This is a genomic window from Pseudomonas sp. HR96 (genome assembly GCF_034059295.1).
GTDB lineage: Bacteria > Pseudomonadota > Gammaproteobacteria > Pseudomonadales > Pseudomonadaceae > Aquipseudomonas.
Window position 1 is genome coordinate 2,313,894 of sequence record NZ_CP139141.1, and the last position, 228,494, is coordinate 2,542,387.

General features: G+C 64.5%; 198 protein-coding genes and 2 pseudogenes (2 of these 200 cut by a window edge). 102 read left to right on the forward strand and 98 right to left on the reverse strand.

Annotated features, from left to right (window positions below; translation table 11 throughout):
• From SFA35_RS10745 to mrdA, 3 genes are all read left to right on the forward strand, one after another.
• Positions 1-193, forward strand: partial view of a sensor histidine kinase gene (locus tag SFA35_RS10745; RefSeq protein ID WP_320578966.1) — the end only. Its footprint begins 1,142 nt before the window's first position; only the last 193 of its 1,335 coding nucleotides appear in the window; its start codon lies beyond the left edge, outside the window; it ends in the stop codon at positions 191-193.
• A gap of 73 nt (positions 194-266) precedes the next feature.
• Entirely contained in the window at positions 267-1,340 is a 1,074-nt protein-coding gene (locus SFA35_RS10750; RefSeq protein ID WP_320578074.1) for an AI-2E family transporter, read from the forward strand.
• Between the two features lie 157 nt (positions 1,341-1,497).
• The gene (gene mrdA / locus SFA35_RS10755) at positions 1,498-3,390 is read left to right on the forward strand and encodes a penicillin-binding protein 2 (RefSeq protein ID WP_320578076.1); all 1,893 of its coding nucleotides are present in this window, start codon (positions 1,498-1,500) and stop codon (positions 3,388-3,390) included.
• A gap of 54 nt (positions 3,391-3,444) precedes the next feature.
• On the opposite strand, the gene SFA35_RS10760 is transcribed toward mrdA, so the two are convergent.
• Positions 3,445-3,798: a YkgJ family cysteine cluster protein gene (locus tag SFA35_RS10760; protein WP_320578079.1), complete on the reverse strand. Its 354-nt coding sequence runs from the start codon at positions 3,796-3,798 to the stop codon at positions 3,445-3,447.
• Between the two features lie 194 nt (positions 3,799-3,992).
• On the opposite strand from SFA35_RS10760, the gene wrbA reads away from it, so the two are divergent.
• Both wrbA and SFA35_RS10770 read left to right on the forward strand, forming a co-directional pair.
• Positions 3,993-4,592, forward strand: coding sequence for an NAD(P)H:quinone oxidoreductase (gene wrbA, locus SFA35_RS10765; protein ID WP_320578081.1), 600 nt, complete (start codon positions 3,993-3,995; stop codon positions 4,590-4,592).
• Between the two features lie 151 nt (positions 4,593-4,743).
• The gene (locus tag SFA35_RS10770) at positions 4,744-5,193 is read left to right on the forward strand and encodes a low affinity iron permease family protein (protein ID WP_320578082.1); all 450 of its coding nucleotides are present in this window, start codon (positions 4,744-4,746) and stop codon (positions 5,191-5,193) included.
• Here the strand turns inward: SFA35_RS10770 and SFA35_RS10775 are convergent, their stop codons facing one another.
• From SFA35_RS10775 to SFA35_RS10800, 6 genes are read right to left on the reverse strand one after another with little or no spacing between them, the layout of a single operon-like run.
• On the reverse strand, positions 5,194-5,553 hold the full coding sequence (locus tag SFA35_RS10775) for a Na+/H+ antiporter subunit G (RefSeq protein WP_320578084.1): 360 nt from the start codon (positions 5,551-5,553) through the stop codon (positions 5,194-5,196). It lies immediately after the preceding gene.
• Complete coding sequence (locus SFA35_RS10780; RefSeq protein WP_320578087.1) at positions 5,550-5,828, reverse strand: K+/H+ antiporter subunit F; 279 nt, start codon at positions 5,826-5,828, stop codon at positions 5,550-5,552. The genes SFA35_RS10775 and SFA35_RS10780 overlap by 4 nt, the downstream gene beginning before the upstream one ends.
• A complete protein-coding gene (locus tag SFA35_RS10785; RefSeq protein ID WP_320578089.1) occupies positions 5,825-6,313 on the reverse strand; it encodes a Na+/H+ antiporter subunit E in 489 nt (162 codons plus the stop codon). Before SFA35_RS10785 ends, SFA35_RS10780 begins: the two co-directional genes overlap by 4 nt.
• Entirely contained in the window at positions 6,310-7,983 is a 1,674-nt protein-coding gene (locus SFA35_RS10790; RefSeq protein WP_320578091.1) for a monovalent cation/H+ antiporter subunit D, read from the reverse strand. Before SFA35_RS10790 ends, SFA35_RS10785 begins: the two co-directional genes overlap by 4 nt.
• Entirely contained in the window at positions 7,980-8,324 is a 345-nt protein-coding gene (locus tag SFA35_RS10795; RefSeq protein ID WP_320578094.1) for a Na+/H+ antiporter subunit C, read from the reverse strand. The genes SFA35_RS10790 and SFA35_RS10795 overlap by 4 nt, the downstream gene beginning before the upstream one ends.
• Complete coding sequence (locus SFA35_RS10800; RefSeq protein ID WP_320578096.1) at positions 8,324-11,254, reverse strand: monovalent cation/H+ antiporter subunit A; 2,931 nt, start codon at positions 11,252-11,254, stop codon at positions 8,324-8,326. The genes SFA35_RS10795 and SFA35_RS10800 overlap by 1 nt, the downstream gene beginning before the upstream one ends.
• Before the next feature lie 249 nt (positions 11,255-11,503).
• Here SFA35_RS10800 and SFA35_RS10805 point away from each other — a divergent pair, with 249 nt between their 5' ends.
• Positions 11,504-12,061 carry an XRE family transcriptional regulator gene (locus tag SFA35_RS10805; RefSeq protein ID WP_320578098.1) on the forward strand — a complete coding sequence of 186 codons (558 nt, stop codon included), beginning with the start codon at positions 11,504-11,506 and terminating at the stop codon, positions 12,059-12,061.
• A 32-nt stretch (positions 12,062-12,093) separates the two neighbouring features.
• Here the strand turns inward: SFA35_RS10805 and SFA35_RS10810 are convergent, their stop codons facing one another.
• Together SFA35_RS10810 and SFA35_RS10815 are read right to left on the reverse strand one after the other, a co-directional pair.
• Positions 12,094-12,915 carry an aldo/keto reductase gene (locus SFA35_RS10810; protein WP_320578100.1) on the reverse strand — a complete coding sequence of 274 codons (822 nt, stop codon included), beginning with the start codon at positions 12,913-12,915 and terminating at the stop codon, positions 12,094-12,096.
• Between the two features lie 88 nt (positions 12,916-13,003).
• The gene (locus SFA35_RS10815) at positions 13,004-13,912 is read right to left on the reverse strand and encodes a LysR family transcriptional regulator (RefSeq protein ID WP_320578102.1); all 909 of its coding nucleotides are present in this window, start codon (positions 13,910-13,912) and stop codon (positions 13,004-13,006) included.
• A gap of 109 nt (positions 13,913-14,021) precedes the next feature.
• Between SFA35_RS10815 and SFA35_RS10820 the strand changes: the two genes are divergently transcribed.
• The 4 genes from SFA35_RS10820 (at position 14,022) to SFA35_RS10835 (ending at position 17,795) form a co-directional block, all read left to right on the forward strand.
• The gene (locus SFA35_RS10820; protein ID WP_320578104.1) at positions 14,022-14,720 is read left to right on the forward strand and encodes a CoA transferase subunit A; all 699 of its coding nucleotides are present in this window, start codon (positions 14,022-14,024) and stop codon (positions 14,718-14,720) included.
• Between the two features lie 40 nt (positions 14,721-14,760).
• The gene (locus SFA35_RS10825; RefSeq protein ID WP_320578106.1) at positions 14,761-15,417 is read left to right on the forward strand and encodes a CoA transferase subunit B; all 657 of its coding nucleotides are present in this window, start codon (positions 14,761-14,763) and stop codon (positions 15,415-15,417) included.
• Between the two features lie 72 nt (positions 15,418-15,489).
• Positions 15,490-16,911: a short-chain fatty acid transporter gene (locus tag SFA35_RS10830; protein WP_414058513.1), complete on the forward strand. Its 1,422-nt coding sequence runs from the start codon at positions 15,490-15,492 to the stop codon at positions 16,909-16,911.
• A 71-nt stretch (positions 16,912-16,982) separates the two neighbouring features.
• Positions 16,983-17,795 (forward strand): AraC family transcriptional regulator, encoded by an 813-nt coding sequence (locus tag SFA35_RS10835; protein ID WP_320578108.1) that lies wholly within the window; start codon positions 16,983-16,985, stop codon positions 17,793-17,795.
• On the opposite strand, the gene SFA35_RS10840 is transcribed toward SFA35_RS10835, so the two are convergent.
• The 3 genes from SFA35_RS10840 to SFA35_RS10850 form a co-directional block, all read right to left on the reverse strand.
• The gene (locus SFA35_RS10840) at positions 17,778-18,368 is read right to left on the reverse strand and encodes a LysE family translocator (protein ID WP_320578110.1); all 591 of its coding nucleotides are present in this window, start codon (positions 18,366-18,368) and stop codon (positions 17,778-17,780) included. The genes SFA35_RS10835 and SFA35_RS10840 overlap by 18 nt on opposite strands.
• Positions 18,369-18,467: 99 nt before the next feature.
• Positions 18,468-18,692: a hypothetical protein gene (locus SFA35_RS10845; RefSeq protein WP_320578112.1), complete on the reverse strand. Its 225-nt coding sequence runs from the start codon at positions 18,690-18,692 to the stop codon at positions 18,468-18,470.
• A 76-nt stretch (positions 18,693-18,768) separates the two neighbouring features.
• Positions 18,769-19,098 carry a hypothetical protein gene (locus SFA35_RS10850; protein ID WP_320578114.1) on the reverse strand — a complete coding sequence of 110 codons (330 nt, stop codon included), beginning with the start codon at positions 19,096-19,098 and terminating at the stop codon, positions 18,769-18,771.
• Positions 19,099-19,382: 284 nt separating this feature from the next.
• On the opposite strand from SFA35_RS10850, the gene ilvA reads away from it, so the two are divergent.
• Positions 19,383-20,927 carry a threonine ammonia-lyase, biosynthetic gene (gene ilvA, locus SFA35_RS10855; RefSeq protein ID WP_320578116.1) on the forward strand — a complete coding sequence of 515 codons (1,545 nt, stop codon included), beginning with the start codon at positions 19,383-19,385 and terminating at the stop codon, positions 20,925-20,927.
• A gap of 54 nt (positions 20,928-20,981) precedes the next feature.
• Here the strand turns inward: ilvA and SFA35_RS10860 are convergent, their stop codons facing one another.
• Positions 20,982-22,334 carry a GntP family permease gene (locus SFA35_RS10860; protein WP_320578118.1) on the reverse strand — a complete coding sequence of 451 codons (1,353 nt, stop codon included), beginning with the start codon at positions 22,332-22,334 and terminating at the stop codon, positions 20,982-20,984.
• A gap of 89 nt (positions 22,335-22,423) precedes the next feature.
• Complete coding sequence (locus tag SFA35_RS10865; protein WP_320578121.1) at positions 22,424-22,954, reverse strand: gluconokinase; 531 nt, start codon at positions 22,952-22,954, stop codon at positions 22,424-22,426.
• A 211-nt stretch (positions 22,955-23,165) separates the two neighbouring features.
• On the opposite strand from SFA35_RS10865, the gene SFA35_RS10870 reads away from it, so the two are divergent.
• Together SFA35_RS10870 and SFA35_RS10875 are read left to right on the forward strand one after the other, a co-directional pair.
• Positions 23,166-24,176: a LacI family DNA-binding transcriptional regulator gene (locus SFA35_RS10870; RefSeq protein ID WP_320578123.1), complete on the forward strand. Its 1,011-nt coding sequence runs from the start codon at positions 23,166-23,168 to the stop codon at positions 24,174-24,176.
• 132 nt (positions 24,177-24,308) lie between these two features.
• Positions 24,309-25,148: an NAD-dependent protein deacetylase gene (locus tag SFA35_RS10875; protein ID WP_320578126.1), complete on the forward strand. Its 840-nt coding sequence runs from the start codon at positions 24,309-24,311 to the stop codon at positions 25,146-25,148.
• A gap of 1 nt (position 25,149) precedes the next feature.
• Here the strand turns inward: SFA35_RS10875 and SFA35_RS10880 are convergent, their stop codons facing one another.
• Both SFA35_RS10880 and SFA35_RS10885 read right to left on the reverse strand, forming a co-directional pair.
• The gene (locus SFA35_RS10880; protein ID WP_320578129.1) at positions 25,150-26,700 is read right to left on the reverse strand and encodes a sensor domain-containing diguanylate cyclase; all 1,551 of its coding nucleotides are present in this window, start codon (positions 26,698-26,700) and stop codon (positions 25,150-25,152) included.
• Between the two features lie 204 nt (positions 26,701-26,904).
• Positions 26,905-28,053, reverse strand: a complete 1,149-nt coding sequence (locus tag SFA35_RS10885; RefSeq protein ID WP_320578131.1) for an alpha/beta hydrolase — start codon at positions 28,051-28,053, stop codon at positions 26,905-26,907.
• A 179-nt stretch (positions 28,054-28,232) separates the two neighbouring features.
• On the opposite strand from SFA35_RS10885, the pseudogene SFA35_RS10890 reads away from it, so the two are divergent.
• Positions 28,233-28,903 (forward strand): annotated as a pseudogene (locus SFA35_RS10890) (GNAT family N-acetyltransferase).
• 195 nt (positions 28,904-29,098) lie between these two features.
• On the opposite strand, the gene SFA35_RS10895 reads toward SFA35_RS10890, so the two are convergent.
• The 3 genes from SFA35_RS10895 to SFA35_RS10905 all read right to left on the reverse strand — a co-directional run bounded on the left by SFA35_RS10895 (position 29,099) and on the right by SFA35_RS10905 (position 32,704).
• Complete coding sequence (locus tag SFA35_RS10895) at positions 29,099-30,208, reverse strand: catalase family protein (RefSeq protein ID WP_320578133.1); 1,110 nt, start codon at positions 30,206-30,208, stop codon at positions 29,099-29,101.
• A gap of 111 nt (positions 30,209-30,319) precedes the next feature.
• Complete coding sequence (locus SFA35_RS10900) at positions 30,320-31,681, reverse strand: MFS transporter (protein WP_320578134.1); 1,362 nt, start codon at positions 31,679-31,681, stop codon at positions 30,320-30,322.
• A gap of 126 nt (positions 31,682-31,807) precedes the next feature.
• A complete protein-coding gene (locus SFA35_RS10905) occupies positions 31,808-32,704 on the reverse strand; it encodes a LysR substrate-binding domain-containing protein (RefSeq protein WP_320578135.1) in 897 nt (298 codons plus the stop codon).
• A 92-nt stretch (positions 32,705-32,796) separates the two neighbouring features.
• Here SFA35_RS10905 and SFA35_RS10910 point away from each other — a divergent pair, with 92 nt between their 5' ends.
• The gene (locus tag SFA35_RS10910) at positions 32,797-33,228 is read left to right on the forward strand and encodes a PACE efflux transporter (protein WP_320578137.1); all 432 of its coding nucleotides are present in this window, start codon (positions 32,797-32,799) and stop codon (positions 33,226-33,228) included.
• Position 33,229: 1 nt separating this feature from the next.
• Here SFA35_RS10910 and SFA35_RS10915 read toward each other — a convergent pair whose 3' ends face one another.
• The gene (locus SFA35_RS10915) at positions 33,230-34,621 is read right to left on the reverse strand and encodes an MFS transporter (RefSeq protein ID WP_320578140.1); all 1,392 of its coding nucleotides are present in this window, start codon (positions 34,619-34,621) and stop codon (positions 33,230-33,232) included.
• A gap of 226 nt (positions 34,622-34,847) precedes the next feature.
• Between SFA35_RS10915 and SFA35_RS10920 the strand changes: the two genes are divergently transcribed.
• The 3 genes from SFA35_RS10920 (at position 34,848) to SFA35_RS10930 (ending at position 45,676) form a co-directional block, all read left to right on the forward strand.
• A complete protein-coding gene (locus tag SFA35_RS10920) occupies positions 34,848-35,735 on the forward strand; it encodes an alpha/beta hydrolase (protein ID WP_320578142.1) in 888 nt (295 codons plus the stop codon).
• Positions 35,736-35,804: 69 nt separating this feature from the next.
• On the forward strand, positions 35,805-41,126 hold the full coding sequence (locus tag SFA35_RS10925) for a dermonecrotic toxin domain-containing protein (RefSeq protein WP_320578144.1): 5,322 nt from the start codon (positions 35,805-35,807) through the stop codon (positions 41,124-41,126).
• Positions 41,127-41,233: 107 nt separating this feature from the next.
• Positions 41,234-45,676 carry an NEL-type E3 ubiquitin ligase domain-containing protein gene (locus SFA35_RS10930; protein ID WP_320578146.1) on the forward strand — a complete coding sequence of 1,481 codons (4,443 nt, stop codon included), beginning with the start codon at positions 41,234-41,236 and terminating at the stop codon, positions 45,674-45,676.
• 65 nt (positions 45,677-45,741) lie between these two features.
• Here SFA35_RS10930 and nuoN read toward each other — a convergent pair whose 3' ends face one another.
• The 18 genes from nuoN to modA all read right to left on the reverse strand — a co-directional run bounded on the left by nuoN (position 45,742) and on the right by modA (position 66,135).
• The gene (nuoN, locus tag SFA35_RS10935) at positions 45,742-47,217 is read right to left on the reverse strand and encodes an NADH-quinone oxidoreductase subunit NuoN (RefSeq protein WP_320578148.1); all 1,476 of its coding nucleotides are present in this window, start codon (positions 47,215-47,217) and stop codon (positions 45,742-45,744) included.
• Between the two features lie 7 nt (positions 47,218-47,224).
• The gene (gene nuoM / locus SFA35_RS10940) at positions 47,225-48,757 is read right to left on the reverse strand and encodes an NADH-quinone oxidoreductase subunit M (RefSeq protein ID WP_320578150.1); all 1,533 of its coding nucleotides are present in this window, start codon (positions 48,755-48,757) and stop codon (positions 47,225-47,227) included.
• 58 nt (positions 48,758-48,815) lie between these two features.
• Positions 48,816-50,666 carry an NADH-quinone oxidoreductase subunit L gene (gene nuoL / locus SFA35_RS10945; RefSeq protein ID WP_320578151.1) on the reverse strand — a complete coding sequence of 617 codons (1,851 nt, stop codon included), beginning with the start codon at positions 50,664-50,666 and terminating at the stop codon, positions 48,816-48,818.
• Positions 50,663-50,971 (reverse strand): NADH-quinone oxidoreductase subunit NuoK, encoded by a 309-nt coding sequence (nuoK, locus tag SFA35_RS10950; protein ID WP_320578153.1) that lies wholly within the window; start codon positions 50,969-50,971, stop codon positions 50,663-50,665. The genes nuoL and nuoK overlap by 4 nt, the downstream gene beginning before the upstream one ends.
• A 4-nt stretch (positions 50,972-50,975) precedes the next feature.
• Positions 50,976-51,476, reverse strand: a complete 501-nt coding sequence (gene nuoJ, locus SFA35_RS10955; protein WP_320578155.1) for an NADH-quinone oxidoreductase subunit J — start codon at positions 51,474-51,476, stop codon at positions 50,976-50,978.
• Between the two features lie 9 nt (positions 51,477-51,485).
• The gene (gene nuoI / locus SFA35_RS10960; RefSeq protein ID WP_213878675.1) at positions 51,486-52,034 is read right to left on the reverse strand and encodes an NADH-quinone oxidoreductase subunit NuoI; all 549 of its coding nucleotides are present in this window, start codon (positions 52,032-52,034) and stop codon (positions 51,486-51,488) included.
• An 11-nt stretch (positions 52,035-52,045) separates the two neighbouring features.
• On the reverse strand, positions 52,046-53,053 hold the full coding sequence (gene nuoH / locus SFA35_RS10965; RefSeq protein ID WP_320578158.1) for an NADH-quinone oxidoreductase subunit NuoH: 1,008 nt from the start codon (positions 53,051-53,053) through the stop codon (positions 52,046-52,048).
• Positions 53,050-55,767, reverse strand: coding sequence for an NADH-quinone oxidoreductase subunit NuoG (gene nuoG, locus SFA35_RS10970; RefSeq protein ID WP_320578160.1), 2,718 nt, complete (start codon positions 55,765-55,767; stop codon positions 53,050-53,052). Before nuoG ends, nuoH begins: the two co-directional genes overlap by 4 nt.
• A gap of 139 nt (positions 55,768-55,906) precedes the next feature.
• Complete coding sequence (gene nuoF, locus SFA35_RS10975; protein ID WP_320578162.1) at positions 55,907-57,265, reverse strand: NADH-quinone oxidoreductase subunit NuoF; 1,359 nt, start codon at positions 57,263-57,265, stop codon at positions 55,907-55,909.
• Positions 57,262-57,759, reverse strand: a complete 498-nt coding sequence (gene nuoE / locus SFA35_RS10980) for an NADH-quinone oxidoreductase subunit NuoE (RefSeq protein ID WP_320578164.1) — start codon at positions 57,757-57,759, stop codon at positions 57,262-57,264. The genes nuoF and nuoE overlap by 4 nt, the downstream gene beginning before the upstream one ends.
• Positions 57,760-57,761: 2 nt before the next feature.
• Positions 57,762-59,549 (reverse strand): NADH-quinone oxidoreductase subunit C/D, encoded by a 1,788-nt coding sequence (nuoC, locus tag SFA35_RS10985; RefSeq protein WP_320578165.1) that lies wholly within the window; start codon positions 59,547-59,549, stop codon positions 57,762-57,764.
• 99 nt (positions 59,550-59,648) lie between these two features.
• Entirely contained in the window at positions 59,649-60,323 is a 675-nt protein-coding gene (locus SFA35_RS10990; RefSeq protein WP_320578166.1) for an NADH-quinone oxidoreductase subunit B, read from the reverse strand.
• Between the two features lie 10 nt (positions 60,324-60,333).
• The gene (locus tag SFA35_RS10995) at positions 60,334-60,747 is read right to left on the reverse strand and encodes an NADH-quinone oxidoreductase subunit A (protein WP_320578168.1); all 414 of its coding nucleotides are present in this window, start codon (positions 60,745-60,747) and stop codon (positions 60,334-60,336) included.
• A gap of 466 nt (positions 60,748-61,213) precedes the next feature.
• Complete coding sequence (gene aceA, locus SFA35_RS11000) at positions 61,214-62,539, reverse strand: isocitrate lyase (protein ID WP_320578170.1); 1,326 nt, start codon at positions 62,537-62,539, stop codon at positions 61,214-61,216.
• Between the two features lie 254 nt (positions 62,540-62,793).
• The gene (locus SFA35_RS11005) at positions 62,794-63,549 is read right to left on the reverse strand and encodes a secretin N-terminal domain-containing protein (protein WP_320578172.1); all 756 of its coding nucleotides are present in this window, start codon (positions 63,547-63,549) and stop codon (positions 62,794-62,796) included.
• Between the two features lie 64 nt (positions 63,550-63,613).
• Positions 63,614-64,702 (reverse strand): molybdenum ABC transporter ATP-binding protein, encoded by a 1,089-nt coding sequence (gene modC / locus SFA35_RS11010; protein WP_320578174.1) that lies wholly within the window; start codon positions 64,700-64,702, stop codon positions 63,614-63,616.
• Positions 64,703-64,705: 3 nt separating this feature from the next.
• Complete coding sequence (modB, locus tag SFA35_RS11015) at positions 64,706-65,386, reverse strand: molybdate ABC transporter permease subunit (RefSeq protein WP_320578176.1); 681 nt, start codon at positions 65,384-65,386, stop codon at positions 64,706-64,708.
• A complete protein-coding gene (gene modA / locus SFA35_RS11020; protein ID WP_320578179.1) occupies positions 65,386-66,135 on the reverse strand; it encodes a molybdate ABC transporter substrate-binding protein in 750 nt (249 codons plus the stop codon). The genes modB and modA overlap by 1 nt, the downstream gene beginning before the upstream one ends.
• A 160-nt stretch (positions 66,136-66,295) precedes the next feature.
• On the opposite strand from modA, the gene SFA35_RS11025 reads away from it, so the two are divergent.
• The 15 genes from SFA35_RS11025 to SFA35_RS11095 all read left to right on the forward strand — a co-directional run bounded on the left by SFA35_RS11025 (position 66,296) and on the right by SFA35_RS11095 (position 86,638).
• On the forward strand, positions 66,296-66,982 hold the full coding sequence (locus SFA35_RS11025) for a dihydrofolate reductase family protein (RefSeq protein WP_320578181.1): 687 nt from the start codon (positions 66,296-66,298) through the stop codon (positions 66,980-66,982).
• 5 nt (positions 66,983-66,987) lie between these two features.
• Positions 66,988-67,920 carry a DUF72 domain-containing protein gene (locus SFA35_RS11030; protein WP_320578183.1) on the forward strand — a complete coding sequence of 311 codons (933 nt, stop codon included), beginning with the start codon at positions 66,988-66,990 and terminating at the stop codon, positions 67,918-67,920.
• A 124-nt stretch (positions 67,921-68,044) separates the two neighbouring features.
• Positions 68,045-69,322, forward strand: a complete 1,278-nt coding sequence (locus SFA35_RS11035) for a serine/threonine transporter (protein ID WP_320578185.1) — start codon at positions 68,045-68,047, stop codon at positions 69,320-69,322.
• Positions 69,323-69,470: 148 nt separating this feature from the next.
• The gene (locus tag SFA35_RS11040) at positions 69,471-69,968 is read left to right on the forward strand and encodes a nucleoside 2-deoxyribosyltransferase (protein ID WP_320578187.1); all 498 of its coding nucleotides are present in this window, start codon (positions 69,471-69,473) and stop codon (positions 69,966-69,968) included.
• 250 nt (positions 69,969-70,218) lie between these two features.
• Positions 70,219-70,776 carry a hypothetical protein gene (locus SFA35_RS11045; protein WP_320578193.1) on the forward strand — a complete coding sequence of 186 codons (558 nt, stop codon included), beginning with the start codon at positions 70,219-70,221 and terminating at the stop codon, positions 70,774-70,776.
• 262 nt (positions 70,777-71,038) lie between these two features.
• The gene (locus SFA35_RS11050) at positions 71,039-72,397 is read left to right on the forward strand and encodes a lipopolysaccharide biosynthesis protein (RefSeq protein WP_320578195.1); all 1,359 of its coding nucleotides are present in this window, start codon (positions 71,039-71,041) and stop codon (positions 72,395-72,397) included.
• A 45-nt stretch (positions 72,398-72,442) separates the two neighbouring features.
• On the forward strand, positions 72,443-73,390 hold the full coding sequence (locus SFA35_RS11055) for a glycosyltransferase family 2 protein (RefSeq protein WP_320578197.1): 948 nt from the start codon (positions 72,443-72,445) through the stop codon (positions 73,388-73,390).
• A 316-nt stretch (positions 73,391-73,706) separates the two neighbouring features.
• Entirely contained in the window at positions 73,707-73,997 is a 291-nt protein-coding gene (locus tag SFA35_RS11060) for a DUF1652 domain-containing protein (RefSeq protein WP_320578199.1), read from the forward strand.
• Between the two features lie 112 nt (positions 73,998-74,109).
• Positions 74,110-74,610 (forward strand): thiol peroxidase, encoded by a 501-nt coding sequence (tpx, locus tag SFA35_RS11065; RefSeq protein ID WP_320578201.1) that lies wholly within the window; start codon positions 74,110-74,112, stop codon positions 74,608-74,610.
• Positions 74,611-74,779: 169 nt separating this feature from the next.
• Positions 74,780-76,045, forward strand: coding sequence for an MdtA/MuxA family multidrug efflux RND transporter periplasmic adaptor subunit (locus SFA35_RS11070; RefSeq protein WP_320578203.1), 1,266 nt, complete (start codon positions 74,780-74,782; stop codon positions 76,043-76,045).
• Entirely contained in the window at positions 76,042-79,140 is a 3,099-nt protein-coding gene (locus tag SFA35_RS11075; protein ID WP_320578205.1) for an MdtB/MuxB family multidrug efflux RND transporter permease subunit, read from the forward strand. The genes SFA35_RS11070 and SFA35_RS11075 overlap by 4 nt, the downstream gene beginning before the upstream one ends.
• Entirely contained in the window at positions 79,137-82,244 is a 3,108-nt protein-coding gene (locus SFA35_RS11080; protein ID WP_320578207.1) for an efflux RND transporter permease subunit, read from the forward strand. Before SFA35_RS11075 ends, SFA35_RS11080 begins: the two co-directional genes overlap by 4 nt.
• Positions 82,245-82,318: 74 nt before the next feature.
• Positions 82,319-83,722, forward strand: coding sequence for an efflux transporter outer membrane subunit (locus SFA35_RS11085; RefSeq protein WP_320578970.1), 1,404 nt, complete (start codon positions 82,319-82,321; stop codon positions 83,720-83,722).
• Between the two features lie 86 nt (positions 83,723-83,808).
• Positions 83,809-85,887 (forward strand): putative bifunctional diguanylate cyclase/phosphodiesterase, encoded by a 2,079-nt coding sequence (locus SFA35_RS11090; RefSeq protein WP_320578209.1) that lies wholly within the window; start codon positions 83,809-83,811, stop codon positions 85,885-85,887.
• Between the two features lie 106 nt (positions 85,888-85,993).
• Positions 85,994-86,638 carry an HAD-IA family hydrolase gene (locus SFA35_RS11095; RefSeq protein WP_320578211.1) on the forward strand — a complete coding sequence of 215 codons (645 nt, stop codon included), beginning with the start codon at positions 85,994-85,996 and terminating at the stop codon, positions 86,636-86,638.
• Here SFA35_RS11095 and SFA35_RS11100 read toward each other — a convergent pair.
• From SFA35_RS11100 to SFA35_RS11120, 5 genes are all read right to left on the reverse strand, one after another.
• Positions 86,602-87,990, reverse strand: coding sequence for a cation:proton antiporter (locus SFA35_RS11100; protein WP_320578213.1), 1,389 nt, complete (start codon positions 87,988-87,990; stop codon positions 86,602-86,604). The genes SFA35_RS11095 and SFA35_RS11100 overlap by 37 nt on opposite strands.
• A gap of 119 nt (positions 87,991-88,109) precedes the next feature.
• A complete protein-coding gene (locus tag SFA35_RS11105; RefSeq protein WP_320578215.1) occupies positions 88,110-88,973 on the reverse strand; it encodes an MBL fold metallo-hydrolase in 864 nt (287 codons plus the stop codon).
• A gap of 128 nt (positions 88,974-89,101) precedes the next feature.
• On the reverse strand, positions 89,102-90,685 hold the full coding sequence (locus tag SFA35_RS11110; protein ID WP_320578217.1) for a rhodanese-related sulfurtransferase: 1,584 nt from the start codon (positions 90,683-90,685) through the stop codon (positions 89,102-89,104).
• Positions 90,682-91,290, reverse strand: a complete 609-nt coding sequence (locus SFA35_RS11115; RefSeq protein WP_320578219.1) for a cysteine dioxygenase — start codon at positions 91,288-91,290, stop codon at positions 90,682-90,684. The genes SFA35_RS11110 and SFA35_RS11115 overlap by 4 nt, the downstream gene beginning before the upstream one ends.
• A gap of 219 nt (positions 91,291-91,509) precedes the next feature.
• The gene (locus SFA35_RS11120) at positions 91,510-92,883 is read right to left on the reverse strand and encodes an aldehyde dehydrogenase family protein (protein ID WP_320578222.1); all 1,374 of its coding nucleotides are present in this window, start codon (positions 92,881-92,883) and stop codon (positions 91,510-91,512) included.
• 97 nt (positions 92,884-92,980) lie between these two features.
• Here SFA35_RS11120 and ptrR point away from each other — a divergent pair, with 97 nt between their 5' ends.
• The 3 genes from ptrR to SFA35_RS11135 all read left to right on the forward strand — a co-directional run bounded on the left by ptrR (position 92,981) and on the right by SFA35_RS11135 (position 95,797).
• On the forward strand, positions 92,981-93,883 hold the full coding sequence (gene ptrR / locus SFA35_RS11125) for a putrescine utilization regulator PtrR (protein ID WP_320578224.1): 903 nt from the start codon (positions 92,981-92,983) through the stop codon (positions 93,881-93,883).
• 72 nt (positions 93,884-93,955) lie between these two features.
• Positions 93,956-95,185, forward strand: a complete 1,230-nt coding sequence (locus SFA35_RS11130; protein ID WP_320578227.1) for a zinc-dependent alcohol dehydrogenase — start codon at positions 93,956-93,958, stop codon at positions 95,183-95,185.
• 66 nt (positions 95,186-95,251) lie between these two features.
• Positions 95,252-95,797, forward strand: coding sequence for a hypothetical protein (locus SFA35_RS11135; protein ID WP_320578229.1), 546 nt, complete (start codon positions 95,252-95,254; stop codon positions 95,795-95,797).
• Between the two features lie 58 nt (positions 95,798-95,855).
• Here the strand turns inward: SFA35_RS11135 and SFA35_RS11140 are convergent, their stop codons facing one another.
• Positions 95,856-96,356, reverse strand: coding sequence for a DUF4142 domain-containing protein (locus SFA35_RS11140; protein WP_320578231.1), 501 nt, complete (start codon positions 96,354-96,356; stop codon positions 95,856-95,858).
• A 302-nt stretch (positions 96,357-96,658) separates the two neighbouring features.
• Here SFA35_RS11140 and SFA35_RS11145 point away from each other — a divergent pair, with 302 nt between their 5' ends.
• Positions 96,659-97,129 (forward strand): hemerythrin domain-containing protein, encoded by a 471-nt coding sequence (locus SFA35_RS11145; RefSeq protein ID WP_320578233.1) that lies wholly within the window; start codon positions 96,659-96,661, stop codon positions 97,127-97,129.
• Between the two features lie 204 nt (positions 97,130-97,333).
• Here the strand turns inward: SFA35_RS11145 and SFA35_RS11150 are convergent, their stop codons facing one another.
• Positions 97,334-98,464 (reverse strand): mechanosensitive ion channel family protein, encoded by a 1,131-nt coding sequence (locus tag SFA35_RS11150; RefSeq protein ID WP_414058514.1) that lies wholly within the window; start codon positions 98,462-98,464, stop codon positions 97,334-97,336.
• Between the two features lie 216 nt (positions 98,465-98,680).
• On the opposite strand from SFA35_RS11150, the gene SFA35_RS11155 reads away from it, so the two are divergent.
• Complete coding sequence (locus tag SFA35_RS11155; RefSeq protein WP_320578235.1) at positions 98,681-99,214, forward strand: DUF4946 domain-containing protein; 534 nt, start codon at positions 98,681-98,683, stop codon at positions 99,212-99,214.
• 44 nt (positions 99,215-99,258) lie between these two features.
• On the opposite strand, the gene SFA35_RS11160 is transcribed toward SFA35_RS11155, so the two are convergent.
• The gene (locus SFA35_RS11160; protein ID WP_320578237.1) at positions 99,259-101,610 is read right to left on the reverse strand and encodes an FdhF/YdeP family oxidoreductase; all 2,352 of its coding nucleotides are present in this window, start codon (positions 101,608-101,610) and stop codon (positions 99,259-99,261) included.
• Positions 101,611-101,762: 152 nt separating this feature from the next.
• Between SFA35_RS11160 and SFA35_RS11165 the strand changes: the two genes are divergently transcribed.
• Positions 101,763-102,545, forward strand: coding sequence for a metallophosphoesterase (locus SFA35_RS11165; protein WP_320578239.1), 783 nt, complete (start codon positions 101,763-101,765; stop codon positions 102,543-102,545).
• Here the strand turns inward: SFA35_RS11165 and SFA35_RS11170 are convergent.
• Positions 102,475-103,407 carry a MurR/RpiR family transcriptional regulator gene (locus SFA35_RS11170; protein ID WP_320578241.1) on the reverse strand — a complete coding sequence of 311 codons (933 nt, stop codon included), beginning with the start codon at positions 103,405-103,407 and terminating at the stop codon, positions 102,475-102,477. The genes SFA35_RS11165 and SFA35_RS11170 overlap by 71 nt on opposite strands.
• Before the next feature lie 293 nt (positions 103,408-103,700).
• Between SFA35_RS11170 and SFA35_RS11175 the strand changes: the two genes are divergently transcribed.
• The 9 genes from SFA35_RS11175 to SFA35_RS11215 all read left to right on the forward strand — a co-directional run bounded on the left by SFA35_RS11175 (position 103,701) and on the right by SFA35_RS11215 (position 114,895).
• Positions 103,701-105,644 (forward strand): bifunctional 5-dehydro-2-deoxygluconokinase/5-dehydro-2-deoxyphosphogluconate aldolase, encoded by a 1,944-nt coding sequence (locus SFA35_RS11175; RefSeq protein ID WP_320578242.1) that lies wholly within the window; start codon positions 103,701-103,703, stop codon positions 105,642-105,644.
• Between the two features lie 50 nt (positions 105,645-105,694).
• The gene (gene iolE / locus SFA35_RS11180) at positions 105,695-106,618 is read left to right on the forward strand and encodes a myo-inosose-2 dehydratase (protein WP_320578244.1); all 924 of its coding nucleotides are present in this window, start codon (positions 105,695-105,697) and stop codon (positions 106,616-106,618) included.
• Positions 106,615-107,424, forward strand: coding sequence for a 5-deoxy-glucuronate isomerase (gene iolB, locus SFA35_RS11185; RefSeq protein ID WP_320578247.1), 810 nt, complete (start codon positions 106,615-106,617; stop codon positions 107,422-107,424). Before iolE ends, iolB begins: the two co-directional genes overlap by 4 nt.
• A 70-nt stretch (positions 107,425-107,494) precedes the next feature.
• Positions 107,495-109,432, forward strand: coding sequence for a 3D-(3,5/4)-trihydroxycyclohexane-1,2-dione acylhydrolase (decyclizing) (gene iolD, locus SFA35_RS11190; protein ID WP_320578249.1), 1,938 nt, complete (start codon positions 107,495-107,497; stop codon positions 109,430-109,432).
• Between the two features lie 46 nt (positions 109,433-109,478).
• Positions 109,479-110,504: a Gfo/Idh/MocA family oxidoreductase gene (locus SFA35_RS11195; protein ID WP_320578256.1), complete on the forward strand. Its 1,026-nt coding sequence runs from the start codon at positions 109,479-109,481 to the stop codon at positions 110,502-110,504.
• 211 nt (positions 110,505-110,715) lie between these two features.
• Positions 110,716-111,606, forward strand: coding sequence for a sugar ABC transporter substrate-binding protein (locus SFA35_RS11200; protein WP_320578974.1), 891 nt, complete (start codon positions 110,716-110,718; stop codon positions 111,604-111,606).
• Between the two features lie 77 nt (positions 111,607-111,683).
• Positions 111,684-113,255 (forward strand): sugar ABC transporter ATP-binding protein, encoded by a 1,572-nt coding sequence (locus SFA35_RS11205; protein ID WP_320578269.1) that lies wholly within the window; start codon positions 111,684-111,686, stop codon positions 113,253-113,255.
• Positions 113,239-114,261 carry an ABC transporter permease gene (locus SFA35_RS11210; protein WP_320578272.1) on the forward strand — a complete coding sequence of 341 codons (1,023 nt, stop codon included), beginning with the start codon at positions 113,239-113,241 and terminating at the stop codon, positions 114,259-114,261. Before SFA35_RS11205 ends, SFA35_RS11210 begins: the two co-directional genes overlap by 17 nt.
• 229 nt (positions 114,262-114,490) lie before the next feature.
• The gene (locus SFA35_RS11215) at positions 114,491-114,895 is read left to right on the forward strand and encodes a TraR/DksA family transcriptional regulator (RefSeq protein WP_320578274.1); all 405 of its coding nucleotides are present in this window, start codon (positions 114,491-114,493) and stop codon (positions 114,893-114,895) included.
• Between the two features lie 82 nt (positions 114,896-114,977).
• Here the strand turns inward: SFA35_RS11215 and SFA35_RS11220 are convergent, their stop codons facing one another.
• Both SFA35_RS11220 and SFA35_RS11225 read right to left on the reverse strand, forming a co-directional pair.
• Complete coding sequence (locus tag SFA35_RS11220; RefSeq protein WP_320578276.1) at positions 114,978-115,238, reverse strand: DUF2789 family protein; 261 nt, start codon at positions 115,236-115,238, stop codon at positions 114,978-114,980.
• Between the two features lie 96 nt (positions 115,239-115,334).
• Positions 115,335-115,715: a hypothetical protein gene (locus tag SFA35_RS11225; protein ID WP_320578278.1), complete on the reverse strand. Its 381-nt coding sequence runs from the start codon at positions 115,713-115,715 to the stop codon at positions 115,335-115,337.
• 264 nt (positions 115,716-115,979) lie between these two features.
• Here SFA35_RS11225 and SFA35_RS11230 point away from each other — a divergent pair, with 264 nt between their 5' ends.
• On the forward strand, positions 115,980-116,447 hold the full coding sequence (locus SFA35_RS11230) for a hypothetical protein (protein WP_320578281.1): 468 nt from the start codon (positions 115,980-115,982) through the stop codon (positions 116,445-116,447).
• A gap of 85 nt (positions 116,448-116,532) precedes the next feature.
• Here the strand turns inward: SFA35_RS11230 and SFA35_RS11235 are convergent, their stop codons facing one another.
• Together SFA35_RS11235 and SFA35_RS11240 are read right to left on the reverse strand one after the other, a co-directional pair.
• The gene (locus SFA35_RS11235) at positions 116,533-117,651 is read right to left on the reverse strand and encodes an alpha/beta hydrolase (protein ID WP_320578282.1); all 1,119 of its coding nucleotides are present in this window, start codon (positions 117,649-117,651) and stop codon (positions 116,533-116,535) included.
• A 67-nt stretch (positions 117,652-117,718) separates the two neighbouring features.
• The gene (locus SFA35_RS11240; RefSeq protein WP_320578284.1) at positions 117,719-118,858 is read right to left on the reverse strand and encodes a glutathione-independent formaldehyde dehydrogenase; all 1,140 of its coding nucleotides are present in this window, start codon (positions 118,856-118,858) and stop codon (positions 117,719-117,721) included.
• A 233-nt stretch (positions 118,859-119,091) separates the two neighbouring features.
• On the opposite strand from SFA35_RS11240, the gene SFA35_RS11245 reads away from it, so the two are divergent.
• Together SFA35_RS11245 and SFA35_RS11250 are read left to right on the forward strand one after the other, a co-directional pair.
• A complete protein-coding gene (locus SFA35_RS11245; RefSeq protein ID WP_320578286.1) occupies positions 119,092-119,307 on the forward strand; it encodes a hypothetical protein in 216 nt (71 codons plus the stop codon).
• A 29-nt stretch (positions 119,308-119,336) separates the two neighbouring features.
• Positions 119,337-121,019: an NAD-dependent malic enzyme gene (locus SFA35_RS11250; protein WP_320578288.1), complete on the forward strand. Its 1,683-nt coding sequence runs from the start codon at positions 119,337-119,339 to the stop codon at positions 121,017-121,019.
• Positions 121,020-121,297: 278 nt separating this feature from the next.
• Here the strand turns inward: SFA35_RS11250 and SFA35_RS11255 are convergent, their stop codons facing one another.
• Positions 121,298-122,449, reverse strand: a complete 1,152-nt coding sequence (locus SFA35_RS11255; RefSeq protein ID WP_320578290.1) for an aldose epimerase family protein — start codon at positions 122,447-122,449, stop codon at positions 121,298-121,300.
• A 300-nt stretch (positions 122,450-122,749) separates the two neighbouring features.
• On the opposite strand from SFA35_RS11255, the gene SFA35_RS11260 reads away from it, so the two are divergent.
• From SFA35_RS11260 to SFA35_RS11320, 13 genes are all read left to right on the forward strand, one after another.
• Positions 122,750-123,439: a FadR/GntR family transcriptional regulator gene (locus tag SFA35_RS11260; protein ID WP_320578292.1), complete on the forward strand. Its 690-nt coding sequence runs from the start codon at positions 122,750-122,752 to the stop codon at positions 123,437-123,439.
• Positions 123,440-123,478: 39 nt separating this feature from the next.
• On the forward strand, positions 123,479-124,357 hold the full coding sequence (locus SFA35_RS11265) for an SMP-30/gluconolactonase/LRE family protein (RefSeq protein ID WP_320578295.1): 879 nt from the start codon (positions 123,479-123,481) through the stop codon (positions 124,355-124,357).
• Positions 124,358-124,452: 95 nt separating this feature from the next.
• The gene (locus SFA35_RS11270; protein ID WP_320578297.1) at positions 124,453-125,463 is read left to right on the forward strand and encodes a substrate-binding domain-containing protein; all 1,011 of its coding nucleotides are present in this window, start codon (positions 124,453-124,455) and stop codon (positions 125,461-125,463) included.
• A gap of 109 nt (positions 125,464-125,572) precedes the next feature.
• Positions 125,573-127,087, forward strand: a complete 1,515-nt coding sequence (gene araG, locus SFA35_RS11275; RefSeq protein ID WP_320578299.1) for an L-arabinose ABC transporter ATP-binding protein AraG — start codon at positions 125,573-125,575, stop codon at positions 127,085-127,087.
• Positions 127,088-127,130: 43 nt separating this feature from the next.
• Complete coding sequence (gene araH / locus SFA35_RS11280; RefSeq protein ID WP_320578976.1) at positions 127,131-128,096, forward strand: L-arabinose ABC transporter permease AraH; 966 nt, start codon at positions 127,131-127,133, stop codon at positions 128,094-128,096.
• Between the two features lie 286 nt (positions 128,097-128,382).
• Positions 128,383-129,042, forward strand: a complete 660-nt coding sequence (locus SFA35_RS11285; protein WP_320578300.1) for a DUF1120 domain-containing protein — start codon at positions 128,383-128,385, stop codon at positions 129,040-129,042.
• A 29-nt stretch (positions 129,043-129,071) separates the two neighbouring features.
• Entirely contained in the window at positions 129,072-129,737 is a 666-nt protein-coding gene (locus SFA35_RS11290; RefSeq protein ID WP_320578302.1) for a DUF1120 domain-containing protein, read from the forward strand.
• 10 nt (positions 129,738-129,747) lie between these two features.
• Positions 129,748-130,479 (forward strand): fimbria/pilus chaperone family protein, encoded by a 732-nt coding sequence (locus tag SFA35_RS11295; RefSeq protein WP_320578304.1) that lies wholly within the window; start codon positions 129,748-129,750, stop codon positions 130,477-130,479.
• Positions 130,476-131,027 (forward strand): hypothetical protein, encoded by a 552-nt coding sequence (locus tag SFA35_RS11300; RefSeq protein ID WP_320578306.1) that lies wholly within the window; start codon positions 130,476-130,478, stop codon positions 131,025-131,027. The genes SFA35_RS11295 and SFA35_RS11300 overlap by 4 nt, the downstream gene beginning before the upstream one ends.
• 156 nt (positions 131,028-131,183) lie before the next feature.
• Positions 131,184-131,852 (forward strand): DUF1120 domain-containing protein, encoded by a 669-nt coding sequence (locus SFA35_RS11305; protein WP_320578308.1) that lies wholly within the window; start codon positions 131,184-131,186, stop codon positions 131,850-131,852.
• A gap of 8 nt (positions 131,853-131,860) precedes the next feature.
• Positions 131,861-134,314 carry a fimbria/pilus outer membrane usher protein gene (locus SFA35_RS11310; protein WP_320578310.1) on the forward strand — a complete coding sequence of 818 codons (2,454 nt, stop codon included), beginning with the start codon at positions 131,861-131,863 and terminating at the stop codon, positions 134,312-134,314.
• A gap of 164 nt (positions 134,315-134,478) precedes the next feature.
• Positions 134,479-135,096 carry a DUF1120 domain-containing protein gene (locus SFA35_RS11315; RefSeq protein ID WP_320578312.1) on the forward strand — a complete coding sequence of 206 codons (618 nt, stop codon included), beginning with the start codon at positions 134,479-134,481 and terminating at the stop codon, positions 135,094-135,096.
• A gap of 111 nt (positions 135,097-135,207) precedes the next feature.
• Positions 135,208-135,804, forward strand: a complete 597-nt coding sequence (locus SFA35_RS11320; protein WP_320578314.1) for a DUF1120 domain-containing protein — start codon at positions 135,208-135,210, stop codon at positions 135,802-135,804.
• Positions 135,805-135,845: 41 nt separating this feature from the next.
• Here the strand turns inward: SFA35_RS11320 and SFA35_RS11325 are convergent, their stop codons facing one another.
• From SFA35_RS11325 to SFA35_RS11345, 5 genes are all read right to left on the reverse strand, one after another.
• Positions 135,846-137,456 carry an inorganic phosphate transporter gene (locus SFA35_RS11325; RefSeq protein WP_320578316.1) on the reverse strand — a complete coding sequence of 537 codons (1,611 nt, stop codon included), beginning with the start codon at positions 137,454-137,456 and terminating at the stop codon, positions 135,846-135,848.
• Positions 137,457-137,573: 117 nt separating this feature from the next.
• Positions 137,574-138,488 carry a polyphosphate kinase 2 gene (gene ppk2, locus SFA35_RS11330; RefSeq protein WP_320578318.1) on the reverse strand — a complete coding sequence of 305 codons (915 nt, stop codon included), beginning with the start codon at positions 138,486-138,488 and terminating at the stop codon, positions 137,574-137,576.
• Positions 138,489-138,565: 77 nt separating this feature from the next.
• On the reverse strand, positions 138,566-139,372 hold the full coding sequence (locus tag SFA35_RS11335) for a transporter substrate-binding domain-containing protein (RefSeq protein WP_320578320.1): 807 nt from the start codon (positions 139,370-139,372) through the stop codon (positions 138,566-138,568).
• Positions 139,369-140,715: a GGDEF domain-containing protein gene (locus SFA35_RS11340; protein WP_320578328.1), complete on the reverse strand. Its 1,347-nt coding sequence runs from the start codon at positions 140,713-140,715 to the stop codon at positions 139,369-139,371. Before SFA35_RS11340 ends, SFA35_RS11335 begins: the two co-directional genes overlap by 4 nt.
• A gap of 2 nt (positions 140,716-140,717) precedes the next feature.
• The gene (locus SFA35_RS11345; RefSeq protein ID WP_320578330.1) at positions 140,718-141,497 is read right to left on the reverse strand and encodes a substrate-binding periplasmic protein; all 780 of its coding nucleotides are present in this window, start codon (positions 141,495-141,497) and stop codon (positions 140,718-140,720) included.
• 201 nt (positions 141,498-141,698) lie between these two features.
• Between SFA35_RS11345 and SFA35_RS11350 the strand changes: the two genes are divergently transcribed.
• Positions 141,699-142,373, forward strand: coding sequence for an alpha/beta hydrolase (locus SFA35_RS11350; RefSeq protein ID WP_320578978.1), 675 nt, complete (start codon positions 141,699-141,701; stop codon positions 142,371-142,373).
• A 75-nt stretch (positions 142,374-142,448) separates the two neighbouring features.
• On the opposite strand, the gene SFA35_RS11355 is transcribed toward SFA35_RS11350, so the two are convergent.
• The 4 genes from SFA35_RS11355 to SFA35_RS11370 form a co-directional block, all read right to left on the reverse strand.
• Positions 142,449-143,315 carry an undecaprenyl-diphosphate phosphatase gene (locus SFA35_RS11355; RefSeq protein WP_414058540.1) on the reverse strand — a complete coding sequence of 289 codons (867 nt, stop codon included), beginning with the start codon at positions 143,313-143,315 and terminating at the stop codon, positions 142,449-142,451.
• A 156-nt stretch (positions 143,316-143,471) separates the two neighbouring features.
• On the reverse strand, positions 143,472-144,764 hold the full coding sequence (locus SFA35_RS11360) for a sugar MFS transporter (RefSeq protein ID WP_320578335.1): 1,293 nt from the start codon (positions 144,762-144,764) through the stop codon (positions 143,472-143,474).
• A gap of 763 nt (positions 144,765-145,527) precedes the next feature.
• Positions 145,528-145,893, reverse strand: a complete 366-nt coding sequence (gene copC, locus SFA35_RS11365; RefSeq protein ID WP_414058541.1) for a copper homeostasis periplasmic binding protein CopC — start codon at positions 145,891-145,893, stop codon at positions 145,528-145,530.
• Positions 145,894-146,037: 144 nt separating this feature from the next.
• Positions 146,038-148,152: a TonB-dependent siderophore receptor gene (locus SFA35_RS11370; protein ID WP_320578340.1), complete on the reverse strand. Its 2,115-nt coding sequence runs from the start codon at positions 148,150-148,152 to the stop codon at positions 146,038-146,040.
• Between the two features lie 200 nt (positions 148,153-148,352).
• Between SFA35_RS11370 and SFA35_RS11375 the strand changes: the two genes are divergently transcribed.
• Positions 148,353-148,667 (forward strand): hypothetical protein, encoded by a 315-nt coding sequence (locus SFA35_RS11375; protein WP_320578342.1) that lies wholly within the window; start codon positions 148,353-148,355, stop codon positions 148,665-148,667.
• Positions 148,668-148,705: 38 nt separating this feature from the next.
• On the opposite strand, the gene SFA35_RS11380 is transcribed toward SFA35_RS11375, so the two are convergent.
• Positions 148,706-149,332 carry a TetR family transcriptional regulator gene (locus SFA35_RS11380; protein ID WP_320578345.1) on the reverse strand — a complete coding sequence of 209 codons (627 nt, stop codon included), beginning with the start codon at positions 149,330-149,332 and terminating at the stop codon, positions 148,706-148,708.
• Positions 149,333-149,436: 104 nt separating this feature from the next.
• Between SFA35_RS11380 and SFA35_RS11385 the strand changes: the two genes are divergently transcribed.
• The gene (locus SFA35_RS11385) at positions 149,437-150,093 is read left to right on the forward strand and encodes an O-methyltransferase (protein WP_320578347.1); all 657 of its coding nucleotides are present in this window, start codon (positions 149,437-149,439) and stop codon (positions 150,091-150,093) included.
• A 1-nt stretch (position 150,094) separates the two neighbouring features.
• Here SFA35_RS11385 and proP read toward each other — a convergent pair whose 3' ends face one another.
• Positions 150,095-151,612: a glycine betaine/L-proline transporter ProP gene (gene proP, locus SFA35_RS11390; protein WP_320578349.1), complete on the reverse strand. Its 1,518-nt coding sequence runs from the start codon at positions 151,610-151,612 to the stop codon at positions 150,095-150,097.
• Between the two features lie 133 nt (positions 151,613-151,745).
• The gene (locus SFA35_RS11395; RefSeq protein ID WP_320578351.1) at positions 151,746-152,120 is read right to left on the reverse strand and encodes a cupin domain-containing protein; all 375 of its coding nucleotides are present in this window, start codon (positions 152,118-152,120) and stop codon (positions 151,746-151,748) included.
• A 104-nt stretch (positions 152,121-152,224) separates the two neighbouring features.
• Between SFA35_RS11395 and SFA35_RS11400 the strand changes: the two genes are divergently transcribed.
• Both SFA35_RS11400 and SFA35_RS11405 read left to right on the forward strand, forming a co-directional pair.
• Complete coding sequence (locus SFA35_RS11400; protein ID WP_320578354.1) at positions 152,225-153,091, forward strand: LysR family transcriptional regulator; 867 nt, start codon at positions 152,225-152,227, stop codon at positions 153,089-153,091.
• A gap of 785 nt (positions 153,092-153,876) precedes the next feature.
• Positions 153,877-155,258: pseudogene (locus tag SFA35_RS11405) on the forward strand (IS3 family transposase).
• Between the two features lie 176 nt (positions 155,259-155,434).
• Here SFA35_RS11405 and SFA35_RS11410 read toward each other — a convergent pair.
• The gene (locus tag SFA35_RS11410; RefSeq protein WP_320578356.1) at positions 155,435-156,415 is read right to left on the reverse strand and encodes a succinylglutamate desuccinylase/aspartoacylase family protein; all 981 of its coding nucleotides are present in this window, start codon (positions 156,413-156,415) and stop codon (positions 155,435-155,437) included.
• 66 nt (positions 156,416-156,481) lie between these two features.
• Between SFA35_RS11410 and SFA35_RS11415 the strand changes: the two genes are divergently transcribed.
• Positions 156,482-157,123, forward strand: a complete 642-nt coding sequence (locus SFA35_RS11415; RefSeq protein ID WP_320578358.1) for a flavin reductase family protein — start codon at positions 156,482-156,484, stop codon at positions 157,121-157,123.
• A gap of 45 nt (positions 157,124-157,168) precedes the next feature.
• Here the strand turns inward: SFA35_RS11415 and SFA35_RS11420 are convergent, their stop codons facing one another.
• From SFA35_RS11420 to SFA35_RS11450, 7 genes are all read right to left on the reverse strand, one after another.
• Positions 157,169-158,419, reverse strand: a complete 1,251-nt coding sequence (locus SFA35_RS11420; protein ID WP_320578360.1) for an NAD(P)/FAD-dependent oxidoreductase — start codon at positions 158,417-158,419, stop codon at positions 157,169-157,171.
• 130 nt (positions 158,420-158,549) lie between these two features.
• Positions 158,550-159,482: a glyoxylate/hydroxypyruvate reductase A gene (locus SFA35_RS11425; RefSeq protein WP_320578362.1), complete on the reverse strand. Its 933-nt coding sequence runs from the start codon at positions 159,480-159,482 to the stop codon at positions 158,550-158,552.
• Positions 159,479-159,925: a type II 3-dehydroquinate dehydratase gene (locus SFA35_RS11430; RefSeq protein ID WP_320578364.1), complete on the reverse strand. Its 447-nt coding sequence runs from the start codon at positions 159,923-159,925 to the stop codon at positions 159,479-159,481. Before SFA35_RS11430 ends, SFA35_RS11425 begins: the two co-directional genes overlap by 4 nt.
• A 22-nt stretch (positions 159,926-159,947) precedes the next feature.
• A complete protein-coding gene (locus SFA35_RS11435) occupies positions 159,948-160,163 on the reverse strand; it encodes a hypothetical protein (RefSeq protein WP_320578366.1) in 216 nt (71 codons plus the stop codon).
• A gap of 10 nt (positions 160,164-160,173) precedes the next feature.
• Positions 160,174-161,175 (reverse strand): NAD(P)H-quinone oxidoreductase, encoded by a 1,002-nt coding sequence (locus SFA35_RS11440; protein ID WP_320578368.1) that lies wholly within the window; start codon positions 161,173-161,175, stop codon positions 160,174-160,176.
• 80 nt (positions 161,176-161,255) lie between these two features.
• Complete coding sequence (locus tag SFA35_RS11445) at positions 161,256-162,389, reverse strand: ABC transporter ATP-binding protein (protein WP_320578370.1); 1,134 nt, start codon at positions 162,387-162,389, stop codon at positions 161,256-161,258.
• A gap of 60 nt (positions 162,390-162,449) precedes the next feature.
• Complete coding sequence (locus SFA35_RS11450; protein ID WP_320578372.1) at positions 162,450-162,875, reverse strand: RidA family protein; 426 nt, start codon at positions 162,873-162,875, stop codon at positions 162,450-162,452.
• Positions 162,876-163,110: 235 nt separating this feature from the next.
• On the opposite strand from SFA35_RS11450, the gene SFA35_RS11455 reads away from it, so the two are divergent.
• From SFA35_RS11455 to SFA35_RS11475, 5 genes are all read left to right on the forward strand, one after another.
• Positions 163,111-164,085 carry a LysR family transcriptional regulator gene (locus SFA35_RS11455; protein ID WP_320578374.1) on the forward strand — a complete coding sequence of 325 codons (975 nt, stop codon included), beginning with the start codon at positions 163,111-163,113 and terminating at the stop codon, positions 164,083-164,085.
• A gap of 358 nt (positions 164,086-164,443) precedes the next feature.
• The gene (locus SFA35_RS11460; RefSeq protein ID WP_320578375.1) at positions 164,444-165,967 is read left to right on the forward strand and encodes an amino acid ABC transporter permease/ATP-binding protein; all 1,524 of its coding nucleotides are present in this window, start codon (positions 164,444-164,446) and stop codon (positions 165,965-165,967) included.
• A 36-nt stretch (positions 165,968-166,003) separates the two neighbouring features.
• Entirely contained in the window at positions 166,004-166,876 is an 873-nt protein-coding gene (locus SFA35_RS11465) for a phytanoyl-CoA dioxygenase family protein (RefSeq protein WP_320578377.1), read from the forward strand.
• A 54-nt stretch (positions 166,877-166,930) separates the two neighbouring features.
• Entirely contained in the window at positions 166,931-167,767 is an 837-nt protein-coding gene (locus SFA35_RS11470) for an ABC transporter substrate-binding protein (protein WP_320578379.1), read from the forward strand.
• Positions 167,768-167,826: 59 nt separating this feature from the next.
• On the forward strand, positions 167,827-168,558 hold the full coding sequence (locus SFA35_RS11475; protein WP_320578380.1) for a class II aldolase and adducin N-terminal domain-containing protein: 732 nt from the start codon (positions 167,827-167,829) through the stop codon (positions 168,556-168,558).
• Positions 168,559-170,880: 2,322 nt separating this feature from the next.
• Here the strand turns inward: SFA35_RS11475 and SFA35_RS11480 are convergent.
• Positions 170,881-172,029, reverse strand: coding sequence for an alpha-hydroxy acid oxidase (locus SFA35_RS11480; RefSeq protein ID WP_320578382.1), 1,149 nt, complete (start codon positions 172,027-172,029; stop codon positions 170,881-170,883).
• A gap of 184 nt (positions 172,030-172,213) precedes the next feature.
• Between SFA35_RS11480 and msrB the strand changes: the two genes are divergently transcribed.
• Entirely contained in the window at positions 172,214-172,744 is a 531-nt protein-coding gene (msrB, locus tag SFA35_RS11485; RefSeq protein ID WP_320578384.1) for a peptide-methionine (R)-S-oxide reductase MsrB, read from the forward strand.
• A gap of 12 nt (positions 172,745-172,756) precedes the next feature.
• On the opposite strand, the gene SFA35_RS11490 is transcribed toward msrB, so the two are convergent.
• Positions 172,757-174,196: a sodium:alanine symporter family protein gene (locus SFA35_RS11490; RefSeq protein WP_320578386.1), complete on the reverse strand. Its 1,440-nt coding sequence runs from the start codon at positions 174,194-174,196 to the stop codon at positions 172,757-172,759.
• A gap of 198 nt (positions 174,197-174,394) precedes the next feature.
• On the opposite strand from SFA35_RS11490, the gene SFA35_RS11495 reads away from it, so the two are divergent.
• A complete protein-coding gene (locus SFA35_RS11495; protein WP_320578388.1) occupies positions 174,395-175,207 on the forward strand; it encodes a helix-turn-helix transcriptional regulator in 813 nt (270 codons plus the stop codon).
• An 81-nt stretch (positions 175,208-175,288) separates the two neighbouring features.
• Entirely contained in the window at positions 175,289-176,287 is a 999-nt protein-coding gene (locus SFA35_RS11500) for an NAD(P)H-quinone oxidoreductase (RefSeq protein WP_320578391.1), read from the forward strand.
• Here SFA35_RS11500 and SFA35_RS11505 read toward each other — a convergent pair.
• From SFA35_RS11505 to SFA35_RS11540, 8 genes are all read right to left on the reverse strand, one after another.
• Positions 176,280-176,771, reverse strand: coding sequence for an XRE family transcriptional regulator (locus tag SFA35_RS11505; protein ID WP_320578393.1), 492 nt, complete (start codon positions 176,769-176,771; stop codon positions 176,280-176,282). The genes SFA35_RS11500 and SFA35_RS11505 overlap by 8 nt on opposite strands.
• The gene (locus tag SFA35_RS11510; protein ID WP_320578395.1) at positions 176,768-177,100 is read right to left on the reverse strand and encodes a type II toxin-antitoxin system HigB family toxin; all 333 of its coding nucleotides are present in this window, start codon (positions 177,098-177,100) and stop codon (positions 176,768-176,770) included. Before SFA35_RS11510 ends, SFA35_RS11505 begins: the two co-directional genes overlap by 4 nt.
• A 208-nt stretch (positions 177,101-177,308) precedes the next feature.
• The gene (locus SFA35_RS11515; RefSeq protein ID WP_320578397.1) at positions 177,309-177,722 is read right to left on the reverse strand and encodes an ATP-binding protein; all 414 of its coding nucleotides are present in this window, start codon (positions 177,720-177,722) and stop codon (positions 177,309-177,311) included.
• Entirely contained in the window at positions 177,688-178,623 is a 936-nt protein-coding gene (locus SFA35_RS11520) for a hydroxymethylglutaryl-CoA lyase (RefSeq protein WP_320578399.1), read from the reverse strand. Before SFA35_RS11520 ends, SFA35_RS11515 begins: the two co-directional genes overlap by 35 nt.
• Complete coding sequence (locus SFA35_RS11525; RefSeq protein WP_320578401.1) at positions 178,620-179,810, reverse strand: CaiB/BaiF CoA-transferase family protein; 1,191 nt, start codon at positions 179,808-179,810, stop codon at positions 178,620-178,622. Before SFA35_RS11525 ends, SFA35_RS11520 begins: the two co-directional genes overlap by 4 nt.
• Before the next feature lie 299 nt (positions 179,811-180,109).
• The gene (locus SFA35_RS11530; RefSeq protein ID WP_320578403.1) at positions 180,110-180,784 is read right to left on the reverse strand and encodes an HAD family hydrolase; all 675 of its coding nucleotides are present in this window, start codon (positions 180,782-180,784) and stop codon (positions 180,110-180,112) included.
• A 64-nt stretch (positions 180,785-180,848) separates the two neighbouring features.
• A complete protein-coding gene (locus tag SFA35_RS11535; protein WP_320578406.1) occupies positions 180,849-182,027 on the reverse strand; it encodes a GGDEF domain-containing protein in 1,179 nt (392 codons plus the stop codon).
• Positions 182,028-182,112: 85 nt separating this feature from the next.
• Entirely contained in the window at positions 182,113-183,063 is a 951-nt protein-coding gene (locus SFA35_RS11540; RefSeq protein ID WP_320578408.1) for an aliphatic sulfonate ABC transporter substrate-binding protein, read from the reverse strand.
• A 228-nt stretch (positions 183,064-183,291) separates the two neighbouring features.
• Between SFA35_RS11540 and SFA35_RS11545 the strand changes: the two genes are divergently transcribed.
• The 12 genes from SFA35_RS11545 (at position 183,292) to SFA35_RS11600 (ending at position 195,066) form a co-directional block, all read left to right on the forward strand.
• Positions 183,292-184,389, forward strand: a complete 1,098-nt coding sequence (locus tag SFA35_RS11545) for a carboxynorspermidine decarboxylase (RefSeq protein ID WP_320578410.1) — start codon at positions 183,292-183,294, stop codon at positions 184,387-184,389.
• Positions 184,390-184,417: 28 nt separating this feature from the next.
• Positions 184,418-185,668: a saccharopine dehydrogenase family protein gene (locus SFA35_RS11550; RefSeq protein WP_320578412.1), complete on the forward strand. Its 1,251-nt coding sequence runs from the start codon at positions 184,418-184,420 to the stop codon at positions 185,666-185,668.
• Between the two features lie 235 nt (positions 185,669-185,903).
• Entirely contained in the window at positions 185,904-186,857 is a 954-nt protein-coding gene (locus tag SFA35_RS11555) for an ABC transporter substrate-binding protein (RefSeq protein ID WP_320578414.1), read from the forward strand.
• A gap of 16 nt (positions 186,858-186,873) precedes the next feature.
• Complete coding sequence (locus SFA35_RS11560) at positions 186,874-188,193, forward strand: LLM class flavin-dependent oxidoreductase (protein WP_320578416.1); 1,320 nt, start codon at positions 186,874-186,876, stop codon at positions 188,191-188,193.
• 53 nt (positions 188,194-188,246) lie between these two features.
• Positions 188,247-188,750 (forward strand): heme-degrading domain-containing protein, encoded by a 504-nt coding sequence (locus SFA35_RS11565; protein ID WP_320578419.1) that lies wholly within the window; start codon positions 188,247-188,249, stop codon positions 188,748-188,750.
• Positions 188,751-188,889: 139 nt separating this feature from the next.
• Positions 188,890-189,660, forward strand: coding sequence for a substrate-binding domain-containing protein (locus SFA35_RS11570; protein ID WP_320578421.1), 771 nt, complete (start codon positions 188,890-188,892; stop codon positions 189,658-189,660).
• Positions 189,661-189,738: 78 nt separating this feature from the next.
• The gene (locus tag SFA35_RS11575) at positions 189,739-190,368 is read left to right on the forward strand and encodes a LysE family translocator (RefSeq protein ID WP_320578422.1); all 630 of its coding nucleotides are present in this window, start codon (positions 189,739-189,741) and stop codon (positions 190,366-190,368) included.
• 45 nt (positions 190,369-190,413) lie between these two features.
• Complete coding sequence (locus tag SFA35_RS11580; protein WP_320578424.1) at positions 190,414-191,043, forward strand: LysE family translocator; 630 nt, start codon at positions 190,414-190,416, stop codon at positions 191,041-191,043.
• 182 nt (positions 191,044-191,225) lie between these two features.
• On the forward strand, positions 191,226-192,563 hold the full coding sequence (locus tag SFA35_RS11585) for a carbohydrate porin (RefSeq protein WP_320578426.1): 1,338 nt from the start codon (positions 191,226-191,228) through the stop codon (positions 192,561-192,563).
• Positions 192,564-192,714: 151 nt separating this feature from the next.
• Positions 192,715-193,530: an ABC transporter substrate-binding protein gene (locus SFA35_RS11590; RefSeq protein ID WP_320578428.1), complete on the forward strand. Its 816-nt coding sequence runs from the start codon at positions 192,715-192,717 to the stop codon at positions 193,528-193,530.
• Between the two features lie 105 nt (positions 193,531-193,635).
• Complete coding sequence (locus SFA35_RS11595) at positions 193,636-194,364, forward strand: amino acid ABC transporter permease (RefSeq protein ID WP_320578431.1); 729 nt, start codon at positions 193,636-193,638, stop codon at positions 194,362-194,364.
• A 3-nt stretch (positions 194,365-194,367) separates the two neighbouring features.
• The gene (locus tag SFA35_RS11600) at positions 194,368-195,066 is read left to right on the forward strand and encodes an amino acid ABC transporter permease (protein WP_320578434.1); all 699 of its coding nucleotides are present in this window, start codon (positions 194,368-194,370) and stop codon (positions 195,064-195,066) included.
• A gap of 259 nt (positions 195,067-195,325) precedes the next feature.
• On the opposite strand, the gene SFA35_RS11605 is transcribed toward SFA35_RS11600, so the two are convergent.
• From SFA35_RS11605 to SFA35_RS11615, 3 genes are read right to left on the reverse strand one after another with little or no spacing between them, the layout of a single operon-like run.
• On the reverse strand, positions 195,326-196,033 hold the full coding sequence (locus tag SFA35_RS11605) for an ABC transporter ATP-binding protein (RefSeq protein ID WP_320578436.1): 708 nt from the start codon (positions 196,031-196,033) through the stop codon (positions 195,326-195,328).
• Positions 196,030-196,857: an ABC transporter permease gene (locus tag SFA35_RS11610; protein ID WP_320578438.1), complete on the reverse strand. Its 828-nt coding sequence runs from the start codon at positions 196,855-196,857 to the stop codon at positions 196,030-196,032. Before SFA35_RS11610 ends, SFA35_RS11605 begins: the two co-directional genes overlap by 4 nt.
• Before the next feature lie 29 nt (positions 196,858-196,886).
• Positions 196,887-197,870 (reverse strand): aliphatic sulfonate ABC transporter substrate-binding protein, encoded by a 984-nt coding sequence (locus SFA35_RS11615; RefSeq protein WP_320578440.1) that lies wholly within the window; start codon positions 197,868-197,870, stop codon positions 196,887-196,889.
• Between the two features lie 306 nt (positions 197,871-198,176).
• Here SFA35_RS11615 and SFA35_RS11620 point away from each other — a divergent pair, with 306 nt between their 5' ends.
• Positions 198,177-199,505, forward strand: a complete 1,329-nt coding sequence (locus tag SFA35_RS11620) for an LLM class flavin-dependent oxidoreductase (protein WP_320578442.1) — start codon at positions 198,177-198,179, stop codon at positions 199,503-199,505.
• A gap of 3 nt (positions 199,506-199,508) precedes the next feature.
• Here SFA35_RS11620 and SFA35_RS11625 read toward each other — a convergent pair whose 3' ends face one another.
• Together SFA35_RS11625 and SFA35_RS11630 are read right to left on the reverse strand one after the other, a co-directional pair.
• Complete coding sequence (locus SFA35_RS11625; protein ID WP_320578444.1) at positions 199,509-200,444, reverse strand: fatty acid desaturase; 936 nt, start codon at positions 200,442-200,444, stop codon at positions 199,509-199,511.
• A gap of 137 nt (positions 200,445-200,581) precedes the next feature.
• Positions 200,582-201,472, reverse strand: a complete 891-nt coding sequence (locus SFA35_RS11630; protein ID WP_320578447.1) for a LysR family transcriptional regulator — start codon at positions 201,470-201,472, stop codon at positions 200,582-200,584.
• A 176-nt stretch (positions 201,473-201,648) separates the two neighbouring features.
• On the opposite strand from SFA35_RS11630, the gene rarD (SFA35_RS11635) reads away from it, so the two are divergent.
• The 3 genes from rarD (SFA35_RS11635) to yghU all read left to right on the forward strand — a co-directional run bounded on the left by rarD (SFA35_RS11635) (position 201,649) and on the right by yghU (position 204,973).
• On the forward strand, positions 201,649-202,533 hold the full coding sequence (gene rarD, locus SFA35_RS11635) for an EamA family transporter RarD (RefSeq protein ID WP_320578449.1): 885 nt from the start codon (positions 201,649-201,651) through the stop codon (positions 202,531-202,533).
• A gap of 226 nt (positions 202,534-202,759) precedes the next feature.
• Entirely contained in the window at positions 202,760-203,734 is a 975-nt protein-coding gene (locus tag SFA35_RS11640; RefSeq protein WP_320578451.1) for a quinone oxidoreductase, read from the forward strand.
• Between the two features lie 399 nt (positions 203,735-204,133).
• On the forward strand, positions 204,134-204,973 hold the full coding sequence (gene yghU / locus SFA35_RS11645) for a glutathione-dependent disulfide-bond oxidoreductase (RefSeq protein ID WP_320578453.1): 840 nt from the start codon (positions 204,134-204,136) through the stop codon (positions 204,971-204,973).
• Between the two features lie 148 nt (positions 204,974-205,121).
• On the opposite strand, the gene SFA35_RS11650 is transcribed toward yghU, so the two are convergent.
• Positions 205,122-207,647 carry a PAS domain-containing protein gene (locus tag SFA35_RS11650; RefSeq protein ID WP_320578455.1) on the reverse strand — a complete coding sequence of 842 codons (2,526 nt, stop codon included), beginning with the start codon at positions 207,645-207,647 and terminating at the stop codon, positions 205,122-205,124.
• A gap of 104 nt (positions 207,648-207,751) precedes the next feature.
• Entirely contained in the window at positions 207,752-208,648 is an 897-nt protein-coding gene (locus SFA35_RS11655; protein WP_320578457.1) for a LysR family transcriptional regulator, read from the reverse strand.
• A gap of 101 nt (positions 208,649-208,749) precedes the next feature.
• Here SFA35_RS11655 and SFA35_RS11660 point away from each other — a divergent pair, with 101 nt between their 5' ends.
• Entirely contained in the window at positions 208,750-209,613 is an 864-nt protein-coding gene (locus SFA35_RS11660; RefSeq protein WP_320578460.1) for an aldo/keto reductase family oxidoreductase, read from the forward strand.
• A 307-nt stretch (positions 209,614-209,920) separates the two neighbouring features.
• Complete coding sequence (locus SFA35_RS11665) at positions 209,921-215,158, forward strand: autotransporter domain-containing protein (RefSeq protein WP_320578462.1); 5,238 nt, start codon at positions 209,921-209,923, stop codon at positions 215,156-215,158.
• Between the two features lie 142 nt (positions 215,159-215,300).
• Here the strand turns inward: SFA35_RS11665 and SFA35_RS11670 are convergent, their stop codons facing one another.
• Entirely contained in the window at positions 215,301-216,683 is a 1,383-nt protein-coding gene (locus tag SFA35_RS11670; RefSeq protein WP_320578464.1) for a hypothetical protein, read from the reverse strand.
• Positions 216,655-217,692: a hypothetical protein gene (locus SFA35_RS11675; RefSeq protein WP_320578466.1), complete on the reverse strand. Its 1,038-nt coding sequence runs from the start codon at positions 217,690-217,692 to the stop codon at positions 216,655-216,657. The genes SFA35_RS11670 and SFA35_RS11675 overlap by 29 nt, the downstream gene beginning before the upstream one ends.
• An 810-nt stretch (positions 217,693-218,502) precedes the next feature.
• Between SFA35_RS11675 and SFA35_RS11680 the strand changes: the two genes are divergently transcribed.
• From SFA35_RS11680 to SFA35_RS11695, 4 genes are all read left to right on the forward strand, one after another.
• A complete protein-coding gene (locus SFA35_RS11680; RefSeq protein ID WP_320578469.1) occupies positions 218,503-219,477 on the forward strand; it encodes a quinone oxidoreductase in 975 nt (324 codons plus the stop codon).
• Positions 219,474-220,409 carry a LysR family transcriptional regulator gene (locus SFA35_RS11685; protein WP_320578471.1) on the forward strand — a complete coding sequence of 312 codons (936 nt, stop codon included), beginning with the start codon at positions 219,474-219,476 and terminating at the stop codon, positions 220,407-220,409. The genes SFA35_RS11680 and SFA35_RS11685 overlap by 4 nt, the downstream gene beginning before the upstream one ends.
• A gap of 32 nt (positions 220,410-220,441) precedes the next feature.
• Positions 220,442-221,365, forward strand: coding sequence for an EamA family transporter RarD (gene rarD, locus SFA35_RS11690; RefSeq protein ID WP_320578473.1), 924 nt, complete (start codon positions 220,442-220,444; stop codon positions 221,363-221,365).
• Between the two features lie 134 nt (positions 221,366-221,499).
• Positions 221,500-222,237, forward strand: coding sequence for an NAD(P)H-dependent oxidoreductase (locus SFA35_RS11695; RefSeq protein WP_320578475.1), 738 nt, complete (start codon positions 221,500-221,502; stop codon positions 222,235-222,237).
• Positions 222,238-222,421: 184 nt separating this feature from the next.
• Here the strand turns inward: SFA35_RS11695 and SFA35_RS11700 are convergent, their stop codons facing one another.
• From SFA35_RS11700 to SFA35_RS11720, 5 genes are all read right to left on the reverse strand, one after another.
• Positions 222,422-222,622 carry an NAD(P)-binding protein gene (locus SFA35_RS11700; RefSeq protein ID WP_320578477.1) on the reverse strand — a complete coding sequence of 67 codons (201 nt, stop codon included), beginning with the start codon at positions 222,620-222,622 and terminating at the stop codon, positions 222,422-222,424.
• Between the two features lie 3 nt (positions 222,623-222,625).
• Entirely contained in the window at positions 222,626-223,357 is a 732-nt protein-coding gene (locus tag SFA35_RS11705) for a pirin family protein (RefSeq protein WP_320578479.1), read from the reverse strand.
• A 137-nt stretch (positions 223,358-223,494) separates the two neighbouring features.
• The gene (locus tag SFA35_RS11710; protein ID WP_320578481.1) at positions 223,495-224,079 is read right to left on the reverse strand and encodes an isochorismatase family protein; all 585 of its coding nucleotides are present in this window, start codon (positions 224,077-224,079) and stop codon (positions 223,495-223,497) included.
• Positions 224,080-224,136: 57 nt separating this feature from the next.
• Positions 224,137-224,976, reverse strand: a complete 840-nt coding sequence (locus SFA35_RS11715) for a pirin family protein (RefSeq protein ID WP_320578484.1) — start codon at positions 224,974-224,976, stop codon at positions 224,137-224,139.
• Between the two features lie 10 nt (positions 224,977-224,986).
• Positions 224,987-226,051, reverse strand: coding sequence for an alkene reductase (locus SFA35_RS11720; RefSeq protein ID WP_320578486.1), 1,065 nt, complete (start codon positions 226,049-226,051; stop codon positions 224,987-224,989).
• 100 nt (positions 226,052-226,151) lie between these two features.
• On the opposite strand from SFA35_RS11720, the gene SFA35_RS11725 reads away from it, so the two are divergent.
• The gene (locus tag SFA35_RS11725) at positions 226,152-227,033 is read left to right on the forward strand and encodes a LysR family transcriptional regulator (protein ID WP_320578488.1); all 882 of its coding nucleotides are present in this window, start codon (positions 226,152-226,154) and stop codon (positions 227,031-227,033) included.
• Positions 227,034-227,110: 77 nt separating this feature from the next.
• Here SFA35_RS11725 and SFA35_RS11730 read toward each other — a convergent pair whose 3' ends face one another.
• Together SFA35_RS11730 and SFA35_RS11735 are read right to left on the reverse strand one after the other, a co-directional pair.
• A complete protein-coding gene (locus tag SFA35_RS11730; RefSeq protein WP_320578489.1) occupies positions 227,111-227,608 on the reverse strand; it encodes an HIT family protein in 498 nt (165 codons plus the stop codon).
• A gap of 73 nt (positions 227,609-227,681) precedes the next feature.
• Positions 227,682-227,975: a hypothetical protein gene (locus tag SFA35_RS11735; protein WP_320578493.1), complete on the reverse strand. Its 294-nt coding sequence runs from the start codon at positions 227,973-227,975 to the stop codon at positions 227,682-227,684.
• A gap of 383 nt (positions 227,976-228,358) precedes the next feature.
• Here SFA35_RS11735 and SFA35_RS11740 point away from each other — a divergent pair, with 383 nt between their 5' ends.
• Positions 228,359-228,494: the 5' portion of a hypothetical protein gene (locus SFA35_RS11740; protein ID WP_320578495.1), read on the forward strand. The gene runs 113 nt beyond the window's last position; only the first 136 of its 249 coding nucleotides appear in the window; the start codon lies at positions 228,359-228,361; its stop codon lies beyond the right edge, outside the window.

Below are 228,494 nucleotides of genomic sequence, written 5' to 3' on the forward strand. Positions count from 1 at the left end.
GGGCATTGCCCCGGCACGCCGCGCTCAGGTGCTGGGGCGTGGCGTACGGCTGGACGAGCAGATGGCCGGGCACGGCCTGGGGCTGGCGATCGTGCGCGATATCGTCGACAGCTGGCACGGCCAGCTGGCGCTCGGCGACAGCCCGCTGGGCGGTCTGCAGGTGCGTATTCATCTGCCGCGCACATCCACTTAAACTCATCGGCCGTTCCACGGACTAACCCTCATGGCGGCATGCAGCCGCCCCGGGCCATTCCAGGGACTGAACGATGAACAAAGAAACTGCACAGAACCACTCCCTGCGCGTCCTGCTGGTGATCGTCTCGCTGGCCTTCGTATGGATCATGCTGCCGTTCTACGGCGCGGTGTTCTGGGCGGTGATCCTCGGCATCCTCTTCGCGCCCCTGCAGAAGCGCCTGCACCTCAAGTTCCAGCGCCGGCGCAACCTCAGCTCGCTGGTGACCCTGCTGGCCTGCCTGGTGATTGCCATCCTGCCGGTGATCGTGGTCAGCGCGTTGCTGGTGCAGGAGGGCGCCGCGCTCTACAAGAACATCGAGAGCGGCCAGCTGGACATCGCCGGCTACATCAACCACGCCAGGCACATGCTGCCCACCGGCCTGCAGCACCTGCTCGAACGCATGGGCGTGGCCGACCTCGACGGCCTGCGCGACAAGATCAGCAAGGGCGCCATGCAAGGCAGCCAGTATGTCGCCACTCAGGCGTTCAGCTTTGGCCAGGGCACCTTCGACTTCATCGTCAGCTTCGGCATCATGCTCTACCTGCTGTTCTTCTTCCTGCGCGACGGCCACGACCTGGTCCGGCGCATCCGCGCGGCCTTGCCACTGGCCGACGAACAGCAGCGGCGCCTGCAGCTCAAGTTCAACCGCGTGGTGCGTGCCACGGTCAAGGGCAACATGCTGGTGGCAGTCACCCAGGGTGCATTGGGCGGCTGCATCTTCTGGTACCTGGACATCCCCAGTGCGTTGCTCTGGGCCGTGCTGATGGCGTTCATGTCGCTGTTGCCGGCGGTTGGCGCGGGGATCGTCTGGGGGCCGGTGGCCGCGTATTTCGTGCTCGGCGGCGACACGGTCGACGGCATCATCCTGGCGTTGTTCGGGGTGTTCGTCATCGGCCTGGTGGACAACGTGCTGCGCCCGATCCTGGTGGGCAAGGACACGCGCATGCCCGATTACCTGGTGCTGGTGTCGACCATGGGCGGGCTGGCGGTGTTCGGCCTCAACGGTTTTGTGATCGGCCCGCTGATTGCGGCGTTGTTCATGTCCAGCTGGTCGATCTACACCGAAACCAAGCAGCAGGTGCGCCTGCCCCGCGACCTCGACTGAGGCCAGCGGCGACCGGCTATCGGTCACCCCGATGGACGCCAGCCTTGAGGCTGGCGTCGGCATTTCGTACCATCGCGCACGCCGGCCGCTCTGCTGGTTTTTTTGTGTGCAAATTTTTCATCTTTTCTTCAGTTTTTGATTCTTTTTCGAGTGGCCCATGCCTCAACCGATACCCCTCAAAGACCACGGCAAGGAACAGGGCCTGGTCAATCGCCGTCTGGTGGCCTGCGCCATCTTCGTCCTGGTGCTGAGTTTTACCCTGATCGGCCGCCTGTATTTCCTGCAGGTCATCGAATACGACTATCACTCGACCATTTCCGAGAACAACCGCGTCCATGTGCTGCCGATCGCCCCGGAGCGCGGCTTCATCTATGACCGCAACGGGGTGATCCTGGCCGACAACCGGCCCAGCTTCAACCTGACCCTGACCCGCGAGCGCGCCGGCGATTCGGCCCAGGTGCTGGACACCGTCACGCAGATCCTGGGCCTTGGCGAAGACGAGCGCCGCCAGTTCGACAAGGACTTGAAGCGGGTCCGTCACCCGTTCGAGCCGGTCACCCTGATGTACGAGCTGACCGAGGAGCAGATCGCCAAGATCGCCGTCAACCAGTTCCGCCTGCCGGGGCTGGATGTCGAGGCGCAGTTCGTGCGCGAATATCCCCAGGGCGACCACTTCGCCCACTCGGTCGGTTTCGTCGGGCGGATCAACGAAAAGGAATCGCGCCAGCTCGACTCGGTGGAGTACCGCGGCACCCAGTCGGTGGGCAAGACCGGCATCGAGCGCTTCTACGAAGCCCAGCTGCACGGCCATGTCGGCTATGAAGAGGTCGAGACCAACGCCCAGGGCCGGGTCATGCGCGTGCTCAACCACCACGACCCGGTGGCCGGCAAGAACATCACCCTGAGCCTGGACATCAAACTGCAGGAAGCCGCCGAGCACGCCCTGGGCGACCGGCGAGGGGCGGTGGTGTGCATCGACCCGGACACCGGCGAGGTGCTGGCCATGGTCAGCAAGCCGAGCTTCGACCCCAACCTGTTCGTCACCGGCATCAGCTTCAAGCAATATTCGGCGCTGCGCGATTCCATCGACCGCCCGCTGTTCAACCGCGTCCTGCGCGGGCTGTACGCACCGGGTTCGACCATCAAGCCGGAAGTAGCGGTGGCAGGCCTGGACAGCGGCGTGATCACCCCGCAATCGCGCGTATTCGACCCTGGCTACTACGAGCTGCCCAACTACGATCACAAGTACCGCAACTGGAACCGCAGCGGTGACGGCTGGGTGGACTTGAACGCGGCAATCATGCGTTCCAACGACACCTACTTCTATGACACCGCGCACAAGTTGGGCATCGACCGCCTGCACGACTACCTGGTCAAGTTCGGCCTCGGCCAGAAGGTCTCGCTGGACATGTTCGAGGAAGCGCCGGGCCTGATGCCGTCCCAGCAATGGAAGCGTGCCACCCGCCGCCAGGCCTGGTTCCCGGGCGAGACGCTGATCCTCGGCATCGGCCAGGGCTACATGCAGGTCACGCCGCTGCAGCTGGCCCAGGCCACCTCGCTGATCGCCTCCAAGGGCGTCTGGCATCGTCCGCACCTGGCGCAGACGATTGGCGGCGCCGCGCCGGTGGACGACAACCCGATGCCCAACATCGTGCTGCGCGACACCGCCGCCTGGGAGCAGGTCAACCGCGGCATGCAGGCGGTGATGCATGACCCGCGCGGCATCGCCCGCGCCGCAGCGCTCGGCGCCCAGTACCGCATTGCCGGCAAGAGTGGTACCGCGCAAGTGGTGGCGATCAAGCAGGGCGAGCGCTACAACCGCCTCAAGACCCTGGAGCGCAACCGTGACAACGCCTTGTTCGTCGGTTTCGCCCCGGCGGAACACCCGAAGATCGTGGTGGCGGTGATGATCGAGAACGGTGAGGCCGGCGGCCGGGTCGCCGGCCCCGTGGTGCGCGAGATCATGGATGCCTGGTTGCTGGATCAGGACGGCCACCTGAAGCCGCAATACGCCGTGCCGGCCAAGCCAGCAGGTGATCCGAAGGTCTAGGAGCTTGCCGTGCAATGGGCTGCACCCATGCAGGGGTAACGGCCCCCTCGGGTCTCAAAGCCCCGCGTTCCACCCCGGCTCCAGCGCTGCCAGCCCATAGGCGGCCCGCGCCTTGTCGCAACTCTCGCTCGGCTGGCCGAACTCCCAGGCTGCCTCGAATTCGCGGCAGGTGCTCGACCGCTCGGCGTACATCGAGCAACTGACCGCCTTGCCCACTTCACCGCTCAAGCTGATGCAGCGGCTGGGACGGCTTTCGGTGCCCAGCATCGCCACCCGCGAGGGGGTAACCTGGACCACTCGCTCATCGGGCACTAGGCCGCCGCCGGAGACGCATTCGCCCCAATAGAACGACACGCGAAAATGCGCGCAGCAGGCACCGCAACTCAGACACGGGTGGGCTTGGGACATGGGTTCACACAGAGGGGCAGGGAAGGGGGGGACTGGCGCCATTCTATGCCGGCGCGGCGATTTGAAAAGAGCCTGCCAGCGGTATTTCGATCGAACACATCGAATTTCCCTGGGTGTTATTCGTCCGATGCCTGTGGCAAGTTGTTTCTCGCGGTCAGCAGTCGCTGCCGCCTGCCCCACTCCAGGAGAACGATATGGCTAAGGTACTGGTACTGTATTACTCATCCTACGGACACATTGAAACCATGGCAGCGGCCATTGCCGAGGGCGCGCGCAGCGCTGGTGCCACGGTCGACGTCAAGCGGGTGCCGGAAACCGCCCCGGAGGAGGTGGCAAAGAACGCGCATTTCAAGCTCGACCAGGCCGCGCCGGTGGCCACTGTCGCCGAGCTGGAACACTACGACGCCATCATTCTCGGTTCGCCGACCCGCTTCGGCCGAGTCAGCAGCCAGATGGCCAGTTTCCTCGATCAGGCCGGCGGCCTCTGGGCGCGCGGCGCTCTGAACGGCAAGGTTGGCGGCGCCTTTACCTCCACCGCCAGCCAGCACGGTGGCCAGGAAGTGACGCTGTTTTCGTTGATCACCAACCTGATGCATTTCGGCCTGACCATCGTCGGCCTGCCCTATAGCTACCAGGGCCAGATGAGCCTGACCGAGATCGTCGGCGGCTCGCCGTACGGCGCCACCACCATCGCCGGGCCGGACGGCTCGCGCCAGCCAAGCGAGATCGATCTGGCCGGTGCCCGCCATCAGGGCGAGCTCATTGCCAAGACCGCGGCCAAGTTGTTTGGCTAAGCCTTGAAAAGCTCGGGGCGCCGCCCCCGAGCCTTTTGCCCCATGACACTTTCTTCAGAGAGCGGTCAGGGCGCCAACCCACTGTTCCACTTGGCGAATTTAACCTTCGACGACCTGTCTGAGCTGTAACACCCACAGCAACAGGTGCACCATGAACTTCAGCAAATTCTCCCAATCCCTGGCCGTGGTCGCCGGCAAGCCCGGTACCTTCATGCTGGCTGCCGCCGCCATCGTGGTCTGGGCCTGCACCGGGCCCTGGTTTCATTACAACGATACCTGGCAACTGATCATCAACACCTCGACCACCATCATCACCTTCCTCATGGTGTTCGTCATCCAGCACACTCAGAACCGCGACAACGACGTGCTGCACATCAAGATCGACGAGCTGCTGCGGGTGACCCGCGAGGCGCAGAATGCGGTGATGGACCTCGACGACCTGGACTCCAAGCAGCTGCAGGTGATTCGCAAGAAGTACAAGAACATCGGCGCCAACGAGACGGTGGAAGTCTCCGCCGAGACCACTACGCTGCAGGCCGGCCCCCTCGAAGAGCCGGACCTGGAAAAGGAAGCCCAGGCGTTGAAGCAGACCGGCCACTGATCAATTGCCGTGGGTGTGCTCACGGCTGCTGATTTCCCCAGGCACCCCGTCGCCGGCCATGCGCTTGCGAAACAGCGCCGCACGGGCCAGCAGCAAGGTGGTGACCGGCATGGTGATCGCCAGCAGTATCGGGATCAGCCAGGCGTGCACCACCGGCGCCTCGGCCAGGGCCGAGAAGTACAGGATCGAGGCCAGCGCCACGCACCAGCTGCCCAAGGTGGACGCCAGCGCCGGCGGGTGCATGCGCTGGAAGAAATCCTTCAGGCGCAGCAAGCCCAGCGCACCGATCAGCGCCAGCACGCTGGCGAACACCAGCAGGCCGGCGGTGGCCCATTCGGCCCATGGCGGCAGCGCGATCATTCGATCACCTCGCCGCGCAGCAGGAATTTGGCCAGGGCGAAGGAGCCGACGAAGCCCAGCAGGGCGATCAGCAGCGCGGCTTCGAAATAGGTGTCGCTGGCGTAGCGGATGCCCAGCACCAGCATCATCAGCATGGCCAGCAGGTACAGATAGTCCAGGGCCAGTACCCGGTCCTGGGCCGAGGGGCCGCGAAACAGGCGAATCAGCGTCAGCAGCATAGCCAGGCTGAACAGGCCCAGGCTCAGCAGGATGGCGTTGGCGAGCAGGGGGGTCATTGGAATATCTCCATCAGCGGCCGCTCGTAGGTGGCCTTGAAGTGCTCGATGAAACGCGCCTCATCGTCGAGGTCGAAGACGTGCATCAGCAAGGCGCTGCGATCCAGTGCCAACTCCGACCAGACGGTGCCGGGGATCACCGTGCAGACGGCGGCCAGCGCGGCCAGGCCGTTGGCGTCGTGCAACTGCAGGGGCACGGTGACGAACGCTGAGCGCGGCTCACGCCGGCCCAGGGCCAGCACGCTGCGCGCCACCTGCAGGTTGGACACCAGCATGTCCACGGCCACCCGGCCCAGCAAGCGCAGGACGGTGCCCGGCTTGCGCAGGCGAATGGGCAGCGGCCGCAGCGGTGCCATCAGCAGCGGTGCCAGCACGGCGAACAGCAGGCCGAGCAACAGCTGGCCCCAGCTCAGCGACAGGTTGAGCAACAGCCACAGCAGCCACAGGGCCAGGGTCAGCCAGGGGGCCGGGAGCAGACGCTTCATGGTCGAGCCTCCAGCAGGGGGTTGGCTGCGGTGGGACGGGTCGCCATCACTGCGTCGATGTACTGCGCCGGCTGCGCCAGCATGGCGGCGGTGGCCTGGGTGTAGCGCAGCAGGCTGTCGCCCTTGACCGTCAGGGCCACGCACAGGCCCAGCAGCAGCACAATGGGGATGCATTCATTGCGCCGCAGCAGCGGCGATGGCCGTTCGCGCGGGGTCCAGAAGCGCTTGACGCCCAGGCGCACCATCGCCAGCAGCGAGGCCAGGCCCGAGGCGATCAGCAGCGCTACCAGCACCCAGGCCGCAGTGCCGATGCCTGGCGCCGGGCTGGCACCCAGCCCCTGGGGATCGAACAGGGCGCTGATCAACGCCAGCTTGGCGATGAAGCCCGACAGCGGCGGCATGCCGATCACCAGCAAGGCACAGGCGACGAAGCTGAGCCCGAGAAAGGCCATGGTCCAGGGAATGACCTTGCCGACCAGCGCCTGCTGCTCGTCGTCCAGGTTGATGCCCGGTGGCGGATGCAGCGATTCCAGGGGCTTGGGCAACAGATCGGCGTCCTCTTCCAGGGGCAATTCATTGGCCGAGCGCGAACGCTCGATCAGTTCGGCCAGCAGAAACAGCGCGCTCAGCGCCAGGGTCGAGCTGACCAGGTAGAACAGCGCCCCGGCGGTGACCGCCGGGCTGGCCAGGCCGATGCTGGCCAGCAGGATGCCGGCCGACACCAGAATGCTCTGGGCGGCCAGGCGCTCCAGGCGTTGCGCGGCCAGCACCGCGATCGCCGCGCAGGCCAGGGTCAGCAGGCCGCCCCAGACCAGCCAGGTGCCACCGAAAGCCGCCGAGGCGCCGGCGTGCGTGGAAAACAGCAGAGTCCACAGGCGCAGCAGGGTGTAGATGCCGACCTTGGTCATGATCGCGAACAGCGCCGCCACCGGGGCGCTGGCCGAGGAGTAGGCCGGCACCAGCCAGAAGTTCAGCGGCCACATGCCGGCCTTGGCCAGGAATGCCACCGCGAGGATTGCCGCCCCGGCGTGCAACAGGCCGCGGTCGGCCTCGGGCACCAGGGGAATCTTCAGCGCCAGGTCGGCCAGGTTGAGGGTGCCGGTGACGCCGTAGACCAGCGCCGCGCCTATCAGGAACAAGGAAGAGGCCAGCAGGTTGATGGCGATGTAGTGCAGCCCCGCCGAGACCCGCGCGCGTTCGGAGCCGTGCAGCATCATGCCGTAGGAGGCCGCCAGCAGCACCTCGAAGAACACGAACAGGTTGAACAGGTCGGCGGTCAGGAAGGCACCGTACAGGCCCATCAGCTGGATCTGGAACAGTGCATGGAAGCTGGCGCCGGCGCGGTCCCAGCGGGCGTTGGCGAACATCAGCGCGCAGCTGCCGATGATCCCGGTCAGCACCAGCATCAACGCCGCCAGGCGGTCGACCACCAGCACGATGCCGAACGGCGCCGGCCAGTTGCCCGGCAGGTAGACGCCGATCGAGCCGCTGGCGTTCTGGCCCTGCACCCACTCGAGCAGTGCCACCGACACCACCAGGCCGAGCAGGGTCGAGGCGAGGTTGATGTGCGCTTTCAGCGGGCGGTGTTTTTCCCCCAGCAACAGCAGGCAGGCCGCAGTCAGCAGCGGCAGAAGGATCGGCGCGATGATCAGGTGCGACATCAGGCTCATCGACCGCCCTCGTGGCCATCGACGTGGTCGGTACCGGTCAGCCCGCGCGAGGCCAGCAACACCACCAGGAACAGCGCGGTCATGGCAAAGCTGATGACAATGGCGGTCAGCACCAGCGCCTGGGGCAGCGGGTCGGTGTAGTGCAGCAGGTCCTGGGGCACGCCGTCGCGAATGATCGGCTCCTTGCCGATGAACAGGCTGCCCATGCTGAAGATGAACAGGTTGACCCCATAGGACAGCAGGCACAGGCCCATCACCACCTGAAAGGTCCGCGGGCGCAGCACCAGCCACACTCCGGAGGCACTGAGCACGCCAATGGCGATTGCGATCACTTCTTCCATCAGCGGGTTGCTCCTGGGGCAGCGGGCAGTGGGCGCGGCAGGCCGTGGCTGCCGCTGCGATGGCTGCGCACCGATTGGTGGGCCAGCGCGGTGAGGATCAGCAAGGTGGCACCCACCACCACGGTGTACACGCCGATGTCGAAGAACAGCGCACTGGCCACGTGCACCTCGCCGAACAACGGCAGATGCAGGTGCGCCGTGTGCGTGGTGAGGAAGGGGTAGCCGAACGCCAGGGCGCCCATCCCGGTCAGCGTGGCGCAGAGCAGCCCGGTGCCCATCCAGCGCAGCGGCCGCAGGCGCATCTGCGCCTCCACCCACTGGGTGCCGGCGACCATGTATTGCAGGATGAACGCCACCGACATCACCAGCCCGGCGACGAAGCCGCCGCCCGGCTGATTGTGCCCGCGCATGAACAGGTACATGGAAATCACCAGGGCCACCGGCAGCAACAGACGCACCAGCACCGCCGGCACCATCATGAAGCCCAGTGCGGTGTCGCTGGCATGGCGCGGGTTGACCAGGTCGGTGACCACATCGGCGGCCAGCAGGCGTTGCTGCGCCGGCAGCTGAATGCTCTCGCGCGGCGGTCGAAAGCGCCGCAGCAGGGCGAATACGGCAAGGGCCACGGCGGCCAGTACGGTGATTTCACCGAGGGTGTCGAAGCCGCGGAAGTCCACCAGCATCACGTTGACCACGTTGGTGCCGCCACCTTCGGGCAGCGCTCGGCTCAGGTAATACGAAGAGATATGGTTGGGGGTGGGCCGGGTCAGCATGGCGTAGGCCAGCAGCGCCATGCCGCCACCCACCGCGCCGGACAGCAGCAGGTCGCGCAGGCGCCGAACCTTCGCCCGACGCTCGCTGGCGGCGCTGGGCTGGGCATCTTCCAGGCGGCGCGGCAGCCAGCGCAGGCCGAGCAGGATCAGTACCGTAGTCACCACCTCGACCACCAACTGGGTCAGGGCCAGGTCCGGCGCGCTGAACCAGACAAACGTGATGCACGTCATCAGCCCGCACACGCCGACCATGGTCAGGGCCGCCAGGCGGTGGTACTTGGCCTGCCACGCCGCGCCCAGGGCGCAGGCGATGGCGATCAGCCAGAGCATGACGAACACCCCGGAACCGGCGATCTTCGGCCGCTCGCCCCAGCTCAGGCCGCTCTGCACCATGGGCAGCAGCCCCGCCAGCACGGCCACCAGTACCAGCATGAACAGCTGCAGCTGCAGGCGGCGGGTGGCCAGGCGCCGGGTCAGGCGTCGGGCGCCGCGCAGCAGGATGATCAAGGTCTGTTCGAACAACCGCTTGCCGTTCAGCCGGCCGGTCAACGGCGGCGCACTCAGGCGGCCCTGGCGCAGCGGTCGGCGCAGGGCCAGGTACAGCAGCACGCCGCAGACCATGGCGATCAGGCTCATGATCAGCGGCGCGTTGACGCCGTGCCAGATGGCCAGGCTGTATTCGGGCAGGGCAGCGCCGACCACCGGTTGCGCGGCCGCCGCCAGCAGCGGGCCCACCGACCAGGCGGGGAACATGCCTACCACCAGGCAGGCCAGCACCAGCAACTCCACCGGCACGCGCATCCAGCGCGGCGGCTCGTGGGGGGTGTGCGGCAAATCGGTGGCGGTAGGCCCGAAGAACACGTCGACGGTAAAGCGCAGCGCATAGGCCACGCTGAAGGTACCGGCGACCGTCGCCACCACCGGCAGCGCCGCCTCGACCCAGGCCGTGGAGCTGATAAACACGGTCTCGGCGAAGAACATTTCCTTGGACAGAAACCCGTTCATCAAAGGCACGCCGGCCATGGCCGCGCTGGCGACCATGGCCAGTGTCGCGGTGTAGGGCATCAGCCGCAGCAGGCCGTTGAGGCGGCGAATGTCACGGGTGCCGCTTTCGTGGTCGATGATGCCGGCGGCCATGAACAGCGAGGCCTTGAAGGTGGCATGGTTGAGGATGTGGAACACTGCCGCCACCGCCGCCAGCGGGCTGTTGAGGCCCAGCAGCAGGGTGATCAGGCCCAGGTGGCTGATGGTCGAGTAGGCCAGCAGGCCCTTGAGGTCGTTCTGGAACATCGCCGAATAGGCACCCAGCAGCAGGGTGCAGGCGCCCGCGCCGCTGACCATCCAGAACCACTGGTCGCTGCCCGACAGCGCCGGCCATAGCCGCGCCAGCAGAAACACCCCGGCCTTGACCATGGTCGCCGAGTGCAGATAGGCCGACACCGGCGTCGGCGCAGCCATGGCGTGGGGCAGCCAGAAGTGGAACGGGAACTGTGCGCTCTTGCTCAGCGCGCCCAGCAGAATCAGGGTCAGCAGCAATGGGTAGAGGCGATGCGCGCGCAACAGGTCACCGGCGCCGAGCACCGCGTCGAGGTCGTAGCTGCCGACCACATGGCCGACCAGCAGCACGCCGACCAGCAGGCACAGGCCGCCGGCACCGGTGACCATCAGCGCCATGTAGGCGCCGCGGCGGGCGTCGCTGCGGTGATGCCAATAGCCAATCAGCAGGAAGGAAAAAAGACTGGTCAGCTCCCAGAAAAACACGATTTGCAACAGGTTGCCGGACAACACCAGGCCGAGCATGGCGCCCATGAAGGCCAGGAAGAACGAGAAGAACCGCGGTACCGGGTCCTGGGGCGACATGTAGTAGCGCGCGTAGAGCGCCACCAGGGTGCCGATGCCCAGCACCAGCATGGCGAACATCCAGGCGAAGCCGTCCATGCGCAGCACCAGGTTGAGCCCCAGCGACGGCAGCCAGTCGACCTGCTCGCGGATCACCCCGCCGTGGGCCACCTGGGGGAACAGCAATGCCACCTGCACGGTACCGGCAAGGGCAATCAATCCGGCCAGCAGGGATTCGGCGTTGCGTGCGTTATGAGGCAGCAGGGCGGCCAGGCAGCTGCCGATGAAAGGCAGAAGCAGTAGGACAATCAATGACATGGCATTCCGTTGTGCTACATAGAGCGAGGTGGCTGTAGGGCCCGATCATACGGACCCGGTCTGCGTTCACCAACCCGTAGAGGCCGCGCATTGCAGGCAAGTGTGGTTCATTTCCCCGGGTTTTTTATGACATTTCATTTCCAGAACCTCAATCAAGCGGCTTGCGGGCCAGGCCGACGGCCCCGACAATGGCGCGACCATGAGCAGTAATGAGCAACATAGTGCGCACTTTCAGGTGATCGACTCCCCATGACCAGCAAGGATTCCAGTGCGCTGCTGCAGCACGTCAGCCAGAACATCCGCCGCCTGCGCCACGCTGCCGACCTCAGTCAGAGTGCGCTGGCCGAACGCTCCGGAGTCAGCCGGCGCATGCTGGTGGCGATCGAGGCCGGCGAAAACAATGTCAGCCTGACCACCCTCGATCGTCTCGCCGAAGCCCTGGGCGTGGCCTTCAGCGACCTGATCCAGGCCTTCGACAACCGTGACCCCGCGCGCATCAACGAGCTGGCGTGGGCCGGCGTGCACCCTCGGAGCAAGGCCGTGTTACTGGCCAGTGCCCGCGCCAGCAGCGAGGTGGAGTTGTGGGAATGGCGTCTGGAGCCTGGGGAGGAATATGTCTCGGAGGCCGACCCCATCGGTTGGAGCGAACAGCTGTATGTGTTCGAGGGGCAGTTGACGGTGGTGCTGGGGCAGGCGGTGCAGCAGCTGGCCGCCGGCGAGTTTCTCGCCTACCCGAGCAATCAGCCCCACGCCTATCGCAACGAGGGGACGGTGAGTGTGCACTTCATGCGCAATGTGGTGATCTGAGCTAGGCCAGGCCAGGCGCGATTCGCGCCCTGCTAGACCATCGCCAAGCGCTGCTTGTGCCGAGGTCCAGGGCACGCCTCATCGATGGCCCGCAGATCCGCCTCGCTCAGGCGCAACTCACCGGCCGCCGCGTTCATCTTCACGTGGAGCGGATCGACCGCCTTGGGAATGGCGATTACCCCGGGCTGACGGATCACCCAGGCCAGGCACACCTGCGCCGGGGTGACGTCGTGGCGCCCGGCAATCTCGGCGAACACTGGGTGCTTGAGCAGGCGGCCGGCCTGGGCGATCGGGCAGTACGCCATGACCGGTTGCTGATGCTCGCGCATCCACGGCAACAGGTCATACTCGATGCCACGGGCCTCGGGGTTGTACAGCACCTGGTTGGTCGCACAGCGCGGGTCGGCGAGGTCGAGCATGTCGGCGACATCGAAGTTCGACACCCCCCAGCGGCCGATCTTGCCGGCCTCGCGCAAGCGCTCGAAGGCTTCGACGGTTTCTTCGAGCGGGTGCGAACCTGGCCAGTGCAGCAGGTACAGGTCCAGTCGCTCGACCTTGAGGCGCTTGAGGCTGCGCTCGCAGGCCAGGGGGATGCCCTTGCGACTGGCATTGTGCGGGTAGACCTTGCTGACCAGGGTGACCTGCTCGCGCAGCCCGGCGATGGCCTCGCCCACCACTTCTTCGGCGCCGCCCTCGGCGTACATCTCAGCGGTGTCGATCAGGGTCATGCCCAGCTCGATGCCCTGGCGCAGGGCGGCCACTTCACGGCTGCGCTGGCCGGGGTTCTCGCCCATGTGCCAGGTGCCCTGGCCGATGAGCGGGACGCTGCGGTCTGCCAATTGAATCGATTGCATGCTGCCTCCAGTGTTTGCAGAGGGATTTGTCAGGGATCTATGCAATGGAGCGCTCCAGGCGCCGAGAGGTTCGACTGCATGTCGCGGGTCAGACGCTGTGCAGGGGCAGGCTCGGCGCCGTGGCACATTCGATCAGCACGTCCTGCAACGCCTGGGCCGCCGTCGACAGCTTGTGCTCGGCCAGGCGCATCAGGCCGATGCGCCGCTCGATACGCGGGCCTTCCAGGGCCACGCAGCGAGCGCCCAGCTCCTGCATCTGGCGGATACACAGCGAGGGCACCGCGCTGACCCCCAGGCCATTGGCGACCATGCGCCCGACGGTGCTCAACTGATGGCTTTCGAAGGCTACCGACAGCTTGCCATGCTCGGCGCGGATATCCTGCTCCAGCAGCAGGCGCACCGCCGAGGGGCGTTGCAGGGCGATGAAATCGTCTTGCAGCAGCTGCTTCCAGGTCACCACTTCAAGCAGCGCCAGCGGCGAATCAGCCGCTACCACGGCAACGAAGCGGTCCAGGTAGAACGGGGTGAAGACCAGCGTGGAGGTGCTGTCCGGCTCGAAGCCGATGCCCAGTTCGACCCGGCGATGGCGGACCATTTCCAGCACCTGCTCGTTGATCACGTCGTGCACGGCCACGTTGACCCGCGGATGACGGTCGCGAAACACGCGCAGCACGCCGGGCAGCGGATCGCCGGCGAAGGAGGGCATGGCGGCGATCGACACCTTGCCCAGTTGCAGGGTGAAATGCTGGCGCAACAGTTCTTCGGTATTGTCCCAGTCCGCCAGCAGGCGCCGGGCCAGCGGCAGCAGCGCTTCGCCCTCCGGCGTCAGGCTGACGCTGCGGGTGGTGCGGATCAGCAGCGCGCCGCCGAGGTCTTCTTCCAGCGCCTTGATGGTCAGGCTCAGCGCCGGCTGCGACAGGTGCAGGCGCTCGCCGGCCTGGGCAAAACTCAAGGCCTGCGCCACCGCCAGAAAAGCGCGCAGCTGCTTGACGTTCATTGATAAGCGTCCATCATCAATCGATCAAATAAACAAAATTAACAAATGACTCGTGCAGGGCCAAGATAATCTTCACTTCATCCAATAAAACAACAACAGGCGAACAGGCATGGCCGGACTCGACAAGCGCGTAGCCACCTACGAAGAGGCCCTTGCCGGCCTGACCGACAACATGACCATCCTCAGCGGCGGCTTCGGCCTGTGCGGCATCCCGGAGAACCTCATCGCCGAGATTCGGCGCCGCGGGGTCACCGGCCTGACCGTGGTCTCGAACAACTGCGGGGTCGATGGTTTCGGCCTGGGGGTGCTGCTCGAAGACCGGCAGATCCGCAAGATGATCGCCTCCTACGTGGGTGAAAACGCCCTGTTCGAGCGTCAGCTGCTCGATGGCGAGCTGGAAGTCGACCTCACCCCCCAAGGTACCCTCGCGGAAAAACTGCGCGCCGGCGGCGCTGGCATCCCGGCCTTCTACACCGCCACGGGCGTGGGCACCCCGGTGGCCGAAGGCAAGGAGGAGCGCGAATTCAACGGCCGCCGCTATATCCTTGAAGAAGCCATCACCGGCGACTTCGCCATCGTCAAGGGCTGGAAGGCCGACCACTTCGGCAACGTCATCTACCGCCACACCGCGCAGAACTTCAACCCGCTGGCCGCCAGCGCCGGGCGAATCACCGTGGTCGAGGTCGAGGAAATCGTCGAACCCGGCGAGCTGGAGCCGAGCCAGATCCACACCCCGGGCATATTCGTCGACCGGCTGATCCTCGGCACCTTCGAAAAGCGTATCGAAAAGCGCACGCTCAAGGGCTGATCGCCTTCCCCCGCTACAGCTATAAAAAAAGAGGCTGAACATGGCACTTTCCCGCGAACAAATGGCAATGCGCGTGGCCCGCGAGCTGCAGGACGGCTTTTACGTGAACCTCGGCATCGGCATCCCGACCCTGGTCGCCAACTACGTGCCCGAGGGCATCGACGTCATGCTGCAGTCGGAGAACGGCCTGCTGGGCATGGGCGAATTCCCCGACGAAAGCACCCTGGACGCCGACATGATCAACGCCGGCAAACAGACGGTGACCGCGCGCAAGGGCGCGTCGATCTTCGACTCGGCGACGTCCTTTGCGATGATTCGCGGGGGGCACGTCGACCTGACGGTGCTGGGCGCCTTCGAAGTCGACGTGCAGGGCAACATCGCCTCGTGGATGATCCCCGGCAAACTGGTCAAGGGCATGGGCGGGGCCATGGACCTGGTGGCGGGCGCCGAGAACATCATCGTCACCATGACCCATGCTTCCAAGGACGGCGAATCCAAGCTGCTGCCGTTGTGCAGCCTGCCGCTGACCGGCGCCGGCTGCATTCGCAAGGTGCTGACTGACCTGGCGTATCTCGAGATCGAAGGCGGCGCCTTCATCCTGCGCGAGACGGCACCGGGGGTCAGCGTCGAAGAAATCCAGGCCAAGACCGCCGGCAAGCTGATCGTGGCCGAGGACGTGAAGGAGATGACGTTCTAGCGCGTTCAAAGGGTTCAAGGTGGGATCACCGTTTGCACACTCAATAACAAAACCAATAAAACGAGCCTGATCATGTCCGTTGCACTCGAAGAAAGCCGTTATGCCCGCTTTGCCTTGCGCTGCTCCAGTTGGGCCGAGCGCTGGTTCCCTGATTCCTGGGTGTTCGCCGCGCTGGCCGTGGTCATCGTTGCGGTCGCCGCACTCGCCACCGGGGCTTCGGCGCCGGTAACCGCCACCGCGTTTGGCGACGGCTTCTGGAGCCTGATCCCCTTCACCATGCAGATGGCTTTTGTGGTCATCGGCGGTTATGTGGTGGCCAGCTCGCCGCCGGCCGTCAAACTCATCGACTGCCTGGCGCGGCTGCCGAAGAATGGCCGCTCGGCGGTGGCCTGGGTGGCGTTGATCTCGATGCTCGCCTCCTTGCTCAACTGGGGGCTGTCGTTGGTGTTCGGTGGCCTGCTGGTGCGGGCTCTGGCGCGCCGGGTAGAGCTCAAGATGGACTACCGGGCGGCTGGTGCTGCCGCCTACCTGGGGCTGGGCGCGGTCTGGGCGCTGGGGCTGTCGTCCTCGGCCGCGCAGTTGCAGGCCAACCCCGCCAGCCTGCCACCGTCGATCCTGGCGATCACCGGCGTGATTCCCTTCACCCAGACCATCTTTCTCTGGCAGTCGGGCGTGTTGCTGGCCATCCTGGTGATCGCTTCACTGCTGATTGCCTACGCCACCGCCCCCGGGCCCAATTCGGCGCGCGACGCCCAGGCCTGCGGCATCGACCCGGCCTTCAACCTGCCGGCGTTGCCGGCGCGCAGCCGCCCTGGCGAATGGCTGGAATACAGCCCGCTGCTGATCCTGCTGCTGGTGGCGCTGGCCGCCGGCTGGCTGTTTCACGAGTTCTCGAGCAAACCAGCCATCACCGCCATCTCCGGGCTCAATACCTACAATTTTCTGTTCATCATGCTCGGCGCCTTGCTGCATTGGCGCCCGCGCAGCTTTCTCGATGCCGTGGCCCGTGCGGTGCCGACCACCACGGGGGTGCTCATCCAGTTTCCCCTGTACGGCTCGATTGCGGCGATCCTGACCACGGTCAAAGGCGGCGACGGCTTGACCCTGGCCCATCACATCTCGACGTTTTTCGTGCAGATCGCCTCCCACGACACCTATGCGCTGCTGATGGGGGTGTACTCGGCAATCCTCGGCTTTTTCATCCCTTCGGGCGGTGGCAAGTGGATCATCGAGGCGCCCTACGTGATGCAGGTGGCCCATGACCTCAACTACCACCTGGGCTGGGCGGTGCAGATCTACAACGCCGCCGAGGCGCTGCCGAACCTGATCAACCCGTTCTACATGCTGCCGCTGCTCGGCGTACTCGGCCTCAAGGCGCGCGACCTGATCGGCTTTTCGTTCGTTCAGCTGCTGGTGCACGTGCCGCTGGTGCTGTTGCTGCTATGGGCCCTGGGTACCACTTTGACCTATGTGCCGGCGGTGCTGCCCGGCTGACGCGGCGCACCGCGCACCGAGCAGGCCAAGCTGCTAGGCTTGGCCTGTCGTTCATCCCTGGCCCGTCAAGCATGTCCCACTACTGGCGTCACCCAGCCGTTGCACACATCGAGATCCGCAATGTCGTCGACGGCCGAGGGTTCAGCCATGAACCTCACGCCCACGCGACCTTTTCGATCGGCGCCATCATTGGCGGTCGCAGCACCTACCTCAACGGTCACCATACTCGCGAAATCGGCGCCGGCAGCCTGGTGCTGATCAACCCGGGGGTGGTGCATGCCTGCAACCCCTTGACCGAGGAGCCCTGGGCCTACCGCATGTTCTATGTCGATGCGACCTGGCTGGCGACCCTGCAGCGCCCGTCGGGCACCAGCACCCAGGCCGCCTTCCAGCCATTTGCCGAGCAGTACAGTGACGATGCGCAGTTGTTCGCCGGGCTGGAACAGCTCTACCGGCAACTGACCGCCCCGGCCGCCAGCGCCGGCGAGCTGCAGGCGGCGGCCCGTGAGTATTTCCAGCAGCTGTTGCGACGCCTGACCCCCAGTGCCCAGCCGCCGGTGCAGGACAAGCTGCTGCGGGCCGCCGAATTGATCCGCCAGAGGTGCCTACAGCCGTTGCCTTTGGAGGAGATCGGCGCGGCGGTGCAGTTGTCGCCGTCTTACCTGATCCGGGCATTCAAGGCGCAATACGGCCTGACCCCCCACGGTTATCTGATCGACTGCCGTCTGCAACTGGCCCGCGAAGCCCTGCGGCGCGGCGAGCCGATCGCGGCCGTCGCCGCCCAGGCCGGCTTCGCCGATCAGGCGCATTTGCAGCGTCAATTCAAGCGCGCCCTGGCCGCGACCCCCGGCCAGTACCGCAGGCCGTCAGTCCAGCAGCATTAGCCACGCCGCGCAGCCGGCCAGGAGCGTCGCCATGCAGCGGTTGAACCAGCGCAGGCCGGCTGTGTGGTTCAGGTACGGACGCAGGAAGGCGCCGGCCCAGGCCCAGCTGGCCAGCGACAGCCAGCAGATCACCAGGTAGAGCAGGGCGAACACCCAGACCCCGGCCACGTCGCCATCGGCGACGAAGGCGCCCATGCCAGCCACGCAGGCCAGCCACGCCTTGGGGTTGAGCCACTGCATCAGCGCGCCGCCCCAGGCCGAGGGAACAGGGCAGCTCTGCTCGGTGCGCAGGCGGCCATCGTCACTGGCCAGTTTCCAGGCCACATACAACAGATAGATCACTCCAGCCACGCGGATCAGTCGGGTCAGCAGTGGCCACTGCAACAGCACTTCATGCAGGCCCAGGCCCACCAGTACCAGCAGCAGGGTGAAGCCAAGCGTCGCGCCGCTGACGTGGGGCAAGGCAGCGCGCATGCCGTGCCTGGCGGCGCAGCCGAGCGAGACGATGTTGACCGGGCCCGGGCTGATCGACGAGGCCAGGGCAAAGGCGGCCATGGAGAGAATGACGCTCATGAAAAAACCTCAGTGCTGATAGTCAGGCACTGAGGTTATGGGGGGCACGGCTCGGGGTATTGAACGAAATGACCCTGCGGCTCGGGCCGCGCCTGGCTGCTAGCCGCCGTCGACGTCGATATCGGCGTCGGTGGGCTTGCCCTTGGTGCGCTCGTCCTGGCTGGGCGGCGAAATGTCGTCCGGGCTGTAGCGATTGCCTTCGGGCGTATCGGTGGCCTCGCCCGGTTCGCCTTGCGGATCGATGGCCGGGTCGTTGCGCTCACCGTCTGCCGGGGCAGGGGTGCGCGGCACGTCGTCGTTCGGAGCGGGCGTCTGGTTGCTCATGTGGCCTCCACTGATTCAGACCGGGATTCAGACCGGGGAGAGTCTATACGGGGAAAAAGACAGGCTGCCGCGCGGCTTATTTGGAGCCTTCGGAGCCGGTGCCATCTTCGTCGTCATCGTCGTCACGCACGCCATTATTGGGCAATGTACCCGTCGGCGAGGCCATGACATCGCCCTTGGGCGCAGCGCCGGGCGCGTTGCCCACCGAACCGTCGGTGTTGCCGTTGCGCTTCATGTTGTTGGTGCCTTCAGGCACGCCCACCGAGCCAGGCACGGCGCCGCTGTCGCCATTGGTGTCTTTGGTGGCAGGGTTGGTCGGGCCGGTGCTGTTGTCAGCGAGGGCGGGCAGCGCGGCAGCGCCAAGCAGGGCGGCGAGGGCCAAAGCGGTGATTCGAGTCGTCTTCATGTCGAGATGCTCCATTGTTGTTGGCTACCTCATTTGGGTTGCGCGACAGCCTCGGGGTGCCATGAATCCGACCAGCGGTAGGGTGGCGGCTTCGTGAAATCTATTGACACATATTTTTCAGCGCGATAGGTTGCGTCCATGACATCCCATTCGCCGATGAACGCCAGCATTATTATTACCGCCATTCCTTATCTGGCGGGCTAGCTGACATCTGCACCCAACCCGCCCAAGAGGCGGGTTTTTCTTCTCTGTCTCCTGGGCTCCACGCTCCGGAGACATGCCTGATGCCCACCCTCGACGCCGCCCCGACCACCGACCTGCTCGCCGGCTATGTGCGCAAGACCCTTGCCGCCCCGGTTTACGACGTGGCCATCGAGACGCCGCTGCAGCCAGCACCGGCGCTGTCCGCGCGGCTGGGCAATCAGGTGCTGCTCAAGCGCGAGGACCTGCAGCCCATCTACTCCTTCAAGATCCGCGGCGCCTATAACCGACTGGCCCAGCTCACGGCGGCCGAGCGGGCTCAGGGGGTGGTCACTGCCTCGGCCGGCAACCATGCCCAGGGCGTGGCACTGGCGGCGGCCAAGCTGGGCGTGGCGGCGATCATCGTCATGCCCACCACCACCCCGGCGCTGAAGATCGACGGCGTGCGTTCGCGCGGCGGTATCGTGGTGCTGCACGGCGACAGTTTCCCCCAGGCCCTGGCTCACGCCCTGCAGTTGGCCGCCGAGGGCTACACCTTCGTCGCGCCGTTCGACGACCCCCACGTGATCGCCGGGCAAGGCACCGTGGCCATGGAGATCCTGCGCCAGCAGCCAGGCGCACTGGACGCCATCTTCGTTCCGGTGGGCGGGGGCGGGTTGATCTCCGGCATCGCCGCCTACGTCAAATACCTGCGGCCCGAGGTGCGCGTGATCGGCGTCGAGCCGCACGACTCCAACTGCCTGCAGGCGGCGCTGCTGGCCGGCCGGCGCGTGGTACTGCCGCAGGTCGGCACCTTTGCCGACGGGGTGGCGGTGGCGCAGATCGGCGAGCATTGTTTCGAAGTCTGCCGCCAGTACGTCGATGGGGTGATCACCGTCAGCAGCGACGAGCTGTGCGCGGCGATCAAGGACATCTATGACGACACCCGCTCCATCACCGAGCCATCCGGGGCCCTGGCGGTGGCCGGCATCAAGAAGTACGTGGCGCAGACCGGCGCTCGTGGCGAGACCCTGGTGGCCATCGACTCGGGCGCCAACATCAATTTCGACCGCCTGCGCCATGTCGCCGAACGTGCCGAGCTGGGCGAGCAGCGCGAGGCGATCATCGCCGTCACCGTGGCCGAAGAACCGGGCAGTTTCCAGCGCTTCTGCCAGGCCCTGGGGCGGCGCCAGATCACCGAATTCAACTATCGCTATCACGCACAACATGCCGCCAACCTGTTCGTTGGCGTGCAGACCCACCCGCAGAACGATCCGCGCCAGGCGTTGCTGGAGGGCCTGGAGAGCGCCGGTTTCGCCGTGGTCGATCTCACCGACAACGAGCTGGCCAAGCTGCACATTCGCCACACCGTGGGTGGGCACGCGGCGGGCATGGCCGGCGAGGTAGTCGTGCGCTTCGAGTTTGCGGAACGGCCAGGGGCGCTGCTGGGCTTTCTTGAGGCCTTGGGACAGTGCTGGAATATCAGCATGTTCCATTACCGCAACCACGGGGCGGACATGGCTCGGGTGCTGGCGGGGTTCGAAGTCGCGGAGGGGCAGCAGGGCGAGTTGCTGGCGGTGCTGGAGGGGCTGGGGTATCGCTACTGGGACGAGACGCAGAATCCGGCGTATCGCTTGTTCATGGGGTAAGCAGCAGGGCGAATGCGGGAGAGGGCAAGGCCGCCTCCCGCAACACCCGGGTGATCAGACCACCAGCGACAGCAACATGATCAGGATGATGCCCACCACCGACAGGATGGTCTCCATCATGGTCCAGGTCTTCAGCGTCTCGGCCACGGTCATGTTGAAGTACTGCTTGACCAGCCAGAAGCCCGCATCGTTGACGTGGGACAGGATGACCGAACCGGCGCCGGTGGCCAGCACCAGCAGTTCGCGGTTGACCCCGGGGATCATGTCCACCACCGGCGCGACGATGCCGGCGCCGGTGATGGTGGCCACGGTGGCGGACCCGGTGGCCACGCGGATCACCGCCGCCACCAGCCAGGCCAGCAGAATCGGGTTGATCTGCGCGTGCACGGCCATGGTGCCGATCACGTTACCGACGCCGGTGTCCACCAGCATCTGCTTGAAGCCGCCGCCGGCGCCCACGATCAGGATGATCGCCGCGGTCGGTGCCAGGCTCGAGTCGAGCAGTTTCATGATCTGCTGACGGTTGAAGCCACGCGCGGCACCAAAGGTGTAGAAGGCCAGCAACAGCGCCGCGAGCAGGGCGGTGATCGGGTGACCGATCAGGTCCATCCACTGGCGGAAGATATGGTCGGCGGGCAGCACCACGTCGGCGCCGGTCTTGAGCAGCATGAGGAACACCGGCAGCAGCACGGTGATCAGGGTCACGGCGAAGCTGGGCAGGTTCTCGTGGCTGGTTTCCTTGGCAATCTGGTCCATCAACTCGGTGGACGGGTTGCCCGGAATGCGCTTGGAGATCCAGTTGCCGAAGATTGGCCCGGCGACGATGGCGGTGGGCAGGGCAATGATCAGGCCGTAGAAGATGGTCTTGCCGATGTCGGCCTTGAACACGCCGATCGCCAGCAGCGGGCCTGGGTGCGGCGGCACCAGGCCGTGCACCACGGAGAGGCCGGCCAGCAGCGGGATGCCGACCTTGACCAGCGACACCCCGGAGCGGCGAGCGACGATGAACACCAGCGGGATCAACAGCACGAAACCGATCTCGAAGAACAACGGAATGCCGACCAGGAAGGCCGAGAACATCATCGCCCAGTGCACGTTCTTGACGCCGAACTTGCGGATCAGCGTCTGCGCGATCTGGTCGGCGCCGCCGGAGTCGGCCATCAGCTTGCCGAGCATGGTGCCCAGCGCCAGCACGATGCCGACGAAGCCCAGCACGCCGCCGAAGCCGTCCTGGAAGGATTTCATCACCTTGGCCACCGGCATGCCCGAGGTCAGGCCGAGAAAGCCCGCGGCCAGGGTCAGGGCGACGAAGGGGTGCACCTTGAGTTTGGTGATGAGCAGGATCAGACCAATGATGGTGACCAGCGCATCGAGCAATAGATAGTTGTCTGTGGATAGGCCCAGCATGTGCGTATGCCTCGTGTTGTTGTTTTAAGTGTTGTTTTGAGTGATTGACGCAGGTAGCGCTGTCTTGGTTGGCCCAGGCAATGCCTTGCTCATGCCAGGGTCTTGGCGCCGTGCCCTACCAGCCAGCCGTCGACCTGCACCGCCAGGGCGTCGATCGGGCGAGTGGCGTCCACGGTCAGGGTACGGTCTTCGCCGGTGGGCGATTCCAGCGTGGCGAACTGGCTGTCGATCAGGCTGGCCGGCATGAAGTGGCCCGGGCGGTGCGAAACCCGGTCCGCCGCTTCGGCGCGGGACAGTTCGAGGAAGACGAAACCCAGATCCGGCACGGCGGCGCGCAGCTTGTCGCGATAGGCACGCTTGAGCGCCGAGCAGGTCAGCACCGCGCGCTCGCCACCCTTGACGCAGGCATTGAGCTCTTCGCCCAGGCGGGTCAGCCAGCCGGCGCGGTCGTTGTCGTCGAGGGGAATGCCGGCGCTCATCTTTTCGATGTTGGCCTTGGGGTGAAACGAATCGCCTTCTATCAGGCGGCCGCCGCTGTGCTGGACGATGGCAGCGCCGACGCTGCTTTTGCCGCAGCCGGACACGCCCATCACGACGAGGGCAGAAAGAGGGGAAACCATCGCTATCTCCTGCAGGCTGACAACACGTAAAGCCGCCCTTGTGGCGACTTCGACCGGTGCGACCTGCTCTTATTGATCTTGTCCGCACGATTTGGTGCGGTGTCTTCGCCGGTGTTGCAACAAGTCAGCGAAAATTCCCCGTTGCCCTGTTTCCGAGACAGCGCTACCTTAATGCCCGATTTCCCCCCATGCAAGCAGAACAACAAGAACCATGACTCGAATCGGCTCACGTACTACCGGGCGCCCGACCCTTGCGGAGGTCGCGCGCCTGTCAGGTGTTTCTCCCATTACCGCCTCGCGCGCGCTGCGGGGCGTCAGCACCGTGGCCCCGGAGCTGGTGCGCAAGGTCGAAGAGGCAGCGGCGGCCCTTGGCTACGTGGCCAATCCGGCAGCCCGGGCGCTGGCCTCGGCGCAGAGCCAGTCGGTGGTGGTGCTGATTCCTTCGCTCTCCAACCAGCTGTTCATCGACACCCTGGAGGCCATCCACGGGGTGATGCGCCCGCGCGGGCTCGAAGTGCTGATCGGCAATTTTCACTACGACGTCGCCGAAGAAGAGAACTTGATTCGCAATTATCTTGCGTACCAGCCGCGCGGCATCCTGCTGACCGGCTTTGATCGCACCGAGCAGTCGCGGCGCATGCTGGCAGCGAGCAAAGTGCCCTGCGTGCACATGATGGAGCTGGCGGACGACGGCCCCTGCGTCGGCTTCTCCCAGGAGCAGGCCGGTGTGGTGGCGGCGCACAACCTGCTGCAGCGCGGGCGTCGGCGCCTGGCCTACGTTGCCGCGCAGCTGGACCCGCGAGTCATGCAACGGGCCGAGGGCTTTCGCCGGGCGCTGCGCGAGGCCGGCCTGCATGACGCCAGCTTGGAAGTGATGGTGCCGCAGCCTTCGTCCATCGCCCTGGGCGGCGAGATGTTTCGTCAACTGATGCGCGAACACCCCGACGTCGACGGGATTTTCTTCTGCAACGACGACCTCGGCCACGGCGCCATCTACGAGGCGCAACGGCTGGGCATCCGCGTGCCCGAGCAGGTTGCCATGATCGGCTTCAACGACCTGCCGGCTTCGGCGCAGTTGGTGCCACGGCTGACCTCGATTCGCACCCCGCGCGCAGCCATCGGCAAGGCCGCGGCGCTGATGCTGCTCGAACGCCTGGACGGCAAGACCGGCGGCGTGCAGGCACGCGACCTGGGCTTCGAACTGGTGGTGCGCGAAAGCTAGGGCGCTATCCGACCACCCGCCCTTCATTTTGCGCGCAGGCCAGCTAACCTTGCTGCCAGCGACGTTCGGCATTTTCGTTCGTTGTAGTCGTTCGTTGTATTCGTTCGTTGTAGCCGGCGGGGGCAGTTGCGCATGTTAGACACCGACACCCAATCATCCTTGCACGCCCTGGCCGAGCGCCTGGCGGTGGGCCCGTTGCTGGTGCTGACGGGAGCGGGCATCAGCACCGGCTCGGGCATTCCGGATTACCGCGACACCGATGGTGTGCGCCGGGGCAACGCACCGATCATGCACCAGGACTTCGTCAAGTCGGCGGCCACCCGCAAGCGCTACTGGGCGCGGGCCATGGTGGGTTGGCAGGCGGTGTGCAAGGCCCAGCCCAATGCCGCACACCGTGCATTGGCCGGGCTGCAGAACCGCGGGCTGGTCTCGGCGGTGATCACCCAGAATGTCGACGGCCTGCACGACGCCGCCGGCAGCCGCAAGGTGATCGAGCTGCACGGCAACCTGCACCGGGTCGTGTGCATGGATTGCAGCCGGCAGATGCTGCGCGCCCATGTGCAGGAGGTGCTGGAGAGCGAGAACCCGGCGCTGCAGCACGTGCATGCGGTACTTGCTCCGGACGGCGATGCGCAACTGGCGGCGGAGTTTCTCGCCGGCTTTCGCATGCCCCATTGCCCCGGCTGCGGCAGCGACCGCTTGAAGCCCGATGTGGTGTTCTTCGGCGACGGGGTGTCGGCCCAGAGTGCCAGCGATGCCTGGCGCGCGGTCACCGATTCGGCGGCGTTGCTGGTGGTGGGCAGCTCGCTGATGGCGTACTCCAGCTTTCGCCTGTGCCAGGAGATGTCCCGGCAGGGCAAACCGTTGCTGGCGATCAACCTGGGCAAGACCCGCGCCGACGGCTTGTTCGGCATCAAGGCCCGGGTGCCCTGCGAGGAGGCGTTGCCCTGGCTGGCCGAGCGCCTGGCCTAGGTCAGGCCAGACGTGGCTGCGGGTTTTGCGTGGCCGTGCGGCACACGCGGTTGCGGCCCTGGCTCTTGGCCCGGTACAGCGCCTGGTCGGCGGCCTGGATCAGCGCCTGGGCACGCACCGCCGGGTCGTCGGCGTGCATCACGTGCACGCCGGCACTGATGGTGACATGGCCCGCGTCGTTGCCGGCATGGTTGATCTGCAGGCTGCGCACCGTCTGCAGCACCCGCTCGGCGACGCGCGCGCTGCCGTCCTCGTCGCATTCGGGCAACAGCACCAGCAGCTCCTCGCCGCCGTAGCGCACCACCAGGTCGCCCGCACGGCCGACGCAGGCGAGCACCGCCTGGCCCACAGCCTTGATGCACTCGTCACCCGCAGGGTGGCCGTACAGGTCGTTGAAGCGCTTGAAGTGATCGATGTCGAGCATGATCAGCGCCAGCGGCCGGCCACTGCGCCGCGCGCGGCCGATTTCGTCGGGCAGCGCCGCATCCAGTTGGCGGCGGTTGGCCAGGCCCGTCAGGCTGTCCTGCATGGCCAGCTTGTGCAAGGCGGCATGGGCGTTGCGCAGTTCGGACTCGGTTTTCTGGCCGTAGCGAATCTGGCGCAGCAGGACCATGGCGCACAGGCCCAGGGCCAGCAGCACCGCGGCAACAAAGCCGGTCGAGCGCAGCAGGTTGTCCTGCCATTCGGCAAAGATCGCCTCTTGCGATTGCGCGGCCATGACCACCACCGGGTACTCGTCGGCCTGGCGGTAGCCATACAGGCGCACCACGCCGTCGACCATCGAGCGGGCCATCTCGCTGCCCATGGGCGAGGCCGGCAGCAGGTCGGTGAACACCCGCGCCTTGGCGATGCTGGTGCCCACGGCGTTCTCGTCGAACGGGCGGCGGGTGAGGATGGTGCCGTCGCGCAGCGCCAGGACCATGACCCCCTTGTCGTCCAGATCGAAGCCGCTGTAGAACTGGTTGAAGTAGGCCAGGCTCAGGGTGGCCAGGGCGACCCCGGCAAAGCTGCCGTCCGGATGGTTGATGCGCCGTGACAGCGGGATCACCCATTGATGGGTCGAACGGCTGAGGATCGCCGGCCCCAGGCGTGGCCCCAGGTCGGGGTTGTTGCGATGAAAGCGGAAGTATTCGCGGTCGGCGTTGTTGACGTTGGGCGGGTCGACATCGTTGGAGGTCACCACCCAGCGGCCATTTTCGTCGTAGACGAACAGCCCCGCCAGCTGCCCGATGAAGCGTTGCTGGCTCTGCAGCACGGCGTGCAGCCGCGGGATCTGCGCGGCATCGATGCCGTCGGCCTGCACCCGCTCGATGATCCCGGTGAGCGCCGCGTCGGCTTCCTCGAAAGCGTCGTCGGCGTGCTGGGCCAGGGAGTGGGCGAGGTTGGTCGCGTCCATTTCGGCTTCGTGCAGCGCCCGCTCGTGGGCGGTCCAGGCCTGCCAGGCGACCAGGCTGAGCAGGGCGATCATGACCAGCAGAACGAACAGCAACGCCAGGCGCTGGGTCGAAAGCCCAGGGTGCGGCGCATGGCGGTGTTGGCTGTCAACGTGCATTCACGGTCACTTTCAAAAGAAATGAAGGCTTGCGGTCATATCAATACACGCTGGCTTCCTTGACGCGTGGAGGCAATCCCGATGGGGGGCGCTGGCGCTTTTTCACCGCGCATGAAGCCGCCCCTCAAGGCTATCGGCCGCAAGCGCGATAGCCTGAGGCCCAAGACAGGATTTGTCGGGCAGCCGCCGTACAGCGGCTGCGGCTCAAGGCGCCGAGCTGCCCTTGTGCTGCAGGCTGCCGACCTTCTCCAGCCACTGCGGGGCATGCTGGTCGAGCCACTGCCGGGCTTGCGCCGACTGCTTGACCGTGGCGTCGAGAAACGCGGTGGTCACGGCGGCGACGCTGGCGGCCTGGCGCACGTCGAAGTTCTTGTCGAACGGGTTGGGCGCCGGCTCGTGCCCTCCGGAACGCGGATGCGCGCCGCCGTCGCCACTGGCGTCGCTGGCGACCGCCGGGGCCTTGTCATCCTTGTCCTTCTTGCGCTGGTTCAGCGCCATGGTCCCGGACAGGCCCTGATGGGTCGCATCCTGCAGCTTGAGCTGGTAGCCACCCAGCGCGCCGAGGTTGTTGTACAGGTCTTCGCGCTGGCGGGCCGTGGCGACCCAGCTGAACGGGTCTTCGTCGAGCGGGCCGGTCACGGTCAGCACCGGCGTGTCGATCTGGCCGAAACGCGCCGGGTCGCTGCCGCCCTCCACGTAGGGGCTCAGCAGGATGCTTGCCAGCGGCTTCCAGGCCACCGTGCGGGCCTCGCCCGGTTCGCGTTCGCCGGACAGCGCGGCCGCCGTCTGGGCGCCCAGGTCGAAACCGGCGAGCACCACGCGCCCGCTGTCCAGGGCGCTGTAACCGGCCTCGCCGGCGGCGGCGCGGCGTTTGACCTCGGCCATCACCTGGTTCACTTCCTCGACCCGCGCGCGCAGGGAAGGCGCCGAGAAGCTGCGCTGGGCTATGGTCTGGAAGGCCCCGGCCTGGGCGTCACTGGTGCTGTACAGCGAATGCTGGAAGCGCGGCGCCTGTAACGACAGCACGGCGTAGCCAGCATCGACCCAGGTCTGGCGCCACAGGTCGCCAGCGCTCGGGTCTTCACCAAGGCCCGGCAGGTAGATGATCAGCGGCACGTTCTTCTGCTCGCTGGGCACGATCAGCGCCACGTCGAGCTGGTGACCGGCCCAGCTCCAGTGGCTGTTCCAGCCGTCGTACTTGTAATGCTGCGCGGGCTGGTAGGCGGTCTTGAGGTAGTCCTGCACCGAGACGAACGTCGGCGCATCTTTTTCCGGGCTGCTCGAACAGGCGGCGAGCGAACCCAGGGCAACGGCGAACAGCAAGGAGCGCAGCAGGGCAGAACGTTTTGGCATGACAGACATGGCGACTCGAACCGATCGGACAGAAGGAGGCCGCAAGCGGCAGTGGGGCGATTATGCGCAAACTGACGGGCGGATGCTGTAGTGACGGGTAAAGGGACGGTAAATTTTTTGATACGCCGCCGTCCATGGCATCCGCTATCATTCCCGCTTCCCACCCGCGAGCCCGCGCCATGTACAGCCTCCAACACCACGCCAGCCCACCGGATGAGGCCCTGGAGGCCCAGATCAGCCAACTGGTCATCGACAATCTCACCGACATCAGCGCCGTCGCGATCGCGCCGAGCAACCCGCTCTATCCGCTGTACCAGTACGGCGTGGGGCTGGAAGTGCACCGCTATCTGCAAACCCTGGGCGCCAGCGAAGAGGTCAGCGCCGAGTTGCTGGTGGCGATGCAGGGCGAAACGCTGCTGGGCTTTGCCTTGTACCTGCCGGTCAAGGGCGATCCGCAGGCCTGCGCTCTGGCTTACCTGGCCGTGGCCGCGCAGCATCGGCGCCAAGGCATCGCCCGGGCGCTGCTGGGCGAGATGACCCGGCGCTATCCGCACGCCGAGCTAGCCTGCGTGGTGGCGCGGGTACCCTGGTTCCAGGCCATGGGCTTTCAGGTGCTGGGGGTGCGCGGCTCGCACGTCTGGATGAACACCCGCGCCCATGGCAGCGAAGGTTGGGTGGCGGTGCTGGACGTGGCGGCCATCTACCAGACCCTGGAAGTGCGGCAGATTCATGCCTCCTGCTCAAGCAGCATGGCAAGCGGGCCATGGTCGATGCGGAAAAGCAGCGCGACCGGCAACTGGACCGGATGGCGCGCGAAGCGCGGGCGTTTGTCGAGGGCCTGGGAGCGTAGCGCGGTGACCTTGGCCGGCGAAGCTGGCGAAAGGTGCGACGCGTTTCTCCCGCCATCGCAAAGATCAAACCGGCCTGGCGGCCTCTCGGGGGCTTTGCCCCCTCCCACGTGATGAACTGTGCCCCTGAGATTGGACATCCAATCCAACCTTAGGGGCACAGTTCAGGATGGTTGCGCCCAGGTGCCCGGTGTCGATCAGACCCCGGTATTGCGCGGACGCGGTTCGTGGATCGGGCAGCCGTTGTGTTCGGCGCGAAAGCCTGCGGACATTTCATAGCTGGGCTTGCGCACGCGCATGACCCCACCCAGTGGCCGGTGTGCGGCCAGGCCGTGCCAGGGGCTGAACGACAGGCCGTCGTCGATTTCCTTGGCCCGCTCGGCGTTCCAGGCCGGTTGTGCCGGCACTTCGATGCGCGCCACTGTAACGTAGGGGCTCAAGTCCTCGGGCCAGGTGACCGAGGCGTCTTCGATCGGCATCTTCTCGATGTCGGTGGCCAGCTGAATGCGCACTTCCCATACCCCGCCATGGGCGCTGAAGTACTCGTTGACCGCCGCGCGCAGGCCGTCCGGCTTGCCGTCCAGGTCCACTGGCTGGTCGGTCAGCGCGGTCAGCTCGGGCGCCACCGGCACCACGGCCAGCTTGGCGTAGTACGGACCGTACAGGATTGGCACCACGGTATTGAAGCTTTCGCCGAGAATGTGGGTCTGCGGGTGGCCGCCAAGGCTCTTGATAGTCGGGCTTTCGCCGCCCATGGCTTCGATGGTCGACTCCACACCCCGCAACACGGCGGACAGGGCCTTCTTCATTCCCGGTGCCTTGTCGGTGGTCTTGGCCAGCATTTTCAGGCTTTTCAGGAAGGCCTTGGGCGTCGGCGCGGTGAACGCCTTGGCGTTCTGCATGACGAAGTCCTGGGTTACGTCCGCTTCGCTGCCGGGCAGCCGCGCACCTTCCACGCCGATGATCTTGATGGCCAGGCCGCGCGGCGTGGACACCTTGTCGTCGAGGATGTCACCGGGGTTGGTGGAGAAACGCAGGGTCAGGCCGTAGGTGCCCGGCTTGGCGAAGGCGCCCTGGGCCAGTTCGACCGGCAGGTTGTCCAGGACCTGGAGCTGGCCGTGCAACAGGCCGTGGCTCTTGGCGTGCACGCTGCGGTTGGCGTGCCCCTCGTCCTTGAAGGTGGTCTCGAGGATGCCGTGCAGGGTCTCTGCCAGCTCCTTGCTGGTTTGGGCTTCATCATCGGGAATCTGCTCGAAGCCGGGCTGGAAAGGCAACGGATGCAGGGTGCTGACAGGGTGCTCGCTCATGGGAGGTACTCGCTCAGGTCGTGGTCACGGTTGGCACTGCGGGCGACGGGCACTGTTATCGTGCCACTATCGCCGGCGTTCAATCAGATGACTCGGCCCATCGAGCAGCGTTCAAATCAAATGGCCATGTCCAGGACCGGCGGCCCGCTCGCCCGCGCTGTCCTCGCCATGCAGCGAGATGCGCGAGGTCTCCGGCAAGGCCATGCCCCCGGCCAGTGCCAGCAGGGCGACGGCGATCAGATAGGCCGCCGGCGACAAGCTGCTGCCGGTCAGGCCGATCAACCAGGTGGCCATCAGCGGCGCGGTGCCGCCGAACAGGGTGTAGGCCAGGTTGTAGGTGATCGCCGAAGCGGTGTAGCGGGTGCGGGTCGGGAAGGTTTCCGAGAGCAGCGCGGCGGTGACCACGCCCGAGAGCACGGCGCCAACGGCCAGCAGCATGACCCCGGCAATGGCGGCGGCGAACGAGCCCGAACGCGCCAGCAGAAACGCCGGGTACACGGCGACGATCAACAGCAGGCAGGTGCAGAGCATGGTCGTGCGCCTACCGACGCGGTCGGAGAAGGCACCTGCCAACGGGCAGATCAGGGCGGCGAACAGCAGGGCGATCACCGACACCAGCAACGCCCCGGCGCGACTGAGGCCGCCGGCCACCTGCAGATAAGTGGCGAAGTAGGTAGTGAACATGTAGAACGACAGGGCCGTCAGCGATACGAATGCCCCCAGGCAGAGAATGGCCCTGGCATGCTTGCGCAGCGTCTCGGCCAGCGGCGAGTGGGCCACCGCGTGTTCCTGCTCAACGGCCTGAAACGCCGGGGTTTCGCCCATGTGCAGGCGCAGGTAGAGGCCGACCAGGCCCAGCGGCGCAGCAATCAGGAACGGCAGGCGCCAGCCCCAGCTGGCCATCGCCTCGCTGCTGAGGCCGGCGTCCAGGGCATAGGCGATGACGGCGGCGGCGGCGAAGGCGCTGAAGGTCGAAACTGGCACGAAACTGCCATACCACGCCCTCTTGTGGCGCGGCGCGTGCTCCATCAGGTAGGCGCAGGCCCCGGCGTATTCGCCGCCGGCCGAGAAGCCCTGCACGCAGCGGATCAGGGTCAGCAGGGCGGGCGCCCACAGGCCGATGGCGCTGTAGGTGGGCAACAGGCCGATCAGCGTGGTGGCGCCGGCCATCAGCAGAATGGTCAGGGCGAGGATGCGCTTGCGCCCGAGGCGGTCGCCGAGCATGCCGAAGACGATGCCGCCCAGTGGCCGAAAGGCGAACGCCACGGCGAACACCGCGAAGGTCTTGAGCAGCGCCACGCTGGCGTCGCCGCTGGCGAAGAACTGCTGGGCGATGGTGGTGGCGAGAAAACCGTAGACGGCAAAATCGAACCACTCGACGAAGTTGCCGATCGCGGCGGCGACGATGACGCGCCTGAGGGTCCCCGGGTCAACCACTCGCGGGCTGCGGCTGGGCTCTGTTGCTGCATTCATGCTGTGCGCTCCTGCATCGTTGACTGTCACGATTATCGGCAGTAGCGCGACCCGGGGCTGCGGGAAAACCGTCGCTCACGTGTCCAAAGCCGAAGCCGCTGCCGTCTGCAGGACACAGCGCAGCAGTTATCGTGCCGCCTGCACCTGTTCGCGCAGCCAGGCGAGGAACTCACGCAACGGCGCCTGGCGCTCGCGCCCTGGCACGCACAGCGCACTGTACTGGCCGGCGGGCAGGCGGATCTCGCTGCGATAGGGTTGCAGCAGCCCGCGCTGCACGCTGCCCGCGACCAGTACATCGCTGGCCAGCACCAGGCCGTGGCCGGCGATGGCTGCCTGCAATGCGTAGTCTTCGTCGCTGTACTCGCGAAAATGCGCCCGCTCCAGCCAATCCTCGTGCCCGGCGCGGGCGCACCACAGTGGCCAGTCGATCGGTGCGCTGGTGGCCGAGTACCACGGCACCTGGATCAGCTCCAGGTTGTGCGGCGCCGCCGGCGCTTGCCAGCCGGGCGGTGCATAGACGGCAAAGTGCTCGTCGAGCAGCGCCAGGCAGTACAGCCCCGGCTGTGGCTGGACGTGCACGCGCAGGGCGATGTCGATGCGGCTGTCACGGGCCAGGTCCACCACCTCGTTGGTGGTCTCGACACGTACGTGGATACGCGGGTAACGCCGATGGAAGTCACCCAGCCGGGCGATCAGCCAATGGCTGGCGAACGCCGGCGTGGTGGTCAGGGTCAGGCTCTGGCTGTCGCCGGCCGGCTGCCAGCGCGACAGGCCAGCCGCCATGCCGGCGAAGGCCGCGTGGACCTCGGCGAACAGCTCGTGGCCTTCGCGGCTCAGCGATACGCCTTGCGCGGTACGGGTGAACAGCAGCGTACCGAGGCTTTCTTCAAGGCTTTTGATCTGATGGGAGACGGCGGCAGGGGTGACGGCCAGTTCATCGGCGGCGGCCTTGAACGCGCCCAGGCGGGCAGCCGATTCGAACGCGCGCAGGGCAGTCAGGGGCAGCTTGGTGAACACAGGCATTACTCAGGTTGAGCGAGGCTCAATTTAGCTCAATTGCGCGCAGCGCCTCAACTGGCGAGGATGCAGGCTCTTTCCGGCAGAGACCGCTTCCCATGCAAGGCACTCCACGCAAGATCGTCCAGGCACTGGCCTACGAGGGCATCGCCGTACTCTGCGTCGCGCCGGCGCTGCAACTGGTGTATGCCGAAGGCGCCGGTCATTCGCTGCTGCTGTCGTTGATCATTTCCGCCGTGGCGCTGGCCTGGAACGTGTTGTTCAACGCCGGCTTCGAACGCTGGGAAGCGCGCCAGCGCCAGCGTCAGCGCACCTGGCAGCGGCGGCTGCTGCATGCCATCGGCTTCGAGGGCGGGCTGACCCTGATCCTGTTGCCGATCATCGCCGGCTGGCTGGGCATCAGCCTGCTCAGCGCCCTGCTGACCAACCTGGCGTTGTTCGCATTCTTCTTCGTCTATGCGCTGGTGTTCCAGTGGGGCTTCGACCGCGTGTTTGGCCTGCCGCAGTCTGCCGCACCGAGCCGGCTGTGAGTCAGTGCGCGATCCGCTCCAGGGCCAGGTTGCGCGTGCGCGGGCCGAATACGCCGATGGTCAGCATCACCACCAACATGCTGGCAACGATGAAGGCAAGCACCCCTGGCGTGCCGAAATGCTCGAGGAAGAAGCCGATCAGCAGGCTGCTGAACACCGTCGACAGGCGACTGAACGAATAACAGAAGCCTACCGCTCGGGCGCGAATGTGGGTGGGGAACATTTCACTCTGGTAGGCGTGATAGCTGAACGTCAGCCAGGCGTTGCAGAAAGTGATCATCACCCCGCAGACGATCAGCCCGAGCGCCGAGCTCTGCAAGGCGAACAGGGTGCCGAACAGCACGGTGCCCAGCGCCGAGCCGACGATGCCCCACTTGTTCTCCAGGCGATGCGCCACGCGCACGAACAACAGCGGGCCAAGGGGGTAGGCGAGGGTGATGACGAAAGCGTAGGCCAGGCTATGGGTCAGGCCGACACCCTGGCCATTGAGCAACGCCGGGAGCCAGTTGCCGAAGCCGAAGAAGCCGATGGCCTGGAAGATATTGAACGCCACCAGCATCAGTGCGCGGCGCCGGTACGGTGGCTGCCAGATATCGGCGAAACGTCCTGCGGCCACCAATGGCACCACTTCGACCTCGGGCGTCGCCAACGGTGCCTTGGCATCCTTGGCGCAGCGGGCTTCGATGGCCCCGAGCACGGCCTCGGCTTCATCCAGCCGCCCATGCTGCGCCAGCCAGCGCGGCGACTCGGGAAGGGCGCGGCGCAGCCACCAGATGAACAGCGCGAACACTGCGCTGGCCAACACCACCCAGCGCCAGCCGGCCACGCCGAATGGCGCGTGCGGCACCAGCCACCAGGACATCAGCGCCACCGCCGGCACCGACAGGAACTGAATGAAGAACGCGAAGGCAAAGGCCCGACTGCGCATGGCCTTGGGCACCAGTTCGCTGAGGTAGGCGTCGATGGTCACCAGTTCGATGCCCAGGCCGATGCCGACCAGGAAGCGGCACAGGATCAGCCCCATGGCGCTGTCCTGCAAGCCCATCAGCACGGTGGCCGACGTGTACCAGAGAAGCGCGAAGGTAAACACCGCCCGCCGGCCATAGCGGTCGGCGAATGGACTCAGCAGGCTGGCGCCGATGAACAGGCCGAGGAAGGTTGCCGAGGCGAACGCGGCCTGGTCGGAGACGCCGAAGGCGCCGCCGCTGCCACTGGCGAAGATGCCGGCCTGGATCAGACCGGGGCTGATGTAGGCGGTCTGGAACAAGTCGTACAGCTCGAAGAAGCCGCCGACCGACAGCAATGCCACCAGCTTCCATAGCGCCGCCACGGCAGGCAGGCGATCGATGCGGGCACTGACATGGGCGACTCGTGAGGCAAGGGCGACGGACATCGGCAGGATCCAGCGAAGGTGATGCGCTGATTTTAATTGTTTGTTACGAGATATGTTTGTGATCGGCGTGCAAATGAAGGGGTATTTTGGTGGTGTGTTGCCGTTGAGCGCCTTTCATCGCATGAAATTGCCGAGCCAAGCGCCCAAGGGGTGATTGGCTTGGGCACTTTGCGCCGGTTGCGGCAGTCACTTGCTTGTCCCTTCAGGCTGTACGAGGTTTGCTGCCATGCTCCCCGGATTCAAACGTGACCTGCGCCCGGTCAACGACATCGAGATTGCCTACCGCATCGCCGGGCATGGTCCCGGTCTGCTGTTGTGGCATGGCCATCCGCAGACCCACGCCATGTGGCACAAGGTCGCCAGCCGCCTGGCCGAGCATTTCACCGTGGTCGCCGCCGACCTGCGTGGCTACGGCGACAGCTTTCGCCCCGAGGCTGACCCGGAGCATCGAAACTACTCCAAGCGCGAAATGGCCCAGGACGGTTTCGAGCTGATGCTTTCGCTGGGCTTCGAGCGCTTCAGCGTGCTGGCCCATGACCGCGGCGCCCGCGTGGCTCACCGGCTGGCGCTGGATCACCCGGGGGCCGTGGAGCGCATGGTGCTGCTCGACATCGCGCCCACCCTGGCCATGTACGAGCAGACCAACGAAGCCTTCGCCCGCGCCTATTGGCACTGGTTCTTCCTGATCCGCCCGGCGCCGCTGCCGGAAACCCTGATCGAGGCTGACCCTGAGGGCTACCTGCGCAGTGTGATGGGCACTCGTCACGCCGGCATGGCACCGTTCACCGAAGCCGCCTTCACTGAATACCTGCGCTGCCTGCGCCGGCCGTGCTCGGCGCGCGGTATCTGTGAAGACTATCGCGCCAGTGCCTCGATTGACCTTGAGCATGACCGCGCCGATATTGCCGCCGGGCGTCAGCTGGATCTGCCGTTGCAGGTACTGTGGGGCGCCGAAGGCACCGTCGGCCAGTTGTTCGACCCGCTGGCCGAATGGCGCAAGGTGGCCAGCGACGTGCGCGGGCAAGCGCTGCCGGCTGGCCACTACCTGGCTGAAGAGGTGCCCGACGAGGTGCTGGAGCAGGCGTTGCCGTTCCTGCTGGAGAGTCGGCAGTAAGTATGTAGGGCCAGCGCGCGCGGGTCATCTGGTGTCCTGAGGCTTCCGCTCACTCAGGACGTCAGCCCCATGACCGACAGCAACCACCCCATCTCCCTCTTCGTCGCCGAGCGCCTGCCCAATTGGGTCAAGGCGTTGGATGCCAGCAGCCTGAAGGTCCTTGGCCAAAGCCTGCTGCTCGAACAAACCACTGCCCCCGGCGACTGGTTCGATAATGCGGCGCCGTTCGACCGCCAGGCCCTGCTTGATCGCCAGACACAGCGCGAGCAATGCCGGCAGACGCTTTCTGCGCTTATTCCGGACTTCAAAGGTGTCATGGCGTTCGCCGAGCAGCCATTGCGTGCAAAGATCAAGCAGACATTCGGGCAGGATCTCGACGTCCACACCACCTCGTTGCTGTACGTCAGCGCCAGCACCTCATTTGCCGGCCTGGTCAGCCATTACACGGCCATGGAGCAAAGCCTGCTGCAGGCCGCTCTGCACAATTTCGACGCCGGCCAGGCCTTCGACAGCAATGCCGGGGTGGCTACCGCCAATGGCTACTCGCTGGAATATCTCCCTCACGAAGAACTGCAGTTGACCCCGCCGCAGAATCATGGCGACTTCCAACTCGACTTCACCGAGCTGACGCCCACCGCCGAACCCTATCCCTTGTTCCGCTACAACGAAGGGGCCAAGTTGGCGATCGCTCCGGCCAGCTTTGCGCAAATGTGTCGCGAACTCGACCTGGGGCAGCAGTATCAGGATTACCTGAGCGCCACCTTTGCACCCTCTGCTGTGGGGGAGGCCCTGCAGGCGCTGCGCGAGGCCGAGTTCTCCGTGCTGTGCCAGGTGGCGCTGATGCAGGATCACATCGATGCCGACGACTTCGCGATGCTCGAGGGTTGCCGCCTGGGCCGCCCGTTGAGTCACGCCGGCCGGCCGATGGAGGCATTGCGCTTGAAAATTTTGGCCACCGAGTTGCATGACGTCGTGGTGTTCTTGCCCACTGGCGGCAGTACCGAACCGTGCATCGTCTGGGTGCCGGGCGATTCGCGGGCGCCATTGAAACGGTACCGCAACAGCGGCGAATTCATGAGCGAACTGGTCAAGCGCCTGCGCCAGCCTGGGTACCTGGCGGAATTTCTTGGCCGGGTGCATCTGGCCGACCGCGTCGCCTTCGGCCAACGGCTGGCGCAGCGGCTGGTAGACAGCTCGCCGAGCCTGGAGGTTACCCATGCGACCTGGGAGCCGGCGCTGATCGAACACATGCACCGTCGCCACCTGCTCTGGCTCAGCAGTCAGGCCCAGCATCAGGCAGTGCCGACCGCCGAGGCTGACAAGCTGGCCAGTATCGAGCGCTGGCAGGGCTACCTGGACACCGGCATCAACGTGTTGGGCTTCGCTGCCTTGTTCATTCCCGGGCTGGGCCCGGTGTTGCTGCCGATCATGGGTGCGCAGATGATGGGCGGGCTGTACCACGGCCTGGCGGACCTCGCCGAGGGCGACAAGGCCCAGGGCTGGAGCCATCTGGCCGGGCTGGCGTTGAATCTTGGACTGATGGGGGTGTTCCATCAAGGCATGAAACTGACCACCGAGATCAGCCCATTCACCGACAACCTGCTGCCGGTCGAGGGGCCGGATGGCGTCGCGCGCTTGTGGAACGGCGACATTCGGCCCTACGCCGCCGAGCTGGCCATCGATCCGGCCTGGCGGCCCAACGCCTTGGGCCTTTACGAAGTCGAAGGCGTCGAGTACCTGCCGCTGGACGGCAAGCTGTACCGTACCCGCGTCGACGAACTGACCGGTGAGCGTGTCATCACTCGTGCCGCGCAGCCGGATGCCTACGAACCCAGCCTGCGCGGCGGCGTCGACAGTGGCTGGCTGCATGCCGGTGACCGACCCGCGCAGTGGGACGCGTATGCCCTGCTGCGGCGTCTCGAACCACGCGCCGTAGCCCTGGACGATGCCCGCCTGGAGCAGGTGCTGAAGATTGCCGATATCGACGAGCAGACACTGCGCAGCGCCGTCGCCGAGGGCGGCACGGTGCCGTTCGAGCTGCTCGATACACTTGAGCGGGCCGTGACCGCTCAAGAGCTGGACCGGGTGATCGCCGCCCTCGCCAATGGCGACGCAGTGAGCAGCCTGCATTCGATACCGGTCGAGGCCATGGTGCAGGCGCCGACCTGGCCGCAGGACATCGTCCTCAAGGTGTTCGAAGGCAGCGAGCCCTGGGGCGAATCCAGCGAGTATGGAGACACCGTGCTGCCGCAGGGGCGGCGGATCGCGCTGATGCGCGACGACTTTACCCGTGCCGACCGTCTCGCGCCGATCCTCAAGGGCCTGGGCGAGGAGGGCCTGGAGACCCTGTTGGGGCAAAGCACCAGCGCCGCCGAGACTCAGACCGTGCAACTGCAAAAGCTGCTGGCCAGCGAGCTGCAGACTCAACGTGCACGCCTGTTCGAGCAATGGCACGCCACCGAGCTGGCCAGGCCCGGGTCGACTGCCGTGGCCAGTGCCGAGGAGCAGCTGGTGATGCGCCAATTTGCGCGGCTCGATCAGCCGCTCGCACGCTCTGTGGTGGACAGCGCCAGTATCGCCGAACAGGCGTTGCTCAAACAGGGCCGGTTGCCGCTGCGCCTGGCCGAACAGGCCCACCATCTGCAGCGCAACCTGCGCTTGAACCGTGCCCTGCTGGAATGCACCTATGCCCCAGGGCAGAGCGCCGACAGCCAGCGGCTATTGCTCGCTGCCCTGGGCCGGCAGGAAGGTTGGGGTGACCACCTGCGCATTGAACTGCGCAGCAACGATGCGGCGCGTACCCTGCTCGCAGCGGCAGGGCCGGAGCAAGCCACGCTGCAGCGCAGCATCACGGTAGGGGCAAGGGGCTTCGTGACAGCCAGCGGGCCCGCAACCCGCAGCTTGAGCGAGGCACTGCTGGCGGTGCTGCCCACAGCCGAACGCTCGGCCCTGGGTGCTTCGGCCGACGATGCGTCGACGCTGCAAAAGGCGCTGACCGAGCAGGCGCTGGCCGACCGCCAGGCCAGCGCTCGGGCGCTGGGGCAGGCCGACGCGCAGCCCTGGTTTCGCCCACCGATGCGCAACAGCCGCGGGCAACTGGGCTACGTGCTGAGCGGGCGCGGGCCGAGCTGGGCTGATCCGTTGCTGTTCCCGGGCTCGCGTGAGTACCGTCTGCGCGAATTGTTCCCAACCCTCAACAGCAACGCCCGCAACCACATCGTGCGCAGCCTTCGGGGCCCCTTCGAGACTGCGCTGATGCGGCTGGAGACCGAGCTACAGGTGCTCAAGGACAGCCTCGGGGTCTGGGAGAGCCAGGCGCAGACGCCTGGGCACCAAGGCGTGCGCCAGGAGATCAGCCGCCGCCTGGTGGCAGCCTGGCGTCGGCAGGAACTGCCGCAACCTCGAGCCCCGTACAACGCCAATAAAGTGGGGATAGGCCTTGATCTGTCGGGTCTGCAAGGCGGCACGCTGCCGGTATTGGTGGCCGACTTCAGCCACCTTCAGTGGTTGGACTTACGCAATATGGGCCTGGGCGAAGCTCAGCTCGAAGGCTTTCTGCCGTCATTCAAGCGCTTGACCAACCTCAACCTGAGCTACAACCAGCTGACGCAGCTGCCCGCCGGCTTGCCCGAGCTGCAAAACCTGCTGATTCTCGACCTCAGCGCCAACCAACTGCAATGGCGCACGGGCCTGCTTGCGCCCCTGGAGGAAACCTCGGTGGCAGTGCTGGGCCTGAGCGGGAACTCGCTGGCGCTGTCGGGCGAGGGCATGCAGGCCTTGGCGCAGCTCAAGTCCCTGCGCGAGCTGGACTTGCGCGACGCCGAACTGGTGCTCGATGCGGCCGATATCGAGCACCTGGCGCAAATCAATCTGCGTCACCTGGATCTGCAAGGCAACCAGATCGTGCTCTCCGAAGCGGCAGCTGCCGCGTTTTCCGGGATGACCGAAATGGCCCGCATGCGCCTGGCGGACAATCCCCTGGGTCGCTCACCGCAGCTGGCCAACATGATCAACTTGCGCTATCTGGACCTGGCCGACACCGGCTTGACCGAGTGGCCGGATGGCCTGACGGCGTTGATGGAACGCACGCCGATGCTGCTGCGCCAGGTCAGGCTGCCGGGCAACCCGCTGGTCGAGGTGCCGTCACTGGTTGACAGCGCATTCGCCACGGCGCCGCGCACGCCTTATCTACTGCCCTTGGTGATCGACGATGCCGCACTGTCGGCGCAAAGCCTCGTGCATCTTCGCCAGATAGGCATCGAACCGGTGCTGGCCAACCCGCCAGACTGGATGATCGAGGCGGGCCCTGAGCTGCGTGACCGCTACCGAATGTTGCGCGAAGAAGCGGGCTCGGCCAATTTTCTCGAGGCCATGCGCCGTGCCACCCTCAGCGCCGATTATCAGGCCAACCCCGCCTATCAACGTCAGCAGATGCAACGCCTGCTGCGGGACCTGACCCAGCAGCCGCCACCGATCGGCCTTGCCGACCTGCGCGCCCAGCTCTATGAGGCCGCCGATGGCGCCGAGGCCACCTGTGGCGATGGCCTGGAATTGTTGTTCAGCCAGGCGCGCAACCTGATGGAGGTATTTCGCCTGGCCACCGATCCCGGCCTGGTCGGGCCCCACGGCTTGCTGCCGGTCGTGGCTTATAGTCGGCGGCTGTACCGGCTGGAACTGGTGGATGACTACGCCCGCGCGATCAGCAATGCGCGGGTGCGCCGGCGCGCGATCATCTACCCCGGTGCCGCCGCGGCGGACGCCGCAGGCGGGCTCAACTTACCCCTGCTGACCGACGACCCTGCACTGCTGGGCGCCGCGGATGCACAGCTGCTGGCCTATGACCGCATTCATGACGAGGACCTGCAGATCGCTCCCGACGAGGCCGAAATCCGCCTGCGCCTGCGCCTGTTGCTGGCCGATGACCTCGAGCTGCCGTATCAGCCGCAAAGCATGCTGTACGAGGGGATGGGCTTCATCCAGGAGGCCACGGCCAGGCAGATCAGGGTGATGATCAACCAGCGGGTCACGGCCGCGAACATGCTTGACTGGCTGATGTTGCAGCAATATTGGGAGTTTGCCTTGCAGCGGGTCTACCCCGTCGAGTTCGCGGCGTTCGATGAGCGCTGGAACGCCGGTGCCGAGGCTATCTACGAGCTGGGCAGGCCGGACCCGGACCCGGTGGTGCTGGCTGAGGAAGTGCTGGCGGTGTTTCGCCAGACGCTACCCGAACAGGACTGGTCGAGCGGTGATCTCGCAGGTCGCATCAGGCTTACGCCGGCCAACGCCGATGTGCTGCGTGGCGCCCTGAACCATGCCACCACGCTGGCCCGGCAGGCCCTGGCCCGGCGGCTGAGCGAACCCTTGGTCCAGGCGTTGCTGCCAGCGCAGTGATGTAGCCGCTGGGCCCGCGGCGTGAGCGACGCGGTCCAGCATTATGTAAAACCTGCGAGCCACTTCGCTCTGGTGTCCTGAAGCCCCTTCTTCAGGACACCTGCACCATGACCAACCACCCCAACTCGGTCTTCGTGGCCGAACGCCTGCCCAATTGGATCAAGGCGCTGGATGAAACCAGCCTCAAGACCCTGGGCGACAGCCTGTTGCTCGAACAAACCCTGGATCCGGGTGCCTGGTTCAGTGCTGCCGCGCCATTTGATCGCCAATCGCTGCTGGATCGCCAGGCCGAGCGCGAGCGATGCCGGCAGACGCTGTCGACCTTGCTGCCCGACTTCAAAGGCGTCATGGCGTTCAGCGAAGGCCCGCTCGCCGAACGGATCAAGCAGACTTTCGACCAGGACCTCGACGTTCATACCACCTCGCTGGTCTACGTGCGCACCAGCAGTTCTTTTGCCGGCCTCGTGCAGCAGTACACCGCCGTCGAGCAAAGCCTGTTGCAGGCCGCACTGCACAATTTCGATGACGGCCAGGCGTTCGACGCCAGTGCCGGGTTGGTGGCGGCCGACGGCTACTCGCTGGAATATCTCTCCCACGAGCAACTGCTGCTGACTCAGCCGCAGAACTACGGCGACTTTTTGCTCGACTTCACCGATCTGCAGCCCGATGCCCCACCTTATCCAGTGGTGCGCTACCAACCCGATGCCCGGCTGGCGATCACCCCTGCGAGCTTCGCGCAGATGTGCCGCGAGCTGGACCTGGGCCAGCAATATCAGGACTACCTGACGCAGACATTGGCCGCGCCTGGGGTCGGCGACGCCATGCTCCAATTGCGCAAGGCCGAGTTTGCCGTGCTGTGCCAGGTGGCGCTGATGCAGGACGCGATCGACGCCCACGACTTCGCCATGCTCGAACGCTGCCGGCATGGCCACGCGCTGACTCGCAATGGGCAGCCGATGCAGGCGTTACGCCTGCAGATCCTCGCCACCGAGCTGCATGACGTCGTCGTCTTCGTGCCCACAGGCGAGAGTACCGAGCCCTGTATCGTCTGGATGCCGGGTGACTCCCAGGTGCCCTTGAAGCGCTACGCCGACAGCGGTCAGTTCACCGCCAGGCTGGTCGAGCGTCTGCAACAGCCTGAGTACCTGGTCGAGTTTCTCGGGCGGGTGCAGCTAGCCGATCGCGTCGACTTCAACAAGAACCTCACAGCGCGGCTGCTGGAAAGCCCGCCGAGCCTTGAAGTCACCACCCCGGGCTGGGAGGCGGCGCTGCTGGAGCACCTGCATCGACGTCATCTGCTCTGGCTTGGCAGCCAGGCCCAGTACCAGGCCATCCCTACCGCCTGGGTCGACAAGCTGGCGAAGATCGATCGCTGGGAGGGTTACCTGGAAAGCGGCATCAACCTGCTCGGCTTCGCGGCGATGTTCATTCCCGGCCTCGGCCCCTTGATGCTGCCGATCATGGGTGCGCAAATGATGAACGGGTTGTACCACGGCCTCGCGGATTTGGCCGAGGGCGACAAGGCCGAGGGCTGGAGTCATTTGGCGGGGCTGGCACTGAACCTTGGCTTGATGGCGGTATTTCACAAAGGCATCCAGCTGGCGGCAGAGATCAAGCCATTTACCGACAACCTGCTGCCGGTCGAAGGCCCGGATGGCGTCACTCGACTCTGGAATGCCGATCTGCGGCCCTATGCTGCGGACCTCGCCATCGAGCCGCACTGGCGGCCCAATGCGGCCGGGCTATATGAAATCGACGGCACCGAGTACCTGCCGGTGGAGGGCAGGTTGTACCCGACGCGGGTCGACGAATTGACCGGCGAGCGCCTGATCGTGCGCCCCGGCGAGCCCGGCGGCTACCAGCCGAAATTGCGTGATGGCCCAGGTTCGGCGTGGCTGCATCCGGGCGAGCGTGCGCAAACCTGGCCGGCTGAGCGCTTGCTCAGGCGTGTCGACCCGCGCCTGCACAATGCGCCTGACAACAAGCTCAACGACCTGCTGCGCATCGCCCAGGTCGAGCCGGACGTGCTGCGCCAGGCCGTGGTACAAGGCGGCCCGTTGCCGTTGTCATTGACCAGCACCCTGGAACAGCAGGCCACGGCTGGGGAGATCAATCGGATCATCGGTGCCATTGGGGCGGGCTTGCCGATCAGCAGCCAGTATGGCTTGCCGATAGATGACATGGTGCAGTTGCCGGGCTGGCCAGAGGGTGTGGTGTTGAAGGTCTTCGAAGGCCCCGAACCTTGGGGCGCAGCCACTGAGTACGGCGACACCGAGCTGCCCCAGGCGCGGCGGGTCGAAGTGATGCGCGAGAATTTTCCTGATGCCAGGCGCGTCGAAGCGACTGCATTGAAGTCACCGGAAGATGACGTGCTGGCACGCCAGCTTCCCGAGTTGACCGTGGAGCAGCGCCGCGAGTTGATCCAGGGCGCCAGCCCGGAGGAGCTGGAGCGGCTGCAAAGAGGCAGCGTGCCCCTGCGCATGGCCGAGGAGGGGCGCGAGCTGCAACGCGATGCCCGCGTCAGCCGCGCCTTGATGGGCTGGTACAACCCCGAGCTGGCCAACGCCGACAGCGCCTTGTTGCGCGCCCAGTACGGCGAGAACTATGAGGCGGCGCTGGCCGACCGCCCGGGCATGGACCGATTGCTGGGCATCCCGCCTCGGCGCAGCTCGGTGCTGAGCCCGGCCCGTGCCGCCAGCCGCCTGGGTTACCCGCAACGGCCGGCGCCTGCCATACCGGCCCAGGCCCGTGAGCGTCTGGCGGCGCTGTATCCGACTCTGCAGGCTGGCGAGCTCGACGCCCTGCAGGCGGAGCTGGGGCTTGCCGAAGTGCAGTTGCACGGCTGGGCCGCCGAGCGCGAAGCCGAGTTGGCCGATTGGTTGCCCAAGCTGCAAGCCTGGCGCGACGAGCCGACGCTGCCGCGCGCCGACACCGCCAACCGCCAGGAGATCGCCCGCCTGCTGGAGTTGGCCTGGCGCCGCGGGACACCGCGTGTGGTCACGGCCGATGGCGCACGCGTGGGCTACCAATTGACTCTGGACGGCCTGGAACTGGACAGTATCCCGCCGCTGCCGAGCAACCTTGAGCACATCAAGCTGATCAGTCTCAACCGCTGCCGCTTCAGCCAGCCGCCCGAAGAGCTGCTGCGCCAGTGCCCGCAGTTGCGCCATCTGTTCATCAGCGAGACGCCGTTGGAGGTGATCCCTCAGGCGACGACGCAGATGCGCGCGCTGACCCGCCTGCGTCTGACGCGCAATCGTATCGTCTGGAACGATGCCTGCCAGGCCGTGATCGATCACGTGCCCAGCCTGCGCGAGCTGAGCCTGAGCCACAACCCGCTGGGCCGCACGCCCGAGCTTGGCCGCCTGCTCAACCTGCGCGGCGCGCTGCTGAGCAACGCGCAGTTGGTCGATTGGCCGCTGGCGACGCTGGAATTGCCGCAGATGGAGATGCTGCAACTGGATGACAACCTGATCCGCCAAATACCCGAGCAGGTGCTGGCGCCGAGCACGGCAGCGCTCGATCGGGTTATGCGACTCAACCGTGGCACGCGGCTGACGGGCAATCCGCTGTCGGCCGATGCCTTGCGGCTGGTGCGCGTGTACCGGGAACTTCGCGCGGAGCGCGGAGGCGACTTTGGCCTCGGCGCAAGCCTGTACGGGGCTGTGGCGGGGGCGCCCACGGGCATGGGTCGCTGGCTGATCGACCTGGTTGGCGAACAGTTCGTAGCGCGCTCGGCGCAGTGGCAGGCATTGGTCCAGGAGCCAGATTCGCGGGCGTTTTTCGAGGTGATCGAGCAGTTGTCCACAGCTCGCGACTATCGCGGAGCGGGCTATCCTGGGCTAAGGGAACGGGTCTGGAAAGTCATTGGCGCGGCCAGTGAGAACACTGAACTGCGCGAACAGTTATTCGAGCAGGCCGCCCACCCTCAGACCTGCGGCGATGGCGCGGCCTATCTGTTCAGTACGCTTGAGGTCAGCACCCTGGTCTACGAGGCGTCGCTGGCCGGCAACGGCGAGGCCAGCCAGGCGTCGCTGTTGAAGCTGGCCAAAGGGCTGTTCCGTCTGGATGAAGTGCAGAAGCTGGCCTATGCCGAGATCGCCCAGCGCTCCAACGTCGATGAAGCGGAAGTGATCCTGCGCTACCGCACTTTCCTCGCCGACGCGCTGGAGTTGCCTGGCCAACCCAAGGGCATGCTGTACACCCTGACTGCGGGAGTCAGCGACCAGACACTGCTGCAAGCGCAAACGCAGATACTCGCGCTGGAAGGTTCGGGGGAGATGGTCGAATCAATCGCTGGGCGCGAGTTCTGGAAGGCCAACCTGCTCAAGCTGCCTGCCCATGCCAAAGCCCTCGAAGAGCTCGACACCGGTCTGCAGCACCGCATGGCGGTATTGATGGCCGATGCCGAAGCAGGCGACGTGGATCAAGGCAGGTATCTGAAGCTGAGCAACAAACTCCTTCTGGAGAAGGAGCAGGCGATCAAGCGCCTGGTTCTGCAATGGACCCGCGAGGCGCTGGACGCCGAGGTCGAGGTGACCGAGCTGTAGCGCCGGCAAAACCTGAGCAAAAAAATACCCCGCCATGGCGGGGTATTTTTTGTCTCAAGCCGGCATCAACCCGCCAGTTGGAACCCGGCATGCTGCACCAGATCCAGCAACGGCTGCGGATACACGCCCAGCACGAACACCAGGATAGCCACAGCCAGCAGCATGACGCCACCGGTGCGCTGTTCCCAGTTCAGTGGCGCGTCGCGACGGCGGATGGATTTCTCCATCAGGTACAACGTCACCATCACGCGCAGGTAGTAGAACACGCCGATGGCGCTACCGATCACCAGCGCGCCGGTCAGCCACCACTGATGCGACTGCACGCCGCTGGCAATGATGTAGAACTTGCCGATGAAGCCGGCAGTCAGCGGGATACCGGCCAGCGACAGCATCATCACGGTAAGCACCGCGGTCAGGTACGGCCGGCGCCAGAACAGGCCGCGGTATTCGTACAGCGCATCGGCGTCGCGGCCGTTGTAGGGCGACGACATCAAGGTGATCACGCCGAAGGCGCCAAGGCTGGTCAGGGTGTAGGTGACCAGGTAGACGCCGATGGCTTCCAGCGCCAGGCCCTTGCTCGCCACCAGGGCAATGATCAAGTAGCCGAAGTGGGCAATGGAAGAGAAACCCAGGAGGCGCTTGAGGTTGCTCTGGGCCACGGCCAGCAGGTTGCCGACCAGGATCGACAGCACCGCGATCACACTCAATACGTCGCTCAGCACGCCGCTGCTGGCCGCAGGGGAGAGCTGGAACAGGCGCACCATCACCGCAAACACCGCCACCTTGCTCGCCGTGGCGAGGAAGGCTGCCACCGGGGCCGGGGCGCCTTCGTAGACGTCCGGGGTCCACAGGTGGAACGGCACCAGCGACAGCTTGAATGCCAGCCCGACCAGCATCATGCCCAGGCCCAGCTGTGCCAGGGTGGTCGGCATGCCGTTGGCTTGCAGCGCCGCACCGATGCCACCGAAGCTCAGGGTGCCGGCGTCGGCGTACAGCAGCGCCATGCCGAACAGCAGGAAGGCGGAACCGGCGGCCGACAGCACCATGTACTTGATGCCGCCTTCCAGCGAGCGCTTGTTGAAGAAGGCATAGGCGACCAGGCCGTATACCGGGATCGACAGCAGCTCCAGGCCGATGAACAGGCCGGCCAGGTGCTGCGCGCAGACCAGCACCAGGCCCCCGGCGGCGGCCATCAGGATCAGCAGGTACAGCTCTTCGCGGTTGCCGGGGAAGCCCGCGCCGCCGCCACCTTCGCCAAGGTAGGCGTGGGCGAGGGTGACGCAGGCCAGGGTGGCGACCAGGATCAAGGCCATGTACAGCGCGGCGAAGTTGTCCACCTGCAGCAACATGGTGACGCTGATGGGGGTGACTTTCAGTGCTGGCAGAATCGACAGCAGCGCCAGGTTGAGGCCGGCACAGGTCAGCAGGAAGGTTTGTGAATGATTGCGCCGCCAGGCGATCGCCAGCATCACCACCACAACGGTGGCGCTGGTGATCAATAGCGGAGCAAGCGCGATAAAGTGTTGAATCGTCAGGTCCATAGCGCTCTTACCGGGCCGAAGCGAGTTGAGTGAAGGCGGTGCCGAGCCACTGGCTGACACCGTGCATGGTGGCCGCGCTGGTGTCCAGGAACGGCTGCGGGTACAGACCCAGCAGCACCAGCAGGCCGGCAAGGCCCAGCACCATGGTCAGTTCGCGGCCGTCCATGCCGGCCAGTACCGTGTCGGACTTGGCCGGCCCGAAGTAGGCCCGGTGGATCATGATCAACGAATACACCGAACCGACCACCAGGCCAAAAGTGGCGATGGTGATGACGATTGGCGAATGTACGAAGGCGCCCAGCAGGATCAGGAACTCGCCGACGAAGTTGCCGGTGCCCGGCAGGCCCAGCGAGGCCGCCGCGAAAAACAGGCTGATGGCCGGCAGGTAGGCGATGCGTGACCAGATGCCGCCCATTTCACGCATGTCGCGGGTGTGCAGGCGTTCGTACAGCTGGCCGCTGAGGATGAACAGTGCTGCCGCCGAAAGACCGTGGGCGAGCATCTGGATCACCGCGCCCTGCAGCGCCTGCTGGCTGCCGGAGTAGATGCCGATCAGCACGAAGCCCATGTGCGAGACGCTGGAGTAGGCGATCAGGCGCTTGATGTCGGTCTGCGCGAACGCCAGGAAGGCGCCGTAGAAGATGCCGATCAGGCCGAGGGTCATGGCGATCGGCGCGAACTCCGCCGAGGCATTCGGGAACAACGGCAGGGCAAAGCGCAGCAGGCCGTAGGCGGCGGTTTTCAGCAGGATACCGGCCAGGTCCACCGAACCTGCGGTCGGCGCCTGGGCGTGCGCGTCCGGCAGCCAGGAGTGCAAGGGCACCACTGGCAGCTTGACCGCGAAGGCAATGAAGAAGCCCAGCATCAGGATGTATTCGGTGTGCGGTGCCAGCTTGGTCTTGAGCAGCTCGCTGTAGTTGAAGGTGATGTGCCCGGTGGCGTTGTAGTTGACCAGTACCAGGCCAAGGATCGCCACCAGCATGATCAGGCCGCTGGCCTGGGTGAAGATGAAGAACTTGGTGGCTGCGTAGATCCGGGTCTTCTTGCCATCGGCCGAGCTGTGACCCCAGAGCGCGATGAGGAAGTACATCGGCACCAGCATCATTTCCCAGAAGAAGAAGAACAGGAACAGGTCGAGTGCCAGGAACACACCGACCACGCCGCCGAGAATCCACATCAGGTTGAGGTGGAAGAAGCCGACGTGGGCCTGGATCTCTTTCCACGAGCACAGCACCGAGAGCATCCCGAGCAGGCCGGTGAGCAGGATCATCAGCAGCGACAGGCCGTCCAGCGCCAAATGCACGCTGATGCCGAAGCGCTCGATCCAGTTGACCTTGAATTCCACCGCCCAGACGTGATCGGCGCCGGGCGAAGGGGCGAGGTGGTAGTCACCGTGGGCCCAGAGCCACAGGCCCAGGGCCAGCTCCAGGGACATGGTCAGCAGCGCGATCCAGCGCGGCAGGGTGGCGCTGGAGCGCTCCGCCAGCCAGCACAGGAGGCCACCGATAAAGGGGATCAGGATCAGCCAGGGCAAAATCATGACAGGCTCATTTCCTTTTCAAGAGTCGCAGGACGTTGCGCACGCGCAGTGTTCATGTTCATACGGTCACCAGAATGGCGCCGAGCACCAGCACCGCGCCGGCGGCCATGGAGATCGCGTACCAGCGCAGCTGACCGGTCTCGGTGCGGCTCATGGCGCCGTTGCCGGCCTTGGCCAGGCGCGGGATCAAGCCGATGGTGCGGTCCAGCGGGTCGCGACGCAGGATGTGGCTGATTGCCAGGTACGGCTTGACCAGCAACTTGTCGTAGATCCAGTCGAAGCCCCAGGCGGCGTACCACCAGGCCGAGAGCAGACGGCCCGGCCCGCTCTGGGCGATGGCCGTGGCGACCTTGCGCTTGCCGAGGAACAGCAGCGCGGCCAGCAGGATACCGGCCAGGGCAATGGCGCCCGAGGTGATCTCCAGGCTGTGCTTGGCTTCGCCACCGGCGTGCCCGGCGCTTTGCGGCAGCACGCCGGCCAACGGTGGGTGAATCCACGCACCGATGAAGGTCGACAGCACGATCAGCACGCCCAACGGCAGCCAATGGGAAACCCCGTGGCCGGCGTGGGCGTCGGTATGCGCCTCACCATGGAAGGTGATGAAGATCAGGCGGAAGGTGTAGATCGAGGTCATGAACGCGCCGAACAGGCCGGCGTACAGCAGGTAGCTGTGGCCGCTGGCGAACGCCTCCCAGAGGATCTCGTCCTTGGAGTAGAAACCCACGGTGATCAATGGCAGGGCCGACAGGGCGGCGCCACCGACCAGGAAGCTGGCGTAGGCCAGTGGCAGCTTCTTCCACAGGCCGCCCATCTTGAAGATGTTCTGCTCGTGGTGGCAGCCGAGGATCACCGCACCGGACGCCAGGAATAGCAGAGCCTTGAAGAAGGCGTGGGTCATCAGGTGGAAGATCGCCCCGTCCCAGGCGCCAACGCCCAGGGCGAGGAACATGTAGCCGATCTGGCTCATGGTCGAGTAGGCGAGGATGCGCTTGATGTCGGTCTGCACCAGCGCGGCGAAGCCAGCCAGTACCAGGGTGACCGCACCGACAATGCCGACCAGGTGCAGCACGTCCGGCGCCAGCAGGAACAGGCCGTGGGTACGGGCGATCAGGTAGACGCCGGCGGTGACCATGGTCGCGGCGTGGATCAGTGCCGACACCGGGGTCGGACCGGCCATGGCGTCGGCCAGCCAGGTCTGCAGCGGTAGCTGGGCGGATTTACCGACCGCGCCGCCGAGCAGCATCAGGGTGGCCATGACGATCCAGAACTCACCCGCCTGGAAGTGCTGCGGCGCGCGCACCATCAACTCCTGGATGTTCAGCGTACCGAGCTGCTGGAACAGGATGAACAGGCCGATGGCCATGAACACGTCGCCGATGCGGGTCACGATGAAGGCCTTGAGCGCGGCGTTGCCGTTGTTGCGATCGTGGTAGTAGAAACCGATCAACAGGTAGCTGCACAGGCCCACGCCTTCCCAACCCAGGTAGAGGAACAGCAGGTTGTCGGCCAGCACCAGGAACAGCATGCTGGCGATGAACAGGTTGGTGTAGGAGAAGAATCGCGAGTAACCCTCTTCACCGCGCATGTACCAGGAGGCGAACAGGTGGATCAGGAAGCCCACGCCGGTGACCACGCCCAGCATGGTCACCGCCAGGCCGTCCAGGTACAGGGTGAAATTCGGTTCGAAGCCATCCACCGACATCCAGCGCCATAGCAACTGGGTGTAGACACCGCCCGGGGGCGGGGACACGTTGAACTGGTAGATGGCGATGGCGGCGAACAGCGCCGACAGGCCGATGGCTCCGACGCCGATCAGCGCCGAAAGGTTTTCCGAGAAGCGCCCGCGAGAAAACGACAGCAGCAGGAAGCCGAGCAGAGGAAATACGAAAGTCAGAAAGATCAGGTTCATCCGCGCATCTCACTGGCAGCGTCGATATCAAGCGTGTGGAAGCGGCGGTACAGCTGCAGCAGGATCGCCAGGCCGATACTGGCCTCGGCAGCTGCCAGGCTGATGACCAGGATGAACATGATCTGTCCATCCGGTTGGCCCCAGCGGGCCCCCGCCACGATGAACGCCAGAGCCGAGGCGTTCATCATGATTTCCAGGCTCATCAATACGAAGAGAATGTTACGGCGCACCATCAGGCCGGTCAGGCCGAGGCAGAACAGGATGCCGGCAACTGCCAGGCCGTGCTCGAGAGGGATAGCGGGCATAGAATTACTCCTTCGCCTCGTTGCGGCCAAGATGGAAGGCCGTGACGGCGGCGGCGAGCAACAGCATCGACGCCAGTTCCACCACCAGCAGGTACGGCCCGAACAGGCTGACGCCGACGACCTTGGCGCTGACCGTGGTCTGCCCGATCGGCACATTGCCGTCCATGCTGAACAGCACGTACAGCAGTTCGAACAGCAGCATGCCGGCCAGGAACACCGGGCCGGCCCAGATACCCGGCTTGAGCCAGGTTCGTTCCTGCTGCACCGAGGCGGGGCCGAGGTTGAGCATCATGACCACGAAGACGAACAGCACCATGATGGCGCCGGCGTAGGCGATGACTTCCAGTACCCCGGCAAACGGTGCGCCGAGAGAGAAGAAGGTCATGGCCACGGCAATCAACGAGATGATCAGGTAAAGCAGGGCATGCACGGGGTTGGTGTTGGTGATCACCCTGAAGGTGGACACGACAGCGACTCCGGATGCGAAATAGAAAGCGAATTCCATCTTTCTTCCTTAAGGCAGCAAGCTCTTCACGTTGATCGGTTCGGCTTCGTTCTGCGCAGCGCCCTTGGGCTTGCCCGCAACCGCCATGCCGGCGACTCGATAGAAGTTATAGTCAGGGTTCTTGCCGGGGCCGGAGATCAGCAGATCTTCCTTCTCGTACACCAGGTCCTGACGCTTGAACTCGGCCATCTCGAAATCCGGAGTCAGCTGGATCGCCGTGGTCGGGCAGGCTTCCTCGCAGAGGCCGCAGAAGATGCAGCGTGAAAAGTTGATGCGGAAGAAGTCCGGGTACCAGCGACCGTCCTCGGTCTCGGCCTTCTGCAGCGAGATGCAGCCGACCGGACAGGCCACGGCGCACAGGTTGCAGGCCACGCAGCGTTCTTCGCCGTCGGGGTCGCGGGTCAGGACGATACGTCCGCGATAGCGCGGCGGCAGGTAGACCGCTTCTTCGGGGTATTGCAGAGTGTCGCGTTTGCGGAAGCCATGGCCGAAGACCATGATCAGGCTGCGCAACTGGGTACCCGTACCCTTAACGATGTCGCCAATATATTTGAACATGGGTCAAATCCTCACTGGGCCGCAACAGCTGGCGTGTTGAGCAACACGATCGCAGCGGTCACCAGCAAATTGAGCAGGGTCAGCGGCAGGCAGAACTTCCAGCTGAAGTCCATCACCTGGTCATAGCGCGGGCGCGGGATGGAAGCGCGCAGCAGGATGAACAGCATGATGAAGAACGCGGTTTTCAGCACGAACCACATGAACGACAGTTGCGGCAGGATGTTGAACGGACCGTGCCAGCCACCGAAGAACAGCGTCACCAGCAGGGCCGAGATGAGGATGATGCCGATGTATTCACCGACGAAGAACATCCCCCATTTCATGCCCGCATACTCGATGTGATAACCGTCGGCCAGTTCCTGTTCCGCTTCCGGCTGGTCGAACGGGTGGCGGTGAGTCACGGCCACGCCAGCGACGAAGAAAGTACAGAAGCCGAAGAACTGCGGAATGATGAACCACAGGTTCTGCGCCTGGTACTCGACGATGTCGCGCATGTTGAACGAGCCGGCCTGGACCACGATGCCCATCAGCGCCAGGCCCATGAACACCTCGTACGACACGGTCTGCGCCGAAGCGCGCAGGCTGCCGAGCAGGGCGTACTTGTTGTTGCTCGACCAGCCGGCGAACAGCACCGCATACACCGAGAGACCCGCCATCGCGAAGAAGAACAGCAGGCCGATGTTGAGGTCGGCAACGCCCCAGGTCTGGGTGACCGGGATGATCGAGAAGGCGATCAGCAGGGCCGACATGGCCACCACCGGCGCCAGGGTGAAGATCACCTTGTCGACGAAGGGTGGGTTCCAGTCTTCCTTGAAGAACATCTTCAGCATGTCGGCGGCAATCTGGAACATGCCGAACGGGCCCACGCGGTTCGGCCCGTAACGGTCCTGCCACCAGCCCAGCAGCCGGCGCTCGACGAAGCTGAGCAGCGCACCGCAGACCACTACGGCGAGCAGGATGACGATGGCCTTGAGCGCGGCGATGATCGAATCGATCACCTCGGGGGTAAACCAGCTCATTGTGCTGCCTCCTGCAGGCCTTCGACGCTTGCGCCGGCGAACACCGGCGGAATACCGGCCAGGCCCGCAGGCAGGCCGACCAGGCCGGCGCCCAGTTCCTCGTCGACGCGCAGCGGCAGGCGCAGCGCCTGGCCGTTGACCGTCAGGCTGAGCAGTGCGCCGTCATTGACGCCCAGGCGATCGGCCTCGGACTTGGCCAAGGCCACGTAGGCGGCTGGGATGCGTTCCTGGACTGGCGCGGCGCGCGAGGAGTTTTCCTCGGAACCGAACAGGTGGTAGAACGGCACCGCCTGCCAGGTGCCGCGGGCCGGGGCGAACGCACTGGGGACAGCGCTGAACCAGCCCAGCTTGTCGCCGCTGCTTTCGATCAGGCGGGTGCCCGGGTCGCCAGCACGCAGGTGACCACCGACTTCGTCCTGAAACTTGTTCCAGGCTTGCGGCGAGTTCCAGCCCGGCGACCAGGCGAACGGCACCTGCTGGCGCGGCTCGGCGGAGCCCGAGTAGCCTTCCATGGAGAAGGAGAACGCGGTGTCGATGTCTTGCGAGGTGCGCGGCTCGTGCACGCTGATGTTGGCGCGCATGGCCGTGCGACCGCTGTAGCGCAGCGGCTCGCGGGCAAGTTTGAGGCCCTTGATGCGGAACGCGGCGGACGGTGCGGCGTCGACGATGCGCGCCAGTTGCGGCTGGCTGCCGGCGACGGCGGCGGTGACGTGGTCCAGCTGGGTCCAGTCCACCGGCTTGTTCAACAGGGTGGCGCGCAGGGCATGCAGCCAGCGCCAGCCTTCGTGGACCAGGATGCTGGCATCCAGGTAGGTTGGGTCGAACACCTGGAAGAAGCGCTGGGCACGGCCCTCGGCGCTGACCAGGGTGCCGTCGCCTTCGGCGAAGCTGGCAGCCGGCAACACCAGGTGGGCTTTGTCCACGGTGCGGGTGCTTTGGTGGTCGGCGACGATCAGCACTTTGGCGGCGTTGAATGCAGCGTCGACCTTGGTGGCGTCGAGGCGGGTGTAGAGGTCGTTCTCCAGCACCACCAGCGCATCGGCACGGCCGTCGATGACGGCCTGCAAGGCCGCGTCGGCCGAGTCGCCGCCGAGCATGGCCAGGCCCAGGCTGTTGGCTTCCGGGACCACCAGGCTCAGGGAGCCGGCCTTCTCGCGCAGGGCCAGGGCCTTGGCGATGTTGGCGGCGGCTTCGATCAGCGCCTTGGAGCCCAGCGAAGTGCCGCTGACGATCAGCGGACGCTTGGCCGCGAGCAGGGCGTCGGCGATGCGTTGCGCCAGGTCCACCGCGTCGCTGTCCAGGCCGACAACGGCCGGGGCGCTGGCGTCGATGGCGTGGGCCACGGCAAAGCCCAGGCGGGCGAGGTCGTCGGGGGCGGCGTGCACACACTCCTCGGCGACGTCGTCCAGGCGGGTATCGGTCAGGCTGGCGATGAACAGCGGGTACATCTCGTGCTGACCGATGTTCTTCACCGCAGCATCGAGCCAGGGTTGCACGCGCATGGCGTCGGCCATGGCTTCGGCCTTGCCCTTGACCGACTGGCGCAGGCTCAGGGCCATGCGCGCGGCGGTCTGGGTCAGGTCTTCGCCGAGCACGAAGACCGCGTCGTGGTGCTCGATGTCACGCAGGTTGGGCACCGGCAGCGGGCTGTCGTTGAGCACCTGCAGGACCAGGCGAATACGCTCCAGCTCACCGGCCTCGATACCCGAATAGAAATGCTCGGCACCGACCAGCTCGCGCAATGCATAGTTGCTCTCGAGGCTGGCACGCGGCGAACCGATGCCGACGATGTTGCGTCCGCGCAGCAGTTCGGCGGCCTTGTCCAGCGCCGCATCGAGGCCCAGCTTGAGGTTGCCCTGGCGCAGCAGCGGCTGACGTGGGCGGTCCTTGCGGTTGACGTAGCCGTAGCCGAAACGGCCGCGGTCGCAGAGGAAGTACTGGTTGACCGAGCCGTTGAAGCGGTTCTCGATGCGCCGCAGCTCGCCGTAGCGCTCGCCAGGGCTGATGTTGCAGCCACTGGAGCAGCCATGACAGATGCTCGGGGCGAACTGCATGTCCCACTTGCGGTTGTAGCGCTCGGAGTGGGTCTTGTCGGTGAACACACCGGTCGGGCAGACCTCGGTAAGGTTGCCGGAGAATTCGCTTTCCAGCGCGCCGTCTTCGACCCGGCCGAAGTACACGTTGTCGTGGGCGCCGTAGACGCCCAGGTCGGTGCCGCCGGCGTAATCCTTATAGAAGCGCACGCAGCGGTAGCAGGCGATGCAACGGTTCATCTCGTGGGCAACGAAAGGGCCGAGGTCCTGGTTCTGGTGGGTGCGCTTGGTGAAGCGATAACGGCGCTCGTTGTGGCCGGTCATCACCGTCATGTCCTGCAGGTGGCAGTGGCCGCCTTCCTCGCACACCGGGCAGTCGTGCGGGTGGTTGGTCATCAGCCATTCGACGACGCTGGCGCGAAACACTTTCGCTTCCTCGTCGTCGATGGAGATCCAGCTGCCGTCGCTGGCCGGGGTCATGCAGGACATGACGATGCGGCCGCGCTTGTCGTTCTCGTCGGTGTACTGCTTGACCGCGCACTGGCGGCAGGCACCGACGCTACCGAGCGCGGGGTGCCAGCAGAAGTAGGGGATGTCGAGGCCCAGCGACAGACAGGCCTGTAACAGGTTGTCTGCGCCATCGACTTCGAGCGCTTTGCCGTCTACGTGGATAGTGGCCATGGTTCAAAGGTCTTCGTTGGCCCGCTTGGTGGGCGGGCGTGGCTAATGGAAATCTTGTTATGGGCCCGGCGCCTGCCTGCACTCACGTGGGCGGCATCGCGGGCCGAGGCTCGGCGTTGTACGCCGAACCCTTGCTGTCTTATGCGCCGACCATGGTCGGGCTGACCACCTGGGTCAGGCTGCCCGGGGGCGTCGGCGCGATGCCGGCCTCGAACTCCGAGCGGAAATATTTGATTGCGCTGCCCAAGGGCTCCACGGCGCCCGGTGCGTGCGCGCAGAAGGTCTTGCCGGGGCCGAGGAAGCCGACCAGGCCGAGCAGGGTCTCGATATCGCCCTGACGCCCCTGACCGGTTTCCAGTGCACGGAGGATCTTCACGCTCCACGGCAAACCGTCGCGGCACGGGGTGCAGAAGCCGCAGGATTCCTGGGCAAAGAACTCTTCCATGTTGCGCAGCAGCGAGACCATGTTGACCTTGTCGTCCACCGCCATGGCCAGGCCGGTGCCCATGCGGGTCCCGACCTTGGCCACGCCGCCGGCATAGAACTGGCAATCGAGGTGCTCGGGCAGCAGGAAACCGGTACCGGCACCGCCAGGCTGCCAGGCCTTGAGCTTGAAGCCGTCGCGCATGCCACCGGCGTAGTCTTCGAACAGCTCGCGGGCCGGCAAGCCGAACGGCAGCTCCCACAGGCCAGGGTTCTTGACCTTGCCGGAGAAGCCCATCAGCTTGGTGCCGTGGTCTTCGCTGCCTTCGCGGGCGAGGGATTTGTACCAGTCGTTGCCATTGCCGATGATCGCCGGCACGTTGCACAGCGTCTCGACGTTGTTCACGCAGGTCGGCTTGCCCCACACGCCGACCGCAGCAGGGAAGGGCGGCTTGGAGCGCGGGTTGGCGCGGCGACCTTCCAGCGAGTTGATCAGCGCGGTTTCTTCACCGCAGATGTAGCGACCGGCACCGGTGTGCACGAACAGCTCGAAATCGAAGCCCGTGCCCAGGATATTCTTGCCCAGCAGCCCCGCCGCCTTGGCTTCGGCCACGGCGCGATTGAGGTGTTTGGCCGCGGTGACGTATTCGCCGCGCAGGAAGATGTAGCCACGGTAGGCTTTCAACGCGCGGGCGCTGATCAGCATGCCTTCGATCAGCAGATGGGGCAGTTGCTCCATCAGCATGCGGTCCTTCCAGGTGTTGGGCTCCATTTCGTCGGCGTTGCACAGCAGGTAGCGGATGTTCAAGGACTCGTCCTTGGGCATCAGGCCCCACTTCACGCCGGTCGGGAAGCCCGCACCGCCACGACCCTTGAGGCCGGAGTCCTTGACCATCTGCACGATGTCGTCCGGCGCCGATTGGGCGAACGCCTTGCGGGCGGCGGCATAGCCGTCCTTGGTCTGGTATTCGTCGAGCCACACCGGCTCGCCGTCGTCGCGCAGGCGCCAGGTCAGCGGGTGGGTCTCGGGGGTACGGGCGATGCGGTTGGCAGGGCCGAACGAGGTGAGGGTCATGGGTAAGCCTCCAGCATCTGGGCAACGCCTTCAGGCTGCACGTCACCGAATGTATCGTCGTCGACCATCACGGCCGGGGCCTTGTCGCAGTTGCCCAGGCAGCACACCGGCAGCAGGGTGAAACGGCCGTCTGCGGTGGTTTCGCCAGGGCTGATGCCGAGCGTGTTCTTGATTTCGCTGACCACCGACTCGTGGCCGGCAATGAAGCAGACCATGCTGTTGCACACCCGGATGATGTGCCGACCGACCGGTTGGCGGAAGATCTGGCTGTAGAAGGTGGCCACGCCTTCGACGTCGCTGGCAGGAATGCCGATCAGCTCGCCGATGGCATAGATGGCGCCATCCGGTACCCAGCCGCGTTCCTTCTGGACGATTTTCAGGGCTTCGATGGACGCCGCGCGTGGGTCCTCGTAGTGGTGCAGCTCGTGCTCGATGGCCGAGCGCTCGGTTTCGCTGAGGGCGAAACGGTCAGTCTGGATAAGCGTGCTGTTCATGCTTAACGGTCCACGTCGGCCATAACGAAGTCGATACTACCCAGGTACGCGATCAAGTCCGCGACCATGCTGCCTTTGATCACCGAAGGGATCTGTTGCAGATGCGGGTAGCTTGGAGTGCGGATCCGGGTACGGTAGCTCATGGTGCCGCCGTCGCTCGTCAGGTAATAACTGTTGATGCCCTTGGTCGCTTCGATCATCTGGAAGGATTCATTGGCCGGCATCACCGGGCCCCACGAAACCTGCAGGAAGTGCGTGATCAAAGTCTCGATGTGCTGCAGCGTGCGCTCCTTGGGCGGCGGCGTAGTCAGCGGATGGTCCGCCTTGTACGGGCCTTCGGGCATGTTGCGCATGCACTGGTCGATGATCTTGATGCTCTGGCGCATTTCCTCGACGCGCACCATGCAACGATCGTAGGCGTCGCCGTTATGGGCCAGCGGTACTTCGAACTCGAAGTTCTCGTAACCCGAGTACGGGCGGGCCTTGCGCAGGTCGAAGTCGCAGCCGGTGGAACGCAGGCCGGCACCGGTGACGCCCCATTCCAGGGCCTCCTTGGTGTTGTAGGCGGCGACGCCGATGGTGCGACCCTTGAGGATGCTGTTCTGCAGGGCGGCCTTGGTGTATTCGTCGAGGCGCTTGGGCAGCCATTCGACGAAGTCCTTGACCAGCTTGTCCCAGCCGCGCGGCAGGTCGTGGGCGACGCCGCCGATGCGATACCAGGCCGGGTGCAGGCGGAAACCGGTGATGGCTTCAATCACCGTGTAGGCCTTCTGGCGGTCGGTGAAGGTGAAGAACACCGGGGTCATGGCGCCAACGTCCTGGATGTAGGTGCCCAGGAACAAGAGGTGGCTGGTGATACGGAAGAACTCGGCCATCATGATGCGGATGGTGTCGACCTTCTGTGGCACCTTGATGCCGGCCAGCTTCTCGACTGCGAGCACGTAGGGCAGGTTGTTCATCACCCCGCCGAGGTAGTCGATGCGATCGGTGTAGGGGATGAAACTGTGCCACGACTGGCGCTCGGCCATTTTCTCGGCACCACGGTGGTGGTAACCGATGTCCGGCACGCAGTCGACGATCTCTTCACCGTCCAGCTGCAGGATGATGCGAAATGCACCATGCGCCGAAGGGTGGTTGGGGCCCAGGTTGAGGAACATGTAGTCCTCGTTGCTGCCCGAGCGCTTCATGCCCCAGTCTTCCGGCTTGAAGCGTGCAGCCTCTTCCTCGAGCTGCTGCTTGGCCAGGGTCAGGCTGAACGGGTCGAATTCGGTGGCCCGCGCCGGGTAGTCCTTGCGCAGCGGGTGGCCTTCCCAGGTCGGCGGCATCATGATGCGCGACAGATGCGGGTGGCCGGCGAAGTCGATGCCGAACATGTCCCAGACTTCTCGCTCGTACCAGTTGGCGTTGGGCCAGATGCCGGTCACGGTGGGCAGATTGAGGTCGCCTTCGTTGAGCGCGACCTTGAGCATCACATCGCTGTTACGTTCCACCGAAAGCAGGTGGTAGAACACGGTGAAGTCGCTGGCGGCCGGTACGGCGCGGCGATGGGTGCGCAGGCGCTCGTCCACGGCGTGCAGGTCGTACAGCATGCTGTACGGCTTGGCCGAGTTGCGCAGGAAGGTCAGGACTTCAACCAGTTTGGCCCGGGCAACCCAGAGCACCGGCATGCCGGTGCGGGTTTCCTGGGCGCTGAAGGTCTCGGGGCCGAAGTGGTTGTGCAATTCGACGACCACATCCTGGTCGTCAGCCTTGTAGGGCGGGATATACAGCGCGGTGTCCGCTTTTGTCATGATCTGGGTCGCTATCGGTCAACGTTGAGAATGCATCCAGCGTCTGGTCTGGCCCAGCCAGGTTCTTGTGAAACCTGGCGTGGCAAAACCGGGGCAGGATCAGACTTCGTCGGGGCTGCGCAGGTTGGTCACAGCAATACGCTGTTCGCGACGTTGTTCCTTTTGCGAAGGCATCTCGGCGCGGTAAACGCCTTGATCGCCCACGACCCAGGACAGCGGTCGCCGCTCTTTGCCGATGGATTCCTGCAGCAGCATCAAGCCTTGCAGGAACGCTTCGGGGCGAGGCGGGCAGCCCGGCACGTAGACGTCCACAGGCAGGAACTTGTCCACGCCCTGTACCACCGAGTAGATGTCGTACATGCCTCCGGAGTTGGCGCACGAGCCCATCGAGATGACCCACTTGGGCTCGAGCATCTGCTCATAGAGGCGCTGGATGATCGGCGCCATCTTGATGAAGCAGGTGCCGGCGATGACCATGAAGTCGGCCTGGCGCGGCGACGCCCGGATCACTTCGGCGCCGAAGCGGGCAATGTCGTGGGGTGCGGTGAAGGCCGTGGTCATTTCCACGTAGCAGCAGGACAGGCCGAAGTTGTACGGCCACAGGGAGTTCTTACGTCCCCAGTTGACCGCGCCACTGAGCACGTCCTCGAGCTTGCCCATGAAGATGTTCTTGTGAACCTGATCTTCTAGGGGGTCGGAAACAGTTTCCCGCTTGCCGATTGGATACTGCTCGTTAGGCGCATCCGGGTCGATCCTGGTGAGATTGTATTGCATTGCCAAAGCCTCATTGTTTCAGCATCGCTTGCCGCTTGCGGCGACCTTCGGGCGCCCAGTCGAGAGCCCCCACCCGCCAAAGGTAGACAAGTCCTGCCAACAGAATTGCTATGAAAACGAGTGCTTCGACAAAGCCGGCCCAGCCGCTTTCGCGTACCGACACCGACCAGGCGAACAGGAAGAGGGCTTCGATATCGAAGATCACGAAGAGCATCGCGACCAGATAGAATTTTGCCGAAAGGCGCAGCCGGGCGCTGCCGACCGGCAGCATCCCGGATTCGAAAGGTTCGTTCTTGCTGCGGCCGAAGGCCTTGCTGCCCAGCAGGCTCGAGAGCCCCAGCATGAAGGCGCACAAACCGATGACACCCAGCAGGAAAATGGCGAAGCCCCAGTTGTGGGCGATCATTCCAGTCGAATCGGGCATGCTCTCGAATCCTTAACAGAGGGCTCTGGCCCGCTGTGCTTGAATGTGGTGTCGCAGTGACGATATGTCGCAGTGCTGCTATCGCGCTGATTTTATGGGTAAAGCGACAGCAAGTAAATTTCCCTAAGCAAATTAATTCGTAGCATTACGTACATAGCGACCTTCAATGTAGCTCAACGCCACGGTTTGTGGGGATTACCGGGCAAATTGTTAATTATGTTTCTGCGACAGCGTAACGACCGCTGTTAAAGTAAATGATAAGTAATCGCATTTGATTGGAGTTGAGCTTAGTGCGCCGGACCTTTTAGCGCAGCCGTTCTAATTAGAGGGTGATCTGGATCAAGGTTCGGGTGCTGCTGGCAGGTGTGCAGGGGCCGGCGATGCTGGCGAATGGCCCGTCAGCGAATATGCAACCCACGAAAAAGCCGCCCGAAGGCGGCTTTTTCACAACGTCACAGCCATTTCATCAATGAAACTGCTCTTCCTCGGTCGAGCCGGTCAGCGCTGTCACCGACGAAGCGCCGCCCTGAATCACCGTGGTCATGTCGTCGAAGTAGCCAGTGCCCACCTCCTGCTGGTGCGCGACGAAGGTGTAGCCCTTGGCGGCATCGGCGAACTCCTGCTCCTGCAGCTTGACGTACGCGGTCATGTCGTTGCGTGCGTAGTCATGGGCCAGGTTGAACATGCTGTGCCACATGTTGTGGATGCCGGCCAGGGTAATGAACTGGTGCTTGTAGCCCATGGCCGACAGCTCGCGCTGGAATTTGGCGATGGTCGCGTCGTCCAGATTCTTCTTCCAGTTGAAGGAAGGCGAGCAGTTGTACGACAGCAGCTGGTCCGGGTACTCGCGCTTGATGGCTTCGGCGAAGCGACGAGCTTCGTCCAGGTCCGGCTTGGCGGTTTCACACCAGATCAGGTCGGCATAGGGCGCATAGGCCAGGCCGCGAGCAATGGCCTGGTCGAGGCCGGCGCGTACTTTATAGAAGCCCTCTGGGGTACGGCTGCCGGTTACGAACGGCTGGTCGTACGGGTCGCAGTCGGACGTCAGCAGGTCGGCGGCGTTGGCGTCGGTGCGGGCCAGGATAATGGTCGGCACGCCGGCAACGTCGGCCGCCAGGCGCGCGGCCACCAGCTTCTGTACCGCTTCCTGGGTGGGCACCAGCACCTTGCCACCCATGTGGCCGCATTTCTTCACCGAGGCGAGCTGGTCCTCGAAGTGCACACCCGCCGCGCCCGCTTCGATCATGCTCTTCATCAGTTCGTAGGCGTTGAGTACGCCACCAAAGCCTGCTTCGGCGTCGGCCACGATTGGCGCGAAGTAGTCGATGTAGCCTTCGTCGCCCGGGTTCTTGCCGGCTTTCCACTGGATCTGGTCGGCGCGGCGGAACGAGTTGTTGATGCGCTTGACCACGGTCGGCACCGAGTCCACCGGGTACAACGACTGGTCGGGGTACATGCTCTCGGCCGAGTTGTTGTCGGCAGCCACCTGCCAACCGGACAGGTAGATGGCCTGGATACCGGCCTTGACCTGTTGCACGGCCTGGCCGCCGGTCAGGGCGCCCATGCAGTTGACGAAATCCTTGTCGGGACGGAACGACGGCTTGGCGCCTTGAGTGACCAGGTTCCAGAGTTTTTCTGCGCCTTGCCTGGCGAACGTATGTTCCGGTTGTACCGAGCCGCGCAGGCGCACCACGTCAGCGGCCGAATACGTACGGGTTACGCCTTTCCAGCGAGGATTCTCGGCCCAGTCCTTTTCAATAGCAGCAATTTGTTGTTCGCGTGTCTGTGCCATGGAGATCAGCCTCGTCGCTATGATTTCATATCCAGGAAATCCCTACTTATCAGTGGGTTGAAACAACTATCTCATGCGTGGTGAGAAGTTGTTTCGCGCCACTGATCGGCGGGAGCGAGGCCATCATGCCTAGCCGTTTGGAGGGCGTCAACGAAAATGTAGTGAAAAAAACAGACCACTACATAATGAGTGAAAACGCGACTGAACAGTCAATTTCGGAGGCTGGAGTCAGCACCGGGCAGTCACTCGCAGCTTCAGTCGACAGCATCGACCTTGACCCGCAAAGTCATGTCGTTCCTGCCCTGCGTGGAATATTGACGGGTTTGACCGTTGCGATTGGCCTGGCTTTGCTCGTTGACGCCCGCCAGGGTTATCCACTCGCCGAGCTTGCCGCTGACATTTGTGTCGGTGCTTTGAACGTCCACTACATCCTGACGATTCGCGTTGACTCGGTCATTATTGGTGCTGATGCTCAGGTGGACGATCTCACCGGTAACGCTGGCGGTGACATAGAAGCCCTGGGTGACGTTGCGGTACTGCGTGGAATTCTGCTGGTAGCCGTAACTGTCGGTCTGGCTGGTGGTCAGCGGTATGCTCTGCCCGACCTGGATCAGCGCCGGCGAGCCTTCGGTGGCCTGCACCTGCTGGACACCGCCGCTGCGGTTGGCGGTGCCGTACTGGATGATCCGCGTCTGGCCATTGCTGCCATTGACGCTGTAGCCAGCGCCGTTCTGGTCGTTGGAGTCGCTGGTGTCGACACTGATCAGCAGGCGCCGCGCGGGCTTGTCGAGCTGGCCGAGCAGGGTGGTCAGGTCGCTGATGCGCGCCGGGTCGGCATTGACGATCAGCTGGTTGCCGTAGGCGCTGACGTTGCCGTCGTGGCCGATGAAGTTGCGCGCGATCGGCAGCATGTCGTCGGCGGTGCGGTAGTTCAGGGGGATGACCTGGGTTGCGGCGAGCGCCGGCAGGCAGAGGGCCAACAACCAGATGGCGAGCAAGGGGCGCAGCATGTCCGTTATCTCCACAGGGGGTGTGGGGACAGTATGGCAGGACCGCTCCTTCAAGCCAGCGGCATCAAGCCAGCACGGCCACCGACTTGATCTGTGCCCACAGCACCTTGCCCGGTTTCAATTCCAGGGTGTCCGAGGAGTAACGCGTGATGCGCGCCAGCAGCGGCGTGCCGGCGGCGTCCAGGCCGACCATGACATGTGCGGCGTTATCGGTTGGCGTCAGCGCCGTGATGGTCACCGGCAGGCGGTTGAGGATGCTGCTGGCAGCATCGCCGGTCAGGCTCAGGCTGATGTCGCGGGCGCGCACCTTGAAGCGCAGGCGGGCGGCCATCGGCAGGGCCGCATGGGCGACCTTGACCTGCAGGCTGCTGTTGGGCAGCTTGAGGCTGAGCAGTTGGTATTGGCTGTCGTAGCTGCACACCCGGCCTTCGACCACCACGCCGGCGTCATCATGCAAGGCGATCGGCAGGTCGAGGCGCGCGAAGGTCTCGCCTACCGGGCCGCAGGCCAGCAGTTTGCCGCCCTCGATCAGCGCCAGGTGATCGGCCAGCCGCGCTACCTCGTCATGGGAATGACTGACGTAGACGACAGGGATATCCAGTTCGTCGTGCAGCCGCTCAAGGTATGGCAGGATTTCGGCCTTGCGCTGGCTGTCTAGGGCGGCCAGCGGTTCGTCCATCAGCAGCAGGCGGGGGCTGGTCAGCAGGGCGCGGGCGATGCCGACCCGCTGACGCTCGCCACCCGACAGGTGCAGCGGCTGACGGTCGAGCAGGGCGCTGATGCCCAGTAGTTCGCAGGCGCTTTGCAGCTGTACGCGGCGCTCGGCGGTACTGATGCGCTGCCAGCCATATTCCAGATTCTTTCGCACCGAGAGGTGGGCGAACAGGCTGGCTTCCTGAAACACATAGCCGATAGGGCGCTTGTGCGGCGGCACGAACACCCCAGCCTGGGAGTCCTGCCAGACCTCGCCGTTGATTTGCACGTAGGCCTGGGGCGCCTTGACCAGCCCGGCCAGGCAGCGCAACACGGTGGTCTTGCCCGAACCCGACGGGCCGAACAGGGCGCTGACGCCGCGTCCGGGCAGGCGCAGGTCCAGGTCCAGGGAAAAACCCGGGTACTTGAGTTGCAGGCGGGCCTTGATGGCGTCTGGCACGGGTCAACTCCAGGCTGAGCGACTGCTGCGGCTGGTGTGCAGCGCCAGCAGCACGACAAAGGAGAACACCAGCATGGCGCCAGCCAGCCAGTGGGCCTGCAGGTATTCCATGGCCTCGACATGGTCGTAGATCTGCACCGAAACCACGCGAGTCTTGTCGGGAATATTGCCGCCGATCATCAACACCACGCCGAACTCGCCTACCGTATGCGCGAAGCCAAGAATGGCGGCGGTGATGAAGCCTGGGCGGGCCAGCGGCACCACCACGCTGAAGAAGCAGTCCCACGGCGAGGCGCGCAGGGTGGCGGCCACTTCCAGCGGGCGGTCGCCGATGGTGCTGAAGGCATTCTGCAGCGGCTGCACCACGAACGGCATCGAGTAGATGACCGAGCCGACCACCAGGCCGAAGAAGCTGAAGGTGATCCGCCCCAGGCCCAATGCGTCAGTCAGATGGCCGATGGGCCCGTTGGGGCCGAGCAGCAACAATAGATAGAAGCCGATCACCGTAGGCGGCAGCACCAGCGGCAGCGCCACCACCGCGCCGATCGGCCCGCGCAGCCAGGAACGGCTGCGCGCCAGCCACCAGGCGATCGGCGTGCCGATCACCAGGAGGATGGCGGTGGTGAGCGTTGCCAGCTTGACGGTCAGCCAGATGGCCGACAGGTCGCTCGCCGTCAGCGGCATCAGATTTCGTAGCCGAACGACTTGATGATCGCCACGGCCTTCGGACCCTTGAGGTATTCCATCAGCGCCTTGGCGGCAGCGTTGTCCTTGCCCTTGGTGAGCACGACCGCATCCTGGCGGATGGCGTCATGCAGGTTGGCCGGCACGATCCAGGCCGAACCACTGGTCAGCTTGCCGTCCTTGTAGATCTGCGAGAGGGCGACGAAGCCCAGTTCGGCGTTGCCGCTGGAGACGAACTGATAGGCCTGGGTAATATTCTGGCCCTCGACGATCTTCGGTTTGACCGTGTCGCTCAGCTTGAGCTTGTCCAGTACCTGAGTGGCGGCCAGGCCGTAGGGCGCGGCCTTGGGGTTGGCGATGGATAGATGCTGGTATTGGTTCTTGGCCAGTACCGCGCCCTTGTCGTCGACATAACCTTCCTTGGCCGACCACAGCGCCAGGGTGCCGACCGCGTAGGTGAAACGCGAACCCTTGACGGTATCGCCCTCGTCTTCAAGCTTCTTCGGCGTGCTGTCGTCGGCCGCGAGGAACACTTCGAAAGGCGCCCCATTCTTGATCTGCGTATAGAACTGGCCGGTGGCGCCGAACGAGGCGACCAACTTGTGCCCGGTATCCTTCTCGAACTGGGTGGCGATGGCTTGCACGGGCGCGCTGAAATTGGCCGCCACGGCCACTTGCACTTCGTCCGCCCAGGCGGTGTTGAGGGCGAGGGCAGCGAACAGGGCGGCCAGCGGTGCTGTTATTTTCATTGGTTTGCTCCGAGGGGTTGTCGTTATATAAACTAATATATAGCGGATGGCCATGTGCTGAACAGCCCCTGGCGGACACTTTTGCTGAACTATCCGCAGCGCCCGGTGCTCTGGAATAAATAGCAAGACTATTGAAGCGATCATTCGACCGGAGTGGACCATGAAGCCCTACATAATCTGCCACATGATGTCGTCCATCGACGGCCACGCCTTGACCGATGGCTGGGACCGCGCCTTCAAGAAAAATGCCGGCGAACTCTACGAGAAACTTGCCGAACAGTTCAAGTTCGACGCCTGGCTGTGCGGGCGTGTGACCATGCAGGAAATTGCCCACGGTGAAGGCTATGCCAAGGGCCTGGCGCAAGGGCCGATACCGCGTGAGCATTATTTTGCCGAACGCAATGCCGACAAATACGCGATTTCCATCGATCCCCACGGCAAGGTCGAATGGAAGAGCAACCAGGCGCTGGATTCCCATGTGGTGCAAGTGCTTGCCGAAGGCGTCAGTGATGACTACCTGGCCTATCTGCAATCTATTCAGGTGTCCTATGTGTTCGGCGGCAAGAGCGAGATCGATCTGGGGCTGGTGGTCGAGCTGCTGGCCCGCGAGCTGGGCATCGAGCGGCTCTGCGTCGAGGGTGGGCCGCTGGTCAGTGGCTCGTTCGTCAATGCCGGCCTGGTGGATGAAGTCAGCGTGGTCATACTGCCGTTGGTCGACGGTCGCGGTGCCCACCCGGCCTCGTTCGAGGTGCCCGAGCAGGCCTGGCAGCAGCCGGCCTATCTGAGCCTGGTGTCGGCCGAAGTCCAGGACGGTGGCGCGGTGTGGTTGCGTTACAAAAAACCATGAGCAGGGTGCAGTCGAGTCGATACCACATAGGGATCTCCGGCTGGCGCTATGTGCCCTGGCGAGGTGATTTCTACCCCGCGGGCCTGGCGCAGAAGAACGAGCTGCCCTTTGCTGCGCGCGCCGTGAACAGTATCGAGATCAATGGGTCCTTCTATTCGCTGCAAACGCCGGAGCACTACGCGCAGTGGTATGCGGCGACACCCAAAGGCTTTGTCTTCAGCGTCAAGGGCGGTCGCTACATCACGCACATGCGGCGGTTGAAGGACATCGAAACACCGTTGGCCAACTTCTTCGCCTCCGGCCTGTTTCAACTCAAGGAGAAGCTGGGGCCGATACTCTGGCAGTTCCCGCCCAACTTCAAGTTCGACGCCGAGCGCTTCGAGCACTTCCTCAATCTGCTGCCGATAAACATGCAGCAAGCGCGCGGCCTGGCGGCGCAGTGCGAGGAGCGCCTGCGCAAGCCTGGGTATCTGGATATTCCCGCGCGCGGCAAACTGCGTCACGCGGTGGAAATACGCCATGAAAGTTTTGCCGTGCCCGAGTTTGCACAGCTGTTGCGTCGCTATAACGTGGCGCTGGTCAAGGCCGACACGGCCGGCAAGTGGCCCTATGCCGAGGACCTGACCGCAGACTTCGTGTATATCCGTTTGCACGGCGCCGAGGAGCTGTACAAGAGTGGCTACAGCGAAGCGGCCATCGAACGCTGGCGCGAGCGCATCCGGTGCTGGGCAGACGGTGGCCAGGTCGCCGATGCGCAGTTGCTCGACCCACGAAAGGGCCGGGCGGTCAAGCAGCGCCAGGTATTCTGCTACTTCGATAACGACGTCAAGGTGCATGCGCCCTACAACGCTCGCCGCCTGCTGGAGCTGCTTGGCGCTGCCGAGGGGTTGACCGTGACGCCGGGCGAGCTGGGGCCTTTCGCCGCGCCAACCCGCTGAACCCTTGCAGCCAGCGCCCCCCTTGGGGACAATGCCGGCCCTTTTTCAGGGCCGGGGCACTGCCTGCTGCATGTCTGACTCGCTTCCGGCCATCTTCGAACGACCGGCAAGGGAGAACCTCCGGATGATTGACCAGGCCAAAAGCCTCGATGCGGCTCACGTGGCGCCACAAGCGTCGAGCTCCCCTTGGAACCGTCACGACACCACCTGGATGCTCGGCCTGTTCGGCACGGCGATCGGTGCCGGTACCCTGTTCCTGCCGATCAATGCCGGCCTTGGTGGCTTCTGGCCGCTGCTGGTACTGGCCGTGCTGGCGTTTCCGATGACCTATTACGCCCACCGCGGACTGACTCGGTTCGTGCTGTCAGGCAGCGGCGGTGGCGATATCACCGATGTGGTCGAAGAGCACTTCGGGCGTCGAATTGGCGCGCTGATCACGCTGCTGTACTTCTTCGCGATCTTTCCCATCCTGCTCATCTACAGCGTGGCCCTGACCAACACCGTCGGCAGCTTCATCGAACACCAGTTGGGCTTGCAGGCGCCGCCGCGGGCCCTGCTGGCACTGGTGCTGATTCTCGGCCTGCTGGCCGTGGTGCGCTGTGGCGAGCGCTTCATCGTCAAGGCCATGAGCCTGATGGTTTATCCGTTCATCGTGGCCCTGCTCCTGCTGGCGCTGTTCCTGGTGCCGCACTGGACCGGTGGCATCCTCGTCACCGCCCATCAGGCCCCGCAACCCATGGCGTTCGTGCGCACGCTGTGGCTGGCGATCCCGGTCATGGTGTTCTCGTTCAATCACTCGCCGATCATCTCGGCGTTCGCCGTGGCGCAGAAACGCCGCTATGGCCAGCAGGCCGAGCGGCGTAGCGCTCGGATACTGCGCGGCGCACATGGTTTGATGGTGCTGATGGTGCTGTTCTTCGTGTTCAGTTGCGTGCTGACCCTGGCCCCGGAGCAACTGGCCGAGGCCAAGTCGCAGAACCTGTCGATCCTGTCTTACCTGGCCAACCATTTCAGCAACCCGACCATCGCCTTCGCCGCGCCGCTGATCGCCTTCGTGGCGATCGCCAAGTCGTTCCTCGGCCATTACATCGGCGCCAGCGAAGGCCTCAAGGGTTTGGTGCAGAAGAGCGGTCGACGGCCGAGCCCCAAGGCGCTGGACCGGGGAGTGGCCGCGTTCATGCTGGTCGTGTGCTGGCTGGTGGCGACTCTCAACCCGAGCATTCTGGGCATGATCGAGACCCTGGGTGGCCCGGTGATCGCCGCGCTGCTGTTCCTGATGCCCATGATTGCCGTGCGCCGGGTGCCGGCCATGGCTCGCTATGCAGGGCAGTGGTCCAATGTCTTCGTGCTGGTGATCGGTCTGATATCGATCTCGGCGCTGATCTGCTCGTTGCTGGCGTAGGCTGGCACCGCACCTCTCCCACTTTCGTTTGCGCCGCAACCTGAGGGTGGGGGGAGCCCCCCCGGAAGGCCGCCAGGCCGTTTTGACTTTGATCCACTGCACACCAGCGGCGTAGAATGCCGCCTTTGAGCCGTTTGCCGGGAGTCGCATGCCGCAGATCTACCTCGCCGGTTTCGATGTATTTCGCCGCGACGCCATCGAACAGGGCGCCCGGCTCAAGCAGTTGTGCCAGCGCCATGGCCTGCAGGGCCTGTATCCCATGGACAATCAACTGCCTGCCGGCCTGGTCGGCCAGGCCGCAGCCCGGCGCATCTACCAGGACAACCTGCGCATGATCGCCGATTGCGATGCCGTGCTGGCCAACCTTGAGGTGTTCCGTGGCCTTGAGCCCGATTCCGGTACCGCTTTTGAAGTTGGCATGGCCGCTGCCCTGGGCAAACCGGTGTGGGGCTATTTCTCGCCGGTGGCCGACCTGCGCGCGTTGCACGGCGCCCACCGGCCGAGCGTCGACAGCCTGGGCTTTGTCATCGAGGATTTCGGCCTGCCGCGTAATCTCATGCTGGCCTGCAGCTGGGCAGGTTACAGTGCCACGGCGGAGGAGGGGGTGCAGGCGTTGGCAGGTTTACTCGCTGACCGACAAAGTTGAATGGCGTGGCTGCACAGTGAAGATTCTTTCATCCTCTTTGCCGGGTGAAACTCAACTGAAATACCTTACATGGCCCTCGGCAAAGTTGTAGCACGACTGTCATGCCCGAGCGCAACAGGAATAATTACACTGTTCAGCCGAGGGCCATTGGCCCTGCGACCTGAGCTACGTCGTGCCGCTGTGGTAATCGCCAAGGCTGCCGGTCAGCCAGAAGCAGGCGCGGCCCGGCCCGCGAAGGCGTAGAGTACAGGTGTCGAACAGCTGGCGGGGTTTACCGTCGGCTGTTTTCGGCCTTCAGCACGAGGCACATCGGATGGACGAGGTACGGCAACTGGGCGAGCTGCTGGCGCAACACGCCAGCAGCGAAGAGAGCAAGAAGCAGCAGTTCAGCCAGCAGTGCGAGCATTGGCGAGTGCACATCAATCGTCTGTTCGACCAGATCGAGCAATGGTTCGAGCCGCTGACTGGCTCTGGCCACCTGCTGATTACCCGGGAGGCCTGGCGGGCGCGCAACGCGTCCTACGTCGAGGGTGATTCCCCGTTCCATACCCAGAAAATGCTGATCAGCCTGGCCGCCCGTACCGTCGAGCTGGTGCCGGAGGTGATGGGCCCCAAGGGCAGTATCCAGGTCGCGGTGCAGGGTTTGACCTCTGACCGCCACGGCAGCATTTCGTTGGTGAGCACGCCACCGTCGAACGATTGGCTGTGGCGCAAGGAAAGAGGCGCCAAAGATCCCGAAGTCATTGTTTTGAGTGGTGATTTACTGGCATTGCAGCTCCAGGCTCTAATACCTAAAACTCGAGATTGACCTTCTATCGGCGAGAGAGTTCAGTGGTCATGGCAAAGTTGTGATCAAAGAGAAAAAAAGTCAAAATGATGGCTCATTGTTTGAGTATCTCTGCCGATTAATTGATACGATATGTGTCACATGGCACGGGCAGTATCGGATCCTGTTTGCAGGTTCCGGCCCCGTGCCTTTTTTGCGCTGTTCTCTCGCAGCATCTGTTCAAGGTGAAGCGCCAAAGAGGCGTGATTCTTATTTCTCGGAGAACTGCACCATGGAGAGAGATTTGTCCTCTGAGGGACTAGGTAAAGGCGGCGGTTGGCGCGGCCTTGTGGCGCAGTTGCGCCAAGCGACGTTGTTCCGGCACATCCTTACGGCGATTTCCGGCAGCGCCGGCGCGCAGTTGATCAACCTGGCACTGATCCCGGTGATCATGCGCATCTACGGCCCCGACGCCTTCGGCGTGGTGGGGGCGTTCCAGAGCTTGAGCATTATCCTCATCCCGGCTTGCGCCTTGACCTACCCGATCGCCATCGTGCTGCCCAAGTCGGACTCCGACTCCCGTGGCCTGATCAAGGTCTCGCTGGTCATGGCGGCGATCATCGCGGTGCTGACGGCGCTGGTGTTCTTCTTCTTCGGCGAACGCATTGCCGAGCGTCTGAACCTGCAATTGCTGACGCCTTACCTGATGCTGCTGCCAATGGTGATGTTCACCTCTGCGGCCCTGGAGATCACCCAGCAGTGGCTGTACCGCAACCACAAGTTCACCCTGACCGCTCGCGCCACCACGGCGCACGCGCTGTGCTACAACAGCCTGCGCACCATTGGTGGCTGGCTGCAGAACTCGGCGCCGATGCTGGTGATCACAAGCTCGCTGTATTACCTGATCAACACCCTGATGCTGTTGATCGGCATGCAGTACAAGCGCGTGCCGCACGTTCCAGACCCCGCCGAGCCGCCACCCAAGTCGTTCTGGACCCTGGCGCGTGAATACCGCGACTTCCCGCTGTATCGCGCCCCGCAGGTGTTGATCAACGCGCTGTCGGTGCACATGCCTACGCTGGTGCTGGCCTCGGCATTCGGCGCGGTGCCTGCTGGTTACTTTGCCTTGTGCCTGCAAGTGCTGAGCATGCCGAGCAATTTCATCGGCAAGGCGGTCAGCAGCGTCTTCTATCCGCGTATCGCCCGGGCCATCCATGCCCAGGAGTCGGTCACCGGGCTGTTGCTCAAGGGCGTCGCCGCCCTGGGTGGCCTGGGTCTGATTCCGTTCGCGACCCTGGCCATTGCCGGTCCCTGGCTGTTCCACCTGGCCTTCGGCGAGCATTGGACCAATGCTGGTGAATATGCTCGCTGGCTGGCGATTGCCGAGCTGACTGGCTTCATGAACCTGCCTTGCCTGGCTGCCGCTCCCGCGTTGTCATTACAAAAAACCTTCCTGATATTCGAAGTGTTCAGTACCAGCCTGCGGGTCGGTGGGGTGCTGCTCGGTGCCTTCGTATTCAAGGATGCCATGGCAGTGGTCAAGGCCTTTGCCCTGACCAATATCACTGTAAACCTGTTGGCGATCCTGATCGTGCTGATCGCTTCCAAGCGCTGGTACGGTCGCCAGATGCCCGGACCCGTTACCAACCCTGTCTTGAATTGAATGGCGTCGCGACGCGGCTGCCGTGCTTAGACTTTGGAGAAATTTATGATTAGTCACGACAAAGTGTGTGCCTTTGTACTGAACTGGAACGGTGCCGACCAGACGATTGCCTGCATGGAATCCCTGAAGGCGCACTGCGACATACCGGTGGTCATCATCGACAACGGCTCGAAGGACGACAGCATCCAGCGTATCACCGCCTACCTGCGGGCCGAGGGCGATGACGTGCTGGTCGCCACCGAGCACGAGATCAAAGGCATTGCCGCGCAACACAAGCGCACCTTCATCATCAACGATGGCAACTACGGCTACGCCGGGGGCAACAACATCGGCCTGGAATACGCGCTGCGTGCCGGGTACGAGTACTTCTGGATCCTCAACAATGACATCGTCCTCGAAGCCGGTGCCCTGGATGGGCTGCTCAAAACCATGGAAGAGGACCCCAAGTGCGGTTTTGCCGCTTCGGTGCTGGTATACACCAACAACCCCAACATCGTGCAATGCGTTGGCGGCGGCACCATCTACCCCTGGCTTGGCAAGACCAAGCTGATCGGCAAGAACGCCAATCGTTCGGAGCTGACCCCAGGCCTGCCGAGCTTCCCCAAGCCCGACTACGTAATGGGCGCCTCGATGTTGATCAGCCGCGCCGTGCTGGAGCAGGTCGGCCTGATGGAACACCGCTACTTCATGTACTCCGAAGAGCTGGACTGGCAGTACCGCGCCGCCAAGGCCGGTTTCAGCTTCAAGGTCTCCGAGCACAGCTTCGCCCAGCACGGTGACAGCGGCAGCAGCAAGGGCCGCAGTCACATGTTCCATTACTACCGCAACCGTGCAGCGATCATGTACAACAAGAAGTTCCACTCCTTCCCGGTGTGGTTGCTGTCCGCGATCACGCTGTCGGCGATTACCATTCTGCAGAATCGCAAGAGCCCGAAGAACATTCGTTACGGGATCAAGGGTATTACCGAAGGGCTGTCCTATTCCTGGAGATAATGACCGGGTTTGGAACATGACCCCGCGCCGGTCCTCGATCTGCGCGGGGTTATTTATTTGTAGCGCAGTGGCCCCCGGATGACATTATCTCGAATAGCAATAACAGCTAGGTTTTGCATATGCTTAATCGTTTTAATCGATCACTGAACAGTGCGCTGAATCAATACACCGCCAGAGTGTAATGATTTTGATCGATGGGGCATTGCGCAACTAGGATCATGGGTATATATCTGCAGGAACAAGAATAACGTCACCCTCAGGATTTGGTGCGCTTGTTCCAATATCCTGATTTGCGCCACTGCCGAGGATATTGATCATGTTACCGATTGGACTATCAGCGCTGGAACTTCGCAATATAGTCGAATGCGCTTTCCTGCCCTTGCATTGCACCTGCTCGACGGCTGACAACGCCACGCTCAGCGTGGACATCAGCGACCCGCAGACCGGCAAGGTTCACCTGCTCAAGACCGGTATCGCCCCGGAGCGGCTGGCCAGCAGCCGGGGCATCTGCAACCTGATTGCCGAGTTGCGTACCGAACTGACCGCCGAGCAGGCGGCGCTGGTCGAGCCGGTGACCCATGCCCAGCGTCAAGTGCGCTACGCCTGAGTCAGGCACCAGCCGGCCCGCATTCGTTGTAGTCGAGATTGCCGTCGAGATTTTTGCCGTGGTTCGTGGTTAACTTCCGAGGTCTCCATCCACCTCAAGAAGGACTACGTCAATGACTCAGGTCACACATCGCGGCAACCCCATCACCATCAATGGTCAACTGCCCGCCGCTGGCGCCAAGGCGCCAGCGTTCGACCTGGTGGGCAAGGGCCTGTCGAGCGTCACCCTCGAAAGCCTGAAGGGCAAGCGCAAGATCCTCAACATCTTCCCAAGCATCGACACGCCCACTTGCGCCACTTCCGTGCGCACCTTCAACAAGCAGGCCAGCGGCCTGAACAACACCGTCGTGCTGTGCATCTCGGCCGACCTGCCGTTTGCCCAGGACCGCTTCTGCGGTGCCGAAGGCCTGGAAAACGTCAGCAACCTGTCGACCTTCCGTGCGCCGACGTTCGCCAGCGACTATGGCGTGCAAATCACCAGCGGCGCCCTGCAAGGCCTGACTGCGCGTGCTGTGGTAGTACTCGACGAAGAGGATAAGGTCCTGCACAGCGAGCTGGTCGCCGAAATCGGCCAGGAGCCGAACTACGAGGCGGCGCTGGCGGTCCTGAAGTAAGTTGCAACCCTGCCGCAATGGCGGCCTGGATTCGTTCAGGCCGCTGTTTGTTGAAACACCTTGTTGCCATTGCAGGGGTAAATTGCCGTCAAAGCCACTTTGCTAACCCCCTCGCACTCATTATCGTTCCGCCTCACGCAGAAACGCCCCGCTCAAGGCTGACCACTCCATGCAATTCTCCGCTCCACGCAAATCCATCCGCTGGTTGTTCGGCCTGCTTGCCGTGCTGATCCTGACCGCGTTGGCCTGGCATTACTGGCAGGGGCGGCCGCAAGCTTCGGCATCGGCCAAAGGCCAGCAGTCGGCGACCCGGCCCGGTTTCGGCAGCTCCACGGTCGCTACCCCGGTGCGGGTAGCCGCAGCCACTCGCGAAGATTTCGCCATCTATTACAAGGCGCTGGGTACGGTGACCGCGACCAACACCATCAACGTGCGTAGCCGGGTGGCGGGGGAGCTGGTGAAGGTGGCTTTCGAGGAAGGGCAGAGGGTCAAGGCCGGCGACCTGCTGGCGCAGATCGATCCACGCAGCTACCAGATCGCCCTGCAGCAGGCTCAGGGTACCTTGCTGCAGAACCAGGCCCAGCTGAAGAACGCCCGCCTGGACCTGCAGCGCTACCAGAACCTGTTCGCCAAAGACAGCATCGCCAAGCAGACCCTCGACACCCAGCAGGCCCTGGTCAGCCAATACGAAGGCACCTTGAAAACCGATGAGGCCGCCGTCAACGACGCGCGGCTGAACCTGGAATTCACCAGCATCCGCGCGCCCATCAGCGGACGGGTCGGGCTGCGGCAACTGGACGTCGGCAATCTGGTGGCGGCCAACGACACGGCCGCCCTGGTGGTGGTGACCCAGGTCCAGCCGATCACGGTCAGCTTCACCTTGCCCGAGACGCAGCTGACGCCCGTGCTCGCGCGCTATCGCCAGGGTGCCCAGCTGCCCGTACAGGCCTGGGACCGCGGCGACCGGCAATTGCAGGCCACCGGCGTGCTGGCCAGCGTCGACAACCAAATCGACACCAGCACCGGCACCCTGAAATTCAAGGCGCGCTTCGACAATCAGGATGAGGCGCTGTTTCCCAACCAGTTCGTCAGCGTGCGCCTGCTGTCCGACACGCTCAAGCAGGTGGTGGTGGTGCCCAGCGGCGCCGTGCAGTTTGGCACCAATGGCACCTACGCCTACGTCATGGAGGGCGATACCAAGGTGCGCATACGCGCGCTCGAAGTCGGCGCCAGCGACGGCGTGCGCACGGTGGTCCAGGCCGGTCTGGCGGTGGGCGACCGGGTAGTGCTGGAAGGCACTGACCGGCTGCGCGATGGCAGCGATGTCGAGGTGGTCGGCCCTGCCGAGCCAGGCGCAACCGACGCCAAGGCCGCTGAGCTGCAGGGCAAGCCGGCCGCACAGGTGCCCGGCCAGCCGAACAAAAGCGCCGAATGAACATCTCCCGCCTGTTCATCCTGCGCCCGGTGGCGACCACCCTGACCATGCTCGCCCTGGTGCTGGCCGGGATCATCGCCTACCGACTGCTGCCGGTGTCCGCCTTGCCCCAGGTCGACTACCCGACCATCCGGGTGATGACCCTGTACCCCGGTGCCAGCCCGCAGGTCATGACCAGCTCGGTCACCGCGCCACTGGAGCGTCAGTTCGGGCAGATGCCCGGGCTGACCCAGATGGCCTCGACCAGCTCCGGCGGGGCGTCGGTGCTGACCTTGCGTTTCAGCCTGGACATCAACATGGACGTCGCCGAGCAACAGGTGCAGGCGGCGATCAACCGGGCGACCAACCTGCTGCCTACCGATCTGCCCGCGCCGCCGGTGTACAACAAAGTCAACCCGGCCGACACTCCGGTGCTGACCCTGGCCATCACTTCCAGCACGCTGTTGCTGCCAAAGCTCAACGATCTGGTCGACACGCGCATGGCGCAGAAAATCGCCCAGCTCAGCGGCGTCGGCATGGTCAGCATCGCCGGCGGCCAGCGCCAGGCCGTGCGCATTCGGGTCAACCCCCAGGCGCTGGCGGCCAACGGCCTCAACCTGAGCGACGTGCGCAGCTTGATCGGCGCCTCCAACGTCAACCAGCCCAAAGGCAGTTTCGATGGGCCGGAGCGGGTCTCGATGCTCGATGCCAACGACCAGATGACCTCGCCCGAGCAGTACGCCAACCTCATCCTGGCCTACAACAATGGCGCACCGCTGCGCCTGCGCGATGTCGCACAGATCGTCGACGGCGCCGAGAACGATCGGCTGGCGGCCTGGGCCAACCGCAACCAGGCGGTGCTGCTCAACATCCAGCGCCAGCCTGGGGCCAACGTGATCGAGGTGGTCGACCGGATCAAGGCGCTGCTGCCGTCGATCACCGACAACCTGCCGGCCGGCATCCAGGTGACCGTACTGACCGACCGCACCCAGACCATCCGTGCCTCGGTCGACGACGTGCAGCATGAATTGCTGCTGGCGATCGCGCTGGTGGTGATGGTGACGTTCCTCTTCCTGCGCCGTTTCGCCGCCACCCTGATACCTTCGGTGGCAGTGCCGCTGTCGCTGGTGGGAACCTTTGCGGTGATGTACCTGGCCGGGTTCTCGATCAACAACCTGACCCTGATGGCGCTGACCGTCGCCACCGGCTTCGTGGTGGACGACGCCATTGTCATGCTGGAGAACATCTCGCGGCATATCGAGGAGGGCGAAACGCCGCTGCAGGCCGCCCTCAAAGGCTCGCGGCAGATCGGCTTCACCCTGCTGTCGCTGACCTTCTCGCTGATCGCCGTGCTGATTCCATTGCTGTTCATGGCTGACGTGGTCGGGCGGCTGTTTCGCGAATTCGCCATCACCCTGGCCGTGGCCATCCTGATTTCCCTGCTGGTGTCCCTGACCCTGACGCCGATGATGTGCGCGCGGCTGCTCAAGCGCGAGCCCGAGCCCCATGAACAGGGGCGCTTCTACAAGGCCAGCGGGGCGGCCCTCGACTGGCTGGTCAGCGGCTACGGGCGCGCCCTGACCTGGGTCTTGCGCCATCAGCCGCTGACCTTGCTGGTGGCGGTCGCGACCCTGGTGCTGACGGTGGTGCTGTATCTGATCGTGCCCAAGGGCTTCTTTCCCGTGCAGGACACCGGGGTCATCCAGGGCATCTCCGAGGCGCCCCAGGCCATCTCGTTCAAGGCCATGAGCGAGCGCCAGCAGGCCCTGGCCGCGATCATCCTGGAGGATCCGGCGGTGGCCAGCCTGTCCTCCTACATCGGCGTAGACGGTGACAACGCCACCCTCAACAGTGGCCGCCTGCTGATCAACCTCAAGCCCCACGCCGAGCGCAACCTGAGTGCCAGCCAGGTCATCCAGCGCCTGCAACCGCGGGTCGACAGCCTGGTGGGAATGCGGTTGTACCTGCAGCCGGTACAGGACCTGACCATCGAGGATCGTGTCAGCCGCACCCAGTACCAGTTCAGCCTGGCCTCGCCCGATGCCGAGCTGCTGGCCCTGTGGAGCACTCGCCTGAGCGACGCCCTGCAGCGCCTGCCGCAGCTCACCGATGTGGCCAGCGACCTGCAGGACAAGGGCCTGCAGGTGTACCTGGACATCGACCGCGACGCTGCCAAGCGCCTGGGGGTCAACGTCGCCGACATCACCAATGCGCTGTATGACGCCTTCGGCCAGCGGCAGATCTCCACCATCTACACCCAGGCCAGCCAGTACCGGGTGGTGCTGCAGAGCCAGGATGCCGACGTGCTCGGGCCCCAGGCGCTGGAGCAGATTCACGTCAAGAGTGCCAGTGGCGAGCAGGTGCGGCTGTCCAGCCTGGGGCATATCGAACAGCGGCAGGCGCAGTTGGCGATCGCCCACATCGGTCAGTTTCCCGCAGTGATGATGTCGTTCAACCTCGCTCCGGGCGTGGCGCTGGGCGAAGCGGTCGAGCTGATCAACAAGGCGCGCCACGACATCGGCATGCCGTTGGGCGTGCAGACGCAATTCCAGGGCGCGGCGGCGGCGTTCCAGGCCTCGCTGTCGAGCACGCTGCTACTGGTTCTGGCAGCGGTGGTGACCATGTACATCGTGCTTGGCGTCCTCTATGAGAGCTACATCCATCCGATCACCATTCTCTCGACGCTGCCGTCTGCGGCCGTGGGGGCGCTGCTGGGCCTGCTGCTGACCGGCAATGACCTGGGCATGATCGCGATCATCGGCATCATTCTGCTGATCGGCATCGTCAAGAAAAACGCCATCATGATGATCGACTTCGCCCTCGAGGCCGAGCGCGAGCAGGGCATGGACCCGCAGACGGCGATCTTCCAGGCGGCGTTGCTGCGCTTCCGGCCGATCCTGATGACCACCCTGGCGGCGCTGTTCGGCGCCATTCCGCTGATGCTGGCGAGCGGCTCGGGCGCCGAGCTGCGCCAACCGCTGGGCCTGGTGATGGTCGGCGGCTTGCTGGTCAGCCAGGTGCTGACGCTGTTCACCACGCCGGTCATCTATCTGTACTTCGATCGCCTGGGCCGGCGCTGGCACAGGCGGCCCAGGGCTGGCGAGGCGCAGGCATGAACCTGTCCGGGCCGTTCATCCGGCGGCCGGTGGCCACGGTGCTGCTGAGCCTGGCGATCATGTTGCTGGGCGGCGTGGCATTTCGCCTGCTGGCAGTGTCACCGCTACCAAACATGGATTTTCCGGTGATCGTGATCTCGGCCAACCTCGCCGGCGCCAGCCCGGAAGTAATGGCCGCCACGGTGGCCACGCCGCTGGAGCGCGCGTTCGGCAGCATCGCCGGCATCACCACCATGACCAGCCGCTCCAGCCAGGGCACCACGCGGATCGTCCTGCAGTTCGAACTGGGCCGTGACATCGACGGCGCCGCCCGCGAGGTGCAGGCGGCCATCAACGCCTCGCGCAACCTGTTGCCCAGCGGCATGCGCAGCATGCCCACCTACAGCAAGTTCAATCCGTCCCAGGCGCCGGTGATGGTGCTCAGCCTGACCTCCAGCACCGTGCCCAAGAGCGAGCTGTACGACCTGGCCTCGACCATCCTCGGCCAAAGCCTGTCACAGGTGCCGGGAGTGGGTGATGTGGCGATCGGCGGCAGTTCGCTGCCGGCGGTGCGGGTCGAGCTGCAGCCGCAGTTGCTGGCGCAGTACAAGGTGCCGCTGGAAGACGTGCGCCTGGCCATCGCCAATGCCAATTCGCGCCGGCCCATGGGTTTCGTCGGCGACGCCGAGCACAGCTGGCAGGTGCAGGCCAACGACCAGCTGGAAAAAGCCCGCGACTACCGGCCCCTGGTCATTCGCTACAGCGATGGCGCGGTGCTGCGCCTGTCCGATGTCGCCCGGGTCAGCGACGCCGTGGAGGACCGTTACAACGCCGGTTTCTTCAACGACCAGCCGGCCATCCTGATGGTGATCAACCGCCAGAACGGTGCCAACATCATCGAGACGGTCAACCAGATCAAGGCGCAGTTGCCGGTGCTGCAATCCCTGCTGCCCGGCGGCGTCGATCTGCAGCTGGCGTTCGATCGCTCGCCGGTGATCAAGGCGACCCTGCACGAAGCCGAGATGACCCTGCTGCTGGCTGTGGCGCTGGTCATCCTGGTGGTGTTCCTGTTCCTCGGCAAGGTGCGCTCGGCACTGATCCCGACCCTGGCGGTGCCGGTAGCGCTGGTCGGCACCTTCGCCGCCATGTACCTGTGCAATTTCTCCCTGAACAACCTGTCGCTGATGGCCTTGATCCTGGCCACCGGGCTGGTGGTCGACGATGCCATCGTGGTGCTGGAGAACGTCTCCCGGCACATCGACGAAGGCGTGCCGCCCATGGAAGCCGCCTACCAGGGCGCGCGCGAGGTGGGCTTCACCTTGCTGGCAATGAACGCCTCGCTGGTGGTGGTATTCCTGTCCATCCTGTTCGTGGGCGGCATCATCCAGGAGCTGTTCCGCGAATTCGCCATCACCCTGGCGGTGGCGATCGCCATCTCGCTGCTGGTGTCGCTGACCCTGACGCCGATGCTCTGCGCACGCTGGCTCAAGCCCCACGTGGCCGGCGAGGAAAACCGCCTGCAGCGCTACAGCCGGCGGCTCAACGAACGTCTGGTCAGCGCCTATGATCGCAGCCTGGGCTGGGCCCTGCGCCACCGCCGGCTGACGCTGCTGAGCCTGCTGGTGACCATCGGCATCAATTTCGCGCTGTACGTGGTGGTGCCCAAGACGCTCATGCCCCAGCAGGACACCGGGCAGCTGCTGGGTTTCGTGCGCGGCGACGACGGCATGTCATTCAGTGTGATGCAGCCCAAGATGGACATCTTCCGCCAGGCCCTGCTGGCCGACCCGGCAGTGCACAGCGTGGCGGGCTACATCGGCGGCTTCAACAGCATCAACAACGGCACCTTGATGATTCGCCTGGCGCCGTTGCAGGAGCGCGGGATCAACGCGCAGCAGGTGATCGAGCGTCTGCGCAAGGAGATGCCCCAAGTTCCCGGCGCCCGGCTGTTCATGATGGCCGATCAGGATCTGCAGTTTGGCGGGGGGCGCGAACAGAGCACCGCGCAGTACCAGTACATCATCCAGAGTGGCGATATGGGCCTGCTGCGCCTCTGGTACCCGAAGATCGCCGCCATGTTCCGCGGCCTGCCCCAGGTGACGGCGGTGGATGCCAAGGAGGGCAGGGGTGCGCCCCAGGTCACCCTGGTGGTCGATCGCGACCAGGCCAAGCGTCTGGGCATCGACATGAGCACCATCAGCGCGGTGCTCGACAACGCCTACAGCCAGCGGCAGATATCCACCATCTACGACAGCCTGAACCAGTACAAGGTGGTGATGGAGCTCGACCCGCTGTTCGCCCGCGACCCCATCACCCTCGACCAGGTGCAGGTCATCACGGCCGAGGGTGCCCGGGTGCCGTTGTCGGCCGTGGCCCATTACGAGAACAGCGTGGCGGCCGACACGGTCAGCCACGAGGGGCAATTCGCCTCGCAGAGCATCAACTTCGACCTCGCCGAAGGCGTGTCGCTGCAGGCGGCTTCGGCCGCCATCGAGCGCGAGCTGGCGCGCCTGGGCCTGCCGGAAGAGGTCATGGTCAAGGTGGCGGGCACCGGCGATGCCTTTGCCGCCGCGCAGAAGACCCAGCCGCTGATGATTCTTGGCGCGCTGGTGGTGGTGTACCTGGTGCTGGGCATACTGTACGAAAGCTATATCCACCCGCTGACCATTCTTTCCACGCTGCCGTCGGCCGGCGTCGGCGCGCTGCTGAGCATCTACCTGACGGGTGGGCAGTTCAGCCTTATCTCCCTGCTGGGCCTGTTCCTGCTGATCGGCGTGGTGAAGAAGAACGCCATCCTGATGATCGACCTGGCCCTGGAGCTCGAACGCCAGCACGGGCTTACGCCCTTGGAGTCGATCCACCAGGCCTGCCTGATGCGCCTGCGGCCGATTCTGATGACCACCCTGGCGGCGATCCTCGGCGCCGTGCCCTTGTTGCTGAGCAGCGCCGAAGGAGCGGAGATGCGTCACCCGCTGGGCTTGACCATCATCGGCGGGCTGATCGTCAGCCAGATCCTTACGCTCTACACCACTCCGGTGGTGTACCTCTATCTCGACCGCCTGCGCCATCGCTACCACCACTGGCGCGGCGTGCGCACCGATGCCGCTCTGGATACCGCACCATGAATCACCTCGACTCACCCCAACGCCGGGCCGCTGGCTGCGCCCTGCCACCGCGCGGCGGCCGCTTTTGCCTGCTGATGCTCGCCGGCCTGGTGCTCGGGGGCTGCGCTGCAGGCCCTGACTACCAGCGTCCGCCGTTGGCCACCCCGGCCCATTTCCAGCAAGCCGAAGGCTGGCGCCAGGCCCAGCCCGGTGACAATCTGCCGCGTGGCGCCTGGTGGCAGCTGTACGGCGACCCGCAGCTCGACAGCCTGGTCGAGGCGCTCAACCAGTCCAACCAGACCGTCGCTGAATACGAGGCGCAGTACCGCCAGGCCATGGCGCTGCTGCGCACCAGCCGCGGGGCGCTGTTGCCCAGTGGCAGCCTGAGCGCCGGCAAGACCCGCTCCAGCCAGGGTACCGGCAGCAGCGATTCAAGCCTGAGCCGATCGGCCAGTGGCATGCGTGACACCTACAACGCGCAGCTGGACATCAGCTGGGAAGCGGACGTCTGGGGCAAGCTGCGCCGAGGTCTGCAGGCCCATCGCGCCGACGCCCAGGCCAGCGCAGCTGACCTGGCCAACATGCGCCTGAGCCTGCAGTCGCAGTTGGTGCAGAACTACTTGCAACTGCGGGTCATCGACCAGCACAAGCGCCTGTTGCAGGACACCCTGCAAACCTATAAGCGCTCTGTGCACCTGACCCGCAACCAGTATCGCGCCGGCATCTCCGGCCAGGCTGCGGTCGCTCAGGCGCAGACCCAGCTCAAAGGTACCGAGGCCGACCTGGTCGACCTGGCCTGGCAGCGCGTGCAGTACGAAAATGCGATTGCCGTCCTGATGGGGCGTGCCCCGGCGGATTTCAGCCTGGCTGAAAGCAGTGAGGTGCCAGCGCTGCCGAGCATCCCGCTGAGCGTGCCGTCGCAATGGCTGGAGCGACGCCCGGACATCGCCTCGGCCGAGCGCGCGATGATAGCCGCCAATGCGCGCATCGGCGTGGCGCAGACGGCCTGGTATCCCGACCTGACCCTGAGCGTGAGCGGTGGCTACAGCAGCAGCGCACTGGCCAACTGGGTCAGCCTGCCCAACCGTTTCTGGTCGCTGGGTCCGCAACTGGCCGTGACCTTGTTCGACGGTGGTCAGCGTTCGGCCGAGGTGCAGCGTACCGAGGCGGTCTACGATCAGACCGTGGCGCAGTATCGCCAGACCGTGCTCGATGGCATGCGCGAGGTGGAAAATGCCCTGAGCCAGCTCAATGTCTACGAAAACGAGGCGCAGGTACGCGCCGACGCCCTGGACGCGGCGCGTCAATCGCTGCGCTTGACGAGTAACCAGTACGAAGCCGGAATGATCGGCTATCTTGATGTGGTCAACGTACAAACCACGGCTTTGGCCCATGAGCGCAGCGTGCTGGACCTGCAGCAGAGTCGTCTGCTGGCCAGCGTACAATTGGTCGCTGCGCTCGGCGGTGGTTGGGAGAATCAACCGGTGGATCCAAATTGAGGTAGCCGTGCAGGCAGGCGTCTGCTTGAATAGCCCACACTTGCCCGGCGTCCGTCATGCGCCGGGCTTCTTGGCTGGAAACGCAAATGCTGACAGGAAGTTATTCCCCGACCATGGTCGCCATATCGCTGGGTGTGGCGATACTGGCTTCCTATACCGCGCTGGACCTGGCGGGGCGCATTGCCACTGCGCGGGGTCATGCCATGACCCTGTGGATGGCGGGTGGCTCGCTGGCCATGGGGATCGGCATCTGGTCGATGCATTTTATCGGGATGCTGGCGTTCAGCCTGCCCATCAAGCTGGGCTACGATACAGGGCTGACGTCGCTGTCGCTGCTGATCGCGGTGCTGTCTTCGGGCTTTGCCTTGTGGCTGGTGCGCCAGCCGCGCCTGCCCTGGCCGCAACTGTTGATGGGCGCGCTGGTGATGGGCGTTGGCATCAGTAGCATGCACTATACCGGCATGGCCGCCCTGGACATGCAGCCGGGCATCATCTACGACCCGCACCTGTTCTTCGCCTCGCTGGCGGTCGCCGTCGCTGCGGCGGGCGTCGCACTCTGGGTGGCGTTTCGCCTGCGCGAGCGCATGTCGGGGGTGCGCCTGGCCCGCGCCGGTGCGGCGGTGGTCATGGGCCTGGCCATCGTCAGCATGCACTACACCGGCATGGCGGCGGCGCAGTTCCCCGAGGGCAGCTGGTGCGCCAGCGCCACCTCGGGGCTCAGCGGCAGCGGCCTGGACTACCTGGTGCTGGTCACCACCCTGGCGGTGCTCGGCTTGACCTTGCTGACCTCGGTGCTCGACGCGCGCCTGGAGGCCCGTACTTCCTTGCTGTCCGCTTCGCTGGGCGAGGCCAACCAGGAGCTGATCAGGCTGGCGCTGCATGACAACCTGACCGGGCTGCCCAACCGGCTGTTGCTCGACGACCGTATCGCCCAGGCGATCGAAGCCACGCGCGAGACCGGGGGCAGCTTCGCCCTGATGTTCATCGACCTGGACGGCTTCAAGCCGGTCAACGATGCTTTCGGCCATCATGTCGGCGATCAGTTGCTGCAACAGGTCGCCGCACGCCTGCGGGAAAAATTGTCCAGTCAACACACCCTGGCCCGGATCGGCGGTGACGAGTTCGCCTTGTTGCAGCTGCTCGACTCCCCGCTGGAAGCTGCGGCCATCGCCGCACAGCAGGTCAGCCTGCTCGCGGCGCCTTTCGTGGTCGGCGACCAGACCCTGCTGATCTCCGCCAGCATCGGCGTGGCGGTGTATCCCGCCAACGGCGTGGACCAGCATGAACTGCTGATGAACGCCGACGCCGCGATGTATCACGCCAAGGGTGCCGGCAAGAACGGCTACCGCTTTTTCGACGCTTCGATGAACAGCAACGCGCGCAGGCAACTGCAATTGCTCCAGGACCTGCGGGGGGCCATGCTCGACAACCAGTTCCGGCTGTACTACCAACCCAAGTTCGATGCCGTGACCGCAGCGCCATTGGGCGCGGAGGCCTTGTTGCGCTGGCAGCACCCGCAGCTCGGCCTGCTGCTGCCCGACAGCTTCATTGGCCTGGCGGAGAAGAGCGGCCTGATCATCGGCATTGGCGAATGGGTACTGGACGAAGCCTGCCGGCAGATGCAGCTGTGGCTGGAGCAGGGCTACGGCCATTGGCGGGTGGCGGTGAACCTGTCGGCACTGCAGTTCTCCCACGCAGGGCTGGCCGACAGCGTGGCGGCGACCCTGGCTCGTCATCGGCTGGCGGCCAACCACCTGACCCTGGAAATCACTGAGACCACCGCCATGAATGATGCCGACGCGAGCGTGACCGTGCTCAAGCGTCTGTCCGACATGGGCGTGGACCTGTCCATCGATGACTTCGGCACCGGCTATTCCAGCCTGATGTACCTCAAGCGCCTGCCGGCCAATGAGCTGAAGATCGATCGTGGTTTTGTCCGTGACCTGGAGCACAACGGTGACGACGCCGCGATCGTCGCCGCCATCGTCGCGCTCGGCCGCGCACTGGGGCTGCGGATCGTTGCCGAAGGGGTGGAAACAGGCAGCCAGCAGGACTTCCTGACCCGTGTGGGCTGTGATTCGCTGCAGGGTTACCTGTTGGGGCATCCGCTGCCCCCGGATCTGTTCATGGCGGATGTCAGGGCGGGGCAGGCGAGAAGGGCGTAGCCAGGGGTAGGCCACGGCAAACCCCGAGCGAGCAGCCTTGGGTTGTACCTGGCGCCCACACCCCCTAGGCTAGCGGCTCTGGCCCATAGCCATCTGGAGCAAGCGCTTGAACATCGACGGCATCATTTTCGACAACGATGGCACCCTGGTCGACAGCGAGCATCTGGCCGCCGGCCTGCTGCAGCGGATGCTCGCCGAACGCGGCGTGCCGATGGCCGCCGACGAGGTGCTGGCACGCTTTCGTGGCGTGCAGTTCGCCCACTTCATGGCCCACGTCGGCGAACTCGACCCGGGCTTCGCGATCGAGCCCTTTGTCGAGTCATTTCGCCAGCGCAGCCTTGAACTGTTCCGCGCCGGCATGGCGCCGATGCCAGGGGCGCTGGAGTTCGTGCAGGGTTTGCAGGTGCCCAGCTGCGTGGCGTCCAACGGGCCGCGCAACAAGATAGAGACCACCTTGCACGCAGCCGGGCTGTTGCCCTGGTTCAAGGAACGGATCGTCAGCGCCTATGAAGTGCAGTCATGGAAGCCTGCGCCCGGGCTGATCCTGGCGGGCTGCGACCTGCTCGGCCTGGCGCCGGAACGCTGCCTGCTGGTGGAAGATAGCCATGCCGGGGTGCAGGCCGGGCTGGCGGCCGGGGTGCAGGTGGTCGGCTACGGGCTGGACACCGACTTCAGCGGTTACCTGCATCTGCCGGGTTTCCACCGCGCCGAACACTACCGCGACCTGGCCGCGCTGCTGGCGGCGGCCTGATCGCGCTTGAGCCGGTCACGCGCCAGGCGGCGCTCGTAGTGCTCGAGCAGCGGCTGGGTGCTGACGCCGTGCAGCAGGATACTCAGGGCCACCACCGACAGGGTCAGGCTGATGCAACTGCGTTCGATGCCTTCGGGCAGGTGGGCGCTGATGGCATAGCACAGGTAGTAGATCGAGCCGATGCCGCGGATGCCGAACCAGCCCAGCAGCAGGCGCTGGTGACGATCGAGCAGACTCGGGCCGGTGAACAGGTAGACGCACACGGGGCGGATCACACAGAACAGCACCAGGCCCAAGGTCATGGCGCGCCAGTCCCAGTAGGTGGCCAGGGCAGCGCCGAGGAAGAAGATCAGCAGCACCTCCATCGAGCGCTCCACCAGGCTGCCGAAAGCCAGGATGTCGCCCATCATCACTCCGGCGGCCAGTTGGCTGTCTTCCAGCTCCTCGCGCTTGCCGACGATGGCCTTCTCCGGCTCCAGATGGCTGTGGCCCAACACCGGCTGCGCCAGGTGCTCGGCGGGGATGTCGGTGTTGGAGGTGCGGGCCTCGGCCTGGCGCAGGCCAAGGCCGGCGGCGAACACGGCGAGGAAGCCGAACGCACCCACCGAATAGGCGACCACGTAGGACACCGCGATCAGGGCCAGGGCGAGAAAATCGTTGGGTGAGGTGGTGCTGTCGGCATTGCGGATGCGCAGGCGAATCATCAGATGGCCGATCACGCGGCCCAGGCCGTAGCCGATCAACAGCCCGGCCGGCACGCCCCAGACGATGTTCTTCACCGCCCACATCGAGACCCAGTCACCGGCGAAGCTGCCTTGATGGATCAAGCCCAGAGCGAGGATGACGAAAGGGAACGCCGTACCGTCGTTGAGCCCGGCTTCCCCGGACAGACCGAAGCGCACCCGGTCGAAGTCATTGGCGCTGTTGACCTGGACCATGCTGGCCAGGACCGGGTCGGTCGGGGCCAGCATGGCCCCGACCAGCAGCGATAGGTCCCAGCCCAGACCCAGCAGAAAGTGCGCGGCCAGGCAGGTGCCGAAGATGGTGGCGATCATCACCGGACCGGCAAGCAGGTACGCCGAGCGCCAGGCCTTGCGGTGAAACGGCAGGCGCAGCTTGACGCCGGTGCTGAACAGGGAGAACAGCACGGCCACTTCGGTCAGCCGTTCGAGCCAGGGTGCGGCGTCCTGGATATCCAGCTTCAACAGGTCCAACCCCCAGGGGCCGGTGGCCAGGCCAAAGCCCAGGCACACCGCCGAGGTGGTCACCGGCAGCCAGCGCAGATAGGAAGAGGCGAGTGCCAGCAGCAACAACAGGGTGCCGAGCACGGCCATGCACAGAATGAAACTCATCATGCCTCGATAGGGCCTGGGCCCAGGGTGATGGAGGCTTGACCTCACGCGATAGACAAACCAGCTATCAAGCTGTGACTTTGCCGGGCGCCGATAGTTGAGTCGCTGTGCAAATAACCTCAGAAGTTGTCGAGAGGGATTTTCAGGTAGCGCACGCCGTTGGCCTCGGCCGGGGGCAATTCGCCGGCGCGGATGTTGACCTGCACGGCCGGCATCAGCAGCACCGGCATCGGCAAGGTGGCGTCGCGGGCGGTGCGCATGGCCACGAATGCCTGCTCGTCGATGCCGTCGCGCACGTGGATATTGCCCTGGCGCTGCGCGGCCACGGTGGTCAGGTAGTGGGCGGCGCGGCTGGCCGGTGGGTAGTCGTGGCAGATGTACAGCTGGGTCTGTGGCGGGTAGGCCAGCAGCCGCTGGATCGAGCGGTACAGCTGGTGCGCGTCGCCGCCGGGGAAGTCGCAGCGGGCCGTGCCGACGTCGGGCATGAACAGGCTGTCGCCGACGAAGATGATCGCCTGTTCCAGCACATAGGCCATGTCCGCTGGCGTGTGGCCGGGTACCGGCAGGGCACGCGCGCAGAGGTTGCCGATGTGGAAGACTTCATCGGCGCCGAACAGATGGTCGAATTGCGAACCGTCCAGGCGAAACTCCGGCTCCAGGTTGAACACGCCCTTGAACACCGACTGCACGGTGCGGATGCCTTCGCCGATGGCGATCTTGCCGCCCAGTCGCGAGCGCAGCAGCGGGGCGGCAGACAAATGGTCGGCGTGGGCGTGGGTTTCCAGCAGCCATTGCACACTCAGGCCGTTGCTCTGGACAAAGGCGGTGATCTCGTCGGCCTGGGCAGTGCCGGTGCGGCCGGATTTGTGGTCGTAGTCCAGCACCGAGTCGATGATCGCGCAGACACTCCCCGGGCCTTCATGCACCACGTAGCTGAAGGTCGAGGAACTGCTGTCGAAGAACGGTTGGACAAGGGCAGGCATGAGGGCTCGGGCGGCGGGTGGTCGTCCGGGCAGTTTAGGGGATTTTGCCGGGGAAGGGTAAATGTGGCGGCCAGGCCTTGAACGCGGTCAGGGCCGCCACCTTGAATCGGCTGGCAAACAGCGACGGTTCACATCACGACAAAGCCATGGGTGCCATCGCGCCCCAGCTGCTCTACCAGGCCGAATTCCCAATCCAGATACGCCTGCATGGCTTCGCGCGGCGCGTCGGTGCCTTCATAGGGCCGGCGATAGCGATCGATGCGCGGCGAGGCCACACGGTCGTCACCGGCTTCGGTGGGGCGGCCGGCGGCCAGCCAGCTGGCGCTGCCGCCGTGCAGCACGAACACCGCCTTGCCGGTCAGCGCCTGCACCTGGGCCACGGCGAAGCGGGCCAGCAGGCTGCTGCCGCAGGTCAGCACATAGCGCTCGGCGCGCGGCACCTTTGCCAGGGCGTTGGCCAGGTCGGCGCGCAGAACCCACCAGGCGCCGGGGATGTGCGCCTTGACGTGGTTGGCGCTGGTGGTGAAGTCCAGCAGTTGCGTGTCGCCCTCGGCCAGCCAGTCGGCCAGGGTGTCGGGGCTGATGGTTTCGAACGGCGCCACGGCGGCGATGGCCGGCTGCCAGGCGCCGGTGGCGCTGAAATCAGCGGGCCGCAAGCCGTCCAGCACATGCACCTCCCAGCCCAGCTGCGCCAGCCAGGAGGCGCTCATGTTGGCGCGCACGCCGTCGTCGTCGGCCAGCACGATGCGCGCGCCCCGCACGCTGGCGTAGTGATCGGTCTCCTGCACCAGCTGGCCGCCCGGGGTCGAGCGTGCATGGGGCAGGTGGCCGGCGGCATATTCTTCGGCGCTGCGCACGTCGAACAGGTAGCTGGTGCGGCTGCGGTCGGCGTGCCACTGCTGCCAGTCAGCCAGGCTGGCGCGCTGCACGCCGGCCTTGTCGGCGACCCGGCGGGCATCCTCGGCAGCCTGTTGCCGAGTGGTGTCACGGGTGGCGCCGAATTGTCGGGCCTGGCCGTGGTCCAGGGTCTGCCCGGCCAACAGCCAGCCGATGGTGCCGTTGCGCAGGGCGCTGATCGGGTTGGGCAGGCCGGCGTTGACCAGCGACTGGGTGCCGATGATGCTGCGGGTGCGCCCGGCGCAGTTGACGACGATTCGCGTGGCCGGGTCGGGCGCCAGTTCGCGGGCGCGAAGTACCAATTCGGCGCCGGGTACGCTGATGCCGGTGGGGATGCTCATGGTCTGATATTCGTCGAACCGACGGGCATCCAGCACCACCAGATCGGCGCGCTGGTCGAGCAGCGCCTTGAGCTCCTCGGCGGCCAGGGAAGGCGTGTGGCGCTCTTGCTCGACCAGCTCGCCAAAGGCCTTGCTCGGTACGTTGACGTCGATGAACAGCTCGCCTCCGGCGTCACGCCAGCCGGCCAGGCCGCCCTGCAGCAGCGCCACATCGCTGTAGCCCAGCTCGCGCAGGCGGTGCGCGGCGCGCTGGGCAAGGCCTTCACCGTTGTCGTAGAGGGTGATGGCGGTGTCGCGCCGCGGCACACGCGGGTAGACCTCGACCTCCAGCCTGGACAGCGGAATATTGGCGGCGAACAGGGGGTGGCCCTCGGCGAAGGGGGCTTCTTCACGCACATCGATCAGCGCCACCTCCTGGCGTTGCAGCAGCGCGTGGCGGATCTGGGCGAAAGTACGAACGGGCGTGGCACTCATGAGGCAGGGGTCTCTTTGGACAGGTCCCAGATGTTGGGCAACGTGCGATTGGAATAACCGGAAATGAACAGCTTCTCGCTGCCGTCGGGCTGGTACACGGCGCGGTGGACCGCGCCGATGTTGGCGCCATAGACGTGGATGCTGACCGAGACCTGATCGTCGAAGGCGTTGCTGACCTGATGGATGTCGCCAGCAGTGGGCGACAACGCCTCGACGTGCCCCGGCTCCAGGCGGATGCGCGGGCCATCGGGCACCAGCGGGCCGGCGGGCGTGCGGCGATAGCCTTGCGAATGCTCGGCACCGCGCAGCATGCCGATCAGGCCCCAGACCCGATGGTCGTGGATGGGTGTCTGCTGGCCTGGGCCCCAGACAAAGCTGACGATGGAAAAGCGCTGGCGTGAATCGGCGTGCAGAAGAAACTGCTGGTAGCGCTCGGGGTCGGGCTGGGCGTACTCGTCGGGCAGCCAGTCGTCATGGCTGACCAGTTGCCCGAGCAGTTGCCCGCCGCGGCGCAGCTTGTCGCCTTCACGGGGCTCGCTGTCGAGCAATTCGGCCAGGGCACCGATAAAGGCGCGTAGGCGTTCGGGGTGACGAACCTGGGACATCGAAACTCCTGGGGCGGCTGGATCGCAATGCCGATGACGATAAGACGCGGATCCTGCCGTGGGAAATTCGATTTGGTTCTATGCTAATTATCAGTTTAAGGAATGTATGAGGCGGGCTTTATGATCTATTTGCATTTAGTCGAGCGGTGCATCGCCTGCACGCTGTGCCCCTACAGGGCGATAGCGTGCTGGCGATGACGAGGGTGCCGGCGGACGCGATCAGCCCAGCCGATCCTCCCACACCGTCTGCGCATTGCAGAACTCGCGCAGGCCGAAGTGCGACAGTTCGCGGCCATAGCCGCTCTTCTTGATGCCGCCGATGGCCACCCGCGGGTCGGAGGCGCAGTAGCCGTTGATGAACACGCCACCGGTTTCCAGGCGCGCAGCGATGCGTCGGGCGCGTTCGACGTCGGCGCTCCAGACGGTGCTGGCCAGGCCGAATTCGCTGTCGTTGGCCAGCTGCAGGGCGTGCTCGGCATCGCGGGCGGCAATGATCGAGGCCACCGGGCCGAACAGTTCCTGGTCGAAGGCGGTCATGCCCGGCACCACGTCGGCCAGCACCGTCGGTGCATAGTAGTTGCCGGCACCGGGCAGCTTGTCACCGCCCAGCAGCAGGCGCGCACCTTGGCCAATGCTCTGCTGCACCTGGCCGTGCAGCTCGTCGCGCAGGTCGTAGCGGGCCATGGGGCCGACGTAGTTCTCGTCCAGCAGCGGGTCGCCGACCTTCAAGGCGCGCACGCCTTCAAGGAAGCGTTCGGTGAAGGCCTCGAGCAGCGGTGCCTCGACGATGATGCGCTTGGCGGCCACGCAGACCTGGCCGCTGTTCTGGAAGCGGCCGACGATGGCGGCCTTCACCGCCTGTTCGAGGTCAGCGTCGGCCAACACGATGAACGGGTCGGCGCCGCCCAGTTCCAGCACGCATTTTTTCAGCGCCGCGCCGGCCTGTGCGGCGATCGCCGAGCCCGCCCGCACGCTGCCGGTGACCGCCACGGCGGCGATGCGCGGGTCGGCAATGGCCGTGGACACCCTGGCCGGGGTGACATTGATCACTTCGAACAGCCCCCGTGGCGCCTCGGCCTCCTCGAAGGCCTGCAGCATCAGGGCGGCGCAACCCATCACGTTGGGGGCGTGCTTGAGCACATAACTGTTGCCGGCCAGCAGAATCGGCACAGCGCCGCGCAGCACCTGCCACACCGGGAAATTCCACGGCATCACCGCCAGCACCGGGCCCAGCGCTCGGTATTGGATAAAGGCCTTGGCCACCTGGGTAGGCTCCGGCGCCAGCAGAGCAGGGCCGTGTTCGGCGTACCACTCGCACAGGGCGGCGCATTTCTCGATTTCGGCGCGGGCCTGGACGCTGGGCTTGCCCATTTCCAGGGTGATCATTCGGGCCATGGCCGCGCTGTTGCGCCGCAGTGCTGCGCCAAGGCGTACCAACATCGCCGCACGTTCCTCGACTGGGCGGTAGCGCCACTCGGCAAAGGTGGCGGCGCTGCGGGCCAGGGCCTGGTCGAGGGCGGCGTCCGTCTCGAACGGGTAGCGCGCCAGTTCTTCGCCGGTGGTGGGGTTCAGGGAGATCGCGTAGTCAGTCATGGTTGGGCTCCTGTAGAAGATGGAGCCAGCATAGGCGCCTGGATCATTCTTCGATATTGAATAATAATGAGTGAAACCGTCTCTCGGAGAGAAAGATATGGATCTAACCCAGTTGGAGTTATTTCGCGCTGTGGCCGAGGAGGGCAGCATCAGCGCCGCCGCGCAACGCATGCACCGAGTGCCGTCGAACCTCACCACGCGCATTCGTCAGCTGGAGAGCGAGCTGGGCGTGGACCTGTTCATCCGCGAGAAGCTGCGCCTGCGCCTGTCGCCCAGCGGCTGGAATTTTCTCGACTACACCCGGCGCATTCTCGACCTGGTCGAGGAGGCCAAGAGCGCCGTCAGCGGCAACGAGCCGCAAGGCGCGTTCGTGCTGGGTTCTCAGGAAAGTACGGCGGCGGTGCGCATCCCGCCGCTGCTCGCGGCTTATCACCACCGCTACCCCAAGGTCGAGCTGGACCTGTCCACCGGCCCTTCCGGCGACATGATCGACGGCGTGCTGGCCGGGCGCTTCGCCGCCGCCTTCATCGACGGGCCGGTCAACCATCCGCTGCTCGAAGGCGTGCCGGCCTACGACGAGGAGCTGGTGATCATTGCCGGCCGCGATCACCCGCCGATCACCCGCGCGCAGGAGGTCAACGGCCGCGCGCTGTATGCCTTTCGCGCCAACTGCTCGTACCGCCGCGACTTGGAGAATTGGTTCGTCGCCGATGGCGCCACCCCTGGGCGGATCTTCGAGATGGAGTCCTACCACGGCATGGTCGCCTGCGTCAGCGCCGGTGCCGGGTTGGCGTTGGTGCCGCTGAGCATGCTGCAGAGCATGCCGGCGGCGCACAACGTCAGCGTCTGGCCCATGAGCCAGCCGCAGCGGCCGGTGCAGACCTGGCTGACCTGGCGGCGCGGCATGCGCTCGGCCAACCTGCTGGCCATGCTGGAGCTGCTCGGTGCCGAGCAACCCGAGGCAACGACCGCCGATCTGCCGGCCGGCGCATCGCGCTGAACGAACCGGCCCCCGGCGCTTTCCTCTGTTGGCTAGTTCAACAATTCGAGTTGCCACACAGAGGAAGCCAGCATGCGTGCATTGACCTATCACGGCGCCCATTCGGTCAAGGTCGACACCGTCCCCGACCCGCAGATCGAGCAGCCCGACGACATTATTCTGCGGGTGACCGCCACGGCCATCTGCGGCTCGGACCTGCACCTGTACCGCGGCAAGATCCCCACCGTGGAACACGGCGACATCTTTGGCCATGAGTTCATGGGGGTCGTCGAGGAAGCCGGCAGCGCCGTCACCGCAGTGCAGCCGGGTGATCGCGTGGTGATTCCGTTCGTCATCGCCTGCGGTTCGTGCTTCTTCTGCCAACTTGACCAGTTCGCCGCCTGCGAGACCACCAACGACGGGCGCGGCGCGATCATGAACAAAAAGTCCATCCCGCCGGCGGCGGCGCTGTTCGGCTTCAGCAAGCTGTACGGCGGCATCCCTGGTGGCCAGGCCGAATACGTGCGCGTGCCCAAGGCCAACGTCGGTCCGTTCAAGGTGCCGGGCACCCTGGCGGACGAGAAGGTGCTGTTTCTCTCGGACATCCTGCCCACGGCCTGGCAGGCCGTGCTCAACACCGGCATCGGCGCCGGGTCCAGCATCGCCATCTATGGCGCCGGGCCGGTCGGCCTGCTGGCGGCCGCTTGCGCCAAGGCCCTGGGCGCCGAGCGCATCTTCATGGTCGACCACCATCCCTATCGCCTGGCCTATGCCCAGCAGGCCTACGGTGTGATCCCGATCAACTTCGACGAGGACGACGACCCGGCCGACACCATCATCCGCCAGACCCCGGGTTCGCGTGGTGTCGATGGCGTGGTCGATGCCGTGGGCTTCGAAGCCAAGGGCAGCACCACCGAAACGGTGATGACCACGCTCAAGCTGGAGGGCAGCAGCGGCAAGGCGTTGCGCCAGTGCATCGCGGCTGTGCGTCGAGGGGGGACGGTGAGCGTACCGGGCGTATATGCCGGTTTCATCCACGGCTTCCTGTTCGGCGATGCCTTCGACAAGGGCTTGACCTTCAAGATGGGCCAGACCCACGTACAGCGTTACCTGCCGGAGCTGCTCGGGCATATCGAAACCGGCCGCCTGGTGCCGGACGCGATCATCACCCATCGCATGTCGCTGGAAGATGCCGCCGAGGGCTACAAGATCTTCGACAAGAAAGAGCAGGAATGCCGCAAGGTCATTCTCACCCCAGGGCGCAGCGATATTCCGCTGGCCGTGCCTTTGGCCGACGGTGCCGAGCCGGTGCCGGTCGTCTGACTGATCGCGGCCCGGCACCCTGGGGTGGCGGGCCGCTCGTTCATCCATGCAAGAGAAGAGTGCCCAGTGTCAAAAATCATCACCCAGCCACCGCACGACATTCCCCCTCCCAGCAACAGCAGCAGTGACTCGCTGTTGTTCGGCACGCCCAAGGAGCGTCTGGACTTCTACCGCAAGGAGATCCAGTACGAAACCGCGATTCTCTCCAACCGCACCAACGCCTATCTCTCGGCCCAGTCTTTTCTGGTGATCGCCTACTGCTCATCCATGGGCAACCTCAACCCGGAATGGGGCAAGTTGTTCACCCTGGTCGTCCCGCCCTTGCTGGCGATGCTGGGCCTGGTCAGTTCGATGCATGCCTGGCCGGGTATTCGCGCGGCCTACGAGATCATCGACCACTGGCACTTCAAGCAGAGCCAGCTGCTGCGCAGCGAACCGGCCATGGGCCTGGCCTACGACGACTCGCCGTTGTTCAGCAAGCATGAGTCGAGCGAGAAGGGCTATCGCGCGTCGTTGATGTTCTCGTTGCGCACGCCATGGCTGTTCAGCATCTTCTGGTGCCTGCTGGGCGGTTTTTCGGTGTATGTGCAGTACACCCGACCGGGCGCATGAAGCGGCGCTCATAAAAAATGGGCCACGAAGGCCCATTTCCTATTCAGAGACTTCTCGGTTACTTGTTGTACTTGGCCTGCAGTGCCCGCGCCTGGTCCAGATGCGCCTGCAGTTTTGGCAGTGTCTTGGTCGCCCAGGCTTTCAGCTCGGCGTTGTCCGAAGACTGGCTCTCTTTGGTGAACAGCGCCACGGTGTCTTCGTGAGCCTTGACCTGGTTGTTGACATAAGCCTTGTCGAACGACTCGTCGCGCAGTTCCAGGATCTCTTTCTTGGCTTTGGCCACCAGCGTGGCGTCATCTTCGACCTTCAGGTCGAGCTTTTGGGCCAGGCCGGTCAGTTCTCCGTTGGCGGCGGTGTGATCCTTGACCATCATGGCTGCAAAGGCCTTGATATCGGCCGATTGGCTTTTCTGTTCGGCCAACTTGCCGGCTTGCACTTCAGCCACGCCACCTTCGGAGGCCTTGGTCACGAAGTCGTTGGAGGTGGCGGCAAATGCGGTGACGCTGGCGCCCAGCATGAGGGTGGCGAGGGCCAATTTGGCAGCTTTGAAATGATGCATGGCAGTTCTCCGTAACAAGGCAACGCAAACGATGATAAGAGGGGCGCCAGTGCGCGGCGCCTACTGCAATGGAACGTGCCGCCGACAGAAGGTTTAATAAACTTTCAGGACGGCTGCAGCGTCGCTGGTCGGGCCCATGCGACTTGCATGACCGCCTGCCGCTTTCGTGCAAGCTGCAATGCAACAGCTCATCCGCACCGTTCGTAAATTATTGATTTTATTGATTTAACTTCAGATCCATAAGTTGGCCCAAGGCCTGCAATATCCCCAGGGTATCTCACCGTAGCCCGAGGATTATTATAATGAACGCTATCGACCTTCTGATGCAGGACCATGTACGTGTCAAGGACCTGCTGAGCCAACTGGCTGAATCCACCGAGCGCGCGATCAAGAAGCGCACGGATCTGTTGAACAAGTTGGAAATGGAGTTGACCGTGCACACTCAGCTGGAAGAGGCGATCCTCTATCCAGCGTTCAAGGAAGCCGGCGACAAGGAACAGGCCATCATGTATTACGAGGCCAAGGAAGAGCACCGTACCGTCGATTCGCTGGTCGTGCCGGACCTGAAAAAGACCGATCCCAGCCAGCCCGAATTCGCCGGGCGGGTGAAAGTCTGCAAAGAGCTGCTGGAGCATCACATCGAAGAGGAAGAGTCGGAAATGTTCCCCCAGGCCAAGAAGCTGCTGGGCAAGGCCAAGCTCGACGAGCTGGGCGCGCAGATGGAAGCGATGCGTGCCGAAATGAAGAAGAGCATGAGCCTCAAGGCGGCCTGACGCTCGAAACGGCCCGCCCCGTAAAGTGAGTCGGGGTAGGGCCGGCGCGGCTTGCCAGGGCTTGGCTTACGAGGTTGCTGCGTTCGCCAGCTTCGCCGGCTCCTACATCACCTGTGGCATCCCGGGTCGTTGTAGGAGCCGGCGCAGCTGGCGAAGGCGCCACCTCGGTGGCCGGGTGGATCATCCGCTGGTATCACGGCCCGATCACACCGGCGGCTGGCGGACCACCTCGGCGTTCTCGCTGCTGAGTACTTCGGTCGGCGTTGACTTGGTCGAAACTTCAGCGCGCACCTGCGGCAGACACTGCGGATAGTGCTGGTTGATGAAGGTGATCAGCCGCTCACGCATATGGCAGCGGGCATCCCAGCTGCGTGAGGAGTCCACCGAGCTGAGCAATATCCTCAGCTGCATGGATTTCTCGCTGGTCTCGGTGACCTGCAGCACGCAGACTCGCCCATCCCACAGCTGCGGTATGTCATTGCACACCCGTTGCGCCTCTTCGCGCAGGACGTCCAATGGTACTGAATAGTCGACCCAGAGAAACACCGAGCCAATCAGGCTGGAGGTGCTGCGGGTCCAGTTCTGGAACGGCTTTTCGATGAAGTATTGCAGAGGCACTACCATGCGCCGCTCGTCCCAGATCTTCACCACCACGTAGGTGCCGCTGATCTCCTCGATGCGTCCCCATTCGCCTTCGACAATGACCACGTCGTCCAGCCGGATGGGCTGCGAAATCGCGATTTGCAGGCCGGCGATCAGGTTGCCCAGCACCGGTTTGGCGGCAAAACCCGCCGCAAGGCCGGCCAGCCCGGCCGAGGCCAGCAGGCTGGCGCCGATCTGCCGCACCGGGGGAAAACTCATCAGGATCAAGCCGGTGCCGAAGATCAGCACCACGACGTTCAGGCACCGCACCAGCACCTTGGCCTGAGTCTGGATGCGCCGGGCGTTGAGGTTGTCTTCCAGGTCCAGTGGGTGCTTGATGGCGATGGCATCGCCAAGCGCCAGCACGCACTGAAAGCCCAGCCAGGTGATGGCAGCGACCACCGCCATGCCGTTGACATGACGCACCGTGCCGATCAGTGCCAGATCATCGGGGGCAGAGGTCCACACCGCCTGCAGGGCCAGCAGCGGCATCAACCATACCGTCGGACGTTCCGAACGCAGCACCAGTTGCCTGGCGAACACCAGGTTCTTCGACAGGCGTCGCAGAATCACCAGGCCGATCAGGCGGATCAGCAGGGTCACGCCGATCGCCACCACGGCGACCATCAGGGTGCTGAGCCAGGGCAGGGGTACGTTGTCGAGCCAGGTCGCGCTGGGTATTGCCAATTGCATAGGGTGCGCTCCACGAGGTTGACAGGGTCCAGGTGAATCGACCCATGGCCGCGCGCGTCAGTTCCCCAGCCGCGCGCCGCTTGAAGTTGGCGGAGGCTCAAGTTAGAGCGCTGCAGGCTGTCGGAGAGATTGAAACCGCGCCCCCGGCTCTGCGAGACTGTCGGCTTTGCGGCCCTAACCCTCTAACTCATCGATAGCCCATTGCAGGTTCGCTTCGTGTCCCAGTTCAAACCCCTGCTCGGCGCCGCCCTTCTGGCTGCACTGGGCTGCACTGCGCCGGCCGGCGCGGCCGACCTGCTGATCACCTGGCCTGCGGACTGGCAAGTGCAGCCCCTGCCACCCGGTCCCGAGGACAACCAGGCCAGCCGCCAGCGCGCAGTGAAGAACGACGCCAATGGCGACCCGCTGATGGTGGTCGAGCTGACCCGCACCAACCTGCAGCCGGGGCATCAGGTCAATCTGCAGGCGGTGCTGCTGGAAATGCGCAAGAGCGTGCAGATCCACTTCAGCCACGGTGGCTACCAGAGCCTGTGCACGCGCATCCATGACAGCATGCTCGGCGACATTCCGGCGCTGGAGACCACTTGCAAGATCCAGCTCAACGGTGGCCACGTAATGACCCAGACATTAGTGGCGGCGGCCCAACAGAGTGCAGCCTACTCGTTGTCATACGCGGGATCTGCCGCTGGCTATGACGCGACCGAAGAGCAAGTGCGCGGGATTCGCGCCAGCCTCAAGCTGCTCCAATAGGACACCGCAAACCGGCCCTTGCGGCCGGTCAGGTCCTGACCAGGCTAAGCCACCAGTCCGGAACTCGGCATCTGGCACTCCACCTGGCCTTCACGCTTGACCGCCTTGGCCAGCACCACCGGCACCGACTTGGACGCCGGCACCTTGCTCTTCTCGGCGTGATGCCACAGCGGCACCAGAGGGTTGCATTCCGGGTAATAGGCGGCGCAGCAGCCCTGGGGGATGTCGTACGGCAGGATCTGCAGCGGCCCTACGGTGCGCAGCACCTGCGGCTCGATGGCGGTGGTCAGCTGCACCCAGTGGCCAGGCTCCAAGCCCAGGCGGAAAATGTCGTCGCGGTTCATGAAGATCACCTCGCGGCTGCCGCTGACCCCGCGAAAGCGGTCCTCGTAGCCATAGATGGTGGTGTTGAACTGGTCGTTGCTGCGGATCGTCATCAGTTGCAGCACGTCACGGCGGTCGCTGCCGGTGGCAACGTCCTCGTCTTCGTCGAGGGTCTTGGGGTTGATGAACTGGGCCTTCTTGCTCGGCGTGTTCCATTGGCGTTCGCACGCTGGCAATGGGCGGTGGAAGCCGCCTTTTTCCCACATGCGCTGTTCCATGTCGTGGAAGGCCTCCGGCAGGGCCGCAGCAATGGCGGCGCGGATCAAGCGGTAGTCCTGGCTCCAGGCCTGCCAGTCGAGCAGCGGGTTGGCGGGCAGGGTGGCCTGCGCAATGCCGGCGACAATGGCGGTTTCTGCGCGCAGATGTTCGCTGGCGGGCTCGGCGTGACCCCACCAGCCGTGCACGCAGCCGGTGCTGTCTTCGGTGCTGTGGGCCTGGGCGACGCCGTTTTGCCGGTCGATCTCGATGCGCCCCAGGCAGGGCAGCAACCAGCTGTGTTCACCCGGCAGCAGGTGGCTGCGGTTGAGCTTGGTGGCGATCTGCACGTTGAGTTGCAGGTTGCGCCAGGCCGGCTCCATGCGGGTGGTGTCGGGGATCGCCCGCAGAAAATTGCCGCCCAGGCTGATGAAGCCGCGAACGCTGCCATCGAGCAGGCCCTCGCAGGCATCCACCGTGGCCAGGCCCTTTTTCTCCGGCACCTTGACGCCGAACAGTTCGGCGAACTTGTCGGCTGGCACCTTGGCCGGGTCTTCACTGATGCCCACGGTGCGCTGGCCCTGGACGTTGGAGTGACCACGCACAGGGCACAGGCCGGCGCCGGGCTTGCCGATGTTGCCGCGCAGCAGGGCCAGGTTGACCACCATCTGCACGTTCTGCACGCCATGCCGGTGCTGGGTCAGGCCCATGCCGTAGACCATGATCACCCGCTGGCTCTGGCTGTAGACCTTGGCCACTGCCTCCATGGCGCCGCGGCTCAGGCCCGAGCGGCGCTCCAGCGTAGCCCAGTCCAGACGCCGGGCGGTGGCGAGGAATTCGTCGAGACCCTCGGTGTGCTGGTTGATGAAGTCATGGTCCAGCAGGCTGGCGCGGCCGGCCGCCAGCTCTGCTTCGTCCAGCGCCAGCAAGGCCTTGGTCACCCCGACCAAGGCGGCGCTGTCGCCGCCGATCGCCACCTGGTGGTACTGGGTGCTGATGGCGGTGGCCTTGGGGGTGATCATCTCCACCGGCGACTGCGGGTTGGCGAAGCGCTCCAGGCCGCGCTCGCGGATCGGGTTGAAGGTGATGATCGGTACCCCGCGCTTGCGCGCCTCCTGCAGCGGATGGAGCATGCGCGGAGCGTTGCTGCCGACGTTCTGGCCAAAGAAGATCAGGCAATCAGTGTGCTCGAAGTCTTCCAGGGTGACCGTGCCCACCGGCACGCCGATGCTCTCCTGCAGGCCGATCGAGGTGCTCTCGTGGCACATGTTCGAGCTGTCCGGCAGGTTGTTGGTGCCGTAGGCGCGGGCGAACAGCTGCCAGGTGAAGGAAGTCTCCAGCGAGGCGCGGCCAGAGGCATAGAACACCACGCTGTCAGGCGCCAGGCCTTTGAGCTGGGCGCCGATCTGCTGATAGGCTTGCGGCCAGGAAGTGGGCAGGTATTTGTCGCTGGCCGCGTCGTAGCGCATCGGGTGGGTCAGCCGGCCTTTCTGTTCCAGGTCGAAGTCCGGCCATTGGCGCAGCTCGCTCAGGGTATGCTGGGCGAAGAACTCGGGTCCGGCCTGCAGCGTGGTCAGCTCCCAGGCGGTGGCCTTGGCGCCGTTTTCGCAGAACTCCATGCTGTGGGGGTTGCCCGGCTTGGCCCAGGCGCAGCTGACGCAGCTGACGCCAGCGTGCTTGTTCTGCTTGAGCAGGGCGCCGGTGGCACGGCCGAAGGCGCGTTCGCGGCCCAGGATGGTCATGACCGAAATGGCCGAGCCCCAGCCGCCAGCGGCATTGGTGTAGGGGCGAAAGTGGGCTTTGGGGTGAATCAGCATGTTTGTCTGTCCTTCAACGAGCACGCTACGGAAACGTCGCGTTACAATTACCGACGCAAGTACAGGGATAAAGGTTCGACCGGGCTGCTGTCCGGCAACACCGGCGCAGAGCCGGCGCGGAACGAATCGTCAGGGGCAGGGGTCGACCGGTTATGGAAAAATTTGTGCACTTTGCCGCCAATCAGATCGGCCGCGACTACGCCGTGGGAGACATACACGGGCATTTCTCGCGCTTGCAGCTGGCGCTGGAACAGCTGGGGTTCAACCCAGCGTGTGATCGCCTGTTCAGTGTCGGCGACCTGATCGACCGTGGCCCGCAGAGCGAGGACAGCCTGCAGTGGCTGGAACAGCCGTGGTTCTTCGCCGTGCAGGGCAACCACGAGGTGCTCGCCGTGCAGCTCGATGCCGGGCAATGGCTGGACGAGGCCAATTACCGCAGCAGTGGTGGTGGTTGGCTGCTGGATGCCAGCACCGAGAAGCGCCGCCTGTACGCCAGGCGTTTTGCGCAGATGCCGGTGGCCATGGAAGTCGAGACCGACTCGGGGCTGATCGGCCTGGTGCATGCCGATTGTCCGTTTCCTGCCTGGGCGCAGTTGCGCAGCTACCTGCAAGGTGACGGCCTGCCAGACAGACGCACCGACGAAATCTTCCAGTGGTCACGCACGCGCCTCAAGCGTAACGACCGCCGGGGCGTGGAGGGGGTGCGCGCGATGATCGTCGGGCATACCCCGCTGCGCGTGCCCAAGCGCCTGGGCAATGTCTACCACATCGACACCGCCGGCTGGAGCGAGGGCTATTTCAGCTTCATCGACCTGGCCACCCTCGAGGTGCTGCCGGTCCGCGCCGCAGAGGGCGCGGCGGATGTCAGTCGTCGAAGCCCACCTGCTCGTGCATCTCGTCGACCTTCAGTTCCAGCCGATACGCCACCGCGATAAACAGCGCCTGGCACAGGCATAGGGTGGCCGACAAAGAGCGGAAGGCGAACGAGCTGCCCTCGTTGACCAGCAGCACGGCGTTGGCCCGCTTGGCCAACGGCGAAAGATTGCTGTCGGTGATGATCAGGGTTTTCGCCTGATGATGCTGTGCGATGCGCAGGCAGTGCTGGGTCTCCTTGCCATACGGGGTGAAGCTGATGGCGATCACCAGGTCGCCGGCGCGCACGCTGCGCATCTGCTCGCGATAGCTGCCGCCCAGGCCTGAAATCAAATGAATGCGCTTGTTGGTGTGCTGCAGGTTGTAGACCAGATAGTCAGCCACCGCGAACGAACGCCTGACCCCCACCACATAAATGTTGTCGGCGTTGACCACCAGGTCCACGGCTTTCTCGAAGGCCGCCGGGTCCAGTTCGCTGCCCAGGCGTTCGATGCCCGAGAGGGTGGCGGCGATGCATTCGCCGGCCAGCTCCACGCCGCTGGACTTGTGCGACTTGTTGGCGATCAGATTGCGGATGCGCTGCTGGTAATTCTGGACCGGAGTGGCCTTGTGCGTGTAGGCCTCGCGGAACAGTGCCTGCATCTCGCTGAAGCCGCTGAAGCCGAAGCGCTGCGAAAAGCGCACGATGGCCGATGGATGCACCTGGCATTGGCCGGCGATGTCGCTGATGCGGTCAACCATGATGCGATCGCTCTGCTGGCTCATGTAGCTGGCGATACGCTTGAGCTGGCGCGGCAGCTTGTCGAACTCCTGAGTGATCGATTCCAGCAACTGCTCGGCGCTGGCGGGCGCGCTCGGCAGGTCGCTGCTGCTGGAGACCTCCGCGGACTGGGCGGCGGGCGCTGGGGTGTCGGTACGAGACATCGATGATTTCCTTGAGCCAGGCGGGCGGGCTTTCTGACGCTGGCGTTTTTCAGATCCAGTGTGCTTTGTATGTATTTATTGTTGTTCGAGCAAGCGTGACCGGTGCAGCTTAAAGCGAAACGCCTTGCGCTGTCTTTAGAATAAAAATTCCGATTAAAAAATAATTGGAAGAAAAGTTGATCCGGTGAAATTCTCGTTCTAGTCTGGCTCCTGTGATTCGGCATCCACAGCAGCCGGCGCGTGGCTTCATGCCATCCGCCGCCGTTGCATCTCAAACAATAACAGGAGCCAGCATGGGCCAGACTCGTTTTGCCAACGGACGTCAACTGGATGTGATCTGCCTTGGACGCCTGGGCGTCGACCTCTACGCCCAGCAGGTCGGCGCGCGGCTCGAGGACGTCAGCAGCTTCGCCAAATACCTGGGTGGCTCCTCTGCCAACATCGCCTTCGGCACCGCTCGGCTCGGGCTCAGGTCGGCCATGCTGAGCCGGGTCGGCGACGACCACATGGGGCGCTTTCTCTGTGAATCCCTGCAGCGCGAAGGCTGCGACGTCAGCGCCATCAAGGTCGACCCCGAGCGCCTCACGGCGATGGTGCTGCTCGGGCTCAAGGACCGCGAGACTTTCCCCCTGGTGTTCTACCGCGAGAACTGCGCGGACATGGCGCTGCGCCCGGAAGACATCAGCGAAGACTTCATCGCCTCCAGCAAGGCGTTGTTGATCACCGGCACGCATTTTTCCACCGAGGGCGTGTTCCGCGCCAGCAGCCAGGCACTGGACTATGCCGAGCGGCACGACGTGCGGCGTGTCCTCGACATCGATTACCGCCCGGTGCTCTGGGGCCTGGCCGGCAAGGCCGACGGCGAAACCCGCTTCGTCGCCGATGCCAAGGTCAGCCAGCACGTGCAGCGCATCCTGCCGCGCTTCGACCTGATCGTCGGCACCGAAGAGGAATTCAACATCGCCGGTGGCAGCGACGATCTGCTGCAATCCCTGCGCAAGGTGCGTGAACTGAGCAGCGCCACCCTGGTGGTCAAGCTCGGCGCCCAGGGGTGCACGGTGCTGCATGGCGCGATTCCGGCGAGCCTGGACGACAGCCCGCGCTACGCCGGCACCCAGGTCGAGGTGCTCAACGTACTGGGCGCCGGTGATGCGTTCATGTCCGGCTACCTCAGCGGCTGGCTGCGTGAGGCCGACGACCGGCGCTGCTGCGAGTTGGCCAATGCCTGTGGTGCCCTGGTGGTGTCGCGGCACGCCTGCGCGCCGGCGATGCCGACTCCGGCCGAACTCGAGTACCTGCTCGACAGCCCGGTGCCCATCACCCGGCCTGACCAGGACGCCCACCTGCTGCGTCTGCACCGCGTGACGGTGCCGCGCAAGGCCTGGCAGCCGCTGTTCATCTTTGCCTTCGATCACCGTGCGCAGCTGGCCGAGCCTGCCCGCGAGGCGGGGCGCGACATGGACAGCCTGTGCCAGCTGAAAAAGCTGTTCGTGAAGGCCGTGCAAACCGTGCAGGCGCAGCTGGCGGCGCGGGGCGTGCAGGCCGACGTCGGCATCCTCGCCGACCAGCGCTTCGGCCAGGACGCCCTCAACGCCGCCACCGGTCGTGGCTGGTGGGTGGCGCGCCCGGTGGAGACCCAGGGCTCACGACCCCTGGCGTTCGAGCATGGCCGTTCGGTGGCGAGCAACCTGATCGCCTGGCCGCAGGAGCAGATCATCAAGTGCCTGGTGCAGTTTCACCCCGACGACGAGCCGCTGCTGCGCCTGGAGCAGGAGGCGCAGATCCGCGGCCTGTACGAAGCCTCGATCACCAGCGGCCATGAGCTGCTGCTGGAAATCATCCCGCCCAAGGACCTGCCCGGCGCCCATCCAGACGTGCTCTACCGCGCCATCAAGCGCCTGTACAACCTGGGCATCTACCCGGCGTGGTGGAAGATCGAAACCCAGAGCGCCGAGCAGTGGGCCGCCCTCGATGCGCTGATCCAGGAACGTGACCCCTGGTGCCGCGGCGTGGTCCTGCTGGGCCTGAACGCGCCGTTCGAGCAGCTTGCCGCAGGTTTTCGCGAAGCCGCCCGAAGCCAGACCTGCCGAGGCTTCGCCGTGGGCCGCACGATCTTTCAGGAGCCAAGCCGCGCCTGGTTGCACCGCGAGCTGGACGACGCCGGGCTGGTGGCGCACATCGGCGAGCGCTTCACCGGACTGATCGACGCCTGGCTGGCGGCACGCCCGCAAGCCTGACCAACCTGTCACTGACATTACAGCGCTGACACAACAATAAAGGTACAGCCATGGCCATCCACGACGCCGCGAGCGGCATTCGCATCGGCATCAACCCGATCTCCTGGAGCAACGACGATCTGCCGGCGCTGGGCGGTGAAACGCCCTTGAGCACCGCGCTGAGCGAAGGCCAGGCGATCGGCTACCAGGGTTTCGAACTCAACGGCAAATTCCCCAAGGACGCCAAGGGCGTCGGCGACGTGCTGCGGCCCTATGGCCTGGCGCTGGTGTCAGGCTGGTATTCGGCGCAACTGGCGCGCCGCTCGGTGGCCGAGGAAATCGACGCCATCGCCAGCCATGTGCAGCTGCTCAAGGAGAACGGCGCCTCGGTGCTGGTCTACGGAGAAGTCGCCGATGCCATCCAGGGGCGGCGTATCCCCTTGGTCGAGCGGCCGCGCTTTCATACCCAGGCGCAGTGGCTCGAGTACGCCGGCAAGCTCACCGAGCTTGCGCGCTTTACCCTGGCGCAAGGGGTGCGCCTGGCCTACCACCACCACATGGGCGCCTACATCGAGAGCCCGGCCGACATCGACCGGCTGATGGAGCTGACGGGGCCCGAGGTCAGCCTGCTCTTCGACAGCGGCCATTGCTACATGGGCGGCGGCGAGCCGCTGGCGGTGCTGCGCAAGCATATCGGGCGAGTCTGTCATGTGCATTTCAAGGATGTGCGCGCCGCGGTGGTGCAACTGGCGCGCAACAACCTGTGGAGCTTTCCCGACTGCATCGTCAACGGCACCTTTACCGTACCCGGTGACGGCGACATCGACTTCGCCGCCTTGCTCGACGAACTGCTCGATGCCGATTACCAGGGCTGGCTGGTGGTCGAGGCCGAGCAGGACCCGGCGGTGGCGCCGAGCTATTTCTACGTCAAAAAAGGTTTCGACACGCTCAGCGCCTTGCTTGCCCAGGCGCAGCAACGGAGGACTGGCGCATGAACCTGCTGATCAAGAGTGCCGGCCAGGGGCGGGAGATCGTCGCGTTGCCAGCCGGGGCGCTGGAATACGTGGGCTTCAGCGCCCAGCGCCTGGTTGCCGGGGAAACCTTGGCGCTGGATGCCGGCGAACGGGAACTGTGCCTGGTGCTGCTGGCCGGGCACGCCGACATCGCCGGCGAGGCGCCGGGGCAGGGCAGTTTTGCCTGGGACAATATCGGCGAACGACAATCGGTGTTCGAGGACAAGTCGCCTTATGCTGTGTACCTGCCGGCCGGCTCGCAGGTCCGCGTCAGCGCCCGTGACGCGCTGCAACTGGGGGTCTGCGCAGCGCCGGGCAATCCAGACGGTCGCTTGCCGGCGCGCTTGATCACCCCGCAGAGCATGAAGCGCAGCGTGCGCGGCAAGGGCGCTAATACCCGCTTCGTATGCGACATTCTTCCGGACACCGAGCCGGCCCATTCGCTTTTGGTGGTGGAAGTGCGCACGCCCTCGGGACACAGCTCCAGCTATCCGCCGCACAAGCACGACCGCGACAACCTGCCAGCCGAAAGCTTTCTCGAGGAGACCTACTACCATCAGGTCAACCCACCCCAGGGCTTCGTGTTCCAGCGGGTCTACACCGACGACCGGCGTATCGACCAGGCCATGGCCGTGGAAGACGGCAACCTGGTGGTGGTCCCCGAAGGCTATCACCCTGTAAGCGTGCCCTACGGTTACGAGTCCTACTACTTGAACGTCATGGCCGGGCCCAAGCGCGTCTGGCAGTTCCACAACGACCCGCAGCACAGCTGGTTGCTGGATCTGTGAGCCCGGCGCGACGGGTCCCGCAGGCTGGCCAGACGGTGTCCGGGGCGAGCCGACAACACAAGGAACACTCATGAAAACAACAAGATTGACCATGGCCCAGGCCCTGGTGAAGTTCCTCGACAACCAGTACCTCGAAGTCGACGGCGTGCAGAGCAAGTTCGTCGAGGGGGTATTCACCATTTTCGGCCATGGCAACGTGCTGGGCCTGGGCCAGGCCCTGGAGCAGGACAGCGGCGCACTGGTGGTGCATCAGGGCCGCAACGAGCAGGGCATGGCCCACGCGGCCATCGGCTTTGCCAAGCAGCACCTGCGCCGGCGCATCTATGCCTGCACCTCGTCGGTGGGGCCGGGCGCCGCCAACATGCTGACCGCTGCGGCCACCGCCACGGCCAACCGTATCCCGCTGTTGCTGCTGCCCGGCGACGTCTACGCCAGCCGCCAGCCCGACCCGGTGCTGCAGCAGATCGAACAGTTCCACGACCTGAGCATCAGCACCAACGATGCTTTCAAGGCGGTCAGCAAGTACTGGGACCGCATCAACCGCCCCGAGCAATTGATCAGCGCGGCGCTGGCCGCCATGCGGGTGTTGACCGACCCGGCGGAAACCGGCGCAGTGACCCTGGCACTGCCCCAGGATGTGCAGGCCCAGGCCTGGGACTACCCGGACAGCTTCCTGGCCCGGCGCGTGCATCGCCTGGACCGCCGGCCACCCACGGCGGCTGCCCTTGGCGATGCCCTGCAGGCTTTCGCCGGCAAGCGCAAACCGCTGATCATCTGCGGCGGCGGGGTCAAGTATTCCGGCGCTGGCGAACAGCTGCAGGCCCTGGCCGAGCGCTTTGCCATCCCCTTCGCCGAGACCCAGGCGGGCAAGGGCACCATCCTCTCGGAGCATCCGCTGAACGTCGGCGGGATCGGCGAAACCGGCTGCCTGGCGGCCAACCTGCTGGCCCGCGAAGCGGACCTGATCATTGGCGTCGGCACCCGCTACACCGACTTCACCACCTCGTCGAAATGGCTGTACCAGCACCCCGAGGTGAGCTTTCTCAACCTCAATATCCAGCCGGGCGATGTGCTCAAGCTCGACGCCGTGCAGGTGCTCGGCGACGCGCGCCTGAGCCTGCAAGGGCTGCATGAAGCGCTGGGGCAGAGTGGTTACCAGGCGGCCTGGGGCGAGCAGGTCGGCCAGGCCCGCGCCGCCCTGAGCGCCGAAGTCGACCGGGTGTACGCGGCGCACTACAGCGCCAGCGATTTCGTCCCGGAGGTGGTCGACAGCCTTGACCCTGCGGTGCTGCGTGACTTCATCGAGATGACCGGCTCGGCGCTGACCCAGAGCCAGGTGCTCGGCGTGCTCAACAGCCGGCTGGCCAGCGATGCGGTGATCGTCGCCGCCGCCGGCAGCCTGCCCGGCGATCTGCAACGGGCCTGGCGCACCCGCTCGGTCAACAGCTACCACGTCGAATATGGCTATTCGTGCATGGGCTACGAGGTCAATGCGGCGCTGGGGGTCAAGCTGGCCGAGCCCTGGCGTGAGGTCTACGCGCTGGTGGGCGACGGCTCCTACATGATGCTGCATTCGGAGCTGGCCACCTCGGTGCAGGAACGGCGCAAGATCAACGTGGTGCTGCTGGACAACATGGCCTTTGGCTGCATCAACAACCTGCAGATGGGCAACGGCATGGGCAGCTTCGGCACCGAGTTCCGCTTTCGCGACCCGCAAAGCGGCAAGCTGAACGGCGCCCTGGTGCCGGTGGATTTTGCCATGAGCGCGGCGGCCTATGGCTGCAAGAGCTACAAGGTCAGCACCGTCGAGCAGCTCGAGGCGGCCCTGCTCGATGCCAGCCAGCAGACGGTCTCGACCCTGATCGACATCAAGGTGCTGCCCAAGACCATGATCCACGGCTATCTGTCATGGTGGCGGGTGGGCGTGGCCGAGGTCTCGCGCAGTGCCGCCACGGCCGAGGTCCGCCGCCGCCAGGACGAGGAACTGGCGCGCGCCCGGCAATACTGAGCGCAGCCAGGGGCTGGGCACCGAGCGATCTTCAAGGAGCAGGGACATGCGTATTGGTTTGATGGGCTACGGTTTTGGCGGGCGATATTTTCATGCACCGCTGCTGGCCAGCTTGCCGGCCGCGACCTTCGTCGGCGTGGTCACCCGTTCACCCGAGCGGCGCAGCGAGCTGGCCGCCGATCATCCCGGCGTGCCGGCGTTCGACGACCTGGCCCAGCTGGCCGGGGCGGGCGCCGAGGTGGTGGTAATCTCCACTGGCCTTGCGGGGCGTCAGGCCCTCTTGTTGCAGGCGTTCGAGCTAGGCCTTGGGGTGGTCAGCGACAAACCCTTCGCCCAGGATGCGGCCCAGGGCCAGGCCCTGATCGACGCGGCCCAGAGGGCGGGGGTACTGCTCAGCGTCTACCAGAACCGGCGGTGGGATTCGGACTTTCTCACCTTGCGCAAGCTGATCGACAGCAACGCGCTCGGCCAGGTGCGCCGTTTCGAATCGGCGGTCGAGCGGTTCGTTCCGGATAATCAAGGCAACCCAACGGGCGGCGGCTGGCTGCGTGACCTGGGCAGCCACCTGGTCGACCAGGCGCTGCAGTTGTTCGGCCCGGTGGCACGGGTCTATGCCGAGCTCGACCGGCTGCCCGCCGAGGGGCTGGACCGCGAATTCTTCGTCGCCCTGACCCATGCCAACGGGGTGATTTCGCACCTGCGCAGCAGTGCCCTGCAAAGTGCGCCGCAGCCGCGCTTTCGGGTGACCGGGGACGCCGCCTGCTACACCGTCGAAGGCTTCGATGGCCAGGAGGCACGCGCACTGGCCGGTCGCTCACCGGCCACCGACGGCGACGACTGGGGCGCCGAGGAGCACCGCAACTGGGGCTGGCTGGTGCGTGGCGACGAGCGTGAGCGGGTGCCGTCGGAGCGGGGTTGCTGGCCGCAGTTCTACCAGGCGCTGGCCACGGCCGTGGCGGGCAAGGGCGCGGTCCCGGTCGATCCAGCCGATGCGGTCAAGGCCCTGCGCGTGCTCGATGCAGCCCGCCGCAGTGCCGAACTGGGGCAGGTGGTGCACCTGCAGAATGAATAAAAAATTGGAAAAGAAAAAAATTCCAAAACGATTTGATTTGGAAACTATATTCCAATAGAGTCAATTTCAGGTTCCCGAGACACGCGTCCCTACAACAATAATCAAGGTACCGTCGATGAAAACCGCAATCTCCGCACTCTCCTTATGCTCGCGCACCTCCCGTTTCTGCCTGCCCACCGCGCGTCGCCTGCTCGGCGGTGTCGCCCTGTCGATGTTGCTCGCCAGCGGCGTCATGGCCGCGCCACTGAAGATCGGCGTCGCCATGTCGCAATTCGACGACACCTGGCTGACCTACCTGCGCGAATCCATGGGCAAGGATGCCAAGGCCGTGCCTGGTGGCGCCGACCTGCAGTTCCAGGACGCCCGCGCCGACGTGGTCAAGCAACTGAGCCAGGTCGAGGACTTCATCAACCAGAAGGTCGACGCCATCATCGTGGTGCCGGTGGACACTGCCGCCACCAGCAAGATGATCGAGGAGGCTACCCAGGCGAAGATCCCGCTGATCTTCGTCAACCGCCGCCCTGACCAGCCTCACCTGCCCGCAGGCGTCGTCACGGTCACCTCCGATGACCTGGAAGCCGGCCACCTGCAGATGAACTATCTGGCCGAGAAAATGGGCGGCAAGGGCAACGTGATGATTCTGCTGGGCGATCTTTCCAACAACAGCACTGCCAACCGCACCAAGGGCGTGAAGGAAATCATCGCCAAGTACCCGGATATCAAGGTCCAGGAAGAACAGACCGGCGTCTGGCTGCGCGACAAGGGCATGAATCTGGTCAACGACTGGATTACCCAGGGCAAGCCGTTCAATGCCGTGGTCTCGAACAACGACGAGATGGCCATTGGTGCTGCCATGGCGCTGGAGGCCGCCGGGATGAAAGGCAAGGTGCTGGTGGGCGGCGTCGACGGCACGCCTGATGGGCTCAACGCCATAAAAAAAGGCGACCTCGCCGTGTCGGTCTTCCAGGACGCCGCCGGCCAGGCCAAGGGCGCGGTGGAGTCGGCAGTGAAAATGGCCAACAAGCAGCCGGTCGAGCAATCGGTGGTGATTCCCTATCAGTTGATCACCCCGGAGAACGTTGCGCAGTTCGCCCAGAAGTAGCGAGCCTGCCACGCCAACCGCCAGCCCTTTCTCGTAGAGGTCGCGCCCCGCGCGCGGCCTGACAGGAGTGCCAGACCATGACTGCCGCCGCCCAACTTGCGCCGCCACCGCAGCAGGACCACGTCCCCTCGCCGTACCTGCTGGAAATCAGCAACATCACCAAGCGCTTCCCCGGCGTGCTGGCCCTGGACAACGTGCAGCTGCGCGTGCGTCCGGGCAGCGTGCTGGCGCTGATGGGGGAAAACGGCGCGGGCAAATCCACCCTGATGAAGATCATCGCCGGCATCCACCAGCCCGACAGCGGACAAATCCTGCTGCATGGCCGCCCGGTCGTGCTGGCAACGCCGCTGGCGGCGCAGCACGCCGGTATCGCGATGATCCACCAGGAACTGAACCTGATGCCCTTCATGAGCATCGCCGAGAATATCTGGATTGGCCGCGAGCAGCTCAACGCGCTGCACATGGTCGACCATGGCGCCATGAACCGCGCCACCGCAGCGCTGCTGGCGCGTCTGCGCATCCGCCTGGACCCGGGCACGCCGGTGGGCGAGCTGAGCATCGCCGAGCGGCAGATGGTCGAGATCGCCAAGGCGGTGTCCTATGACTCGGACATCCTGATCATGGACGAGCCGACCTCGGCAATCACCGAGACCGAGGTGGCGCACCTGTTTTCGATCATCGCCGACCTGCGCGCGCAGGGCAAAGCCATCGTCTACATCACCCACAAGATGGATGAAGTGTTCGAGATCGCCGACGAAGTCGCGGTGTTCCGCGATGGCACTTTCGTCAACCTGCTGCCGGCGGCCGAACTCAACGGTGACAAATTGATTTCGATGATGGTCGGGCGCGAGCTCAGCCAGCTGTTTCCGCCGCGCACCCAGGCGCTCGGCTCGCACCTGCTGAGCGTGCGCGACCTGCGCCTGGACGGGGTGTTTTCCGGGGTCTCGTTCGACCTGCATCGCGGCGAAGTGCTGGGCATCGCCGGGCTGATGGGCTCGGGGCGGACCAACATCGCCGAGACCCTGTTTGGCATCACCCCGGCCAGCGGCGGCCAGGTGCTGCTCGACGGCGTGACCATCACCCCTGCCGATCCGCGCCAGGCCATCGCCCGAGGGTTTGCCCTGTTGACCGAAGACCGCAAGCTCAGCGGCCTGTTTCCCTGCCTCTCGGTCATGGAAAACATGGAGATGGCAGTGCTCGGCGAGCATTGCTCGAACGGTTTCGTGCAGCAGAAAGGCCTGCGCCTGATGTGCGAGGACATGTGTGCCAAGCTGCGGGTGAAGACGCCGTCGCTGGAACAGTGCATCGACAACCTGTCGGGCGGCAACCAGCAAAAGGCGCTGCTGGCGCGCTGGCTGATGACCCACCCGAAGATTCTCATCCTCGACGAGCCGACCCGCGGCGTCGATGTCGGCGCCAAGGCCGAAATCTACCGCCTGATCCGCCAATTGGCCGGGGAGGGCATGGCGGTGATCATGATCTCCTCGGAGTTGCCCGAGGTGCTGGGCATGAGCGACCGCGTGTTGGTGATGCACGAAGGCCAACTGATGGGCGAGCTGGACCGCGAGGCCGCCACCCAGGAGCGCGTGATGCAGCTGGCCTCGGGCCTGGCATTGCAGGAAGGAGTGGGAAATGACCGTACTCACTGAAGACAAGCCGGCTGTCACGCCGGTGCGCATGAAACGGCGGCTGCCCACTGAGCTGAGCATCCTCGGTGTGCTGGTGGGCATCGCCCTGGTGTTCGAGCTGTTCGGCTGGATCGTGCGCGACCAGAGCTTTTTGCTCAACAGCCAGCGCCTGGTGCTGATGATCCTGCAGGTGTCGATCATCGGCCTGATCGCCATTGGCGTGACTCAGGTGATCATCACCACCGGTATCGACCTGTCTTCAGGGTCCGTGCTGGCGCTTTCGGCCATGGTCGCCGCGAGCCTGGCGCAGAGCTCGGATTTTGCCCGGGCGGTATTTCCGCACCTGACCGACCTGCCGGCGTGGATGCCCCTGGTGGCCGGCCTGGGGGTAGGATTGCTGGCGGGGGCCATCAACGGCAGCATCATTGCCCTGACCGGCATCCCGCCGTTCATCGCCACCCTTGGCATGATGGTCTCGGCCCGTGGCCTGGCCCGCTACTACACCTCCGGGCAGCCCATCAGCATGCTCACCCCGCAATACACGGCCATCGGCCAGGGCGCCATGCCGGTGATCATCTTCCTGGTGGTGGCGGTGATCTTCCACATCGCCCTGCGCTACACCAAGTACGGCAAGTACACCTACGCCATCGGCGGCAACATGCAGGCCGCGCGCACCAGCGGCATCAACGTCAAGCGCCACCTGGTGGTGGTGTACAGCATCGCCGGGTTGCTGGCGGGGCTGGCCGGCGTGGTGGCGTCGGCGCGGGCGGCCACCGGCCAGGCCGGCATGGGGGTTTCCTATGAACTGGACGCCATCGCCGCGACGGTGATCGGCGGCACCAGCCTGGTGGGCGGGGTCGGGCGCATCAGCGGCACGGTGATCGGCGCGCTGATTCTCGGGGTGATGGCCAGCGGATTTACCTTCGTCGGCGTCGATGCCTACTTGCAGGACATCATAAAAGGCCTGATCATTGTCGCCGCGGTGGTCATCGACCAATGGCGCAACAAGCGCCTGATCAAGCGCTGAGACCAGCGCTGTACCGCACACAGGGACAGAGTCGATGAGCCCGCCCGGCGCCGAGATGCGCCGGGCGGGCTTTTTTCAGTTGCCCGGTGGCGGTGGCGGCCTTAGACTGCCGCCCCTCTCAAGCGGGCGCCGCCCCGGCCGGCCACGGCCCTTGGGTACCGGTTTGACAGGGGCGCCCCCGGGCATGCCTCGATTGGCCTTAATGCACGTATTTTTGATAGAGAAATCAATGACAAAGGAAAAGTTGCTGGCCATGCCGGCCGATGACTACATGAACGCCGAGCAACTGGCCTATTTCGCTGACCTGATCAAGGCGATCCGGCAGGAAACCCATGAGCGCATCGAGCAGAGTCGTGTGGCCATCGAGAGCCTGGACACGCCGGCCGATCCTGCCGACGCCGCTTCCGTGGAAGAAGAGCGGCACTGGCTGGTCAATGTGATCGACCGCGACCAGCGCCTGCTGCCGCAGCTGGAAATGGCCCTGGGCCGTATTGCCGACGACAGCTTCGGCTGGTGTGACGACAGCGGCGAGCCCATCGGCCTCAAGCGCCTGCTGATCAGCCCGACCACCAAGTATTGCATCGAGGCGCAAGAGCGCCACGAACAGATCGACAAGCACCAGCGCCAGGCCTGACAACGAACTCGGGGGCTCTGCGCCCTCCCACGGTCAACATGGGAGGGCGCAGAGCCCCCGAGCTTTAGGCCGTCGCTTGAGGTCAGACCTGGTTGCCGACCTGAGGCGCCTCGTGCAGGCGCGCGTTGAGCTCGTCCACGATCGGTGCCCATGGACCGTCGTCGCGGATGCTGTCGGCCAGCAGTTTCTTCTGGGTGGGTGTCCAGAAGCTGGCTTCGGAGATCTTGATGTCATCGGGCAACTGGTGGGCGTCGATGAAGTCGTCGATGGCATGGCCTTCGGAATCGAGCCCCAATTGATCGAATAGCAGCTTCAGGTCCGGGGTATCGGTCGAACTTTCCATATTGTCTCCTGTGTTCGGCTCACGGCCGAATGTTGCGTGGTGTGTCTCAGAACATCTGAGACGCAACCGCGCCAGGAGTTCGATCGACCCTCGTGCTCAGACGCTGGTCACCAGAATTTCCGTGCTCTGGCTTGATGCCGGCGGCTCGGTCACCAGTTTGAGCGCCATGTGCGCGGCCAGCATGCCGGCGTGCGCATCGCGAATGGCCGCCTGGCGCTGCAGGTCGTTGTCGTATTTCGCCGCCTTGGCCGCGAGCAGGCGGGCCTGCTCGCGACGAATCTGGCTGTGCATCTGTTCAACCTTGCGGTTGTGCACGCGCTCCAGGCGGCGGCTGGCAGCCTCGCTGTCGTCCTTGCGCGCCTGCTGGGCCTGGGCCTGGGCGCGAGCGGCGAGGATCAGGTCGGCGGCGGCGCCGTCCTCTTCGCTGATGCCGTTGTAGAGAAAAAGTGTGCTACTGGTCGCATTGATTTCAAGCATCTTGGCCTCCGGCGAGGCAGAGTGGTATATCGACACTTGTAATATCGACGGCCAAGCGGGGGACTTGACCTCGATCGGTCGGTAAAAAGACCGGCGGCAACTGGATTGCGCGGCGCGCAAAACGCTAGAATGCGCCGTTGCATCCTGTATTGGGCCGCCAGCGGTCTATCCATACCCTGTCATCTATTCCAGCCAGTCGTTCGCCATTGCCGCGATCGAGCATTTGGCCCTGTGCCCGTATCGTTCTGTTTCGAGGATTTTTCATTGGCTGTAAGCAATCTGGAAATGCACGCACTGTTCGTGCTGGGTGACTTGCGGGCGAAGTTGGTCAAGTTGTTTCAATCACGCTTCGTCTACATCACCGAACAGACCGCCGAAGGTCTGTACATGGCTGAGATCGACACCGAGAGTGCCTTGGTCGTCGATGACAAGCCGGGCCTTGAGTTGAAAGTCGGCGACCATTTTCGCGCCGCCGTATTGGCCAGCCGCGAAGGCGGCAAGTTCGAGATCAAGTTCCGCGACATCAAGCTGGCCGTTTATGGCCTGGGTGAATATGCCTTCGTCAGTACGGCGCAAGGCAATGGCATCGTGTTCAAGGAAGGCCAGACGGTGGTGTTGGTATTTGCTGCCAACGAGCAGATCCAACTAGGGCTGGCAAAGATTCTCAAGGCCGCCACCAGCAAGGCTGCCAAGTTCCGCAAAGGCGAACTGGTGTTCAAGGCCAGCGAGTGATCGATCGGGCGGGTCACAGGGCATCAGCCGTCAATGGCGGCGCATAAAAAGGCCCGCAATGACTGCGGGCCCATTTTGCCTTGTCTTACTTGGTTAGATCGGCCTTGAGGCGCTGCCCGGCGTATTCCTGCGCCTGCTGAGCCTTGGCCACCACGGCGGCGGTGCCAAAGAACTCATGGGTCACCCCGGTGTAGAGCTTGCGCTCCACCGGCACGCCGGCGCTGCGCAGGGCAGTTTCCAGCTGCGCGCCGTCATCCTGCAACGGGTCGATCTCGGCGTTGATCAAGGTCACGGGCGGCAGGCCTGTAAGGTCGGCATGGATCAGGTCCAGGCGTGGATCCTTGAGGTCGGCGGCGCTTTTGGTAACGTGTGCAACGAACCACAGCATCATTGGCCGGTTGAGCGGCACGGCGTCCGCGTACTTCATGTACGACGCCGTCGTGGTGGTGGTCTGGGCCACCGGGTAAACCGCCAGCACGTGCCGAGGCGCCGTCAGGCCAGCCTGGTGCGCGGCCACCGCGGTGGCGACGGCGAGGTTGCCGCCGGCACTTTCCCCGGCCAGGGCCAGCCGCTTGGGGTCACCATTCAAAGAGGCGGCATTGTTGGCGACCCAGCGGTAGGCCGCCAGGGCGTCGTCGTGGGCCGCCGGGAATTTGTATTCCGGTGCTTCGCGGTAGTCCACCGACACGACAATGGCGTTGGCCTGTTTGGCCAGCCCGCGTGCGCCACCGTCATACACCTTGCGATCGGCGATCACCCAACCGCCGCCATGGAAGTACAGCACCACGGGGAAGGGACCGGCGCCTGCGGGTGTGTATACCGTGGCTGGCAGGTTACCGGCGGCGCCGGCGACCGTGCGATCGGTGGCCGTGACCCCGGGTACCAGCGAGCTGGGCGAGGTGTCACGTTTCTGATCGGTCAGCACGCCCTTGACCGCGTCGGCGATGGTCGGCTGCTGGCGGGCTTCCTGCGGGGTCGACTTCTCCACCGCCTTGCCATCGAAACTGGTCATTTTGTTGAGGACGGTCTGCATGTCCGAATCGGTGCGGAACATGCTTTTGGTGCCGCTGACGGCGAGCTCCGACAGCGAGTGTTTCTCCGGGTCGCGGGCGCAGGCGGACAACGCCAGCGCGGCGCTGACCGCGGCCAGAATGACGAAAGCGGACCGCAGTGGATGGGTCTTGTAGGGAATGTTCTGGGGCATAGTGGCTTCTCTTCAATGAGTCATGGGCTCGGCCGGCGCCCCCCGGCGCCGTCCGTATGGCAATCGGTCAGGCGGCAGGCTTGAGGATGACCTTGGTCCAACCTTCGTCGCGGGCGTCGAAGTGCTTGTAGGCGTCCGGGCCTTCGGCCAGTTTCAGGCGGTGCGAGATGATTTGTGCAGGGTTCGCCCGGCCGTGGTGAATCAGTTCGGCCAGCTGGCGGTTGTAGGCCTTGACGTTGGCCTGGCCGGTGCGAATCTGCTGGCCCTTGAACCAGAACTGACCGAAATCGAAGGCCATCTTGCCTTCCTTGGCCAGGTCGCTCGTGGCCCCCGGGTCCTGGGGCACGAACACGCCGACCACGCCGATGCCACCGGTGGGCTTGGTCGAGGCCACCAGGCTGTTCATGGTCACGTGATTGGCCTCGTGGCCGTGGCGGTCGCAGCACTGATAGCCCACGCATTCGCAACCGCGGTCGGTGCCTTTACCGTGGGTCAGGTTCATGATCTGCTCGACGGCGTCGGCGTCGGCCGTATTGACCGGCGTCGCGCCCATGCGCCGGGCCAGTTGCAGGCGGTCAGGATGATTGTCCACGACGAACACCTGCGAGGCGCCCTTGATCATTGCCGAATGGGCAGCCATCAGGCCCACGGGGCCGGCGCCGTAGATGGCAATGCTTTCACCGGGGCGCAACCCGGACAGTTCGGTGGCGTGCCAGCCAGTGGGGAAGATGTCCGACAGCATCACGTAGTCATCTTCCTTCTCCTGGGCGTCTTCGGGCAGCAGCAGGCAGTTGAAATCGGCGTAGGGCACGCGCAGCAGTTCAGCTTGCCCGCCCTGATACGGGCCCATGTCGGCGAAGCCGTAGGCCGCGCCCGCGCTGCCCGGGTTGGCCGTGAGGCAGAAGCCGGTCAAGCCTTTCTCGCAGTTTTCGCAGAAACCGCAGCCGATATTGAACGGCAGGCAAACCCGGTCGCCGACCTTGATGCGGTCGACGCCAGCACCCACGGCGATGACTTCGCCAAGGTTTTCATGGCCGAACACCCGGCCGGTTTCCATGCTGGTGCGGCCTTCGTACATGTGCAGGTCGGAGCCGCAGATGTTGGTGGTGGTGACGCGCACCAGAGCGTCGGTGGGTTTCTCGATGCGCGCGTCCGGCACGTCCTGCACGCTGACGTCACGGGGGCCGTTGTAGACGATGGCTTTCATGAAATTTCTCCTGGCGTTGTCGCTCTTGAAAGGGGATAGCGCGTGGTCTCGAAATCGGGCAGGTCGTAGTTGGCGCCTGTTGGGATATAGGTGACTGCATGATTGGCGAGGTTCAGAGATTGTATTTTTCGGCGGACGAACGGTATGGCGTCTTGCCACTCACGCTTGCGGCCTGAACTCCCATCTGTATTGCGATCTCTAACGGGCACACACGAACGAGAAGGACTATTGTCATGAGCAGCGAATACAAACAAAGCCAGCCCAATGGCCAGACCGAAGACAGTTCCGGCAAACCGGTGAATGTGGTGGAGCGCGACCTGGAAAACCGCGACCCGTCCACCCACGACGTCGACGAAGTGATCACCCCCACCTCGATCAAGCGCGACGAGCAGGACGCCGAGACCCTGGAGCGCGCGGACGCGGCCATCGAGCGCAAGCTTCGCCAATGACCTGCCAGCAGTAATGACAAGGTGACCCCATGAGTTCCCACCCGCTGTACATCCATTATTCCGGCCCCGCGCTGCTCGAGACGCCTCTACTGAACAAAGGCAGTGCCTTCAGCCCGCAGGAGCGTATCGATTTCAACCTGGTCGGCCTGCTGCCGCAGAACGTCGAGAGCATCGAAGAGCAAGTGGCGCGCGTGTACCACCAGTACACCCAGTGCGCCACCGACCTGGACAAGCACATCTACCTGCGCTCCATCCAGGACAACAACGAGACGCTGTTCTTTCGCCTGCTGGAGTCGCACCTGGAGGCAATGCTGCCGATCATCTACACGCCGACCGTTGGCCAGGCGTGCCAGGAGTTTTCCAGCATTTACCGCACCCACCGCGGGTTGTTCATCGCCTGGCCGGATCGCGAGCGGATCGACGAAATCCTCTTCAGCGCGACCAAGGACAAGGTCAAGATCGTCGTGGTCACCGACAGCGAGCGCATCCTCGGCCTGGGTGACCAGGGCATCGGCGGCATGGGCATTCCCATTGGCAAGCTGTCGCTCTATACCGCCTGCGGTGGCATCAGCCCGGCCTACACGCTGCCGATCGTGCTGGATGTCGGCACCAACAATCAGACGCTGCTGGACGACCCCATGTACATGGGCTGGCGTCATCCGCGCATCACTGGCAAGGACTACGACGAGTTCATCGAGCTGTTCATCAAAGGCGTGCAACGCCGCTGGCCAGATGTACTGCTGCAGTTCGAGGACTTTGCCCAGACCAACGCCATGCCGTTGCTCGAGCGCTATCGCCAGCGCCTGTGCTGCTTCAACGACGATATCCAGGGCACTGCGTCGGTAGCCGTGGGCACCTTGCTCGCTGCCTGCAAGGTCAAGGGCGAGCAGCTCGGCCAGCAGGTGGTGGCCTTTGTCGGTGCGGGTTCAGCCGGCTGCGGCATCGCCGAGCACATTGTCGCCGCGATGCAGATCGAGGGTTTGTCCGAGCGCGAGGCGCGCCGACGCATTTTCATGGTCGACCGCAATGGCCTGTTGACCGACCAGATGTCCGGCCTGCACGACTTCCAGGCGCGCCTGGCGCAGCAGCGCGATGACCTGGCCGGGTGGGAGGGTGGCGCCAACGGCTTCGAACTGGCCGAGGTGGTCAGTCGCGCCAAGCCCACCATCCTGGTCGGCGTGTCCGGGCAGAAGGGCCTGTTCACCGAGCAGGTGATCCGGGAAATGGTCCGGCACTGCCCGCAGCCGCTGATCATGCCATTGTCCAACCCGACCTCCAGGGTCGAGGCGACCCCCGCCGAGATCCTCGAGTGGACCGACGGCCAGGCGTTGGTCGCCACCGGCAGCCCGTTCGCGCCGGTGCAGCTGGGCGACCGCCGGGTGCATATCGCCCAATGCAACAACGCCTATATCTTTCCGGGGATTGGCCTGGGTGTGGTCGCTGCCAAGGCTACGCGCATCACCGAAGAGATGCTGATGGCGGCCTCCAATGCCTTGGCCGAGTGTTCGCCGGTAGTCACCGGGGAGGGCGATGCGGTATTGCCACCGCTGCGCGACATTCAGAAGGTTAGCCGCAAGATTGCCTTCGCGGTAGCCAAGCAGGCCCAGAAGCAGGCGGTGGCCCTGGAGACCAGCGACGAGCAGCTGCATGAAGCGATCGAACGCAATTTCTGGTTCCCGCGGTATCGGGATTACCGGCGGCGTTCGATCTGAATGTCATTGCCGATAGGCTGTCCCCTCGACCCACCTCGACAATGGACACCAACGGATGTGCCGCAACGATGGATGACAGCCGGTCGATAGTCACTATCGACACAGTCAATACTTCAAGGCGCAATCCCGGTGGTAAAGTTTGTCTCGAAGAACGAACAAGCCTGAAGTGCCCAACTCTTCCCCCGCGTGGCACTTCAGGCGTGCTCTCCCTTCGAACTCTCTTTGGTTAAGTTTTCGCCACCTCACTTGCGTGCGGTGGCTTTTTTTTTGCATCGGATTTATTGCGCGCTGAACTTCAGCAGCGTGGTCTGGGTGTAGGCCTTGCCTGGGTCAAGTCGAGTGCTGGCGAAGTTCGGCTGGTTCGGCGCATCGGGAAAGTGTTGGGTTTCCAGGGTGAAACCGCCCCAGTGTGAATAGATCTTGCCGCCCTTGCCGTGCACGCTGCCATCGAGGAAGTTGCTGGTATAGAACTGCACACCCGGCTCGGTGGTGTAGAGCTGCAGGCGGCGACCCGATTCGGGATCGCTGACCTGGGCCGCCAATTGCTTCACGTCGCCACCGGTGTCCAGTGCCCAGTTGAAGTCAAAGCCGCCCTGTTTGGGTTCGGCAAACTTCAGCTGCGGATGATCGGCATGGATGTTCTTGCCGATCGGCGTGGGTTTGAGGAAGTCCATGGGCGTGCCGGCCACTGGCGCCAGTTCACCGGTTGGAATGAGCTTTTCGGTAACCGGCGTGTAGTGCGCCGCATGCAACATGGCCACCTGCTTGAGCACATCGCCGTTGCCCGCACCGGCCAGGTTGAAGTAGCTGTGGTTGGTCAGGTTGAGCACCGTCGGTTTGTCGGTGGTGGCATGGTACTCGATGCGCAGCTCATCCTTTTCGTTGAGGCTGTAGGTCACCTGGGTCGTGAGGGTGCCAGGAAAACCCATTTCGCCATCAACGGAAACATAGGTCAGTTTCACCCCGACCCAGCCGTTGCTCTTTACCGCCTCGGCCTTCCACACATGCTTGTCGAAGCCTTGGGTGCCGCCGTGCAGCGCATTAGTCTTGTCGTTTTGCGGTACCTGGTATTGCTTGCCGTCGAGGCTGAACTTTCCGTCGGCCAGGCGGTTGCCGAAGCGGCCGATGGTGGCGCCGAAATACACGGTGGGGTTGGCGCGGTAGCCCTGGATGTCGTCGAAGCCCAACACCACGTCGGCCGGTTTGCCGTGCTTGTCCGGCACTACCAGCGACTGCAGCACGCCGCCCCAGGTCAACACGCTGGCTTGCATGCCATGGGAATTGGTCAGGGTGATCTTGTCGATGGCGGTGCCATCGTCCAGTTTGCCGAACTCGCTGCGCTGGCTGGTCAGGCCGGTGGCCTGGGCGGAGAGGGTGTTGAGCATCAGAGACAGTCCAAGGGCAGAGAGCAGGGGGAGGGTTCGGGTCATGGAGCTTTCCTCGCGTTTTTATTATTGGGATTGCTTATCGAAGGTCATTCATGTGACCGCGCTGTTGCGGTCGCTTTGCACTCGGTCACGGGGCCGGCGATGCGCGTTGCGCATGACCGAGAAAAGGATTTATAGCCGATATTCGACGTCTGTGAAAATAAATGGTAATACTATTTACCAGGCAAGCGGCGCCGACCTCTGCACCTCGACCAGCGGTGGTGAGAAATCCCCTTTGACAGCCAATCATATGATGATTAGCGTTAGGCGGATTAATCCCCCCTGTAGTGTCGTGAGGTCAGGATGTCGAACAATGTGCATGCCGCCACCGTCGATCGGCTGGGCGCCTGGATCGCCTCCGGGGCGGTGCTGCCCGGGCAGACGTTGAAGGTCGAGGCGCAGCTGTGCGAGGAGTTCGGCGTCAGCCGTACCGTTGTACGCGAGGCGATCAAGACCTTGGTGGCCAAGGGCATGGTAGAGGTTGGGCCGAAGGTCGGCACGCGGGTACTGCCGGTCCGCGGCTGGAACCTGTTCGACCCGCAGGTCGTGGGCTGGCTGGCCGAGGAGGGCTTGCCTGAGAATTTCGTCATGGACTTGCTCGACCTGCGCCGCGCCATCGAGCCGATGGCCGTGCGCTGGGCCTGCGAACGGGCAACCCCGGCACAGATCCTGGCGATCGAGCAGGCGTATCGGCAGTTGGCGGCATCGATGGATGACAAGGACAGCTACAACCACGCTGACCAACAGTTTCATGAGGCGGTGCTGGCGGCCAGCCATAATCAATTCATCGAGCAGATGTTGCCTGCTCTGGGCGCCTTGCTGGCCATCTCCTTTGAGGTGTCCTCGGCGGTGCCCGATGAATTGGGCAAGACGCTGCCGCTGCACGAGGAGTTGGCCAAGGCCATTGCCAGCCGTGATCCGGCGCGTGGCGTGTGGGCCTGCATGAGCCTGATCGAGCGGGCCGCGACAACGATTTCCGAGCACTACCGCTAGACGCAGCAGACAAGAACAATAACGGCAAGCGAGAGTTACATGGATTGGCAGCCCATCACCCCGCAGCGTTTCAAGCTGGCCGAAGGCCCGCATTGGGACGCCGAGCAGCAAGCCCTGTACTGGGTCGACATCGCCGCGCTCCAGGCCTGGCGGCTGGCCGCCGATGGCCAGCGCCACTGGCAGTTCAGCGAACCGGTGTCGGCCATCATCCCCACCGTGCGCGGCGATGCCCTGGTGACCCTGGCCAGTGGCGTGTACCGCCTGGACCTGAACTCGACCAGCACAGCGCCGTTCCTGAACCTGCTGGTGCAGGCGGACCCCGTGGCGGGCAACCGGGCCAACGACGCCCGTTGCGACGAGCGTGGCCGGCTGTGGCTGGGCACCATGCAGAACAACCTCGATGCCGAGGGCGGCGACTTGCCGCTCGAGCGCCGCTCCGGCGGGCTGTTTCGCATCGACGTCGACGGCAGCGCCACCCAGCTGCTGGCGGGCCTGGGCATCGTCAACACCCTGCAATGGACCCGTGACAACGCGGCGCTGCTCAGTGCCGACAGCCTTGACGGCATCATCTACCGCTACCCGATCGACGCCGACGAAGGCCTTGGCCAGCGCCAACCGTGGCTGGCCAAGCACCCGCGCGGAGCCCCGGACGGTTCGGCCATGGACGCCCAGGGCTACCTGTGGAACGCCCGCTGGGGTGGTCACTGCCTGTTGCGCCTGGCCCCCGACGGCTGTGTCGATCAGGTCGTCGAGCTGCCGGTCAGCCACCCGACCAGCTGTGCGTTCGGCGGTCCGGGGCTGGACCGGCTGTACGTCACCAGCGCCTGCCCAGACGACGCCAATGGCCGGCTGGACGGTGCGGTGCTGGTGGCCGAGGTGGCCGTCAGCGGCTCGCCAGGGCAGCGCTTCGCCGGGTGACATTTGGTTACAGAAGTCATATTGATACTATGATAAGACTGTAAATGCGAAAAAGCTGGACGCTGTAGCTCATCAATAAAAATAAGGAGTCAGCTATGTTGAGTCGTGTCGGGATTCGTTCCCTGTGCTGTGCCGCCGTGACCGCAGGCCTGGTCGGTTTTGCCACCCAGGCGCTGGCCGATCAGCCGAAGATCGGTTTTCTGGTCAAGCAACCCGAGGAGCCCTGGTTCCAGACCGAATGGGCCTTCGCCGAAAAAGCCGGCAAGGAACATGGCTTCACCGTCATCAAGATCGCCGTGCCGGACGGTGAAAAAACCCTCTCTGCCATCGACAGCCTCGCCGCCAATGGCGTCAAGGGCTTCGTCATTTGCCCGCCGGACGTCTCGCTCGGCCCTGCCATCGTGGCCAAGGCGCAAGCCAACGACATGAAGGTCATGGCGGTCGATGACCGTTTTGTCGATGCCAATGGCAAGTTCATGGAGGACGTGCCGTACCTGGGCATGGCTGCGTTTGAAGTCGGCCAGAAGCAGGGCGAAGCCATGGCTACTGAAGCGAAGAATCGCAAGTGGGACGACCAGGGCTGGCAAAATACTTATGCCGTGATCAACACCTTCAATGAACTGGACACCGGCAAGAAACGCACCGACGGTTCGGTCGATGCGCTGAAAAAAGCCGGCCTGCCGGAAGATCACATTCTCTTCACCGCACAGAAAACCCTCGACGTACCTGGTTCCATGGACGCCACCAACTCGGCGCTGGTCAAGCTGCCGAGCGCAGCCAAGAACCTGATCATCGGCGGCATGAACGACAACACCGTGCTGGGCGGCGTGCGCGCCACCGAAAGCGCCGGTTTCAAGCCTGCCAATGTGATCGGTGTGGGCATCAACGGCACCGACGCCAAGGAAGAACTGAAGAAGGCCGACAGCGGCTTCTTCGGCTCGATGCTGCCCAGCCCGAACATTGAGGGCGCAAAGTCCGCCACTGACATGTTCCTCTGGGTGACCAAAGGCACCGAGCCAGCCAAGTACACGGCCATGAGCGACGTGACGCTCATCACCCGCGCGAACTTCGAGACAGTGCTGAAAGGCATCGGTCTGTGGAATTGATTTAAGGCCATCGCGGGCTTCGCACGCTCCTACGGATTTTCACCGTAGGAGCGTGCGCAGCCCGCGATCGCAGCACGCCAATTTCATTTCAGTTCCAGAGGACAGGTTCATGGCCCCACAACCCCACGCCGGCGAAAGCCTGCGCTTCAACGCCATCGGCAAGAACTTCCCGGGCGTGCGCGCGCTGTCCGACATTACTTTCGAGGCACGCCCCGGCACCGTTCACGCGCTGATGGGCGAGAACGGCGCCGGCAAATCCACCCTGTTGAAGATTCTCGGCGGCGCCTATCAGCCCACCACCGGCCATCTGCAACTGGGCAACGACGAGCTGAGCTTTCGCTCCGCCGCCGAAAGCATCGCCAGCGGCATCGCCGTGATCCACCAGGAACTGCACCTGGTGCCGGAAATGACCGTGGCCGAAAACCTGCTGCTCGGCCACATGCCGTCGCGCTATGGCCTGGTCAACCGCCGCGCCATGTTCCGTCGCGCCGCCGAACTGCTCAAGGGCCTGGCCGACGAGATCGACCCCGCCACCCGCCTCGGCGACCTGTCGCTGGGTCAACGCCAGTTGGTGGAAATCGCCAAGGCGATGTCGCGCAATGCCCATGTCATCGCCTTTGACGAACCGACCAGCAGCCTGTCGGCCCGCGAGATCGAACGCTTGATGGCGATCATCGCCCGCCTGCGTGACGAGGGCCGGGTGATCATCTACGTTTCGCACCGCATGGAAGAGATCTTCCGCATCTGCAATGCCGTCACCGTGTTCAAGGACGGACGCTTCGTGCGCACCTTCGAGCAGATGGACCAGTTGACCCACGATCAGCTGGTGACCTGCATGGTCGGCCGCGACATCGAGGACATCTATAACTACCGCGCCTGCGAACACCGCGGCGAAGCCCTGAGCGTCAACGGCCTGCTGGGCCACGGCCTGCAGGAGCCGGTCAGTTTTTCCGTGAGCAAGGGCGAGGTGCTGGGCTTCTTTGGCCTGGTCGGGGCAGGGCGCACCGAACTGTTGCGCCTGCTCTCCGGGCTCTCGCCGATCAAGGCTGGCACGCTGCGCCTGGGTGGCCAGCAGTTGCAGCTCAAGTCACCGCGTGACTCCATCGCCGCCGGCATCCTGCTGTGCCCGGAAGATCGCAAGAAAGAGGGCATCGTGCCGTTGGCCAGCGTCGCCGAGAACATCAACATCGGCGCGCGCAGCCAGCACGTCAATTTTGGTTGCCTGATCCAGGGCGACTGGGAGAAGAGCAACGCGGCCAAGCAGATCCGCGCGCTGAACGTCAAGACGCCATCGCCCGACCAGCAGATCATGTACCTCTCCGGCGGCAATCAGCAAAAAGCCATTCTCGGTCGCTGGCTGTCGATGCCGATGAAGGTGCTGCTGCTCGACGAACCGACCCGCGGCATCGACATCGGCGCCAAGGCCGAGATCTACCAGATCATCCATAACCTGGCCGCCGATGGCATCGCCGTAATCGTAGTGTCCAGCGACCTGATGGAGGTAATCGGCATCGCCGACCGCATCCTGGTCATGAGCGAAGGCGCGCTCACCGGCGAAGTGCCGCGCGAACTGGCCGAAGAATCGCGCCTGCTGCAACTGGCCCTGCCGCGTACGCGGCACTGAAACCATCATGCCTAACGACAAAGACAACAAGAACGAGGTGAATATGTCCCAGCAAACGACTCTCCAGGCGCCGCGCCAGGGCCTGAACATGCGCCGCTTCCTCGATGACTGGGTCATGCTGCTTGCGGCCCTGGCGATCTTTCTCTTGTGCACGGTGTTCATCGACAACTTCCTCTCGCCGCTGAACATGCGTGGCCTGGGCCTGGCCATCTCCACCACCGGCATCGCCGCCTGCACCATGCTCTATTGCCTGGCGTCCGGGCATTTCGACCTGTCGGTGGGCTCGGTCATCGCCTGCGCGGGGGTGATCGCCGCCGTGGTCATGCGCGACACCGGCAGCGTCGGCCTGGGCGTGGCAGCCGCCTTGGCCATGGGCCTGATCGTCGGCCTGATCAACGGCATCGTCATCGCCAAGCTGCGCATCAATGCCCTGATCGCCACGCTGGCGACCATGCAGATCGTCCGTGGCCTGGCCTACATCTTCTCCAACGGCAAGGCCGTGGGCATCAGCCAGACGCCATTCTTCGTGTTCGGCAACGGGCAACTGTTCGGCGTGCCGGTGCCGATCCTGATCACCATCGTCTGCTTCGTGTTCTTCGGCTGGCTGCTCAACTACACCACCTATGGGCGCAACACCATGGCCATCGGTGGCAACCAGGAAGCGGCGCTGCTGGCGGGCGTACACGTCGATCGCACCAAGATCATCATCTTCGCCGTGCACGGCTTGATCGGTGCGCTGGCCGGCGTGGTCCTGGCTTCGCGCATGACCTCCGGGCAGCCGATGATCGGCCAGGGCTTCGAGCTGACGGTGATCTCCGCCTGCGTGCTGGGCGGGGTGTCGCTGGCCGGCGGTATCGGCATGATCCGCCACGTGATCGCCGGGGTGCTGATCCTGGCGATCATCGAGAACGCGATGAACCTGAAGAACATCGACACCTTCTACCAGTACGTGATCCGCGGCACCATCCTGCTGATCGCGGTCATCATCGACCGCATGAAGCGCCGCTGAGCGACCTTGATGGTGCTGACTCAACCTGAGCCAGCGTAGAGATCAGGCGCGGCGAACGCTCCCGGACGTACCCATCTACAGCGAGGATTTATCCTGCGGCTGTTCATGGGTGGGTCCGTGACCGGTTGGCTGCCTGTCAACCACCCGCGCCGCCGATCAGCCCGAATCCTGAGCTTCGTGGATCCTTTGTCGCCTTTTCCTACAGGTCGCGCGGCATTATTCGCATTCCGCGCCCCAGACGCCCCCCCTAAGATTCGCCGCACGTCCGCGCTATCGAGACCTGCCGATGAATCTGCCTCCAACCGCCCTCGGGCTCTTTACCGCCGTCTGCCTGCTGGGCAGCAGCCTGGCCCATGCCTCCAGCGCGAGCCTGGCCGTCAAGGGCAGCGTGGCCCCGGTGGCCTGCACCATCGCCTTCAATGAGGGGGGCGCGGTCAACTTTGGCGCCATCACCGTCGCGGCCAATGACGACTACACCCTGCTGCCGGCGCAGAACCTGACCTTGGCCATTGATTGCCCCAACCCGACACTGCTGGCCATACGGGTGTACCCCCGTGCAACGGCCACCATCGCCGATGACCTGGCGGGCCAGCTGAACACCACGCCCCGGTGGGTCACACCGCTGACCCACGATGGCCGAGCAGTGGGGGGCTACACCCTGCGCTTCGATACCGCTACCCAGATTGGCGACGGTGACAGGGTCACCCCGCTGTCTCGCAACGCCACGGCCGTTGTGTGGGGAATCAATAACGATCTGCCCTTGACCTCGGTGAGCGGGGGGCTGCGGCAATTGGCCTGGGGACCGACGACCCAGGCGGCTGCCTACGTCAATATTCGTTCGGCCCTGACCCTGCAAGCGGTGCTCGAGCGCCGCTCGCAGCTGCCGGCTCCAGGCCAGGATCTGGCCTTGGCAGGGCACTCGACCTTCCTTCTGGAATACCTCTGATTTCACGCCCTTTATTCGCGAGAACCGACATGACCCCTGCTTGCGTGTACAAACCCTGTCTGGCGCTCGCCCTCGCCTTGGCCGCCGGCTATTGCAGCGCCGCCGATCCGACCTTGAGCGTGACCGGCACCATTCAACCTGCCGCTTGTACTCTGGGCTTCCCCGAGGGTGACCGGATCGATTTCGGCGGTATTCACCTCGATGCCCGCGATGATCACCCCACAGCCTTGCCCCCGCAATACTTCACCCTGAGCGTCGAGTGCCAGGCACCCACTCGTGTCGCGTTGAGCACCAGCAATGGGACGCCCCACGGTTTCAATGGCGCCGATGGATTGCACAACCATCTGGGGGCGCACTCGCTCGATGTGTTTTCCATTCGCACGTCCGAGCACGTACTGGCGGCTTACCTGTTGCGCCCCGACCTGAGCCAGCAGGACGGTGACAGCGCGCCGGTATCGCTGCTCGAGGCCCTTGGGAATTTCGAATGGATGGCGGCCCATGCCGGGAGCACCCTGACACGACAACCGGCGGTACCGACCTATTTCTCATGGGGCGACACCACTGCGCAGTCCTATACCCGCATGACTTCGCGGCTGGGCCTGTACGCGGTAGTCAACAGCCGCGAGAAATTGCCTGCGGTCAGTGACCAACTGCTGATCGATGAAGCCATGACTTTCAAGTTGACCTACCTGTGAAATCGAATCCATGAAATCGAATCTGACTCCCCCGTCAGCACCCAACCGTCGGCTGTCAGCCGCCGTGTGGGCATTGTTGACCCTCATGATTGCCCCCGGCGCCCAGGCCGCCGGCATGGTGCCGGAAACCTCGGTGGTGATCATCGACGCCGGCAAGGGTGAGGGGGTGATCAAGGTGACCAATACCGACGACCATGCGGCCCTGTTGTACACCACCATCGAACGGTTGGCGGGCGACGAGGAGGAGCTGGTGGTGGTCAATCCACCCATCACCCGGGTCGAGGCCGGCCAGGTGCAGCAGGTGCGGTTCATCGTGCAGAACGCGCAACCGCTGACGGTACAGCGCCTGCAGCGGGTCAACTTCGAGTCGATCGCGCCGCAGCAGGCCGATGGCAGCGCCGGCGTCGCGCTGCAGGTGGCGCAGAACCTGCCGGTGCTGATCAACCCAGCGGACCTGCCGCGCAAGACTGACCCCTGGGCCTTGCTGGAATGGTCGCTGGAGGGCGATCAGGTGGTGGTGAACAACCCCAGCCGCTATGTGGTGCGCCTGCACCAGAAGGTGCTGCTTGCCCCCGGCGAACTCGAATTGACCCTGCCGCGAACCTATCTGCTGCCGGGTGACCAGGAGCGCCTGCCACTGCCGGAGGGGCAGCGCCCGGGCACCGATGCACGAGTGAAGATTTTCCCGGCGAGCGTCTACGGCTACCAGGTCGCTGAGCATGAAAGTGTGTTGGCGCGATGAGCGGCCGGCGGTGGCTGGCACTGACCGCCATGGCGCTCAGCGCGCAGTGCCTGGCTCAAGCCCAAGCTCAGGCCCAAGCCCAGTGCCATATCGCCTTCGACGCCGCGCGGGCCGAGCTGGGGGAGTTGCGCCGGCCGTTGGCCGCGCCACCGGCTTGGCTGGAGTTGCCCCAGCGCCTGCACGTGCTGACTGCGACCTGTCAGCCCGGGGCGGCCATGGTGGTCAATTTTGTCGGCATGCCAAGGCAGCAGGGATTTGCCTTTGGCAGCGACGGCGATGTGCAACTGCGCGTCGCGCAAGCCTTGCTCGATGGCCAGCCGGTTGAGTTGCAGACGCTCGAGGCCGCAGAGCCCGGGCAGGGCGGAGCTGATCTACGCGTCGTGCGCCCGGGCGACAGGCTGGTCGCGGTCCGCGATGGGACGCCGCTGCAGGGTGCGCAGCTGGTGCTGCACCTGATCTCGACGCCCAGGCTGCGGCCCGCGCAGTTCAACGTTCGCGAGCAGCGAACGGTGGAGGCGAGCCTGGCGGTTCACGTCAGCACCTATTAAGCCCGCAACGAAGAACAACCGAAGAACAACCGAAGAACAACCGAAGAACTACCCAAGCACAACTCAACCACGATTCAACTACAACTCAAGCACAGCCATCGGCAAGGCTTTCACCTGACGCCTTGCCCATCGATATCACCCACAGAGAGAAAGCTCATGAAAAATACCCTGCGTTCCCTGGTCCTCGTACCCGTACTGGCGTCTGTGCCAATGGCGGCGCTGGCCACCAGCGCCGAGTTGACCATCACCGGCACCATCACACCAGCAGTGTGCACCCCGTCCTTCTCGGGCGGCGGGACGATCAACCATGGCCCGATCGCCCCGGCCGACCTGTCTGCCACCCAGTTCACCCTGCTCAATGCCGAGACCGTGCAACTGACCATCACCTGCGACGCTCCCGGCGCCTTTGCGGTGTCCATTCGCGACGAGCGTCCAGACGCGATCCCGGCCGGCATCGAAACCTTCCTCAACGCGCCGGCCGGGGCGGTGTTGGGTCTGGGCGGCAGCACCGACAAACCGACCGGTGCCTACACCGTGTCGTTCGCCGAGGGCGGCCAGCAAGGCGACAGCGGCGCCATCACGCCAATCTCCCGGGCCACCAGCAGCGGCGCCTGGACAGCGTTGAGCGGCAACCAGATCATCGTCAACCAGGCCAGCGACATGCAGTACAGCTGGGCCTCGACCGGCACGACCCCTGGGGCGTACAACCGAGTCGATGCCACGCTCAACATCGCCACCGCCCTGAACCGCACCGGCGACCTGCCGAGCCTGAGCAATGAGCTCGAGCTCCAAGGCCGCGCTACCCTGACCCTGTTCCACCTCTGATCGTGCCGATGCCCAAGCCACTCTGGTTCTACCTCGGTTTGGGCATCGCTCCTGTCGCCGCGGCCCAGGGGGCCGCCACCGCAGTAGCCAGCGACGATGCCGTGGTGTTTGACGGCGAAGCCCTGCGCAGGCGTGGGCTCGATCCCGCGCTCGCCGCTTATTTCAAGAATGCCACGCGCTTCCTGCCCGGCGTGCAGTGGGTCGAATTGCAGGTCAACGGCCGGTCCCGGGGGCGCAGCCGTGCGACCTTCGACGCCGCCGGCGAGCTCTGCGCGACCCGTTCGCTGCTCGAGGCCGGGCACGTGCAGCTCCCCCGCGAGCCTGCGTTGCGTGACGCGGCCCAAGGCTGCATCGACCTTGTCGCGCTGCATCCCCAGGCCCAGGTCAAGCTGCATCCTGCCACGGCCCAGGTCGCGCTGCTGTTGCCCGCCAGTGCCCTGCGCGAGACACATGCCGGCGTGGAATTTCAAGGAGGCGGCACAGCGGCCATGCTCAACTACGACCTGTTGGGCCTGCGCGGCGAGAGCGCTGCCCGGGTCAACCGCTACCTTTCGGCAAGCACCGAGGCAGGCCTCAATGTGGCGGACACCTTGATCCGCAGCCGCCAGACGTTCACCTCCTACAACGGCCGGGCCCATTTCCAGCCACTGCAGACCTACGCCCAGCGCACCTTCGCCGAGCACGCAGGCTCGGCCCAGGTCGGGCAGATCAACCTGCTCGGTTCCGCCTTCGCCGGCACGGCGTTCACCGGCGCGCAGTGGTTTCCCGAGGCGGCGCTGCGCGCCAGTGGCGCGGCCGGTGTGCAAGTGCAGGGCATCGCCAACGGACCGGCGCGAGTCGAAGTGCGCCAGGCCGGCGCGTTGCTGCATGACACCCTGGTGCCGGCGGGCCCGTTCACGCTGCCGGGCATCGTGCCCCTCGACGGGCGTAACGACTTGCAGGTGACGGTCATCGAGGAGGATGGCCAGCGCCGCAGTTTTACGCTACCGGCCAGCGCCTTGTCGCGTTCGCGCCCCAGCACGCCGGGGCTGGCGCTGGCGGCCGGCAAGCTGCGCACTTTCAGCCAGGACCAGGCGCCCGAGCCCTGGCTGCTGACCGCTAGCCAGGGCTGGGCGCTGGGGCGCGACAGCCTGTTGTCCGGCGGCCTGATGGCGTCCGATCATGGCTATCAGGCGGGCGCCTTTACCTTGGGTACGCCGCTGAGCCCGGAGACCAGTCTGCACCTTCACGGCGGTGTAGCGCGGGTGCAGCGCGAAGACCTGGCCGGCTCACGCCTGGGCGCGACGCTCAACAACCGGCTGAGCGAACAGCTGACCAGCACCTTGAACTGGCAGGGACAGACCCGTGACTATCGCGATGTAGCCGACGCCGTGCGCCGCGCGCAGGACGATGACAGCCTGGGGCGCCAGCGCCAGCAGGCCGGTCTGTCACTCGGCTGGGCAGCGCCGCGCTGGGGCAGCTACCAGGTCGGGCAGGCCTGGAGCCAGACCTGGAACGGGCATCGCAGCCAGCATGTGCACGCCGGCTGGAGCCACAAATGGGCTGCGCTGAGCGTCAACCTCAATGTCCAGTACAGCCTGGGCAGCGCCGCGCGTCGCGACACCTCGGCCATGCTCGGCGTCAGCCTGGCCCTCGGCGGGCAGCGCAACCTGCGTGGCTCCGCGAGCCAGCGCAACGGCCAGGCGCGCCTCGACAGCAGCTACAGCGCGCGCTTCGGTCAATCGGGCCACTATCGAGTCAGCGCCGCCGAAGACCTGACAGCGGCTCGCCAGAGTTTTTCCTCCCAGGTCGACTGGAGCAGCGCGCGCAGCCGGCAGCTGCTGGGCTACTCGTACGCCGACCCGTCCAGCCAGAGCTACAGCGGCCAACTGGCGGGCGGCCTGGCCTGGCACAGCGGCGGCGTGACCTTCTCGCCGCAGGCCTTGGGCGACACCTACCTGCTGGCCAAGGTCGGCGAGCTGCCCGGGGTGGAGCTGCAAACCAGCAACGGTTCGGTGTGGACCGACCGTCGCGGGCACGCGTTGATTGCCCGGGTCAATCCCTATCAGCCGACGGCGGTGACGGTACAGACGGCAGGCCTGGCGCGGCATGTCGATATCGACAACAGCTACCAGGCGATCACTCTCGGGCGCGGCTCGGTGCAGCGCCTGGACTTCGCAGTCAGCGTCACCCGGCGCCTGCTGTTGCACATCACCGACAGTCAGGGTCAGGCGCTGGCCAAGGGCTTGACCCTGGCCGATCAGAGCGGTGCCTACGTGACCTCTGTGGGCAACGACGGCAAGGCCTACGTCAACCAATACTCTGCGACCAGCGCGCTGCGTGTGCAGTACGCGCCGGGGCAGTTCTGCGAAGTGCAGGCCAGCGTGCCCGAGCAGCCGGACCCGGACGCCTATTACGAAACCGTCGCCGCCGTCTGCGTGGCGGCCGATGAGCTGCCAGTCCCAAGGGCGGCCGCGTCGTGAAAAAAAGCCAGCGAGGCCAGCTCGCCGTTTTCGCCAGGCAAACCCTTTGCGGCGAAAGACTCGCTGCATCCCATACCACCACTGGAGGCCCTGAAATGGCCGCAATACCGACTCACCTACGCTTGTTCCGCCGTGTGCTGCTCTGCGCCGCAGGCGCTGCGTCCTTGAACGCTGTCGCCCAGCCCGTCCAGCTGGCCATCACCGGCACTGTCTCCCCACAGGCCTGCCAGTTGAACACGCAGGAGGAGGGCATCAATTATCGACAGATCGCCAGCGGTCTGTTGCACCCTACCGGGTTCACGCCACTGCCCCCTGCAGAGATGGCTATATTGATCAATTGCCAGCGCCCGACGCTGTTCGCCGTCAGTCTGCGCGACAACCGTGCCGGTACCGTGCCGGATGGCATGGACGCGCAGTTCGGTGAATTGCCAGGCCGCTTGTTCGGCCTGGGCGAAGTGGCTGGCAAACGACTGGGCGCCTATACCGCCACCTTCGGGCGAATGCAGATCGGGCCGATGCCGCTTTACCCGATCAGCGCGCCGAGCGATCGCTCTGGCTGGACCCTGGTGGGGGAGCAGACCTTGAGCCCGGACCCGGGAGAAGGTCTGCAATACGCGTGGAGCTGGGGCAACGCGCCTGGACGCCACACGCCAAGTTCGATTGACCGAGTCGTTTCCAACATCTGGATCCGGCCTTACCTGAATCGCGTCGCCGACCTGCCCGACGTGGGTAACGATAGCGCGCTGGACGGTTCCATGACGATCACGCTGCACTATCTCTGATCACGCCCTGGCCATCGCTACTTCTTCAGGATCACGACGATGCAACGCTTTGCCCTACGCCCAGGCCGCACCGCAACAGCGGCCCTCCTGTTTTTGACTGGCGCAACGGCCATGGCCGCTGAAACCCGGCTGTCGGTCTCGGGCCACGTGCGGCCGCCCAGCTGCACGATGCAGCTGCCGCAGATCAATCACGGCGCCATCAATCTGCACAGCCTGTCACCGACGGGCTTCAGCCAGCTGAGCCCGACGACCTTCGAGTTGAGCATCCACTGCGCCGGGCCGGCCAGTTTCGCCCTGAGCTTTCGCGACCGCCGTGCAGGTTCGGTGCCTGATGGTATCGAGGCCGAACTGGGTGAGCGGACCCTGCTGTTCGGTCTGGGTCGCCTGGAGGGCAAGTCGATCGGCGCCTATGCGCTAAGGTTCCTGTGGGCGCACTGGGACGGGCCGGGCGTGGCGTACGGGATCTCCCGGGTTGGCGCCGACGGCAGCTGGGCGGACGACTACGGATCGATGATCAACCCGGCTTCGGAGGAGGATCGCCAGTACAGTTGGTCGCGGCCTCGGGACATGGGCGCGCCTGGTATGTTCAGGGTGCTGCAGGCCAACCTCGTGATGCTGACCGCCTTGAACCCAACCGAACAGCTGCCCGGCGCTGCAACCGGACTCACCCTGGACGGAGAAGCGACAGTGACCTTGTTCTACCTCTAGGCCGCACAGGCCCCTTCAGCGCGGGGCTGGAATGGAGCGGACTAGACCATCACCCTGAACAGCGCATACAGCACTCCCGACAACGCCATCGCTGCCGGCAGGGTGAACACCCACGCCAGCATGATGTTGCGCAAGGTGCCCAGTTGCACGCCGCTGCCATTGGCGGCCATGGCGCCGGCTACACCCGAGGACAGCACGTGGGTGGTCGAGACCGGCAACCCGTACATGTCCGCCGCGCCGATGGTGGCCATTGCCACCAGCTCGGCGCTGGCGCCCTGGGCGTAGGTGAGGTGGGTCTTGCCGATGCGCTCGCCGACGGTAATCACGATGCGTCGCCAGCCTACCAGGGTGCCCAGGCCCAGGGCGATCGCCACCACCACCTTGACCCACAGCGGGATGAACCGCGTGGCTTCGTCGATCTGGCGCTGAAACTCGTTGAGGTTGTTGCGCGTGTCGTCGCTGAACTTGTCTAGGTGCTGCTGGTTGAGCAAATGGATGCTCTGCGAGGCGAGGAACATGTCGTTGCGCACGTTGGTCATGGCGTCCGGGGGCACCTGCACCAGGCTGCCATAACTTTTGACTTCCTCGGCGATCAGGTCGGTGACGCCGGCCAGGGCCGGGATCAGTTCGCCGGTGGCCTTGCGGCTGTGCAGGTAGTCGAGCAGCACGCCGCGCGGATCGGCCGGGGTCGCAGCCGGCACCGCGCGCTGCAGGCCGTCACGGGTGACCTGGGCGACGGCGACGAACTGGGTGGTCTGGGTCACCGGCACGGCGCGGTTCAAGGCATAGGCCATGGGCAGGGTGCCGACCAGGATCAGCATGATCAGGCCCATGCCTTTCTGGCCGTCGTTGGAGCCGTGGGCAAAGGACACGCCGCTGCAGGTCAGCACCAGCAGGCCGCGAATCCAGGCCGGTGGCGGCGCGGCCTTGTGGGGTTCCTGGTACAGCTCGCGCTGCTTGATGAAGGCGCGCATCAGCAGCAGCAGCGCGGCGGCGCAGAAGAAACCCACCACCGGCGACAGCAGCAGGGCATAGCCGACCTTGGTCACCTGGCTCCAGTCCACGCCGTCCAGGCCGTTGCGCCCGTCCAGCCAGGCGCTGGCGATGCCGACGCCGAGGATCGAGCCGATCAGGGTGTGCGAGGAGGAGGCCGGCAGGCCCAGCCACCAGGTGCCGAGGTTCCAGACGATGGCGGCGATGAGCAGGGCGAAGATCATCGCAAAGCCGTTGCTGGTGCCCACCTGCAGGATCATGTCCACCGGCAGCAGGGCGACGATGCCGAAGGCCACGGCGCCGCTGGAGGTCAGCACGCCAAGGAAATTGCACAGCCCGGACCAGACCACGGCGACGTTGGCGGGCAGCGAGTGGGTATAGATGACCGTGGCCACGGCGTTGGCCGTGTCATGGAAGCCGTTGACGAATTCAAAGCCCAATGCAATCAGCAGCGCCACGCCGAGCAGGCCGTAAGGCAGCCAGGACTTGGCGACATTGCCGGCGGCGATGACGTCGTGAAAGATGCCCCAGCCGCTGATGACCAGGCCGACGGTGAGCAAGGCGAAGAACAGCACCAGGCTGCGCTTGGTCATGCGCCGGCCCAGCTGCGGGTGGCTGGACGAGGTATGACGGGAAGAAGTCGCGTGGGCAGTGGTCATGGGGCGCTCGCTTGGCAGGCTGAACCTCCAAGCTAAGCGCAGATTGTGACGGTTATCTTGCAGCCGCACCGCCGGCGGACCGGCGGCGCGGGCTTGTTGCGTGCCGGCTTGTGGCGCTCAATAGACCTGGGGAATGATCAGCTCGGCCGGAGTCGGGCTGCGCCGGTAGGCCTCGTGGCGCATGCGCTGGGGCAATTCGATCGGCGGCTGTTCGATTTCTTCGTAGGGCATCTGGCCGAGCAGGTGGTGAATGCAGTTCAGACGCGCCTTCTTCTTGTCGTCGGCCTGCACCACCCACCATGGCGCCTCGGCGCTGTGGGTGCGGTCGAGCATGATTTCCTTGGCTTTGGTGTAGTCTTCCCAGCGCCGCCGCGACTCCAGGTCCATGGGGCTGAGTTTCCACTGCTTGAGCGGGTCGTGGATACGGCTGAGAAAGCGCAGGTGTTGTTCCTGGTCGGAGATCGAGAACCAGTACTTGATCAGCTGGATGCCGGAGCGGGCGAGCATGCGCTCGAATTCCGGAACGTCACGGAAGAACTCTTCGTACTGGCTGTCGTTGCAAAAGCCCATGACCTTTTCCACGCCGGCGCGGTTGTACCAGCTGCGGTCGAACAGCACGATCTCGCCCGCCGCTGGCAGGTGCGAGACGTAGCGCTGGAAGTACCACTGGGTGCGCTCGCGGTCGCTCGGGGCGGGCAGTGCGGCGACGCGGCAAACCCGCGGGTTGAGCCGCTGGGTGATGCGTTTGATGACGCCGCCCTTGCCGGCCGCGTCGCGGCCTTCGAACAGGATGACCACCTTGTGGCCGGTCTTGACCACCCAGCTCTGCAACTTCACCAGTTCGCCCTGCAGGCGAAACAGTTCGCTGAAGTACAGGCGGCGGGCTTGTCTTTCCGGGCTGTCGGCCACGTGGGCATCGAAGAATTCATCGGTCAGGCCGTCTTCGGCCAGCTCCAGTTCGAGCTCTTCGTCAGCCTGGTCGAGCAGTTCGCGATGAATGCGGTTCGCCAGTGCGACGGTCGAAGGAGACATGGGTGCAGCCTCGCGCAGGGTGGGGTGAGAGGCTGAAGGCTAATGAAAAAAAGTTACCGGGCGATGACCGTTGGCCACTACGGAGACTGTTTGCCCGCCGTCACCTGTGGTTCATCCCCGGCCTTGACCAGGCCACCGGCAGCCTTGAGTCGCTCGAAGGCGGCGCGGGTGCGGGCCACCACGTCGTCAGGCGTGGACTTGCTGTAGGCGAAATACAGCCCGCTGCTCAGGTCATCGAGGCTGTACACGCTCTCCAACTGGTCGTAGTCGATCCGCGCCGCCTCGCTCAACACCCGGGCCTCGCGCTCGGGCAGCACCACCAGCTGCACCTGATGGTTGAGCAGCTTGCGGAAGTTGTCGGCGTTGTTGGCCGACACCACCATGCGCGAAAAATCGTGCTCCTCCAGGTACTGCTGGCGCACATCGTCGCGGATCACGCCGATGGTGTAGCGGCGCGCGTCGTCCAGTTGCGTGACGACAATGTCGTGTTCCTCGCGCAGCTTGTAGAACCGCGGGGCGATGCGTGCCAACTGGCCGATCCACTTGAACTGTGATTCGCGGGTGGGGGTGCGCACAATCGGGTAGATCAGCACGTTGGGCTGCAGCAGCGCCATGTCGTAGGCCCGCGCCCAGGGATAGAGCGCCAGGTGATAGTCGTCCAGGCCGGCCATATGCAGCATCTGTTCGACGATCTCGCTGCCGACACCGGCGACCTTGCCGCCCTGCAGGAAGCTGTAGGAAGTTTCCTCGGTGACCGCCTCGATGGTTGCCGCCAGGCTCGCCTGGGCAAGCGTCAGCAGGCCGAGGGTGAGCCACACTGCGCCGTATGCCAGGCGTCTGCGAGCGGCGCGCAGTGGCCGCCAGCCGCCCGGGGAGCGGTTCATACCACCACCCGGTCACGGCCCTGGCTCTTGGCCCGGTACAGTGCCTGGTCTGCGCTTTGCAGCAGCCGGTCGAAGTCGTGCATGGTGTCAGGGTCCAGTTGCGCCACGCCGATGCTCAAGGTCACGAACGGCGAGACGCTGGAGGCGCCGTGCAACAGCCGCTCTTCGGCCAGGGCCAGGCGCAGGCGGTCGGCGGCATGCCGGGCCTGTTCAGTGTCGGCGCCGGGCAACAGCACGGCGAACTCTTCGCCGCCCAGGCGCGCCGGCAGTTCGCCGGAGCGGGTGAAGACCTTGCGCAGGATCTGCGCGACGGTGCGCAGGCAGTCATCACCCATGGCGTGGCCGTGGGCATCGTTGTACTTCTTGAAGAAATCGACGTCGCACATCAGCACTGCCAGCGGCTGGTGATGGCGGGTGGCGCGCTGGAATTCGACGGTCTTCATCTCGTCGAAATAGCGCCGGTTGGCCAGCCCGGTCAGTGAATCGTGGCGCGACAGTTCCTGCAGGCGCACGTTGGCGGCGAGCAATTCGGCGGTGCGTTCCTGGACCAGCTCGGCGAGGCGGTCGCGGCTGGCGGCCAGGGCCACTTCGTCCTGATGCTGGCGCTCGATGTAGGTGGCCAGCTTGTCCTGCAGGTCGTTGACGCCGACCTCCAGCAGCTGGAGTTCATCGTTGTCGGAGGCTGTGGTGCGGCCCAGCGACAGGCGCTCGCGCAGGTTGGCCGGGGACAGCCGGCCCAGGTGCCAGGCGATGTGCTGCACATGCACGGTGACCGAGCGGTTGAACATGCCCATGATCAGCCCGGCCAGGGCCAGCGACTGGATCACCTGGGTGATGACGATGCTGGCCACCTCTTTCCACAGGCGCCGCCACAGCAGGGTCTGGTCGCCGACGATGGTGAACTCGCCGACCAGTTCACTGGCGCCGGGGTACGGCTCGACCGTCAGCTCGCGGTGCAGCCGCGGCGCGTTGCCGTCCTGTTCGGTGCGGCTGCGTTCGAGCACCTCCGGGGCCCGGCCGGCGCGCAGGATGCGCAGTTCCACATGGCCCACCGGGGCGGCCTTGGCGATGCTGTCGAGCTGGGCCTGCAAGGCGTCGCGATCCATCTCCCAGACTGCACGGGACAGGGTCCCCTGGAACACCTGGTCGATCAGTTGCAGCTCACTGTTCATCGTGCCCTGGTTGTTGTCCCAGGCGAACCAGGTGCGCACCGCCACCGTGGCCAGGGTGAACAGCAGGCAGAACATCAGGGTCGCGCCCACCAGCCGACGGCCCAGCGAGCCCACCGGGGTGGACAGCGGCAAGGCCAGGTCGTAGATCTCGTGTTCGGGAGGCTGGCTCATGTCTACAGCCACTTGCGCATGATGGCGTCGTACTTGCCATTGCGATGGATCGCCTCAAGCGCGGCGCGGTAGCGCTCGACCGTCGCCTGCGGGGTCTTGAGGCTGAACGCCAGGCTCAGGTCTTCGCCCAGGTCGGCCAGCGGCAGGGACTGCACCAGCACCCGTTCCGGCTGATCGCCGGCCTGGCGGGCGAGGTAGGCAGCGTTGCGGTCATCGGAGATCCACAGGTCGACCCGGCCGCCCTTGAGTTTGTCGTAGTTCAATTCGTACTTGCTGCTCGACTGCAGGTTTTCGCCCACGGTGAAATGGCGGGCGGTCAGGTATTCCTCGCCAACGTCGTCCTTGACCGTGCCGATCTGGTAGCGCCGGGCGTCCTCCAGGCTGTTGAGGTGCACCGGCCGCGCGGCCGACGAGTACAGGCAGGTATGGGTCGAGACGATCAGCCCGACCCAGTTGAACAACGGCTCGCGCTCAGGGCTGCGGGTAATGGAATAGATCAGCACGTTCTCCTCGTGCAGGGCCATGTCGTAGGCGCGTGCCCAGGGCATCACCTGGATAGGCGCGGTCTCGCCGACTTCTGCCAGCACGGCCTGCACCACCTCGGTACTCAAGCCGGTGATTTTGCCGTTTTCGGTCATGTTGTACGGCGAGAATTCTTCGGTGACCACCCGCAGCGGCTCGGCGTTTGCCACAGGCAGCCCGACCCAACCCGTTGCCAGCCAGAGCAGCAGGCACAGGGTTTGAGCGCGGAGCGGCGACAAGCGCGTAAGGGTCGTGAGCATGGTCAGGCCTGCGTGACGGGGCCGGCGGAGGCTGGCAACAAGCTTATCGGCAGCTTCGCCCGGCGCTTGAGGCTTTGTCATCAGCGTGGGGACGCAGCGATGTTAAGCTGGGCGTTTTGTGACTCGGGAGTCGACCGCGTGGGCAGAATCACTCTATCAACTTTGTTTCTGGGCGCCGCCTTGCTGGCCCCCGGCCTGGCCATGGCCGGCCCCGATGGCCTGCAGCATGACCTGCCGGTGCCCTATCTGGAGCAGGCCAGTGCCACGGCGGGCCAGCCGCTGGTGATCTTCCTGCACGGCTTCGGCAGCAATGAGGACGACCTGTTCAGCCTGCGCGAACAGTTGCCCGCCGGCTACAACTACCTGTCCCTGCGGGCGCCACTGGACGTCGAGCCGGGGGCATATAAATGGTTCACCAGAAAGCCCGGGGAGGGCGACTACGACGGCGTCACCGAGCAATTGGCGGACAGCCAGCGGCTGCTGGGCCAGTTCATCACCCAGGCCCAGGCCAAGTACCACACCGCCGCCAACAAGGTAATCCTGGTGGGTTTCAGCCAGGGGGCGATCATGGCCTATGAAGTCGGGCTGCGCCGGCCAGGCAGTGTCGGCGGCATTGCCGCACTCAGTGGCAGCCTGTTGCCCGTGCTGCACGCCGAGATCAAGCCGTCCCCGGCGCTGGCCCGGTTGCCGGTGTTCATCGGCCATGGTACCGACGATCCGCAACTGCCGGTCAAGGATGCCGCTGCGGCCGATCAGGTACTGCGAGGGTTGGGCCTGCAACCGCAGCTGCATGTGTACCCGGGAATGGTGCACACCATCAGTGGCGTGGAGGTGAAGGATTTGCGTGCGTGGTTGGCGCAGGTACTGGCGGGATAAGGTCAAACCGGCCCGGTGGCCGCTCGGGGGCCGGTCCGGCACTCCGGCAGCCCCGAGTTTCTCCATAGGCTGTGATCAGTTGGCCAGCCAGCCACCGCTCACCGCCACGATCAGGAACACACCCAGCACCGCCCGGTAGACGATGAAAGGCCAGGTGGAGAAGCGCTCCAGGAACTTCATCAGGCCCCAGATCGCGAAGAACGCCGAGATGCTCGCAATCACCAGGCCGAAGATCAAATGGCCCCAGGCGTCTGCACCAATGTTGGCGTGCACCAGCACCCACATTTCCTTGAGGCCGGCCAGGGCGATCGCCGGCAGGCCGAGCAGGAAGGAAAAGCGCGCGGCTTCTTCACGCTTGAAGTTGAGGAAAAGCGCCGCAGTGAGGGTCGAGCCCGAACGCGACACACCGGGGATCAACGCGCCGATCTGCGCGACACCGACGATCAACGCATCGCGCAGACGCATCTGGCTCATGTCCCGTTCGTGTTTGCAGGTCAGCTCCGACCAGGCCAGCAGGGCGGCCAGTACCACGCATGAGCCGCCGATCACCAGCAGCCCGCGCAACGGCGAATTGCAGCTGTTGAGCACACCGGACAAGGCAACCCCGGCGATGCAGATGGGGATGGTCGCCAGGATGATCGCCACCGCCAGCTTGAACCAGCGGTTGTCGTAGTCGCGGTCGCGAATGGCGCCGATGCTGCCGGTGACCACCTGCTGCACGTCGCGCCAGAAATAACTGATCACTGCAGCGAGCGCGGCCATCTGCATGGCGGCGGAAAACGCCGAGCCTGGGTCCTGCCAGCCGAGCAGGGCGGGGATGATGCGCATGTGTGCGGTGGAAGAGATGGGCAGCAATTCCGAAATTCCCTGGATTACGCCCAAAATCCCGATCTGCAGGTAATCAAGTGAAGCAAAACCGGTATCGAGACCGCCGGAGCACATGGTTGCCAAAGGGATATCCTTTCGTGGGTTGGTCGGAAAACTGGATCATAGCCTGAAGTGGTTACTGCAAACTTTTCGTTACGAATCTGTCAAAAAATTTCATCTGCCGGGGCTCCGATCGGCCAGGTCCGGTGCGCCGCACCGGACCTGCGGGCCTCAGGCCACGGCCGGGCGACGCGCGTACCAGCCGTAGCTGGCGATGATCGCGTAGCACACCGCTGGCACTGCCAGCGACAGGGCCAGGCTGCTGTAGTCGGCGACCAGGCCGGTCAGTGGCGGCACGATGGCGCCGCCGACGATGGCCACGCAGATCAGCCCCGAGCCTTCGGCCGCGCGCTTGCCCAGGCCTTCGGACGCCAGGGCGAAGATGGTCGGGAACATCACCGAGTTGAACAGGCCGATGGCCAGGATCGACCAACCGGCCTGGGCACCGTGGCTGTTGGCAGCGCTGGCGATCAGGGCGATGGCGATCAGCGCGGCGCAGGCCAGCACCTTGCCCGGGGCGAAGGCGCGCAGCAGGCCGGCACCGATGAAGCGGCCGATCATGGCGCCGCCCCAATAGTAGGCGACGTGCTTGCCGGCCAGTTCGGCATCGAAGCCGAAGGTGGTCGGTTGCATCAGGAAGTTGGTCATCAGGCTGCCGATCGCCACTTCCGCGCCGACGTAGCAGAAGATGCAGGCCGCGCCGAAGGCGAAGCGTGGTTGCTTGAGCAGGCTCAGCGCCGACAGCGGGTTGGCGCCCTCGGCCGCGCCTGAGGCTGGCAAGTGTTTGCGTTGCTGCCACACCAGCATGGCCACCACCACCAGGGCAATCGCCAGCCCGGTGTAGGTGCTGCTGATGACCTTGGCTTCCTGGGCCAGGTAGCTGGCCAGCTGCGAGCCGGCCAGGGTGCTCGGGTCGACCTGGCTCAGCGAGCCAAGAATCAGCATCGCTCCCAGGTACGGCGCCACGGTGGTGCCCAGCGAGTTGAAGGCCTGGGCGAAGGTCACCCGGCTGTGCGAGGTGGCGGTCGGGCCCAGCAGCGAAATCAGCGGGTTGGACACCACCTGCACCACGGTCACGCCGATGGCCAGCACGAACAGGGCGATCAGGAAGGCGCCGAACAGGCCGACCAGCGCGGCCGGAATGAACAGCACGCAGCCTACGGCCATGGTCACCAGGCCCAGGGCAGCGGCGCGCATGTAGCCGACGCGGGTGATCAGCAGGCCGGCCGGAATCGAGGCGATGGCGTAGGCGACGAAGAACGACGACTGCACCAGCATGGCTTCGGCGTAGCTGAGGCTGAACAGGCTCTTGAGTTTGGGGATGAGAATGTCGTTGAGACTGGTGATCCCACCAAAGATGAAAAACAGGGCGAATACGAACAAGCTCAAGCGCTTGACGTTGGCGATGCCGGGGGCGTTCTGTTCCGGGGGGGTAGCAACGGCGCGAGCCGTTGTATCCGTCATGTCCGTCATGGCCACGGTGGTCTCTCTTACATTGAATGGTTATTTTTTTGCTATCAACGCCGGTAGCGGCCATATGCCGCATTGCCTCTGCATCTTGGGATGAACTGAAAACGCCAAGGCGGGAAAGTTCACCAGGCAACATGAAGAAGTGGCTCTAGGCTGCGGTTTTTGCCAACCAGTCCAGCATTGGACGGGGTATGACGCCGATCAGGGCAGGGAAGGCACGGCAATGATGGTTAAATGCCAGCTCGCATTGCGATTAGCGATTCGCGATCAAGTGGGAGGGGTCGCAGACCCCGAGAGGTCGCCAGGCCGGTTTGATCTTCGGGCGCCTGGCGGAATGTCCAATATGGCCACCATCGGCCGCCCGCGCGGCCTATCGCCAGCTGCGCCGGCTCCTACGTCTCAAGACCGGCCTGGCGCCCTCTCGGGGTCTTCGCCCCCTCCCACAAGGAATTCGCGATCAAAGTGGGAGGGGTCGCAGACCCCGAGAGGCCGCCAGGCCGGTTTGATCTTCCTGGCGCCTGGCGAAATGTCCAATATGGCCACCATCGGCCGCCCGCGCGGCCTATCGCGGGCTTCGCGCGCTCCCACGTTTGTTTCGAGCGTGCCGTTCCAGGCAGATCTCCTGTGACCGCCTTGGTGCTTGGCGGTCTATCGTGGAACATCAAATGGATGCATGTGCCCGAAACAGTCGTAGGAGCGCGCGAAGCCCGCGATAAGGCCGCGCGGGCGGCCGGTGGTGGCCGTGATTGAGTCTTCGTCACTGCGCAATCGTGAAGCTGTACCCGCCCTCGCTCTTGTGTGTATCGACCGACACGGCATGCCACTGGACCTTGTAGGCACCAGGCTTGAGGGGCTGGGTCGGCGTCACGATGAGGATCTTCTTGTCGGCTGGGTCGGTGGCAAGGCTTTTGATGGTGACCGGCTGGCCGTCTTCGGTCACGGTGACCTGGGTGAAGTTGGCTTCCACGCCTTCGGAAAAAGTCAGGCGCAGGTCGGCCGGCGCCGGGCCGCTGCTGTCGGCAGCGGGGGTCTGGCTTTGCAGGTGGGCGTGGGCCATGGCGGCACTGGCGCAGGCCAGCGAGGCGGCGAACAGAGCAGTGCTCAGGGTGCGTTTAAACGACAACATTGCGGGTTCCTTCTGTAGCGTGGGCTGGCCGTAAAGGCGCGGGTACAGGCGGTCGCCATCATAGCGCCTCTGCGGCCAACCAGTCTGCGATGAACCTGGCGATCAATGTCGGGATCTGTGCCGGGGTTGTCGCGATGCCGATCAGTAGGTCCAGGTCAAAGACGCGGTGACGTTGCGCGGTGCGCCATAGTTGGCCGTGGTCGCGCTGTTGTACAGCGATTGCAGGTACTTGCGATCGGTGACGTTGTTCAGGTTCAACGCCGTGCTCCAGTGCGAGTCGATGTCGTAGCTGGCCATCAGGTCGACCAGCGCGTAGGCGTTCTGGCGAATCTCACTGGTCACGTCGCTCTGCACCGGACCCTGCCAGCTCAGGCGCGTGCCGACCTTGGCCTTGGGCATGAACGGCAGGCGATAGGTGGCCAGGCCGCGAACGCTGTGGGTCGGTACGTACCTGCGCGCCCGATCACCGTTGTCGTCGTCGATGCGTACATAGGTATAGCCGGCCAGGATGTCCAGCCCGGGGGCCAGTTCGCCGTCGGCTTGCAGCTCGATACCGTGGCTCTTGTAGTCTTGCGGATCGTAGATCGCCTGGCTGCCGATGTAGGCACCGGTGGCCTCGCCGACGTTCTGCTGACGGGTCTTGAACAGCGCGGCGGTGACATTCAGGCCACTGTCCAGTGCCCCCTTGACGCCGATCTCTTCGCTGACGCCTTCCAGTGGCGCGAGCAGCTTGCCGTTGGCGTCGACGATGTAGTTCGGCGCGTAGATCTTGGTCCAGCTGCCGTACAGACTCCACTGATCGTTGAGGTCGTAGACCAGGCCGGTGTAAGGCGTGACCTTGCCGTGTTCGCGGGTGTAGTAGTCGCTGCCGTAGTTCAGGCCCGACGCATCGGCGCTGAGCATGCGCGCACCGACGATCCAGTGCAGGTCATCGGCCAGGCTGAAGCGAGCGCCGGCGTACAGGCTTTTCTCGGTGTCGGTGTAGTTCTGGTTGTCGGTGTCGTAGGTGTAGTTCAGGTCCGGACGTGTCAAGGTTCCCGCCAGGGCACCGGCGAAGCTGGGGAGGTAATAGCTGCCCAGCTCCTCGGTAGGAGTGAGGTCGTGTTCGTTGGCCTTCAGATGACTACGACCATAATTCGCGCCGAACGTCAGGTCATGCTCGCGGCCGAACAGGCTGAACGGACCAGACACCTGTGCCTCGCCGATCAGTTGGTTCGACTTGCTGGTGATGTGCGTCGGGTAGGACAAGGCGTCGTCGCCCGCGACGCTCTGGATGTAAAACATGTCGGTGTCCTGGGTCTGGCGGACCCCGGTCACGGTCAGCTTGCTGTTCCAGCCATTGCCGAAATCGTGCTTGAGCTCGGCGAAGGCGCGCTGCGTGTGCACGTCCCAGTACGTCCACTTCTGGCCGATGTTCGAGCTGCGGCTGCTGTAGTGGATGGCGTTGCCATCAGCGTCCACCAGCGGCAGGTTGCCCCAGGTGCTGCCGTTCGAATCGCTGTCGTGCTGCGAAAAGCCGACGGTCAGGGTGTCGGCGTCAGTCAGGTCGAAGGCCAACAGACCGGCGGCCACGGTGGTTTCGTGGCTGTAGCGGTCCAGGTAGGAGTTGCCCTTGTCGTGGGCGTAGATGAAGCGCCCGCGCACGTTGCCGCTGTCGGTCAGCGGGCCGGACACGTCGACGTCTTCGCGGTAGGTGTCCCAGGCCCCGACGCTGATGCCGACCTTGGCCTGCGCGGTGTCGGTCGGGCGTTTGCGCACGAAATTGACGGTCGCCGAGGGGTTGCCGGCCCCGCTCATCAAGCCGTTGGCGCCGTGCAGGATGTCCACCTGTTCGAACTCGGCCATGTCCTGGTCGCCCGCCAGCAGCGTCTGGGTGAAGGGCATGCCCATGCCGTCGTACTCGAAGGTGCCGATATCGAAGCCGCGGGAAGTGAATTCGGTACGGTCGGTCTCGGTCTGCTCCACCGTCACCGAAGGCGCGGCGCGCAGGGCCTGCTTGACGCTGTTGAGGCGAAAATCATCGAGCTCCTGGCGGGTCACGGTGGTGACCGCCTGCGGGTTTTCCTTGTCGCTCAGGCCAAGTCGGGTGGTGCTGCTGGCGGTCTTGCCGGCGTAGCCCTGGCTTTGGCCGTCGGCCTGGTCGCTGCTGCTCTGGATCTGGGTGGCGGGGAGGGCGAGTTCGTCGGCAGCATGGGCCAGCGGCAATACGCCGCAGGCGCCAGCCAGCAGCAGGCTGGCAGAGAGGCAGGGTTTCACGAGGGGCAATCCTGAACAATCGTTGATGAGAATGAGATTCTGACGCATTCGTCCTTTTATCACCAGAATTATCTAGTAACAATTCTTCGACATTTCTTTGACGTTCGTCTTGTTAGGCGGCGCAACCTCATGGAATCGCGAAACTATTGGCGCGGACTACAATCTGAAAGTCACAACAATCCACCACTGGAACCGTACGCATGAGCAAGATCATTGAGTTTCTCTGGGAATGCCCTGAGTGGTTCGGCAATAAAACCTGGTGGCGTGCCGTACAGGTGGTGCGCCTGTTGCCAATGGTCCTGCTCACGGTGCTTGGCACGGTGATCCTGATCGGCGCCTGGACCGATCCGAACGGGCGAATGGATGCGGTACTGCTGGGCCTGCTGTGTTTCGAGGCCGGACTGTTGGTGTTGGGTGTAACCCATTTGACGTCGTGGGTCGTGGCCTGGTTGGCCAGTCATCTGAAGCGCCGGCCGGTAGCAGCGGCGTTGGCAGGCTTGACTCACACCGCCTGACGCTTTAACAGAACTCGGGGGCTAGGCCCTCGAGTTATTCATGAGATGCCCCGCACATAAGCCGCAAACATATCAGCCATCGCATCCGCGTATACGACGATTTCAGCCTGCGTTCTGGGGCTGCTCGAGTAGCTTCTGCCGACCTCACTCAGGGTCGCGGTGATCAATTCACCGGCGAGCCCCCTGGCTGCCTCATCGACCTCAGGCAGCAGCTCGCGCATGAATGCGGCGATGATCGATTGTCCTTCCAGCCTGATCGCCTGAGCCTCGGGCGCGTCCCGGTAGAGCGGGGCGGCATCGTGCAGGGCGCTGCGCATTGCGGCCTCGGCGCATTCGGAATGGATGAAGGCTTGCACCAGTTGCCTGAGTCGCACCAGCGCTGGCGGGCCGGGCTGCTGCAGAATGTTGCGTAGCATGTCAGTGGTCTGACGCCACTCATCACTTTGCAGGCGAAACAGAATGGCTGCCTTGTTGGGGAAGTACTGATACAGCGAGCCAATGCTGACCCCAGCCTTTTCCGCAACCCTGCCGGTGGTGAAACGCGCCGCGCCTTCCTCCGCCAGAACCTGAGTGGCGGCCTGCACAATAGTCTCCACCAGAGCCGTCGAGCGCGCCTGACGCGGCTGTTTGCGCGAGGAAACTCGCGGGGTTGCGGGATTTTTCATGGCAACGGTCGAACCTCTGGGGGAATGCGATTAGCGAATGTGAAGGATTCCTCGCATCATTTCAAGGCGACGAATTGATCGCATTGACTCTATTGGATGCCCTCATGAACACCCTCACTAGCGAACCTCTGGCCGCGCTCATCGAACGTCTCTACCAAACCGCCGAAACCGCCACCAGCCCGGCGCTGGACAACATGAGCGACGCTACCCGCGAAGAACTGCTGTCGAGCAAGACACGCTATCTGGAGCTGTACTGGCAACTCAAGGACCTCTGGCTACCGGTGTCACGCGAAACCGGCAAGCTGCTCTACTTGCTGGCGCGCAGCAGCAAGGCGCGCAATATCGTCGAGTTCGGCACCTCGTTCGGCCTGTCGACCCTGCACTTGGCGGCTGCGTTGCGTGACAACGGTGGCGGCGTGTTGATCAGTAGCGAGTTCGAAGCGGCGAAGATCGAGATGGCCCGCCAGCATCTGCAGGAGGGTGGCCTTGCCGACCTGGTGCAGATCCGAGCCGGCGATGCCTTGCACACCTTGGCGCGGGATCTGCCGGAGCGCATCGATCTGGTCCTGCTCGACGGTGCCAAGGCGCTGTACGGCGATATTCTGCTGTTGCTGCAGAGCCGTCTGGCGCCGGGCGCGCTGATCGTCGCCGACAACTCCGACTACAGTCCCGACTACCTGGCGCATGTCCGCTCGCCGGCCAACGGCTACCTCTCGGTACCCGTGGCCGACGACGTCGAACTGTCGATCCGCCTGCCCTGACTCAGTTGACCCGAGGGTGCTGTTGCACCAGATGTTCGCGCCGAGCTTGAAGCTCGGCGATCTGCGCATCGATGTCCTCGATCTTCTGCTCGATGTTGTCGTGATGTTCCTCGAGCAGTTCGCGCGCTTCGTCCAGGTCCGAGGCGGTCGGAGCGGCGCCGCTCAGCGGCTTGTTGGCGGTTTCCTTCATGGTCAGGCCGGTGGCCAGGCCGATCAGCGCGATGAACATCAGGTAGTACGCCGGCATGTACAGGTTGTTGGTGGTCTCCACCAGCCAGGCGGCTGCGGTGGGGGTCAGGCCGGCGATCAGCACCGAGACGTTGAAGGCGCTGGCCAGCGCGCTGTAGCGGATGGCGGTGGGGAACATCGCCGGCAGCGTCGAAGCCATGACGCCGATGAAGAAGTTGAGCAGGACCGCGAGAATCAATAGCCCGGCGAAAATCAGGCCGATCTTGGCGCTGATGATCAGCATGAATGCCGGGATCGCCAGGAAGAACAGACCGACGCTGCCGATGATGATGAACGGCCGGCGTCCGAACCGATCGCTCAGGCGGCCGAACAGCGGCTGCACGAAGAGCATGCCGACCATGATCGCGATAATGATCAGCACCCCGCGATTCTCGCTGTAGTGCAGGTTGTGCGAGAGATAGCTGGGCATGTAGGTGAGCAGCATGTAGTAGGTGACGTTGGTCGCCACCACCACGCCGATGCAGGTGATCAGGCTGCGCCAGTGCTTGGTCGCTACTTCCTTGAACGACACCTTGGGGCCTGCCGACAGGCCTTCGCGGTCGCCTTGCTCAAGCTTGGCGACATGCTGCTGGAACGCCGGGGTTTCTTCCAGCGCGTTGCGCAGGTAGAGGCCGAGCATGCCCAGCGGCAGGGCGAGAAAGAACGGCAGGCGCCAGCCCCATTCCTGGAACTTGTCTTCGCCTATGACGGTGGAGATGCCGACGACCACGCCCGCGCCGACAACGAAGCCGGCGATCGAGCCGAAGTCCAGCCAGCTGCCAAGAAAGCCGCGCTTGCGGTCTGGCGCGTATTCGGCGACAAAAATGGAAGCGCCGGTGTATTCGCCACCGACTGAAAAGCCCTGGGCCATCTTGGCCAGCAGCAAGAGGATCGGCGCCCACACGCCGATGCTCGCGTAGGAGGGGATCAGGCCGATGGCGAAGGTGCTCAGCGACATGATGACGATCGTCGCCGCGAGCACTTTCTGGCGACCATAGCGGTCCCCCAGGGCACCGAAGAACAGACCGCCCAGCGGCCGCACGAGGAAGGGCACGGAGAAGGTCGCCAGCGCTGCGATCATCTGCACGCTCGGCGCGGCGCTGGGGAAGAAGACCTTGCCCAGCACATAGGCGACGAAACCATAGACGCCGAAGTCGAACCATTCCATGGCGTTGCCCAGCGCTGCGGCGGTGATCGCCTTGCGCATCTTGGCATCGTCGACGATGGTGATGTCATTCAGGCCGATCGGCTCGACGTTGGGCTTGCGTGGTTTTTTGCTCAACAAACTCATACACGTTCACTCTCTGGCAGATAGTGCGCCCGCATTCGGCGGCGGGCCCTGCCTTATCAGAGAGGTTGGTGCGCAAAATAATTCACTGCGCGCTGCTGTCTTCTTGCCATGATGGGGCCGCAGGTGGCTGAACTCAGGCCAGCTGGCGTTCGATCGGTACGCTGCCCGCGACCACCTCGGCGCCGGTGTGCAGGGTGGTCACCGTCTCGATCAGGACGATCGCGCATTCCTCGTCGGCGACCGGGTTGTGCCGTATCTGGCGGGGGATCACGCAGAACTCGCCGGGCATCAGGTGAATGTCGCGGTCTTCCAGCTGGATCTTCAGGTGGCCGTAGACCACCAGGAACATTTCGTCTTCGTCGGCATGAGCGTGCCAGACCAGTTCCCCCTTGAGCTTGGCGACCTTGATGTACTGGTTGTTGACCTGGCCGACGACTCGGGGCGACCAGTATTGGCTGACTTGCGCGAGAGCAGCCTGGATGTTGACGGTGGTGCCGGCGATAAACATGCGGTCAATCCTCGAATGAACAGGCCTCACGGTAGCGGCCCGTGGTGGGCCGCCGTAGCGAATGTTTATAATGCCGCCATCAGCATTGCTAATGGCGTTGGCTCATGGCCCGATCCCCTCTTGTCGACTTGACCTTGCTGCGCACCTTCGTCGCGGTGGTCGAGGCGGGCAGCATCAGCGCGGCGGCGCGTCGTCTGCATTTGACCCAGGGCGCGGTCAGCCAGCAATTGCAACGCCTGGAAAACTTCTTCGACTGCGCGCTGCTCGCCCGCGACAGCCGCGGCACGCAGTTGACAGCACGGGGCAACGACCTGCTGGCCCGCGCCCACGACCTGCTGCAGCTCAACGACAGCCTGTGTGCGGCCATGCTCGGCGCGCCCTCGGCACAGGTCGTGCGCGTCGGCGTGCCGTATGACATGGCTGGCGCGCACTTCGCGCCCATTCTCAAGACGTTCGCGGCGAACCATCCGCAGGTGCAGGTCAGCCTGGTCAGCGGCTCCTCGGTGCAACTGCTGGAAGATTTCGCCCAGGGGCGGGTCGACCTCGCCATCAGTCAATGCCCGATCGGCCTGGCCCACGGCGAGCGCCTGGCCCGGGAGCCACTGGTGTGGCTCAGCGCAGCGCCTGAGGAGACTTGGCCGCGGCCTTTGCCGCTGTGCTTCGTGACCCCGACCTGCACCTTCCGCCACACGGTGTTCGCATCCCTGGCGCAGGCCGGCATCGAATGGCGCGTGGTTTATGAAAACGCCTCGGTCGACGCGACGTTGTCCACCGTGCGCAGCCAACTGGCCTTGACCCCCTGGCTGCGGGCACTGGTGCCGGAGGACCTGAGAGTGCTCGGCCACAGCAGCGGCCTGCCGCAGTTGCCGGACTTCGCCATCGAGCTGAACGTCGCCGCGCATGCGCCGGCACCCGTGCGCGAGATGGCCGAGGCGATCCGCCGGTTCTATCAGGCTCGCCACGCGCAGTGATGCCCTCGCCAGCTGCGCCGGCTCCTACGCCAACTTGGGTGACGCCACAGGTGGCGTAGGCGAGGACGGCGACGCATTTCTCCCACCAAGCCAAAAATCAAACCGGCCTGACGGCCTCTCGGGGGCTTTGCCCCCTCCCACGTCATCTGCGCTCGCTCACACGGTTGGCGTAGGAGATTCTATGGTGACAGACCGCCATGCACCAAGGCGGTCATGTAGGAGCGCGCGAAGCCCGCGATAGGCCGCACGGGCGGCCGGTGGTGGCCGTGATGAATTTCAGGACAGACGTGGGAGGGGCAAAGCCCCGAGAGGCCGCCAGGCCGGTTTGATCTTACCAGCGCCTGGCGAGATGCCCAATATGGCCACCACCGGCCGCCCGCGCGGCCTATCGCGGGCTTCGCGCGCTCCTACGCATGTTTCGATTTGTATGCATTCAGTGACATCTCCGCTGACCGCTTTTGATCTCCGACGATAGACCGCCATGCACCACGGCGGTCATAGGTGATGCATCTGGATTCATACGCCCGAAACAAATGTGGGAGCGCGCGAAGCCCGCGATAGGCCGCGCGGGCGGCCGGTGGTGGCCGTGATTGAATTTCAGGACAGGCGTGGGAGGGGCAAAGCCCCGAGAGGCCGCCAGGCCGGTTTGATCTTACGAGCGCCTGGCGAGATGCCTATGGCCACCACCGGCCGCCCGCGCGGCCTATCGCCAGCTACGCCGGCTCCTACATTTTGAACTGCGCCCCTGAGATTGGACATCAAATCCAACCTTAGGGGCTTCTTGCATGATCAAGTACACCCAGCAGTTCAAGCTGACCGCTATTCAGGCCTTCCTGGAGCGGGGCTACGGCTTCCGGCACATTGCCGGAAGGTTCCAGATAGATCCCTCGCTGCTTCGCCGCTGGGTGCAGGCCTACCGCATCCACGGAGCTGCCAGCCTGCAAAAGCGCTTCAAATATTACACTCCCCAGTTCAAGCTCACTGTTCTGGAGCGCATGTGGCGCGAGAAACTTTACCTGCGCCAGACGGCGGCCGTTTTCAACCTCGGCAACTCCACCCAGATAGCGGCATGGCAGTCTCAGTATTACAGTGGCGCAACCAATGCCCTGGCGGCAGTCAAGAAAGGATCGCGCCCCGTCATGCCCAAACCACTCAAGCCCACGGCCAATTCCACTGAAACCAAAGCAGTCAACGATGAGGAGCTCTCCCATGCCGAGTTGCTGGACAAGCTTCGATGGGTTCAGGCGGAGAACGCCGTCCTAAAAAAGCTCAAAGCCTTAAGAGAGGAGAAGGCGAGGCTCAAGAAAGTCGAGAAGAGAAAGCCCGGATAGTTTCAGCCCTGCGTCAGGAGATCCCGCTGGATCGTCTGCTCAAGATAACGGGACTGCCTCGCAGCACCTACTACCACCAGCTCAAGCTGCTTGCGGCCGGGGACAAGTATGCGCCGCAGAAAGCCCGGATTCAGGCCATCCAGGCCAGGCACAAGGGTCGCCTGGGCTATCGTAGGATGGGCTTGGCCCTGCGTAGCGACGGCCAGGTCGTCAACGACAAGGTCGTGCGCAAGCTGATGGCGCAGTTGGGCCTCAAATGCACGGTACGCCAGAAAAAGTACAAGTCTTATCGCGGTCAGCCCGGACGTATTGCGGACAACAAGATTGAACGCAATTTCACCGCCGAGCGGCCGAATGAAAAATGGGTCACCGACGTCACTGAATTCAAAGTGGCGGGGGAAAAGCTGTACCTGTCCCCGGTGCTGGATTTGTACAACGGCGAAATCGTGGCCTACCAGGTCGACACCTCGCCGCACTACGAATTGGTTGGCAAGATGCTTGAACAGGCGCTGCTTGGATTGCCGCAAGGCGCCAAGCCCATGCTGCATTCGGACCAAGGCTGGCAGTACCAATACTATCGCTATCGAGATCGACTGGAAGAAATGGGGTTGGAGCAGAGCATGTCCCGCAAGGGAAACTGCCTGGACAACGCCAGAATGGAGAGCTTCTTCGGCACGTTGAAATCAGAAATGTTCTACCGTGAGCGCTTCAAGAGTACTGCCGACCTGCGTGCTGCAATCGATGAGTACATCCATTATTACAACCATGATCGAATGAAAATGACGCTTGGCGGACTGAGCCCTGTGGCTTACAGGGCTCAGTCTGCTATAGACTAGCCGGAGACTGTCCAATCAAAGGGGCGCACCCCATTTGTTTCGATTTATATGCAGCCAATGGCATCGCCTATGAACGCTCTTTATGTTCGACGATAGACCGCCATGCACCACGGCGGTCATGTAGGAGCCGGCGAAGCTGGCGAGGGATGCGCCGCGATTCTCCGCAGCCCGGTGCATCAGCCCGGCAGCGGCGCCAGGCTGATCAGCCATTCACCCTGGTTGACGATCGGATGGTTGACCACCATCAATATCAGCCCGGCATGCGGCGCCAGCAGTTCGCCTTGCGGGTCGCCATAAATGTCCTGCAAGCGGCCCAGACGCTGGCCGGCCGCAACCCGGTCGCCGGCCGCGACCTCAAGGTATAGGCGACCGCTGATGGGTGCCTCGACCTTGCCGAAGTTGCTGACCACGACATTATTCCTGCGCCGCGCAGCCGGCGCCTGATCGTCGGTCAGGCCAAGGTACCGGCCGATATTGGCCACCCCCTGGAAATGAAACTCGATGCAGCCGGGGTCGAGCACGCCATTGGCGCCGCCTTCGGCCATCACCGCGTGGCGGCCCAGCCACGGCAGCTCATTGGTGGCGCGGCCACGGTTGCTGGTCTGGTCGCTAGCAAATTCGACGATGCTGTCGGCATCGAACTGATGCGCCAGGGCGCGGGTGCGCTGGTCGAACTCGGCATTGCCGGTCATCTGGCACATGACGAAACGTGCGACTTCCTCGCGCAGGTCGCCGCCGTGCAGATCGATGAACACCTCGGCGTGCGCCGCCCACTCGTGCAGCACGCTGTGCACCAGCACCTGGCTGAACGAGCCGGCGGGGTCGCCGGGGGCGAGGAAGTTCATGTTCTTGCCATCGATCGGGCAGACGAACTCGGCGTGTTCGAACAGCCCGGGCATGTTCAGCACGGGGATGATCGAGACGCTGCCCTTGAGCAAATGCTCGGCGAAATGCGCCTTGAGCCGTAGCGCCGCTTCCATCGCGTCGACTTCGTTGGGGTGCATGCCGGCGATGATCGCCAGCTTCGGGCCGGGCGCATCGGCGACGATGTCGAAGTAGGGCAGGTGCAGGTCGGCCAGGGCCGGATGGGCGAAGCGCAAGGTGCCCCAGCTGAGCAGGCCGCGGGTGCCGATGAGCTGTTTTTGCGGGGAGGTCATGGTGCTTCCTCGGGGGGACAAGTCTGTTAATGTTTCAGACTTTCGCTCACTTGTCAGGAGTCGCCGATGTCGAGCCTCGAATCTTCACCTACGGACAGCGCCACAGCGGACTTCGAACAGGGCCTGCGCGCCGGCCGGATCAAGCCGGTGCCGCTGGACAAAGCCTACCGCCTGGTCAACCACGGCCCGACGGTGCTTGTCTCGGCGCAGCATGCCGGCAGCGCCAATGTGATGGCCGCGGCCTGGGCCTGCGGGCTGGATTTCGCGCCGCCCAAGGTCACCGTGGTGGTCGACAAGATCGCCGCCACCCGCGCCCTGATCGAGGGCAGTGGTCATTTCGCCTTGCAGGTACCCACCGTCGAGCAGATGCAGCTGACCTATGACGTCGGCAACCTGAGCCTGGCCGACGATCCGCAAAAACTCCTGCATTGCGGGGTCGAGCTGGTTAGCGTGCCGGGCCAGGAGACGCCGCTGGTGGCCGGTTGTTCGGCCTGGCTGGTGTGCCGGGTGATCGAGGAGCCGCACAATCAGCAGGCCTATGACCTGTTCATTGGCGAAGTGGTGGCGGCGTGGGCCGACACCCGGGTATTCCGTGACGGGCATTGGCAATACCACGATGCGCCGGCGCAGTTGCGCAGCCTGCACTATGTCGCCGGTGGCCAGTTCTATGCGATCGGCGAATCCTTGCACGCCCGTACCAAAGAGTGACGCCAGCCCTGGCAAGTCCCCCCGAGGCGCTTGCCAGGCAGGCGATCAGGACTTCTCGTACGCCATGTACTCGTTCTGCAGGGCGATATGGTCGGCCACGTACTTGGCGTCGTGCCACACGCCATAGATGAACGATGAGGCGCGGTTGACCAGGTTGGGCAGGCCGAGAAAGTAGATGCCGCTCTCGGCCGAGATGCCGCGCTTGTGGTAAGGCTCGCCCTTGTCGTCGAAGGCGTTGACCTGCAGCCAGCTGAAGTCGAACTTGAAACCGGTGGCCCAGAGAATCGTCGTAACACCCGCTGCCTCGAGGTCCAGGCTGAGGATCGGCCGGGTCAGGCATTCGGGGTCGGGCAGCAGCTCCCAGGCCTCGGGCTCCGGCGGGAAGGACAGGCCGTTGTCCTCGATGTAGGCGTCGGCGTCGCGCAGTACGTCGAAGTAGGCGCGGTCACCCTCGGCGATGTTTTCGGCCAGGCCAGGCTCGAAATGCATCACGCCGTCTTCCAGCGCGCGGGTCAGGCCCACTAGGTTGATGCCCAGGTGCGCCAGACGGCGGAAGTCGACCGTCTTGCCGCCTTCATAGCCGCTGACGGCAAAGGCTACGTGCTTTTTCTTCGGCTTGATCTTGACCTCGTCCCACAGGCCCAGCGCGCCCAGCCACCAGCAATAGTCGCGGCCACGGTAGGCGCGCGGCGGGCGATAGTGCTCGCCCACCGACAGGTAGACCTGCTTGCCGGCCTTGCGCAGCTCTTCGGCGATCTGCGAGCCGGAAGCCCCGGCGCCCACCACCAGCACCGCACCTTCGGCCAGTTGCCCGGGGTTCTTGTACGCCGAGGAGTGCAACTGCTGCACCTTGGCCTGCGCCGGCACGATCGGCGGAATCGCCGGGCTCTGGAACGGCCCGGTGGCCGCCACCACGTTGCGCGCCTCGAATTCGCCTGCCGAGGTGCTCACCCGAAAGCCCGGGCGACCGCTCAGGCGTTCGACTTTGTGCACTTCGACACCGGTGCGCACCGGAGCCTGGAGCATGGCCACGTACTCTTCGAAATACTCGGCCATGCGCTCCTTGGGCGGGAAGGTCTCGGGGGAGATGCCGGAAAATTTCAGGCCGGGAAAGCGGTCATGCCAGGCCGGCCCGTTGGCCACCAGCGAGTCCCAGCGCTCCGAACGCCAGCGCTCGGCGATGCGGCTGCGCTCCAGTACCACATGGGGAATGCCCATCAGTCCCAGGTGTTCGCTCATGGCAACGCCCGCCTGGCCCGCGCCGACAACCAAGGTGTTGATTTTTTCCACTGACATTTGAGTTTCCTGAATTGATCGGCTTGCGCACGGTGTTCATTGACAGCTTCAGTGTGCGCAAGCGGGGCGGATAGCGAAATTCTGCTTTTTGAACCCAGAGCTTCGGAAAAACCAAAGCCTGCGCATCGGCTCAATAACCGCGCGCAGGGTCGATGACATGCAACAGGGGGTCGCCGCGTTCCAGGCGCAGGATGTTCTCGGCGATCTGCGCCGCCGCCGAGGCGGGGATGGCGATCGAGGCCATGTGCGGAGTGATCAGCACGTTGTCGAGCGCCCACAACGGGTCCTCGGGCGGCAGCGGTTCGCGGTCGAACACGTCCAGGGTGGCCTCGGCGATCTGCCCGCTGGCCAGTGCTGCAGTCAGCGCCGGCTGATCGACCACTGCGCCGCGCGAAACGTTGATCAGGCAACTGCCGGGTGGCAGCAAGGCCAGCCGCCGGGCGTCGAGAATGCCCTGGGTGTGCGGCGTCAGCGGCAGCATCACCACCAGGATGTCGCAACCGCCGAGAAAGCCATCGAGCTGATCCAGGCCATGGAAGCAGTTCACGGCGGGCAACTGCTTGGCCGAGCGTGACCAGCCACGTACGTCGAAGCCCTGGCGGGTCAGCTCCTGGGCGGCGCGGGCGCCCAGTTCACCGAGGCCCAGCACGCCGACGCGGATGCTCGACGGCAGGCGCGGATGCAGGTAGTGCCAGCGCCGTTCGCGCTGGGCGCGCTCGAAGGCCGGGATGTCGCGGGCGTAGCGCAGCACGGCGAACAGCACGTAGCTGGCCATCATGCGCGCCATGTCCGGGTCCGAGACGCGGGTGATCGGGATCGCCGGCAGGTCGTCGCGGGCCACCAGAGCGTCGACGCCGGCGCCCAGATTGACCAGCAGCTTGAGGTTGGGGTACTGCGCGAAGAAGCCTTGCGGCGGTTTCCAGGTCAGCGCATAGCGCACGCTGGCCGGCTCGGTCACCTCGTCCATGCGGCAGATACGCACGCCCGGCAGGCGCGGCGCGAGCAGTGCGTGCCACTCCTCGAAACTGTCGAAATCGCTTTGAAACACCAGGGTCGTGCTCATGCCTGGCCCTCCAGCAATTGAGCCACAGCGTCCAGCGCCAGGCGATAGCCCATGGCACCGAGCCCTGCGATCACGCCGGTGGCGGCCTTGGACACGTATGAACGATGGCGGAAGCTCTCGCGCTTCCAGATGTTGCTCATGTGCGCTTCGATGATCGGGCCTTCGAACGCCAGCAAGGCGTCGAGAATCGCTACCGAGGTGTAGGTCAGGCCGGCGGCGTTGATCACGATGGCGTCGGCCTGCAGCCGCGCTTCCTGAATCCAGTCCACCAGCACGCCTTCATGGTTGCTCTGGCGGAACTGCAACTGCAGGCCCAGCTCGGCGGCATGCGCCTGGCACCGTTGCTCAATGCTGGCGAAGCTTTCGCTGCCGTAGGTGCCGCGCTGGTCCAGCCCGTACAGGTTGGCGTTGGGGCCGTTGAGAAAGAATACGCGGTGGGGCATAGGGGCTTCTCCAGAAAAAGGCTCAGGCGACGGGTCGCGTCGCGAGCATGGCCGGGTGCTGTTCGAATTCGGCGAACCAGGCGGCCGCATGGGGATGCCCGGTGCGCCAGTCAACGCACTGCACCGGATGCGCTGCCGATGCAAGCAGTTCGATCTGATCGGCCACGCCCAGGCAATGGGCGCTGACCATGACCTTGCGCACATAGGGCGAGGTGGCGGCGTGGAACAGGCTGAACATGGCGGCTCCTTCAGAAACTGCTGACGGTGAGCAGGACCTTGCCGATGTTGGCATTGGCCTCCAGGGTGCGATGGGCCTCGGCGGCTTGCTGCAATGGCAACTGCGCATGAATCAACGGTTGCACCTGGCCGCTGGCGAGCCACGGCAGCACATGCTCGCGCAGGCAGCCGGCGAGGCGAGTCTTCTCCTCGCGGCTCTTGGGGCGCAGGGTCGAGGAGGTCAGGCACAGGCTCTTGCGCATGACGGTCTGCAGGTCCAGTTCGATCTTCGCCCCCTGCAGGAATGACAGGCTGACATGCCGCCCGCCCATGGCCATGGCCGCCAGGTTGCGTGCCACGTAGGGGCCGCCGACGTTGTCGAGGACCACGTCGACGCCACGCCCGTCGGTGCATTGCTCGACCACCTCGACAAAGTCTTCGTGGTAGCGGTCAATGGCGCGCAGGATGCCCAGCGCCTCGAGCATGGCGACCTTCTGCGCGCCGCCCGCCGTGGCGATTACCCTGGCCCCGGTGGCCTGCGCGCATTGCACTGCGAAGCTGCCGACGCCACTGGCGGCGCCGTGGATCAGTACGCTATCCGCGCGGCCCAGGCGGCCCAGCTCGAACAGGTTGTGCCAAACGGTGAAGGCCGCTTCCGGCACCCCGGCAGCGCTGACCAGCGACAGCCCGGCGGGCACCGGCAGGCAATGCCCGGCGAACGCTACGCAGTACTCGGCGTAGCCGCCACCACCGAGCAGGGCCATGACCCGGTCGCCGGGGGCGAAATGCTCCACGCCGGGACCCACGCTGACCACCGTGCCCGAGGCTTCCAGGCCGAGGATATCGCTAGTGCCTGGCGGCAACGGCATGCCGGCGCGCTGCATCAGGTCGGGCCGATTGACGCCGGCGGCGGCCACGCGGATCAGCACCTCGCCGGCCTGCGGCACGGGCAGCGGTCGTTCCACCCATTGCAGGACTTCCGGGCCGCCGGGCTTGCGGGCAATCACGGCGTTCATGGTGTCGGGTAAGGTCATGGCAGTTCTAGTTCTCTTGCGAAGGGGTGGCGGGCCGGGGGGTGTCTGGCCCATAGGTTGAGGCCCACGCTGCGCGCGGCTCATGCCGTACGGCTGGCGAAGGCGCTGACGCCGTCGCTGTCAAAGGTCACTCCAGCCACCGCACCGGTTGGCCAGCGCGCCAGGGCATCGAGCCCGGACTGGCGTACGCACAGGCGCGCCTGGCCGAGCGCAGGCACATCCAGGTGAATGTCGACGTGGTCGCCCTGGAACACATGGGCAACCACGGTCGCGCTCAACTGCGAGCGCGCGGTCAACGGGCTCAGGCGGATGTGCTCGGGGCGCACGTACAGGTCGATGCGCGCGCCGACCTCGGCATGCACCCGCTCGGCAGGCACGCGCAGCGGGCTGTTGCCCAGCTCCAGATTGACCCGCGGCGCCCGGCTGGCGCGAGGGTCGCGACTGACGCAGCGCCCGGCGAGGACGTTGACATCGCCCACGAAAGCGGCGACGAAAGGGTCGACCGGGTAGCGGTAGAGGACGTCCGGCCGACCAACCTGATGCACGCGTCCGGCATTCATCACCGCCAGTCGATCGCTCAGGCCCAATGCCTCCTGTTGATCATGGGTGACCAGCAGCATGGTCAGGCCCAGGGTGCGTTGCAGGTGCTTGAGCTCGCCCTGCAGCGCCAGGCGCAGCGGGCGGTCGAGAGTGGCGAACGGTTCATCGAGCAACAGCACCCTGGGCCGTGTCACCAGCGCCCGCGCCAAGGCCACTCGCTGCTGCTGGCCGGCCGACAACTCGCGCAGCACACAGGCGCCGTGGCTGCTCAGTTGCACCTGGGCCAAAGCCTGTTCGACGCGCACGCCAAGCTCGCCTGGCGAGACGTGCGCGAGCATGGCACCGACCCATTGCGCGGCGGTGGAGCGTTGCGCGCAAGCTTCGCCGAGCCCGATCGGCTGGTCGACCACAGCCACCCCGCGCTGGCGCAAAGGCGCCTCGGTGACCCTTTGCCCGTCGATGAGAATCTCGCCCTGGTCGGCCTGCAGCGTGCCCGCGATGAGCTTGAGCAAGGTGCTCTTGCCGCATCCGGAGGGACCCAGCATGGCCAGCAGTTCACCCTGGTGAATGGCCAGCGACAGAGGCTGCAGGGCGATGTGCGTGGCGAAGCGCTTGCCCACGCCGTCCAGTTGCACGGCGACCGGGGTAGGACGAAGCGAGGTCTGTGCAGTCATGGGCGCTCCGCTGCCGCAGGTGATGTAGCGAGTGTTGCCGCTCTTCGAAAACGCCAGGTATCAGGCCGGCGTCCAGTCGTCCGGGACCACGGCGATGACGTCGATCTCCATTAGCCACTGCGGCTGGCCGAGCGCCGAAATCACCAGCCCGGTGGAGATCGGGAAGACCCCCTTGAGCCACTTGCCGACTTCCTGGTAGACCGGCTCGCGGTAGCGCGGGTCGATGATGTAGGTGGTGGTCTTGACGATGTGCGAGAGGTCGGAGCCGGCCTCCTCGAGCAGCTGCTTGACGTTTTTCATGGCCTGTTCGGCCTGCGCACGCGGGTCGCCGAGGCCGATCAGGTTGCCGGCGAAGTCGGTGCCCACCTGGCCACGCACGTACACCGTATTGCCAGCGCGCACCGCCTGGCACAGGTCGTTGTCCAGCGATTGGTTGGGGTAGGTCTCTTTGGTGTTGAACATGCGGATGCGGGTATGGGTGGGCATGCTGCGGGTCTCCTGGCAAGCGTATGCCACAAGCTTTGCACCGTGCGCCTGGAAGCGAAACCAGCATTTGCGCGAGGCAGTGCTTAGGAAAAACCGAAGCCTGCAGGCCCAGGCTCTGCGTCGATAATGGCGTCCGTCGCTTGTCACCGGTTGGCCACGGCCAGCGGCATGAACCATGCAAAGCGGTATAGACAGCTGGCCGTCGTGCCAGCGCTGGAAAGATTGTGGAGGCGTCATGCTCAGTCGTATCACCCAACGCCAACTGGAATATTTCGTCGCTTCCGGTGAGGCCGGCAGCATCAGCGCGGCGTCCGAGCGCATTCATGTGTCGTCGCCGTCGATCTCTGCGGCCATCACCCACATGGAAGCCGAACTGGGCATACAGCTGTTCATTCGCCACCACGCGCAAGGCGTTTCCCTGACCGCCGTGGGGCGCCAGGTGCTGCAGGAGGCCAAGCTGATTCTGGAGCAGATGAACAACCTCTATACCATCGCCTCCGAGTCGCTGAACACCGTGCGCGGCCCGTTGCGGGTCGGGGTGCTGGAGTCGCTGGCGCCGATGATCACTCCGGAGCTGGTGTTCGGCTTTGGCCGAGCGTTCCCGGGGGTGCGCATCAGCCAGGTGGAGTGCAACCACGAGGAGCTGCTGGAAAAACTGCGCAGCGCCGAGATCGACATCGCCTTGACCTACGACCTGGCCAGCAGCGACGACATCGACTTTCAGCCCCTGGCGCAGCTGCCGCCCTATGTCATGGTGGGCGACTACCACCCCTTGGCGACTATGTCGGCGGTGACCATCCAGGACCTCGAAGCCCACCCCATGGTGCTGCTGGACACGCCGTGGAGCCGCGAGTATTTCCTCAGCCTGTTCATGAGCGCAGGATTCACGCCCAACGTGGTGATGCGCTCGAGCAACCTGGAGACGGTGCGCGCCATGGTCGGCAACGGCATCGGTTTCACCATCGCCAACGCCCGGCCCAAGGCGACTGTGTCGCAGGATGGCAAGCGGCTGATCCGCATTCGCCTGGCCGGCGAGGTGCGGGCGATGAAGCTGGGCTACGCCACCGCCACCAATGCCCAGTTATCGCGCGTGGTGGCGGCGTTCACCGAGCGCTGCCGGATGTTCGTCTCCGACCAGTACATCCCCGGCATGGCGGCGCCAAGCTTCTTCGATCCACACGCTGTGCGCGCGCTCACCTCCGTCAGCTGAGCCGGCCTGCAGCCGCGACCCCGGCGGCTGCTTCGGATTTGCTCGCCCCAGTCGTAAACCATAAACGAATTTAAGCGGCTGCCTGCACTGGGCAGACTGCACACATGCGATGCAGCCACGGCGGCCATCGCAGGCCGCGCACCAAAGGGTGGCGGTCGCCGCACGGCGGGGCCTGCGCTGCGCTTTGATGGTGCGTCGGCGGCCAACGCTGCGGCTGAATAGGTTCTGCCTACTCACTACGCCGGTTATTCCGAATTGACCGTGCAAGGCTCGCTCGCGGACTCTGGCGCCGTAGCGTCAAGGGTTCGGGCCGAACGCTCGGTTGTACCTCCCGATTTATTTGTTGAGCGCGGCGACGATGACATTCAACTGGAATTACATGTTCAGCCTGCTGGGCGATGCCGAATTCTGGCGAGCGACCTGGACAGTGATCAAACTGAGCTTTCTGACCTGGGTGATCAGCATCGGATCGGGCTTCTTCGTGGCTTTGGCCAAGCAGTCCAGGCGCCCGTTGCTCAGCGTCCCGGCGCGCGCCTACATCTGGCTGTTTCGCAGCGTGCCGCTGCTGGTGCTGCTGATCTTTACCTACAACATTCCCCAGGCGTTCCCGGCTTCCACGGTGGTGCTGGGCGACCCGTTCTGGGCCGGCCTGCTGGCCATGGTGTTGTGCGAGACGGCCTATGTCGCGGAGATCCATCGCGGCGGCCTGCTGTCGATTCACAAGGGCCAGACCGAGGCGGCGCGGGCATTGGGCCTCGAGTTCTTCGGCATCCAGTGGCGGGTGATCATCCCCCAGGCGCTGCGTGTGGCCTTGCCCTCGCTGGCCAACGAATACATCTCCATCGTCAAGCTCAGCTCGCTGGTGTCGGTGATCTCGCTGACCGAAATCCTCATGGTCGGCCAGCGCCTGTACTCGGAAAACTTCCTGGTGATGGAGACCATGGCGGCGGTGGCGTTCTACTACGTGCTCATCGTCACTGTGTTCGACTTCCTGCTCAAGCGCCTGGAGCGCTATTTGGACGTCAACCAGCGCAAGATCTCGCGGGTGCCGGACGCACAGGTGCTGGCCCTGGCCACCCAGCAGGCGGTGGCCGTGCAGCGCCCGGGCAGCCTGCCAGGGCAGGGCCCGGCGTTGCAGGCGAGCCGTCTGCACAAGGCCTACAACAACGTCGAGGTACTGGGTGCGGTGGACCTGTCGATCCAGCCCGGTGAAGTGGTGTCGGTGATCGGTCCGTCCGGCTCGGGCAAGACCACCTTGATTCGCCTGCTCAACGGCCTGGAACAGATCGACAACGGCGAGATCCGCATCAACGGCCAGCCGTTCATTCACCTGGAGCGCAAGGGCGCGCAGAAGCCGCTGTATGTCGAGCATGCCGAGCACCGCCTGAACATCGGCATGGTGTTCCAGAGCTTCAACCTGTTCCCGCACCTGACGGTGCTCGACAACCTGCTGATGGCGCCGAAATACCACGGCCTGGGCAAGCTCGATGAGCTCAAGCAGCAGGCCTACGCGCTGTTGCAGAAGGTCGGCATGCTCGACCATGCCTGGAAGTATCCCCATCAGTTGTCCGGCGGCCAGCAGCAGCGCGTGGCGATCGCCCGGGCCTTGATGATGCGTCCGCAGATCATGCTGTTCGACGAGCCGACCTCGGCACTGGACCCGGAGAAGGTCAACGAAGTGCTGCAGGTCATCGAGACCCTCGCCCAGGACGGCATCACCATGGTCATCGTCACCCACGAGATGAACTTCGCGTTCAAGGTCTCCGACCGCATCGTGTTCATGGAGAAAGGCCGCGTGGTGTGCGACGACAAACCGCAATTGCTGCGCAACGGCCAGAACCCGCGAGTGGAGTCCTTTCTCAAGGACGTTTCACTGGCCTGACCTTGCACCCTTTTACTTTCGCATCCGGGAGCCCACATGATCGAGCAATGGCAAGTTGAACAATTCCAGCGCGATGGCGTGCTGGTGGTCGAAGGGGTGCTGTCGGCCGATGAGGTCGCGGCCCTGCAGACCGATTTCGATCAATGGGTCGAAGACAGCCGCAGCCATGACCAGGGCTGGGGCGAGACCGTCGACGGCCGCGCGCGTTTCGACCTGGAAGGCGATCACCGCGCCGATCACCCGTCGCTGCGCCGGGTCAGTTCGCCCACCGAGATTTCCGCGAGCTATCGCCAGGTGGCGCTGCAGTCGCGCATGGCGCAGATCGCCGCGCAACTGGTGGGCAGTGAGGGCGCGCGCTTTCACCACAGCAAGATCAACTCCAAGCTGCCGCACACCGCGACCCAGGTGAAATGGCATCAGGATTTTCTGTTCACCCCGCACAGCAACGATGACCTGGTCACCGCGCTGCTGATGGTCAGCGAGGTGACCCCGCAGAACGGCCCACTGAACGTCATCCCCGGCAGCCACAAGGGCCCGCTGTGGTCGCACTGGCACAACCAGCGCTTCACCGGTTCGGTGGACGATCAAGTGGTCGAGGAGCACTGCCAGGCGCCATTAGCCTGCTTTGGCCCGGCAGGCTCGGTGTGCTTCATGCACACGCGCCTGCTGCACGCCTCCAGCCCCAACGAAACCGAGCTGCCGCGCACCCTGTTCATCAGCGTCTACGCCGCCGAGGACGCGTTGCCCTACGGCGAGAATCCGCTGCCCAGCGAGCATTCCGGGCTGATGGTGGCGGGCCGCGAAACCGGCCTGGTGCGCACTACGCCCAACCAGCTGCGGCTGCCGCAGAAACCGCGCGGCGCTTCCTTCTTCGTGCAGCAGGCCGGGCAGGACCTGGCCGCTACCTGAGTCTGTTCAGCAGCGCTTCAACCGACATTTCAACCCACCTTGCAGGTAATGATCATGACAGCACCCCGTACCACGCTTCGCCCGTTCGCCCTCGGCCTGCTTGGCGCTGTGGTGGCAATGACTTCGCTGGGCGCCTCGGCGGCCTTCCTCAAGGACGGCAAGATCGTCGCCGGCTCCGACGTGACCTTCGCCCCGTATGAATACATGGTCGACAACAAGCCGGCCGGCTTCGACATCGAATTCATGGACGGCCTGGCCAAGACCATGGGCCGCACCGTGGAAACCCAGGACACGCGCTTCCCCAACCTGATCACCGGCCTCACCGGCGGGCGCTTTGACGTCACCAACTCGTCCATGTACATCACCGCCGAGCGGGTCAAGGTCATCGACATGATCCCTTACCTGAAAAGCGGCGAATCGATCATCACGCTCAAGGACAGTGCCTACCAGCCCAAGCGCCCGGAAGACTTCTGCGGCCACAAGATCGGCTCGATGGGCGCCACGTCCTGGCTGCAGCAGATGCATAAGCTGTCTGACGAGTACTGCGTGAAGAATGGCCTCAAGCCGATCGCCATCAGCGAATACAGCACTGACCCGCAGACCACCCAGGCGATGCTCGCCCACGCCGTGGAAGCACAGATCACCGACGCCGCCGTGGCGCGCAGTGCGGTCGACAAGCTGGGCGGTCGCATCGTGATTTCCTCCACCGATCTGATCTACCCGGTGCTCAACGGTTTCGGCGTGAAGAAAGGCAACGACGAGGTGAAAACCGCCCTGGTCGACGGCATGGCCAAGTACCGGGCCACTCCGGAGTACGCTGCGCTGCTGAAGAAGTACAATTTCATCGCGCCGACCGACGCGGACATCGCCGCGCTGATGCCCAAGCCCTGATCTGAACAGCAGACCCCTGCCGCGCTTCGATGCGGCAGGGGTCCTCGTGGAGACCCCCCATGGCTTTATCCCTGGAAGAACAGATTCGCATCGACCTGGCCGCGACCTTTCGCATCGTCGCCCACCTGGGCATGCACGAAGCGGTCGCCAACCACTTCAGTGCGGCGGTGTCGGCCGACGGCAAGCAGTTTCTGACCAACCCGAAGTGGAAGCACTTCTCGCGCATCCGCGCCAGCGACCTGTTGCTGCTCGACGCCGACGACGCCAGCTGCGCCAGCCATCCGCAGGTCGACTCTACCGCCTGGTCGATTCATGGCCAGATCCACCAGCGCCTGCCCGACGCGCGGGTGGTGCTGCACCTGCACCCGGTGTACACCACGGCCGTGGCCTGCCTGGCCAAGCCCGAAGTCCCGCCCATCGACCAGAACACCGCTCGCTACTTCAACCGCATCGCGGTCGATGAGATGTACGGCGGCATGGCCGACACCGAGGAGGAGGGTGCCCGCCTGGTCAGCCTGCTCGACGGCAAGCGCCGCCTGCTGATGGGCAACCACGGCGTGATGGTGATCGGCTCGGACATCGGCGAAGCCTTCGACGACATCTGGACCCTGGAACGCGCCTGCCAGATCCTCGTCACCGCCTGGTCCACCGGCCAGCCGCTGCGGGTGCTCTCGGATGAAGTGGCCGAGCGCACCGCGCGCGGCTGGGAACAGATCACCGACTTCTCGCGCCAGCACTTCGACGAGATGAAGCAGCTGATGATCGAGGCGGATCCTTCAGTGCTGGATTGAGGCGTTCACGCCCCGCGACCTAATGCCCATGCAAGGCCGGTGTGATCTTCCTGGCGCCTGGCGAAATGCCCAATATGGCCACCAGCGGCCGCCCGCGCGACCTCTCGGGGTCTTCGCCCCCTCCCACAAGGGGTTCGCGATCAAAGTGGGAGGGGTCGCAGACCCCGAGAGGCCGCCAGGCCGGTGTGATCTTCCTGGCGCCTGGCGAAATGTCCAATATGGCCACCAGCGGCCGCCCGCGCGGCCTCTCGGGGGCTTCGCCCCCTCCCACAAGGGGTTCGCGATCAAAGTGGGAGGGGTCGCAGACCCCGAGAGGCCGCCAGGCCGGTGTGATCTTCCTGGCGCCTGGCGAAATGTCCAATATGGCCACCACCGGCCGGGCCGCGCGGCCTCTCGGGGTCTTCGCCCCCTCCCACAAGGGGTTCGCGATCAAAGTGGGAGGGGTCGCAGACCCCGAGAGGCCGCCAGGCCGGTGTGATCTTCCTGGCGCCTGGCGAAATGTCCAATATGGCCACCACCGGCCGCCCGCGCGGCCTCTCGGGGTCTTCGCCCCCTCCCACAAGGGGATTCGCGATCAAAGTGGGAGGGGTCGCAGACCCCGAGAGGCCGCCGGGCCGGTTTGATCTTCGGGCGCCTGGCGAAATGTCCAATATGGCTACCACCGGCCGCCCGCGCGGCCTCTCGGGGGCTTCGCCCCCTCCCACAAGGGGTTCGCGATCAAAGTGGGAGGGGTCGCAGACCCCGAGAGGCCGCCAGGCCGGTTTGATCTTCGGGCGCCTGGCGAAATGGCCAATATAGCCACCACCGGCCGCCCGCGCGGCCTCTCGGGGTCTTCGCCCCCTCCCACGATGGATTCGCGATCAAAGTGGGAGGGGTCGCAGACCCCGAGAGGCCGCCAGGCCGGTGTGATCTTCGGGCGCCTGGCGAGATGTCCAATATGGCCGCCACCGGCCGCCCGCGCGGCCTCTCGGGGTCTTCGCCCTCTCCCACAAGGAATTCGCGATCAAAGTGGGAGGGGTCGCAGACCCCGAGAGGCCGCCAGGCCGGTTTGATCTTCGGGCGCCTGGCGAAATGTCCAATATGGCCACCACCGGCCGCCCGCGCGGCCTCTCGGAGTCTTCGCCCCCTCCCACAAGGGGTTCGCGATCAAAGTGGGAGGGGTCGCAGACCCCGAGAGGCCGCCAGGCCGGTGTGATCTTCGGGCGCCTGGCGAGATGTCCAATATGGCCGCCACCGGCCGCCCGCGCGGCCTCTCGGGGTCTTCGCCCCCTCCCACAAGGAATTCGCGATCAAAGTGGGAGGGGTCGCAGACCCCGAGAGGCCGCCAGGCCGGTGTGATCTTCGGGCGCCTGGCGAAATGTCCAATATGGCCACCAGCGGCCGCCCGCGCGGCCTCTCGGGGTCTTCGCCCCCTCCCACAAGGGGTTCGCGATCAAAGTGGGAGGGATCGCAGACCCCGAGAGGCCGCCAGGCCGGTTTGATCTTCCTGGTGCCTGGCAAAATGGCCAATATAGCCACCACCGGCCGCCCGCGCGGCCTCTCGGAGTCTTCGCCCCCTCCCACAAGGGGTTCGCGATCAAAGTGGGAGGGGTCGCAGACCCCGAGAGGCCGCCAGGCCGGTGTGATCTTCCTGGCGCCTGGCGAAATGTCCAATATGGCCACCAGCGGCCGCCCGCGCGGCCTCTCGGGGGCTTCGCCCCCTCCCACAAGGGGTTCGCGATCAAAGTGGGAGGGGTCGCAGACCCCGAGAGGCCGCCAGGCCGGTGTGATCTTCCTGGCGCCTGGCGAAATGTCCAATATGGCCACCAGCGGCCGCCCGCGCGGCCTCTCGGGGTCTTCGCCCCCTCCCACAATGGATTCGCGATCAAAGTGGGAGGGGGCGCAGACCCCGAGAGGCCGCCAGGCCGGTTTGATCTTCGGGCGCCTGGCGAAATGGCCAATATAGCCACCACCGGCCGCCCGCGCGGCCTCTCGGGGTCTTCGCCCCCTCCCACAAGGGGTTCGCGATCAAAGTGGGAGGGGTCGCAGACCCCGAGAGGCCGCAAGGCCGGTGTGATCTTCGGGCGCCTGGCGAAATGTCCAATATGGCCACCACCGGCCGCCCGCGCGGCCTATCGCGGGCTTCGCGCGCTCCCACGTTTGTTTCGAGCGTGCCGTTCCAGGCAGATCTCCTATGACCGCCTTGGTGCTTGGCGGTCTATCGTCGAACATCAAATGGATGCATGCACCCGAAACCACCGTAGGAGCGCGCGAAGCCCGCGATAAGGCCGCGCGGGCGGCCGGTGGGGGCCTTGATCGAGCCTCAAGACAGGGCCGCCGACCTCAACGTCTGCCTGGCAACAAGATCCCTTGATCCACGTCGCGGATATCCGTCCTTCCGCAAAAAGCCATCGACAAGTCCAGCTCGTTGCGGATCAGCTCCAACGCTGTGCTCACCCCGCGCTCGCCCATGGCGCCAAGCCCATACATCATCGCCCGGCCAATGTAGGTACCCGTTGCCCCCAGGGCGATCGCCTTGAGCACATCCTGGCCCGAGCGTATGCCGCCATCCAGATGCACCTCGGCGCGCCCGGCGACCGCTTCGACGATGGCCGGCAGCGCCGCGATCGATGACCCCGCGCCGTCCAGCTGGCGGCCTCCGTGGTTGGAGACGACAATGGCATCGACCCCGCATTCCACTGCCAGGCGCGCGTCATCCGGGTCGAGGATGCCCTTGACGATCAACTTGCCGCCCCAGCGCTGCTTGATCCAGACGATATCCTGCCAGGACAGCCGCGGGTCGAACTGCTCGCGCGTCCACTCCACCAGCGAACCAATGCCGTCGACGCCCTTGGCATGCCCGACAATGTTGCCGAACTGACGGTTGCGCGTGCCGAGCATGCCCAGGCACCAGCGCGGTTTGCTGGCCAGGTTGACCAGGTTGCGCAGGGTCGGCCGGGGCGGCATCGACAGGCCATTCCTGCGGTCCTTGTGGCGCTGGCCGAACACCTGCAGGTCCATGGTCACCACCAGCGCTGAACAGTTGGCCGCGCGGGCGCGTTCGATCAGGCCTTCGACGAAGCTCTTGTCGCGGGTCACGTACAACTGGAACCAGAACGGATGGCGGCCGGTGCCCTCGGCCACCGCCTCGATCGAGCAGATGCTCATGGTCGACAGGGTGAATGGAATGCCGAATTTCTGCGCCGCGCGGGCGGCGAGGATTTCCCCATCGGCATGTTGCATGCCGGTGAGCCCGGTCGGCGCGATGGCCACCGGCATGCTCACCGCCTGGCCGACCATCTGCGAAGCGGTGCTGCGTTCGGTGATATCGAACGCCACCCGCTGGCGCAACTCGATGCGCTGGAAATCCGCTTCGTTGGCGCGGTAGGTGTATTCGGTCCAGGAACCGCCGTCCACATAGTCATAGAACATGCGCGGCACGCGTTTGCGCGCCAGGCAGCGCAGGTCTTCGATGCAGGTGATTTCAGCCATGGTGCGCAATAGTCCGGGAAAGGTGTGAGTGCAGCTTCCCACCCCGCCTGTGGCCGGCAAACCAGCATTTGCCACGCCGGTGCTTAGGCAAAACCGAATTATCACGAAACGTTTAACCCTGAGTGAGGATTCGGCGATCAGCCATGCCCTAGTCTGTAACCCTGCAATGTATCGGGAGACATTCATGTATTCACGGCGAAGGTTTTTGACAACCAGTGTGCTCGGCGGCCTGACGGTAGGCGCCCTGGCCTTGGCCCGCCATGGTTCGGGCAGCCTGCTGGGCAGCCTGGGCCTGGTGCCCCAGGCGCAGGCCGAAGAGGCGTTCGCAGTGACCCATAGCGCCGAAGAGTGGCAACGTCTGCTCGGACCCGAGCAGTACAAGGTGCTGCGCGAAGCTGACACCGAGCGCCCGTACAGCAGCCCACTGAACGACGAGCACCGCACGGGCACCTTCAGTTGCGGCGGTTGCCAGCTGGGGTTGTTTTCGTCCGAGACCAAGTTTGACAGCCATACCGGCTGGCCAAGCTTCTGGGCGCCGCTGGACAAGGCGGTGGCGGTGCGCGATGACCGTTCGTTCGGGGTGTTGCGCCAGGAGGTGCATTGCTCGCGTTGCGGTGGCCACCTGGGCCATGTGTTCGACGATGGGCCGCGGCCCACCGGTCTGCGCTACTGCATGAACGGCCTGGCGATGAGCTTTGCGCCCATCGCCAGCTGAAGCTGGCGCCCCCTAGCGCTGGGCGCCGGCCAGGTGCGCGGCCGGTACGGCCGGTTGGGCGGCTTCAGGCGCCGGCCAGGCTTGCGGGTCGATGTCCAGGTCGCTGAACTGGCGCGCATCGAACACCGGCTGGGCGATGCCGTCGCGGCGCTGCCGGTCGTAATCGCGCATCACCCGCAGGCCGACCTTGAACAGCATGAACAGGCCGACCAGGTTGACGAAGGCCAGGCAGGTCATGGTGATGTCGGCGAAGGCGAACACGGTGGAGAGGTTTTCCACCGAACCCCAGAGTACCAGTACCAGCACCAGGCAGCGGTAGCCGATCAGCGCCGCGCGGCTGCGGGTGAGGAAGTGCAGGCTGGTTTCGCCCAGGTAGTAGTTGTAGAGGATGCAGGTGAAGACGAACAGCGACAGCGCAACGCTGACGAAGATGCGACCCCAGTCACCGACCACGGCGGCCAGCGAGTTCTGGGTCAGGACGATGCCGTCGATCTCGGCGCCGGGGGTATAGAAGCCCGACAGCAGGATCAGCAGGGCGGTGCAGGTGCAGATCACGAAAGTGTCGAGGAACACGCTGAACGCCTGCACCACGCCCTGGGCTGCCGGGTGCCGCACGGCGGCCACGGCGGCGACGTTGGGCGCGCTGCCCAGGCCCGCTTCGTTGGCGAACACACCGCGCTTGACGCCCATGACGATGGCGCTGCCCAGCAGGCCGGCGAAGGCCGGGTCCAGGCCGAAGGCGCTCTTGACGATGGTCTCCAACATGGCCGGCACGTGGCTGATCTGGCTGATGATCACGTACAGGGTCACGCCGATGTAGGCCAGGGTCTTGACCGGCACCAGCAGGTCGGACACCGAGGCGATGCGCTTGATGCCGCCGATGAAGGCCGCACCCAGCAGGATCGCCAGAGCGATGCCGGTGTACTGCGGCTCGAAGCCGAAGGCGTTCTGCAGCGAATGCGTCACGGTGTACGACTGCAGGCCATTGAAGGTGAAGCCGTAGGTCACCAGCAACAGCACCGCGAACACCACCGCCATCCAGCGCAACTTCAGGCCATGCTGCAGGTAGTAGGCCGGGCCGCCACGGTACAGGCCGTCGCCGTCAGCGCGTTTGTAGACCTGGGCCAGGGTGCATTCGAAAAAGCTGCTGGACATGCCCACCAGCGCCGTCACCCACATCCAGAACACCGCGCCCGGGCCGCCCAGGGTCACGGCGATGCCGACCCCGGCGATGTTGCCGGCACCCACACGGCCGGCGAGGCTGAGCATCAACGCCTGGAACGAACTGAGTTGGCCCGCCTGGCCGCGCAGCGATTCCTTGAAGACGGTGAACATGTGCAGGAAGTGGCGAAACTGGATGAAGCGCGAGCGGATCGTGAAGTAACTGCCGAGCCCGACAATCAGCACGATCAGGAGCTTTCCGGAAAGGAAATCGTTGAGCAGTTCGAGCATGGTGTGACCTCTATTGTTGTTCTATTCAGGGGATAGACAAACGGGCAGGGGATGGAAAAACGGGCCGACGCCAACCCGCCGCCCCCAAGGCGCGCCATGTTTGGTGAATACACCGATTGTGACAATTTCGCGTGTTGATTCGATCTGATGCGAGTTGATGCTACTATTGCGCCATCCGCATCACTTCAAAGCGTTCCCATGAGTCAACATTTCGCCATCAACCTGAAATTTGCCTGCAGCCATTACCGCTCCATTTCCGAGGTTTGCCGCCTGCTGGCGATCAACCGCGCGCAGTTCAACAAGTACCTGAGCGGGCAGAGCCAGCCGACCGCCCACAATCTCAAACGCATCGGTGACTTCTTCGGGGTCGAGGGCTACGAGCTCAACCTGCCGCCCGAACAGTTCGCCGAGCTGCTGGGCCGGGCGGCGCCGGCCGTGCCCAGCGTACCGGCGGCCCTGAGCAACCTGCTGCTGCCGCTGTTGCAGCATTCGGCGGGGTTGGCGCGCTACTGCGGTTATTATTTCGAGTATTCCAACTGCATGTCGGTGCCCGGCTACATCCTGCTGTCGCTGGTGCGCGTCTGGGAGGAGGGCGGCTGTTACCTGTTCGAGCGCCAGGAGCGCCAGGAAAGCACCAGCAGCCCGGACATGCACTCCGACGACTGGCTGCGTTGCCGTTACCTGGGTGCCAGTTTCCAGCTGCAGGACCGCCTGTTCTTCATGGACTACGAGTCCATCACCGTCAACGAGATGAGCCAGACCATCCTCATCCCCAGCTTCAAGAGCCGCGTCACCCGCCTCAACGGCCTGAAAAGCGGCGTCGCCAGCAGCGACGACCGCATGCCCACCTGCACCCGAGTGGTGTGGGAGTACTTGGGCCATGAAATCAACCGGGCCAACGCCTACCGCCAGGTGCGCCTCTACCGCCCCGACGACCCGCGCATCGACGATGACCTGCGGGTCCGCCTGGCCGCCATCGTCAATCCGCACGGGCTGTTCGAAGGCGAATAGGGCACCGGCACGCACAGTGATGCTGCCAACCGCCGCGAGCCGTGGTCAAAGCCTGCACGACCCCCTTTCGGAGATGCGCTGATGCCTTTGCCAGAGACCATGAACTACATCCAGATCAGCCAGCCCGGCGGCCCTGAAGTGCTGCAGCTGACTGAAGGCCCGGTGCCGCAGCCAGCCGCTCATGAAGTGCTGGTCCGGGTGCACGCCGCCGGCATCAACCGTCCCGATGTCATCCAGCGCACCGGCAAGTATCCGATGAAGCCGGGCATGAGCCCGGTGCCGGGGCTGGAGGTAGCCGGCGAAGTGGTGGCAGTGGGCACCGAGGTCAGCGACTTCCAGCCGGGTGACCGGGTCTGCGGCCTGACCAATGGCGGCGGCTACGCCGAGTACTGTGTGCTGCCGGCCAGCCAGACGCTGGCGATCCCGACGGGGGTCGACATGGTCCACGCCGCCGCCATTCCCGAGACCTTCTTCACCGTCTGGGCCAACCTCTTCGAGATCGGCCAGGCGCAGGCCGGGGCCAGGGTGCTGGTCCATGGCGGCACCAGCGGCATCGGCACCACCGCCTTGATGTTGTGCCAGGCGCTGGGCATCCAGGCGTTCGCCACGGCGGGCAGCACCGGCAAATGCGAGCAGATTCGCCAGCTTGGCGCGCAGCCGATCAACTACCGCGAGGCCGACTTCAGCACGGTGATCGCCGAGCAGACGTCCGGCAAAGGTGTGGATGTGATTCTCGACATCATGGGCGGCAGCTATTTCGAGGGCAATCTCGCGGCGCTGGCCAGGCGCGGCCGGCTGGTGATCATCGGCTTCCTCGGCTCGAGCACGGTCAAGGATTTCAACCTGATGGCCCTGGCCGACAAACAGGCAGTGGTCACCGGTTCAATGATGCGCTCGCGCACCCGCGAGGAAAAAGCCGAGATCGCCAAGGCCCTGCTGGCCAATGTCTGGCCGTTGCTGGCCAAGGGGCAATGCCTGCCGATGATCGATCGGGTCTTCCCGTTGGCCGATGCGGCCGGGGCCCATCGGCGCATGGAAGAGGGCGAGCATGTAGGCAAGATAGTGCTGCAGGTCATCTGACGCCGGTGCCGGGCTGCGCTGCGGCGCTGCCCTCGATGAACGCCACCGGCGACAGGCCGAAGCGCCGGGCGAGGGCGTAGGCCATCTTGTGGCTGAGCGGGCGGCGGCCGCTGAGAATGCGCGACACCGAGGTCTTGTCGCCGATTTCCGGCAGGTCGGAGCCGGTCAGCTGGTGGGTGTGCATCAAGTCCTTGAGCAGCTGCAGCGGAGTGAAGGATTGTTGAAATTCGCGATTGGCCTGAGCGAATTCCTGGCCGGCGCGCTCGTAGGCCAGAATGGCCTGCTCCAGCTCGATCAGGATCAGCGCCTCGTAGCGATTGAGCGGGTGACCGTCGGTCAGCAGGTCGAGCAGCGCGCAAGCCCGGCCGTAGTCGGCCGCATCGCCAATGCCGTCGACGTACTCGCCGCGCAGCTGCTCGACGGCGCTTTGCAGCTGCTCGAGTGCGGCCTTGACCTGCGGCCGGGGACGGTGCATTGAGCTCATGGCATGACTCCTTGAGGATGGCCGGCATACCAGCGGCTGGCTGCGGCGTAGTCGGCATGGGTGAAGATATGTTTGCCGTAGAACTTCTGCCGCGTGTAGTTCAGGCCGCCGATAAGCCGCAGGTGATTGCCACCTATGTCGATGACTACCCAGTGGTCGTCAGCCCTTGGGCGGAGCAGGTCCAGCCCTCGGCCGAACAGCTTTTGCAGGTCCTGATAATGCTGGGGTTGCGCAGCGCTGAGCAGGCGCAGGCAACGTAGCAGGGCGCTGCTGCAATTGGGGTACAAGCTGGCGGCCTCGATGAAGCAGCTCTTCTTGAGCACGTCCATATACATCCCTGTCGTAAAGTCGATGTTACTCGAGTTGAATATATTTACAACCTGGCGAGCCGAAGCAGTATGTTGCGGCAGATGACAGGTTGCCGGGGAAAGGCATCCGGCTGCCTTCCTGTTCACTGGAGGAGTGTTGCACGACGCCTGCGGATGTGAAGGGCGGGCTTGTTGCATGAGGTTTCGCAGCCGCAGGCGAAGGAATGAATCAGGCGCGTGCCCAGGCTCTTCTGCTGGCCACCAGGCCGCCGTCTGGCAGGTCCTTGCCATTGTCGCGAACCGAAAACACCAAGGTGTCGACATCGCGCCGCAGGGCCACGGCGATGGTGCGGTCGGTGTGCTGATCGTCGAACGCATGCTTGATTGCATTGAGCACCAGCTCGACGGCCAGCAGGCCGAGGGTGGTGCAGCGTTCGGCGGGCAGGTATATGCCCTCATCGCTGGATACCAGGAGCCGCAGGCTTTTCTCCGAGGCGAAGGCCTGGGCGAGGTCGGCGACCAGGTCTTCGAGAAATCGTGAAACGTCCAGCCGTTCGGCCGAGACATCCTCCTGGGAAAACAGCTTGTGGTGCAGCGCGGGGACGGGCTCAGCCGACGCCGGGCGGCAGGGGATGCAGGTCACAGTTGCGCCCGGCCTTGGCCACCTGGCCCGGCAGCTCGTGGCCGAGCAGGGCCGGCAGGGTCCGCGACAGGCGCAATAGATGCTCAAGATCGATGCCGGTGGGGATGCCCATCTCGGCGCACAGGTTGACCAGGTCCTCGGTGCAGATGTTGCCCGAGGCGCCCGGCGCGAACGGGCAGCCGCCCAGCCCGCCAAGCGCGGCGTCGAAGCGCCGCGCGCCGGCCTCGTATGCCGCCAGCACGTTGCTCAGGCCCAGGCCCCGGGTGTTGTGAAAATGCAGGGTCAGCGCCGCCGCCGGCACTCGATCGAGCACGCGGCGCACCAGGTCATGGACCTGGCGTGGGTTGGCCATGCCAGTGGTGTCGGCCAGGGTCACGCCTTGCAGGCCCAGCGCCTGGTAGTCGTCGATCAGGCGCAGCACCACGTCCTCGTCGATGCGCCCTTCGAAGGGGCAGCCGAAGGTGGTGGCCACCGTGCCGTTGAGCTGCACCGGATAATCCTGCGCCAGCGCGACGATCTCGCCAAAGCCGGCCAACGATTGTTCGCGGGTCATGCGCATGTTGGCGCGGTTGTGGCTCTGGCTGGCCGACAGCACCAGGTTCAGCTCATCGGCCCTGGCCGCCACGGCGCGCTGCGCACCCTTGAGGTTGGGGATCAGGGCGACATAGATCACCCCAGGTTGGCGCTGCACGCCAGCGAACACCTCGGCGCCGTCACGCAGCGCCGGGATGGCCTTTGGCGAAACGAACGAGCCGGCCTCGATGCGGCTGAAGCCCGCCAGCGAGAGCTGGTCGATCAGCGCGATCTTGTCGGCCGTTTCGACCCAGCTCGGTTCGATCTGCAGGCCATCGCGGGGGGCGACTTCCTGCACCAGCAGGCGCTCGGAATAATCGCCGATCATTGCACCACCCCCTCGTCCTTGAGCCGCTGGATGGTCCGCGCGTCCAGGCCGAGGCTGTCGAGCACCGACTCGGTGTGCTGACCGAGCCCCGGGCCCTGCCAATTGACCACGCCCGGGGTGGCGGAGAGTTTCGGCACGATGCCGGGCATCTTCACCTGGGCACCCCCGGGCAGTTGCGCGTCGAGGATCATCTCGCGGGCCTGGTAGTGCGGGTCGGCGACGATGTCGGCCACCGAATAGATGCGCCCGGCCGGCACCTGGGCCGTTTCCAGGGCCGCCAGCACGGCATCGACCGGCAGCTGCGAGCTCCAGTCGGCGATGGCCTGGTCGAGCAGCGCCGCCTGGGCCGCACGCCCGTCGTTGTAGGCGAACGAGGGGTTGTCGGCCAGTTCCGGGCGGCCGATGGCGAGCATCAGGCGCTTGAAGATCGGATCGCTGTTGCCGGCAATCACCACATAGCCACCGTCGGCGGTCGGGTAGGTGTTGGACGGGGCGATGCCGGGCAGGGCGCCGCCGCTGCGCTCGCGGACGTGGCCGAGCATGTCGTACTCGGGTACCAGGCTTTCCATGACGTTGAATACGCTTTCGGCCAGCGACACGTCCACCACCTGGCCGTCGCCCTGGCCGGTCTTGACCCGCAGCAGCGACATCAGCGCGCCCATCACCGCGTGCATCGACGCCAGCGAATCGCCCAGGCTGACGCCGACCCGCGCCGGTGGCGAACCGGGTGTGCCGGTGGTGTAGCGAATCCCGCCCATGGCCTCGCCGATGGCGCCGAAGCCCGGGCGGTCACGGTAGGGGCCGGTCTGGCCGTAGCCGGAAATGCGCACCAGGGTCAGCCTGGGGTTCAGCGCATGCAGTACGTCCCAGCCGATGCCGAGTTTTTCCAGGGCCCCGGGTCGCAGGTTCTCGATGATCACATCGGCGCTTTCGGCCAGCTGCTTGATGATGGCGATGCCGTCGGCGGACTTGAGGTTCAAGGCCAGGGATTTCTTGTTGCGCGATTGCAGGTACCACCACAGCGAGGTGCCTTCGTGGAGCTTTCGCCACTTGCGAAGGGGGTCGCCCTGGCCGAGGGATTCGATCTTGATCACCTCGGCGCCGAATTCGGCCATGATTCGCGCGGCGAAGGGCGCGGCGATCAAGGTGCCGATTTCGATGACGCGAATACCGCTGAGAGCCGTCATGCTGAAGCCTCTATGTGTTTCTTGTTGGAATGGGTGTTGCGCTGGGTCGTAGATTAGAGCGCGATAGAGGGCGCACGCCAGCCATCAGTCGGCAAGCGGCGTTCGCGCCTGGCGAACGCCAGGCCGGTCGTTGCAGGTGGTCGACCAGCAGGGCGATCAGCTCAAGGCGGCGGATCAGCTGCCTGTGCTCGCGGGTCTCGTCGGGCATCGCGGCTTCCATGGACAGGTGGCAGAGGCCCCAAGCCCCGACCGACCGACCGACCGACCGCTTCGATTTTCCTCCTACAGGGGACGAGGACTCAAGGAAAAGCCGCCACCTCGTCCAGATGCTGCAGCAGGTCAAGAGGGTCATCGTACACCCGCAGCGCCCCGGCCCGTTCCAGTTCGCCGACGCCATAGCCGCCGCACAGCAGGCCGATCCCGGTGGCCTTGCAGCGCCGGGCGGCGAGCATGTCCCAGATGGCGTCACCGATGACCAGGCATTCTTCGATGGGCGCGCCCATCTTCTGCGCGGCGGCGACGAACAGGCCGGGGTGCGGTTTGCCGTACTTGACCTCGTCGCGGGTGATCAGGTTGATCTTCTTCGGGTCCAGCCCGAGCACCTTGAGGTTGATCTCGGCGGTGGCCATGGCGCCGCTGGTGGCGATGCACCAGTCGAGTTTTTCGCGGTCCAGGGTCTCGAGCAGCTCGTTGGCGCCGGGCAGCGCGATGATCTGGTGCTTGAGCTGGTCGTAGGCTTCGGCGTGACGCTCGTTGAGGCGCTCTGCCTGTTTCTCGTCGATGTCCACGCCTGTCTCGCGCGACAGGTTCTTGAGCATCATGCCGCCGGCCATGCCGATCTTGCGATGGATGCGCCACATCGCCAGGGGGATCTTTTCGGCGTCCAGCGCCTGTTTCCAGGCGGCGACGTTCTGATAGACGCTGTCGGTCAGGGTACCGTCCAGGTCGAAGATAAAGGAGGTTCTGTCTTGCATGGGGGGCTCACCGATGAGCCGGGCGTTGTCTGCCAACCAGCGATGCCCGGCTTTCTACTGTGAGCTACCCGGCCAAAGGTTGGTTCAAATCCACCATCTGCAGGCTGTCGCGGCCGCCGCGCTTGGACGCGTAAAGCGCCGCGTCACCGCGCTCGATCAGCTGCGCCAGGCTGCCTGGATGACGGTCGAACAGGCTGGCGCCCAGGCTCAAGGTCACCGGCTGCGGGGTGGCATAGCTCTGCGCGGCGGCCTGGCGAAACTGCTCGCGCAGAGTCGCCGCCAGTACCTGCAAGGCATTGGGCGAAGCGTTGGCCAGCAGGATCGCGAACTCGTCGCCGCCCAGGCGCGCGGCCAGAGAACCCTTGGGCAGCGCGGCAAGGATCATCTCGCCCAGGGCGATCAACAGCCGGTCTCCTGCCGTGTGGCCATAGAGGTCGTTGACCAGCTTGAAGTGATCGATGTCGATCAGCAGCAAGGCGGCCGGGCGCGCGTCGCTCACTTCCTCGAACAGCCGCAGCGCCCGGCTCTCCAGGGCGCGGCGGTTGTACAGCGCGGTCAGCGGGTCACGCGCGGCGAGGCGGGCGATGCGCCGTTCGCGGCGATGGCGCTCGGTGCCGGTCATCGACAAGGCGATGAGCATGATGGCCATGGCGCCCTCGACCAGCGACACCTGGATGATCTGCCCACGAAAGGCGCCCAGGTCGATGACCGTGCCCGGCACCGCCGCCGTCACCGCCTTGGCCCCGTAGAACAGGCCGTGGACCAGCAGCACATAGCGCAACTGCACCGCGCCGACGCTGAGCGAGCGACCATGGGGGCGCAGCAGCGTGCTGGCGCGCAGCATCAGCACCATGACCATCAGCGAGTTGACCGCCAGCATCAGCTTGGACCAGGGCTGGTCGGCCGGTTGCAACACCAGCGGCAGCAGCAACTGGCCCAGCCACACCGCGAAGATCAGGTACCAGCCACGCGACAGCCGAGCTTCGGTGAAGCGCGCGACCCCGAGCAGAAACAGCCAATGGGCGACCACCAGGAGCCCGTTGGCAAACCACACGCCCACCAGCAGCAGGCCGCTGCTGCGCAGCAGGGCCAGCACCGAGCCGACGGAAATGATGGCAAAGCCCGCGCTCCAGAACAGCAGCGAGGCCTCGCGCACGCTGCGCCACTCCACCATCAGGTACAGGGCGGCGGCAGCGGCAAGGGCGATGGTCAGGGTGAGCATCGTCAGGGGGTCTAACGCCATGGGTCTACTGGCCTTTCAATGGCAATGAAAGGCCGATTGTAAAGGCTTGGCGGATTTTTTTCGCGGCGCTCGGATCAGCCGTTGGTCATGGCGCCCAGATGCCCACGTCCCTGGCGTCCACGGCCTTGGGCAGCAGCCCGGCGGCGAAGAAGGCATCGGCGATCTTCTGCTGCTCGCTCAACCCGTCGGCCATGACCGGTTGTACCTGGTAGGTACGGTGGTCATTGGCGGCCTGTACCGTGGTGCTGTCCAGGTTGCCCCACAGCGGCCCCAGCACCCGCGCGGCGTCGGCGGGATTGGCCTTGACCCACTGGCCAGCCTGCTGCAGCTGGGCGAACACCAGCTTGAGCACCTGCGGGTGAGCTTTGGCGTAGTCCGTTGCGGTCAGGTAGTAGCGCTTGTAGCTGGCCAGGCCCGCACCGTCGGCCAGGGCTCTGGTCGGCAGCTGGCGCTCGACGCTTGAAAGGTAGGGCTCCCAGGTCACCCAGGCGTCGACCTTGTTGTTTTCGAAAGCCGCCCGGCCATCGGCGGGTGTGAGGTAGGCCGGCTGAATATCGGTGAATTTCAGGCCAGCCTTGGCCAGCGCGGCGATCAGCAAGTAGTGGGTGCCGGCTGCCTTGGTCACCGCCACGGTCTTGCCTTTGAGGTCGGCCAGTTGGTGGATCGGCGAGTCGCTGCGCACCACGATGGCCTGGGCGGCGGGCGAGGGCGACTCCTGGGCAAAGTAGGTCAGCCGGGCCTGGGCCGCCTGGGCGAAGATCGGCACAGTGTCGGCAACATCGGCGCTGATGTCGACATTGCCGGTGTTCAGCGCCTCCAGCAGCGGCAGGCCGCTGGGAAACTCGTGCCAGCTGACCTCGATGCCTTGCTCCTTGAAGGCCTGCTCCAGGGTGCCCCTGCTCTTGAGCAAAGTCATCAGCGTGGAGGATTTCTGATAGCCGATGCGTACGGTTTCATCGGCCTGGGCGGTGCTGGCCAGGCTCAGGGCGAGGCCGCAGAGCGCGGTGGCGAAGATTTTGCGAAAGGTGAGGGGCATGGCGTGCTCAAGGTCGAAGGAAAATACACGGGCGTCAAGAGCATAAGGTTTTAAGAAAAGGGATCTAAATATCGATTGGATCTTAGGTTATTCGCTATTGACATCCCGCCGCCAGGGCTGGCGCACGTCGCAAAGTCGGCAAAAAGTGTCATCCGCCCTTTCGGTATGGGTCAAGTGCGGGCACAATTCGGGTCCTTTTTTTTGGCCGACCCGGCCTGGGGCCCAGCAATGATCAAGACGCCTTACTACCTCATCGACAAACAGAAGCTTCTGGCCAACATGCAGAAGATTGCCTACGTGCGTGAGCAGTCCGGCGCCAAGGCCCTGCTGGCCCTCAAGTGCTTCGCCACCTGGTCGGTGTTCGACCTGATGCAGCAGTACATGGACGGCACCACTTCCTCGTCGCTGTACGAGCTCAAGCTCGGCCGCCAGAAGTTCGCCGGCGAGACCCACGCCTACAGCGTCGCCTGGGCCGACGACGAGATCGATGAGATGCTCGCCAACTGCGACAAGATCATCTTCAACTCCATCGGCCAGTTGCAGCGCTACAGCGCGGCCAGCGAGGGCAAGGTGCGCGGCCTGCGGGTCAACCCGCAGGTGAGCAGCTCCGACTATCTGCTGGCCGACCCGGCGCGGCCGTTCAGCCGCCTCGGCGAGTGGGACCCGGCCAAGGTCGAGCAGGTGATCGAGCAGATTTCCGGCTTCATGTTCCACAACAATTGCGAGAACGGTGATTTCGGCCTGTTCGACCAGATGCTCGGCACCATTGAAGAGCGTTTCGGTCATCTGTTGCACAAGGTCGAATGGGTGAGCCTGGGCGGCGGCATCCATTTCACTGGAGAGGGCTATGCCATCGACGCGTTCTGCGCGCGGCTCAAGGCCTTTTCAGAGAAGTACGGCGTGCAGGTCTACCTGGAGCCGGGCGAGGCGGCCATCACCCAGAGCGCCTCGCTGGAAGTCACGGTGCTCGACACCCTGTACAACGGCAAGCACCTGGCGGTGGTCGACAGCTCGATCGAGGCGCACATGCTCGACCTGCTGATCTACCGCCTCAACGCCAAGCTGGCGCCCAGCGCCGGCGAGTACACCTACATGGTGTGCGGCAAGTCATGTCTGGCCGGGGATATCTTCGGCGAGTACCCATTCGATCGTCCGCTGGCCATCGGCGATCGGCTGTCGTTCATCGACGCGGCAGGCTACACCATGGTCAAGAAGAACTGGTTCAACGGCTTGAAAATGCCAGCCATCGTAGTGAAACAACTTGACGGTACCGTCGAGGTGGTTCGTGAGTTTGGTTTTGACGATTACCTGTCCAGCCTTTCGTGAAGCTGGCAGATAAGGAGAGATAAAGAGATTGAAGAAGAACGTTCTTATCATTGGAGCAGGAGGTGTCGCCAAGGTGGTGGCCCACAAGTGCGCGCAGCACAACGACGAACTCGGTCGTATTGCTATCGCGTCGCGCAACATCTCCAAATGCCAGGCCATCATCGACAGCGTCAAGGCCAAGGGCAGCCTCAAGGTGCCCGCCGACATCACGGCGTACACGCTCAATGCCCTTGACGTCGAAGCGACCAAAGCGCTGATTCGCGAAACCGAATCGCAGATCGTCATCAACGTCGGCTCCTCGTTTCTCAACATGTCGGTGCTGCGTGCCTGCATCGATACCGGCGTGGCCTACCTGGACACCGCCATCCACGAAGTGCCGGGCAAGGTCTGCGAGACGCCGCCCTGGTATGGCAACTACGAGTGGAAGCACCTCGAGGAATGCCAGCAGAAGAACATCACCGCGATCCTTGGCGTCGGTTTCGACCCGGGCGTGGTCAATGCCTATGCCGCGCTTGCGCAGCAGGACCATTTCGACCGCATTGATTCGATCGACATTCTCGACGTCAATGCCGGTTCCCACGGCAAGTATTTCGCCACCAACTTCGACCCGGAAATCAACTTTCGCGAGTTCACCGGGCAAGTCTGGAGCTGGCAGAACGGCCAGTGGACCAGCAACAGCATGTTCGAGGTCAAGCGCACCGACGACCTGCCAGTGGTCGGCTCGCAGAACCTGTACCTGACCGGCCATGATGAAGTGCACTCGTTGTCGAAGAACCTCGACGTGCCCAACGTGCGCTTCTGGATGAGCTTCGGCGAGCACTACATCAATGTGTTCACGGTGCTGAAGAACCTCGGCCTGCTTTCCGAGCAGCCGGTCACCACCGCCGAAGGTCTGCAAGTGGTGCCGCTCAAGGTGGTCAAGGCCGTGCTGCCGGACCCGGCCTCGCTGGCGCCAGGCTACGTCGGCAAGACCTGCATCGGCGACCTGGTCAAGGGCACCCGAAACGGTCAGCCACGCGAAGTGTTCATCTATAACGTGGCCGACCACGAGGAGGCTTTCGCCGAGACCGACAGCCAGGGCATCTCCTACACCGCCGGCGTGCCGCCGGTGGCGGCTGCCTTGCTGGTGGCCCGTGGCGAGTGGGACGTGCAGCGCATGGTCAACGTCGAGGAGCTGCCGGCCAAGGCCTTCCTCAAGGCGCTGGATGTCATGGGGCTGCCGACCCGCATCAAGGACGAGCACGGCGACCGTGCGTGGGATGCGCCCGTAGCCCGCTGATCCTCTGCCCCTGCCGATCGATCGCCTTCGCGCACGCCCTGTGCGCCGAGGCGATCACCGCTGGACCTCGGTGCAACGCCTGCCGATCCGTATGCTGCAAATTACGCATATTAGGTTATGCCTAATTTGAATTTCACAAATATCTCCCGCGCCGTTAGCTTATGCGAAATAGTTGTTATGGAACCTGCGTCTATAACCGCTCCTTCGAACCGCGCGACGACTTCCGGAGATCTGCGTGAGCAAATTCCTGCAACTGGCCAGCGCCTTGCTGGCAGCCACTCTTAGCCTCAAGGCCTCGGCCCTGACCTTGACCGTGGGCGACCAGAGCTATAACACCCAGGCGGTGATGGAAGCGGCGGGCGTGCTCCACGACTTGCCGTACACCCTCGACTGGAAGCAATTCACGGCCGGCTCGCCGGTGGCCGAAGCGCTCAATTCCGGCAGCCTGGACCTGGGCCTGCTGGGCGACGCGCCGCCCTTGTTCCTCGGCGCCCTCGGGGCGCCGATCAAGGTGGTGGCGGTGACCCAGCAGAACCTTGCGGGGGTCGCCATCGTGGTCGGCAAGGATTCGCCGATCAGGAATATCGCCGACATTCGCGGCAAGCGCGTAGCGATCTGGAAGGGGTCCTGGAGCCAGCAGCTGTTGTTCACTGCTCTCGACAAGGCCGGTATCCCTCGCGATGCCGTCGAGGTGCGCTACCTCAGCGCGCTGGACGCCTCCCATGCGCTGGACGGCGGCTCTGTGGATGTCATCGCCACGTGGGAACCTTACGTGACCCAGCAGGAACGCCAAGGCGGCCATGTCATAGCCACCGCCCAGGGGTTGATCCCGGCGCAGAGCTTCGTGGTCGCCAACAACCGCGCCATCGACGACAAGCGCGCGGCCATTACCGACTTCCTCCAGCGGCTGAAGAAGGCTCGCGCCTGGACCACCAGCGACCCGGCCCACGATGACGCCTACGCCGACGCCTGGGCCGAACGCACCCGTGCCAACCCCGAGATCGCCCGCGCCTGGTTCTCCCGGGCCAGGACCGACCTCGGCCCGGTGGACGACCAGAAAATCGCCCAGGCGCAGACAACCATCGACTTCTTCAGCGGCCTGGGGCTGATCAAGTCCTATCCGGCAGCCAGCCTGTTCGACAATTCGTTCAACGCCGCCGTGCAGGCGCCCCCGACTCAAGCTCAGTGAAAAAGGACCACCTGTCATGAGCAAGCGACAACTCAAACTCGGCGCCCTGACCATGGGCGTCGGCGGCCCCGGCCGGCACAACCTGTGGCTGGACCCGCAGCTGCCCAGCGATGCCAGCGTCAATATCGACTGGTACATCGATATCGCCCGCCAGGCCGAAGCGGCCTGCTTCGACCTGATCTTCATCGTCGACAGCCAGTTCATCACCCCGGGCTCGCCACCGCATTACCTCAACCGCCTGGAGCCGCTGACGCTGCTTTCGGCGCTCGCGGTGAGCACCCGCCATATCGGCCTGGTCGGCACCCTGACCACCTCCTACAACGAGCCGTTCAACGTCGCCCGCCACCTGGCCTCGCTGGACCTGATCAGCAAGGGCCGCGCCGGCTGGAACGTGGTCACCAGCGGCGATGCCGGCACCGCCGGCAACTACGGACGCGACGAGCACTACGACTACGACACCCGCTACAGCCGGGCCAAGGAGCACGTACAGGTGGTGCAGGGGCTGTGGCAGTCCTGGGAAGACGACGCGTTCGTGCGCGACCGCAGCACCGGGCGCTATTTCGACCCGGCCAAGCTCCACGCCCTGGAGCACAAGGGCGAGCACTTCAGCGTGGTCGGGCCGCTCAACATCCAGCGTTCGCCACAAGGTCAGCCGGTGATCTTCCAGGCCGGCGATTCCGAGCAGGGCCGCGAGCTGGGCGCAGCGATCGCCGACGTGGTGTTCACCCATGCGCCCGACATCGAGCAGGGCCAGGCCTTCTACAGGGAGGTCAAGGACCGCGCCGCCAGGCTGGGCCGTGACCCCGAGCAGATCCTCGTGCTGCCCGGCGCTGAAGTATTCGTCGGCGACACCGACGACCACGCCCGCGAGATCGAGCGGCATCATCACCAGACCGACCACAGTTTCGAGCAGGCCTTGCTGGAGTTCGGGCGCTCCTTTGGCTGGCATGACTTCAGTCAGTATGAGCTGGACGCGCCGTTTCCCGTGCAGGCGCTGGAAGCTGCCCGCAGCAGCTTCTTCACCGTGGCCAAACGCATCACCGATCGGGCCGTCAGCGAGAACCTGAGCTTGCGCCAGGCCGTCCAGGCTTCCCGCCAGCTGCGCCCCGGCGCCTTCGTCGGCAGCGCCGAAACCGTGGCCGCAAAAATGACCGCGTGGTTCGAGGCGCGCGCCGTGGATGGCTTCAATATCTACATCGGCCACCCCGGGCAGTTCCGCCGCTTTACCGAGGAAGTGGTGCCGCTGTTGCAGGCACGCGGGGTGTATCGCCGCGAGTACCCCGGCCATACGCTGCGCGAAACGCTGGGCCTGGAGATCCCGCGCAATGTGCGCTGAGGGGGCGCGAAGCTGCTAGGCTCTAGCGCGTCTTCCCCTTGCCAGCGTTCGCCATGACCCGAGAAATCGCCGAGGACCTGCAATGCATCGCCCGTCAGGAGCAGCTGCTGCAGTTCCCATCGTTCGACCACGCCAGCGCCTGGGACCTGGGCCAGCGGCTCAAGCTGGCCTGTGAAGCCGCCCAGGTCGCCACCACCATCGAAGTGCGCCTGAACCGGCGCACGGTCTTCCTCTATGCCATGCCCGGTACCGCCCCGGCCAATGCCCACTGGGCCCGGCGCAAGCGCAACGTGGTGGAAATGATGGACCAGAGTTCCTATGCCGTAGGCCTGGCCGGGCAGGAGGAGGGCATCAGTATGGAGCTGGCCATGGGCTTGCCTGCGGCCGACTACGCCAGCCACGGCGGCGCCTTTCCGCTCAGGGTGCGCGGCGTGGGCTGCATCGGCGTGGTCACCGTGTCCGGCCTGCCGTCGCGCGAGGATCATTCGCTGCTGGTGCAGGTGCTTGCGCAGATGTGCGGGGTGGACCCGGCCCAGGTGGCGTTGCCAATGGACTGACTGCCCGCTGCGCTGGCCTGGTGGGAAGGCCAATGGCCGGTTTGCGCTTCGGCCCGTTCCGGATCAAGATCTCGCTGCGCCCACTCCTGCAGGGCCGGCGCCGACTCCATACTTCCCCCACAACAAGAGGCCCGAAAAAATGACCCGGCTGTTCGCCCCTCTGCTCCTGGCCTGCCTGACCTCGGTCAGCCAGGCCGCCGAACTCAACGTCATGACTTCCGGCGGCTTCACCGCCGCCTACCAGCAACTGGCTCCTGGCTACAGCGCGGCCAGCGGCGACACCGTGCAGACCATCCTCGGGCCGTCGATGGGCAAGGCGCCCGAGGCGATTCCCAACCGCTTGGCCCGCGGCGAGCCGGCCGATGTGGTCATCATGGTCGGCTACGCCTTGGACGACCTGATCAAACAGGGAAAGGTCGACCCGGCGTCGCGGGTGGAGCTGGCCGACTCGCGCATCGGCATGGTGGTCAAGGCCGGCGAGCCGCGGCCGGCCATCGACACCGACGCCGGGCTCAAGGCGGCGCTGCTCAACGCCCCCTCGATCGCCTATTCCGACAGCGCCAGCGGCGTGTACATCGAGAAGGAGCTGTTCAGGAAACTCGGCGTGCAGGACCAGGTCGGCCCCAAGGGCAAGATGATCGAACGCATTCCGGTAGCCTCGGTGGTCGCCAAGGGTGACTACAGCCTGGGCTTCCAGCAGGTCGCCGAGTTGCTGCCGGTGCCCGGCGTGACCTTCGTTGGCAAGATCCCCGAGGACCTGCAGTCGGTGACCCGCTATGCCGCCGGGGTTCCGGTCAATGCCGAGCATCCGAACGAAGCCCGGGCGCTGTTGGCCTACCTGTCTTCGGCCCAGGCTCAGGAGATCGTGCGCAAGACCGGGCTCGACTCCGTACCCGCTGGCGCGCAATAGCGGATGCACGGTCCGACGGCCTGGCAGCCGCGCTGCTAGGCTCTGGCTGCGTGAATCGCCGCGAGCGTCGGGGGCAGCATGGCATTGCATCACTGGGTCATGTTCTTCCTCACCTACCTGGCGACCACGCTGTCGCCCGGACCGAACATCCTGCTCAGCGTGCGCAACACCCTGCGCCACGGCGCCTGGGGTACCGCCGCGACCCTGGCCGGCAACCTCGCGGCACAGGTGCTGCTGACCTCGGCGGTGACACTGGGCGTGGGTGCCCTCCTGCTGTCGGTGCCCGGGGCGTTCATGACGGTCAAGATCATCGGTGCGGGCGCGCTGATCTTCCTTGGCGTGCGTCAGTTGTTCGCCCGCCCGGCGGCGGCCGTCGCGCTCGGCCAGCTGCCCGTGGCGGCCCCGGCGTCGCCCTGGCAGCTGGCCGGGCAGGCGTTTCTGGTTTCGGCGAGCAACCCCAACACCCTGATGTTCCTCTGCGTGTTCCTGCCGCAATTCATCGACAAGGGCCAGGCGCTGAGCAGGTTGCTGCTGATGCTCGCGACCATGGCGGCCACGATGGTGCTGGTGCACTCGACCTACTGCCTGCTGGCTTACCATTTCAGCCGGCGGCTGGGGGCAGGGCGCTGGGTCGGGTTGCTCAAGCGCGCCTGCGGGGTGATTTTCATCGGTGTCGGGGTGCACCTGCTCGATGCCCGGGTGCTTTGAGCTAGACTGCGCAGGCCGCCCACCGCTCATGCAGGATGCCCCTCGATGCCCATGCACCTCTGGCTGACGTTCGCTCTCGCCTACCTGGCCACCACCCTGACCCCCGGCCCCAACGTCCTGCTGATCGTGCGCAACGCCCTGCGCCACGGTCCGTCCGCCATGGGCGTGACGCTGCTGGGCAATCTGCTGGCGCAACTGCTGGTCACCAGCGGTGTGGCGTTGGGCGTGGGCGCGCTTCTGCTGGCGGTACCGGCCGCCTTTCTGGCCTTGAAGCTGGTGGGGGCGGGCTACCTGATCTATCTCGGCCTGCGCCAGCTGCTGGCGCCGAAGGCGAGCGCCGCGCCAGGCGAGCTGCCCCCGGCCCAGCCCCGCTCGCAATGGCGCATCGGCAGCGAAGCCTTTCTGGTCTCGGCCAGCAACCCCAAGACGATGATCTTTCTCTGCGCCTTCCTGCCGCAGTTTCTCAGCCATGATCGGCCGCTGTTCGAGCAGTTCGCGGTGATGTACCTGAGCATCGCCGCCACCGTGGTGCTGGTGCATTCGCTCTACTGCCACGCGGCGTACCGCCTGCGCGGCAGGGTCGGCGCGGTGCGTTGGGTGGCTTCGCTCAAGCGGCTCACCGGCGCGCTGTTCATTGGCCTGGGGGTCAGGCTGCTGAACGCTCGGGCGCTCTAGGCGGTCTGTTACATGCGCAGACGACCCTGAACGGGTCGGCGCTTGACTTTGAATTGTTACAATATAACATCTTGCCGCGCTGGCCTCGGCAATGTCCCGAGCCCGACCCCCGCTTCATTCTTCGCGTTCCGAGGGCACTGCCCTCGGCGCCTACTACTGCCGCCTCGAAACGGAAACGTGCCATGTCCTTTCCTGCTCCACGCACCCTGCGCCTGGGTGCAACCACTTCCTTGATGCTTGGCTTGTGCAGCGCTTCGCTCGCCGTCCATGCCGACGAACCCACGCAAGGCATGACCGGCGACTGGGGCGGCCTGCGCAGCGCCTGGCTGGCGCAGGGCATCCAGGTCCAGGGTGACTACACCGGCGAATCGTCCTCCAACCTGCGCGGCGGCTACGACAAGCGCCACACCACCCGCTATGCCGATCAGTTCACCCTGGGGGTGGGCCTGGATCTGGAGAAGCTGCTGGGCTGGCAGGACACCCAGTTCATGCTCCAGGTGGCCAATCGCAACGGTGACAGCCTCAACGACAAGCGTCTGGACGACCCGCGTGGCGAATCCTTTGCCGACACCCAGGAGGTCTACGGCGGCGGCAGCGTGACCCGCCTGAGCGAGCTGTGGCTGAGCAAGGGCTGGCTCGACAAGCGCCTCGAGCTCAAGGCCGGCCGCTTCGCCTTCGGCGATGAATTCGCGGTGCAGGACTGCCAGTTCCAGAACCTGGCGCTGTGCGACTCGCAGACCGGCAACTGGATGGACAGCGCCTACAACGGCCCGGTCAGCACCTGGGCGGCGCGGCTCAAGTACGCCCTTGGCGATCAGCTCTACGTGCAGGCCGGGGTGTTCGCGGTCAACCCGTCATACCTGGCCAACGACAACGGCTTCAAGCTGGCAGGCTCGGGCACCGAAGGCTCGCTGCTGCCGCTGGAAGTGGTCTGGACACCCAGCGTGGCGGGCTTGCCGGGCGAATACCACGCCGGCTACTACTACAGCACTGCCAAGGTCGATGACCTGTACAAGGATGAGAGCAACCAGCCGGCGGCCGTGACTGCAGACGACTACCGCCGCGACAGCAGCCGCCATGGCTGGTGGCTGATCGGCAAGCAGCAGCTGACCACGGTCGACGGCAACGCCAGCCGCGGCCTGGTGCTCACTGCCAGCGTTGCCGCCTACGATGCCGCGACCACGCCGGTCCAGAGCTACCAGAGCCTGGGCCTGGTGTTCAAGGGTCCGTTCGCCGCGCGCCCGGATGACACGCTGGGCCTGGGCGTCGCCCGCCTGCAGGCGAGCAGGCAGTTCCTGCGCAACGCCCGGGCGGCGAATGCCGTCGGTGGCTCGAGCTACGCCGATGACGACTACCTGCCCGAGCAGCACAGCGAGTACAACATCGAGCTGAACTACGGTGTGCAGGTGACCGACTGGCTGAGCGTGCGGCCCAACCTGCAGTACGTTGCCCACCCGGGGGGTGTGCGCGAAGTGCAGAACGCGGTGGTGGCCGGCCTGCAGGTGCAGTCGACCTTCTGATGCCGGGCGGCGCCTTGCCTGGAGCAGGCCGCCGCTTATGCAATTAAAGTATTACCAAATAATATTATATTCCTTTTGGTTTTTTCGACTTGCTGCAAAGCTTTGCACTCGGGCATTTAGCCCAACTGCCAATCACAAAAGTCGAATCGCCATGAAAAAAATCGCTGCCATCGCGTCCCTGTCTGCCCTTTCCCTTGCGTTGCTGGCCGGTGTCGCTCAGGCCGATCGCCTGGACGACATCAAGAAATCCGGCGTACTGCGTGTCGCCGCTTTCGACAGCAACCCGCCGTTCGGCTTCATCGACCCGCAGACCCGCCAGCTCGAAGGCCTGGACGTCGACTACGCCAAGGCCATCGCCGGCAAGCTGGGGGTCAAGCTGGAGCTGCAGCCGACCAACCCGGCCAACCGAGTGCCGCTGCTGGTGGCCAACAAGGTCGACCTGGTACTGGCCAACTTCACCATCACTCCCGAGCGCGCGCAGCAGGTCAATTTCAGCACGCCGTACTTCGCCTCCGGCCAGCAGTTCATCGTCAAGAAGGGCACCCTCAAATCCCTGGACGAGCTCAATGGCTGGCGCGTCGGCGTCGACAAGGGCACCACCAACGAAATCGTGCTGCGCGCCAAATTCCCGGGCGCCAAGGTGGTGGCCTATGACGACACGCCGTTCGCCTTCACCGCGCTGCGCAACGGCAACGTCCAGGCGATCACCCAGGACGGCCCGAAACTGATCGGCCTGCTGGCCAACGTTCCGGATCGGGACAAATACGAAGTGCCGCCCTTCACCGTGTCCAATGACCTGATCGGCGTAGGCCTGCCCAAGGGCGAGACCGCCTTGACCGATGTGGTCAACCAGACCCTGGTGGAACTGGAAGCCAACGGCCAGGCGCAGAAGATCTACGACACCTGGTTCGGTCCGCAGACCAGGACCCCTCTGGCGCGGCTGTTCAAGATCGGCGACAAGGGCTGATCGCAGCCGGGCAGAGCCAACCGGCCTGGCGGCCGCTCGGGGGCTTTGCCCCTCCCACCTCCAAGGCCTGTTGCCTGCCGTTGTCTATGTCGTGGACTGTTTTCTATGTTTGGTGAATGGCTGGCCCCGCAATACCTGCACTGGTTGTTCGATGGCTTTCTGCTGACCCTGGGCCTGTCCCTGCTGGTGTGCCTGGCAGCCACCGGCCTGGGCGCCTTGCTGTGCCTGGCCCGTTCGGCGCCCGTGCGCTGGCTGGCCTGGCCGGCGCGGCTTTACCTGCTGCTGGTTCGCAACACGCCGCTGCTGGTGCAGCTGTTTTTCTGGTACTTCGGCGTCACCGCCATGCTCCCCGATGACCTGATCACCTGGCTGAACACCCCGCGCAGCCTGTCCCTGGGCCCGTGGCAGGTGGATTGGCCGTCGTTCGAGTTCATCGCCGGGTTCTGGGGGCTGACCCTCTACAGCACGGCATTCATTGCCGAGGAGCTGCGCGCCGGGCTCGACTCGGTGCGCCGCCAGCAGCGCGCCGCCGGCCTGGCTTTGGGCCTGCGCCCGAGCCAGGTGTGGCGCCACGTGATTCTGCCCCAGGGCTTGCGCACGGCCCTGGGGCCGCTGCTGGGGCAGTACATGAATGCGCTGAAGAACTCGTCGCTGACCATGGCCATCGGCCTTGCCGAGCTCTCCTATGCCTCGCGCGAGGTCGAGACGCAGACCTTCAAGACCTTCCAGGCCTTCGGCTACGCCACCTTGCTGTATGTCGCCAGCATCGCGGTGATCGAAGCGCTCGGGCAATTGATCCAGCACAGTCGGCGTTACCGCCAGGGAGCGGCTTGAGTCATGGACTTTTCGGTTATCAGCGACAACCTGCACTATCTGCTGATCGGCGCCTGGCCGGACGGCCCCCTGGGTGGCGCGGCCCTGACCCTGCTACTCAGCGTGCTCTCCGGGCTGGCGGCCGGGGTGCTGGGCCTGGGCCTGGGCATCGCCTTGGTATTGGCGCGCGGCTGGCCGGCGGCGCTGCTGGTCGCGGTGCTGGGTTTTCTGCGCGCGATCCCGGTGTTGATGTTGATGTTCTGGAGCTATTTTCTGCTGCCCATCGTCTTTCACTATGACGTGCCGGCCCTGGCCACCGTGGTCTGCGCGCTGGCGCTGATCGGCGGCGCCTACCTGGCGCACTCGGTGGCGGCCGGCATCCGCAGCCTGTCGGCGGGGCAGTGGGCGGCGGCCAAGGCGCTGGGCCTGCGGCCCGGCCAGGTGCTGCGGCTGATCATCCTGCCGCAGGCCTTGCCGATCATGCTGCCGTCGTTTCTCAACCAGTGGGTGTCGCTGATCAAGGACACTTCACTGGCCTATGTGATCGGCGTCGGCGAGCTGTCGTTCGTCGCCACCCAGGTCAGCAACCGGGTCATGGTGCACCCGGCACAGATCTTTCTGTTCGTGGCCCTGGTCTATTTCATTCTCTGCGGCGCCCTGCAACTGCTGGCCCATCTGGCCACGCGGCGTCTGGCGGCGCGGGCGCAGGCGTTCCTGTCGTAGATTCTGGTGCATTGAGGGGGGGCTGAGGTGTTTCTGTCGCCAGCTTCGCCGGCTCCTACGCCACCCAGTGCACCGTCGCCAATGGCGTAGGAGATTCTATGGTTGCAAACAACGGTTGACCGCTCTTGATGTTCGACGACAGACGGCCCATGCACCAAGGCGGTCACAGGTACTGCCACTGAAACGGCACGTTCGAAGCAAATGTAGGAGCCGGCGAAGCTGGCGAAGGGCAGGTGAACCCGTTGCGACCACGGCCACATCAGATCACATGCGCCTGCTGCAACCCGGTCAGCGCCCGGGCCTTGAGCTCGGCCAGCAGCGGGTCGCGACGGTCGCGTGGATGGGCCAGCTCTACCAGCAATTCGTCACGCACCTGGCTGGGTCGATGACCCATCAGTAACACCCGATCACTCAGGTACAGCGCTTCGTCGATGTCATGGGTCACCAGCAGCAGAGCGATGCCATGGCGCTGGGCAAGCTCGAGCAGCAGGTCCTGCAACTTGAAGCGGGTGAAGGCATCCACCGCGCTGAAGGGCTCGTCGAGCAGCAGCACCTGGGGCCGCGCATACAGCCCGCGGGCTATCGCCACGCGCTGGGCCATGCCGCCGGACAGCGCCTTGGGCAACGCCGCCTCGAAACCGGCCAGGCCGACTTCGGTCAGCAGCTGCCTGACCCAGGCCTTGTCGTAGCGCGGGTCGTCGGCGAAACCGACGTTGCGTTCGACACTCAGCCAGGGCATCAGTCGCGGCTCCTGGAAGACCAGGCCGACTTCGCTGGCGTTCAGTTGCAGGCGCCCGCTGTAGTCGCGCTCCAGCCCGGCGACGATGCGCAGCAAGGTACTCTTGCCGCAGCCGCTGGGCCCCAGCAGCGTGACCACTTCACCTTGCCGGAGCTGGATGCGTACGTTGTGCAATACCAGCGTGTCGGCGAACGCCTTGCGCTGCACTTCAAGATCGAGAAGGTTCATGCTTGCCCCGTGAACGTGTCGCGCCAATGCAGCCAGCGCCGTTCCAGGCCGGCCAGCAGCCCGTCGCTGATTTTTCCAAGCAGCGCCAGGACGATGATCGCCGCCAGCACGATATCGGGCCGCGAGGTTTCCCGGCCATCGCTGAGCAGGTAGCCCAGGCCCTTGGTGGCAGCGATCAATTCAGCCGCCACGAGGAACATCCAGGCCATGCTCAGGCCGCTGCGCAGGCCGGTGAACAGCCCGGGCAGCGCCGCCGGCAAGAGAATGCGGCGGATCAGGCGGGTGCGTCCGAAGTTGTACATCTGCCCGACCTCGACCAGGCGCCGGTCGATGTCGCGGATCGCCGCCACGCCGTTGACGTACACCGGAAAGAACGCGCCGATGGCGATCAGGACGATTTTCGCGGTCTCGTCGATGCCCAGCCACAACAGCAGCAACGGCACCCAGGCCAGGCTCGGGATTGCCCGCAGGCCGGCGAAGGTCGGCTCCAGATAGGCCTCGGCTTCGCGGCTCAGGCCCACCCAGGCGGCGAACAGCAGCGCCAGGCTGGCGCCAATGACGAAGCCCAGCAGCACCCGCACCAGGCTGGCGACGATGTGCTTGCCCAGTGCGCCGTGGGCGAGTTCCCAGAGGGTCACGGCAACGTCGCTGGGCGCGGGCATCTGGTAGGCGGGCAGCCAGCCGATACGTACGACGCTTTCCAGCAGCACAATGATCAGTGCCGGCAGCAGCAGACCCTTGAGGCGACGGCGCCAGCGCAGGGCCGTTGCGGTCGGGGGTGCTGCGGTGGCGGTGGCGGCCAGCCGTGGGGAAGGTATGGCCATGGTCGAAGAGCTCCGTGCGGCCAGGGGGCCTAGGGTTTGATGAGTTGGCTGGCGAACTGCGGATCGATCAATTGATCGACCACCTGGTCGACATCGACGCCCTTGCGCACCAGGCCTTCGGACACCAGGATCGGCGCGGCCGCCTTCAAGGCCTTGACCTGCTCGGCACCTGGTGTGCCATTAGTGAAGTCGGTGCGCGACAGCTGCAGCTTGGCCACTTCCAGCGGTAGCCCGGATTCCTTGGCCAGCAGCTCGGCCAGCTGGTCGGGATGCTGACGCGCCCAGTCGCGGGCTTTTTCGTAGGCGCCGAGCACTGTCCTGATGGTGTCGGGCTGGGCCTTCTCGTAGGCATCAGTGACGCTCAGGACGTCATAACTGTTGAAGTCGACATTGCGGTACAACAGACGCGAACCGGCCTGGATCTGGCTGGCGGCCAGGTGCGGGTCGAGCCCGGCCCAGGCGTCGACGTCGCCTTTTTCCAGGGCCACCCGGCCGTTTGGATGCTGCAGGTGCACCAGCTCGACGTCGTCCTTGTTCAGCCCAACCGTCTGCAAGGCGCGCAGGGTGAACAGGTAGGGGTCGGTGCCCTTGGTGGCGGCGATCTTCTTGCCCTTGAGATCGGCCAGGGTCTGGAGCGGCGAGTCCTTGCGCACCGCCAGCGCGGTCCATTCCGGGCGGCTGGCGACGTACACGGTCTTCAGCGGGCTGCCGTTGGCGCGGCTGAGCACGGCGGCGAGCCCTGCCGTGGAAGCGAAGTCGATACTGCCGCTGTTGAGGTATTCCAGCGAGCGGTTGCTGCCCTGGCTCAGGGTCCAGGTCACCTTGCTGTCCGGCAGCGCCTGCTCCAGCCAGCCAAAATGCTTGAGCACCAGGCTGGTGGGCGAGTAGTAGGCGTAGTCCAGGTGCACTTCGGCGGGCGCGCTCGCGGCCTGAGCGCCGGGAGCAAACAGGGCCAGCAGGGCGCCGGCGGCGAGCAGCGGGCGGGTGAAGCGGGCGAGGGTACCGAGCGACATGGCGATCCTTGTTATCAGTCAGGTGCAGATGATGGCGATAGGCCAATGCTAAATGACATAAGAATGAGCAAATAAATAACTTTTTAGAATTAGGATAGATCCGTGCGTATGCAACGGTGGCGGCCAGACCCTGGCTGCGGTGTTCCGTCTGGCTGGGTCCCCTTCGCCCGCCAAGCACCGGTCGCTAAGCACCGCCCGCTAAGCACCGCTGGCTATAAGCCGCAACGATTGGCTATTGGACAAGCAGCAGCGCCCATGGAGAAGCTCGGATGTCTTGCAGCCACTCCAGCAGAGGTACAGCCCTACATGACCACCCCTCGGCAACTCAAGCTCGGCGCGTTCATGCGCCCGATCAGCATCCATACCGGCGCCTGGCGCTATCCGGGTGCCTGGGCGGACGCCAACTTCAACTTTCAGCACCTCAAGCAGTTGGCCCAGACCCTGGAGCGTGGCCGGTTCGACGCGTTCTTCATGGCCGACCACCTGGCGTTGCTCAATATGCCGCTGGAGGCCCTAAAGCGCAGCCACACCAGTACCTCGTTCGAACCCTTCACCCTGCTGTCTGCCTTGAGCCAGTGCACCGAACACCTGGGCCTGGTCGCCACGGCCTCCACCAGTTTTGATGAACCCTTCCATGTGGCCCGGCGCTTCGCCTCCCTGGACCATCTGAGCAACGGCCGCGCGGGCTGGAACATCGTCACCACCGCCAACCCGGATGCGGCACTTAACTTCGGCCTGGAGCAGCACCTGGACCATGACCAGCGCTATGCCCGGGCCCGCGAGTTCTATGATGTGGTGACCGGCCTGTGGGACAGCTGGGCCGACGACGCTTTCATCCGCGACGTCGACAGCGGCGTGTTCTTCGACCCCGCGCGGTTGCACACCCTGGACCACAAAGGCCCGCACCTGTCGGTGCGTGGCCCCCTGCACATCGCCCGGCCGCCCCAGGGTTGGCCCGTGATCGTGCAGGCGGGGGCTTCCGAACCCGGCCGGCAACTGGCCGCCGAAACCGCCGAGGTGATCTTTGCCGCGCCGCGTTCGCTGGAAGAGGGGCGCAGCTTCTATGCCGACGTCAAGGCGCGGCTGGCGCCACTCGGGCGCCAGCGCGAGCACCTGAAAATCCTCCCGGCGGCGTTCGTGGTGGTGGGCGACACGCTGCAGCAGGCCCAGGCCACCCGCGCCCGCTTGGACAGCCTGGTGCACTACGCCAGCGCCATCGCCTCGCTGTCGATCGCGCTGGGCACCGACGCGGCAAAGTTCGACCCCGACGGCTACCTGCCGCCCATCCCGGAAACCAACGACAGCAAGACCAGCCGTGAACAGGTGCTGGCCTTGGCCGACCGCGAAGGCCTGACCGTACGCCAGCTGGCCCAGCGCCTGGGCGGTTACGCCGGGCTGGCCTTCGTCGGTACGGCGCAGAGCATTGCCGACCAGATGCAGGCCTGGCTCGAGCAGGAGGCCAGCGACGGCTTCAATGTGATGTTCCCCTGGCTGCCCGGCGGCCTCACCGACTTCGTCGACAAGGTGGTGCCCGAGCTGCAGGGGCGTGGGCTGCTGCGGCGCGAGTACGAAGGCCGCACGCTGCGGGAGAATCTCGGCCTGCCGCGCCCCGCCAATCGTTTCTTTGCCGGCTGAAGACTAGTGCCAGGGGTGCTGCGGGCTGTCGATGGGGCGCAGGCCGTGGCGAGCGAACAGCTCGGCGTAACCCTTGACCAGGAACTGCCCGCTGCGCGCCAGCCACTCCTCGCGACGCTCGGCGTAGACCCGCGGCAGGTAGTACCAGGGCAGGCCGGGCAGGTCGTGGTGCACCAGGTGCAGGTTGAGGTTGAGAAACAGCCAGCGCCACGGCCAGCCAGCCTCGTTGAGCACCGAACGTTGCTGCGGCTCGGCCGCCGGACGGTGCTCGTAGTAGGAGCGCACCATCGACACCGCCAGCGCCAGCAGGGTCGCCAGCACATAACTGGCGATCGCCAGACCTTGACTGTTCACGAACCATAGCAGCACGCCGACCCAGGCGCCGTGGCTCAGCCACATGCCCAGGGCCTGGAGGTCGCCACGGCGCAGGCGCGCCCATTCGCCGCTGGCCAGCCCGCCCAGCGCCAGCAGCGGGCCGACCAGCAGGCGGCCGCACAAGGTCTTGTTCAACCAATGCAGGCCGCGCAGAGCCGCGCCGCTTCGCTGCCATTGCGGCACATCCAGGTAACGGCTTTCCGGGTCCAGTTGCGGGCGGGTCAGGGCTTCGTCGCGGTGATGCAGCAGGTGGCTGTCGCGGTACAGCGTGTAGGGGTACCAAAGGGCGAAGGGCGCATACCCGAGCAGCTTGTTCAGCCAACGCCAGACGCTGGGGTGGCCGTGCAGCAGCTCGTGTTGCAGCGACATCCACAACACGATGACCGGCACCAGCAGGGCCACGGTCGCCAGCTGGCCAAGTTCGCGCACGTGCAGCACCAGGGCGAACCAGGCGCTGTAGGTGGCACTCAGCAACAGCCAGGTCGGCCAGTCGCTGCGCGCCGTCCAGCTGCGCTGCAAGGCATGGATCTGTTGGCGGTGGTGGGCATCGAGATAGTTGGACATGGCCGTGACTGCTGGCTGGGTGTGTATGCAGGCACGTTAGCAAGGTTTTTTATCGCTGAATAATCACTGATGGCTACTTTGAGCTATTTTTTGGCTATATGCGGCGACGGCCACCGGGCCGCCAACCGCCCTTGCATTCACAGCCCCAACAGATTGCCGGCCGCCGCGCCGAACACCTCCACTGCGTCCTGGAGATTGCCCAGGTACCTTGGGTGGAACAGCCACAGGTCGACCTGCGGCTTGAAATCCACGAGCTTGATCACTTTCAGGCGGTCGCGGTATTCGCTGATGGCCAGCAGCGGTTCAGGCACCAGGCCCAGGCCCTGACCATTGGCCACCAGGCCCAGCTGCAGCTCGGTGCCGAAGGTCTCCAGGTTGATCTGCAGGGCCAGGCCCTGTTCGCTGAGGGCCCGTTGCAGGCCGGCGCGAAAGCCGCAACCGTCGGGGTTGAGTACCCAGCCCTGGGCGTAGCACTGCTTGAGCTTGAGGCTGCGGCTGCCCAGGCTGCCCTTGGCGGCCACCACCTGCAGGGCCATGTGGCCCAGCGACTGGCTGGCGATGCCTTCGGGGAAGATCTTGCCACTGGGAAACAGCGCGGCGGCGGCGTCCAGGTCGCCGTTTTCCATGCGCGCGATCAGGCTGCTGCCCCAGCCACTGACCACCTGGGTACGCAGCTCCGGGTAGCGCTCGCGGATCTTTGCCAGGGCGTCGAGCAGCACCACATCGCCGAGGGTCTGCGGCACGCCCAGGCGCAAGGTGCCACTGGGCGCCCCGTCGTTGGCCACCAGCTCGCGCAGCGAGTCGATCTCGCGCAGGATGGCCTTGCACTGCTCGTACACGCGCCAGCCCATGGGCGTGGGCTTGAGCGGTTTGGTCTGACGGTCGAGGAGGGTGGCGCCCAAATCCTGCTCGAAGTTCTGCAGGCGCCGGGTGATTGCCGGCTGGGTCAGTTGCAGGGCCTCGGCGGCCTGGTTGGTCGACTGGCAGCGGACGACGGCGACGAAAGCGTCCATGTCATCGATCTTCATATGAGCAGCTCACATAATTTCGGCAGGGAAAATCAGCCCACAGAATAATCTGGAAGGCCGCAGATGGGAAATGCGCACTCGCCGCCGGCGCCCATGCTTGTCACAATGGCGCCCTGCGCCGATGCCACGCGATCGGCCGGCCAAGCCCTCATCCAGACCTGACCCGCGGAGGCCCCTTGTACAAAGGTGTCGTGTTATCGGTGGCTTCATCCTGCCTGTTCGCCTCGTTGTATTTCTACACCACGCTGCTGTCGCCGTTGGGCGGCGACGCCATCTTCGGCTGGCGCATGCTGCTGATGCTGCCGTTGATCAGCCTGTTCATCGTGGTGACGGGCGAGTGGCAGCAGGTCACGCAGATTTTCTTGCGCATCCGCCAGCGCCCGGCGCTGCTGGGCCTGCTGTGCCTGAGCAGCGCCTTGCTGGGCGTGCAGCAATGGCTGTTCATGTGGGCGCCGCTCAACGGCCATGGCCTGGACGTCTCGCTGGGGTATTTCCTGCTGCCGCTGGCGATGCTGGTGATCGGCCGGGTGCTGTATGGCGATCGGCTGTCCTCGCTCAAGAAGCTGGCCGCGCTGTGCGCAGCGGCTGGCGTGGTCAACGAGCTGTATCAGGTCGGCCGCCTCGCCTGGCCGACCCTGGTGGTCGCCGGCGGCCTGCCGCTGTATTTCATGCTGCGCCGGCGCCTGGCCACCGCGCACCTGGGCGGCCTGTGGTTCGACACCCTGCTGGCTTTGCCACTGGCCGCCTGGTTCGCCTGTGCCGAGGGTGGGGCGGCCTTTGCCGAGGCGCCGCGCCTGTATGCCCTGCTGCTGGGCTTGGGTGTGCTCAGCGCCACGGCCTTCATGAGCTACGTGATCGCCGGCCGGCTGTTGCCGTTCAGCCTGTTCGGCCTGCTCGGGTACGTCGAGCCGGTGCTGCTGGTGGGCGTGGCAATCGCCCTGGGCGAGCAGATCCGCCCGGCGCAGTGGCTGACCTACCTGCCGATCTGGGTGGCGGTCGGGCTGCTGATCGCCGACGGCGGCCGCTATCTGTGGCGTAACAGCCGTCAGCTGGTGGCCTGACGCATCCGTGCAGGGGCCGGCGGCAAAATTGCCGCTGGCCGAGCTGAGCTGCGCGGCCATACTGGTGGTCTCTGATAATGACCGTCGCGGATTTGGCCGGCACCGAAGTGGCTGCCTTCGCCAGTTTCGCCGGCCCCTGCACGATTGCGCACGCCCCACCGACGGGGCAGGCGCCGCGGGAAACGATACCCGGCGGCTCGAACAAGACCCCAGACAGGAGATCACCATGGCCATTGCAATGCGCTTCAGCGAACCCGGCGCCCCCGAGGTGCTCCAGCCGGTGCAGGTGGAGGACGCCGCGCCGGGGCCCGGCGAAGTGTGGCTGGAGCAGCAGGCGGTCGGGGTCAACTACCTCGATGTCACCCAGCGCAACGGCGCGGTGCGCGTGCCGCTGCCTTCGGGCCTGGGGCTGGAGGGCGCCGGGCTGGTGGCGGCGGTCGGCAGCGGGGTGTACAACGTGCGCCCGGGCGATCGCGTGGCCTACGCCACCGGGCCGCTGGGCGGCTACGCCTCGGCGCGGCTGTACCCGGCCGAACGGCTGGTGAAACTGCCGGCGCAGTTGTCCTTCGAGGACGCTGCAGCGGTGCTGTTCAAGGGCATCACGGCGCAGTACCTGCTCAAGAGCACCTTTGCCGTAGGGCCGGGCAGCACGGTGCTGATGTATGGGGTGGCCGGTGGCCTGGGCGAACTGATGGCGCCCTGGGCGCGGCACCTGGGCGCTTTCGTGATCGGCGTGGTGTCACGCCAGGCCAGCGTGGAAAAGGCTCGTGCGCTGGGTTGCAACGAGGTGCTGGTGTTCGACCCGGCGACGCTGGCGGCAGAGGTCGCGCGCATCACCGACGGGCGCAAGGTGGACGTGGTGTACGACCCGATCGGGCGAATTTCCTTCGAGGCGTTGCTGGACAGCCTGCGCCCGCGCGGGCTGATGGTGTCCTTCGGCGCGTCGTCCGGCGCCCCGGCGGCGGTGGAGATGGGCACCCTGAACAGCAAGGGCTCGCTGTTTCTGACCCGCCCGTCGATCGTCGCCCATACCGCCAGCGCCGCCGAGTATCAGGAGCGCGCCGCCGATGTGCTGGCGGCGGTGGCCGACGGCATCATCACCCCGCGGATCTGGGGCAGCTATGGGCTGGAAGACGCCGCTCAGGCCCATGCGGACCTTGAGTCCGGGAAGTCATCGGGGGCCATCGTGCTGCGGCCTTGAGCGGCTTTCGCACAACGGGCGCAGCGCTGTGGGGGGCCTGGTGCGCTCATCCCCGGCGGCGATTTCGGCATCGGGTATAGCGAAAGGCTTACACGCCACGACGGCAAATGGCCGTTTACACCAGGGCTTGGATCCCATAAATTGAACCCATCGACGTAGCGCAGGAGCGCTTCGAGAGTCACGGAAGATTCACCATTGGCCTGGAAGGCCGCCGACAGGATGTTGGAATGGTTGCGATACGAAAAACGACCCGCCTCGGCGGGTTTTTTTTTGCCTGCCGATCAGCCGCCGGGGTGCCGACCCAAGGTGGGGGAGGGACCAGACCCTTCCACAGCGCTGAACTGCGGCTATGATGGCAAGTCCGAGAAAGACGCCAAGTCCGCATATAAGGTCCCTCCCATGAGCAACGCTGCCTACGTTCCGCCCAAAGTCTGGAAACCCGAAGCGCCTTCGGGCGGGCATTTCGCCAATATCAACCGGCCGGTCGCCGGGCCCACCCACGACAAGGAGCTGCCACGCGGCGAACACGCGCTGCAGCTGTACTCGCTGGCCACGCCCAATGGCGTGAAGGTCGCGGTGATGCTCGAAGAGCTGCTTGCCCTGGGCCACAGCGGCGCCGAGTACGACGCCTGGCTGATTCGCATCGGCGAGGGCGACCAGTTTTCCAGCGGCTTCGTCGAGGTCAATCCCAACTCCAAGATCCCGGCGTTGCTGGACTACAGCGCAGTGCCGGCGACCCGGGTGTTCGAATCCGGCTCCATCCTGCTGTACCTGGCCGACAAGTTTGGCGCCTTGCTGCCGACCGCACCTGCCGAGCGCGCCGAAACGCTGAACTGGCTGTTCTGGCAGATGGGCGCCGCGCCTTACCTGGGCGGCGGCTTTGGCCATTTCTATGCCTATGCGCCGGAAAAGCTGGAGTACCCCATCAACCGCTTCACCATGGAAGCCAAGCGTCAGCTGGACGTACTGGATCGGCGCCTGGCGCAGAGTCGCTACCTGGCCGGGGATAACTACAGCATCGCCGACATCGCCGTATGGCCCTGGTATGGCCAGCTGGTGCGCGGCAACCTGTATTCGGCGGCCGAGTTCCTCGACGTGCAGAGCTACACCCATGTGCAGCGCTGGGCCGAAGAGATTGCCCAGCGTCCTGCCGTGCAGCGCGGCATGCGGGTCAACAGGACCTGGGGTGACGAGGCCAGCCAGGTGCCGGAGCGCCATTCGGCGGCCGACCTCGACTGAGCTGACAGGGCTGCACCGCTGGCCGCCGATGGGCCAGCCGTGCAGCGGGTTCATTGCAGATCGACGTTGAGCATGGGCTTGCCGAAATCCGCCAGGGTCGCGGCGGATTTGCTGACCAGTGGCGTCCCGGAAAGGCGGCGAAGCGATATCAGCTGTCGATTCTTTTGCCGAGGGCCGAATTGCGCCGCTGAAGCTCCACGACCTTGCGTAAGGTACGCGACAGCTGTTCCACCGAGTAGGGCTTGTGCAAAAGCTCGAAGCCCGAGCTGCCGGTATGGGCCAGCACATGGCTGTAGCCCGAGGTCAGCAGCACCGGCAGGCCGGGGTGCTGCAGGTGAATCAGCCGGCCCAGCTCGATGCCGCTCATGCCGGGCATCACCACGTCGGAGAACACCACATCGAAGCGCCCGACGTCACGGGCCAGCTCGGCCAGCGCCTGTTCGGCGTTCTGGGCGAGCACAGTGACATAGCCCAGCTCGCGCAGGGTCTGGGTGGCGAAGGTGCCGACATCCTCGTTGTCTTCCACCACCAGCACGCAGGTGCCGTGGCCGTCGGCCAACGGCTCGGGCTCGATCAGCTGGACCCGCTGACGGGGCCGCTCGCTGACGCGCGGCAGGTAGAGCACGAAGGTGCTGCCCTTGCCCACTTCGCTGGTGACCAGCACCTCGCCGCCGGACTGCTTGGCGAAGCCGAACACCTGGCTCAGGCCCAGGCCGGTGCCTTCGCCGACGCCCTTGGTGGTGTAGAACGGCTCGAAGATATGCTCGATGCAGTCGGCGCCGATGCCCACGCCGGTGTCGCTGATCGACACGGCAACGAAGGGCGCGACCACGCGCTGATGCATGCGCACGCCCGGCATGAATTCCACCGCTTCGACCTTGATCGTCAGGCGACCTTCGCCCGCCATGGCGTCGCGGGCGTTGGCGACCATGTTCACCAGCGCCGTGTCGAACTGGTTGGGGTCGGCGTTGATCAGGCAGGCGTCCTCCGGCAGCTGCATGTCGATCTCGACCCGGGAGCCGGCCAGGGTGCCGACCATCTGGCCGATCGCGCGCACACCGTCGCAGGCGGCGAACACCTCCGGCTTGAGCGCCTGGCGGCGGGCAAAGGCGAGCAGCTGGCCGGTCAGGCGGGCGGCGCGTTCGACCGTGTCGGAGATGGCGTTGACGTAGCGACTGCGGCGCTCCTCGGTCAGGTTGGGGCGCTTGAGCAGGTCGGTGGACGAGCGGATCACCGTTAGCAGGTTGTTGAAGTCATGGGCCACGCCACCGGTCAATTGCCCGACCGCTTCCATTTTCTGCGACTGGCGCAGGGCCTCGGCCTGGGCTCGTTCGACCGTGACGTGGCGTCCGGCAGCGTAGATCCGGCCTTCTTCATAGGTGCCGGTCCAGCTGAACCAGCGGTAGCTGCCGTCACGGTGGCGCAGGCGAAATTCGTGGGGCAGGGTCAAGGGCTTGATGAAGATGCTGTTGAAGGCGGCGAGCGTCGCGGCCAGGTCGTCGGGGTGGGTGAAGTGCGGAAACGGCTGGCCCAGCAGCTCGCTTTCGTTCCAGCCCAGCTGCTCGGTCCAGCGGGCATTGACCGCCTCGAAGCGTCCGTCGGGCATGGCGATCATCAACAGCTCCTGGGACAGGCCCCAGGCGCGATCGCGCTCGCGGGTGCGCATGTCGAGCATGGTCGCGTGTTCCTTCTCCTGGGTAATGTCCCGGGCGCTGCAGTACAGGCGGCCTTCTTCGAGCACGGCCACCCACGACAGCCAGCGGTAGGAGCCGTCGCGGTGGCGGTAGCGGTTCTCGAAACGCAGGATCGGCTCGCCGGCCATGGCCAGGCTGAAGGTGGCGGCGCTGGCCTCGACGTCGTCGGGATGCAGGAAGCTGGCATAGGAGGCGTGCAGCTCCTCGGCGCTCCAGCCCAGGGTCACGCCCCAGGCCGGGTTGGTCGATTGCAGGGTGCCGTCGGCATCCAGCACCGAGAGCAGGTCGGGGCTGATCAGCCAGGTCAGGCTGCGCTCGCGGGCGCGCTCGTTGACCTTCTGTTCAAGCTGCGCGTTGAGGCTGCGCAGCTCATCCTGGCTGCGCCGCAGGCTCAGGTCCGAGCGGTGCCGTTCGATGGCCAGGGCCGCCGTCTGGGTGATGACCAAGATGGCCTCGATGTCGCCCTCGGTGGGCGCTCGCGGTTCGTGATAGTAGATGGCGAAGGTGCCTAGCAGGTCGCCGGTCGCGCCCTTGATTGGCATCGACCAACAGGCGTGCAGGCCGAAGCCCAGGGCCAGGTCGACGAAGTCCTGCCATAACGGGTCGGTGGCAATCTCGTTGACGTACACCGCAGTGCCGCGGGCCATGGCCGTGCCACAGGAGCCGATGCCCTCGCTGGCGGGCAGGCCGTTGACCGCCTGGTTGTAGGCCGCAGGCAAGCTGGGCGCAGCACCGTGAAGCATGGTCTGGCCGTCGTCGCTGAGCAGCAGCACCGAAGTCATCATGCTGTTGCCGCTGGCGACTTCGACCGCCCGCAGCAGGTTTTCCAGGACCTGACCCAGGGGCAAACCGGTGGCAATTTCGCTGAGGACTTGACGCTCGCGGGCGATCAGTGCGATCGGCGAATAGCCTGCGCCCAGCATGCTGAGGTCGTCCAACGACGAGTTGCCTGGCTTGCTCGACACGATGTGCTCACCCATTGTTTTAGTAGTCGTCAACAGGTCTGACTGCATCGATCCAGCAGGCGTTCCCCTTTATTCAGTGTGGGTTTGCGCCGGGTGACAGGCCACGCGGGCAGCCGGTTTCAAGCCTGCTTGATGAACTCGACAAACGCCCGCAACGGCGCCGGCAGGTAGCGGCGCCCCGGGTAGTACAGGAAGGGGCCGGTAAAGCGTGGCCACCAGGGTTCCAGCACCGGCTCCAATGCGCCGCTGTCCAGGTAGGGGCGCAGCCAGTCCTCGAACAGGTACACCAGCCCCAGGCCATCCACCGCCGCCTGCACGGCCAGGTCGACGGCGCCACCGAGCCGCACCAGCAGGGGGCCGCTGGGCTCGACGTTGATCACTTGCCCGGCCTGCTCGAACTCCCAGGCCGGCATGGCGCCGCTGGGAAACTGCCCGCGCAGGCAGGCGTGGGCGAGCAGGTCGCGCGGGTGCTCGGGGCGCCCGCGCAGGTCCAGGTAGCCCGGCGCGGCGGCGCAGGCGAAGCGTTGCTGGCGCGGGCCGATGGGCACGGCGATCATGTCCTGCTCCAGGCGCTCCTCGTAGCGGATGCCGGCGTCGCAGCCGGCCGCCAGCATATCCACGAAGCTTTCTTCGACGATCACCTCCAGGCGAATGTCCGGGTAGGCCTTGAGGAACGGCGTGACGATGGCCGGCAGCACCAGCCGCGAGGCGCTTACCGGCACGTTGAGGCGCAAGGTGCCCGAGGGCCGCTCGCGGTAGTCGTTGACCACGTCCAGCGCCGATTCGACCTCGGCCAGGGCCGGCACGATGCGTTCCATCAGCCGCGCTCCGGCCTCGGTCGGCGCCACGCTGCGGGTGGTGCGGTTGAGCAGGCGTACCCCCAGGCGCGCCTCGAGGCGGCGCACCGCATCGCTGAGGCTCGACGCCGATTTGCCGCTGGCGCGCGCGCCGTCGCGAAAGCCGCCAGCCTTGACCACGGCGACAAAGGCCAGCAAATCTTGAACATCCATTGCCACTGTTCGCTCTCCCGTACAACCCGTGCCGATTGCAGCGGATTATCACCGCACCGGTCAATCCCTATAGTGGGCCCACACACTCACTGAGCAAGGCATTGGTCATGACTACAGCAAGCAAAGCCGGCACCTTCACCCTCGGCAGCCGCCGCGTCAACCGCCTCGGCTACGGCGCCATGCAACTGGCCGGCCCCGGCGTGTTCGGCCCGCCACAAGACCCGCAGGCCGCCCGAGACGTGCTGCGCGCCGCCCTCGAGGCCGGGGTCAACCATATCGACACCTCCGACTTCTACGGCCCGCATGTCACCAACCAGTTGATTCATGAAACCCTGCACCCCTATGCCGACGATCTGGTGATCGTCACCAAGGTAGGCGCCGTGCGCGGCAGCGATGCTTCGTGGAATCCGGCGCAAAGCCCGGCCGAATTGACCCGCGCGGTGCACGACAACCTGCGCAACCTTTGCCTGGAGCAACTGGAGGTGGTCAACTTTCGCGCCTGGGGCAATGTCCACGCGCCGGATGAAGCCTCGATCCTGGAGCAGTTCAGCGCCCTGGCCGAGTTGCAGCAGCAAGGCCTGATCCGTCATCTGGGCCTGAGCAACGTCAGCGCCGTGCAAGTCAGGCAGGCGCAGACCATCGCCCCGGTGGTGTGTGTGCAGAATCACTACAACCTGACCCACCGCGACGACGAGGCGCTGATCGCCGAGTTGGGCGCGCAGGGCATCGCCTACGTGCCGTTCTTTCCGCTTGGGGGCTTCACCCCGTTGCAATCCCGGGCGCTGTCGCAGGTGGCCGAGCAGTTGGCGGTCTCGCCCATGCGCGTGGCGCTGGCCTGGCTGCTGCAGCGGGCGCCGAACCTGCTGTTGATCCCCGGCACCGGCTCGGTAGCGCACCTGCAGGACAACCTCGCGGCCAGCGAGCTGAGCCTGGGTGCGGATCTGCTGCGGCAGTTGGATGAGCTGGCCTGATGCGACTCCCGCGCCCCATGGCCAATCGAGCCTGACGTTCGGGGTTGCTGCGCTCGCCAGCTTCGCCGGCTCCTACGCGGCATCGCGGACCGCGGTAGGAGCCGGCGCAGCTGGCGAGGGCGTCACCTCGGTGGCCGGGCGGATCATCCGGCGGGACGGTCCCGGATGGCGGTATTTATCTGCCATTTATTTGGCGTTCGTATCGCTGTTTACAGATATGGAAATATTCTTCGTCAGTCCTTTGACAACCTCCGAGGCCCCAGCTATCACTGTATCCGCCCCGTGACATCGCCAAGGACGCCCCGCCATGAACAGAACCCATCGCGTGCTCTGGAGCGACAGCCTTCAGGCTTTCGTCGTGACCTCGGAACATAGCAAGACCCGCGGCAAACCCGGCAGCACGCGCAAGGCACTGGCGACGGCGGTTGCGCTGGGACTGGGCAGCCTGATGGGTAGCCAGGCATTCGCCGCCGGCAGTTGCGCCAACGGCGGCGCCAGTGTGATTCGCCAACCCGTCACCATCACCTGCACCCTGGCCAGCGGCGGCACGTTGAACGTCAACACCACCGGCGCGATCACAGTCGCGTCCGGGCCGGCCGTGCTGCTTGGCCAGGCCGCGACCACCGTCATCAATGGCAGCGTCAACGACGCCCTGTTGGTGCGCAACGCCGGGCAGTTGAGCGGCGACGACGGCATCCTGCTCGACCACACCGCCGCCAGCGGGCTGATCAGCAATGCCGCCGGCGGGGTCATCCACAGCGACGCCGGGGCCGGGGTGCTGGTCAGCCAGTCGGCGCTGGATGGCCGGATCATCAACGCCGGGGTCATCCGCACCGAAAGCGGTACCGGCATCCAGGTGCTCGACTCGGCGGTGGCCGGCGACCTGGACAACCGCAACGCCATCTCCTCCACCGTCGGCATCGGCGTGCTCGGCTCCAGCATCGGCGGCTCGATCCTCGATCGTGGCAACATCAACAGCGACGGCTATGCGATCGACGTCGAGCAGAGCAGCATTGCCGGCAGCCTCGGCGTGCAGGGCAGCGCTGCAGGCGGGCAGGGCGCCATTCGGCTGAGCCAGGACGCGCTGGGCGGCACCTTGACCAACAGTGGCAGCCTCTGGTCACAGCAAACCGCCGTGGCCCTGGACCGCACCCTCGTGCAGGGCAATATCGGCAACAGCGGTACCATCGCCGGCAGCACCGGCCTGGCGGTGGAACAGGGCGGCTTTCGCAGCTTCGCCAACAGCGGCAGCATCACCGGCAACGACTTCGCCGTGCAGATCAGCCAGGCCCAGGTGACCGGCGGCATCAGCAACAGCGGCCTGCTGGCGATCGTCGCGCCGAACTGGGCCGGCGCGCCCAATCCGAACATCGGCACCGGCCTGGACATCGAGCTGTCCAGCGTGGCCAAGGACATCGTCAACTCGGGCACCATCAGCGGCGGCAGCCAGGGCGGCGCCGGGGTCAAGATCGGCGGGTCGGGGCTGGCCGGCAATATCCTCAACAGCGGCACCATCAGCGGCCAGGACCTGGGGCTGCACCTGTTCAGCAGCAGCCTCAAGGGCTCCATCGTCAACGACGGGGTCATCACCGCCAACACGGCCTTCAGCGGCACCACCGGCACCGCGCTGCGCCTGACCGGTGACGTGGTCGGCGGCAGCGTGGTCAACAACGGCCTGCTGGGCGGCTGGAACACCGGCCTGCAACTGGACCGCAACCTGATCAAGGGCGACGTGATCAACACCGGCACCATCTTCGGCAACCTGAATGCCGGCGTGCTGCTGACCTACACCGACGTCGATGGCGACCTGCACAACAGCGCCAGCGTCATCGGCGGCCTGCAGGACGGCATCCGCCTGGAAAACAGCAGCCTGAGCGGGGGCAGCCTGATCAACGATGGCTTCGTCGGCGGCTGGCGCGGCATCGTGCTGCAGAGCGCCAGTGTCGCCAAGGACCTGGTCAACACCGCGCGGGTGCAGGTGTCCACTGCCGCCATCGAACTGGATGGCAGCCGCGTGGGCGGTGCACTGATCAACAGCGGTTCGCTGTCGGGGCATTCGCTGGGCGTGCTGTACGTCAACGACCATTCGAGTGTCGGCAACGGCATCACCAACAGCGGCAGCATCAGCAACGCGGCTGGCGGAGCGGCGATTCTGCTACAGGATTCACAGGTGCTGGACGGCGGCATCGTCAACACTGGTAGCGCGAGCGGCTCTGGCGGCGGCTTGCTGGTGCAGGGCAGCACCGTCATCGGCGGCATCGCCAACGCCGGCACGATCGACGGCGGCAACGCCTCGGTCAACGGCAACGACGGCCTGCGCCTGAACGCCAGCACGCTGATCGGCGACTTGAGCAACGTCGACGGCGGCACCATCAGCGGCCGCACCGCCATTGCCATCGGCAACAGCACCCTGGCCGGCGATCTGTACAACGCCGGGACCATCACCAGCCCGACGCTGGGCGTGCACCTGTACAGCAGCAGCCTGCTCGGCTCGATCGTCAACTCTGGGCAGATCACGGCGAACCCGGATCTGGTAGGGCAGACCGGTACCGGGATGCTCCTGAGCGCCAGCGTCATCGGCGGCTCGATCCGCAACAACGGTTCGATCTTCGGCTGGAACACCGGCCTTGAGGTCGACAACAGCCAGGTCACCGGCAGCCTGATCAACAGCGGCTCGCTCTTCGGCGATTTCAATGCCGGGCTTGCGGTGACCAACAGCACCATCGCCGGCGACCTGCAAAACAGCGGCCGGATCAACGGCGGGCTGATGGACATGATCCGCCTTCAGGGCAGCACCGTGGGTGGCAGCCTGATCAACACCGGTTACCTGACCGGCGCCGGCCGCGGCATGGCGCTGCTCGATTCCTCGGTCGGCCAGGACGTGGTCAACAGCGGCAGCATGGCGCTGGGCACCTATGGCATCCAGATCGACCACAGCCAGGTCGGCGGCACCGTCAGCAACTCGGGGTCCATCTCCGGGCATTCCACGGCCATCCTTTACGTCAGCAACGGCTCGACAATCGGCAACGGTATCGTCAACAGCGGCTCGCTGGTCAACTCATCCGGCGGCGCGGCGATTGCCGTGCAGGACTCGCAGATACTCGCCGGTGGCATCAACAACAGCGGCAATGCCTTGGGCGTGCGCGGCGGGCTGGTGGTCAATGGCAGCACCCTGGCCGGTGGCATCAGCAACAGCGGCCTGATCAGCGGCGACTACAACGGCGCTGGCGGCACCGGCGGCAACATGAATGTCGGCACCGGCGCCATCGAGCTGAACAACAGCACCCTGAGCGGCGGTTTCTCCAACAGCGGCACGGTGCAGAGCGCCGACGCGCTGATCCGTGGCAACAATGGCCTGTCTGTGAGCCAGAGCGTGATCAATGGCACGCTGGTCAACAGCGGCAGCATCACCGGCCATGACGGCATCAGCCTCGACCATTCGACCGTCAATGGCGACCTGGTCAACAGCGGCCTGCTCAGTGGCTACATCGCGCCGATCAACCTCAATGCCAGCGTGATCAACGGCAGCCTGGTCAATAGCGGCAATACCTTCGGCCTGACCTCGTTCTGGCTGCAAGGCAGCACCATCAGCGGCTCGGTGCAGAACAGCGCCAGCATGAGCGGCGGATTCCAGGGGCTGGTGGTGCGCGACACGGTGATCGGCGGCGACCTGATCAACTCCGGGGCGATTGGCGCGCACCTGGACGAGAACGAGATCAGCAACAGCTCGCTGCACGCCATCGTCAACTCCGGCAGCCTGTATGGCTACGACAATGGCTTGTCGATCCAGGGCAGCCAGGTCAGCGGCGGCATCGTCAACTCCGGGACCATTTCGGGGAGCGGGGTGGGCGTCAACATCGGCAACAGCACAGTCGCCAGCTTCGTCAACAGCGGCACCCTGAGCGGCTTCAACTACGCCCTGTTGGCCGACGCCAGCCTGCAGCAGCTGACCATCACCGGCGCCAACACCGCGGTGTTCTCCGGCGCGGTTCAGGCCCCTGAAACCCACGTGAGCATCGCCGAAGGCGCCGCCTACACCATGAACGCCGGCAACCTGTTCACCGTCGCCGACTTCACCAACTACGGCACCCTGACCCTGGCCTCCAACGCCACCGGCACCATCGCCGGCAACTACATCCAGGACGCCAACGGCACCTTGAGCACCCAGGCGGTCAACGCCACCACCTTCGGCAAGCTCAACGTCACCGGCACCGCCACCCTGCCGGACCAGGCCAAATTCAATGTCGACGTGGTCGACAGCGGCCAGTCGTTCAACGGCGCCACCCTGAACAACGTGCTCAGCGCCGGCACCCTGAACTCCAACGGCACCTACGCGGTGACCAGCAATTCGGCGCTGTACAACTTCAGCGGCGTCAAGGACGGCAACAGCGTCGACCTGGTCGCCTCGCCCAAATCCACCAGCGCCGTGACCCAGGCCCTGCAGAGCAGCGGCGCCAGCACCAACCTCAGCGCCGCCCGCGTGCTCGACAGCGCCATCGCCAGCAACAGCAGCCTGACGCCGTTCTTCGTCGGCGCCACCAGCGGCGCCGGCGTCGCCAGCGCGGTCTCGCAGACCCTGCCGTCCAACGCCGTGGCCGCCAGCCAGGTCAGCCAGTCGACGCTGTCGACCATCACCGACGTGATCCAGTCGCGCATCGACGCCAACACAGGTCTGGCCTCCGGTGACGGGTTCTACGGCGACAAGAACCTGTGGATGAAGCCGTTCGGCTCGTGGATCAACCAGAGCCAGCACGGCAACACCCCGGGCTACGACGCTTCGGTGTACGGCATGGCGTTCGGCGTGGACGCACCGGTCAACGAGCTGACTCGCCTGGGCGTGTCGTTCTCCTACGCCAACGCCGACACCAACAGCAAGGCCGACGTCGCCGCGCAGAGCGCCAAGGTCGACCTGTACCAGCTGATGGGCTACGGCAGCTACACCCTGGCGCCGGACACCGAGCTGAGCTTCCACGCAGGCGTGGGCCAGAACCGCAACGACGGCGAGCGCAACATCAGCCTCAACGGCGTCGGCGGCAAGGCCAAGGCCGACTACGACAGCCGCAGCTTCACCGCAGGCGTGGCCCTGGCCAAGGCCTTCGACCTGAACCCGACCACGCGCTTCATCCCGTCGGTGCGCGCCGACTACACCTGGATGAAGGACGACAGCTACCACGAGAAAGGCAATGCGGCGCTGCAACCGCTGCTGCTGGACGTCGACAAGCACCAGACCGACCAGCTGATTCTTGGCGTCGACGGCAAGCTCAGCCACGAAATCGTCCCGGGCACGCAAGTGACCGGCAACCTCGGGGTGGGCTACGACGTGATCCACGACGACTCGATGCTGACCTCGGCCTATGCCGGCGCGCCCGGGCAGACCTTCAACACCGTGGGGCAGAGCTCCAGCCCGTGGCTGGCGCGCGGTGGTGTCGGCCTGACGACCAAGATTGCCGCCAATGGCACGGAGCTGTCGGTGAACTACGACGCCGAAGCGCGCACCGACTTCACCAACCAGACGGTGTCGTTGAAGTTGAAGATGCCGTTCTGATGCTTCGCGGCCAGGCCGGATGTGGTTGACTCGGCGCAGGAGCAGCCACCGGTGGGAGGGGGCAAAGCCCTCGAGCTTTTGCTCTCGACCCTTGTTCGCACTGAGGCTTGGACTTGCAGATGCAACCCCCCGGTCACACGCGCTACTTGCCCCGCACAGGAGGTGCCGGTACCTGCATCTTCGGCAGCACCGGCGACCAGGGCGTCGAGGCCGGGCCCTGCAGGCTGGCCGCGCTCCAGCCAAGACTCATCCCCAGCACCGCCAGGGTGCCGACGGCCGCCACGACCATGAAGACCCGCTCGGCCCTTGCGCAGGGCTGCGCCACCATCTGCTGGTAGTCCGCCTCGGTCAGGAAGCGGTACAGCCGGGTCTGCCAATCACTGCGCAGCCGCCGTTGCTGGAATATATGGGCCGCGGCAGGGCCGGCAACCAACGCGTAGCAGATGCAGATAATTGTCATGACCAGGCCCACCAGCCAAGGCTGGATGGGTAGATTCAGCTGCGCTGCCGCAAATCCGGTACCCAGGGTCAGAGCGGTGGTAATCGCCAGGGCCGTCTGCCGCGTCGCTTCTGTCGCTCTGGCGGTCTCCTCGCCAACGGCCTTGCGCAGGTCGCTCAACAGCTTCAGCGTATCGCGCGAGACCTGCGACAAGGACAGCTGATAGGCGATGCGAGCATTGTCCAACGCGCTCTCCATGTGCTGGCCAAGGTAGCGGCATGCAAGATCTTCGTCCTGGCCAGACTGGGCAATAGCCACCGCCAGCAGCCCGTGCCTGAGACTCGACTCGGGCGGATTTTCGTAGACCCAGGTCGCCGCCTCCTGCAAGCCTTGCAGGCCCGGGGCGGGTCCCGACAAGGTTTCCAGGCCAATGCGGGTCAGTTTCAGGCGCGGTGGCCCGTGGAAGATCAGGCCGTGGTCATGGCCATCGATCTCATTGGCAAGGCTGCTGGCCAGGGCGTCGAAGGCATGAAACGACCAGATCCGGTGTGAGGGGTCACTTGGCTGCGTCGCCGCATCCGGGCTCAAGAGCCACGGCCGGATGTCAGCAGGCACCCTGCGCTCCAGGCGTGTTTCCTTGACCAGCCGACGGGGTGACACCAGCGCCTGGCTGGCCGGGCAGGGCGCTACCGAAGCCCAGTCCGTTAAGAGCCGCCCCCGGGTACAGAGGGGAGTGCGCAAGCCAGCCACACGCCAGGTGCCCGCGCCATGCCCGCGTGTCAGCCATTGATGCAAGCCGGCGCCGGTCAGGATGAACAAGACACCCGGCGCAGCCAGGGGTTTGCTCAGGTCCAGGCGAAACGGCGCAAAGTCTTCGGTGATGTCCTCTGGCTGGACCGGATTGTGCTCGCTGTCGAACACGGCATGCTGCCAACCCAGCTGTTGACTCAGGCGCATGACGCCAAGGACGTCGGCTGCGGCCATGAGCGAAACCGTGACCAGCTGCTCACTCTCGGTGACCAGGGCAGCATTGCGCTGCGCAAGGCCGTCGAGCCACTCAGCGAGCTCGATCGGCGACAATGTCATCGTCGGTCACTTTGCAGGTGTCAATGATGATCTGCTCGCCGCCGGCTACCGTGACGCGCTTGACCAGCGCGGCCTTGCCGTCCGGGAAGAATACGCTCACCCCCTCGGCCGTACGCAGGCGTCTTGTCGCAGGTCGCGCCAACACCTGGCGGTCGGGCACGAAGCTCAGGTTGTCGAGCTTCTGTTTCTTGATCCTGCGCTTGGTGGCGTTCTCCAGGCGCTTGCGCAGTTTGTCATCCTGCGGGTTGCCGGCGGCGAAGATCACCGCCTCGACCAACGCCTTCTGATTGATGAAGGTGCGGGTGGCCAGCAGATCCTTGGCCTGCGCCAGCGCCCTGGGCAGGCCACCCTTGGGCAGGTCGGCCTTGCACGAGGCCAGGGCCGTCTTGACCACATCGAGCGCGCGCGCACTCAGCTCTTCGTTGGAGCGACAGCGCGTCACGGCGAGAAAACGCGCGAAGTACTCGGTGATTTCCGGCGGATGCTTCATTCGATCGCGAGCGGCCACCGCCCCATCGGCGACCCCATTGACCACTCGGATCAAGGCGCTTTTCTGCACGGCCCGCTTGTCGTCGACGAAGGCATTGACGATTCGGCGCAACATGCCATCGGGATCCTGACTGTCCTGTTCCAGCGCCTCGCGGTAGTCGTACTTGATCAGGCTGTAGATCGAGGTATCCGGGTCCAGGGTGCGCAGCTCGAACAGGAACAACGCGCCGTCGGCGCTGCCCGCCACGTGCTGGCGAGCGAAGCTGGCCGCCAGACTCTGAGCGCCGGGCTCGAAGGCTACCCGTCGGCTGGCGATGCCCTCCAGTTGGCGCTGGGTGGCCGAGTTGTCATCGAAGGCCCACACCGGGTCCACCGCCGTTTCCACGATCTTGTCGATGAAAAAACGCTCATGCTCGACCTTGCGCGCCCTGGCGGCCTGGAAAGGCTCGGGCCCCACCACATGCAGAATCATGTTGCTGATGCGCAAGGATGCTTTTTCCTTGTCGGTGAAAAATCCCACTGCTCGCTCCTCATGACAGCTGCCCTAGTGCGGGGCGTCACTGCCAAGTCCATGAATGGGGCCACTTGGGCCTGCAGTCCTATGGTCGGGGCTTTGGGGGGCTGCGTAACAGGGAACTTTTCCGAAAGACAGCTGGGAAAATTCCTACAAATCGGCGTCGGGAGGAAGGGGCTGGTGGGCGGTGTGTGGTACCTGGCCTGTCGGCCACCGTATCAGGGGAGATGGTCAGCTGCTTGGCGTTGAGCATCAGCTAGCCGGGCAGTGAGCTGTCAGTGCCCAAAGCTTCCAGCTTTTGTTGTCGTCAGTTGGATGTCCGTAGTGTCCGGAGTGTCGCGTGGTCTTCCGGTGTCTCGCGGTAGAATGCAAGGGCCGGATGCTGGCGAAAGTCTGCTCTTGGCCGAAAGCGGACGGCCGTCATAGGCGGCTCCTGACCCAAAGCAGACTCTGAGCGGGATCTTGGTTACAACCTGAAGTTAGGAGCGCCGCTTGCTGATCGGCGCCCACCATGACGCTCGTGCGCTGGGCGCGATTGAATCCGTCTCTTTCATCTCCCCCATCAAGCCTCGGGCGATGAATCGGAGTGGGGCCTATATGGACACCGCTCGCGGCTACCCACGTCGCGAGCCGGCAAGATCGAGCAGCGGAAGCTGCATCTCGATGGCTCAATGCCTAAGCAGTGCAACAAGTATTCAATGGTCGTGTAGATCATTGCTGCATTTGGTGCAGCTATACGATGCAATTAGTCTATCTTGTATGCGTAGGAATGAGTTTCCATACTGATCGTGATTTCTGACCAAGTGGAGCAAAGCCGTGGCCCAAGCAATCCGTTTTGATCACCATGGGGAACCGTCCGTTCTATCCATTGAACCAGTGACTGTGCGGGCTCCGGGAGCTAATGAAGCTCTCATCAAACATGAGGCCATTGGAGTCAATTACCTCGATGTGACACAACGCAGTGGTGCTGTGAAGGTGCCCCTTCCTTCTGGCCTAGGCCTTGAAGGCGCAGGCACTGTTGTGTCGGTAGGTTCGGGTGTTACGAATGTTCGGCCAGGTGACCGGGTGGCCTATGCGACTGGCCCGCTAGGCGGCTATGCAACGGAACGGCTTTATCCAGCTGAACGACTGGTCAAGGTTCCCGACGGAATAACCTTTGCGGAGGCCGCCGCTGTGCTGTTCAAGGGTATTACGGCTCAGTACCTGCTCAAATCAACATATCCTGTGGGCGCAAGCACGACAGTGCTGCTGTATGGCATAGCTGGAGGCCTTGGCCAAATCATGGGGCAATGGGCCAAGCACCTGGGGGCTTTCGTCATTGGCGTCGTCTCCAAGCCAGAAAGCATTGAGCGTGCTCGATCTGTGGGATGTGATGAGGTGCTGGTGTTCGATCCCCAGACGCTTGCGTCAGATGTTGCAAAAATTACCCAAGGACGCAAGGTCGACGTCGTTTACGATCCTATTGGCAGAATCTCTTTCGAGGCTTCTCTGGACAGTCTTAGGCCTCGCGGGTTGATGGTGTCGTTTGGGGCATCATCGGGTGCGCCATCTGCAGTGGAAATTTCGACCCTTAACACCAAGGGGTCTCTGTTTCTAACGCGTCCCTCTATTGTTGCGCACACCGCTTCCACAGCTGAATACCAAGATCGCGCCGCTGATGTATTTGCAGCGGTCGAGGCAGGTATCATCACACCCCGCATCTGGAACACCTATTCACTTGCCGACGCTGTGGCGGCACACGAAGCGCTCGAAACGGGAAAATCAGTAGGGGCGATTGTGCTAACGCCATGAGCTTTGACGCCCTTGATAGTCAGCATAGTGATGAGATAGCAGCCTTTCTTGCGGTGGCTGGCCAAGGCTCTTTCGTGGCCGCTGGGAAATTGCTACAACGTCATCCGACGATAATCTCCAAGCGCCTGGCCGCGATGGAAAAGCGGCTGGGTGTTCGCCTCATGGAACGTTCTACTCGCCAAGTCCGCATTACAGAAGTGGGTGCAAAGCTTGAGCAGCGGTTGAGGTCTGCGCTTGGACTGATTGCTGACGCTGAGCAGGAAGCCACTTCTGGTGCGACGGAAGTCCGTGGGTTATTGCGATTGACGTTACCGGCCGCTATGGGCAGGTTGTGGCTGGGTCCAATGCTGCCAGATTTCCTACGCTCACATCCCGGTGTCTCAATCGTCGCGGATTACAGTGAGCACGTGGTCGATATCATTGAACAAGGTTACGACATCGCCGTACGTATAGGTGAGCTTGAGGACAGCAGACTGATCGCGACTAAGCTTTGTGATCACCATCGTATCTTGTGCGCTTCCCCTGCGTATCTCGACAAGTTCGGTTTACCTCACGCACCGAGAGACCTCGCCAGTCATAACTGCCTTCGCTTCAGCGGCCTTGCATCCTTTCCTGAATGGAGATTGCACCAAGCAGACCGTCAGGAAACTGTGATGACCCGGGGGTCGTTGACCTCGAACGACAGTGAGACTCTCTTGGCGGCCGCTTTAGCAGGGCATGGAATTCTAGGCGCTGGCGAGTGGCTAATGAGCCGTCAAATTGCCTCTGGGGATCTTGTCCGCGTGCTGCCCGAATGGCGGCTCGATCCTGTGGGTGGGGTTTACCTGGTGAGGCCGTCGTCGAAATTTTCTTCCGCCACGGTGCTTGCGTTCAAAGGCTGGATTGAATCTAAATTTTCAAGCGCGCCGCCCTGGGTAATAACCCCACGGTAATCACGCTTCAGCCAAGTTCAAGAGGAGGCACCTTGTTAAAAGGCGTTAGTTTATCTGTTGCGTCATCTGCAATTTTTGCAGGTCTGTATTTCTACGCGACGTTGCTCCACCCACTCGATGGCCAGGCAATATTTGGATGGCGGATGCTGTTAATGCTTCCCGTCATCACGTTATTTTTGATCCTCTCCAAGGACTGGGGCAACGTAGTTGAACTATGCAAGCGCATTCGAACCGACCCGGCATTATTTCCACTGCTGTGCATAAGCAGTGCGCTATTGGGAACCCAGCAGTGGCTGTTTATGTGGGCACCTCTCAATGGCCATGGCCTGGATGTATCATTAGGTTATTTTCTCTTGCCGCTTGTGATGTTGTTCGTTGGACGTATTGCCTATGGCGAGCATCTCACCAGCCTGCAGAAATTTGCGGCTCTCTGCGCCGCGGTAGGCGTAGCGAATGAGATCTATCAAGTCGGTGGTATCTCATGGCCCACGCTAGTGGTCGCGATCGGATTTCCTCTCTATTTCCTTTTGCGCCGGCGTCTGCGGTCCGCTCATACCGGAGGGCTCTGGTTCGATATTCTCCTGACTTTTCCAGTTGCCGCCTATTTCGCCTTTGAGCACGGCGCAGGCATCAGTGCCGTCGTAGAAGAACCCCGTCTGTATCTGCTGATGCCTCTCCTAGCGATCATCAGCGCCGCCGGATTCATTTGTTACACCGTGGCTAGTAAGCTCTTACCGTTCAGCCTGTTTGGGCTTTTGGGGTACGTGGAACCGGTGTTGATGGTAGGCGTGGCGCTTATGCTAGGTGAGCAAATCCAAACGGAGGAATGGATGACGTTTTTGCCGATATGGCTCGCGGTCGGTGTGTTGGTATGCGAGGGGCTACGTCATTTAACGAGTATATCCATTCGCCAAAAATTACCTCGGAACGGTTCTGGCGTGAAGTGTGAAGGGTGAAAAAATGAGATTAACGCCACGGAGCCGATGGCAACATAAGTAGGTTTACTGATCAACAGCAGGAGCTCAGAGACATGGGCGTTTGGTAAAGACGCTTTGTAGATCACCCTGACATGAACTACACAGGTATCGAGATGAACGTGCTTATCGTCCTGGCTCACCCGGAGCCTCAATCCTTCAACGCGGCACTGAACAGTACCGCCGTCGACACCCTGCAGAAAGGTGGGCACGAAGTGACTATCAGTGACTTGTATGCTATGGGTTGGCAGGCTGCACTGGGTGGTGATGATTTCGTCGGCGAGCGTGCAGACAAGCGTTACTTGAATCTTCCTCGCGAGCAAGAACATGCATTTGCCCACAATACCTTCGCGGCGCAGATCAAGGCCGAGCAGGACAAGGTCAGCCGAGCCGACTTAGTCCTGTTTCACTTCCCGGTCTGGTGGTTCTCGATGCCGGGGATCCTCAAAGATTGGGTGGACAGAGTTTTTGCGCGGGGATTCGCCTACTCCACCGGCACGGCTTCATCGCTGTATGAACCAAATGGCATCGACGGCGACCTGCACCACATTCTCTGGCCGATCCACAACGGAATATTGGCTTACACAGGCTTCACCGTACTGCCGCCGTTTACGGCCTGGATGCCGGCCAGCGTCACCGAGCATGAGCGCCAGGACTATCTGACCGGGTATGCCGAGCAACTCAACTGCCTCGACAGCCTGCAGCCCCTATATTTCCACCCCTGGGAAGATTATGACGATTCGCAACGGCTCAAGCCCGGGGTGATTGCCAAATCGGGCGTGCAGTGGAACCCGCGGGCTGAACAGAACAAAGTGCAAGCGTGGTCGGAGTTCACCCCTGAGGATAAGCATTAAGCCGGTCTCGCCGCTACATCACCGCTGTCCCTCAGTGCACGACCGGCTGCTTTCGACCCAAAGCGGACACTGACAGTTAAACACTCTGTCCGCTTCTCGTCATGCTCGAGCGAGATGCACATACTCGTTGCTAATATTCATTGAGTGCTTCACCAAGCCTTTAATGAATGGCAGTCGAGCCTGCTCATAACGCGCAAGCACAGTAGCAAATGTTTCTCCGGGGCTTCGCCTCGCCAGCAGATACGCCACGGTCGAAGCGTCCTCCATTCCAGTCAAAAGCCTGTTCAAGTACACGAACCCTCAAACCTGATGCTGCGCAGGCGAGCGCCAGGGTGAGTCCGGCGAGTGAGCCGCCGATGATGGTGATCTCTTCGTCCGAAGCCATTGATCAAGTTCCGCTGATGGTTCCAGCCAGGGAATAGGGTGCTGTCATGTCGACCAGAAACAGCACGAGCGAGCTGTCCCCCTCCGCCTGGATGGAGGGCAGTGGTGCCTGCGCGGAGCTTACGCCGTCGCCTTTGCCAAGCGAGTGTTCACCCACGGTCACCTCGCCATCCAGCACATATAGCCAGGACACCAGGCCGGGCCGCTCGACCGGCGTTATCTGTTGGTCTGCGTTGAGCACCGTATCGTAGACATAAACCTGGTTGCGGATAATCAAGGGTGCCTCGCTGCCTTCCGGGCCCGCGACCCAACCCCATTCCCCGACCGGAGTGCCTTCAGCGCGTTCCAGAAAATGTACGTGCCCCGACAGGTCGGCCTCACGGGGGCGAACGAAGATCTGAAGCATCTCGACCGCTTCATCGGGGGTGCTTTCTTCATGCCAGAAGCTCTTACCGGCGTTCATCATCATGAGCTTGTTGCGGGAAATCGGGATGATGTTCCCAGCCTTGTCCTCGTGAAGCATGCTGCCTTTCCACATGTAGCTGAGGATCTCGTCGTTCACATGCTCATGCATCTTCACGACTGTGCCGACGCCCAGGGTGGCGTGGTCAAATCCACTGAGTGGCCCCAGCGCCGGGTCTTTGCTGTTGGCATAAGCCAGGCCCGGTTTGACCCGTTCGATGTGAAACGAGCCTTGGCCATGTGTCGTACGTTGTTCGGCGCGGAAAATTTGCATATCAAGCCTCCAGTTTCAGCGATGCTATCGAACACTTCAGCGCATTGACTGCTACTGAACCCCGATGGCGGACACCTTCGACATCATCGGTGTAACCAGAGGCGCCATCAGACAGCGCCTCGGGTTGCCATGGCGTATCAGTCACCAAATGCTTCCATCAACACTTGAACCAACTGACCGCCCTCCGGAGTAGCCCAGCTGCCTGCCAATTCGGCGATCAGCTGGTTGGTCGTGGTAAGGGTCACACCGGCCTTATCCATACGCCGCAAGGCAATGTCGTCAGCCATTTTGGTAGGGGAAGCACCCCCGTCAGCCACGACCTGAACCTCGAAACCACCGCGTACCAGCGACAGCGCTGGATAGACCGTGCAGACATCGTTGGTCACGCCAGCGATGATGAGTTTCTTGCGGCCGGTAGCGTGCACCGCAGCGGCGAAGTTTTCATCGTCCATGGCATTGACGATGCCCAGGCGTTTGATGCGACCGGCGTATTGGTTCGGAAGGATCTCTTCCAGTTCGCTCAGCAGAGGCCCCTGGGCGTGCTCTTCCATGCTGGAAGTCAGCACTACAGGAAGCTTGAGGATGCGAGCGGCCTTGGCGAGCATGAGCGCATTGCGTTTGAGTTCTTCAAACGGCATGGATTTAGCCCAGCCCATGGTGCCGACCTGGTGGTCGATCAGCAGAAGCGCCGCATTGTCGGCACTGAATTTTTCGTACGTCATGGTGATTCTCCTGGCGATTGTGTGAGGGTGGATCGCCTCGATTGGGGATCGTCTGTATCAGTTCACGCTGTGCAGCTTTCCGAATGCGCCGCGTTGATAGCCCGTGACGGCTTTGACCAACGCGTCGGCGGAGGCAAGTGCCAGCGGCCCTTGCCAAAAAACCGGCTGATTCAAAGGCACACCCGAAAACATGACCGCCTTGGCGTTACCCCTTTTTGCAGCCAGCTTCACCAATCGATCTGCGGTCTGGGGCAGGTTCACCGCCGCCTTGGGCTCAGTCAGATCAAAAGACTGGTCGTCCACAGTTATCTCCCCGTCAATTGGCATGACAAAGGCGACATGGCCCTGTGGAACAGAAATCAAGACTTCCCCGCCATCTTCCAGTGAGATGTCCAAAAGGCGTACTTCTGTAGGCACCGTCAGGGGGGAAGCAGCTCCCTCAAAGCTGCCTAGCGGCACGCGAATCTTTGCTCCTGATTTATAGATGACGGGCACGTCTTGAGCTTCGAGACTCAATGCAAACGGCGCAGCGTCCTGTTTCGGCTCTGGCAAATTGATGAATATCTGAAGCATGTGGACTGTCTTGCCGGGTTCAGCCGGAACTTCCTCATGAACGATGCCTTGCCCCGCCGCCGTCCAGTGCAGCCCACCCGGCTGAATCACGTTGCGATTGCCCAGGGAGTCGCGATTGTCGATGCCTGTTTCCGAGTCCAGAAACAGGTAGGAGACTGCCGAAAAACCGGCATGAGGGTGCGGTGGAAACGTCGGCCCGCTGATCCAGGCGTGATCAACACCCAGGAATGGATCAATAGGTTTTGCGTACTGGTCGCCGCGCAGGTTGAAGGCCCTGAATTGGCTGCCATGGTTCATGCGCTGCAAACGTGCACTGGATATCATGACCTTCTCCTCAGGCCCTTTCGGTAAGGGCGGGGTAGTCGATATAGCCTTCAGCGCCAGGGGCGTAGAAGAGGTCTTTGTTCGGGGCGTTCAGGTCGGCATCGGCGCGGAAACGTTCAGGAAGGTCAGGGTTGGCGAGGAAGGCGCCCCCAAACACAACAGCGTCTGCTTTCGTCCCCGCGATCAGCGACTCGGCACTGTCTTTGGTCTGGCCACTGCCGATCAGGTAGCTGCCGTTGAACAGCGGGCGCAGGGCAGTGTGGTAGTCAAACTGGGCACCGAACAGGGCAACGTGCAGGTACGCCAGCTTCAGGTCGCGCAATTGCGTAACGAGATAGGTGTACGTCTCCTGCGGGTCGGCATCAGCGATGTCGTTGAAGTTCATCTCCGGCGAAATCTTGATACCGACGCGATCACCGCCCACCTCGGCGACCATCGCGGCGAGCACTTCCAGCACGAAGCGGGCACGGTTTTCCACGGAACCGCCGTATTGATCGTCGCGCTGGTTGCTGCCGGTAGAAAGGAACTGCTCGGGCAGATAGCCGGACGCGGCATGCAACTCGACGCCATCGAAACCCGCTTCAATCGCCAGACGTGCAGCGTTGCGATACCCCACGACGACGTCTGCAATCTCGGCAACGGTGAGCGCATGCGGGGTGACAAAGTCCTGCAACCCGGTCGCGGTGTAGGTCTGACCCGCTGCCTTGACCGCTGATGGCGCCTGCGGTTGTGCGCCGTCCGGCAGTAGCGAAGGGTGCGACACGCGTCCGCAATGCATCAATTGCATGAAGATCCGACCGCCGCGAGCGTGCACGGCGTTGGTGACCTTCTTCCAGGCCGCCACTTGCTCGGCGGTTTCGATACCCGGCGTGCGGACGTAGCCCTTGCCCATGGCAACCGGGAACACACCTTCACTGATGATGAGACCAGCAGAAGCGCGCTGGAAGTAGTAAGTGGTGACCAGATCGGAAGGTACGCCAGCATCGTCAGAGCGCGAGCGAGTCATTGGCGCCATGACCATACGGTTGGAGAGGGTGTAACGACCTACTTTGACTTCGGAAAAAAGAGAGTTCATTGCGGAGTTCCTCAGTGGTGATGTGCCTATGATTAATCAATCCGTATCCGGGATAAATCCGGTAAAATTGAAATCACTGATCCACTGATGGAGCAATACGTTGGAGTATCTGAATGACATGGCGTTGTTTGTCGAGGTTGTTAAAGTCCGCAGCTTTCGAAAAGCTGCCGAGGGACTGGGCATGCCCAACTCAACGCTTTCAAGGCGAATCAGTGGCCTGGAAAAAGCCATTGGCCTGCGGCTGCTGCATCGCACAACCCGGAAAATTGAACTGACCGAGGCGGGGCACCTGTATTACGAACGCTGCAAGCGGATCGTTGATGAGGCGAGACTCGCTCATGAACAATTGGGAGAGATGCTGGCTCGTCCTAGCGGCCTGTTGCGAGCGTCCCTTCCCGTGGATTTTGCCAATGTCTACCTGGCACCACTTATCGCCGAGTTCGCTCATCAGTACCCTGGCATCAGCTTCGATTTCGACCTCACGCCCCGGCAGGTGGATCTGATCAGCGAACCAGTCGACGTCGTGATCCGCATGGGTGAGCCTCCAGACTCCAATCTGATTGCGCGGAAGTTGGCGAGCTTGCAACGCTTCTTGTACGCCTCACCGCAGTACCTGGAAGTCTCGGGTGAGCCACAATCTCCCCTGGAATTGACTCACCATGAGTGTTTGCGGTTGCGCGGCCCGAGTTCGGATCGCTGGACGCTTGCAGGCAAGGGTGAAACGGAGCAGGTCGATATCGGCGGGCGATTCGAACTCAACAGTGTTGGGATGTTGCGACGTATGGCGTCGTTGGATCTGGGGGTCACTTTGCTCCCAGAGGGCATCGCCGCTCAGGACGTGGCGGAAGGGAAACTGCGAAGGATTCTCCCTGACTGGCAGGGATCACCTGTCTCGGTATATGCCCTGACTGAAACTCGATTGCTTCCTGCCAAAACCCAGCGCTTCATTGAATTTGTGCGCGATAAGCTAGCCACTCAATAGCGAAACCGGATTGCTATGTTAATAGCGGGAGTCCGCTTTGGGTCGATATCGGACAATTCCCAGAACGCCCACCCCACTCATTCATCGCAATGAAAACCAAAGCTGTAACGCAGAACCGCAATGACTTCATCGATCAATGGGCCATCTATGGGTGGCGGATCAGGCCGCTCACAGAATTCTCTCCACACGAACAGCGTCAGCTCTGCACCATCAGTCTGGGGTGAAGCAGCATCGATTGAGCTGAAGTTTTGCAGCAGTCTGTACCTGGCATCGCGCCAGAACATTGCTTCTACCCAGGCATGGATCGGGATGAAGTGAAAGTGAATCGAGTAGCCGGCATCATGACCAAACCGACCGATGTAGAGCCTTCTCGGTTGAAAATTCGCTTCGATAGCCTTCTGGATCATCGCCTGCAGTACGCCCAGCTCAGCCAGTGCTTCGGCAGGCAACGCTGCCAGGGAGTTGGTCATCTGCTCGGCACTGAGCATCAGGTAGCCGGGCAGGGTGCTGTCGATGCGGTGGTTGACCGTCCAGTACAGGGTCTCGTGGATGATGTAGCGCGCTGGTATTTCCATGAAGTGGCCTTGACGCAAGGGTGGCGCAGTTTATCAGGCGAATCCGTTGCCACCCTGACCCTGTTTCAAGGTGTCAAAGCTCAGGTGTCTGCAGGGGGCGCCAGATCACGCTGATATCCCTGCACTCTATCAGCCACAGCGCCTGTGCCAGCTCAATTTCGTGGATGACTTGGCCGTGATCAGCGGCCCGAACTTCATCATAACGCCAGTCCCCATGATGAGAGGCGTTGCCGGCCATCTGATATCTACTGACCCCTTCGTAGTGAATATCAATGTAACCGTCGTGATAGGCTCCCAGCAGGGTCAGTTGAATCGAGAGTGTTCGGTGCTGGTGGCGGTCACCGCTGCCTTGCTCGGTGATGCGCAAAGATTCGACCCAAGCATCATGCGGGCATTGGGAATGCTGAGGGTCGTAATGCCAATCCGCCGTCGCAAACGCGTATGCGCTGGGGGGATCAGGCCTTTGAGGCCCTCAAGGTAGGATTCGTAGGCTGCCCACTGCAACCGTTGCTGCTGAAGGTCGGCATCTCGAAGGTCAGCGGTCAGGATGAACATCGTCTGTCTCAGTAAGGTGGCTTCGCCCTACGCTACGGGTGCACGGGTTTTCTGTCGAGGGCTGCTTCTGGCATGAAGCAGCCTTTGCCCCGGCGAGCGGCTGCAGACCATCGTTGCAATGATGCAAGACAATGCGCGCCCACCGCCTATCGGCCTCCTGGCTGACCAGACAGTCTCAGAGACGAGGAACAAGACATGGAATATCGGCTGCAGATTGCTTCGGACGTGATTCGTGATGGTTTGGGGGTAGAGCTCATCGACGCCACCCATCGAGTCTGCGCCGAGGTCTTCAGGTGCGACGCTGACAACACATTGAAAATATCGCTATTCG

What these genes read in the sequence shown, in the direction of transcription:
- SFA35_RS10915 (WP_320578140.1), bottom strand. Translation starts at nt 34,621, where the DNA reads ATGTCCGTCGCCCTTGCCTCACGAGTCGCCCATGTCAGTGCCCGCATC.
- SFA35_RS10825 (WP_320578106.1), top strand. Translation starts at nt 14,761, where the DNA reads ATGGCACTTTCCCGCGAACAAATGGCAATGCGCGTGGCCCGCGAGCTG.
- SFA35_RS11450 (WP_320578372.1), bottom strand. Translation starts at nt 162,875, where the DNA reads ATGCCCACCCATACCCGCATCCGCATGTTCAACACCAAAGAGACCTAC.
- SFA35_RS11490 (WP_320578386.1), bottom strand. Translation starts at nt 174,196, where the DNA reads ATGCTCGAACTGCTCAACGATTTCCTTTCCGGAAAGCTCCTGATCGTG.
- SFA35_RS10995 (WP_320578168.1), bottom strand. Translation starts at nt 60,747, where the DNA reads ATGCCCGATTCGACTGGAATGATCGCCCACAACTGGGGCTTCGCCATT.
- SFA35_RS11290 (WP_320578302.1), top strand. Translation starts at nt 129,072, where the DNA reads ATGACCCCTGCTTGCGTGTACAAACCCTGTCTGGCGCTCGCCCTCGCC.
- SFA35_RS11170 (WP_320578241.1), bottom strand. Translation starts at nt 103,407, where the DNA reads ATGTCTCGTACCGACACCCCAGCGCCCGCCGCCCAGTCCGCGGAGGTC.
- SFA35_RS10790 (WP_320578091.1), bottom strand. Translation starts at nt 7,983, where the DNA reads ATGAGCCTGATGTCGCACCTGATCATCGCGCCGATCCTTCTGCCGCTG.
- SFA35_RS10845 (WP_320578112.1), bottom strand. Translation starts at nt 18,692, where the DNA reads ATGAGCAACCAGACGCCCGCTCCGAACGACGACGTGCCGCGCACCCCT.
- SFA35_RS11460 (WP_320578375.1), top strand. Translation starts at nt 164,444, where the DNA reads ATGACATTCAACTGGAATTACATGTTCAGCCTGCTGGGCGATGCCGAA.
- SFA35_RS10750 (WP_320578074.1), top strand. Translation starts at nt 267, where the DNA reads ATGAACAAAGAAACTGCACAGAACCACTCCCTGCGCGTCCTGCTGGTG.
- SFA35_RS11285 (WP_320578300.1), top strand. Translation starts at nt 128,383, where the DNA reads ATGAATCTGCCTCCAACCGCCCTCGGGCTCTTTACCGCCGTCTGCCTG.
- SFA35_RS10805 (WP_320578098.1), top strand. Translation starts at nt 11,504, where the DNA reads ATGACCAGCAAGGATTCCAGTGCGCTGCTGCAGCACGTCAGCCAGAAC.
- SFA35_RS11565 (WP_320578419.1), top strand. Translation starts at nt 188,247, where the DNA reads ATGACCCGAGAAATCGCCGAGGACCTGCAATGCATCGCCCGTCAGGAG.
- SFA35_RS11225 (WP_320578278.1), bottom strand. Translation starts at nt 115,715, where the DNA reads ATGCTTGAAATCAATGCGACCAGTAGCACACTTTTTCTCTACAACGGC.
- SFA35_RS11530 (WP_320578403.1), bottom strand. Translation starts at nt 180,784, where the DNA reads ATGCAAGACAGAACCTCCTTTATCTTCGACCTGGACGGTACCCTGACC.
- SFA35_RS11435 (WP_320578366.1), bottom strand. Translation starts at nt 160,163, where the DNA reads ATGTTCAGCCTGTTCCACGCCGCCACCTCGCCCTATGTGCGCAAGGTC.
- SFA35_RS11090 (WP_320578209.1), top strand. Translation starts at nt 83,809, where the DNA reads ATGCTGACAGGAAGTTATTCCCCGACCATGGTCGCCATATCGCTGGGT.
- SFA35_RS11130 (WP_320578227.1), top strand. Translation starts at nt 93,956, where the DNA reads ATGCGTGCATTGACCTATCACGGCGCCCATTCGGTCAAGGTCGACACC.
- SFA35_RS10785 (WP_320578089.1), bottom strand. Translation starts at nt 6,313, where the DNA reads ATGAAGCGTCTGCTCCCGGCCCCCTGGCTGACCCTGGCCCTGTGGCTG.
- SFA35_RS11345 (WP_320578330.1), bottom strand. Translation starts at nt 141,497, where the DNA reads ATGCTCACGACCCTTACGCGCTTGTCGCCGCTCCGCGCTCAAACCCTG.
- SFA35_RS11425 (WP_320578362.1), bottom strand. Translation starts at nt 159,482, where the DNA reads ATGAGCACGACCCTGGTGTTTCAAAGCGATTTCGACAGTTTCGAGGAG.
- nuoK (WP_320578153.1), bottom strand. Translation starts at nt 50,971, where the DNA reads ATGCCCGCTATCCCTCTCGAGCACGGCCTGGCAGTTGCCGGCATCCTG.
- SFA35_RS11270 (WP_320578297.1), top strand. Translation starts at nt 124,453, where the DNA reads ATGTTGAGTCGTGTCGGGATTCGTTCCCTGTGCTGTGCCGCCGTGACC.
- SFA35_RS11580 (WP_320578424.1), top strand. Translation starts at nt 190,414, where the DNA reads ATGCCCATGCACCTCTGGCTGACGTTCGCTCTCGCCTACCTGGCCACC.
- SFA35_RS10885 (WP_320578131.1), bottom strand. Translation starts at nt 28,053, where the DNA reads ATGCCAAAACGTTCTGCCCTGCTGCGCTCCTTGCTGTTCGCCGTTGCC.
- SFA35_RS11380 (WP_320578345.1), bottom strand. Translation starts at nt 149,332, where the DNA reads ATGAAAAATCCCGCAACCCCGCGAGTTTCCTCGCGCAAACAGCCGCGT.
- iolD (WP_320578249.1), top strand. Translation starts at nt 107,495, where the DNA reads ATGAAAACAACAAGATTGACCATGGCCCAGGCCCTGGTGAAGTTCCTC.
- SFA35_RS11455 (WP_320578374.1), top strand. Translation starts at nt 163,111, where the DNA reads ATGCTCAGTCGTATCACCCAACGCCAACTGGAATATTTCGTCGCTTCC.
- SFA35_RS11415 (WP_320578358.1), top strand. Translation starts at nt 156,482, where the DNA reads ATGTCGAGCCTCGAATCTTCACCTACGGACAGCGCCACAGCGGACTTC.
- SFA35_RS11650 (WP_320578455.1), bottom strand. Translation starts at nt 207,647, where the DNA reads ATGGGTGAGCACATCGTGTCGAGCAAGCCAGGCAACTCGTCGTTGGAC.
- SFA35_RS10900 (WP_320578134.1), bottom strand. Translation starts at nt 31,681, where the DNA reads ATGAATGCAGCAACAGAGCCCAGCCGCAGCCCGCGAGTGGTTGACCCG.
- SFA35_RS11350 (WP_320578978.1), top strand. Translation starts at nt 141,699, where the DNA reads ATGGCCGGCCCCGATGGCCTGCAGCATGACCTGCCGGTGCCCTATCTG.
- SFA35_RS10925 (WP_320578144.1), top strand. Translation starts at nt 35,805, where the DNA reads ATGACCGACAGCAACCACCCCATCTCCCTCTTCGTCGCCGAGCGCCTG.
- SFA35_RS10835 (WP_320578108.1), top strand. Translation starts at nt 16,983, where the DNA reads ATGTCCCACTACTGGCGTCACCCAGCCGTTGCACACATCGAGATCCGC.
- SFA35_RS11630 (WP_320578447.1), bottom strand. Translation starts at nt 201,472, where the DNA reads ATGAAGATCGATGACATGGACGCTTTCGTCGCCGTCGTCCGCTGCCAG.
- SFA35_RS10850 (WP_320578114.1), bottom strand. Translation starts at nt 19,098, where the DNA reads ATGAAGACGACTCGAATCACCGCTTTGGCCCTCGCCGCCCTGCTTGGC.
- araG (WP_320578299.1), top strand. Translation starts at nt 125,573, where the DNA reads ATGGCCCCACAACCCCACGCCGGCGAAAGCCTGCGCTTCAACGCCATC.
- SFA35_RS10760 (WP_320578079.1), bottom strand. Translation starts at nt 3,798, where the DNA reads ATGTCCCAAGCCCACCCGTGTCTGAGTTGCGGTGCCTGCTGCGCGCAT.
- ilvA (WP_320578116.1), top strand. Translation starts at nt 19,383, where the DNA reads ATGCCCACCCTCGACGCCGCCCCGACCACCGACCTGCTCGCCGGCTAT.
- SFA35_RS11055 (WP_320578197.1), top strand. Translation starts at nt 72,443, where the DNA reads ATGATTAGTCACGACAAAGTGTGTGCCTTTGTACTGAACTGGAACGGT.
- SFA35_RS11520 (WP_320578399.1), bottom strand. Translation starts at nt 178,623, where the DNA reads ATGATCGGCGATTATTCCGAGCGCCTGCTGGTGCAGGAAGTCGCCCCC.
- SFA35_RS11120 (WP_320578222.1), bottom strand. Translation starts at nt 92,883, where the DNA reads ATGACTGACTACGCGATCTCCCTGAACCCCACCACCGGCGAAGAACTG.
- SFA35_RS11105 (WP_320578215.1), bottom strand. Translation starts at nt 88,973, where the DNA reads ATGCCTGCCCTTGTCCAACCGTTCTTCGACAGCAGTTCCTCGACCTTC.
- wrbA (WP_320578081.1), top strand. Translation starts at nt 3,993, where the DNA reads ATGGCTAAGGTACTGGTACTGTATTACTCATCCTACGGACACATTGAA.
- SFA35_RS11470 (WP_320578379.1), top strand. Translation starts at nt 166,931, where the DNA reads ATGACAGCACCCCGTACCACGCTTCGCCCGTTCGCCCTCGGCCTGCTT.
- araH (WP_320578976.1), top strand. Translation starts at nt 127,131, where the DNA reads ATGTCCCAGCAAACGACTCTCCAGGCGCCGCGCCAGGGCCTGAACATG.
- SFA35_RS11355 (WP_414058540.1), bottom strand. Translation starts at nt 143,315, where the DNA reads ATGTGCTCCGGCGGTCTCGATACCGGTTTTGCTTCACTTGATTACCTG.
- nuoC (WP_320578165.1), bottom strand. Translation starts at nt 59,549, where the DNA reads ATGACAAAAGCGGACACCGCGCTGTATATCCCGCCCTACAAGGCTGAC.
- SFA35_RS11670 (WP_320578464.1), bottom strand. Translation starts at nt 216,683, where the DNA reads ATGACATTGTCGCCGATCGAGCTCGCTGAGTGGCTCGACGGCCTTGCG.
- SFA35_RS11465 (WP_320578377.1), top strand. Translation starts at nt 166,004, where the DNA reads ATGATCGAGCAATGGCAAGTTGAACAATTCCAGCGCGATGGCGTGCTG.
- SFA35_RS11720 (WP_320578486.1), bottom strand. Translation starts at nt 226,051, where the DNA reads ATGAACTCTCTTTTTTCCGAAGTCAAAGTAGGTCGTTACACCCTCTCC.
- SFA35_RS11035 (WP_320578185.1), top strand. Translation starts at nt 68,045, where the DNA reads ATGATTGACCAGGCCAAAAGCCTCGATGCGGCTCACGTGGCGCCACAA.
- yghU (WP_320578453.1), top strand. Translation starts at nt 204,134, where the DNA reads ATGAGCAACGCTGCCTACGTTCCGCCCAAAGTCTGGAAACCCGAAGCG.
- SFA35_RS11245 (WP_320578286.1), top strand. Translation starts at nt 119,092, where the DNA reads ATGAGCAGCGAATACAAACAAAGCCAGCCCAATGGCCAGACCGAAGAC.
- SFA35_RS11590 (WP_320578428.1), top strand. Translation starts at nt 192,715, where the DNA reads ATGAAAAAAATCGCTGCCATCGCGTCCCTGTCTGCCCTTTCCCTTGCG.
- SFA35_RS11545 (WP_320578410.1), top strand. Translation starts at nt 183,292, where the DNA reads ATGATCAAGACGCCTTACTACCTCATCGACAAACAGAAGCTTCTGGCC.
- SFA35_RS11240 (WP_320578284.1), bottom strand. Translation starts at nt 118,858, where the DNA reads ATGAAAGCCATCGTCTACAACGGCCCCCGTGACGTCAGCGTGCAGGAC.
- SFA35_RS11385 (WP_320578347.1), top strand. Translation starts at nt 149,437, where the DNA reads ATGAACACCCTCACTAGCGAACCTCTGGCCGCGCTCATCGAACGTCTC.
- SFA35_RS11480 (WP_320578382.1), bottom strand. Translation starts at nt 172,029, where the DNA reads ATGGCTGAAATCACCTGCATCGAAGACCTGCGCTGCCTGGCGCGCAAA.
- SFA35_RS11595 (WP_320578431.1), top strand. Translation starts at nt 193,636, where the DNA reads ATGTTTGGTGAATGGCTGGCCCCGCAATACCTGCACTGGTTGTTCGAT.
- SFA35_RS10895 (WP_320578133.1), bottom strand. Translation starts at nt 30,208, where the DNA reads ATGAGCGAGCACCCTGTCAGCACCCTGCATCCGTTGCCTTTCCAGCCC.
- SFA35_RS11340 (WP_320578328.1), bottom strand. Translation starts at nt 140,715, where the DNA reads ATGAGCCAGCCTCCCGAACACGAGATCTACGACCTGGCCTTGCCGCTG.
- SFA35_RS11525 (WP_320578401.1), bottom strand. Translation starts at nt 179,810, where the DNA reads ATGACGGCTCTCAGCGGTATTCGCGTCATCGAAATCGGCACCTTGATC.
- aceA (WP_320578170.1), bottom strand. Translation starts at nt 62,539, where the DNA reads ATGGCACAGACACGCGAACAACAAATTGCTGCTATTGAAAAGGACTGG.
- SFA35_RS11535 (WP_320578406.1), bottom strand. Translation starts at nt 182,027, where the DNA reads ATGGCGTTAGACCCCCTGACGATGCTCACCCTGACCATCGCCCTTGCC.
- SFA35_RS11395 (WP_320578351.1), bottom strand. Translation starts at nt 152,120, where the DNA reads ATGTTTATCGCCGGCACCACCGTCAACATCCAGGCTGCTCTCGCGCAA.
- SFA35_RS11610 (WP_320578438.1), bottom strand. Translation starts at nt 196,857, where the DNA reads ATGGCCATACCTTCCCCACGGCTGGCCGCCACCGCCACCGCAGCACCC.
- SFA35_RS11400 (WP_320578354.1), top strand. Translation starts at nt 152,225, where the DNA reads ATGGCCCGATCCCCTCTTGTCGACTTGACCTTGCTGCGCACCTTCGTC.
- SFA35_RS10880 (WP_320578129.1), bottom strand. Translation starts at nt 26,700, where the DNA reads ATGCACGTTGACAGCCAACACCGCCATGCGCCGCACCCTGGGCTTTCG.
- SFA35_RS11140 (WP_320578231.1), bottom strand. Translation starts at nt 96,356, where the DNA reads ATGCATCATTTCAAAGCTGCCAAATTGGCCCTCGCCACCCTCATGCTG.
- SFA35_RS11445 (WP_320578370.1), bottom strand. Translation starts at nt 162,389, where the DNA reads ATGACTGCACAGACCTCGCTTCGTCCTACCCCGGTCGCCGTGCAACTG.
- SFA35_RS11260 (WP_320578292.1), top strand. Translation starts at nt 122,750, where the DNA reads ATGTCGAACAATGTGCATGCCGCCACCGTCGATCGGCTGGGCGCCTGG.
- SFA35_RS11160 (WP_320578237.1), bottom strand. Translation starts at nt 101,610, where the DNA reads ATGCTGATTCACCCCAAAGCCCACTTTCGCCCCTACACCAATGCCGCT.
- SFA35_RS10875 (WP_320578126.1), top strand. Translation starts at nt 24,309, where the DNA reads ATGTTAGACACCGACACCCAATCATCCTTGCACGCCCTGGCCGAGCGC.
- SFA35_RS10770 (WP_320578082.1), top strand. Translation starts at nt 4,744, where the DNA reads ATGAACTTCAGCAAATTCTCCCAATCCCTGGCCGTGGTCGCCGGCAAG.
- SFA35_RS11615 (WP_320578440.1), bottom strand. Translation starts at nt 197,870, where the DNA reads ATGTCGCTCGGTACCCTCGCCCGCTTCACCCGCCCGCTGCTCGCCGCC.
- SFA35_RS11145 (WP_320578233.1), top strand. Translation starts at nt 96,659, where the DNA reads ATGAACGCTATCGACCTTCTGATGCAGGACCATGTACGTGTCAAGGAC.
- SFA35_RS10840 (WP_320578110.1), bottom strand. Translation starts at nt 18,368, where the DNA reads ATGAGCGTCATTCTCTCCATGGCCGCCTTTGCCCTGGCCTCGTCGATC.
- iolB (WP_320578247.1), top strand. Translation starts at nt 106,615, where the DNA reads ATGAACCTGCTGATCAAGAGTGCCGGCCAGGGGCGGGAGATCGTCGCG.
- SFA35_RS11375 (WP_320578342.1), top strand. Translation starts at nt 148,353, where the DNA reads ATGAGCAAGATCATTGAGTTTCTCTGGGAATGCCCTGAGTGGTTCGGC.
- SFA35_RS10780 (WP_320578087.1), bottom strand. Translation starts at nt 5,828, where the DNA reads ATGACCCCCCTGCTCGCCAACGCCATCCTGCTGAGCCTGGGCCTGTTC.
- SFA35_RS11070 (WP_320578203.1), top strand. Translation starts at nt 74,780, where the DNA reads ATGCAATTCTCCGCTCCACGCAAATCCATCCGCTGGTTGTTCGGCCTG.
- SFA35_RS11475 (WP_320578380.1), top strand. Translation starts at nt 167,827, where the DNA reads ATGGCTTTATCCCTGGAAGAACAGATTCGCATCGACCTGGCCGCGACC.
- SFA35_RS11115 (WP_320578219.1), bottom strand. Translation starts at nt 91,290, where the DNA reads ATGTCCCAGGTTCGTCACCCCGAACGCCTACGCGCCTTTATCGGTGCC.
- SFA35_RS11320 (WP_320578314.1), top strand. Translation starts at nt 135,208, where the DNA reads ATGGCCGCTGAAACCCGGCTGTCGGTCTCGGGCCACGTGCGGCCGCCC.
- nuoE (WP_320578164.1), bottom strand. Translation starts at nt 57,759, where the DNA reads ATGAACAGCACGCTTATCCAGACTGACCGTTTCGCCCTCAGCGAAACC.
- SFA35_RS11080 (WP_320578207.1), top strand. Translation starts at nt 79,137, where the DNA reads ATGAACCTGTCCGGGCCGTTCATCCGGCGGCCGGTGGCCACGGTGCTG.
- ptrR (WP_320578224.1), top strand. Translation starts at nt 92,981, where the DNA reads ATGGATCTAACCCAGTTGGAGTTATTTCGCGCTGTGGCCGAGGAGGGC.
- SFA35_RS11620 (WP_320578442.1), top strand. Translation starts at nt 198,177, where the DNA reads ATGACCACCCCTCGGCAACTCAAGCTCGGCGCGTTCATGCGCCCGATC.
- SFA35_RS11410 (WP_320578356.1), bottom strand. Translation starts at nt 156,415, where the DNA reads ATGACCTCCCCGCAAAAACAGCTCATCGGCACCCGCGGCCTGCTCAGC.
- SFA35_RS11200 (WP_320578974.1), top strand. Translation starts at nt 110,716, where the DNA reads ATGTTGCTCGCCAGCGGCGTCATGGCCGCGCCACTGAAGATCGGCGTC.
- SFA35_RS11705 (WP_320578479.1), bottom strand. Translation starts at nt 223,357, where the DNA reads ATGCAAATTTTCCGCGCCGAACAACGTACGACACATGGCCAAGGCTCG.
- nuoI (WP_213878675.1), bottom strand. Translation starts at nt 52,034, where the DNA reads ATGTTCAAATATATTGGCGACATCGTTAAGGGTACGGGTACCCAGTTG.
- SFA35_RS11730 (WP_320578489.1), bottom strand. Translation starts at nt 227,608, where the DNA reads ATGGAAATACCAGCGCGCTACATCATCCACGAGACCCTGTACTGGACG.
- SFA35_RS11085 (WP_320578970.1), top strand. Translation starts at nt 82,319, where the DNA reads ATGCTCGCCGGCCTGGTGCTCGGGGGCTGCGCTGCAGGCCCTGACTAC.
- ppk2 (WP_320578318.1), bottom strand. Translation starts at nt 138,488, where the DNA reads ATGTCTCCTTCGACCGTCGCACTGGCGAACCGCATTCATCGCGAACTG.
- SFA35_RS11005 (WP_320578172.1), bottom strand. Translation starts at nt 63,549, where the DNA reads ATGCTGCGCCCCTTGCTCGCCATCTGGTTGTTGGCCCTCTGCCTGCCG.
- SFA35_RS11560 (WP_320578416.1), top strand. Translation starts at nt 186,874, where the DNA reads ATGAGCAAGCGACAACTCAAACTCGGCGCCCTGACCATGGGCGTCGGC.
- SFA35_RS11305 (WP_320578308.1), top strand. Translation starts at nt 131,184, where the DNA reads ATGAAAAATACCCTGCGTTCCCTGGTCCTCGTACCCGTACTGGCGTCT.
- SFA35_RS11360 (WP_320578335.1), bottom strand. Translation starts at nt 144,764, where the DNA reads ATGACGGATACAACGGCTCGCGCCGTTGCTACCCCCCCGGAACAGAAC.
- SFA35_RS11430 (WP_320578364.1), bottom strand. Translation starts at nt 159,925, where the DNA reads ATGCCCCACCGCGTATTCTTTCTCAACGGCCCCAACGCCAACCTGTAC.
- mrdA (WP_320578076.1), top strand. Translation starts at nt 1,498, where the DNA reads ATGCCTCAACCGATACCCCTCAAAGACCACGGCAAGGAACAGGGCCTG.
- SFA35_RS11710 (WP_320578481.1), bottom strand. Translation starts at nt 224,079, where the DNA reads ATGACGTACGAAAAATTCAGTGCCGACAATGCGGCGCTTCTGCTGATC.
- SFA35_RS11335 (WP_320578320.1), bottom strand. Translation starts at nt 139,372, where the DNA reads ATGAACCGCTCCCCGGGCGGCTGGCGGCCACTGCGCGCCGCTCGCAGA.
- SFA35_RS10775 (WP_320578084.1), bottom strand. Translation starts at nt 5,553, where the DNA reads ATGATCGCGCTGCCGCCATGGGCCGAATGGGCCACCGCCGGCCTGCTG.
- SFA35_RS11265 (WP_320578295.1), top strand. Translation starts at nt 123,479, where the DNA reads ATGGATTGGCAGCCCATCACCCCGCAGCGTTTCAAGCTGGCCGAAGGC.
- SFA35_RS10920 (WP_320578142.1), top strand. Translation starts at nt 34,848, where the DNA reads ATGCTCCCCGGATTCAAACGTGACCTGCGCCCGGTCAACGACATCGAG.
- SFA35_RS10830 (WP_414058513.1), top strand. Translation starts at nt 15,490, where the DNA reads ATGTCCGTTGCACTCGAAGAAAGCCGTTATGCCCGCTTTGCCTTGCGC.
- SFA35_RS11575 (WP_320578422.1), top strand. Translation starts at nt 189,739, where the DNA reads ATGGCATTGCATCACTGGGTCATGTTCTTCCTCACCTACCTGGCGACC.
- SFA35_RS10800 (WP_320578096.1), bottom strand. Translation starts at nt 11,254, where the DNA reads ATGTCATTGATTGTCCTACTGCTTCTGCCTTTCATCGGCAGCTGCCTG.
- SFA35_RS11300 (WP_320578306.1), top strand. Translation starts at nt 130,476, where the DNA reads ATGAGCGGCCGGCGGTGGCTGGCACTGACCGCCATGGCGCTCAGCGCG.
- SFA35_RS11605 (WP_320578436.1), bottom strand. Translation starts at nt 196,033, where the DNA reads ATGAACCTTCTCGATCTTGAAGTGCAGCGCAAGGCGTTCGCCGACACG.
- SFA35_RS11235 (WP_320578282.1), bottom strand. Translation starts at nt 117,651, where the DNA reads ATGCCCCAGAACATTCCCTACAAGACCCATCCACTGCGGTCCGCTTTC.
- nuoM (WP_320578150.1), bottom strand. Translation starts at nt 48,757, where the DNA reads ATGATTTTGCCCTGGCTGATCCTGATCCCCTTTATCGGTGGCCTCCTG.
- SFA35_RS10910 (WP_320578137.1), top strand. Translation starts at nt 32,797, where the DNA reads ATGCAAGGCACTCCACGCAAGATCGTCCAGGCACTGGCCTACGAGGGC.
- msrB (WP_320578384.1), top strand. Translation starts at nt 172,214, where the DNA reads ATGTATTCACGGCGAAGGTTTTTGACAACCAGTGTGCTCGGCGGCCTG.
- SFA35_RS11665 (WP_320578462.1), top strand. Translation starts at nt 209,921, where the DNA reads ATGAACAGAACCCATCGCGTGCTCTGGAGCGACAGCCTTCAGGCTTTC.
- SFA35_RS11600 (WP_320578434.1), top strand. Translation starts at nt 194,368, where the DNA reads ATGGACTTTTCGGTTATCAGCGACAACCTGCACTATCTGCTGATCGGC.
- SFA35_RS11500 (WP_320578391.1), top strand. Translation starts at nt 175,289, where the DNA reads ATGCCTTTGCCAGAGACCATGAACTACATCCAGATCAGCCAGCCCGGC.
- SFA35_RS11540 (WP_320578408.1), bottom strand. Translation starts at nt 183,063, where the DNA reads ATGCCCCTCACCTTTCGCAAAATCTTCGCCACCGCGCTCTGCGGCCTC.
- SFA35_RS11165 (WP_320578239.1), top strand. Translation starts at nt 101,763, where the DNA reads ATGGAAAAATTTGTGCACTTTGCCGCCAATCAGATCGGCCGCGACTAC.
- modA (WP_320578179.1), bottom strand. Translation starts at nt 66,135, where the DNA reads ATGAAAATAACAGCACCGCTGGCCGCCCTGTTCGCTGCCCTCGCCCTC.
- SFA35_RS11205 (WP_320578269.1), top strand. Translation starts at nt 111,684, where the DNA reads ATGACTGCCGCCGCCCAACTTGCGCCGCCACCGCAGCAGGACCACGTC.
- nuoL (WP_320578151.1), bottom strand. Translation starts at nt 50,666, where the DNA reads ATGAACCTGATCTTTCTGACTTTCGTATTTCCTCTGCTCGGCTTCCTG.
- SFA35_RS11715 (WP_320578484.1), bottom strand. Translation starts at nt 224,976, where the DNA reads ATGATATCCAGTGCACGTTTGCAGCGCATGAACCATGGCAGCCAATTC.
- SFA35_RS10990 (WP_320578166.1), bottom strand. Translation starts at nt 60,323, where the DNA reads ATGCAATACAATCTCACCAGGATCGACCCGGATGCGCCTAACGAGCAG.
- SFA35_RS10795 (WP_320578094.1), bottom strand. Translation starts at nt 8,324, where the DNA reads ATGGAAGAAGTGATCGCAATCGCCATTGGCGTGCTCAGTGCCTCCGGA.
- SFA35_RS11640 (WP_320578451.1), top strand. Translation starts at nt 202,760, where the DNA reads ATGGCCATTGCAATGCGCTTCAGCGAACCCGGCGCCCCCGAGGTGCTC.
- SFA35_RS11175 (WP_320578242.1), top strand. Translation starts at nt 103,701, where the DNA reads ATGGGCCAGACTCGTTTTGCCAACGGACGTCAACTGGATGTGATCTGC.
- SFA35_RS10905 (WP_320578135.1), bottom strand. Translation starts at nt 32,704, where the DNA reads ATGCCTGTGTTCACCAAGCTGCCCCTGACTGCCCTGCGCGCGTTCGAA.
- SFA35_RS11685 (WP_320578471.1), top strand. Translation starts at nt 219,474, where the DNA reads ATGAGCTTTGACGCCCTTGATAGTCAGCATAGTGATGAGATAGCAGCC.
- modB (WP_320578176.1), bottom strand. Translation starts at nt 65,386, where the DNA reads ATGCCGCTGACGGCGAGCGACCTGTCGGCCATCTGGCTGACCGTCAAG.
- SFA35_RS10860 (WP_320578118.1), bottom strand. Translation starts at nt 22,334, where the DNA reads ATGCTGGGCCTATCCACAGACAACTATCTATTGCTCGATGCGCTGGTC.
- SFA35_RS10870 (WP_320578123.1), top strand. Translation starts at nt 23,166, where the DNA reads ATGACTCGAATCGGCTCACGTACTACCGGGCGCCCGACCCTTGCGGAG.
- nuoJ (WP_320578155.1), bottom strand. Translation starts at nt 51,476, where the DNA reads ATGGAATTCGCTTTCTATTTCGCATCCGGAGTCGCTGTCGTGTCCACC.
- SFA35_RS11295 (WP_320578304.1), top strand. Translation starts at nt 129,748, where the DNA reads ATGAAATCGAATCTGACTCCCCCGTCAGCACCCAACCGTCGGCTGTCA.
- SFA35_RS11660 (WP_320578460.1), top strand. Translation starts at nt 208,750, where the DNA reads ATGACTACAGCAAGCAAAGCCGGCACCTTCACCCTCGGCAGCCGCCGC.
- SFA35_RS11195 (WP_320578256.1), top strand. Translation starts at nt 109,479, where the DNA reads ATGCGTATTGGTTTGATGGGCTACGGTTTTGGCGGGCGATATTTTCAT.
- SFA35_RS11255 (WP_320578290.1), bottom strand. Translation starts at nt 122,449, where the DNA reads ATGACCCGAACCCTCCCCCTGCTCTCTGCCCTTGGACTGTCTCTGATG.
- SFA35_RS11695 (WP_320578475.1), top strand. Translation starts at nt 221,500, where the DNA reads ATGAACGTGCTTATCGTCCTGGCTCACCCGGAGCCTCAATCCTTCAAC.
- SFA35_RS11700 (WP_320578477.1), bottom strand. Translation starts at nt 222,622, where the DNA reads ATGGCTTCGGACGAAGAGATCACCATCATCGGCGGCTCACTCGCCGGA.
- SFA35_RS11510 (WP_320578395.1), bottom strand. Translation starts at nt 177,100, where the DNA reads ATGGACGTGCTCAAGAAGAGCTGCTTCATCGAGGCCGCCAGCTTGTAC.
- SFA35_RS10810 (WP_320578100.1), bottom strand. Translation starts at nt 12,915, where the DNA reads ATGCAATCGATTCAATTGGCAGACCGCAGCGTCCCGCTCATCGGCCAG.
- SFA35_RS11075 (WP_320578205.1), top strand. Translation starts at nt 76,042, where the DNA reads ATGAACATCTCCCGCCTGTTCATCCTGCGCCCGGTGGCGACCACCCTG.
- SFA35_RS11505 (WP_320578393.1), bottom strand. Translation starts at nt 176,771, where the DNA reads ATGAGCTCAATGCACCGTCCCCGGCCGCAGGTCAAGGCCGCACTCGAG.
- SFA35_RS11570 (WP_320578421.1), top strand. Translation starts at nt 188,890, where the DNA reads ATGACCCGGCTGTTCGCCCCTCTGCTCCTGGCCTGCCTGACCTCGGTC.
- SFA35_RS11420 (WP_320578360.1), bottom strand. Translation starts at nt 158,419, where the DNA reads ATGTCAGTGGAAAAAATCAACACCTTGGTTGTCGGCGCGGGCCAGGCG.
- SFA35_RS11215 (WP_320578274.1), top strand. Translation starts at nt 114,491, where the DNA reads ATGACAAAGGAAAAGTTGCTGGCCATGCCGGCCGATGACTACATGAAC.
- SFA35_RS10815 (WP_320578102.1), bottom strand. Translation starts at nt 13,912, where the DNA reads ATGAACGTCAAGCAGCTGCGCGCTTTTCTGGCGGTGGCGCAGGCCTTG.
- SFA35_RS11150 (WP_414058514.1), bottom strand. Translation starts at nt 98,464, where the DNA reads ATGCAATTGGCAATACCCAGCGCGACCTGGCTCGACAACGTACCCCTG.
- nuoH (WP_320578158.1), bottom strand. Translation starts at nt 53,053, where the DNA reads ATGAGCTGGTTTACCCCCGAGGTGATCGATTCGATCATCGCCGCGCTC.
- proP (WP_320578349.1), bottom strand. Translation starts at nt 151,612, where the DNA reads ATGAGTTTGTTGAGCAAAAAACCACGCAAGCCCAACGTCGAGCCGATC.
- SFA35_RS11440 (WP_320578368.1), bottom strand. Translation starts at nt 161,175, where the DNA reads ATGACCTTACCCGACACCATGAACGCCGTGATTGCCCGCAAGCCCGGC.
- SFA35_RS11060 (WP_320578199.1), top strand. Translation starts at nt 73,707, where the DNA reads ATGTTACCGATTGGACTATCAGCGCTGGAACTTCGCAATATAGTCGAA.
- SFA35_RS11625 (WP_320578444.1), bottom strand. Translation starts at nt 200,444, where the DNA reads ATGTCCAACTATCTCGATGCCCACCACCGCCAACAGATCCATGCCTTG.
- SFA35_RS11100 (WP_320578213.1), bottom strand. Translation starts at nt 87,990, where the DNA reads ATGAGTTTCATTCTGTGCATGGCCGTGCTCGGCACCCTGTTGTTGCTG.
- SFA35_RS11325 (WP_320578316.1), bottom strand. Translation starts at nt 137,456, where the DNA reads ATGACCACTGCCCACGCGACTTCTTCCCGTCATACCTCGTCCAGCCAC.
- nuoN (WP_320578148.1), bottom strand. Translation starts at nt 47,217, where the DNA reads ATGGACCTGACGATTCAACACTTTATCGCGCTTGCTCCGCTATTGATC.
- nuoF (WP_320578162.1), bottom strand. Translation starts at nt 57,265, where the DNA reads ATGACCCTCACCTCGTTCGGCCCTGCCAACCGCATCGCCCGTACCCCC.
- SFA35_RS10820 (WP_320578104.1), top strand. Translation starts at nt 14,022, where the DNA reads ATGGCCGGACTCGACAAGCGCGTAGCCACCTACGAAGAGGCCCTTGCC.
- SFA35_RS11210 (WP_320578272.1), top strand. Translation starts at nt 113,239, where the DNA reads ATGACCGTACTCACTGAAGACAAGCCGGCTGTCACGCCGGTGCGCATG.
- SFA35_RS11040 (WP_320578187.1), top strand. Translation starts at nt 69,471, where the DNA reads ATGCCGCAGATCTACCTCGCCGGTTTCGATGTATTTCGCCGCGACGCC.
- SFA35_RS11250 (WP_320578288.1), top strand. Translation starts at nt 119,337, where the DNA reads ATGAGTTCCCACCCGCTGTACATCCATTATTCCGGCCCCGCGCTGCTC.
- SFA35_RS10865 (WP_320578121.1), bottom strand. Translation starts at nt 22,954, where the DNA reads ATGGTTTCCCCTCTTTCTGCCCTCGTCGTGATGGGCGTGTCCGGCTGC.
- SFA35_RS11110 (WP_320578217.1), bottom strand. Translation starts at nt 90,685, where the DNA reads ATGAGTGCCACGCCCGTTCGTACTTTCGCCCAGATCCGCCACGCGCTG.
- SFA35_RS11495 (WP_320578388.1), top strand. Translation starts at nt 174,395, where the DNA reads ATGAGTCAACATTTCGCCATCAACCTGAAATTTGCCTGCAGCCATTAC.
- nuoG (WP_320578160.1), bottom strand. Translation starts at nt 55,767, where the DNA reads ATGGCCACTATCCACGTAGACGGCAAAGCGCTCGAAGTCGATGGCGCA.
- SFA35_RS10930 (WP_320578146.1), top strand. Translation starts at nt 41,234, where the DNA reads ATGACCAACCACCCCAACTCGGTCTTCGTGGCCGAACGCCTGCCCAAT.
- SFA35_RS11310 (WP_320578310.1), top strand. Translation starts at nt 131,861, where the DNA reads ATGCCCAAGCCACTCTGGTTCTACCTCGGTTTGGGCATCGCTCCTGTC.
- SFA35_RS11025 (WP_320578181.1), top strand. Translation starts at nt 66,296, where the DNA reads ATGAAGCCCTACATAATCTGCCACATGATGTCGTCCATCGACGGCCAC.
- iolE (WP_320578244.1), top strand. Translation starts at nt 105,695, where the DNA reads ATGGCCATCCACGACGCCGCGAGCGGCATTCGCATCGGCATCAACCCG.
- tpx (WP_320578201.1), top strand. Translation starts at nt 74,110, where the DNA reads ATGACTCAGGTCACACATCGCGGCAACCCCATCACCATCAATGGTCAA.
- SFA35_RS11585 (WP_320578426.1), top strand. Translation starts at nt 191,226, where the DNA reads ATGTCCTTTCCTGCTCCACGCACCCTGCGCCTGGGTGCAACCACTTCC.
- SFA35_RS11220 (WP_320578276.1), bottom strand. Translation starts at nt 115,238, where the DNA reads ATGGAAAGTTCGACCGATACCCCGGACCTGAAGCTGCTATTCGATCAA.